Source organism: Nitrospira sp. KM1 (assembly GCF_011405515.1).
Taxonomy (GTDB): Bacteria; Nitrospirota; Nitrospiria; order Nitrospirales; family Nitrospiraceae; genus Nitrospira_C.
Genome location: NZ_AP022671.1, coordinates 2,017,105 through 2,247,790 on the forward strand (window position 1 = coordinate 2,017,105; position 230,686 = coordinate 2,247,790).

The 230,686-nt window shown below is 55.6% G+C and carries 222 protein-coding genes and 6 tRNA genes (2 of these 228 running past the window's edge); 74 read left to right on the top strand and 154 right to left on the bottom strand.

The genetic code is table 11. The annotated features are described in order from the left end of the window. The 15 genes from W02_RS09240 to W02_RS09310 form a co-directional block, all read right to left on the bottom strand. Positions 1 to 8, bottom strand: partial view of a hypothetical protein gene (locus W02_RS09240; RefSeq protein ID WP_173046977.1) — the beginning only. It extends 313 nt beyond the left edge of the window; the window shows 8 of its 321 coding nt (coding positions 1–8); it begins with the start codon at positions 6 to 8; its stop codon lies beyond the left edge, outside the window. Continuing rightward, positions 5 to 400 carry a flagellar export chaperone FliS gene (gene fliS / locus W02_RS09245; RefSeq protein ID WP_173046979.1) on the bottom strand — a complete coding sequence of 132 codons (396 nt, stop codon included), beginning with the start codon at positions 398 to 400 and terminating at the stop codon, positions 5 to 7. Before fliS ends, W02_RS09240 begins: the two co-directional genes overlap by 4 nt. A gap of 17 nt (positions 401 to 417) precedes the next feature. Then, complete coding sequence (gene fliD / locus W02_RS09250) at positions 418 to 1,818, bottom strand: flagellar filament capping protein FliD (protein ID WP_173046988.1); 1,401 nt, start codon at positions 1,816 to 1,818, stop codon at positions 418 to 420. Between the two features lie 21 nt (positions 1,819 to 1,839). After that, positions 1,840 to 2,196 (bottom strand): flagellar protein FlaG, encoded by a 357-nt coding sequence (locus W02_RS09255; protein ID WP_173046990.1) that lies wholly within the window; start codon positions 2,194 to 2,196, stop codon positions 1,840 to 1,842. Between the two features lie 72 nt (positions 2,197 to 2,268). Beyond that, complete coding sequence (locus W02_RS09260) at positions 2,269 to 3,096, bottom strand: flagellin (RefSeq protein WP_173046992.1); 828 nt, start codon at positions 3,094 to 3,096, stop codon at positions 2,269 to 2,271. A 192-nt stretch (positions 3,097 to 3,288) separates the two neighbouring features. Continuing rightward, the gene (locus tag W02_RS09265; RefSeq protein WP_173046994.1) at positions 3,289 to 3,816 is read right to left on the bottom strand and encodes a hypothetical protein; all 528 of its coding nucleotides are present in this window, start codon (positions 3,814 to 3,816) and stop codon (positions 3,289 to 3,291) included. Positions 3,817 to 3,881: 65 nt separating this feature from the next. Beyond that, on the bottom strand, positions 3,882 to 5,540 hold the full coding sequence (locus W02_RS09270; RefSeq protein WP_173046996.1) for a glycosyltransferase family 9 protein: 1,659 nt from the start codon (positions 5,538 to 5,540) through the stop codon (positions 3,882 to 3,884). After that, complete coding sequence (locus tag W02_RS09275; protein ID WP_173046998.1) at positions 5,537 to 7,348, bottom strand: glycosyltransferase; 1,812 nt, start codon at positions 7,346 to 7,348, stop codon at positions 5,537 to 5,539. The genes W02_RS09270 and W02_RS09275 overlap by 4 nt, the downstream gene beginning before the upstream one ends. A 7-nt stretch (positions 7,349 to 7,355) precedes the next feature. Further along, positions 7,356 to 8,546, bottom strand: a complete 1,191-nt coding sequence (locus W02_RS09280) for a glycosyltransferase family 9 protein (protein ID WP_173047000.1) — start codon at positions 8,544 to 8,546, stop codon at positions 7,356 to 7,358. Further along, positions 8,543 to 12,748, bottom strand: coding sequence for an FkbM family methyltransferase (locus W02_RS09285; protein WP_173047002.1), 4,206 nt, complete (start codon positions 12,746 to 12,748; stop codon positions 8,543 to 8,545). The genes W02_RS09280 and W02_RS09285 overlap by 4 nt, the downstream gene beginning before the upstream one ends. Beyond that, positions 12,745 to 13,944 carry a DegT/DnrJ/EryC1/StrS aminotransferase family protein gene (locus W02_RS09290; RefSeq protein ID WP_173047004.1) on the bottom strand — a complete coding sequence of 400 codons (1,200 nt, stop codon included), beginning with the start codon at positions 13,942 to 13,944 and terminating at the stop codon, positions 12,745 to 12,747. Before W02_RS09290 ends, W02_RS09285 begins: the two co-directional genes overlap by 4 nt. Then, positions 13,898 to 14,899 (bottom strand): NAD-dependent epimerase/dehydratase family protein, encoded by a 1,002-nt coding sequence (locus W02_RS09295; protein ID WP_173047006.1) that lies wholly within the window; start codon positions 14,897 to 14,899, stop codon positions 13,898 to 13,900. The genes W02_RS09290 and W02_RS09295 overlap by 47 nt, the downstream gene beginning before the upstream one ends. 1 nt (position 14,900) lies before the next feature. After that, a complete protein-coding gene (locus W02_RS09300; protein ID WP_173047008.1) occupies positions 14,901 to 17,558 on the bottom strand; it encodes a glycosyltransferase in 2,658 nt (885 codons plus the stop codon). A gap of 303 nt (positions 17,559 to 17,861) precedes the next feature. Continuing rightward, positions 17,862 to 18,578 (bottom strand): flagellar brake protein, encoded by a 717-nt coding sequence (locus tag W02_RS09305; protein ID WP_173047010.1) that lies wholly within the window; start codon positions 18,576 to 18,578, stop codon positions 17,862 to 17,864. Next, positions 18,575 to 19,816, bottom strand: coding sequence for an HD-GYP domain-containing protein (locus W02_RS09310; RefSeq protein ID WP_173047012.1), 1,242 nt, complete (start codon positions 19,814 to 19,816; stop codon positions 18,575 to 18,577). Before W02_RS09310 ends, W02_RS09305 begins: the two co-directional genes overlap by 4 nt. Before the next feature lie 303 nt (positions 19,817 to 20,119). Between W02_RS09310 and W02_RS09315 the strand changes: the two genes are divergently transcribed. Beyond that, positions 20,120 to 21,400: a DUF3391 domain-containing protein gene (locus W02_RS09315; protein WP_173047014.1), complete on the top strand. Its 1,281-nt coding sequence runs from the start codon at positions 20,120 to 20,122 to the stop codon at positions 21,398 to 21,400. Then, positions 21,397 to 24,237 (top strand): response regulator, encoded by a 2,841-nt coding sequence (locus W02_RS09320; RefSeq protein WP_173047016.1) that lies wholly within the window; start codon positions 21,397 to 21,399, stop codon positions 24,235 to 24,237. The genes W02_RS09315 and W02_RS09320 overlap by 4 nt, the downstream gene beginning before the upstream one ends. 53 nt (positions 24,238 to 24,290) lie before the next feature. Here W02_RS09320 and fliW read toward each other — a convergent pair whose 3' ends face one another. The 44 genes from fliW to W02_RS09540 all read right to left on the bottom strand — a co-directional run bounded on the left by fliW (position 24,291) and on the right by W02_RS09540 (position 69,629). Continuing rightward, entirely contained in the window at positions 24,291 to 24,770 is a 480-nt protein-coding gene (fliW, locus tag W02_RS09325) for a flagellar assembly protein FliW (RefSeq protein WP_173047018.1), read from the bottom strand. A gap of 9 nt (positions 24,771 to 24,779) precedes the next feature. Further along, positions 24,780 to 25,025, bottom strand: coding sequence for a carbon storage regulator CsrA (gene csrA / locus W02_RS09330; protein ID WP_173047020.1), 246 nt, complete (start codon positions 25,023 to 25,025; stop codon positions 24,780 to 24,782). Positions 25,026 to 25,105: 80 nt separating this feature from the next. Beyond that, positions 25,106 to 26,872 carry a flagellin gene (locus tag W02_RS09335; protein ID WP_173047022.1) on the bottom strand — a complete coding sequence of 589 codons (1,767 nt, stop codon included), beginning with the start codon at positions 26,870 to 26,872 and terminating at the stop codon, positions 25,106 to 25,108. Positions 26,873 to 26,889: 17 nt separating this feature from the next. Further along, positions 26,890 to 28,914: a flagellar hook-associated protein FlgK gene (gene flgK, locus W02_RS09340; protein ID WP_173047024.1), complete on the bottom strand. Its 2,025-nt coding sequence runs from the start codon at positions 28,912 to 28,914 to the stop codon at positions 26,890 to 26,892. 7 nt (positions 28,915 to 28,921) lie between these two features. Further along, positions 28,922 to 29,431, bottom strand: a complete 510-nt coding sequence (locus W02_RS09345) for a flagellar protein FlgN (RefSeq protein WP_173047026.1) — start codon at positions 29,429 to 29,431, stop codon at positions 28,922 to 28,924. A gap of 72 nt (positions 29,432 to 29,503) precedes the next feature. After that, positions 29,504 to 29,806 (bottom strand): flagellar biosynthesis anti-sigma factor FlgM, encoded by a 303-nt coding sequence (gene flgM / locus W02_RS09350; protein ID WP_173047028.1) that lies wholly within the window; start codon positions 29,804 to 29,806, stop codon positions 29,504 to 29,506. Positions 29,807 to 29,808: 2 nt separating this feature from the next. After that, positions 29,809 to 30,234: a rod-binding protein gene (locus W02_RS09355; RefSeq protein WP_173047030.1), complete on the bottom strand. Its 426-nt coding sequence runs from the start codon at positions 30,232 to 30,234 to the stop codon at positions 29,809 to 29,811. A 71-nt stretch (positions 30,235 to 30,305) separates the two neighbouring features. Then, the gene (locus W02_RS09360; protein WP_173047032.1) at positions 30,306 to 31,457 is read right to left on the bottom strand and encodes a flagellar basal body P-ring protein FlgI; all 1,152 of its coding nucleotides are present in this window, start codon (positions 31,455 to 31,457) and stop codon (positions 30,306 to 30,308) included. Positions 31,458 to 31,460: 3 nt separating this feature from the next. Then, the gene (locus W02_RS09365; RefSeq protein WP_173047034.1) at positions 31,461 to 31,652 is read right to left on the bottom strand and encodes a hypothetical protein; all 192 of its coding nucleotides are present in this window, start codon (positions 31,650 to 31,652) and stop codon (positions 31,461 to 31,463) included. Positions 31,653 to 31,686: 34 nt separating this feature from the next. After that, a complete protein-coding gene (locus W02_RS09370) occupies positions 31,687 to 32,430 on the bottom strand; it encodes a flagellar basal body L-ring protein FlgH (RefSeq protein ID WP_173047036.1) in 744 nt (247 codons plus the stop codon). Then, positions 32,417 to 33,205, bottom strand: a complete 789-nt coding sequence (gene flgA / locus W02_RS09375) for a flagellar basal body P-ring formation chaperone FlgA (protein WP_173047038.1) — start codon at positions 33,203 to 33,205, stop codon at positions 32,417 to 32,419. The genes W02_RS09370 and flgA overlap by 14 nt, the downstream gene beginning before the upstream one ends. 18 nt (positions 33,206 to 33,223) lie before the next feature. Next, positions 33,224 to 34,015, bottom strand: a complete 792-nt coding sequence (flgG, locus tag W02_RS09380; protein ID WP_173047040.1) for a flagellar basal-body rod protein FlgG — start codon at positions 34,013 to 34,015, stop codon at positions 33,224 to 33,226. 74 nt (positions 34,016 to 34,089) lie between these two features. Further along, positions 34,090 to 34,860 (bottom strand): flagellar hook-basal body protein, encoded by a 771-nt coding sequence (locus tag W02_RS09385; RefSeq protein WP_173047042.1) that lies wholly within the window; start codon positions 34,858 to 34,860, stop codon positions 34,090 to 34,092. 205 nt (positions 34,861 to 35,065) lie between these two features. Beyond that, a complete protein-coding gene (locus tag W02_RS09390; RefSeq protein WP_173047044.1) occupies positions 35,066 to 35,815 on the bottom strand; it encodes a sigma-70 family RNA polymerase sigma factor in 750 nt (249 codons plus the stop codon). A 33-nt stretch (positions 35,816 to 35,848) separates the two neighbouring features. Then, positions 35,849 to 36,703, bottom strand: coding sequence for a MinD/ParA family protein (locus W02_RS09395; RefSeq protein ID WP_173047046.1), 855 nt, complete (start codon positions 36,701 to 36,703; stop codon positions 35,849 to 35,851). A 34-nt stretch (positions 36,704 to 36,737) separates the two neighbouring features. Next, positions 36,738 to 38,093 carry a flagellar biosynthesis protein FlhF gene (flhF, locus tag W02_RS09400; protein ID WP_173047048.1) on the bottom strand — a complete coding sequence of 452 codons (1,356 nt, stop codon included), beginning with the start codon at positions 38,091 to 38,093 and terminating at the stop codon, positions 36,738 to 36,740. Positions 38,094 to 38,107: 14 nt separating this feature from the next. Beyond that, complete coding sequence (gene flhA / locus W02_RS09405) at positions 38,108 to 40,198, bottom strand: flagellar biosynthesis protein FlhA (protein ID WP_370467980.1); 2,091 nt, start codon at positions 40,196 to 40,198, stop codon at positions 38,108 to 38,110. A 21-nt stretch (positions 40,199 to 40,219) separates the two neighbouring features. Next, a complete protein-coding gene (gene flhB / locus W02_RS09410; RefSeq protein WP_173047052.1) occupies positions 40,220 to 41,305 on the bottom strand; it encodes a flagellar biosynthesis protein FlhB in 1,086 nt (361 codons plus the stop codon). Next, positions 41,298 to 42,080, bottom strand: a complete 783-nt coding sequence (gene fliR, locus W02_RS09415; RefSeq protein WP_173047054.1) for a flagellar biosynthetic protein FliR — start codon at positions 42,078 to 42,080, stop codon at positions 41,298 to 41,300. Before fliR ends, flhB begins: the two co-directional genes overlap by 8 nt. A gap of 8 nt (positions 42,081 to 42,088) precedes the next feature. Beyond that, a complete protein-coding gene (gene fliQ / locus W02_RS09420) occupies positions 42,089 to 42,364 on the bottom strand; it encodes a flagellar biosynthesis protein FliQ (protein WP_173047056.1) in 276 nt (91 codons plus the stop codon). 51 nt (positions 42,365 to 42,415) lie between these two features. After that, complete coding sequence (fliP, locus tag W02_RS09425; RefSeq protein WP_173051424.1) at positions 42,416 to 43,144, bottom strand: flagellar type III secretion system pore protein FliP; 729 nt, start codon at positions 43,142 to 43,144, stop codon at positions 42,416 to 42,418. 64 nt (positions 43,145 to 43,208) lie between these two features. Beyond that, positions 43,209 to 43,631: a flagellar biosynthetic protein FliO gene (locus W02_RS09430; RefSeq protein WP_173047058.1), complete on the bottom strand. Its 423-nt coding sequence runs from the start codon at positions 43,629 to 43,631 to the stop codon at positions 43,209 to 43,211. 27 nt (positions 43,632 to 43,658) lie between these two features. Continuing rightward, positions 43,659 to 44,027, bottom strand: coding sequence for a flagellar motor switch protein FliN (gene fliN, locus W02_RS09435; RefSeq protein ID WP_173047060.1), 369 nt, complete (start codon positions 44,025 to 44,027; stop codon positions 43,659 to 43,661). 148 nt (positions 44,028 to 44,175) lie between these two features. Then, a complete protein-coding gene (gene fliM, locus W02_RS09440) occupies positions 44,176 to 45,141 on the bottom strand; it encodes a flagellar motor switch protein FliM (protein ID WP_173047062.1) in 966 nt (321 codons plus the stop codon). A gap of 15 nt (positions 45,142 to 45,156) precedes the next feature. Then, positions 45,157 to 45,705, bottom strand: a complete 549-nt coding sequence (gene fliL, locus W02_RS09445; protein ID WP_173047064.1) for a flagellar basal body-associated protein FliL — start codon at positions 45,703 to 45,705, stop codon at positions 45,157 to 45,159. A 286-nt stretch (positions 45,706 to 45,991) separates the two neighbouring features. Next, entirely contained in the window at positions 45,992 to 47,728 is a 1,737-nt protein-coding gene (locus W02_RS09450; protein ID WP_173047066.1) for a flagellar hook protein FlgE, read from the bottom strand. A gap of 57 nt (positions 47,729 to 47,785) precedes the next feature. Beyond that, positions 47,786 to 48,454 (bottom strand): flagellar hook assembly protein FlgD, encoded by a 669-nt coding sequence (locus W02_RS09455; protein ID WP_173047068.1) that lies wholly within the window; start codon positions 48,452 to 48,454, stop codon positions 47,786 to 47,788. Between the two features lie 21 nt (positions 48,455 to 48,475). Next, complete coding sequence (locus W02_RS09460) at positions 48,476 to 49,996, bottom strand: flagellar hook-length control protein FliK (protein WP_173047070.1); 1,521 nt, start codon at positions 49,994 to 49,996, stop codon at positions 48,476 to 48,478. A 194-nt stretch (positions 49,997 to 50,190) separates the two neighbouring features. Next, a complete protein-coding gene (locus W02_RS09465) occupies positions 50,191 to 50,967 on the bottom strand; it encodes a MotE family protein (protein WP_173047072.1) in 777 nt (258 codons plus the stop codon). Next, complete coding sequence (locus tag W02_RS09470) at positions 50,964 to 51,401, bottom strand: flagellar export protein FliJ (protein ID WP_173047075.1); 438 nt, start codon at positions 51,399 to 51,401, stop codon at positions 50,964 to 50,966. Before W02_RS09470 ends, W02_RS09465 begins: the two co-directional genes overlap by 4 nt. Then, positions 51,398 to 52,705: a FliI/YscN family ATPase gene (locus W02_RS09475; protein ID WP_232068701.1), complete on the bottom strand. Its 1,308-nt coding sequence runs from the start codon at positions 52,703 to 52,705 to the stop codon at positions 51,398 to 51,400. The genes W02_RS09470 and W02_RS09475 overlap by 4 nt, the downstream gene beginning before the upstream one ends. Then, on the bottom strand, positions 52,692 to 53,747 hold the full coding sequence (locus tag W02_RS09480) for a response regulator (RefSeq protein WP_173047079.1): 1,056 nt from the start codon (positions 53,745 to 53,747) through the stop codon (positions 52,692 to 52,694). Before W02_RS09480 ends, W02_RS09475 begins: the two co-directional genes overlap by 14 nt. Next, positions 53,744 to 54,736 carry a flagellar motor switch protein FliG gene (gene fliG, locus W02_RS09485; RefSeq protein ID WP_173047081.1) on the bottom strand — a complete coding sequence of 331 codons (993 nt, stop codon included), beginning with the start codon at positions 54,734 to 54,736 and terminating at the stop codon, positions 53,744 to 53,746. Before fliG ends, W02_RS09480 begins: the two co-directional genes overlap by 4 nt. A gap of 10 nt (positions 54,737 to 54,746) precedes the next feature. Continuing rightward, entirely contained in the window at positions 54,747 to 56,315 is a 1,569-nt protein-coding gene (gene fliF / locus W02_RS09490; RefSeq protein WP_173047083.1) for a flagellar basal-body MS-ring/collar protein FliF, read from the bottom strand. A 45-nt stretch (positions 56,316 to 56,360) separates the two neighbouring features. Continuing rightward, a complete protein-coding gene (gene fliE, locus W02_RS09495; protein ID WP_173047085.1) occupies positions 56,361 to 56,675 on the bottom strand; it encodes a flagellar hook-basal body complex protein FliE in 315 nt (104 codons plus the stop codon). After that, complete coding sequence (gene flgC, locus W02_RS09500) at positions 56,675 to 57,124, bottom strand: flagellar basal body rod protein FlgC (RefSeq protein WP_173047087.1); 450 nt, start codon at positions 57,122 to 57,124, stop codon at positions 56,675 to 56,677. Before flgC ends, fliE begins: the two co-directional genes overlap by 1 nt. A 51-nt stretch (positions 57,125 to 57,175) precedes the next feature. Further along, on the bottom strand, positions 57,176 to 57,583 hold the full coding sequence (gene flgB / locus W02_RS09505) for a flagellar basal body rod protein FlgB (RefSeq protein ID WP_173047089.1): 408 nt from the start codon (positions 57,581 to 57,583) through the stop codon (positions 57,176 to 57,178). A gap of 63 nt (positions 57,584 to 57,646) precedes the next feature. After that, positions 57,647 to 59,077 carry a sigma-54 dependent transcriptional regulator gene (locus tag W02_RS09510; protein WP_173047091.1) on the bottom strand — a complete coding sequence of 477 codons (1,431 nt, stop codon included), beginning with the start codon at positions 59,075 to 59,077 and terminating at the stop codon, positions 57,647 to 57,649. Next, entirely contained in the window at positions 59,074 to 60,369 is a 1,296-nt protein-coding gene (locus tag W02_RS09515; protein WP_173047093.1) for a nitrogen regulation protein NR(II), read from the bottom strand. The genes W02_RS09510 and W02_RS09515 overlap by 4 nt, the downstream gene beginning before the upstream one ends. A 2-nt stretch (positions 60,370 to 60,371) precedes the next feature. Next, complete coding sequence (locus tag W02_RS09520) at positions 60,372 to 62,501, bottom strand: tetratricopeptide repeat protein (RefSeq protein ID WP_173047095.1); 2,130 nt, start codon at positions 62,499 to 62,501, stop codon at positions 60,372 to 60,374. 245 nt (positions 62,502 to 62,746) lie between these two features. Further along, the gene (locus W02_RS09525) at positions 62,747 to 64,156 is read right to left on the bottom strand and encodes a sigma-54 dependent transcriptional regulator (protein ID WP_173047097.1); all 1,410 of its coding nucleotides are present in this window, start codon (positions 64,154 to 64,156) and stop codon (positions 62,747 to 62,749) included. A gap of 318 nt (positions 64,157 to 64,474) precedes the next feature. Then, the gene (locus W02_RS09530; protein ID WP_173047099.1) at positions 64,475 to 65,167 is read right to left on the bottom strand and encodes a response regulator transcription factor; all 693 of its coding nucleotides are present in this window, start codon (positions 65,165 to 65,167) and stop codon (positions 64,475 to 64,477) included. Between the two features lie 210 nt (positions 65,168 to 65,377). Then, complete coding sequence (locus W02_RS09535; protein ID WP_173047101.1) at positions 65,378 to 66,070, bottom strand: response regulator transcription factor; 693 nt, start codon at positions 66,068 to 66,070, stop codon at positions 65,378 to 65,380. Further along, complete coding sequence (locus tag W02_RS09540; protein WP_173047102.1) at positions 66,063 to 69,629, bottom strand: PAS domain S-box protein; 3,567 nt, start codon at positions 69,627 to 69,629, stop codon at positions 66,063 to 66,065. Before W02_RS09540 ends, W02_RS09535 begins: the two co-directional genes overlap by 8 nt. A 594-nt stretch (positions 69,630 to 70,223) precedes the next feature. On the opposite strand from W02_RS09540, the gene W02_RS09545 reads away from it, so the two are divergent. From W02_RS09545 to W02_RS09555, 3 genes are all read left to right on the top strand, one after another. After that, the gene (locus tag W02_RS09545; RefSeq protein WP_173047104.1) at positions 70,224 to 71,093 is read left to right on the top strand and encodes an HDOD domain-containing protein; all 870 of its coding nucleotides are present in this window, start codon (positions 70,224 to 70,226) and stop codon (positions 71,091 to 71,093) included. Beyond that, entirely contained in the window at positions 71,090 to 72,520 is a 1,431-nt protein-coding gene (gene sthA / locus W02_RS09550) for a Si-specific NAD(P)(+) transhydrogenase (protein ID WP_173047106.1), read from the top strand. The genes W02_RS09545 and sthA overlap by 4 nt, the downstream gene beginning before the upstream one ends. Positions 72,521 to 72,620: 100 nt before the next feature. Beyond that, positions 72,621 to 72,863 carry a hypothetical protein gene (locus tag W02_RS09555; RefSeq protein WP_173047108.1) on the top strand — a complete coding sequence of 81 codons (243 nt, stop codon included), beginning with the start codon at positions 72,621 to 72,623 and terminating at the stop codon, positions 72,861 to 72,863. A gap of 12 nt (positions 72,864 to 72,875) precedes the next feature. Here W02_RS09555 and W02_RS09560 read toward each other — a convergent pair whose 3' ends face one another. From W02_RS09560 to W02_RS09580, 5 genes are all read right to left on the bottom strand, one after another. Further along, complete coding sequence (locus W02_RS09560; RefSeq protein WP_173047110.1) at positions 72,876 to 73,049, bottom strand: hypothetical protein; 174 nt, start codon at positions 73,047 to 73,049, stop codon at positions 72,876 to 72,878. A gap of 311 nt (positions 73,050 to 73,360) precedes the next feature. Next, a complete protein-coding gene (locus W02_RS09565) occupies positions 73,361 to 74,017 on the bottom strand; it encodes a hypothetical protein (RefSeq protein WP_173047112.1) in 657 nt (218 codons plus the stop codon). A 75-nt stretch (positions 74,018 to 74,092) separates the two neighbouring features. Then, a complete protein-coding gene (locus W02_RS09570; RefSeq protein ID WP_173047114.1) occupies positions 74,093 to 74,737 on the bottom strand; it encodes a nucleoside triphosphate pyrophosphatase in 645 nt (214 codons plus the stop codon). Further along, entirely contained in the window at positions 74,728 to 75,906 is a 1,179-nt protein-coding gene (locus tag W02_RS09575) for a tRNA-dihydrouridine synthase (RefSeq protein WP_173047116.1), read from the bottom strand. Before W02_RS09575 ends, W02_RS09570 begins: the two co-directional genes overlap by 10 nt. Continuing rightward, on the bottom strand, positions 75,903 to 77,381 hold the full coding sequence (locus W02_RS09580) for a DUF692 family multinuclear iron-containing protein (RefSeq protein ID WP_173047118.1): 1,479 nt from the start codon (positions 77,379 to 77,381) through the stop codon (positions 75,903 to 75,905). The genes W02_RS09575 and W02_RS09580 overlap by 4 nt, the downstream gene beginning before the upstream one ends. 145 nt (positions 77,382 to 77,526) lie before the next feature. On the opposite strand from W02_RS09580, the gene W02_RS09585 reads away from it, so the two are divergent. The 4 genes from W02_RS09585 to W02_RS09600 all read left to right on the top strand — a co-directional run bounded on the left by W02_RS09585 (position 77,527) and on the right by W02_RS09600 (position 81,094). Next, positions 77,527 to 78,327: a cyclic nucleotide-binding/CBS domain-containing protein gene (locus tag W02_RS09585; RefSeq protein WP_173047120.1), complete on the top strand. Its 801-nt coding sequence runs from the start codon at positions 77,527 to 77,529 to the stop codon at positions 78,325 to 78,327. Positions 78,328 to 78,407: 80 nt separating this feature from the next. Beyond that, the gene (locus tag W02_RS09590; protein ID WP_173047122.1) at positions 78,408 to 79,451 is read left to right on the top strand and encodes an LOG family protein; all 1,044 of its coding nucleotides are present in this window, start codon (positions 78,408 to 78,410) and stop codon (positions 79,449 to 79,451) included. A gap of 175 nt (positions 79,452 to 79,626) precedes the next feature. Further along, complete coding sequence (locus W02_RS09595) at positions 79,627 to 80,385, top strand: DHHA1 domain-containing protein (RefSeq protein WP_173047124.1); 759 nt, start codon at positions 79,627 to 79,629, stop codon at positions 80,383 to 80,385. Positions 80,386 to 80,392: 7 nt separating this feature from the next. Further along, entirely contained in the window at positions 80,393 to 81,094 is a 702-nt protein-coding gene (locus W02_RS09600) for a rhomboid family intramembrane serine protease (protein WP_173047126.1), read from the top strand. Between the two features lie 15 nt (positions 81,095 to 81,109). Here the strand turns inward: W02_RS09600 and W02_RS09605 are convergent, their stop codons facing one another. The 3 genes from W02_RS09605 to purE form a co-directional block, all read right to left on the bottom strand. Continuing rightward, on the bottom strand, positions 81,110 to 82,951 hold the full coding sequence (locus W02_RS09605) for an ATP-binding protein (protein ID WP_173047128.1): 1,842 nt from the start codon (positions 82,949 to 82,951) through the stop codon (positions 81,110 to 81,112). A gap of 191 nt (positions 82,952 to 83,142) precedes the next feature. Beyond that, a complete protein-coding gene (locus W02_RS09610) occupies positions 83,143 to 84,315 on the bottom strand; it encodes a 5-(carboxyamino)imidazole ribonucleotide synthase (RefSeq protein WP_173047130.1) in 1,173 nt (390 codons plus the stop codon). Further along, positions 84,312 to 84,890, bottom strand: a complete 579-nt coding sequence (gene purE / locus W02_RS09615; RefSeq protein WP_173051425.1) for a 5-(carboxyamino)imidazole ribonucleotide mutase — start codon at positions 84,888 to 84,890, stop codon at positions 84,312 to 84,314. Before purE ends, W02_RS09610 begins: the two co-directional genes overlap by 4 nt. A 188-nt stretch (positions 84,891 to 85,078) precedes the next feature. Between purE and W02_RS09620 the strand changes: the two genes are divergently transcribed. The 4 genes from W02_RS09620 (at position 85,079) to W02_RS09635 (ending at position 90,741) form a co-directional block, all read left to right on the top strand. Beyond that, complete coding sequence (locus tag W02_RS09620; protein ID WP_232068702.1) at positions 85,079 to 86,515, top strand: HlyD family secretion protein; 1,437 nt, start codon at positions 85,079 to 85,081, stop codon at positions 86,513 to 86,515. Between the two features lie 115 nt (positions 86,516 to 86,630). Continuing rightward, a complete protein-coding gene (locus W02_RS09625) occupies positions 86,631 to 88,139 on the top strand; it encodes a TolC family protein (RefSeq protein WP_173047132.1) in 1,509 nt (502 codons plus the stop codon). A 113-nt stretch (positions 88,140 to 88,252) separates the two neighbouring features. Continuing rightward, positions 88,253 to 89,941: an ATP-binding cassette domain-containing protein gene (locus W02_RS09630; protein WP_232068703.1), complete on the top strand. Its 1,689-nt coding sequence runs from the start codon at positions 88,253 to 88,255 to the stop codon at positions 89,939 to 89,941. Between the two features lie 8 nt (positions 89,942 to 89,949). Further along, positions 89,950 to 90,741 carry an MCP four helix bundle domain-containing protein gene (locus W02_RS09635; protein WP_173047134.1) on the top strand — a complete coding sequence of 264 codons (792 nt, stop codon included), beginning with the start codon at positions 89,950 to 89,952 and terminating at the stop codon, positions 90,739 to 90,741. A 19-nt stretch (positions 90,742 to 90,760) separates the two neighbouring features. On the opposite strand, the gene W02_RS09640 is transcribed toward W02_RS09635, so the two are convergent. The 10 genes from W02_RS09640 to W02_RS09685 form a co-directional block, all read right to left on the bottom strand. Then, a complete protein-coding gene (locus W02_RS09640; RefSeq protein ID WP_173051428.1) occupies positions 90,761 to 91,477 on the bottom strand; it encodes a pseudouridine synthase in 717 nt (238 codons plus the stop codon). A gap of 257 nt (positions 91,478 to 91,734) precedes the next feature. Continuing rightward, positions 91,735 to 92,667 carry an agmatinase gene (gene speB / locus W02_RS09645; protein ID WP_173047136.1) on the bottom strand — a complete coding sequence of 311 codons (933 nt, stop codon included), beginning with the start codon at positions 92,665 to 92,667 and terminating at the stop codon, positions 91,735 to 91,737. Positions 92,668 to 92,726: 59 nt separating this feature from the next. Continuing rightward, entirely contained in the window at positions 92,727 to 93,296 is a 570-nt protein-coding gene (locus W02_RS09650) for a pyruvoyl-dependent arginine decarboxylase (protein ID WP_173047138.1), read from the bottom strand. A 158-nt stretch (positions 93,297 to 93,454) separates the two neighbouring features. Further along, positions 93,455 to 94,891 carry an aldehyde dehydrogenase family protein gene (locus tag W02_RS09655; protein WP_173047140.1) on the bottom strand — a complete coding sequence of 479 codons (1,437 nt, stop codon included), beginning with the start codon at positions 94,889 to 94,891 and terminating at the stop codon, positions 93,455 to 93,457. Between the two features lie 29 nt (positions 94,892 to 94,920). Further along, positions 94,921 to 95,190 carry a hypothetical protein gene (locus tag W02_RS09660; RefSeq protein WP_173047142.1) on the bottom strand — a complete coding sequence of 90 codons (270 nt, stop codon included), beginning with the start codon at positions 95,188 to 95,190 and terminating at the stop codon, positions 94,921 to 94,923. 48 nt (positions 95,191 to 95,238) lie between these two features. After that, positions 95,239 to 95,871, bottom strand: coding sequence for a thioredoxin domain-containing protein (locus tag W02_RS09665; protein ID WP_173047144.1), 633 nt, complete (start codon positions 95,869 to 95,871; stop codon positions 95,239 to 95,241). Between the two features lie 16 nt (positions 95,872 to 95,887). Beyond that, the gene (locus W02_RS09670; protein WP_173047146.1) at positions 95,888 to 97,003 is read right to left on the bottom strand and encodes a deoxyhypusine synthase family protein; all 1,116 of its coding nucleotides are present in this window, start codon (positions 97,001 to 97,003) and stop codon (positions 95,888 to 95,890) included. Positions 97,004 to 97,684: 681 nt separating this feature from the next. After that, on the bottom strand, positions 97,685 to 98,059 hold the full coding sequence (locus W02_RS09675) for a type II toxin-antitoxin system VapC family toxin (RefSeq protein WP_197742196.1): 375 nt from the start codon (positions 98,057 to 98,059) through the stop codon (positions 97,685 to 97,687). Further along, the gene (locus W02_RS09680) at positions 98,056 to 98,265 is read right to left on the bottom strand and encodes an AbrB/MazE/SpoVT family DNA-binding domain-containing protein (protein WP_173047148.1); all 210 of its coding nucleotides are present in this window, start codon (positions 98,263 to 98,265) and stop codon (positions 98,056 to 98,058) included. Before W02_RS09680 ends, W02_RS09675 begins: the two co-directional genes overlap by 4 nt. A gap of 614 nt (positions 98,266 to 98,879) precedes the next feature. Continuing rightward, positions 98,880 to 98,957: transfer RNA gene (locus tag W02_RS09685), tRNA-Glu, on the bottom strand. Positions 98,958 to 99,179: 222 nt separating this feature from the next. Here W02_RS09685 and W02_RS09690 point away from each other — a divergent pair. The 5 genes from W02_RS09690 to W02_RS21775 all read left to right on the top strand — a co-directional run bounded on the left by W02_RS09690 (position 99,180) and on the right by W02_RS21775 (position 102,809). Next, positions 99,180 to 99,713: a hypothetical protein gene (locus W02_RS09690; protein ID WP_173047150.1), complete on the top strand. Its 534-nt coding sequence runs from the start codon at positions 99,180 to 99,182 to the stop codon at positions 99,711 to 99,713. A 139-nt stretch (positions 99,714 to 99,852) separates the two neighbouring features. Next, positions 99,853 to 100,266 (top strand): hypothetical protein, encoded by a 414-nt coding sequence (locus tag W02_RS09695; RefSeq protein ID WP_173047152.1) that lies wholly within the window; start codon positions 99,853 to 99,855, stop codon positions 100,264 to 100,266. A 98-nt stretch (positions 100,267 to 100,364) separates the two neighbouring features. Beyond that, positions 100,365 to 102,053, top strand: coding sequence for a glutamine--tRNA ligase/YqeY domain fusion protein (locus W02_RS09700; protein WP_232068705.1), 1,689 nt, complete (start codon positions 100,365 to 100,367; stop codon positions 102,051 to 102,053). Positions 102,054 to 102,207: 154 nt separating this feature from the next. Next, positions 102,208 to 102,543, top strand: a complete 336-nt coding sequence (locus tag W02_RS09705; RefSeq protein ID WP_173047154.1) for a PilZ domain-containing protein — start codon at positions 102,208 to 102,210, stop codon at positions 102,541 to 102,543. Positions 102,544 to 102,584: 41 nt separating this feature from the next. Further along, positions 102,585 to 102,809 (top strand): DNA gyrase inhibitor YacG, encoded by a 225-nt coding sequence (locus tag W02_RS21775; RefSeq protein ID WP_173047156.1) that lies wholly within the window; start codon positions 102,585 to 102,587, stop codon positions 102,807 to 102,809. Here W02_RS21775 and W02_RS09715 read toward each other — a convergent pair. From W02_RS09715 to gltX, 4 genes are all read right to left on the bottom strand, one after another. Then, on the bottom strand, positions 102,735 to 102,899 hold the full coding sequence (locus W02_RS09715) for a hypothetical protein (protein WP_173043559.1): 165 nt from the start codon (positions 102,897 to 102,899) through the stop codon (positions 102,735 to 102,737). The genes W02_RS21775 and W02_RS09715 overlap by 75 nt on opposite strands. Before the next feature lie 97 nt (positions 102,900 to 102,996). Beyond that, positions 102,997 to 103,070: transfer RNA gene (locus W02_RS09720), tRNA-Gln, on the bottom strand. A gap of 48 nt (positions 103,071 to 103,118) precedes the next feature. Beyond that, positions 103,119 to 103,192 (bottom strand) — tRNA-Gln (locus tag W02_RS09725). Between the two features lie 56 nt (positions 103,193 to 103,248). After that, positions 103,249 to 104,664, bottom strand: a complete 1,416-nt coding sequence (gltX, locus tag W02_RS09730) for a glutamate--tRNA ligase (RefSeq protein ID WP_173047158.1) — start codon at positions 104,662 to 104,664, stop codon at positions 103,249 to 103,251. Between the two features lie 111 nt (positions 104,665 to 104,775). Between gltX and W02_RS09735 the strand changes: the two genes are divergently transcribed. After that, positions 104,776 to 105,480, top strand: coding sequence for a ferredoxin--NADP reductase (locus W02_RS09735; RefSeq protein ID WP_173047160.1), 705 nt, complete (start codon positions 104,776 to 104,778; stop codon positions 105,478 to 105,480). Positions 105,481 to 105,495: 15 nt separating this feature from the next. Here the strand turns inward: W02_RS09735 and W02_RS21780 are convergent, their stop codons facing one another. Further along, positions 105,496 to 105,915 (bottom strand): 2Fe-2S iron-sulfur cluster-binding protein, encoded by a 420-nt coding sequence (locus W02_RS21780; protein WP_173047162.1) that lies wholly within the window; start codon positions 105,913 to 105,915, stop codon positions 105,496 to 105,498. Between the two features lie 139 nt (positions 105,916 to 106,054). Between W02_RS21780 and W02_RS09745 the strand changes: the two genes are divergently transcribed. The 7 genes from W02_RS09745 (at position 106,055) to iscX (ending at position 111,368) form a co-directional block, all read left to right on the top strand. Next, on the top strand, positions 106,055 to 106,528 hold the full coding sequence (locus W02_RS09745; protein WP_173047164.1) for an Rrf2 family transcriptional regulator: 474 nt from the start codon (positions 106,055 to 106,057) through the stop codon (positions 106,526 to 106,528). Continuing rightward, positions 106,525 to 107,742 (top strand): IscS subfamily cysteine desulfurase, encoded by a 1,218-nt coding sequence (locus W02_RS09750; RefSeq protein ID WP_173047166.1) that lies wholly within the window; start codon positions 106,525 to 106,527, stop codon positions 107,740 to 107,742. The genes W02_RS09745 and W02_RS09750 overlap by 4 nt, the downstream gene beginning before the upstream one ends. Before the next feature lie 24 nt (positions 107,743 to 107,766). Beyond that, positions 107,767 to 108,150, top strand: coding sequence for a Fe-S cluster assembly scaffold IscU (iscU, locus tag W02_RS09755; protein ID WP_173047168.1), 384 nt, complete (start codon positions 107,767 to 107,769; stop codon positions 108,148 to 108,150). Positions 108,151 to 108,170: 20 nt separating this feature from the next. Then, positions 108,171 to 108,527 carry an iron-sulfur cluster assembly accessory protein gene (locus W02_RS09760; protein ID WP_173047170.1) on the top strand — a complete coding sequence of 119 codons (357 nt, stop codon included), beginning with the start codon at positions 108,171 to 108,173 and terminating at the stop codon, positions 108,525 to 108,527. 122 nt (positions 108,528 to 108,649) lie between these two features. Beyond that, positions 108,650 to 109,309 carry a Fe-S protein assembly co-chaperone HscB gene (hscB, locus tag W02_RS09765; RefSeq protein WP_173047172.1) on the top strand — a complete coding sequence of 220 codons (660 nt, stop codon included), beginning with the start codon at positions 108,650 to 108,652 and terminating at the stop codon, positions 109,307 to 109,309. A gap of 3 nt (positions 109,310 to 109,312) precedes the next feature. Then, the gene (dnaK, locus tag W02_RS09770; RefSeq protein ID WP_173047174.1) at positions 109,313 to 111,133 is read left to right on the top strand and encodes a molecular chaperone DnaK; all 1,821 of its coding nucleotides are present in this window, start codon (positions 109,313 to 109,315) and stop codon (positions 111,131 to 111,133) included. A 22-nt stretch (positions 111,134 to 111,155) separates the two neighbouring features. Further along, the gene (gene iscX, locus W02_RS09775; protein WP_173047176.1) at positions 111,156 to 111,368 is read left to right on the top strand and encodes a Fe-S cluster assembly protein IscX; all 213 of its coding nucleotides are present in this window, start codon (positions 111,156 to 111,158) and stop codon (positions 111,366 to 111,368) included. 8 nt (positions 111,369 to 111,376) lie between these two features. Here the strand turns inward: iscX and W02_RS09780 are convergent, their stop codons facing one another. Then, positions 111,377 to 113,788, bottom strand: a complete 2,412-nt coding sequence (locus W02_RS09780) for a penicillin-binding protein 1A (protein WP_173047178.1) — start codon at positions 113,786 to 113,788, stop codon at positions 111,377 to 111,379. A 226-nt stretch (positions 113,789 to 114,014) separates the two neighbouring features. Between W02_RS09780 and typA the strand changes: the two genes are divergently transcribed. The 5 genes from typA to W02_RS09805 all read left to right on the top strand — a co-directional run bounded on the left by typA (position 114,015) and on the right by W02_RS09805 (position 119,357). Beyond that, positions 114,015 to 115,871 carry a translational GTPase TypA gene (typA, locus tag W02_RS09785; RefSeq protein ID WP_173047180.1) on the top strand — a complete coding sequence of 619 codons (1,857 nt, stop codon included), beginning with the start codon at positions 114,015 to 114,017 and terminating at the stop codon, positions 115,869 to 115,871. 89 nt (positions 115,872 to 115,960) lie between these two features. Beyond that, on the top strand, positions 115,961 to 116,710 hold the full coding sequence (locus tag W02_RS09790) for a hypothetical protein (protein ID WP_173047182.1): 750 nt from the start codon (positions 115,961 to 115,963) through the stop codon (positions 116,708 to 116,710). Between the two features lie 137 nt (positions 116,711 to 116,847). Beyond that, positions 116,848 to 117,318, top strand: coding sequence for a peroxiredoxin (locus W02_RS09795; RefSeq protein ID WP_173047184.1), 471 nt, complete (start codon positions 116,848 to 116,850; stop codon positions 117,316 to 117,318). A gap of 76 nt (positions 117,319 to 117,394) precedes the next feature. Next, positions 117,395 to 117,727: a co-chaperone YbbN gene (locus tag W02_RS09800; RefSeq protein ID WP_173047186.1), complete on the top strand. Its 333-nt coding sequence runs from the start codon at positions 117,395 to 117,397 to the stop codon at positions 117,725 to 117,727. A 127-nt stretch (positions 117,728 to 117,854) separates the two neighbouring features. Then, complete coding sequence (locus W02_RS09805; protein ID WP_173047188.1) at positions 117,855 to 119,357, top strand: ATP-binding protein; 1,503 nt, start codon at positions 117,855 to 117,857, stop codon at positions 119,355 to 119,357. Between the two features lie 168 nt (positions 119,358 to 119,525). Here W02_RS09805 and W02_RS09810 read toward each other — a convergent pair whose 3' ends face one another. From W02_RS09810 to W02_RS09835, 6 genes are all read right to left on the bottom strand, one after another. Beyond that, entirely contained in the window at positions 119,526 to 120,278 is a 753-nt protein-coding gene (locus W02_RS09810) for a 6-carboxytetrahydropterin synthase (protein WP_173047190.1), read from the bottom strand. A 53-nt stretch (positions 120,279 to 120,331) separates the two neighbouring features. Continuing rightward, a complete protein-coding gene (locus W02_RS09815) occupies positions 120,332 to 120,922 on the bottom strand; it encodes a DUF3501 family protein (protein WP_173047192.1) in 591 nt (196 codons plus the stop codon). Further along, a complete protein-coding gene (locus tag W02_RS09820) occupies positions 120,919 to 122,193 on the bottom strand; it encodes a heterodisulfide reductase-related iron-sulfur binding cluster (RefSeq protein ID WP_173047193.1) in 1,275 nt (424 codons plus the stop codon). Before W02_RS09820 ends, W02_RS09815 begins: the two co-directional genes overlap by 4 nt. Before the next feature lie 86 nt (positions 122,194 to 122,279). Continuing rightward, positions 122,280 to 122,705, bottom strand: a complete 426-nt coding sequence (locus tag W02_RS09825) for a rubrerythrin family protein (RefSeq protein ID WP_173047195.1) — start codon at positions 122,703 to 122,705, stop codon at positions 122,280 to 122,282. A 91-nt stretch (positions 122,706 to 122,796) separates the two neighbouring features. Further along, complete coding sequence (rfbC, locus tag W02_RS09830) at positions 122,797 to 123,372, bottom strand: dTDP-4-dehydrorhamnose 3,5-epimerase (protein WP_173047197.1); 576 nt, start codon at positions 123,370 to 123,372, stop codon at positions 122,797 to 122,799. A gap of 8 nt (positions 123,373 to 123,380) precedes the next feature. Next, positions 123,381 to 123,800, bottom strand: a complete 420-nt coding sequence (locus W02_RS09835) for a hypothetical protein (RefSeq protein ID WP_173047200.1) — start codon at positions 123,798 to 123,800, stop codon at positions 123,381 to 123,383. Positions 123,801 to 123,841: 41 nt separating this feature from the next. Here W02_RS09835 and W02_RS09840 point away from each other — a divergent pair, with 41 nt between their 5' ends. Further along, positions 123,842 to 124,117: a MoaD/ThiS family protein gene (locus W02_RS09840; protein WP_173047202.1), complete on the top strand. Its 276-nt coding sequence runs from the start codon at positions 123,842 to 123,844 to the stop codon at positions 124,115 to 124,117. 182 nt (positions 124,118 to 124,299) lie between these two features. Here W02_RS09840 and W02_RS09845 read toward each other — a convergent pair whose 3' ends face one another. Further along, positions 124,300 to 124,587, bottom strand: a complete 288-nt coding sequence (locus tag W02_RS09845; RefSeq protein WP_173047204.1) for an HU family DNA-binding protein — start codon at positions 124,585 to 124,587, stop codon at positions 124,300 to 124,302. A gap of 273 nt (positions 124,588 to 124,860) precedes the next feature. On the opposite strand from W02_RS09845, the gene W02_RS09850 reads away from it, so the two are divergent. From W02_RS09850 to W02_RS09880, 7 genes are all read left to right on the top strand, one after another. Continuing rightward, on the top strand, positions 124,861 to 125,424 hold the full coding sequence (locus W02_RS09850; protein WP_173047206.1) for a hypothetical protein: 564 nt from the start codon (positions 124,861 to 124,863) through the stop codon (positions 125,422 to 125,424). 6 nt (positions 125,425 to 125,430) lie between these two features. Beyond that, positions 125,431 to 126,045 carry a YkgJ family cysteine cluster protein gene (locus W02_RS09855; protein WP_173047208.1) on the top strand — a complete coding sequence of 205 codons (615 nt, stop codon included), beginning with the start codon at positions 125,431 to 125,433 and terminating at the stop codon, positions 126,043 to 126,045. Between the two features lie 73 nt (positions 126,046 to 126,118). After that, a tRNA-Arg gene (locus tag W02_RS09860) sits at positions 126,119 to 126,195 on the top strand. A gap of 55 nt (positions 126,196 to 126,250) precedes the next feature. Beyond that, positions 126,251 to 126,326: transfer RNA gene (locus W02_RS09865), tRNA-Lys, on the top strand. 1,378 nt (positions 126,327 to 127,704) lie between these two features. Continuing rightward, positions 127,705 to 128,760, top strand: a complete 1,056-nt coding sequence (locus tag W02_RS09870) for a hypothetical protein (protein ID WP_197742197.1) — start codon at positions 127,705 to 127,707, stop codon at positions 128,758 to 128,760. 622 nt (positions 128,761 to 129,382) lie between these two features. After that, a complete protein-coding gene (locus tag W02_RS09875) occupies positions 129,383 to 130,240 on the top strand; it encodes a response regulator (protein WP_232068726.1) in 858 nt (285 codons plus the stop codon). Positions 130,241 to 131,025: 785 nt separating this feature from the next. Continuing rightward, positions 131,026 to 131,616 carry a response regulator transcription factor gene (locus tag W02_RS09880; protein WP_173047213.1) on the top strand — a complete coding sequence of 197 codons (591 nt, stop codon included), beginning with the start codon at positions 131,026 to 131,028 and terminating at the stop codon, positions 131,614 to 131,616. Positions 131,617 to 131,985: 369 nt separating this feature from the next. On the opposite strand, the gene W02_RS09885 is transcribed toward W02_RS09880, so the two are convergent. Next, positions 131,986 to 132,717: a Crp/Fnr family transcriptional regulator gene (locus W02_RS09885; RefSeq protein ID WP_173047215.1), complete on the bottom strand. Its 732-nt coding sequence runs from the start codon at positions 132,715 to 132,717 to the stop codon at positions 131,986 to 131,988. 135 nt (positions 132,718 to 132,852) lie between these two features. Here W02_RS09885 and W02_RS09890 point away from each other — a divergent pair, with 135 nt between their 5' ends. Further along, a complete protein-coding gene (locus W02_RS09890; RefSeq protein ID WP_173047217.1) occupies positions 132,853 to 133,257 on the top strand; it encodes a response regulator transcription factor in 405 nt (134 codons plus the stop codon). Between the two features lie 1,138 nt (positions 133,258 to 134,395). Here W02_RS09890 and W02_RS22130 read toward each other — a convergent pair. After that, complete coding sequence (locus W02_RS22130; RefSeq protein WP_173047219.1) at positions 134,396 to 134,755, bottom strand: HMA2 domain-containing protein; 360 nt, start codon at positions 134,753 to 134,755, stop codon at positions 134,396 to 134,398. Positions 134,756 to 135,316: 561 nt separating this feature from the next. Next, the gene (locus W02_RS09900; protein WP_173047221.1) at positions 135,317 to 137,293 is read right to left on the bottom strand and encodes a PhoX family phosphatase; all 1,977 of its coding nucleotides are present in this window, start codon (positions 137,291 to 137,293) and stop codon (positions 135,317 to 135,319) included. 817 nt (positions 137,294 to 138,110) lie between these two features. Here W02_RS09900 and W02_RS09905 point away from each other — a divergent pair. From W02_RS09905 to W02_RS09935, 7 genes are all read left to right on the top strand, one after another. Continuing rightward, positions 138,111 to 138,257 (top strand): hypothetical protein, encoded by a 147-nt coding sequence (locus tag W02_RS09905; protein WP_173047223.1) that lies wholly within the window; start codon positions 138,111 to 138,113, stop codon positions 138,255 to 138,257. A gap of 297 nt (positions 138,258 to 138,554) precedes the next feature. Continuing rightward, positions 138,555 to 139,316 carry a GNAT family N-acetyltransferase gene (locus W02_RS09910; RefSeq protein ID WP_173047225.1) on the top strand — a complete coding sequence of 254 codons (762 nt, stop codon included), beginning with the start codon at positions 138,555 to 138,557 and terminating at the stop codon, positions 139,314 to 139,316. Beyond that, positions 139,289 to 140,101 carry a 1-acyl-sn-glycerol-3-phosphate acyltransferase gene (locus tag W02_RS09915; protein ID WP_173047227.1) on the top strand — a complete coding sequence of 271 codons (813 nt, stop codon included), beginning with the start codon at positions 139,289 to 139,291 and terminating at the stop codon, positions 140,099 to 140,101. The genes W02_RS09910 and W02_RS09915 overlap by 28 nt, the downstream gene beginning before the upstream one ends. Positions 140,102 to 140,676: 575 nt before the next feature. Next, the gene (locus W02_RS09920; RefSeq protein WP_173047229.1) at positions 140,677 to 141,132 is read left to right on the top strand and encodes a DUF6328 family protein; all 456 of its coding nucleotides are present in this window, start codon (positions 140,677 to 140,679) and stop codon (positions 141,130 to 141,132) included. Between the two features lie 72 nt (positions 141,133 to 141,204). Beyond that, positions 141,205 to 141,702: a CV_2116 domain-containing protein gene (locus W02_RS09925; RefSeq protein WP_173047231.1), complete on the top strand. Its 498-nt coding sequence runs from the start codon at positions 141,205 to 141,207 to the stop codon at positions 141,700 to 141,702. A 56-nt stretch (positions 141,703 to 141,758) separates the two neighbouring features. Beyond that, a complete protein-coding gene (locus W02_RS09930) occupies positions 141,759 to 142,490 on the top strand; it encodes a response regulator transcription factor (RefSeq protein ID WP_173047233.1) in 732 nt (243 codons plus the stop codon). A 183-nt stretch (positions 142,491 to 142,673) separates the two neighbouring features. Next, on the top strand, positions 142,674 to 143,384 hold the full coding sequence (locus W02_RS09935; protein ID WP_173047235.1) for a response regulator transcription factor: 711 nt from the start codon (positions 142,674 to 142,676) through the stop codon (positions 143,382 to 143,384). Positions 143,385 to 143,942: 558 nt separating this feature from the next. Here the strand turns inward: W02_RS09935 and W02_RS09940 are convergent. Next, positions 143,943 to 144,353, bottom strand: a complete 411-nt coding sequence (locus W02_RS09940; protein WP_173047237.1) for a hypothetical protein — start codon at positions 144,351 to 144,353, stop codon at positions 143,943 to 143,945. A 238-nt stretch (positions 144,354 to 144,591) separates the two neighbouring features. On the opposite strand from W02_RS09940, the gene W02_RS09945 reads away from it, so the two are divergent. Continuing rightward, positions 144,592 to 145,002, top strand: a complete 411-nt coding sequence (locus tag W02_RS09945) for a hypothetical protein (RefSeq protein WP_173047239.1) — start codon at positions 144,592 to 144,594, stop codon at positions 145,000 to 145,002. Positions 145,003 to 145,303: 301 nt separating this feature from the next. On the opposite strand, the gene W02_RS09950 is transcribed toward W02_RS09945, so the two are convergent. After that, positions 145,304 to 145,993, bottom strand: coding sequence for a response regulator transcription factor (locus W02_RS09950; protein WP_173047241.1), 690 nt, complete (start codon positions 145,991 to 145,993; stop codon positions 145,304 to 145,306). Between the two features lie 303 nt (positions 145,994 to 146,296). Between W02_RS09950 and W02_RS09955 the strand changes: the two genes are divergently transcribed. Both W02_RS09955 and W02_RS09960 read left to right on the top strand, forming a co-directional pair. After that, a complete protein-coding gene (locus tag W02_RS09955; RefSeq protein WP_173047243.1) occupies positions 146,297 to 147,331 on the top strand; it encodes a PstS family phosphate ABC transporter substrate-binding protein in 1,035 nt (344 codons plus the stop codon). Positions 147,332 to 147,359: 28 nt separating this feature from the next. Then, positions 147,360 to 148,088 (top strand): hypothetical protein, encoded by a 729-nt coding sequence (locus W02_RS09960; protein ID WP_173047245.1) that lies wholly within the window; start codon positions 147,360 to 147,362, stop codon positions 148,086 to 148,088. A gap of 17 nt (positions 148,089 to 148,105) precedes the next feature. On the opposite strand, the gene W02_RS09965 is transcribed toward W02_RS09960, so the two are convergent. The 10 genes from W02_RS09965 to W02_RS10010 all read right to left on the bottom strand — a co-directional run bounded on the left by W02_RS09965 (position 148,106) and on the right by W02_RS10010 (position 163,545). After that, on the bottom strand, positions 148,106 to 149,524 hold the full coding sequence (locus W02_RS09965) for a porin (protein WP_173047247.1): 1,419 nt from the start codon (positions 149,522 to 149,524) through the stop codon (positions 148,106 to 148,108). 565 nt (positions 149,525 to 150,089) lie between these two features. Next, entirely contained in the window at positions 150,090 to 151,553 is a 1,464-nt protein-coding gene (locus W02_RS09970; RefSeq protein ID WP_173047249.1) for a hypothetical protein, read from the bottom strand. A gap of 686 nt (positions 151,554 to 152,239) precedes the next feature. After that, on the bottom strand, positions 152,240 to 152,842 hold the full coding sequence (locus W02_RS09975; RefSeq protein ID WP_173047251.1) for a hypothetical protein: 603 nt from the start codon (positions 152,840 to 152,842) through the stop codon (positions 152,240 to 152,242). A gap of 63 nt (positions 152,843 to 152,905) precedes the next feature. Then, positions 152,906 to 154,126 carry a substrate-binding domain-containing protein gene (locus tag W02_RS09980; protein WP_173047253.1) on the bottom strand — a complete coding sequence of 407 codons (1,221 nt, stop codon included), beginning with the start codon at positions 154,124 to 154,126 and terminating at the stop codon, positions 152,906 to 152,908. Between the two features lie 60 nt (positions 154,127 to 154,186). Further along, positions 154,187 to 154,918: a VPLPA-CTERM sorting domain-containing protein gene (locus W02_RS09985; RefSeq protein WP_173047254.1), complete on the bottom strand. Its 732-nt coding sequence runs from the start codon at positions 154,916 to 154,918 to the stop codon at positions 154,187 to 154,189. A 437-nt stretch (positions 154,919 to 155,355) separates the two neighbouring features. Beyond that, on the bottom strand, positions 155,356 to 155,988 hold the full coding sequence (locus W02_RS09990) for a TonB family protein (RefSeq protein WP_173047256.1): 633 nt from the start codon (positions 155,986 to 155,988) through the stop codon (positions 155,356 to 155,358). A gap of 118 nt (positions 155,989 to 156,106) precedes the next feature. Continuing rightward, positions 156,107 to 156,523: a biopolymer transporter ExbD gene (locus W02_RS09995; RefSeq protein WP_173047258.1), complete on the bottom strand. Its 417-nt coding sequence runs from the start codon at positions 156,521 to 156,523 to the stop codon at positions 156,107 to 156,109. A gap of 34 nt (positions 156,524 to 156,557) precedes the next feature. Next, positions 156,558 to 157,340: a MotA/TolQ/ExbB proton channel family protein gene (locus tag W02_RS10000; protein WP_173047260.1), complete on the bottom strand. Its 783-nt coding sequence runs from the start codon at positions 157,338 to 157,340 to the stop codon at positions 156,558 to 156,560. A gap of 12 nt (positions 157,341 to 157,352) precedes the next feature. Then, positions 157,353 to 161,738 carry a filamentous hemagglutinin N-terminal domain-containing protein gene (locus tag W02_RS10005; RefSeq protein WP_173047262.1) on the bottom strand — a complete coding sequence of 1,462 codons (4,386 nt, stop codon included), beginning with the start codon at positions 161,736 to 161,738 and terminating at the stop codon, positions 157,353 to 157,355. 13 nt (positions 161,739 to 161,751) lie between these two features. Beyond that, positions 161,752 to 163,545, bottom strand: a complete 1,794-nt coding sequence (locus tag W02_RS10010; RefSeq protein WP_173047263.1) for a ShlB/FhaC/HecB family hemolysin secretion/activation protein — start codon at positions 163,543 to 163,545, stop codon at positions 161,752 to 161,754. Positions 163,546 to 163,837: 292 nt separating this feature from the next. On the opposite strand from W02_RS10010, the gene W02_RS10015 reads away from it, so the two are divergent. Continuing rightward, a complete protein-coding gene (locus W02_RS10015; RefSeq protein WP_173047265.1) occupies positions 163,838 to 164,734 on the top strand; it encodes a type II secretion system protein N in 897 nt (298 codons plus the stop codon). Between the two features lie 266 nt (positions 164,735 to 165,000). Continuing rightward, positions 165,001 to 165,696, top strand: coding sequence for a hypothetical protein (locus W02_RS10020; RefSeq protein WP_173047267.1), 696 nt, complete (start codon positions 165,001 to 165,003; stop codon positions 165,694 to 165,696). 284 nt (positions 165,697 to 165,980) lie between these two features. Here W02_RS10020 and W02_RS10025 read toward each other — a convergent pair whose 3' ends face one another. The 11 genes from W02_RS10025 to W02_RS10075 all read right to left on the bottom strand — a co-directional run bounded on the left by W02_RS10025 (position 165,981) and on the right by W02_RS10075 (position 176,773). Further along, positions 165,981 to 166,310, bottom strand: coding sequence for a helix-turn-helix domain-containing protein (locus tag W02_RS10025; RefSeq protein ID WP_173047268.1), 330 nt, complete (start codon positions 166,308 to 166,310; stop codon positions 165,981 to 165,983). 508 nt (positions 166,311 to 166,818) lie between these two features. Next, complete coding sequence (locus W02_RS22135; protein WP_173047270.1) at positions 166,819 to 167,667, bottom strand: universal stress protein; 849 nt, start codon at positions 167,665 to 167,667, stop codon at positions 166,819 to 166,821. A 53-nt stretch (positions 167,668 to 167,720) separates the two neighbouring features. Next, positions 167,721 to 168,785 carry an alcohol dehydrogenase catalytic domain-containing protein gene (locus tag W02_RS10035; protein WP_173047272.1) on the bottom strand — a complete coding sequence of 355 codons (1,065 nt, stop codon included), beginning with the start codon at positions 168,783 to 168,785 and terminating at the stop codon, positions 167,721 to 167,723. Beyond that, positions 168,782 to 169,792: a hypothetical protein gene (locus W02_RS10040; protein WP_173047274.1), complete on the bottom strand. Its 1,011-nt coding sequence runs from the start codon at positions 169,790 to 169,792 to the stop codon at positions 168,782 to 168,784. Before W02_RS10040 ends, W02_RS10035 begins: the two co-directional genes overlap by 4 nt. Positions 169,793 to 169,843: 51 nt before the next feature. Then, entirely contained in the window at positions 169,844 to 170,170 is a 327-nt protein-coding gene (locus tag W02_RS10045; protein ID WP_173047276.1) for a hypothetical protein, read from the bottom strand. Continuing rightward, complete coding sequence (locus tag W02_RS10050) at positions 170,157 to 170,375, bottom strand: DUF2934 domain-containing protein (RefSeq protein ID WP_173047278.1); 219 nt, start codon at positions 170,373 to 170,375, stop codon at positions 170,157 to 170,159. The genes W02_RS10045 and W02_RS10050 overlap by 14 nt, the downstream gene beginning before the upstream one ends. A 29-nt stretch (positions 170,376 to 170,404) precedes the next feature. After that, positions 170,405 to 171,343, bottom strand: coding sequence for a universal stress protein (locus W02_RS10055; RefSeq protein ID WP_173047280.1), 939 nt, complete (start codon positions 171,341 to 171,343; stop codon positions 170,405 to 170,407). Positions 171,344 to 171,396: 53 nt separating this feature from the next. Then, complete coding sequence (locus W02_RS10060; RefSeq protein ID WP_173047281.1) at positions 171,397 to 172,347, bottom strand: universal stress protein; 951 nt, start codon at positions 172,345 to 172,347, stop codon at positions 171,397 to 171,399. A gap of 59 nt (positions 172,348 to 172,406) precedes the next feature. Continuing rightward, the gene (locus W02_RS10065) at positions 172,407 to 172,832 is read right to left on the bottom strand and encodes a cupredoxin domain-containing protein (protein WP_232068706.1); all 426 of its coding nucleotides are present in this window, start codon (positions 172,830 to 172,832) and stop codon (positions 172,407 to 172,409) included. A 647-nt stretch (positions 172,833 to 173,479) separates the two neighbouring features. Next, positions 173,480 to 176,209, bottom strand: coding sequence for a cation-translocating P-type ATPase (locus tag W02_RS10070; RefSeq protein ID WP_173047283.1), 2,730 nt, complete (start codon positions 176,207 to 176,209; stop codon positions 173,480 to 173,482). A gap of 27 nt (positions 176,210 to 176,236) precedes the next feature. After that, on the bottom strand, positions 176,237 to 176,773 hold the full coding sequence (locus tag W02_RS10075) for a hypothetical protein (RefSeq protein WP_173047285.1): 537 nt from the start codon (positions 176,771 to 176,773) through the stop codon (positions 176,237 to 176,239). A 294-nt stretch (positions 176,774 to 177,067) separates the two neighbouring features. On the opposite strand from W02_RS10075, the gene W02_RS10080 reads away from it, so the two are divergent. The 7 genes from W02_RS10080 (at position 177,068) to W02_RS10110 (ending at position 180,701) form a co-directional block, all read left to right on the top strand. Next, a complete protein-coding gene (locus W02_RS10080; RefSeq protein ID WP_173047287.1) occupies positions 177,068 to 177,541 on the top strand; it encodes an Hsp20/alpha crystallin family protein in 474 nt (157 codons plus the stop codon). A 240-nt stretch (positions 177,542 to 177,781) separates the two neighbouring features. Continuing rightward, on the top strand, positions 177,782 to 178,636 hold the full coding sequence (locus W02_RS10085; protein WP_173047289.1) for a universal stress protein: 855 nt from the start codon (positions 177,782 to 177,784) through the stop codon (positions 178,634 to 178,636). A 121-nt stretch (positions 178,637 to 178,757) separates the two neighbouring features. After that, the gene (locus W02_RS10090; RefSeq protein WP_173047291.1) at positions 178,758 to 179,543 is read left to right on the top strand and encodes a GNAT family N-acetyltransferase; all 786 of its coding nucleotides are present in this window, start codon (positions 178,758 to 178,760) and stop codon (positions 179,541 to 179,543) included. A 195-nt stretch (positions 179,544 to 179,738) separates the two neighbouring features. Then, positions 179,739 to 179,930 carry an NADH-quinone oxidoreductase subunit J gene (locus tag W02_RS10095; protein WP_255458583.1) on the top strand — a complete coding sequence of 64 codons (192 nt, stop codon included), beginning with the start codon at positions 179,739 to 179,741 and terminating at the stop codon, positions 179,928 to 179,930. After that, positions 179,906 to 180,085 (top strand): NADH-quinone oxidoreductase subunit J, encoded by a 180-nt coding sequence (locus W02_RS10100; RefSeq protein WP_173047295.1) that lies wholly within the window; start codon positions 179,906 to 179,908, stop codon positions 180,083 to 180,085. The genes W02_RS10095 and W02_RS10100 overlap by 25 nt, the downstream gene beginning before the upstream one ends. Before the next feature lie 8 nt (positions 180,086 to 180,093). Beyond that, positions 180,094 to 180,411, top strand: coding sequence for a multidrug efflux SMR transporter (locus tag W02_RS10105; protein WP_173047297.1), 318 nt, complete (start codon positions 180,094 to 180,096; stop codon positions 180,409 to 180,411). 65 nt (positions 180,412 to 180,476) lie between these two features. Continuing rightward, positions 180,477 to 180,701 (top strand): hypothetical protein, encoded by a 225-nt coding sequence (locus tag W02_RS10110; protein ID WP_173047299.1) that lies wholly within the window; start codon positions 180,477 to 180,479, stop codon positions 180,699 to 180,701. A gap of 112 nt (positions 180,702 to 180,813) precedes the next feature. Here the strand turns inward: W02_RS10110 and W02_RS10115 are convergent, their stop codons facing one another. Next, complete coding sequence (locus W02_RS10115) at positions 180,814 to 181,239, bottom strand: surface-adhesin E family protein (RefSeq protein ID WP_173047301.1); 426 nt, start codon at positions 181,237 to 181,239, stop codon at positions 180,814 to 180,816. A gap of 830 nt (positions 181,240 to 182,069) precedes the next feature. Here W02_RS10115 and W02_RS10120 point away from each other — a divergent pair. Genes W02_RS10120 through W02_RS10135 form a run of 4 tightly spaced genes read left to right on the top strand, consistent with a single transcriptional unit; the run spans position 182,070 to position 184,389 of the window. Continuing rightward, on the top strand, positions 182,070 to 182,312 hold the full coding sequence (locus W02_RS10120) for a metalloregulator ArsR/SmtB family transcription factor (RefSeq protein WP_232068708.1): 243 nt from the start codon (positions 182,070 to 182,072) through the stop codon (positions 182,310 to 182,312). Positions 182,313 to 182,355: 43 nt separating this feature from the next. After that, the gene (arsB, locus tag W02_RS10125) at positions 182,356 to 183,456 is read left to right on the top strand and encodes an ACR3 family arsenite efflux transporter (RefSeq protein ID WP_173047305.1); all 1,101 of its coding nucleotides are present in this window, start codon (positions 182,356 to 182,358) and stop codon (positions 183,454 to 183,456) included. Continuing rightward, on the top strand, positions 183,453 to 183,872 hold the full coding sequence (locus tag W02_RS10130) for an arsenate reductase ArsC (protein ID WP_173047307.1): 420 nt from the start codon (positions 183,453 to 183,455) through the stop codon (positions 183,870 to 183,872). Before arsB ends, W02_RS10130 begins: the two co-directional genes overlap by 4 nt. Before the next feature lie 46 nt (positions 183,873 to 183,918). Continuing rightward, on the top strand, positions 183,919 to 184,389 hold the full coding sequence (locus tag W02_RS10135; RefSeq protein ID WP_173047309.1) for an ArsI/CadI family heavy metal resistance metalloenzyme: 471 nt from the start codon (positions 183,919 to 183,921) through the stop codon (positions 184,387 to 184,389). An 805-nt stretch (positions 184,390 to 185,194) separates the two neighbouring features. Here W02_RS10135 and W02_RS10140 read toward each other — a convergent pair. Then, positions 185,195 to 185,560, bottom strand: coding sequence for a hypothetical protein (locus W02_RS10140; protein ID WP_173047312.1), 366 nt, complete (start codon positions 185,558 to 185,560; stop codon positions 185,195 to 185,197). A gap of 194 nt (positions 185,561 to 185,754) precedes the next feature. Here W02_RS10140 and W02_RS10145 point away from each other — a divergent pair, with 194 nt between their 5' ends. The 3 genes from W02_RS10145 to W02_RS10155 all read left to right on the top strand — a co-directional run bounded on the left by W02_RS10145 (position 185,755) and on the right by W02_RS10155 (position 187,298). Continuing rightward, entirely contained in the window at positions 185,755 to 185,937 is a 183-nt protein-coding gene (locus tag W02_RS10145) for a hypothetical protein (RefSeq protein WP_173047314.1), read from the top strand. A 107-nt stretch (positions 185,938 to 186,044) separates the two neighbouring features. After that, positions 186,045 to 186,341, top strand: coding sequence for a response regulator (locus W02_RS10150; RefSeq protein WP_173047316.1), 297 nt, complete (start codon positions 186,045 to 186,047; stop codon positions 186,339 to 186,341). Between the two features lie 720 nt (positions 186,342 to 187,061). Next, positions 187,062 to 187,298 (top strand): CV_2116 domain-containing protein, encoded by a 237-nt coding sequence (locus W02_RS10155; protein ID WP_173047318.1) that lies wholly within the window; start codon positions 187,062 to 187,064, stop codon positions 187,296 to 187,298. Between the two features lie 19 nt (positions 187,299 to 187,317). Here the strand turns inward: W02_RS10155 and W02_RS10160 are convergent, their stop codons facing one another. Both W02_RS10160 and W02_RS10165 read right to left on the bottom strand, forming a co-directional pair. After that, positions 187,318 to 187,761, bottom strand: coding sequence for a cytochrome c (locus W02_RS10160; protein ID WP_173047320.1), 444 nt, complete (start codon positions 187,759 to 187,761; stop codon positions 187,318 to 187,320). A gap of 66 nt (positions 187,762 to 187,827) precedes the next feature. Next, a complete protein-coding gene (locus tag W02_RS10165) occupies positions 187,828 to 188,361 on the bottom strand; it encodes a DUF1264 domain-containing protein (protein ID WP_173047322.1) in 534 nt (177 codons plus the stop codon). A gap of 453 nt (positions 188,362 to 188,814) precedes the next feature. Here W02_RS10165 and W02_RS10170 point away from each other — a divergent pair, with 453 nt between their 5' ends. Beyond that, positions 188,815 to 189,060: an ImmA/IrrE family metallo-endopeptidase gene (locus W02_RS10170; RefSeq protein WP_173047324.1), complete on the top strand. Its 246-nt coding sequence runs from the start codon at positions 188,815 to 188,817 to the stop codon at positions 189,058 to 189,060. Between the two features lie 14 nt (positions 189,061 to 189,074). Here W02_RS10170 and W02_RS10175 read toward each other — a convergent pair whose 3' ends face one another. Further along, positions 189,075 to 189,551 carry an EVE domain-containing protein gene (locus W02_RS10175; RefSeq protein WP_173047326.1) on the bottom strand — a complete coding sequence of 159 codons (477 nt, stop codon included), beginning with the start codon at positions 189,549 to 189,551 and terminating at the stop codon, positions 189,075 to 189,077. Between the two features lie 62 nt (positions 189,552 to 189,613). Beyond that, positions 189,614 to 190,000, bottom strand: a complete 387-nt coding sequence (locus W02_RS10180; RefSeq protein WP_173047328.1) for a hypothetical protein — start codon at positions 189,998 to 190,000, stop codon at positions 189,614 to 189,616. Here W02_RS10180 and W02_RS10185 point away from each other — a divergent pair. Both W02_RS10185 and thrH read left to right on the top strand, forming a co-directional pair. Continuing rightward, positions 189,999 to 190,910 carry a YkgJ family cysteine cluster protein gene (locus W02_RS10185; RefSeq protein ID WP_173047330.1) on the top strand — a complete coding sequence of 304 codons (912 nt, stop codon included), beginning with the start codon at positions 189,999 to 190,001 and terminating at the stop codon, positions 190,908 to 190,910. The two genes, W02_RS10180 and W02_RS10185, sit on opposite strands and share 2 nt — an antisense overlap. A gap of 46 nt (positions 190,911 to 190,956) precedes the next feature. Next, complete coding sequence (thrH, locus tag W02_RS10190) at positions 190,957 to 191,577, top strand: bifunctional phosphoserine phosphatase/homoserine phosphotransferase ThrH (protein ID WP_173047332.1); 621 nt, start codon at positions 190,957 to 190,959, stop codon at positions 191,575 to 191,577. 200 nt (positions 191,578 to 191,777) lie between these two features. On the opposite strand, the gene W02_RS10195 is transcribed toward thrH, so the two are convergent. The 4 genes from W02_RS10195 to W02_RS10210 all read right to left on the bottom strand — a co-directional run bounded on the left by W02_RS10195 (position 191,778) and on the right by W02_RS10210 (position 196,005). Continuing rightward, positions 191,778 to 193,472, bottom strand: a complete 1,695-nt coding sequence (locus W02_RS10195) for an alginate export family protein (RefSeq protein WP_173047334.1) — start codon at positions 193,470 to 193,472, stop codon at positions 191,778 to 191,780. Between the two features lie 273 nt (positions 193,473 to 193,745). Next, positions 193,746 to 194,039 (bottom strand): twin-arginine translocase TatA/TatE family subunit, encoded by a 294-nt coding sequence (locus W02_RS10200; protein ID WP_173047336.1) that lies wholly within the window; start codon positions 194,037 to 194,039, stop codon positions 193,746 to 193,748. Between the two features lie 84 nt (positions 194,040 to 194,123). Continuing rightward, complete coding sequence (gene tatA, locus W02_RS21575) at positions 194,124 to 194,396, bottom strand: twin-arginine translocase TatA/TatE family subunit (RefSeq protein WP_173047338.1); 273 nt, start codon at positions 194,394 to 194,396, stop codon at positions 194,124 to 194,126. Between the two features lie 163 nt (positions 194,397 to 194,559). Next, on the bottom strand, positions 194,560 to 196,005 hold the full coding sequence (locus tag W02_RS10210) for a class I SAM-dependent methyltransferase (RefSeq protein WP_232068709.1): 1,446 nt from the start codon (positions 196,003 to 196,005) through the stop codon (positions 194,560 to 194,562). A 202-nt stretch (positions 196,006 to 196,207) separates the two neighbouring features. Here W02_RS10210 and W02_RS10215 point away from each other — a divergent pair, with 202 nt between their 5' ends. The 4 genes from W02_RS10215 to W02_RS10230 all read left to right on the top strand — a co-directional run bounded on the left by W02_RS10215 (position 196,208) and on the right by W02_RS10230 (position 199,791). After that, positions 196,208 to 196,777, top strand: coding sequence for a hypothetical protein (locus tag W02_RS10215; protein ID WP_173047342.1), 570 nt, complete (start codon positions 196,208 to 196,210; stop codon positions 196,775 to 196,777). Between the two features lie 152 nt (positions 196,778 to 196,929). After that, positions 196,930 to 197,676, top strand: coding sequence for a glycosyltransferase family 2 protein (locus W02_RS10220; RefSeq protein WP_173047344.1), 747 nt, complete (start codon positions 196,930 to 196,932; stop codon positions 197,674 to 197,676). 30 nt (positions 197,677 to 197,706) lie between these two features. Then, complete coding sequence (locus tag W02_RS10225) at positions 197,707 to 198,012, top strand: lipid-A-disaccharide synthase N-terminal domain-containing protein (protein WP_173047345.1); 306 nt, start codon at positions 197,707 to 197,709, stop codon at positions 198,010 to 198,012. A gap of 39 nt (positions 198,013 to 198,051) precedes the next feature. Continuing rightward, on the top strand, positions 198,052 to 199,791 hold the full coding sequence (locus W02_RS10230; RefSeq protein WP_173047347.1) for a glycosyltransferase family 39 protein: 1,740 nt from the start codon (positions 198,052 to 198,054) through the stop codon (positions 199,789 to 199,791). A gap of 3 nt (positions 199,792 to 199,794) precedes the next feature. Here W02_RS10230 and W02_RS10235 read toward each other — a convergent pair whose 3' ends face one another. The 19 genes from W02_RS10235 to W02_RS10325 all read right to left on the bottom strand — a co-directional run bounded on the left by W02_RS10235 (position 199,795) and on the right by W02_RS10325 (position 223,390). Continuing rightward, entirely contained in the window at positions 199,795 to 200,886 is a 1,092-nt protein-coding gene (locus tag W02_RS10235) for a phosphatase PAP2 family protein (protein ID WP_173047349.1), read from the bottom strand. 11 nt (positions 200,887 to 200,897) lie between these two features. After that, complete coding sequence (locus tag W02_RS10240) at positions 200,898 to 201,971, bottom strand: PD40 domain-containing protein (RefSeq protein WP_173047351.1); 1,074 nt, start codon at positions 201,969 to 201,971, stop codon at positions 200,898 to 200,900. A gap of 31 nt (positions 201,972 to 202,002) precedes the next feature. After that, positions 202,003 to 204,240, bottom strand: coding sequence for a M1 family metallopeptidase (locus W02_RS10245; protein ID WP_173047353.1), 2,238 nt, complete (start codon positions 204,238 to 204,240; stop codon positions 202,003 to 202,005). A 9-nt stretch (positions 204,241 to 204,249) separates the two neighbouring features. Further along, positions 204,250 to 205,035, bottom strand: coding sequence for a response regulator (locus W02_RS10250; RefSeq protein WP_255458584.1), 786 nt, complete (start codon positions 205,033 to 205,035; stop codon positions 204,250 to 204,252). Positions 205,036 to 205,134: 99 nt separating this feature from the next. After that, positions 205,135 to 206,064, bottom strand: a complete 930-nt coding sequence (ftsY, locus tag W02_RS10255; RefSeq protein ID WP_173047357.1) for a signal recognition particle-docking protein FtsY — start codon at positions 206,062 to 206,064, stop codon at positions 205,135 to 205,137. Between the two features lie 6 nt (positions 206,065 to 206,070). Next, on the bottom strand, positions 206,071 to 206,544 hold the full coding sequence (gene ybeY / locus W02_RS10260; RefSeq protein WP_173047359.1) for an rRNA maturation RNase YbeY: 474 nt from the start codon (positions 206,542 to 206,544) through the stop codon (positions 206,071 to 206,073). Then, complete coding sequence (locus W02_RS10265) at positions 206,544 to 207,617, bottom strand: PhoH family protein (RefSeq protein WP_173047361.1); 1,074 nt, start codon at positions 207,615 to 207,617, stop codon at positions 206,544 to 206,546. The genes ybeY and W02_RS10265 overlap by 1 nt, the downstream gene beginning before the upstream one ends. Before the next feature lie 96 nt (positions 207,618 to 207,713). After that, entirely contained in the window at positions 207,714 to 208,706 is a 993-nt protein-coding gene (locus W02_RS10270; RefSeq protein ID WP_173047363.1) for an Ig domain-containing protein, read from the bottom strand. A gap of 20 nt (positions 208,707 to 208,726) precedes the next feature. After that, entirely contained in the window at positions 208,727 to 214,141 is a 5,415-nt protein-coding gene (locus W02_RS10275; RefSeq protein ID WP_173047365.1) for a pilus assembly protein, read from the bottom strand. 79 nt (positions 214,142 to 214,220) lie between these two features. Next, positions 214,221 to 214,853 carry a PilX N-terminal domain-containing pilus assembly protein gene (locus tag W02_RS10280; protein WP_173047367.1) on the bottom strand — a complete coding sequence of 211 codons (633 nt, stop codon included), beginning with the start codon at positions 214,851 to 214,853 and terminating at the stop codon, positions 214,221 to 214,223. A 19-nt stretch (positions 214,854 to 214,872) separates the two neighbouring features. Further along, positions 214,873 to 215,997, bottom strand: a complete 1,125-nt coding sequence (locus W02_RS10285; RefSeq protein WP_173047370.1) for a PilW family protein — start codon at positions 215,995 to 215,997, stop codon at positions 214,873 to 214,875. A gap of 25 nt (positions 215,998 to 216,022) precedes the next feature. Further along, positions 216,023 to 216,529 (bottom strand): type IV pilus modification protein PilV, encoded by a 507-nt coding sequence (pilV, locus tag W02_RS10290; protein WP_173047372.1) that lies wholly within the window; start codon positions 216,527 to 216,529, stop codon positions 216,023 to 216,025. A gap of 19 nt (positions 216,530 to 216,548) precedes the next feature. Then, positions 216,549 to 217,016: a Tfp pilus assembly protein FimT/FimU gene (locus W02_RS10295; protein ID WP_173051432.1), complete on the bottom strand. Its 468-nt coding sequence runs from the start codon at positions 217,014 to 217,016 to the stop codon at positions 216,549 to 216,551. Between the two features lie 291 nt (positions 217,017 to 217,307). Beyond that, entirely contained in the window at positions 217,308 to 218,966 is a 1,659-nt protein-coding gene (locus W02_RS10300; RefSeq protein ID WP_173047374.1) for a GspE/PulE family protein, read from the bottom strand. A gap of 196 nt (positions 218,967 to 219,162) precedes the next feature. Then, positions 219,163 to 220,623, bottom strand: coding sequence for a hypothetical protein (locus W02_RS10305; protein WP_173047376.1), 1,461 nt, complete (start codon positions 220,621 to 220,623; stop codon positions 219,163 to 219,165). Positions 220,624 to 220,667: 44 nt separating this feature from the next. Continuing rightward, a complete protein-coding gene (locus tag W02_RS10310; RefSeq protein ID WP_173047378.1) occupies positions 220,668 to 221,411 on the bottom strand; it encodes a PilW family protein in 744 nt (247 codons plus the stop codon). A 17-nt stretch (positions 221,412 to 221,428) separates the two neighbouring features. Beyond that, on the bottom strand, positions 221,429 to 221,917 hold the full coding sequence (locus W02_RS10315; RefSeq protein WP_173047380.1) for a choice-of-anchor X domain-containing protein: 489 nt from the start codon (positions 221,915 to 221,917) through the stop codon (positions 221,429 to 221,431). Continuing rightward, positions 221,914 to 222,405, bottom strand: a complete 492-nt coding sequence (locus W02_RS21580; protein ID WP_173047381.1) for a GspH/FimT family pseudopilin — start codon at positions 222,403 to 222,405, stop codon at positions 221,914 to 221,916. Before W02_RS21580 ends, W02_RS10315 begins: the two co-directional genes overlap by 4 nt. Before the next feature lie 187 nt (positions 222,406 to 222,592). Beyond that, the gene (locus tag W02_RS10325) at positions 222,593 to 223,390 is read right to left on the bottom strand and encodes an A24 family peptidase (RefSeq protein ID WP_370467969.1); all 798 of its coding nucleotides are present in this window, start codon (positions 223,388 to 223,390) and stop codon (positions 222,593 to 222,595) included. Between the two features lie 200 nt (positions 223,391 to 223,590). Between W02_RS10325 and W02_RS10330 the strand changes: the two genes are divergently transcribed. Continuing rightward, positions 223,591 to 223,866, top strand: a complete 276-nt coding sequence (locus tag W02_RS10330) for a response regulator transcription factor (RefSeq protein ID WP_173047383.1) — start codon at positions 223,591 to 223,593, stop codon at positions 223,864 to 223,866. Here the strand turns inward: W02_RS10330 and rlmB are convergent. From rlmB to W02_RS10375, 9 genes are all read right to left on the bottom strand, one after another. Then, a complete protein-coding gene (gene rlmB, locus W02_RS10335; protein ID WP_232068710.1) occupies positions 223,859 to 224,641 on the bottom strand; it encodes a 23S rRNA (guanosine(2251)-2'-O)-methyltransferase RlmB in 783 nt (260 codons plus the stop codon). The genes W02_RS10330 and rlmB overlap by 8 nt on opposite strands. Further along, on the bottom strand, positions 224,616 to 226,052 hold the full coding sequence (gene cysS, locus W02_RS10340) for a cysteine--tRNA ligase (RefSeq protein WP_173047385.1): 1,437 nt from the start codon (positions 226,050 to 226,052) through the stop codon (positions 224,616 to 224,618). The genes rlmB and cysS overlap by 26 nt, the downstream gene beginning before the upstream one ends. A 7-nt stretch (positions 226,053 to 226,059) precedes the next feature. Further along, entirely contained in the window at positions 226,060 to 226,698 is a 639-nt protein-coding gene (locus W02_RS10345) for a DedA family protein (protein ID WP_197742199.1), read from the bottom strand. Between the two features lie 5 nt (positions 226,699 to 226,703). Next, the gene (gene surE / locus W02_RS10350; RefSeq protein WP_173047387.1) at positions 226,704 to 227,522 is read right to left on the bottom strand and encodes a 5'/3'-nucleotidase SurE; all 819 of its coding nucleotides are present in this window, start codon (positions 227,520 to 227,522) and stop codon (positions 226,704 to 226,706) included. 87 nt (positions 227,523 to 227,609) lie between these two features. Then, positions 227,610 to 227,686, bottom strand: a tRNA-Pro gene (locus W02_RS10355). Positions 227,687 to 227,772: 86 nt separating this feature from the next. Further along, the gene (locus W02_RS10360; RefSeq protein WP_173047389.1) at positions 227,773 to 228,123 is read right to left on the bottom strand and encodes a MerR family transcriptional regulator; all 351 of its coding nucleotides are present in this window, start codon (positions 228,121 to 228,123) and stop codon (positions 227,773 to 227,775) included. A 41-nt stretch (positions 228,124 to 228,164) separates the two neighbouring features. Continuing rightward, positions 228,165 to 228,440 (bottom strand): integration host factor subunit alpha, encoded by a 276-nt coding sequence (locus W02_RS10365; protein WP_080885526.1) that lies wholly within the window; start codon positions 228,438 to 228,440, stop codon positions 228,165 to 228,167. Between the two features lie 92 nt (positions 228,441 to 228,532). Further along, a complete protein-coding gene (cimA, locus tag W02_RS10370) occupies positions 228,533 to 230,218 on the bottom strand; it encodes a citramalate synthase (RefSeq protein WP_173047391.1) in 1,686 nt (561 codons plus the stop codon). Positions 230,219 to 230,258: 40 nt separating this feature from the next. Next, positions 230,259 to 230,686, bottom strand: partial view of an aspartate kinase gene (locus W02_RS10375; protein WP_173047393.1) — the final stretch only. It continues 829 nt past the right edge of the window; only the last 428 of its 1,257 coding nucleotides appear in the window; its start codon lies off the right edge, out of view — the gene reads right to left on this strand; its stop codon occupies positions 230,259 to 230,261.

Consider the following 230,686-nt stretch of genomic DNA (forward strand, 5'->3'; position numbering starts at 1 on the left):
GAATTCATTTTCCTGCGGCGACCAACTCAGTTTGCTGTTGAGCCAATATCCGCCAGCCCTCCCGAAGCGTGGTCAGGCACCGAAGCGGGCCATCTAAATGTTTCGGATCGTTGCGAAGATTCGCCTGCACAAGCTCGGTCATCATGTAGTCATACAAACGATTGAGCGACCTCGCGATCTCGCCGCCACGCTCGAAGTCGAGGACGCTGTTCAATTCTCCAACGATGGAAATGGCACGGCCGAGGAACCGCCCCTTGTCGTTGACATTGTTGGTTTGCATGCCTTGCCGGGCAAGCTCGATCGACTGAATCGCTCCGTCGTACAAGAGTACGATCAATTGAACTCCGGAAGATGTCATGACTTGAGTCTGTTCATATTGTCTCGTGTACGGCGAACTCATAGCGGCACATCTCCCGGTTAGGTCGAGGACGTTGAAGAGAGACCTTGAAGCGAATTTGTCTGGCTTTGAATTTGACGCAGCAACGCGTCAAGAGATGCGAACTGAGCTTTGAGGCGCTCCTCATACGCGCTCAGCCTGTCCTCCTGTCTTGCAATATCGTCGCTGACTCTGGAGATTTCACTGGTAAGGCCGGTTTTGCGCACGCTCAATGATCCGCTGGCAGAGTCATCCAGGGTATCGACCGCGCTGACGAGGGCTTGAGCAAGCCCCTTGAGCGTGCCCTGATTGCTGAACAACGCCTTGACAGCGGTGTAATTGGTACTGATAGCGGTTCCCAACTGACCATCGTCCACCGTAATGGTGCCATCCCGTTCCGTCTTGAATCCGACTTGTCCGACGCTGCCATAGATTGTCGCACCCTCTACGCCCGCACCGAGAGCGGTCCTCAGTTTTGACAACACCGTGCGCGCGGTCGGTTCATTGAAGAAGATGCCGCCCTTCTTGGTCGTCACATCGTACGTGCTTCGTTCGTTGATAAATTTGACGATCTCATTATAGGCCGTCGCGAGAGCCTTGATGTTATTCTTGACCGCCGTGGAGTCCTGGGTGACGCTGATCTGCACAGGGTCGGCCCCGGTGGTCTTGGTCAGTGCCAACGTCACTCCGTTGATAGCATCAGAAATGCTGTTCGAGGTGCGTTCGATCGTGATCGGATTGAGGGCCGGATCACCGATGACGACCTTGGCATTCTGAGCTGCCTGGAGAACATCAGTTCCACCGGTACCGGTGGTATTGCCGAAATCCAAGTCGGTTCCGTCGGCTACAATCGTGATCGCGCCCGCGCTGCCTGAAGTTGTGGCGTTCAGGACAAGCCGATAGGCCGGCGCGGCTTCGGTTCCGGTATTGACCAGAGAAGCCGTCACCCCGGCTCCCAAATCGTTGATCTTGCTGCGGAGGTCACTCATGGTCTCGGTCGCCTCCAGGGTGACCGTTTGGTTCGAACCGGTTCCGACTTTAAACGTGAATGTGGCGGTGCTCCCGCTGACAATGTCGGTCGTCTCACTGGCCACGGCTTTCGTCGCCTTGTTGGTGATCTGATTGGATTGGGCGAGTTGGAGAACTTTTACGCTGTACGTCCCCGCGATGGCGGTAGACGAAGCCGTCACCGAGAGGACCGTGGGATCGCCGACCGAAGCAGTTGTCCGATCGTATGAGGTCGGAAGACGAAGTGCGTCGGCCGCGCTTTGCAATGCGATCAGTTTGCCGCCGAGCGTGGTGAGATCGGTCAGTTTGTTGTTGAGGTTGGTTTTCTTCTCATTCAGTCGATCAACCGGCAGGCGTGAAGCCTGCACCAGTTGATCGACGACTTGACCAAAATCGATACCGTTCCCAAGCCCCCCGAAGCTGATACCCGCCATGCTACATCCTTGTAGACTACACTAGGCCTGCTCGCGAAGGAGCAAGCCTTTTAAGTCCGGCAGACTCTTTGCCAAGTTCAACAATTCCTCGGCGGGAATCTGTCGGATGACCTCGTGTGAATCACCGTTCACGATCTTGACGACCACGCGCTGCAGATCGGGATCGATCTCGATCTCCAGGTGCGAGTCGGTGTTCTGCAATATCCGCCGAATTTTGCCGACCGCCTCCTGGAGCGAGACGCGTACGGCTTGATCGGCGCCGGTCTTTTCGGAGTCTGAACGCTCCTCTGTCGCATGCAGACGGGTTTCCTCCGTCGCATCACTCCGATGGCTGGCTTTGGCTGGGAGATCCGCCTTTGGTGTAACACTGTGAATCATGGCAGCCTCCTGTCAGAGCCCTGGCCGGCCCTCTCCCCGTCGGGAAGAGGGCCGGTCAATGGTATCCGACGATTACCCTCGAAGCAGTGCCAGCGCCTGTTGCGGCAATGTATTTGCCTGCGCCAGGGTGGCAATACCTGCTTGCACCAGAACCTGGTTCTTGGTGAACTGGGACGTTTCATACGCGATGTCGGCATCGCGGATCCGGGATTCTGCAGCCGTGAGGTTCTCACTGGAAATCTGCAGATTCGCAATCGTGGCCTCAAACCGGTTCTGCAGCGAGCCGTACTCGGCTCGTGCCGTAGCCACCGCGCTGATCGCACTGTCGATATTGCTCAGCACGCTTTGCGCGTTCGCCGATGTCGACACGTTGACCGACGACAAACCCAACGATGACAACGTCAGGTCATTGAGATCCAGCGACAGGGTATTGCCTGTGCCGCTCTTGAATCCCACTTGAACGCTGAAGCTGATGGTGCTTCCGCTGGTCAGGGCCTGTCCGTTGTATTCCGTGACCGTTGCGATACGGTCGATTTCGGAGCGCAACGCGACGAACTCCTGATCGATGTAAGACCGTTCGGTCGCACCGACCGTTCCGCTGGCCGATTGAGAGGCCAATTCGCGGAGGCGGGCCAGCAAGGATCCGATCGTCGACGCCGCGCCGTCAGCAACCTGGGTCAAGCTGATGCCGTCGGACGAGTTTCTGACAGCCTGATTGATGCTGCGGATGTGTGCGCGCAACGTCTCGGACAGTCCGAGACCGGCAGCGTCATCGGCCGCGCGAGTGATCCGGAGACCAGACGACAAGCGCTCGACCGAGCGGCTCAACCCCAGGGTGTTCACCGAGAGATTTCGCTGAGCCGCAATAGATGCGGGGTTGTTGTTCACGATTAAAGCCATGGACCATTCCTCCTTGGAAGACCGAACAGGATTGTGAAGTTCGCCTCTCGCATCCGTGCAGAGACGTATACACCGCTCACCCCCATGAGACGGTTGCCTTCCTTATCGGCTGATCCGGGACCTACTTGAGCTGAGCGAGGAATGAGGCACATGGGATGCATCTCTCCAGCAATCGACAACAATGAGCAGCCGCTAAGGTTCGAGACGTGGAAGAATTTCATATTCCAGGACGTCGGCCATGAGTACGGAATCGCCTGCCTCTCTAGCCTTCAAGAGTTCGCGAACGGATGTGGCGAGCGTTTGGCCAGCACCGTGAGTCTGACCAGTCCCGTCGGTCGTCTGCAAACACTCGAGATAATCGGCGAGTGTTCCCAACCACAAGTCCAAACTGTTCAGTGTGTGCCGCCCTGATCGCAATGAATCGACAAGGCTGATTCCCTCGGCACGAATCGAGGCTGAAAATCGACTGATGGACGGACGAGCGGATTGCACGATATCTCCGCGCGACTGCGAGACGGCCGTCAATCGAGAGTATTGGATGGCCTGTTCAGCCAAGAATCCGGGATCGAGATCTCGATCTGTGATGTTTCGCTGGTCCACAATGAGGGATGTCACGATGCGTGCCCGCGCATGTGCGCGCTCGCTGACGTCGGCCAGCACTTCTCCCAAAGTTGTTGTCCCCGTGACTTCCCATTGTTCCTGATCGAGCGTGACGTGCATGGTGTCTCTCCTTTGTGTTTCCAGTCTGGCCATGCCTCGCTGTTGAGCATGGCTCCGCTTGCCGGTCACATTCCCGATGCCATGGCGAGTGGCCGTGACAATGTCCCGTCAAGGTAATGAGACAATGCATCGCCGAGCTCCACCACCTGCACACGCCACTTCCTGCAGGCCTGCGCATGATACTGCGCAAGTCGATCGAGTCCTTGAAGGTCGTCGCTGTGAATGGATCTCACAAATGCCACGGTGACAGGCCCGGTGGCCGGTGATCTCATTCCCATTGCAATGGCTCTTTCGCGCTCCTCCGCCTGGGTATGTTGAAGCCTCTGCAGTTCGTTCACCGGCAGCGGCCGGCGGCTCGCGACTTGGGCGATCTTGCCGGCACGCCTGCACAATGCATCAAGACGAGGAATCAGCAACGCAATATGCTCCATCGCTAGTCGTGCGTCAGGCGGAGGCAACGGCTGAACCGGCAACCGGCTCGGAAGTCCCGTCCAAGACTTGTAGGCATACCTGCGCCAGAACTCCGCGTACCATTCGGCAAGTGGAGCTTCGACCCCTCCGCGAAGCCGGAACGTGCCGAGTTGATCCTCGTCCACATCCGATTCATACAACCGAAACCCCGGATCTGAGCTCGGCCGCCCCGCCTTTCCCAGTACATGCAGCATCAACTCCGCAATGCGTTCACTGGGAATACGGTCTTTGCACGAATGATGAGCACAAACTTGTTGAAAGCCGCATGGCGCGCAATCCAATTGAGGTTGCACGACCCAGTGCCCCCGTCCATAGGGACCCGTTTCTCGAAAATCCACATGGCCGACCGACACATCGATCACAGGGGTTTGCACGGCCACGGCCAAGTGCATAGGACCCGTGTCGTTGGTCAGAAGCACCCGGCTCTCAGCGAGTAATGCGGTCAGCTGCGAAACCGACGTGTGACCGACAGCATTCTTCACGGGGTTCTTGCCTCCGGATCCTCTGTAGACCTGCACCACCTGCGCAGCGGTTGCCTGTTCACCGGGGGCACCAACAAGCACAATTCCGCCTGACCATTTGTCGGAGAGTCTCGCGAGCGTAACTCCGAAGTGTTCGGGTCGCCAGGCTTTCATAACATCGCTGGCACCGGCCTGCACCGCGATCCACTGGTGCGAGTCATTGCCCGGCATAGCAAGAAAGTGCTTTGCCCAGGCACCTGCCTCGGCGGGAATGCACGCCCGAAGCGGAGCGAACTTCCCCGGCCCGCTTCCGCCCAACGCGTACACGTCGACTAAGTTGAACCGGTTCATGGATCGAAAATGATGCATGTCGCTAAAATAGTTCATCCATGGATTGTCGATGATCATGCGGCCGTCCCAGCCGCACCTTGCGCCACGAATGTCAGCCACGTCCATATAGCTCGACAAGAATGCACTGGCCGGATTGAACGTCAGATTGATAATCCGGTCGTAGCGACGTTCATGAAGCGGTGCGACCCACGCTCGCATTTCGCGATAAAGAGACCCTACATCATGTTTCGCAATCCGGCTGTTGTCGATGAATTCGTGAAAATCATAGGGTACGACCTCTTCTACTCCTGCGAGCAAAGACGTGACCTCAGAGAATCTTCGGTCGATGACCAGATCCACCTGAACTCCTGGCCACTCTTCCTGCAAACGGGCCAAGAGCGTGCCCATCTGCACGAGATCCCCCATGCGCGTAACATTCACGATCAGCACACGCCGGCTCATACTAAATCCCGCGTCTCCGCTCGATAGCTGTCCATCATCAGAATCAGCATTTCCTCCCGCCCAAGTGAGTGGCCGGCACCTCGCGAGCGGATCTCAGCCGCCACATCCTTCAACTCGACGCGGCGGCCCGCCGGAAACCGTCGCAACAGTGCGACGAGCTCCGGAGACGACGCCTCGTTCGCCATGCGATCAGCATCGCGATCTCCTCGAAGAATGGCTCCGATCCGGTCCGGTTGATGGAATCCGATCGTCGTCAGTAATTCCCTCATGCGATCCCGGTACGTATGCTCACGCAGAACACGCTGCCGGCCTGCAGACGCGATCGCGTGGCGGGCATCCGCATCGTTCAGCCAGTGGCGGATAAGCCGCGGAACGTCTGCCGCGTTCTTGAATCGCACTACTTCGCCTTCCGTGAAGACTTCCGGCAGGAGCCGGCGATCGTCCACTAGCTGGAACGCTCCGCAGGCCGCCAGTTCGAAGGTCCTCGGATTAACGAAATCAGCCTGCACGTCGAGTCCATCACCCGACCAGGAGTGCAGGTTGAGATTGATCGATGACGCGTTGAAGACCTTCACGCACGTGTCGGTGTCGATTCGTCGTCCTTCACGCTGCAACACGTGCCTCAGATTGCTGGCGCCGTCCCACTCGTTGCCCCATAATCGGAATGTCCACTCTGGCGACAGCCACCGTGGAAGGAGAGCTCTTCGATTGGCATAGCCGGCCCCCACGAAGGATACATCTGATTTGAATTCGCTCTGTTCGCCCTCCGTGAGCACTCGCGGACAATGGATCTCTGGATCCGCGGCCATGGGAAGGTAGCTGACATGCGGAGCGCCCGCACGTTTCAGCGCTTCGATACACTCCTCTCGTTGGAAAACAAACCAATACTCGTAGCCGGCCGCCAATTGCTGCCAGTACGTCAAATGCCGGTAGTTTTCGACAAACCACATGGCCGTGACAAATTTCTTTTTTCTCAAATGTTCGAGCACGGCCATGGTCAACGGTGCCTGGGCCAGCGCCAGCACCAAATCGGGCGGATCGTCCGCCAACCTGGTCATTGTTTCCAGGCTGAGCACGTCGGCAAATCGGCTCTGCAATGCAAGCCGGTTACGGCTGTCGCGGACCGTGCCGAATGCTTCGTAACTGGCGTAATGGATGTGATGGTCGATCCACGTCACGCGGTGTCCAAGACCTTCAAGCGCTCGGACAGCATACCCTGCGATTGGGAGTGAGCCTCCGTAGATCGGGCCGACGACCGCCACGTGTAATTGCCCGGACCCAGTCGTAATGGCATGGCGAAGAGCCGTTTCTAATTCTTGATGGTGAGCGGCGTGCAACCGAGCCGCCGATGCGAAGGTAAAGAACCGCAGCGGTACCTTGTGCCCAGAGAGCTGCGTCGCAAGGTCCCTTTGAGGGCCCCAGAGCCATTCCACTTCATCGAACCAGTTCCCCACGGATCTGACCGTGATTGCTTCTTTCATGAATGAGAGATCCGGCACAACGACGGCCACTCGGAGATCCCGGCCCTTCGCAGCGACTAAGGCTTCCACGTGATACAGCAGTCCGACTCCAAGCACCACACCGAGCTCCCCATCTTTCCAATCCTTGACCTGAGCGGCAGCCCAGGAATGAGCTTCCTTTCGAGGGTCGTACGAACTATGGATCCATTGTCCGTTGTGCATGGCTGAAGGACTGCCTTCTCGAGACGTCTGTATGCTCATTCCGCAAGCGCCGCTCTCCATCACGGCTTGCGCGAGAGCCGGATTGTGCTTGCGAATCCGCTCGATGTTCTGTGCAAAGTGATTCACGTATCCCTCATCCGACATCAACAGGGTGAAGCAGTTGCCACGTCCGTTCCCGTTCTTGCGGCGGACCGGTCTCCTGCCCGATTTCCGTGTAGTAGGCTCCCCAGCGATCGCAATGGCTGCGCCAGGCAGACCAGCCTGGCCGCCCCTCGTATGACGAGGTTGTCAGATAGGCAAGCGTTTCCTCGACCGGCCATCTGGAGGGTGCCACGGGGGAGGGAGGAAACGCCGGATTCGATTCCGCACGGACCGCCTGCCAGATGACATGCCCGGGCCCATAAGGTCCTGTCTCATGCACGCTCGCCCGCGAGAAGTACCAGCCGATCACTTTCGTCCCAACGGCAGCAGCCAGGTGCAACGGCCCCGTATCGCTTCCGATCACCAAGTGGCATCTGCTCAGTGCGGAGGCAAGCTCCGGCAGTGATGTACGGCCTGTCAGATCCAGCGTTCGGTTCAGCGTGGAGGACGGCAACAACTCCCTCAGTTCCTGCGCGCGCTGTTGTTCCCCCTTGTTCCCGATCAGCACAACCCGCCCGTGAGGCACCACATGAAGAAACCCGGCGATCCAATCACGCCAAACCGACAAAGGGACCAGCCGTTCGGCATCGCCCGCTCCTACCAACAAACCAACCCACGTTCCTTCGTCATTCCCGACTTTTCGAAGATCGCTTGAAAGAGAGATGTCGGGAACAGGAATCCGGCATGCTCGGCCGGGGGGGTGCACGGAACAAAGACCGCAGAAGGCATCGGAGAGATGAACACGGTGGCTATGACCCGTGCGGGCCATTTGCCGGAGATAGGCTGCCCAAGGCGTCAGCCGGTCATCCAGCACATGGAAACGGGCGCCAACGATCTCGCGGGCGAGCAAACCGCCTGCAAGAAGAGCGCGAGGATGTTGATTCAATACGTAAGCCCGATCGTAGGTCTCACACGTCACTGTCCGCAGATGACGATCAGCTTCAGCCACATGTGCAGCTCCGAAATTGGTCTCCGCAGATTCCACCTGTTGTCGCCACGTCGCCCCATCCCAGCCCAACACGGTGCGTATTCCCGGGATCATGCGGGCGATTGCGACGAACGGGGCGGGACACAACAGATCAAGCACGAGATCGGCATGGCGATCTTTGATCGAGACAATCACCGGGATCGTCTGCAGGAGATCGCCCAACCGCGCCAATTGAATGACGAGTGCGCGTGTCATGATTTTGATGAATCAACGGCTTCGAGAGCCGCTTCCCCTTCTGCCAACGCGCGCGCGAGTTCTGCAAGCCCGTCGTAGGAGGGATCCAGCACACGAAGCGTGTCGTACTCGAGCCTGGCACGGTCGAGACGGTCTGCCCGAAGCAAGACACCGGCGAAGGCGAATCGCGTGGTCAGATCGCCGGGGTTTCGCATCACATACCGGTCGAAGTGGTCGGCAAGGTCTTCCCAGCGTTGAAGTGCGGTGCCGGTGCGAAGCAACCAATGCATGGCCTCCGGATGATCGGGCCACTCAGCCAGAATAAGAGCAAACCGATCCCACGCTTGTTCGAATCGTCGGGTGCCGAACGCAGCCATCGCACTTCCCAACAAGGACTTCTGGCGATCACCTCCATGCTGCATAGCGGACGCGAATGCCGTTTCCGCCTCTTGATAGGCCTCGTGCTGCATGCTGAGGACCCCTTTGTACAGCCAGGCTTCAGCGAGGAGCGGTCGAATGGTGAGCTCAGTGTTGAGGTGCTCCTCCGCACCTTCGAATTCCCGTTGATCGATGAGCGTCCTAATGAGCAGGCATCGTGCTGCAGAGGAATCCCGAATCTGAAGGCAGCGCCGTACGAATATTTCCAGGAGCTCAGGTTCTTGGAGACGGTCACACGTCCGTGCTCCCCAGAGAAGGACGGAACAATCGCTGGGCCAATCCGCCGCGCAGATTAGCTCTTTTCGCACCGCGTCCCAGTCCTTCACAAGCGCAGCCCGTTGCGTCCTGGCCACATGGGCCCACTGATCGCGGTCTCGATTGTCGATCAGGAGTTCAAGACTGCCCTTGGTCGACCCTCCGGCTTCGTCCCAGATCAGCTTGTACCCGTCCGAGTGGTAGTACAGATCCTCGTCTGCAGACCACCACTGACCACCCCAACGCTCGGTAAGCAGGCGGCCATTTTCTTCTTCAAACTGTTTACGCCCCGGCGTTTGGCTCTCGAGGTGATAGAGGACGCTTTGTGGCTGGTACACAATAACGGAACCTGCGGCCTTGACTTTGAGGCAAAGATCCACGTCTTCAAAGCCGTTGCGAAACCGCTCATCGAAACCTCCCACCTGTTCGAAGAGATTCCGACGGATCAATAGACAGGCGGCTGTCACAGCCTGAAATTCGCGCCGCTGATTCACGGCCGGATGGTCGGCGGGTGCGAGCCGATAAATATGATACGGAGACAATTGTTCCCGAAGGAAGATGACCCCGGCGTGCTGAATGGTGCCGTCCGCGTAAAGAAGCTTGCTGCCGACTACTCCCACCTCACGATGCGTCTCGACTTCCCGCAGCATGGCGCTCAACCATCCGTCCAAGGGCACCGTGTCGTTGTTTAAGAAAATGAGATGTCTGCCCCGTGCGGCTTGCGCGCCTTGATTGCAGGCTCTGGCAAATCCGAGGTTTTCCTGGTTGCGGATCACTTGGACATCACCGCTCAATCCCGAAAGGAAAGCCGGAGTATCATCGGTCGAATGATTGTCGACCACGATCAATTCCCACGAGACGTCTTTGGTGGTCGTTGCCAGCGCTGCGACGCATTCCCGAGTCAGCTCACACCGATTCCAGACCGGAATAATCACCGAACAATCATAGGTCCGATCCGTCTCCCGAACTGGCTGCCGGGACGAAGGAGTGGACGGTCGAATGGACGGGGGGTACGTCGCCCGCAGTCGCTTCTCCTCCGGTTCGGCGATCTCTTTGCGGTTCGATAGCCCTTCGGGCGACCGCCAATACAGCCCCGTGACGACGGGAATGTGCAACAGCTGGTGCTGGGCGCCGAGGCGAATCCAGAAATCCTGATCCCCCAACGCCACATAGGTCTCGTCGAAATAGCCAACGGCGCGATGAACCTCGCTTCTCCACATCGGATGCGGACCTACACCGCAGTGCGTCAGGAGGCCCTCGTAACGGTAGTCGGGCCATTGCCATAGATCACAGCGATCGTGTCGCTCGAATGACTGATGAGGTTGAGCCGTGATCGAGGTATCACCATAGACGAGCGCCACATCGGGCCGTTCCTCCAAGGTCTTCGCCAATATTTCGTATGCGTCAGAACGGAGCCGATCGTTGGTGCTAAACGGCGTGATGAATCGCCCTTTCGCCAATTTGATGGCGACGTTCCAGGCCGCATACACCCCGATGCGCGAAGGCATTCGCAGATAGATGATGTTCTGATGCCGTTGCTGGAATTCTCGAACAATCGAGCCTTCCTGCTCGGGAGAGGCGGCATCGACCACGATAATCTCCATTTTCCCCATCACCGTCTGTCGCTCAAGGTCCGAGAGGCACTCCCGCATGAAGGCCTCTGCGCAATAGCTGGATACGATCACGGAAATGAGCGGATGCTCGGATCCCCCAGCTCGCTTGGGCCGCGCCATGTCTGCGCGAAATCGGCGATTGACGAACAAGGCGTTCCCATGAGTAGGCGAATCAGGACCCAGCGGGGCAAATGAGACCAGGTCATGATCGGCCTGCAAGACCTCCTTGAGATCATCCAGACACTTCGCCCCCGCATAGACTTCTTCCAGACTCGCCTCCACATACAGTGCAAGAACGCGCGCTTTCAGGTCCGGGGAAAGAGATGAGAGAATTTGGAATTCCGCACCCTGCACATCGAGAAGCAGCATATCCGGTTGACTCAATCCATGTTCCTGGATGATCGACTCGAGCGTCCGGCAGGACACAGGGATGGAGCGAATCTCGTGGACGTGCGGAAAGATCTGCTTATGCTTTCCCAAGTGCAAGAGGGAGCTGGATTCACCGTCGTTGTTCGTCAGGAAGAAGTCCCGTGTCGCATTTTCATTCGACAATGCACAGCAGAACACCTTCACGCGGGAATCGACCTTCTCGAACCGCCTGAGATATTCGGCCAGTTGCGGAATCGGTTCGAACAAGTAAATCCGCTCCAGATTTGGGAACAGCCGATCAAACAAGTCGCGCTCCTGGAATCGATGGGCGCCGATGACGTAGAGGGAACGGATCTGTTTCGCCGTCTCGGTCTGATACAGCGACATAAAGGAGTCATGCTGTGTCGGTGTTGGCATGGAGACCTCGCTGGCCGATGCGATGATCTGATGATTCTGGTGAGAAATGTCGTGCTCCACTGAGACGGTTGCGTGTCGACCGGCAGATCCCTGGTCCAGCACCTGCTCGGAACAATAGGCATCCCAGCGCGGCGTCAAGCTGAGCATGCGGTGCCCGCGTGCGTGCTCGGAGAGGGTTTCACGCAGCTGACTGTGCGCGATGAATGTCAGTTGAGGAGCGATCGTCAACGACTCTTCCATGCCCCATCGGACATCCGGCACGGCAGTATGCAATGTGTGATGACCTGCAGCCAATGCTTCCGCATAGGGGACGAAGCAATGGCGCAGGCTCCCATACGTCAATGGATAATGCGCATGCGAGACCGGAATAGCCGCATCCGCCGCCACGAGTTTGAACGAATGAAAATGATAAAATATCAGCGACTGCCCATCGACCAGCGTCGAGCCGTTGTCGGACGATGCGATCACGTATCGATCATGATTCCAAGGTCCGACGCCTCCACCCACATGTCGAAGGATCGTCACGCCGCGAAACCGCTGCGGCCAATCGTTGAGGTACAACTGGTCTCCCATCTTTCCCTGTTCGTAGCGCGTGAAGCACCATTCGATGCAGCGGGCGCGCCACCATCGCAGTGCATTCAGACCGTTCTCATCACGCCGAAACATCAGCAATCCGACGTTGAAACGGCCATTGTGCGTCGCGAGATCCTTCTGACGAGGGGAGAACCGATGTTCGTGGATCAGGATGGACGTCTGACCGAGTTCATCAAACAGTGGCTGAGGCGATGAGAAAAAGAACAGGTCGGCATCGAGATAGGTCAACACGTCGACCTGTCTGTGCCGCTCCATGATGCGAAGAATGACAGTGGGTGTCAGGGTCCAGTAGTACTCGACCAGGCTTCTGGTGGGTTTGACGCCAAGCAAGGGCCGATCGCGGGATTCGATGTCGTGCAGTGGGATCGGCTGGACATTCGCAAGCCCGAGGCGTCGAAGAACCAGGTGAGTCATCTCATCCATGCAGACGACGAAGATCACCCAATCTTTCGACTCGCTCACGCGCAAGGAGTCAATCAGAGCCAGCCCTCTGACCAGGTAGTTGCGATCGAAATAGGTGCAGTAGTACCGCGTCATGGATGCTTCTCTCGGTTCGGATCGATATGGCGCCCCCCGTTGCGGCTCGACGGCTCCTGCCACAGGCGGAGCGCGCTGGCAATCCGGTCGATGTGCCCGTCTTCCAAGTCCGGATGACAGGGGATGGTCAGGATCCTTTGATAGAGAGCTTCCGTAATGGGCAGCTGATCAGATCCGCGAAGTCGTCCTGCATACGCCGGCTGCAGATGAACAGGCATGGGGTAGTGACGGGCGCTCGCGATGCCGGCGGAACGAAGATGCGCTTCCAATGCCTCCCGGGCCCGGCTTTCCACGACAAATAGATGCATGGCATGGAGGGTATCTCGCACGCTCACGGGAGGCTGGAGCCCGGTCCCCACCAACGCGGCCTGATAGGATTGGGCGATCGTCCGTCTCCGTTGGTTGCGTTCTTCGAGAAACGGGAGTTTGAATCGGAGCACGGCGGCTTGCAATTCGTCGAGACGGGAATTTCTCCCCTGCGTCTGACTGATATATCGTCGCTTCCATCCGTACTGCCGCAAGGCGCGGAGCGTCTCCGCTATCGAGGGGTCATCGGTGACGATAGCGCCGCCATCGCCCAACGCTCCAAGATTCTTCGTGGGATAGAAGCTGAATGCAGCCGCATGTCCGAATGTCCCGACCTTGCGACCGTTGATCGCGGCACCATGGGCCTGCGCGCAATCTTCCACCACCTTGAGACCGTGCCCGTCCGCCACCGCGAGAATCTCGTCCATCGGAGCCGGCTGTCCATAAATATGGACTGGCACAATGGCTTTGGTCCGGGGAGACAGCACCGAACGAATCAGACGGGGATCCACACATCTGGTCTGCGGATCGATGTCCAGGAAGACCGGACAGGCGCCGAGATATTCAATCGCGGCCACGGTTGCCACGGCCGTGTGCGAGACGGTGATGACTTCGTCACCGGCGCTCACACCTACCGCGCTCAGCGCGAGAGCCAATGCGTCGGTGCCGTTTGCCACACCGACACAGGCGACCACACCGAGGTATTGCGCCCACTCCTGTTCGAACGCCTCGACCTCCTCACCGAGAATGTAGGTTCCCTTCGTCAGGACACGCTCGACGACCGTCATCAGCGCGTCACGTGTCCGCAGCGCCTCGGCGCGCGGGTCGGCCACCTGAATGACGTCATGCCGCGACGGCAAGAGGCCAATAGTGTTGGTAGTGCTTCGCATAAAACTCCAGGGTTTGACGCAGCCCGTCAGAGAGGGAGGTGGATGGTTTCCATTTCAGACATACAGCGATTTTCCGGTAGTCGCCGTAGTAGTCCCCGATATCGATCTGTTTCCGTTCAGCCGGAAAGGGAACCATCTGGTACCGGCCGTGCCGGTGCAGGCGCACCAGCAATTCCGCCGTATCCATCAGACTCACCGGATGATCATCGCCGAGATTGAAGATCTCTCCCACGGCTTGAGGAGCGGAGGCGGCCAGCAGCAAGGCGTCGACGACATCCTCGACATAGTTGAAATCACGGATCTGCCGGCCCTCGCCGTACACGGTGATAGGGCTCCCGTCGAGCAGCTGCCGAATCCAGATCCCCAAAAACGTCTGCCGGGCATCGACGACGCGCATGCGAGGGCCGTAGGTATTGGTGAGACGCAGGACGGTGGTCCTGATGCCGTGCACCTGGTGATACAAACGGTGGTACATCTCGCCGGCCAGCTTATTGATGCCGTTGACGTCGACCGGCTGCAGCGGATGTTGTTCGTCGACAGGCAGATAGTGAGGTTTGCCGTAGATCTGACGGGTGCCCGCAAAGACGACTCTAATGTCTCCGTTGTACCGCTTGCAGCACTCCAGGATCGAGAGCTGCGCGCGCGCGTTGATCTCCAGATCCGGAAATGGATTATCCATTGAATCCAGATGGCTGGTTTGCCCGGCCAAATTGAACAGATAGTCGCGGTCGCGAATGAGATACTTCATGGCATGCTCATCCCGGACATCCGCGATGTTGACCCGCACATGATCGCGGACCGCCTCGATGTTCCAGAGATTGCCGCCATATTCGGGAATCATGCTATCGACCACCGTCACATCGGCCCCTTGGTGCACGAGCCGAATCGCGAGGGTCGACCCGATGAATCCGAGTCCGCCCGTGATCAAGACCCGGGCTCGACGAAAGGGCGCCATGCTATCGTGCTGCGTTGAAGACATAGGTCGTCTCAAACTCGTCTTTATCCGGCTGTTCGTGATACGTCAGGGCGGACGACAGCTCCAGTCCCGATTCTTCACAAAGGCTGAGAATCTCGCTTTCGCTGAACCGCAGTTCGAATGTCTCCACGCCGTAAGCGAACTTTTTGAAATGCGCGGTCGCCGATTTCCGCGTAACCGGAGTCCGGTGGAGCACGACGATGGCTGACGCGACGCGTGCGGCTTCCTTGATATGCGCGCGATACTCTTGAACGTGAAGTAGAACGCCGGAGGAGACAACGATGGGAATCGACCGATCGGCGAATGATAGGCTCCCACCGTCTCCGACCTCAAATCGGGCATTGGGATAGTAGCTCCTGGCCATGCGGATCATGGCCTCAGAGAAATCGATCCCGAAATAAGAGAGGCGAACATTCAGCAAATATTGCAGAGCTTCGGCGTAATAGCCGCTGGCGCACCCAATCTCCAGCAGCTCGATGTTCGGCCTGACGTACGGCTGCACCGCGTCGGCCAATACACGGAATACGATGGGTGGCTGCCCTCGGTACATCTCACGCAGCTCGACATCGACCAACGCTCGCTGCTTGAGTGGAATCGAATCCGAACGCCAGGATTGGACCAGGTCAGGCGTGACCTGGTCAGGCCGTATGGCTGTGCGGCCATAGGAGACACGTCCCAAGTCTGGATCCGGCAAACGATTGTTCCCCGTTTTCAATTCGAGGTGCCGGCCGAGGATTTCCGATGTATGGCGCATGCGCGCTTCATAGGTATGCTCCCGCCCGGTTCTTTCATGGGCGCGCTCGGCGATGGCCCTCGCCTCTTCGGGATGAGCCAGGTAATACGCGATGAGTTCCCGGCATTCTCCAACGGAACGATACGCAACGACCTCCGTTCCAATTTCGAACAGGTCGCTCAGATTCTCCTTGTAATCCGTAACCAATAGCGAACCGCATCCAGTCGCTTCAAACAAACGCATGTTGTTCGCATTCATCTTGGCGACATCGATATGGTGATTGACAGTGATGCGCGATCTGGCAAGGATGGAAAACATATCCAGTCCCCAGGCCTCGCCATGGAGGCGCGACACATCCACATGATGCTGTTTCAGGGCGGTGGTCCCATACCCCCACACATGCAGCGGCAGGTTCTTGCCCAGATCAGCCAATAATTCATGCCGCTCGCGATGGGCCGGAGACAGTCCTCCGACGAAGGTCAATGGATAATCCCGAGAGGGTTGCCCGAGGCGATGGAACACGCGTATGTCGAAGGCCAGGGCCTGATAGTACGCCGCACGCTTCTCCCCCCGGAACCGGTCCACAAAATGAGGAAACGATGAAATGAGCACGTCGAATGCATCGAGGTCCGCATTGGGAGGAATGGGAGAGGCAATCTGGCCGACAATCAAATCTACATATGGCCGGGCGGCTGCAAGAAATTCCCGTGACCCGACTCCCAAGTCCTGCAGATAGAGAACCTGCGGCCGCAGGCGCTTGATTTGCTCAATCGCGATCGTCAAGGGCGGACACTGTGGATCTATGCCCCGCTCTTCAGCCCATCGCTTCTGGAGAGGGCGGCAATTGACGATGATATCGGAAGCCTCCCAGTCCGCCTGCCGCAAAGCAGAAGAATAGAAATCACTGTCGCCGAAACACGTTTCCTGCAAAGACGCCAATTGCTCTTCATAGGACCCATCGATGAGGGATGGCGCGCTCGAGTAGTGATGAGAAAGAAACGCGTCATAGTACGTGTTGATGAAGAGGCATCGCGGATTGGAGAAAACGTTCTGCGCGGTGGGGGTCTCTCTGACTGCAGTGACGGTGGACGGCGAGGGCGCCGGCTGCTCTAGCAAGCGCCGGGACTGCTGGTCCAGGCCGGAGGCCATATGGCTGCTCGAGGCCGGCGACGGGATCTTGCGCACTTCAACGTCAAACGAGCCTTCCCAGAGCAGCATGGTATTGACCAGATCCGCCTTGAGATACAGCAGCGATGTCAGCGCCTTTTCACGTTTGGACTCCGGGGCGACATGCATCTTCATCAAAAGGTCGCATCGCAGACCTTGGATTTCACGAGGAAGATATTCTGTGAACGTGAGCCGGCCGTGAAGAAGCTCGACGGCCCAGCGATGATGGCTAATCTCCGCCGTGTTCAACCACAAGTCTTTCCCCCTCGTCGGCGTCTCGACGTACCCTCGCTTGCCGATGCGCATCAATTCTCGACAGGCCCGCTCGGGGTCAGCCACGTGTTCGAGCACATGGGAGCAGTAGACGAAGTCAAATTGCTTATCCGGGAAACAGCTCATGTCCTCAAGGGTACAGATGGTCACCGGAATGCCTTCCGGTCGCTTAAATGGGGCACCTGCTCGACCGTAGCGGTCGTCGTCCGGAGCCACATCGGCCAGATGCGTTGCGAAGGGAAACGGATCGTTGCCACTTCCTATGTCCAGGATCCGGTCGCCTGGTTTGATTGCAAAATCAAAGAGGCGCGATTGATACAGCGCATAGCGATTCGTGTTCTGCGGCAACATCTGATACAAATCATAAAGCTCAGCTAAGATATCGATCGCGGCATGCGGATGGCCGACTGCCAGTGCTTCGTAGAGATCAATGGCTTCCAAATTCTTGCCGCGTTGAAACAACATACGTGCTGTCCGCAGGCCTGAGAGTAGGTCCGCGGTCTCAGCGGTGTGGATTGTCCGACGGCCTTTTACCAAAGTCGGCTCTATTGCGGAATGCGCCATGGTTTGCGTGGTCGGCATATCGAGATCACATGACGGAGTCGATGAGCATTCATTCCAGGGCACATCAAGATGTGTGCCACTTGACAATACCGAAAAAACAAGGAGATCCACGCAAAGTGAGAAAGAGAAGATAACTGGGAGGGAAAAAATTACCGACTCTGATCGAGTCCGACTTTGCTGTGACTCGGAAAATATTGCCCGATGCTAGCGGATAGGAAGCATGTCACAGGCTTTCTGAGCGGTCCATTGCTGGATGGCATTCTGAACCGATCCGCCCCATCCGCGAAACTCGATGTATTCCATCTCGTTGAAGCGAAATTCGATCCCCAGCAGATAGTTGGCTTCCTGCTCCTGCAGGTTCTTCACTACGCCGGTGAGATTAGTAATGTGACCGACCCCCGGCAGAGCGAATTCGAGTTTTACGAGAGCGCCTTGGCCAAGCCCAGCGGGAAGGCGTCCAATGAGCACGCTGCATCCGCTTTTGCTGAAATCCTGGAGCAGCCCGCCGATGAATCCATGGCTCGCAGACGACACAGAAGTGGAGGAATCGGGCACCTGCATCAGCAGCATGGGCTCATGACTCTGGACCCGAACATCCTTCCGCAGATGAAATTCTTCGACCTGGCTTGGGAAGGACAGAAACAGGAGCGGAGCCGGAAGCACCTGCGACTCGCGCACTTCCGTTCGATAGCCGATCAGCTTTCCCTCGTAGACATAACTCACCAGACAAGGCGTGCCAGCCGTACAGACGATTTCGTGCTGATCATGGAAGGGCCATTCACAGACCAGCCAGGCATGGTCTTTCCACCCCAACAACGTCGAACCGACCTGTACTTTCCCGCGGTGCGTCTGAAACGAAAGCTTCAGGGGCAGGCCCACAGACAAGAACGACGAGGGCTTGGAGTGGCGCGCCTCGTTCACGCGGCCTCCTGATCGAGATAGACCGCCGGGTTCACTCCGACGATGTGAGGATCCAGCGCCGCATGAATGGTTCGTCTCGGCTTATGAAGTTGCTGGGACAGATCTGTTACCTCGGGGGTCGATAGGAGCGTGTTGCCGGCCGATTTCACCACCAAGACGCACGGTTGTAACGGCTTCTCACGATTCACCTGACGCACGATCGCCGTTTCTCCAGTGTTCAAGGCGACGCAGGACCCGACTGGATAGACTCCCACGACCTGAATGAATCGTTGAAGCAGTACGCCGTCGACGTGGCCGCGCTGCGCGAGTTGGTACATGAACTGAAGAGCTTCGTGGGGGGGCTTGGCTTTGTGATAGCAACGGTCGCTGGTGATGGCATCATAGATATCGACAATGGCCGCTATCCGTCCAAATTCACTGATATCGGCCTTTCGTCGATGATGGGGATATCCGCTTCCGTCCACTCGCTCGTGATGTTCGAGCGCCGGCTTCAAAAATGGATCGCTGAGGCCTGTCGTTTCAGACAAAACCTCCACACCCCGCATGACGTGCTGCTTCATGATCTCAAATTCATTGTCTTCGAACCGACCGGGCTTGTTCAGAATTTCGAGTGGAATTCGAGTCTTTCCGATATCGTGCAGAAGCGTGCCTACCCCCAAATGATGCAGCGATTGACGGCCGAGGCCTAGATTCCGTCCGAGGGCCAGCCCCAGCAGCGACGTATTGACAGAATGAAAGAATGTATACTCGTCGAACCGCTTCAGCCGTGAAAGACTCGTCAAGGCATCTGGATTGCGCAACACACTGTCGGCCATCGCCGTCACCACCTGGCTCACGACGTCCATACTGATATCCCGTCCCATGCGGGCATCAGCCATGGCCCGTCCGATAATATCTTTCGCCGCATGATACGCCTGTCGCGCCGCCGGCAGCTCCTCGTCGAATGAACGGGTCTCCTGACTTCTCCCACTATTCTCCCCTTCACCAGAGGAATCGATCTCTGTCGGATCATGTGCCAACTCCGAAGCAGGGAGCGGTGCATCCGTCACGGTTTCAGGTTGCGCCTCATCGACTTCGACGTCCAATACCCGCACACCACACGCGCGAAGCGCGTTGATCTGCTGAGGCTGGGTAATTCGAATGCGATGTCGCAGAAACGGTGTTTCCGCCCATGGCTTGTCGAGTTTCAGGATCTTCATCCCCACTGTCAGTTCATCAATGGATATGTGTTTTTTCATCTTGTACGCGTAGACGAATGGAGCCGACCATGTTCTAAGAGACAGCAATACGCTCTGACGAACGTTATCGGTACCTGAAGAGGGAAACTTAAGCGGGAATGCTCCATTGGCCTCCTCCGGATGCCATTCGAAGCGACCGGCGGGCGGACTGCATCAACCGGTCAAGTCGTAGAGAAATCGGCCGATACGGCAATGACCGAGTATGTCACGGGTGCGACCGTTGCGGGTTCAGGCACGTTCGAGAAACATCCGACTGCCGAGTGCCTCCCTTTCAGCAGTTGTCCCGTGGAGAAAGAGAGTTGGATGAAGACGCGTAAACGAATCCGGGTCGATCAGTTAAAGACCGGTATGTATGTGGTGGGGATGGATCAGCCCTGGTACAAAACCCCGTTTCTCCTCCATCATTTCCTAGTCCAATCACAAGAGACCATTGATGAACTCGTCCGTCACGGCGTCCGGGAAGTCACCATCGACCCCATGAAAGGACTCGATCTGGTCGATACCCCACCGCCTGCAGAACAACAGCCGGATACTCCTGAGAACGGGACGATGCCCGGTGCGGTGGAGACACCTTCCGTCTCCAATACCGGACTGAACGATCACAGGATCAGCAGCCTTGCCGTTGCCCGTGCGGATCAACTGGCCTATCAAGAGGCTGAGTCCGCGATCGAGCGGGTATTCGAGGACCTCAATGGAGGGACCGTCCCTCCAGTCTCGACGCTGAAAACCATAGTCGGATGCTTCTTGAGCAGGGCGTTGCAGGATCGTACGGCGATGATGACCCAGATTCTGCTCCAGCAGATGCGCCGCTTCGACCGGGGGCTGGCCGGCCACGCCATTGACACGTGCATCCTCTCGCTCATTTTTGCCTCCGAGTACGGCATGGAGGAACAAGATGTCGAACAGGTGGGAATTGGAGCTCTCTTACACGACGTCGGCTATGTCCGTCTTCCGCGAAATCTGTATCGGGCACGACATCGGTTGGCCTCGAACGAAGAGGAATTAATGCGCCAGCACCCTCGGCTGGGTTTGACACTTCTCGCTGCGGCCAAGGGATTGCCGGAGGGCGTTCGAAGCGTGATTGTGGAACATCACGAACGCATCGACGGCTCAGGATATCCGTCCAGATTGAGCGGAGCAGCTGTTTCACCGCTCGGCCAGTTGGTCGGTATCGTGGATACGTACCAATCCCTCGTGACGCATCAGGCGGGCCGCATGCCGCTGTCGCCGTTTCAGGCCATCAGAAACCTCTTTATGCTCGGAGAAAAGCGCACGTTCGATAAGGCGTTCGTCGAGGTCGCCATCAAGTGCCTGGGTGTCTATCCAATCGGCAGCGTGGTCAAACTGAATACCGGCGAACGAGCGATCGTCGTCGGCGTGCATCCGGAGCAACGGTTGAAACCGACGTTGAAAGTGATCATGGACCCCAACGGAGAATCCTATGCCGATCCGATCATTGTGGACTTGACCGACACCGAGAGCGGCGCGCTCAAACGCACCATCCTGACGGCACTGGACCCCGGAACGGAACAGATCAACGTGGCCGCCTACTTGGATTCGACACCCCGGGAGAATGCCGCGTGAGCGTGTCCGATTCACGCAAGTCGCGAGTGGCGAATTCTGGAACTCCGGATGCGTCTACCTATATGGTGTTGGAAGCTCTGCCCTTGGCCGCGTGCCTTGTAGACATGCGCGGGACTGTCCGCTGGCTCAACCGCCAAGCAACGCATATCATCGGGCGTTCCCGGACGCGATGTCTGCATCAGCCACTCGCCACACTCCTCGGGTGGCATCGACCGTCACCGCCGGCTATCGTGACCTCCCCGACTCTCCGCGATATTCTGATGTTGCGACAGCCGGCACAAGGGACACACGGCATTCTCCCAGACGAAACCGGACAGGTGATTCAGATTACCTGGACGTGTCAGCCGCTCGCCGCCACGCGCGATGCGGCGGCCCTGTTTACGTTTCGCGATCTGACCGAAGAGCACGCCATAGAGGACGATCGCAACCGGCTCGCGCAGATTGCGGAGGAGTCTCCTTCTGCCCTGGTCGAGTTGGATGCCGATGCCAATCTCCTCTATGCGAACCCTGCGATGACTACACTGTTGAGGACATTCGGCTATTCGAAAGCCGGGTTCCCCAATGCCCTCCCGGAGAATATCGACTCTCTCGTGAAGCAGTGTTTAGGAACCGGCCGAACGTCTCCCCAGATCGAAGTCGCGCTGTCCGGCTTCAATTACGCCTGGACATTCTGCCCGGTTCCTTCCCATCATCATGTGCGAGGTTATGGGATCGATCTGACAGACGTCCGGACGACCCAACAGCAACTGCAGAAGGCCACGGCTCACCTCGAATGCGTCAATGGCGAACTGGCGGCGGCCTTACAGAAAGCCCGGGACGCGGATCGTGCCAAAACCAATTTTTTTGCCACGATCAGCCATGAACTCAGAACCCCGATGAACGGGGTCATCGGAATGGCCGGCCTGTTGCGCGACTCGGCCCTGTCCGACGATCAACGAGGCTGCGTCGATACGATTCACCAATGTGGAGAAGCCCTTCTTTCGATCATCAACGACATCCTGGATTGCAGCAAGATCGAATCGGGAAAATTGGAGCTTGAATGCATCGCCTTCAATTTGCGGACCACGGTAGAAGATGTTCTGGCTCAGTTCGCGGAACGTGCGCAGACCAAGGGGATTGAGATCACCGGTCTGGTCCATTCGACCGTTCCGACAGGCCTCCGCGGAGACCCGGGTCGGCTTCGACAAGTATTGACCAATCTCGTGGCCAACGGCGTCAAATTCACCGATTGCGGAGAGGTCACGCTGCAGGTCTATCTCGCAGACGACGGCCCGAACAGCGCTCTCGTCAGGTTTGAAATCACAGATACAGGCATCGGGATCGCTCCGGACAGTCTAGATCGACTGTTCACACCGTTTTCTCAGGCTGACAGTTCCATGACCAGACGCTACGGCGGGACTGGACTCGGATTGGCGATTTGCAAACAGCTCATCGAACTGATGGGAGGGCAGATCGGAGTGAACAGTACACCGGGACAAGGAAGCACGTTCTGGTGTACCGCGCGACTTCTCAAGCAACAACCGGAATCGTCCTCCACCACCCATGCGGATCTGGTTGGTCGGCGAGTACTCGTCGTGGACGACAATGAATCGCATCGAATGATTTTGCATCATTTTGCCCAGGGATGGGGCATGGACGACCACGGGGCCGAGGACGCCGAACGGGCGGTCCAACTCGTGGAAGAGGCGGCCGCCCGGCACCAGCCCTACGACGTCGCTGTTCTTGACATGATGATGCCCGGAACGGACGGATTGATGCTGGCGAGGCTCCTGAAGGCACATCCAGCCGGTCGTCGTATCAAACTCCTTCTCTTGACATCACTGGTTCAAAAGGGTCAGTCGGAGCAGGCAAAACAGGCGGGCATCGACGTCTACATCACGAAACCGGTCCGACACGACCAGCTGTATGGGGGGCTCTGCCGCGCGCTCGGCGTATTGCGTCCGACCGAGATGAAGAAGACCCCGCCGGGGCGTGCGTTGACAGAACCGCTCGCCCCTCCGGCCGCGCCTGTTCTCGTCGTCGAGGACAATATGGTCAATCAGAAATTGATGGCACGTCTGATGGAACGGTTGGGTTACTCCGTCGATGTGTCCGCCAGCGGCCATGAAGCGATCGAGGCCTGGGAACGATCGACGTATTCGGCCATCCTGATGGACTGTCAGATGCCCGTCATGGACGGGTTCGAGGCCACGTCGGTGATACGGAACAAAGAGCGTGAGGGAAGAGTCAATCATTATCCCGGTCACATCCCCATCATCGCAGTCACGGCCAATGCGATGCAGGGCGACCGCGAGCGCTGTCTAGCGGCGGGCATGGATGATTACCTCTCCAAGCCCATTAAGAGTGAGGAGTTACAGAATATCCTCCAGCGATGGATTCCCTCCCACGCGAGCGCCTGCGCACGAATCGATGCGGCGGTTCCCACGGTCGGTCGAACGGACGAGACGGCGCACGCTGATACACTACGCTCGTCTTCCCGCCCGACTTCGTTCGATGCTGCGGCGCTCCTGGAGAACATCGGAGGAGATCCGGACTTCGTTCGGCAGTTGCTGGAAATGTTCCTGGTCAGCGGGCCAGACATGGTATGCAGGATCACGGTCGCAGTGCAGAAAGGCGATACCCGGAGCCTGGAGCAGTCCGCTCATCTGCTCAAAGGAACGGCCGGAAATCTGTGCGCTCGTCCGACGGCGTTGCTGGCCAGCCAACTGGAAGCTCTGAGCCGGACGGACCGGATGGAGGATGCGAAAACGCTGGTCGAGCCACTGCACAGCGCAATCACTCGTCTCACGCAGGATATCGAGGGCTATCTCAACGGACTGGATAGAAAGGCCGCCTGAACGGAACCGCACCACTCCGGCAACCGGGCATGCCGTGAGCTCTCATGGACCGTCTATGAACAGGCCGCCTGTTGCAACGAGGGAGCTGCAGGTTCAGGAATAGGAACCGCCCTTGGAAACACCGGATGGCGGGTTGGATAGCTGTCGGCAAGAACGACCTGTTTCCCCATCTTCGTTCGCTGGTTGACGACCAGTGGCCCACGCAGATTGGCCGTGACGCTTCCAGGATCTTCCGAGGGTATTGTCAGAATGACCAGCAACAGGAGATCATCGGTTTCGAGACCCTTCACCTCTGCCAGCGCCTCCGGTGTCAGCACGAGCGAATAGTCGGCCGTCAACTCTACCGGATCCATGATGACAAAGGACAAATCAGGATCGGTGACGGATTGAAGCCATTTGAAGGGTACCGGCGTATCATGGTCGAGAATCACATAGCGGGACTGATCATGGAATCCCAAAAGTCCGCTGGGGAAATGCAAAATGCTTTCATCGCTGACATCGAACGAACCGAATCGGGTGGACTTACACTTCATACGTCCTGCTCACGTCCCTTGCCGGCGCTGGGAGCCCCATCGCTGTTGAAAGGCCTCGATTGGAACGATTTGGGTGCGTGCGGCTAAACGGTTTTCATCTTGGATTCTGGCATACACTTCATCGCGGTGCACTTCCACGGTAAGCGGGGCCTCAATGCCAAGACGGACCTGTCCGCCTTTCATGCCGAGCACAACCACCCGTATGTCAGGGCCTATCGTCACGCCCTCTCCACGCCGACGCGTGAGGACCAACATGCCAGCCTTCCTTGGCGAGAGCCTGTGAATCCGCTCAGCCTGTATCGGCCGGCCAGGCGTGAAACTTGATGAGCCGTTGATTACCGGAGATAGTTCATCAGCGAATTCTGAAACAAGCTGCTCAATGTCCGGCTGGCAGCTTCCAGGGCGAACTGCTGCAGGGTCAGATCGGAAATCGCCTTCGCCAAATCGACATCCTCTGTCTGTGATAATGTCTGTGCAAAAAATCCCTTGGCCTGCTCCAGCTGGGAAGAATTTGTCGTCAACCGGCTGGATAATGCGCCGATCTCTCCATGGACGGATCCGATTGCTGAGAGGCTGTCGTCAAGACCGCCGAGCGCGTCGGAAATTCCATTGCGGTCATTGGTGCGCAGAGCGGTAATGAGCTGCTTCATGGTCGAGAAGACGTCGGCTGACGATGGTGTGAAAATGCGGTCTCCCGACACATTCGTCGGCACGGTCTGATCATTGCCCACTTCGATCTGGTGAACACCGCTATCTCCCTGGTATCCGAGCCCTGTCACGATGGCAAACCGATCTCCGGCCGCGGGTGCTCCGGACTCATTCGTCAAGGTGACGCGGATGCCCTCGAAACTGATCGCATTTCCAGACACATAACTCTGATTGGACAGAACAGTGCGGGGGGACAAGTTGATGTCGAAGCTGTCTCCTGTTTGCGGCCCTCCCTGCTGTCCATTGAGGAGCACGACCTGCATTCCATCAAATGTCACGCTATCCCCCGACGCATAGGCGTTTCCCGACGATACCGTGGTGCCCGCAGTGACGTCCACTACCGAGTATTGAGTGGAGGACGTGAACTGGATGCGGTAGTCATGGAGTTTCAACTGAGCAGGGTCGACGAGACCGGCATTCGCCACCGCGACGCCCCCCGCATTCGATGCCCCTCTCGCGACGGTAGGAGGCACCGTCACATCCACGACATCGTATGTAGTGGTGGAAGTGAATCGAATCATATAGTCGTCGAGGGTCGCCTGATTGTCGTCCACAATGCGGCCGGCGGTCACGGCCACCCCGCCCGTATTTCCCACCCCGGCACTCACCGACGCTGTAAGGGCAAACGGACTCGAGCCGCTTGTGGCCGCGCCGCCGGAAAGTCCCAAAGCCGTCCGTGCGGTCCCCCCCGTAACAGTGACGCTCGACAGGTCACCATGATCGGACGATTCGATGACGAGGTGATCGGTTTCAAAGCGGACCGAGACCTGCTTGCCGGCATTCGCCAACGACGTATCCGCATTGATCCGGCCTTCCACCAAAGCGGCAAGTTGGGAACCACTGAATGTGGCACTGGCCGCAGTCAAATCGATGGTGCCCGATGTGACCCCGTCGACGTTGACGACGAGGGTGTCATTGGCGCCGTTCGTCAACGAGACGGGTGCCGTGATTGCCAATCCCGTCGTCCTCCCGTGCGTGCTGGTGCCGGTAAAGATCCCCTGTCCGTTGAGTTCGGTGTTGCCGAATTGCTGGATTTGAGCGAACAGCTGTCGAACTTCCTGAGCCCCGATGACGCGCTCCGCGGGACCGTTGGTGTCGTTTCGAAACTGTACGGCCAGTTCGCGAACGCGCGCGAGGGCGTCCGTCGTGCTGCTGAGCACGCTGTCGGCAAGGTCCAATCGCGTTTGCCCGAACGTGACATTCCGGAGCCGCTGATCGATCGCGGCGATCGAGGCTTTATCGAGGGCGATGTGATTGAACGTAGCCGGGTCGTCCGAGGGTTGCCGGACGGCTTTACCCGTCGATACTTGCTGTTGCAATTCCAGTAGACGCGCGCGCGAGCGCTGAAGATTGTTCGCGAGCACGCCGAAGGTCTGCTGTTCGGTGACCCTCATAGTCTCACCCCGTCTGGTTATGGCTTCAATGACAGCAGCGTCTGAAACAACTCGTCCGTCACCTTGATCAGGCGGGATGCCGCTTCAAAACTGCGCTGGTATTTAATCAGGTTGACCAATTCCTCATCCAAGGACACTCCCGATACTTCGGCGCGGAAGGTCTGAATCTGGTCGCGCAAGACTTCCTGGGCCTGCCGGTCGCGATCCGCACTTTGTGCCTGCACGCCGAGACCAGACGCCATGCTTCGGTACGCGTCGTTAAAGGTCCCTTCGTCCAGCGCCGCATATTGACGGTGCTGAAGCGCGACGAGAGCGAGTGCATTGGCATTGTCTCCGGGAATGCCGGCTCGGTTGGAGGCAGCCGCCACCGCCGAAGGGTCGGACAGTGAGACTGATATCGTCTTCGCTCCGTCATGATACGAGTTGGCCTCCAAGACGTCTCCGGCCGCTGGCGCCCCCGTCACAGTCACCGAGATTCCGTCGAATGAGAAGTCCCTTGGCCCGCTGTACGTTCCCGACGCCGCCGTCGCGGTCCCTGTCGACAATCCGAGAGCTGCTCTGGCTGTTCCTCCGATCACATCGACAGCCGATGTCGACGTCGTCGAATTCGAAGTCAGGACAAGCCGGTTGGCCGTCGTATCGAACACGACCGATACCGTCTTTCCGGCGGCCTGCAACGCCGAATCCCCGTTGATTTTCGATTGCACTTCTTGCGCAAGCGCGGCCCCGGAGGCATACGCGATCCCTGGCAATGCCGCTCCGGCAAGCGTAATCGTTCCCGATGTGGTCCCGTCAACTGTCACCGTGAGCGTATCGTTGGAGCCCGTCACGATGGCAACGGGAGCGGCTGCAGTTGGAGCCGGGATCTGCGCGCCCGAATAGTTTCCTCGGATGAGTGAACCGGTCGTGGCATCAACGATCGAATAGGCAGTAGGAGACGAAAAGCGGATTTCATAATCGTGCTGTGTGAGCAGGCCATTCGCCGTCACGACCCCCGAGCCTATGGTGGACGATCCCGTATTGTCGCTGGCGGATGCCGTGGTGACGGTGATCGGACCAAAGAGGTTGTTGCCCGTCGACCCATCCAGCCCGAATCCCTGACGATGCACCTGATTGACTTCGTTGACTAACGTGGTCGCCAAACGATCCACGGATCGCTGGAGATCGCGAACGGTACCATCGCGGATATCAAGGAGGCTGCGAAGGCGGCCGTTCGACACCAGCGCATCGATGCTTAAGGCTTTCGTCCCACCGGTGGAGTATCCGACGGAGAGCATGCCGTCATTCGAGGGATTTTCGAACGCGGACAATTCACGCGCACCCCCGCTCTCAACCACCACCTGGCCTCGCGCAACAAATACGGACAAGGCGCCAGAACCGGACTCGATGGTCGTGACGTCAATGCGCTGCGCCAGTTCGTTCACCGCCAAATCGCGCTGATCCCGAAGATCGTTGGCATTCTGGCCCGTAACCTCTGCTGCGACGATCTTGTCGTTCAGTTCCGCTATCTGTTTGGCCAGACTGTTGATTTCCGTGACGGTCTGTTTGACCTGGAAGTTCAGCGACTGACGAGAGGTCTCAAGTTGAGAGGACGCCTGGTTCAGGCTGCCGGCCAACTGCGCCGCATTGGCCAACAGCACGGAACGCGCCGTGAGTTCGTTGGGATTCGTCGAAACATCCTGAAGCCCTTGAAAGAAATCGTTGAGGCGCGCAGCCAGGCCCTCATCGTTGCTATCGGCCAGGAGATTCTGCAGCCTGAACAACTCATCCCGAGCCACGGAGAGACGACCGAGGTTCTGCTCGGACGTCGTCAATTGCCTGTTGACGAACTGATCGGCAAAACGCCGGATGCTCAACGCCTGGACGCCGGTTCCCATCATCCCGGGCTGTCCGTTGAGCGGCGGGCGTTCCGTGACGACCGCTTCCTGTCTGGAGAACCCGGGCGTATTCAAATTCGCCACGTTATGTCCCGTGACGGTCAACGCCGTCTGAGACGTCGTCAATGCGCTTCGGGCAATATCGAAAAGTCCGCTGAGTGACATCGGGCCTCTAGCCTCGCTGCTGTAAGAAACTGCCTTCGTAGATCGCCGAGTGTCGCCCGCCGGACGGCGAGTAGAGTCCCTCGGAATTCGCCGAACTGGTCCATGCCGACATCATCTGTTCAATGAATTGCCTGATGTTGTCGATCAATGTCGAATTCAGCGCAATCTCTTCCCTGATTGCACGGAGCCTCTCCGCGAGCCGAGCATACCGCTCGTCGAGGCCCGGCACGGACGCGGACTTCATCTGTTCGAGAATCGTTTGAAGCGTCACCGCGGCAGGAGGCAGTCCCCATGAGGCTGACACCTGCCCGGCAAAGCGTTGTCGCTCCGTATCCAGCGTCTCCAGTGACGCCAGAATCCCCAGACGTCGCTCGTTGATCGATGTGAATTCAGAAACAGCGAGGCGCTGGATTGCCGATCGCTCCTCGCGGAGCGTGGCAAGGAGAAGCTCACATGCGGATTCTTCACGGCTCAAGATGTCGGCAAGCTGAGGAAGGACAGCGGAGGAAGGATGCATGAGTACTCTCTCCTGTGAAGCGTCTCGTCTTCGGCCTTCGACCGCCTCCCAGGAATAGGGAGCGGATGTGGATCATAGTACGGTATCGGTCAACACCTGCCGCAGTATGGAGTCGCCTACCTTTCGGCTTTCGATGCCGTACGTGCCACTTTCGAGGGACTGCCGGATCTGCTCGATTTTCTTCATCCGTTCATGATCTGGTACGTGAGTCAGGTCCTTGATTCGCTGCAGTTCTTTGGCTTGATCTGAGATCTGAACACGGTCCTCCTGCCCTTGGGGCTTCGATGGAGACTTACCTGATACCGGCCCAACCTCCTGCACGCCCAGCAGCATCTTGGCGAGTTCAGCCGCCCGGCCTCTTCCAGAAATTTCCATGATCAATTCCTCCCCTGATGTGCATCGGTCGGCAGCAGGTGGGTTGGCTCCTGGGTCTCACCTGTACCGGTAGTCGTATCGGTCGGTGTGTCAGAAAACTTAAGGCCCGACGGAACGGTTATGGCATTTTGCTGACGAATATAGGTCTCGACCATCGCTCCAAGACCCAATCCTCCTGCCTGAGCGGCCCTCCGACCGAGTTCCTCGTCATAAAAGGAGTGGAACATCTGCCCTGCTTCGTTCTTGAGTAAACCGGCATGAACGGTCTCCCGCATGGTTTTCAAGAGATAGGAAATAAAGAACCCCTCGAATTCCTGGGCCGCCTTCCGAATGCTCGCCGGATCCTGACCCGTCGTTCGACCCTCTAGCCGTGCGGCAAAGGGCCCGAGCGGGTCAACCGCCACCTGAGGAGAAATCAATGGATCCATAGTATCTCGTCTTTCATCGACACGTACCAACGCCAATGGCGCTCACCCATATTCCAAAAGATGGTCGCCATTTATATGATCTCTAATGCAGCCTGCAGAGCCCCAGCCGACTTGAGGGCAGAGAGGATCGCAACCAGATCCCTCGGCGTCACCCCCACGGCATTGAGCGCACTGACCACCTCTCCGAGCGTCACCGTTGCATCCACCACGACCAGCCGCGCTTCCTGTTCTTTCACGTCGGTCTGCACATCAGGAGTGACGGTTGTCGTGCCGCCGGTTGACCCGATCAACGGCGCCGGAGGCTGCGACACATTCAACGTATTTTTCACGGAGATTGTCAGATTGCCGTGAGAGATGGCACAGGTAGAAATGCGCACGTGCTCGCCCAGTACCACAGTGCCGGTTCGCTCATTCACCACAACCTTGGCGGGCGCATCTACGGCAACGTCGAGGGCCTCCAGCGTAGCGATGAATTCAACGATCCTGCCTTGGAAACTGGACGGTACGGCCGATTTCACCGAACCCGCATTGACCGGCACCGCGGTTCCCCGGCCAAAGGCATTGTCGATCGCTTCCGCCGTTCGGATGGACGTCGTGAAGTCCGCTTGGCGGAGAAGCAGGGACACGGATTCCCACTGCTCCATATTCACCGCCAATTCCTTTTCCACAATGGCGCCTCCGGGGACCACTCCTGCTGCCTGATGATTCTTGCTCACCGTTGCCCCACCGGGTCCGCCGGTTCCACCAAGAAATCCTCCGATGGAGATCGGTCCCTGGGCGACTGCAAATACCTGTTGATTCGGCGCCTTCAGGGGTGTCAATAACAGGGTGCCGCCTTGCAGGCTCTTCGCGTTGGCCATCGAGGACACGACGACATCGAGCGACATACCGGGCTTGGTGAACGGGGGCAGCTTGGCGGTTACCATCACCGACGCGATATTGCGGGTCAGCAATTGAATGGGATCGATCACCAAGTTGATTCCCATCTTATTCAACATGGACATCATGGCTTGGATCGTGAACTGGCCGCCGATAACCTGATCGCCGGTCCGGTCGAGCCCGACAACCAGCCCGTAGCCGATCAGCTGGTTGTCGCGCACTCCCTCGATCGTGCCAATATCCTTGATTCGCACGGCATCGGCGGACGTGGCCCATCCGGTCACGAGCATCCCGACCATGAGGGCGACCGCACGGAACTGTTCGCTTAGACAGGGTTGTTTCATGGGTTAGCGCTGAGGCGGCATCGACCGAACCAACCGTTCTCTCTGCCTGACCTCGAGTAGCCCCTCCGGACAACCTCGCTCTCGAGACTTCTCCCAAGACGAAGGGAAGAGTTCACGAGTTGGAGCCAGCCTTGGCGATTTGTACTCCGCTCCCCGAAGCACGCCGCTCAGCATCATCATCTCGACGGTGTTCATACACCCACCTTTCATCGTCAACAGCAGACGCGGTTTAGAACGGATAGACCCAATCCAGGATCCGGACAAACCAACCGGGCCTCTGCACATCATCAACGACGCCGAGCCCGGAATATTCGATTTTCGCGTCGGCGATTGCTGTCGATAGCACAGTGTTCTTGGTGTTGACGTCAACGCGGCGCACAACTCCGCTGAGCACCATGATCTGCTTTTCACTGTTGACGGTGACCTCTCGACGCCCTTCGATCCGAAGATCGCCATTCGGCAGCACGTCGCTGACAATGGCGGAGATGGTGCCGGTCAATGTGTCGGTCCGGTTGGTCGCGCCCTTGCCGCCGAACTTGTTGGACGCGCTGCTGCTGATTCCCAGGCCGCGCGTGGCCTCGCCGCCCAGTCGGATGCCCGGAATACCGATGTAGCCGATTCCGCCTCCCGTCAAACTGTTGTCGATGGTCGACTCCCGCTCGGCGGACGTGTTGGCGGTCTTGGTTCCCGCGTGCTTTTCCACGATCTGGATGGTGAGGATATCGCCGGGACGCATCGCCCGCATATCCTCGTACAGGTATGCCCGCCCATTTTCTTCCTGCCACAATGAACCGATGGTCTTCGGCGGAGGAAGAGGCGGTACGATCATCTTGGTGCTGGCCATCGGGCTCGAGGAGCAGGCGCCGAGGAATATGATCGAGGCCGCAACGACAGAGCGCCTCATGATGCTCAGTTCGAAGGTGCGTAGCACGTTCATGGCAATACGAATATCCGTGTCCTCAGAAATCGACACGGACGACTCCGGGTCCAATAACCTTTGCGCGAAGCTCTTTCCCTGAATCAGAATTTGTCACGGTGACGGTCTGTCCCAACTCCGCACCGGATTTGGTGATGCCCACGGTTTGAATGGACAACCCTCTGCCTTTGGCTTCGATGGTGACCCGGTCGCCCTTGCGCACGGCGTAAGGCTTCTTTACGGACGCGAGGCGGATGGGCAACTGCGATTGCAGCGGACGCACCGCGCTTTTCCCGATGACCTCATTGGGATCGGTCACGAACTGCTGTTTCAAATCGAGCAATTTGACGCGCGTGACGGTCAGATCCTCTCTGTCGATAACCTCGTCGGTCTTGATCAATCGCGACGGCACGACAACGTCGGCAAAGCCGGCGACATCCGACAGCACCTCAACGGTATCCAGAGGACGTCCGTTGCGCGACAACTGCACGTGAAACATGCGGCGGCCGAGCCCCTCTTCCCGCATACCCGGAATCACCGCCATATCAATACGTCCGCCGGATGTCGGGATCGGGTCCTGCGGTTCGATCAGGGTGACCTGAACTTCCCTGACGAAACCCGACAATTCTCCCTCCAAGTATCTGAGGACCGCACGCCGCAACTGTTCAGGCTGAACCATATGACGGCTCCGCAGGGGATGATCCGCCGCACGGACCACCGGTGCGGGAGTCATGATACGCTCCGCCTTCGCCTCCACGGTCGTCGCCACCAGCACGGCGGTTACGATCCCCGCGACACAGACACATTTCTTCGATACGCGTGCTCCTGTCATGTCAGTGAGCGCTCCCGATTACCGTCTCAAATTGTTGGCGATCGACATCATTTCATCCGACGCCTGGATGGTTTTCGAATTGATCTCGTAGCTGCGTTGAGCAATGATCATGTTGACCATCTCTTCAGCCAGATTGACGTTGGAGCTTTCCAGAAACCCCTGCTGAATGGAGCCGAATCCGGTTGAAAACCCTCCGGTCCCCTGAATGGGAGGGCCGGAGGAAAAGCTGTCGAGAAAGAGATTGTTGCCCATGGCCACGAGCCCAGAGGGATTGTCAAACCTCGTCAGCTGAATCTGGCCGACTTGTGACGCTTGCGTGACACCGGGGAGCAGCACCGAGACCGTGCCATCCTGGGCGATGTCGAGTTTCAGCGCCCCGGACGGAATCGTGATCACCGGATTGAGCATGTCGCCGTCCCCGGTCACCAGATTCCCGACGTTGTCGCGCTTGAACGATCCGTTGCGCGTGTACATGATCGTGCCGTCCGGACGCTGCACTTGAAAGAAGCCGGCTCCGTCGATGGCGAGATCCAAATCATTGTTGGTCTGCCTCATGTTGCCCTGTCCCCACTCTTTGGCCACCGTGACAGGGCGGACGCCCGCGCCGATCTGTATCCCGACGGGAAAGACACCGATATTCGAGGCGCTCGTACCCGGCATCCGTGAGATCTGATAGAGCAGGTCCGAAAATTCAGCCCGGCTCCGCTTGAACGAGTTGGTGTTGACGTTCGCGAGATTGTGGGCGATGGTATCGACGTTCAATTGCTGCGCCGTCATGCCCGTTGAAGCCGTCCACATTGCCCGAATCATACGAAACCTCCATGTCCCGGCGTTCGACCGCGTACCCACCTGATCGTGAGCAATGCGATCCTACCCGCACACGATCACAAGACGCGGCCGACGTCCTGGATGGCTACTTCCGCCATCCGATCAATCGTCTGGATCATTTTTTGCGCCGATTCGTACGAGCGCATCCCCTGAATCATCTTCACCATTTCGCCCAATGAATTGACGTTGGATTCTTCGATGTGGCCCGGATGCAGCATCGGCGTCGCCACGGCTTTTCCCTTGCCGCCTGTAAACAATCCATCAGGATGTTTTTCAGGCATGGCATGCTCCTCAAATTCCATTACTTTGATGGTTCCGACGGGCTGTCCGTCCACGTGAATGCCTCCTACCGCGTTGACCTGGATGGCGCCCGGCGGAATCTTGATTTCGCCTTTCGTTCCCATCACGGGAAAACCGGTATTGGTGATCAGGCGCCGCTTGTTGTCGATGGAAAACATCCCGTTTCTGGTATAGCGGGTTCCCAGCGGAGTTTTGACTTCGAAAAAGCCATTTCCTTGGATCGCGATATCGAGCGGATTGGACGTCACTCGGGTCCGGCCTGTTTCGAAGCTGGTCCGCGACGTATGCGGGGCGGCATAGACCCGCTCGCTCATTCCAGCCGGCGCCGAGACAAGATGATGGGCGATGCTGTGTACTCCGGGAACGGGAGCCGGCCCTGCGATGCGGCGAGACATGATCGCACGAAAGCCCTGTTGATCCTGCTTGAATCCTGCGGTATTGACATTCGCAATGTTGTTGGAGAATACCTGCAGGCTGCGCTCCTGCGCCAGCGCTCCGGACAGTACGGGGTAAATTGCACGATTCATCGTTTCCCTCTTTCCTTCTCGCGGTCGATGAAGATAGCAACATATATGCCATTCGCCGTTCCTGCTGCCGCGCGGTCCGCACCATCGATACTGCGCAGACGCTGGACGGTCGCTCTCTCCTTCGCGCACTCCATTTCCTTTTGACCGGGAAAAGTCTGCCGGGTGGGAAAAGATTTCGCAGTGACAGGCGCGCCCGGGACTCCGATCATTGCAAAGCCTCCAACGTCACCTTGAGATGCAAGACCGCCTTGGTATGGATCTGACAGACACGTGATTCCGTGACGCTCAATACTTTACCGATCTCCTTCATCGTGAGTTCTTCGTAATAGTACAGCGTCAGCACGAGCCGCTCTTTTTCCGGCAATTGCTGAATGGCCTTGCCGAGGCTGTCACGTTCCCGTTCGCTCACGATCATGGCCAACGGATCGGGATGCTGGTCGTCGGCGAGCATCTTGAGGATCTTGTTGCCGTCCGGCTCCTGGATGCCCAGATCGTCGAGACTAATCAGCACCGCGCCGCGAGAGCGGGAGAGAAAATCGTCGAGATCCGACACCGACATGTTCATGGCCGATGCCACCTCTTCGTCTGTCGCCGGACGGCCGAGTCGATTCATCAGCTCCGTTTGAGTGCGCTGCAGGTGACCAATCCGCTCGTGGACCGAGCGGGGAATCCAGTCCATCGAACGGATCTCATCGAGCATGGCTCCCCGAATCCTGAACTCCGCGTACGTCTTGAATTTGGCCTCCCGTGTCGGATCGTATTTGTCCATGGCATCCATCAGACCGATGACGCCGACCGATACGAGATCCTCGGCGTCGAGATAGGCAGGAAGCCGGTAGGCCAACCGGTGGGCGATCGCCCTGATGACATGGGCGAACTCCTTGATCAACAGTTCGCGGGACATCTCGTCATCCGCGACGCACGTCGTCTGCTGTCGTACGTTTGTTTTGTTCATGACTCCGCTCCGTGATATGGACGCGTCAAGCGGTCAGCTCAGTAAGTGGTGCCACAAGAACTGCACGGTTCCCTTGGGCAGCGGCGCACGCTCCCATGCGGAGACCACGCTCCCCAATTGCGTGAAGGCCCGGCTGGACGGAGCCTTGGGAAAGAGATCTCCTACCGCCCGTTGTTCGGTCACCGACAGCGGCAAGTAATCATCGAGCGGAATGAAGCCGATCGCGTCGAGCGAAAGGTGCAGGAATCGCTCGGCGGCCCGGTCCAGTTTTCTGAACACGTGCGCGGCCTCGCGTTGGTTTTTCACCATGTTGATCAGCACCCGGAATCGCCGTTCGCGGTGCTGACGGGACAAGACTTTCATCAGCGCATACGCATCGGTCAGAGACGTCGGCTCCGGCGACACCACGACGATGATTTCATGGGCGGCGCTCGCGAAGAATGTCACATTGGACGAGATGCCGGCTCCTGTGTCGATCAACAACACGTCATACGATTGCACGAGGGCTTCGAGTTCGTCCTGCAACAGCATCAGTTGGGATTCGTTCAGCGCGGTCAGCTGGGGCGTTCCCGAACTTGCCGGTAGAATCTTGATGCCTGCGGGTCCTTCCATCAGAATATCCGTCAACCGTTTCGTCCCCGCCAACACGTGTTCGATGGACCACTGTGGGACCAGCCCCAACAACACATCCAGATTGCCCAATCCCAGATCGGCGTCGAGAATCACGACGCGCTTCCCTTCACGGGCAAGAGCCAGACCGAGGTTCGCCACGACGTTGGTTTTTCCCACTCCCCCCTTCCCGCTCGTCACGCTGATCACCTGCACCGGCACCCGCTGCCCCGCTGCCGCAGAGGCTTCAGGCCCGTACTCCTGCACCGTATGACTCATGCACCGTCCTCCTTCAGCCATTTCCGTTTTCCCACTACACCGACATCTTCACAGGCTCGAACCCGATGCTCTCGCTGACGATCCTCATGATGCGATCCGGCGCCATGCCTTCCTCGCGAAGAGTTCCATCGAGCAACAGATCGGCCAAACGGGATCCAGAGGCCACTTCCAGATCGTACGGAACGCGCGGGCCCGTCCCAAAATACGAAAAGGGGATCCCGGTCCGCTGATGAACGGTCAGAAGACTGCCCACTCCCGACGCTTCATCCAGCTTGGTGAACAGCAGACGCCGGACCGGACACTCTCCGCATCGGCGTACCGTGGCGAGCAGATCCTCCTCCCGCGTCGTGGCCGACAGGACCAGATGGGTCTCCACGACATAATCGAGCGTCGTGAGCCACCGGATTTCATTCAGGAGATCCGGGTCCACGGCGTTTCGTCCACCTGTGTCGATCAAAATGACGTCTGCACCGGACAGTCGGTTGATGCTCTGCACGGCATCCTGTTTGGTCAGCGCGGTTTCCATTTGGATCTCGAGCGTGTTCGCATAGCCCCGCAGCTGCTCGACCGCCGCATGGCGGTAGGTATCCAGCGTCATCAGCGCCACAGTGCGCCGCCCTTCCGATCGGTAGCGCGTGGCCAACTTCGCGATCGTGGTCGTCTTGCCGACACCCGCGGGTCCGAAAAACACCACGATGGTTCTCTCGCCGTCGGCGGTCTGCAATGGAGTGCCGTCCTTCATCTCCTGTCTTGTCAGCTCTCGCATCACCGGTCGGATCCGATGCACGTCCTGTCGTTGATCGTCGGGCAGCCGGTCGTACACCCGTTGCACAAACAAGGCCGCCGTCTGAGGCGCAAGGCTTCTGCCGATGAGATCCCGGTATAAGGTCGTCATCGGGACGGGAATATGCCCGGGCGTTTCGATCGCATCTTCCTGATAGGCGGCGAGAAGATGTTGATGCAGCCCCCGCAGTTCGGCCCTGACGCGACTCATCTGCAGAGACCCTCCCACATGAGGACGGGGAGACTTGGCGCCCGGCGGCGGAGGGGCCGCTGGTCGTGACGGCGTCAATTTTGGCGCCGGGTCGTCAGGAACCAGACCACGCAAGGTTTGTTCGAAGCGCGACTGAGGAACCACGGAAGGATCCGCGACGACATCCCGCTGGATCGATCCGCTCAGAGCGGGCGGTACCCGAGCGGCTTCGGATCGAGGCGAGGGACGGTCCACTGCTGCGGTGACCTCGATCAACTGTCGGCCGAACCATTTGGTGATCACGCCGCGTTGCCGCACGTCCTTTGTCGAAAGAATGACCGCATCGGGACCGAGTTCGGCCTTGATGGCATGAATGGCTTCCTGCATTGTGTATGCGTGAAACACCTTGACGTGCATGGGTGCCCTTTCCGTTACGCGCCGCCGGGTTCAAGACGGACGGTTTCAATCGCTTGTAACTTCACGGTGCTGTCCACTTCGTTCAATCCGAGCACGGGCACGGAATGCAGCACCCGGTCGGTCAACCGGCGCAAATACCGCCTGGTGCCCGGCGAGCACAGCACGACCGGCTGATGGCCCTTCGTCGCAACTCGTTCCGCGGCCTGTTTCAATGCGACGAGCACCTGCTGGGGCAGCGTCGGATCGATCGGAACCGTCGTCCCATTTTGTCCAGGAACGGCCTGATCGGCCAACGTGCGATCCAAGCGCGGATCCAAGCTGATGATCGACAAGGTTCCGTCGGGTCCGAGATACTGCCGGGTAATCGTCCTCGACAGGGCCTGTCTCGCGGCTTCGGTCAACATGTCCGTGTCCTTCGTGGTCTGTGCTTGGTCGGCTACGGCCTCCAGGATGGTTCGAAGGTCGCGGATCGGAACGCCTTCGCGCAGGAGATTGGCCAGTATCCGCACGACGCTGCCGAGCGACAAAACGGTGGGGATCAGCTCCTCCACGAGCTTGGGATGGACTTTCGCCATTTCATCAAGCAGGCCCTGCACTTCCTGGCGACCGACCAGCTCGTAGGCGTGGCGTTTGATGACCTCGGACAGATGCGTGGCAATGGCCGAACTGGAGTCCACCACCGTGTACCCGGACATCTGAGCCTGTTCACGTGTGGTTTCAGGAACCCACAGGGCCGGCAGTCCAAACGCCGGTTCTTTGGTGGGAATGCCCTGGAGCGTGCCGCGCTGCGCGGTTCCGGGATCGATGGCCAGCATGTGTCCCGGAAGAATCTCCGATTTCGTCAACTCGACCCCTTTCAACATGATCGCGTATTCGTTGGGTCGCAGTTGGAGATTGTCCCGAATATGGATGGGTGGAATCACAAATCCCATGCTCTCCGCGAATTGCCTGCGAAGCCCTTTGATGCGATCGAGCAGTGATCCACCATGCTGCCCCTCGACCAGCGAGATCAGTCCGTATCCCACCTGGACTTCCATCAAATCCAGCGGCGTCACGGACGTCACCGCATCCTCCGATTTCGCCTTGGCAGCCGGAGATTCGACCGGCGAAGCCATCGCGGCCTGCTGCTCGCGGCGGTAAAGATCGTAGGCCATCCAACCGACCGCTCCTCCGAATGTCAGGAAGGCCAGATGCGGGAGCCCGGGGATCAATCCCAATCCCAGCAAGATTCCGGCTGCCGTTCCCAGCGACTTCGACGACGTGAGGACTTGCCTGGTGATTTCAGATCCGAGATCGGCCTCGGAAGCGGCGCGCGTCACCACAATACCGGCCGCCGTCGAGATGATCAGCGCCGGGATCTGTGCGACCAGGCCTTCACCGACCGTCAGCAGCGTATAGGTCTGGGCCGCGGCGGACAGGGTCATCCCCTGCTGCAGCACACCGATCGTCAATCCGCCGACAATGTTCACCAGAACGATGACGACCGCGGCGATCGCATCTCCTCGGACGAATTTGCTGGCGCCGTCCATGGACCCGTAAAAATCCGCCTCATCCGCGATCAGTTTGCGCCGGCGGCGCGCTTCGGCCTCGTTGATCATGCCCGCATTCAGATCGGCATCGATGCTCATCTGTTTGCCGGGCATGGCATCCAACGTGAAGCGCGCGGCGACTTCCGCGACACGCCCCGCGCCCTTGGTCACCACCACGAAATTGATGATGACCAAGATCGTGAAGACGACGAGGCCGACCGTATAGTTGCCCCCGACCACAAAATTTCCGAATGCTCGAATGACTTCTCCCGCCGCCGTGACGCCTTCATTGCCATGCAGAAGGATCAGCCGCGTCGAGGCGATGTTGAGCGACAGCCGTAGCAGGGTCACCATGAGAAGGACGGAGGGGAACGCCGAAAAATCCAGCGGCCGTCTAATCTGGAGACCCACCAGCAGAATGATGATCGACAGCGTGATGTTGAAGCTCAGCAGGAGGTCCAGTAAAAACCGGGGAAGCGGCAGCAGCATGACCATCAGCACGGCCACGACGCCCGCCGACATGAGCACGTCGGAATGCTTGATGGTCATGGCCGTCGGAGCGGCCGCTTCCGGCATCTTCATGAACGAAGCTCCCCGTTACGGATGGCGGCCCGGCACCATGCCGCGGACGCGATAGACGAACGCCAGAATCTCGGCAACGGCGCGGTAGAGGTCCGACGGAATTTCCCGCCCGATGTCCACCAACTTGTACAGCGTCCGCGCCACGAACTTGTTTTCGATGACCACCACGCCGTTTGCTCTGCCAATCTCCTTGATCTTTTGCGCCAGATACCCGGCTCCTTTTGCGACCACGATCGGCGCAGCCATCTTGTGCTGGTCGTACCGAATGGCCACGGCCAGGTGATCGGGGTTCGTCACGATCACGTCGGCGGTTTTCACATCGGCCAGCATCCTCTTCCGCGCGAGATCGCGCTGGACGGTCCGGATTCTCGACCGGATTTGTGGATCGCCCTCGGCATCACGTTGTTCCTCCTTCACTTCCTCCTTCGTCATCCGGAGCTTTCGCTCGAACTCGAATCGCTGATAGCCGTAGTCCATCGCTGCGACGACGGCGACCGCGAGCGAAATCGAAAGAGCGGCCTTGAACATCATCCACCCGATGACCGCCAGCATTCCGTCGAGGGAATATTGTACGAGCTCGGGGAGCAGAGGGAGGTCGGCTCGGACGGCATAAAACCCCGCTCCGCCCACGCAGACCACTTTGAGGCAGCTCTTCACGAGTTCGGCCAGTGACCGCGTCGAGCAGATGCGCCCGAGGCCGGTAAGGGGATTGAGCCCCGCGAGGTTGAATCCAAGCCCTTCGGTCTTCCACAAGAACCCCGTCTGGGCCAGCGAAGCCGCGACACCGCACAGCGCGACTCCCACGATAAACGGCATGATCAACATGAGCAGATCAGATTCCGTCTTGAGCGCCATCTGCTGGACGGCATCGACCGTGAGGGTGCGGTGACCCGCGGCATCGGCGGCTGATGTCAGCCAGTCACGGAGAATGACGTTCAGTTTGGTCATGCCCGGACGGGCAAAGACGTAGAAGAGGCCGAGCGCCCCCAGCAGTGCCGCAGCAGACGAGACGTCACGGCTCACCGCCACTTCGCCGCGGGCTCGTGCCTGCGCCCGGCGTTTGGGGGTGGCCTGCTCCGTGCGTCCTTCGAGATCAGCCATGGCCCAGCACCCGCAAGAGCCCGTGGACCGTCTCATCAAGTCGGATAAATTCCGACTCGAAGAGCGAGATCGTATAGGGCAACGCCAATGCCATCACACCCAATCCGCAGGCGATCGTCAGAGGGAAACTCATGACGAACACATTCAGCTGCGGCACCGTACGGCCCAACACCCCCATCATGACGTTGAGGACGAGCACGGTGGCGAGGACCGGAGCGGATAACTTCATCGCCAGGACGAAGACCTCTTGCAGGAGCTGCAGCATATCTTCCGCCAGACCTTCGGATATATGGCCTGTAAAGGGTGCAATGGTGGCAAAGCTCCCGGCGACAGACTGCACGATGAGATAGTGCGCGTTAAGCGACAGAAACGTGAGAGACGCCAGGACGGTCTGGAAGCTCGCCACGAGCGGTGTCTGGTGCGCCGTCATCGGATCGATCAGATGGGCCACACTGAATCCCATCTGCGTTCCCATCACTTCGCCCGCCACCTCCAGCGCGGCGAACACCAGCCTCACCGCCAGGCCGATGACCAGGCCCAGCAGCACTTCGTTGACCATTCCCGCCCCGAGGACGAGCATGTCCGCCGGAAGCGACATCGGCGGCAAGAGCGGGGCCAGCATCAGGCCCAGCAGCACCACCAGTCCGACTTTGAGTTGCATGGGGATCGTGCGGCTGCCCAGCACCGGCAGCGCCGCCAGCATTCCCGCTGTCCTGAACATGACAATGAGTGCGGATTGGAATTGCGGGATGGCCATATGAATGACGTGATCCATCGGCAGGCTCAGGAGGCGCGCACATACTGAGGAATATTCGTCAGCATGCCGGTCATGAACCCGACGAGCACATCCAGCATCCAGGGAAAAAACAGCAGGGTCGCCAGAAACAGCGCCAACATCTTCGGGACGAACGTCAACGTCGCTTCGTTGATCTGCGTCATGGCTTGGAACAGGCTGACCATGAGGCCGACCAACAGGCTCAATCCCAGCATGGGCGCCGACACCCAGAATGTCGTCTCGAGTGCCTGGCGTCCGATTTGCGCCACCATATCAGGCGTCATCCTTGACCTCCTCTCATGCGCAGGCTGCAACGTCTGCCGCGAATCCCGTGGCTATGACTGAAAGCTTTTCACCATCGATCCCACGATCAGATACCAGCCGTCGGCAAGCACGAACAAAATGAGTTTGAACGGGAGCGAGATCATGACGGGCGGCAACAGCATCATGCCCATGGACATCAGCACGCTCGCCACGACCATATCGACGATGAGAAACGGTATGTAGACCAAAAACCCGATCTGGAATGCGACTCGGAGTTCGCTGAGAATGAATGCGGGAATGACGACGTGCGTCGGCACCTGTTCGGCCGAGGTTGGCTTCTCCGGCAACTTGGCCAGGTCGATGAACAGTTCGAGATCCTTATCCCGCACTTGCTTGAGCATAAAGGTGCGCAACGGCTGAATGCCTCGCTTCCATGCATCCTCATGCGTGATCCGTTCGGCAAAGAGCGGCTGGAGGGCGTCGGCATAGACCGCCTGTCCGACCGGGGCCATCACGAAAACGGTCAGGAACAAGGCCAGGCTGATCAGAACTTGATTCGGCGGCACCTGTTGCGTACCCATGGCCTGACGCAGAAACGACAGCACGATGACGATGCGCGTGAACGAGGTCATCATGATGCAGAATGCCGGAGCGAGTGAGAGAACCGTCAACAGCGCGAGGATCTGGAAGACCACCGCCGTCTGCCCCCCTCCGCTGCTCTTGCCCAGATCGATCGTGATCGAGGGACCGTCGGCAGAGAGTGCGTCTGATGTCCCACAGAGCAGCCCACCGCAGACCATCGCGGCGACCGCCGTCGCGACGAAGGTCGGATGCCGGAGAAAGCCGGCGGCCGAGGAAGATTCGTTAGAACGCCGCATGCTCACCTGTCTGTGGCGTCGCTCGATCATCGGCATGGGGGAAAGATGGTCTGGGCGCCGTGATGGCCGTTCGTGCCCAGCCCTGCCACAATCGGGTCCAAAGCGTCCCGTCGGTCAACTGGGAATGAGGCGGAGCCTGAGCAAGTGCATGTTGAATCTGTTCCGGATCGGATAGTCGCCCCAGGGGGACGATATCGTGCTGCGTGGTTCCCACGACGAGGATTTCTCCAGCCACCGAGACGAGCGACACGGTCTTTCGCGGCCCCAGGTACCCGCTTCCGATTACTCGGACCAGCGGAACCGCGGTCTGCACGGGCAAACGAGTACCCAGCAGTCGCCTGGCCACTGCGGCCAGGATCAACATCAGTGCAATGACGAGGGCCAGCGACGACAGCATTCGCGTGGCCATGTCCCACAGTTCCATCCGTTCTCCCGCCTATCCCAGTTGTTGTACGCGCTGCGCGGCACTGATGACGTCAGTGAGACGAATGCCAAATTTGTCGTTGACGACCACGACCTCGCCTTTGGCGACCAGCTTGTTGTTGACCAGGACTTCCATCGGTTCCCCTGCCAGTTTTTCGAGCTCGATCACCGACCCCTGGCCGAGTTGGAGAATTTCCCGGATGAGCATCCGCGCCGAACCAACCTGTACGGTCACCTGCATGGGAATATCGAGGATGAATTCGAGATTATTGGGCGCTCCGGCCTGCCCTCCCTTTTCGACCGGCGGAAACGAGGCAGGCTGGGCCGACTGCGGGGCAGCGCCTGCGGGCGCTCCTTGCTGGCTCACATCAACATTCGCCATACAGATCTCTCCTTGATGCCGCGTTCATCGATCCACTCCGCTCCCCGCCCGTCTGCAAACCGACCGATTGAGAAGACCGCGGTCGTCGACGGTCGCGGGACTGGCCTGACGTCCGCGCCATTCGAACGCGGACGGCGTTCCCTCCGCGCTACGGAAGCACTTTCGTGATCCGGCAGGCATGATTGCCTTTGAACACGCCGGGACTTCCCAGGAATTTCCTGCGCCCCTCAATTGAGCATTCCATCGGATCGTCCGGACGCTGATCGAGGACCACGACATCGCCGGGAGAAAAATTCAGCACGTCGCGCACCTTCACCGTCGCCGTGCCGAGCCGCACGGTCACGTTCAGGCAGCAATCCTGGAGGTTGTCGCGAAACCGGATTCCCCAACTCCCGTCATGCTCCACCTGGTCAGACACCAGGCCCGAATACAGTTTCTCTTTGATGGGCTCGAGCATCGAATACGGGTACACGACGAACAAATCGCGCGTGGTTTCCCCGAGGATGACCTGCAACGTGACGACGACTACGAGTTCGGAGGCCGTCACGACCATGGCAAACTGCGGATTGCTCTCTGAACGGACGAGATTGATCTTGACCCCCATCAACGCCTGCCAGGCGACTTCCAGGTCGGAAAACACCTGCGTGACCAATTTCTTGATCATTTGCGTCTGGATGGGCGTGAAGTCGCGGCCTTCGGGTTTGACGTGTGTCTGCCCCTTTCCACCAAAGTAATAGTCCACGATCAAGTAGACGAGGAAGGCATCCATGACGAGGAGGCCGTTGCCGCGCAGCGGATCCATATGAAACACGCTGAGCGACGATGGCAGCGGTACCTTTTTCAGGAATTCCCCGAACTTGACGATCTGAGTGCCGACGATGAGAAAGTCCACTTGATCGCGCAATGCGGAAGTCCACGACACCGATTGCCGGCGGATAAACCGGTCGTTGATCAGTTCCAGAGTCGGCATGCGCCCCCGGATGATCCGTTCCTGGTTGAAGAGATCGAACTTCTTGGTTCCGCCCGGCTCCTCCTTCGGAGCCGTGTCGACGTCGCCTGAGACCACACCCTTCAGGAGGGCATCGACCTCTTCCTGTGACAGAATTTTTTCCATCGGGTGGTTGGCGTGCTACTGAACGACGAATTCCGTGAAATAGGCGGTGCGGACCGCAGCCTTGGGAAGGAGATCGTTGACGCGTTTGGTAATCTCGTCACGCAATTGGAACTTCCCCTGCGGGGTCTTGATGCCCGCGGCATCCTTGCTGCTCAGCAGGACCAAGATGGAATCGCGAATCTGCGGAACGCGCGGACTCAGCTCGGCTCCGGGATCGGCTCCATCGACTTCAAGCTTCACGGTGAGTTTCAGATAGCGGATCTCCGGAGCATCCGCGAGGTTCACGATAAACGGCTCGAGATCGAAGATGGCTCCGGGGGCCGAGCCATGTGCTCCGGACGTCTTCACGGATGCCTCCTCATGACCGCCGGCTTTCTTTTCGGAGACGGAGTCGGTCTTTGCCTCGTCGTTCGCATGATTGCCGCCTGCGAGTTTTACTACGGCGAATGCCCCGCCCAATCCCATCACGAGCGCCACGACTGCCACGATGATCACCAATTTCATGGGAATGCCCGCTGAGGCCGGGGCTGTCGCCGGAACTTTCTCTTCTGCCGCGTCCGCCATGCCATCCTCCTCTGAGTAGACGATTGTCGCGAATTTGACTTTGTGCAATGCATGTGCCATCGGAATGTTGACGAATGCCGCGGGCAGACCTTCCAATGTCCCGCATTTGCGCGCGATTCCACGTGTGGGCACCGGGCGGACGATGGGAAGAGCGTCAGATGTTTGACGACGTCAGAAGACTGACGTGACGAACAGCGGATAGAGAGCGAATCTGAGGGAATGCGTTGCGGAGAGGAGTCCGGTGGCCCCGCCTCAAGAGCGGGGCCCGGTCTGACGAAATCCCATCCTACCGTTTTAGATTGACCAATTCCTGAAGGATCTCATCGGAGGTGGTGATGACACGCGAGTTGGCCTGAAATCCACGCTGTGCCGCAATCATGTCGATAAAACTCTCACCGAGATCGACATTCGACAGCTCCAGTGAATTGGACAGCACACGCCCCAACCCCGCGCTATCCGGCGTTCCGGTCACAGGCTGCCCCGAATTGCCCGATTGAGCGAAGGTGTTCTTCCCCGTCCTGGTCAGTCCGATCGGGTCCGGGAATCTTGCCAGCACGACCTGTGCCAGCGCCCGCAATTGGCCGTTCGAAAACCGTCCGTTGATGACACCATTGCTGTCGACGGAAAACGCCTGGAGGGCGCCGGCGGCGTATCCATCTTGCGTCTGTTGAACCAGAGCCGAATTCGAACCGAACTGCGTCGTGCCATCCAACCCCGTCCCGCCATCGGTCGTGACGCTGGTTCCGAAGTTCATGACGATCGGCTGATCCGCCGTCGCCCCGTTGAAATCGATGACCAACTGTCCGGGGACGGTTCCCGCCGTGCCGGCCGCGGTTCCCGTATCGTAACGGGTCACGACGCTCTCGCGATCGAGCGTCCCGTCGGTGGCGAAGGTCAGCGTGCCGGATCCGACCCGGACGATCCCGAGCGACGTATCGATATTGCTGGCGTCATAGTTCGCGGTCACCACATCCGACGTCGATGCCACGACGTTATAGTTCCAGGTGTTGTCTCCGAGTTTGGTGAAATAGGTAGTCAGCAGATGGCTGTTTCCCAGAGAGTCGAACGTCGTAATCGAGGTGGCGAAATCCGATGTCGCGGTGGGATTCCCGATCAGAAAATCGGTGCCGGCGGTGGCGGTGCCGGTTGTCATCGTCAGGTTTGCGGCCAAGGTATCGCCTCCGTTCGCCGTGACGAGCACGGCGCCGGTCCCCGAGGCCAGATTGTTCGTGGTGCCCGTCAAGCCGGACCTGAAGCTGAAGACGTTTGCAGGATTCACCGAAGCCGTGAATCCGGTGTAGGCGGCGGCTTTGAAGGGATCGTTCGGCACCAAGGCCCGGACGGCGTTCTGGATCGCATTCGCCAGCGGCGCTCCCGTCAAGCCGTTGGCGACTGTGATCGTCCGCACGCCGTCGCCGTTCAGATTGATATTGAACGAATTGTTGCCGCCGGCCGATGTCGTGGTGGATGCGCCGGATCCGACGATATTTCCAGTCACGCCGGTCGGACTCGTAGCAGAATTGAGATTCGCGGCTACGAAAGCCGTGGCCGTGGCCTGCGGCGAGGCCGTTGTGGTCGGCAGAGAGATATCTCCGATGGTTCCGGTGATCGTCCCCGAGGTATCCGCGAGAAACCCTTGCAATTTGAAGCCGGTCGGGTCGACCACATTGTTGTTCTTGTCCAGCCTGAACAACCCAGCGCGCGAATAGAATGTGCCGCCTTGGGAGTCCTCTACGACGAAGAAGCCGTTTCCATCGATGGCGATGTCCAGAACGTTCGACGATGTGGCGAGGGATCCTTGGGAGAAATTCCCCTGAACGGACGTCAACGCCACGCCGATGCCCGTTTGGATGGCACCGGACCCTCCGGAAATCGACGAGCTGATCAGGTCCGCGAACGATGCCTTACTGCTCTTGAACCCGACCGTACTCAGATTCGCGATGTTGTTTCCGATGACGGACAGCGCCGTTCCGTTGGCATTCAATCCGCTGACACCCGCAAACAGCGACGACAAGATTCCCATGATGACGTCCTCCTTGGTTCTCTAGACCGCCTCGATGAACTTCGACGTTCCGCATTCTCAATGAATTTTGACGATCGTCGCCGGATCGAACGCGTAGTCGCCGGCCAGTAGGGACGCCGGCTTGTCGCCGTTCGGTTGCACTCCGGTCACCGTCACCAGCGACGTGGTTGTGGCGTCCACCGTAACGCCTTTCCGATCTACCGCGGTGATCGAATACTGATATGCGCCGGGTTTCGCTTTCACCCCGTTGTTATCGTAGCCATCCCATTGTCCCTGTTGAGCACCGGCTCCTTGGGTGCCGAGTTTGAGCACCCGGACGGGCTGTTTGGCAGCGTCCAGGATTGTCACCTGCACATCGGCCGCCTGACCGGCGAGCGAGTAGTCAAATGTGGCCGACCCCGATTCCAATTGAATCGCCGATCCCGAAATGCTGACCTGGCGGCCGATCAGGGGCAGCAGCGAATACTGCTGGTTGGTCGTCTGCGCAGAGATGAGCTGTTGAAGGAGCGTCACCTGCTGTGTGCTCTGCTGGAGTTGGCTGAACTGTGCCAGCTGAGCGACAAATTCCTGATTGTCCATGGGCTTGAGCGGATCCTGGTTCTTGAGTTGGGTCACAAGGAGGTTCAGGAAATCGTTCTGACCCAACTGCTGATTGGCTGCCACCGACTGCACGGTGCCTGTGGAAGCGGCCAGTGATGTGGTGTCAACTCCGGATGTCGTACTCATGGCATTCCTCTTTCAGTAGGATCAGGCAAATATGCTCAGCGCCGTTTGCCTCAGTTGTTGCCGGAGCGGTGTCTCCGCCTGCTGCCGATCTTGCTGTGACTGCCCTCGCTGTTGCTGGCCCCGGTCATCATAGGCATGCGAGAACCAGTCTTGCCCCCCTGCCTGATGATGGTTCTGCCGGTCAACCTGCACGCGCATCTGCCCGAGTTCCAACCCGACTGAAGAGAGCTGGGAGCCGAGTTGATCCTGGCGGCTGGCCAGCATCTGACCCAGATCACCGCGCTCCGTGGTGAGATGGGCGTGCACCGTTTGGTCCGCCAGGACGACACGGACTCGGAGTTGCCCAAGGTCCGTCTGCGGGAGGTCAAGTACGACGGATTGAGCGGAGGAACCGTGAACCGACCCGGCATCCGGAGAAACTCCCGATGGCTGCGATGATGCGAGTTGAGCCTGCGGGCTCGGAGCAGGAGGCGATGGAACGGCGCCGGCTCCCGGAACTCCATGTTGCGCCGCAGGTGTAAGTTGAATACCGAACGGCTCGTCCGTCCGGCTCGACGCAAACGAAGGCAATTCCTGCTTTGAATGGAACGCCGTCTCGCCATCTTGAGTTCCAGCTCCAGTGTCGTCTTGAGGCGAAGCATTCCTCATCGAAGCGGCGATGTCCGGTGACTCGGCGGCCTTCGGAGTGATCTCGGCTGTCCCCGTCAAATCCTTGGATTCCTTGCCGGTCGCCGGCTGCTTTTCAGACATCAACGAGGCCGTCACAGAGTCCGCGGTGTTATGAGCATCCGCCAGCGGCGTGCTTGCCTCGTGCGAAGGCACGACATCCGCCGTCTGTGTCGGCATCGCCGCCCCGCTTTCCGGAGACGCCGGTTGTTGTAGGTTCGGAACGTTCACCGTCGAGCTTGTGCCAACGCCCGTGCCGCCCGTCTTGGGCTGCTCCTGACCAATGACCAGCATCGCATCGCGAGTGGATTGTGCGGTCTCGCCGTCCTTGCTTCCGGCCGATGATGCGGCTGATTGTTCCTTTGCGCGTCCCGATGGGACATCCTGAGGCACTGAACCATCAGCCGTGACGGACAGCATGGCGGCCTGTTCGTTCGCTTCCTGGACACCCTGTTGATGTAACGCTTCGCTGTCAGGATCCTGTAGCATGGGAAGTGCGCCCTCCTGACGGCTCTCCGGGGCACCAGCCGCATCGATTTGAACCTCACCCTGTCGGGTTTTTGGCTGATTCCCTGTTGTTCCCGCTTGTTGGTTCTGCGAAGAATCCCCTAGGATCGCTCCGGCCAAACTCAGCGCAAGTGCCATGGCCTCGGGAACGACATCGTTGACGGAGTCTTCGGACGTATCGGCGGCCGTTGGAGTAGATAAGGCGGACTCCGAGGTCTCGGCTGTACTCGCCGTTTCAAGCACGGACAGAAATCCCGACCCGGCTTGGTCCCCGGACAATCCCCCGCGTCCGGATGAAGCGGTGGGAGGTGCTGTTCCTCCGTCCGCGGTGCCTTTGGCCGATTGTGGAAGAACCGTCGGAACCTGCATATCATGCATCCGATCGTTCAGTGCGTAAAACGACTCGCCCGCCGCTTCATATTCAAAGCATGTGCCACGCGCACAAGTGAATCGGGATACAAGAGTTGACGCGTGATTGAGTAGTGAGAAAGAGCGGATCTGTGCCACGCTCGGCAAAAGCTTCTCTTGGCAGGGGGAAATTTCTACCGAGCGGTGAGGTCAGATCAGGGAGTCGTAAGCAGTTTCTCCGTCAGGCGGGCTGCCCGCTCCGGTCTGACAGCCGCGAGAATGGAGCCGGCGGTCTTGCCTTTCAAGAGTCTGAGGAGTTCGATCGCCTTCCGGTCCGGCATTTTTTCCAATCGTGCAGCCGCGTCTTCGGCGCCCATCGTTTCAAACATCTTGGCCAGTTGTGCCTGATGTTGATTGCGTGTTTCTGCAGCCTGCTGCTCTTTTTTGACTTGTTGGTCCGCAACAGTCTTTTCGACTTTGTCCTTGACGTCCTTCTTTCGCTTATCAGCCGCCTCGATTTTTGTCAGAATTCGTTCGAGTTCGGACTTCAGCATGAGTAGGCGTTCCTCCGCCTGTTTGACGCTCTCCTCCCGTTTGTCGAGGTCCTGTTTGCGGAGATCCAGCATAGCCAAGACCTCGCGTGGGGCATCCAACGCGGCTCCTGGCGCCTGCGAAGACTCATCTCCTTTCGACATCACTGTCCCAGACGCGTCCGTCGCCCGGACTCGCTCCGGGGGCGGAGCCAGCGGATCAACCTCAGCGGGTTTCGCGCGTCTTGCCTGCGCCGGGGCCGAAGGCAGGGCAGGCGGAGTCAGCGACGAGGGGACCGAGGGACCGGTGTTCGAAGAAGCCTGGACAAGATATTCAATTCCCCACGAGGAAAGGACGGCCATGGAGACCAGGCTACCCACAACGATCGGCCGGATGGAGGCAAACAATGCAGGGCGCGGTGCCGCCGCTTGACGGTTCAGATGTCGGTCCGCCGTTCTCATGCGACATCCTTTCTCTGGTGATGTTGACGGCCGGCGACTTCGTCCATTGCCTGCTGAGCCCTGCGATCAGCCTGGCGGGCTAATTCCACCGCCTCACGCTCTTCAAGCAATTCGACTTTCTTTCGCTCGCGCGAGGCATCCAGCAGCTCGCCGCGCTTTTGCCGCAACGCCTCATGAATCAACGCTTCACGCTCTCTCGTACGACAGATCGCCGAGGCCAGTGCATCCATCGACGCCACGTGATCGCAGGCCTCGGCGTGCGTCATGCCCTGGCGGGCTCTGGCGAGAAAGTCTTGTGCCTGCCGCTCTTCATCCGCTTCCAGACGGGTCCGAACAGCCTGTACCGCTTCCAGCGACTTGACCAGCTCCGCGCATTCGAACTGGATGCGGTCTTCCATTTGCGCGCGGTAGGTCTTGATGATGCCGAGATTCATCGTGTGGCCTGCTCCAATTTCATGAGGGCATCGACCGATCCGGTCCAGTCGGAGGGCATGCCGGCGTCCTGGCGGAGAAACTCGTTCACCGCCTCGGACGCCGCCACCGCCTGATCGAGCCGCTTGTTTGCCCCAGGCTTGTACGCACCTAGGGTAATCAAATCCTCCGACCGTCTGTAGATGGCCGTCAATTCGACAATGCGCCGCGCTGCAGCATACTGCTCGGCAGGTATGATGTCGCGCATGACCCGGCTGGCGCTGCCGAGTATGTCGATCGCGGGGAAATGATTGCGCGCAGCCAAATCACGTGACAGAACGATGTGGCCGTCTAAAATGGATCGCGCGCTCTCCGCGATCGGATCGGACAGTTCGTCTCCATCGACCAATACGGTGTACAGGCCCGTGATCGATCCCGTTCCACGGCCCGTTCCGACTCGTTCGAGGAGTTTGGGCAAGAGAGCGAATACCGACGGCGTATAGCCTTTGGTCGTGGGCGGCTCTCCCGTTGCCAGTCCGATTTCCCGCTGGCCATAGGCCAGACGCGTCAGCGAATCCATCATCAGCAAGACTTGTTTGCCGCAATCCCTGAAATATTCTGAAATCGTCGTGGCCAACAACGCCCCCCTGATCCGGACAAGTGGAGGTTGATCGGACGTGGCCACTACGACGATCGACCGTGCCAGCGCCTGAGGCGTCAGATCTCGCTCCAGGAATTCCTTCACCTCCCGACCTCGTTCTCCGATGAGGGCGATCACGTTGACGTCCGCGGTCGTGTACCGTCCGATCATTCCCAGGAGCACGCTCTTGCCCACCCCCGAGGTCGCGAAGATGCCCATGCGCTGGCCGATCCCGCATGTGAGCAGTCCGTTGATGGCGCGCACGCCGAGATCGAGCGGCTGCACAATTCTGGAGCGTTGAAGAGGATCGGGGGGCATGGCGTGCAGCGGATAGGTCTGGTCGCCGGCGATTGGTCCGCGGCCGTCGATCGGTTCGCCCAGCCCGTTCAGGATCCGGCCAAGCAGTTGCGGCCCGACCGGCACTTCTCCCGGATGCCCTTTCATGATGAGGCGGCTGTCGGGACCGATTCCCCGGGTGTCCCCGAGCGGCATCAGGAGAATGCGATCTCCGCGGAATCCAACCACTTCCGCAGGGACCGACGCCAGTCCGTTCTCGCGGGTGATTTCGCACATTTCTCCTATGGACGTGACGGGCCCATAGCCTTCGATCACGATGCCGACGGCCTGTGCCACCCGGCCGTGTATGGCCAGTGTGTCGGTCCGTTCCAATGCTTCAGCCGCGTTCACGTGCACCTCTCGCTTGTATGGCGTCACCCAGCCGTTTGAGTTGCATATCCAGCGTGGCATCGATCAAACGATTGGCCGTGTGCAGCACACATCCGCCCGGGGCAATACGCGGATCCGACGCGCAGATGATCGTGACCGGACGGTCACGTTCGCCGGTCAAATGTGGCTTGGCCGCTTCGACGGTCGGCAGGTCCGTCGGGTGCACGGTGATCTGGACGACCGCACTGCCGGCGACATGCACCAACGCCGCCCGAACCTGTTCAAGAACCAGTTCTCTCGTCGTTTCCCCCGCCTGACGCACGATCTTGGTGGCGATGCTGAACGCGAGGGAGGCCACCTCCTGTTCGGCTGATTGCTGAACCCTGCGGCAGAGATCCTCGAGTGTGCGTGTCACCGATGTCAGCACAATGCGCTCCTGTTCGCGCGTCGAGTCTTGGGCCTGAGTCACGCGACGTTCACCCTCACGCAGACCACGTTCGTAATCGGTGAGCCCGTCCGGCCCCTCGATACGTCCGCCGTTACCGAAATCCGCAAGAGCGAGATGTTGGAAACGGATGGTCCCGCTCCGGACCAGCTCGTGCTTCAGCACGGCGTTCTCCTGTCTCAGCCGTCTGAGATCCGCAAGCCGCTTGACCGTCAGAGCGACCACATCGGCTTGAAACGGTTTCGTCAAAAAATCCGCCGCACCTGCTTTCATGGCCTCGACGGCGACATCCACACTCCCGTATCCGGTCATCGTGACGGCCGTCAATTTGGGATCCGATTGGAAGGCCTGTTTCATCAGACTGATGCCGTCCGTATCGGGAAGTTTGATATCCGTGATCAACAGGTCGACAGGAGAATTCTGCAGCATGGTAAGCGCTTCCGCGCCGGATGCGGCCTGCGTCATGGAATATCCGTGCTGTTCGAGAATCCTCATGAGCAGACCTCGTATGGAAACTTCATCATCCACGACCAAGATCGTACGCAGCGCGCCGTCCGGCGAGGTCCCTCGGCCGATGGTTGACGACGAGGCACCGAGATCCTCAGCCACGGACCTCACACCAATTCCTCTCCCGCACCGCTCACCGCGATGCGTCCCTCCTCCTCGAGTTTCCGGCATACCTTCAGGATGTTTTGCTGCGCCTTTTCAACATCGCTGACCTTGACAGGACCGCGCGCCTCCATGTCCTCCTTCAACATCTCTGCGGCTCGACTGGACATGTTCTTGAAGAACTTCTCTTTGACTTCCTGACCCGCGCCGCGCAGCGCAAGGGGCAGATCGTCCTTGCTCACTTCCTTCATCAGTTCCTGCATGCCGCGATCGTCCAGTTTGATGAGATCGTCGAAGACGAACATCAGAGCCCTGATGCTGTCGGCGAGTCCCTGATTTCGCTCGGCAATCTTGGTCATGATGCCGCCCTCGGTGGTTTTGTCCAACCGTGTCAGAATATTCGCGATGACCTCGGTGCCGCCCACACTGGTGGCTTGTGCGCCCGTGTTGGCCAGCAGAGTGTGCTGGAGCGATTGGCTCAGTGCCTCCAACACATCGGGTTGCACTTCCTCCATGGTCGCCAACCGCATGGCGGTATCGGCCCTCAGCCCTTCGGGAAGCCCGGCCAGGACCTGGCTGGCTTGCTCGATGTCCAGATGGGCGAGAATGACGGCGACGGTCTGCGGATGCTCGACCTTGAGCATCTGTCCCAACGCCTTGGCGTCGATCCATTTGAGCGCCTCGATGCCCGGATAGGTTTTCGTGTTGATCGTTTCGAGCATCCGCGCCGCCTTCTCCGGCCCGAGCGCCTTCACGAGGATCGCCTTGATGTATTCCTTCCCTTCGAATTGCACCTCACCGCTCTCGCTCGCGTGTTCGAATTCCTGCATCACGAGGTCTTCCTCTTCCTTCGTGATATTCGCGGTATCCTTCATATAGCCGCCGAGCTTCCGGATCTCCTTCGGCCCCAATGACTTCATGACCTGGGCGGCGGCATCCTCGCCGATCGCGCGCAACAGGATCGCCGCCTTTTGTTCGCCCGTCAGTTCTTTCGTCACTCCGTCCCCTTCAGTGTCCGCTCTTGAGCCATTGCTTCACCACGACCGCGGTCGCGTCAGGGTTGCCTCTCGCCATATCCACGATCTGGCCGCGGGCCTTGGTGCCGGCCAGAGAGGCTTCGACCTGTCCTACGGACGCGGGGAGAGCGGGTGCGTCCGTCGCCGCGCCCGGCGTCGAGGCCACGGCCAGCATCCCCAGTAAGGGGCGCACGACGAACAGCAAGAGCACCAGGAAGAGCCCGCCGCCAACCGCGTAGCGGACGTATGGCGCCCAGGCTTGGCGTGTCTCCGGCGCCGACTCCACGCCCGTCTGCTGGCCCTCGTCGGCAAAGCCGAATTGCATATTGACGACCTCGACTTGATCCTGCCGTTCAGCAGAATATCCCATCGCTTTCTTCACGATCTCCTCGATCCGTCCCATCTCCTCGGCCGATCGCGGCACATATTTTCTTGTCTGTTCCGTTCCCGCCGCCTTCTCTCCATCGGCCGCTTTCGCCGTCTCATAGGTTCCATCCACCAGCACGGCAACCGAGAGCTTCTTGATGGTTCCAGTCGGTTCGACGATTTTCGAGACGGTGCGGCTAATCTCGTAATTGACGGTTTCGTTCTTCGTCTGGCTGTTGGTAGAACTCGTCTGCGAAGGTTCCTGTTCGGTACTGGGAGGGACGTTCGACCCGACCCCGGGCACGCCTCCGGTGGTGCCGTTGACTCCGGTCGACTTTTCTTGTCCCCGCTGCTCGCTGCGGACCACCTGGCCGTTCGGATCGTATCGCTCCTCCGTGGTCTCGACTTTTCTGAAATCCACAATGCTGGATACGCGCACGACCGCCTTGTTCGCTCCGACAATCCGTTCCAGCATGGTTTGAATGCGTGTCTCGGTATCCTTTTCGAGCGCTTGCTGATACTCGAGTTGCGTATTGGTCAGACCGACCGCGTCGTCGGTTGCCGTACTGGACAAGAGGCGGCCTTGACCGTCCACCACCGTCACATCTCTCGCTTGCAGGCCTTCCACGCTGCTGGCCACGAGATGCACGATGCCCTGGACTTGCGATTTGCTCAACGATTGGCCGCTATACAACGAAACGACGACGGAGGCGCGTGCCCGATCGTGTTCCGCGCTGAACAGACGCCGCTCGGGTACCGCGAGATGAATCCTGGCTTTCTCCACGCCGGCCATCTGAGCCACCGTTCGAGCGAGCTCTCCCTGCAATGCCCTTCGGTAATTGAGCTTCTGGACGAACTCCGACATCCCCAGAGTGGATCGATCGAAAATCTCGAAGCCCACGCCTCCCCCGTGCGGCAATCCCGCTCCTGCCAGTTGCAGGCGGAGATCGTAGACCTGCGCGCTCGGCACGAGAATCGTCCCTCCTCCGCCGGTCGTTTCGTACGGCACCTTCAACTCTTTCAATTTGTCCACGATGGCAGACGCATCTTCGGTGGAGACATTTGAAAACAGCACCTGCATATCCGGCTGCTGCGTCCAGAGACCCACCGCGATGAGTCCGGCAATCGAGCCGGCCAGCGCCAGCAGGATGATCATCCGTTGACTGACGGTAAAGCGGCTCAACGACTCGAGCATGAAGAAGCGTTCCCTTTCTTATTCGGGGTCAATCGGCGGGCTCCGTCACACCTGCATGCGCTGAATCTCTTCATAGGCTCCGACGAGTTTGTTTCTGACCTGCATCATCAGCTGAAATGAAATATCGGCTTCTTGAAGCGCGACCATCGTCCGGTGGATGTCCTGTGTCTTGCCGGTCATGAGATCGTCAACCGCATGGCTGGCCTGGAGTTGCACGTCGTTGGCCTGCGCAATTGCGCCCTTGAGTTGATCGAGAAATCCTCCTGCCCGCCCCGCCTCGGCGACAACGGAACCCGGCGATTCAACCGCGGGCGAGATCGTGGAAAGCGTCGCTGACCCGATACGGATAGGATCCATCATCACCTCCCGATGTCCAACGCACGGTTCCACATCGCTTTCGTGGCGCTGATGGCCTGCACGTTGGCTTCGTAAGACCGAGACGCGCCGATCATATTGACCATTTCTTCCATGACGTTGATGTTGGGGAGACGGACGAACCCCTTGGGGTCGGCGTCAGGATGGCGGGGGTCGTAAATCTGATGGCCGGGCTTGTGGTCTTCAATGACCTTCGAGACACGCACGCCGTCGAGAGCATGGGCGGTCGGCCCGCTCGCCACCTTGCGAAAGACCTGGTGGAAGTGATTCCCCACCGGAGCGGATTGGAAGACGACATCCCGACGGCGGTACGGCCCTCCCTCGGCAGTCTTGGTCGATTGGGCGTTCGCCAGATTACTGGCGATCACGTTCAGCCGCCTGCGTTGGGCATCCAACGCGGATACTGACACGGCAATGCTATCGGTCATGTCCATGGTTGCTCCTCCTTCATCAGATCGGAATTGCCTATCGGCGGTTCGCCCTGCCTAACGCGCGTCGCGGATCGCGCTCATCAACTGCCGGAGACGAATACCCATGATCGCGGCGGCGCTGTTGTATTGCATGGCGTTATCCGACAATTTCGCCAGCTCCAATTCGATGTTCACGGAGTTGGCATCGAGCGGCAGATCGCCTGCCGGCACCTCCGCCACTCGTCCCGTCACCTGCCCGGCTCCCGGACCCCGCAGACCGAAATGGCGGCCGTGTGTGGAGACGAGGCTGACGGGAGGCCGTCCCTGTGCGGCAGAAGACAGCGCCTCCTGAAAGTGCAGGTCCGTCGCCCGATAGCCGGGCGTTTCTTCATTTGCGATGTTGGATGCGATCAGCCTATTTCTGGCCCCGCGAAGATCAAGCGTCCGCTCGACCAGACCCATGGTTTTGTCAAAAATGTTCATCTGCTCCTCCTGTCTCGACGTGCGGAAGATACGACTTCGACCCCGGACAACCGTCTCGTCTGCTCAGACATCGGCGATGAGGGCACCATCCTGTTGGCGATATTCTCTGAGTTTGTTGCGGAGCGTGCGAATGCTGATGCCGAGCTCGCGCGCGGCATGAGTACGATTTTCCTTGGTCCGGGCCAACGTCTGAAAAATCAGCTCGCGCTCCATTTCCCATAAGGATCCGTTTCCACTTCCGTTTCCCGCTCCCGATGGAACCGTCTCGTCGGCGGGCCGCGCGCCCGGTAACGCCGGGGAGTTCTGAGTATCGACGGCGATGTGTTCGGGAGCGATGGCAGTTCCACCAGCGAGAAGCACCGCCCGTTCCATCACGTTTTCTAACTCCCGGACGTTTCCCTTCCAGCTATGTTGATGCAATCTGGCCAACGCGCCATCGGAGAGGGATGAAAAGCTCAATCCATTCCTCGCTGAGGCCGCTTTGGCGAAATGACGGGCAAGCAATGGAATGTCGGTCGGACGTTCACGGAGCGGTGGAACCGTGATGGGGAATACGTTGAGACGATAAAAGAGATCTTCACGAAACCGGCCGGCTTCGACTTCCTTATGGAGAAGGCGGTTCGTGGTCGCAATCACACGTATGTTCACGCTGACCGGTTCACGACCTCCGACTCGATCGACTTCTCGTTCCTGCAGCACACGAAGCAGCTTGGCTTGCAGGCCCAGGTTCATTTCGCTGATCTCGTCCAGGAGGAGGGTGCCGGTGTGGGCCATTTCGAACTTGCCCTGCTTACGCACGACCGCGCCCGTGAACGCCCCGCGTTCGTAGCCAAAGAGTTCGCTCTCCAGAAGACCGTCTGGCAACGCGGCACAATTGACCGCAACAAACGGCCGATGCGCCCTCGGGCTTCGGCTGTGAATAAATCTGGCGAGCAATTCCTTGCCGGTCCCGCTTTCGCCGCTGATCATGATGGTGGCCTGACTGGCTGCCACGCCTTCGATCGTGCTCAACAGACGAACCATGCCAGGATCCTGGGAGAGGATGGCCCGCTGACCTGCAGAGACTGCCGACGAGGTGGGGACGTTTTCCCGCGCCGATTGGAGGTTGCCGATAATGCGTTCGAGAAGATCGGTCGAAAATGGCTTGAGCACATAGTCGCTGGCTCCGTGCTTCATGGCTTCCACGGCGGTCTCCACCGTCCCGTATGCGGTCATCAGCACGATGTGTGCGGCCGGCAACCGCCGCGACAATTCGTTCACGAGATCGAGTCCTCCGAGCCTGGGCATTTTCAAATCCGTCAGGACCAGCCATGGTTTGGTCTTGAGCGCGAGCTCCAGGGCGTCCTGTCCATCATTTGCGACCTGGACATCGAATCCGAGCCGTCTGACCGTTTCTGTCAATGCCGCGCGCATCGATGGGTCATCGTCGGCAACGACGATCGTACGGCACTCCTGCGGGATACCCGGTAATTCCGTGAGCGTTCCCTCGTTCATGCTGATATCTCCTCCGTGTCATTCCCCTGTCCGGACATTTCGGAATCGGATGAGGCTGCCGCTCTGACCTGGTGGTCCGGCAATCCGCCCGTCGAGCCATGCTCGCGGAACGGAAGAATCATCGTGAAGGTCGTGCCCTGTCCTACTGTGCTATGTACGTCGATCCGCCCCCCGTGCGCTTCGACGATGGCATGGACGATGGCGAGCCCGAGGCCCGTTCCCTCATCTCGCGTCGTAAAGAACGGATCGAAAATCCTCGCCTGATGACTGGTCGGAATGCCGATGCCGGTGTCGGTCACCGACAGGCGGATGCAACGGTGCCCCGTCCGTTGGTTCTCCTCCGCGGTCGCCGCCAGCGTCAGAGTGCCCCCGTCCGGCATGGCCTGGACCGCGTTTAAAATGAGGTTGAGTAACGATTGCTTGATCTGTCCGGCATCGCACCACAGGTGAGAGACCGATGGATCCACTTGCATCTTGATATCGAGCCGCGCATTGGCGATGGCATGGGCAGCCAGGGTCAAGGCATCGATGAACAGCGCCTCGGTCATGTGCCGGTCGCCTTTCGAGCAATCCGGCTTCGTGTACAATAAGAGGTTCGAGAGGAGGCGATCCAGCAGTTGCACTGCCGACGAAATGTGTTCGGCATAGCCCTTGAGGCTCTCTTGATCCTTCAGATCCCGGCGTAGGATCGACGCGAATAATTCGATGCTGCCGAGTGGATTTCTGATCTCATGGGCGATCCGGCCCACCATCTCGCCCATCGCGGCCAAGCGGTCGCGCCGCTGGAGCCGAGCCTCCAATTGATGCACGGCGCTGACATCCTGAATCAGCGTCAGGCCCCCGGCCGGTTGCCCCTCCACATCGCACAAGGGCTTCTGGGCCAATGTGGCCGTCGCCCCGTTCTTCGTCGTCAACGGATACTCGTCGGAGTCCAGACCGGATTCACCGAGGCATGCGGCAAGCGGCCGCCCAAGAATGTTGTCACGTGACAAGCCCAGCAGTTGCTCCCCCGCCCGGTTGCACCGCGTCACGGTACCTTGGGCGTCGGTCACCAGGATGCCGGTCGTCAACGACTCCACGATCGCCGTCAGATGTTCTCGCAACTCTTCATTGGCCCGTAGGTTCCGTTTGAGCGTCTCGTTTCTGTCCGCGAGTTCCAGGTCCAACTGTTCCAGTCGTGACGTCAGCGCTCGATAGGATTGCTGCAAGGTGGCCGCCGCACCATCGAAACTGCGAAACGCCGCTTGCAACAGATCGGCATCATGGAGCATCGGAGCTGCCTGCACGGTCATGGTCATTCTCCTTGTTCGATGAGCGAGTCGGGCGGGTTCCCTTGAATGGCCGTCGTCGCGCGTTGAAGCAGGGGATCTCCCCCGAGACTGAGCGCGGTCGGTATCGCCCGCGCCAATGCGGTGTCACGCCGTCCGGACAGGTTGCGGACGATCTGGAGCTGTGCCCATGCGGCCTCTTCCCGCTCCGGGTGAGCCGTGAGGACCTGCCGGTAGAGTTCAAGCGCCCGTTGCGGCGAGTGCTTGTGGCTCAGGAGGTCCGCGAGGACGAGCCGGTCGTCGTTGGTCGGCGAAACAGTTCCTGCCCGCACGGCTTCGTCGAACGCCGCAAGCGCCTCTTCAGGTTGGCGGTCTTCGGCCAGCGTTCTGGCCAACATCAATTGTATTGAAGCGCGCTCGCGGTCGTTGGGATGGAGACGCAGCCATGTTCGCATCAATTTCGCGGCGCCGTGGTAGTTCTCCTGGCCGCGCAGTGAAGAGATCAACAGTTTGGACACCATCGGACCCTTGAGGCTCTGAGGATAGAGGAACCGCGTACGCTCCAGAACCTTCTGTGCCGCTACGTAGTCCCTTTGATCCAGGTAACTCTGCCCAAGACCGATGAGCGCCTCTTCGTGAAAACGAGCGGCCTTCAGGTCGCGGACCAGCGATTGATACAAGTGCACGGCTTGAGCGGAGAATCCCTGGCGCCGATGAATATCGGCGACCCGTAATAGGATGTCCGTGCCCGTATAATGCTGCTCCGGGGCGGACCCGTGCCAATGAAACAGCGACACAACGTTGAATTCGTCGCGCGCCGCGAGCGCGGATTCAAGGCGGGGTTTCAGCAGCGTGACCAACCGGTCCCCGGCCGCTGCGGGCCATGGATCGTGTTCGATCTTTCCCGCTCGGATCGAGACCTGATGATAGATACGAACCGCCTCTTCGGGAGCCTTACGGGACTCATGATATTCGGCGAGATGATACAGTGCTTCGCTTCCGAGCATGTCGGCATCGTGCGCCGACGCCATATCGAGATAGGTCCGGCGAAACCCTGCGTCGTCCAGATAGGTTGAGTCGGCCCCCCGCATCAGCCCCCGGACTTTCATGTAGAGAAAGTCCTCTGCGGCAACCGCGGCGAGCTCTTGTTCCATCTGGGTCAATCGAAGACGTGCGTAGGCGCCTGCCGTCGCATTCGGATACAGAGTTCGGGCGACCGTATAGAACACCTCCGAACATTTCTGTTGTCCGAGTTTCCGGCAACTGTCGCCGACACGGATAAGGGCGGCACCGCCTTCTGTCCGGGACGGATACATGTTATAGAGCACCGTGCACACATCACGAGCTTGCAACATGCGGTTGGTATCGAACAGGACGGCGCAATACTGCGACAGCAGCACCGCATCCTGCCGCATCATCGTGGGCCATCGCCGATGCAACATGTCGTACAGCGGCTGCGCGTCGGCGACCTGCTGCTGCGTGTACAGCGCGCTCGCCAATCCTCGGGTGGCATGCATGAACATCCTGTCGTCGGATGCCTGTTTTCGGACCGTTGCGAAAGCCAGTTCGGCTTCCTTCCATTTCCCCAGAGCGCTGCAGGCCAGAGCAAACCCGAGCATGGCCCGGCTCGTATCCCGCTCGGTTTGAGATCGACCCAGCGCCTGTTCATACGCACTCTTTGCCTCTTGAAACCACCCCATCGCCCTGTACAGATCGCCGATTCGCCATTCCGCCCGTACCGTGTTGGGATCTTTGGGATAGGCGCGGACCAACCCTCTGTATTGATTGACGGCCTCCGCCCGCTTTCGATTTGAAGCCTCCTGCTGCAACGTGAGTTCCGCGTTAAATGCGACTGAGGCAGGAAACAATCCGCTCTCGGGGTTGCGGGTGGCAAATCCATCGAAAGCCGCGCGGGCGGCATCGTAATGACCTCTGCGGAAGGCCGATACGCCATCGTAAAACTGCTGTGCTTCCGGCCCTTGCACGGCCGCATCAAAGCGCGGCCCGTCGTCGGGCAACTCCGGCTGTGGGGGCACGCCGGCTGGTGCGGCACCGACGGCCTGTCCATTCGTCTCCGCTGCGCCGCCTTCAGCAGCCGCCATGCCGAGCAACAGCAGAACGAGGAACGGCCAGGCAAATCCGATCGAAGGTTTCATAGTCCGGCAAGGGTTCAGCAACTTCCATGCCCCTGACCGCAGGGAAAAACATGCTCGATACTAAGGAAATTTTGCCTGTTGAAGAGCCGCCGCTTGCACGTGTCCGTCAATCCACCGACGCGGTGACAGGATCGGAGTCAAGGGATTGACACGGCAGGATGAGGAAGTGGTTCCGAGAACTATACGGAGATAGAAGTCAGGAGCGATGGGGCGTTTGCGGATCGCCCGGAGACGCCGGACTGGAATTAGCCCGCGATGCAATTCAGAGATTTTGGAGCGAACCCTTTGCGCTTGAGCTTTTCGACGAGCGTCGTGCGATTCAATTGCAGAAGCTGAGCCGCTTTGCTTGTAATACCATTGGCCTGTCTGAGTGCCTCAACGATCAAACGATTTTCAAACTGTTCCAATTCACGAGAGAGATTCACACCCTGATCGCTGAATCGAATGAATTGATCCTTTGAGGCTTCAGGATGTCCTGTCCGCTGGAGAACCCGCTCCGGAAGATCGGATGCCTCGATCCGGCCGGTTTTCTTCAGAACCACGACCCGTTCGATCATATGCTCCAGCTCTCGGACATTGCCGGGCCATGCATACTCTGTCAAACGGGTCATGGCGTCAGGGGAGCAGGATTCGATTGTCGTGTGTTTCGTCCGATTGAACACCGCGACAAAATGTCTCACTAAGTCAGGGATGTCTTCACACCGTTCCCGCAGCGGCGGAATGGTCACGGGAATGACATGTAAGCGGTAGTAGAGGTCTTGGCGGAACCGCTTGTCTTGTACGGCTCGTTCGAGATCCTGATTGGTTGCCGCAAGCACCCGGACGTCCACATGAATCGTCTTCGTCCCTCCAACACGCTCGAACGAGCGCTCCTGTAGGACACGCAGCAGCTTCACTTGCAAGGATGGACTCAATTCTCCGATTTCGTCGAGAAAAATCGTTCCCCCGTTCGCCAATTCAAATCGTCCGAGCCTGGTATGGAGAGCCCCTGTGAATGCGCCCCGTTCATGACCGAATAGTTCAGATTCCAGCAGGTTTTCCGGAATCGCCCCGCAATTGACGGGAACAAGGGGGCGAGCTTTGCGCAGGCTGTTGAAGTGAAGCATGCGCGCGACCATTTCCTTCCCGGTGCCGCTTTCTCCCTGAATGAGCACAGTGCTGTCAGTATCCGCAACCTTTTCGACGAACTCCACCAGGTCACGGATCTGGGAACTGGTTCCGATCAGACGTTCCAACCGATATTGATCGCGCACCGATTTCTTCATGGATTGACCGTGCCGTTTCACCGACTGCGCCTGCACGGCTTTCTTCACGATCTCCGTGACCTGCACAACCTCAAACGGCTTGGTGATGAATTCAAACGCGCCGCTTTTCATAGCGCGGACCGCCGTGTCGATCGTACCGTGACCAGTCATCACGATACCGGTCACCGTGGGATCGATCCGCAACATCTGCTCGAGAATGGTGAGTCCATTCGTGTCGGGAAGCTTCAAGTCCGTCAACAGCACATCGACGGCCATGTCTTGTGCAAACCGAATCGCGTCATCGCCATTCTCGGCAACCGTCACACGGTACCCTTCCGTAGTCAGGACGGTGTGCAACAGGTTTCGGATTCCTTCTTCGTTCTCTACGACAAGGATTGACACTGAACCCATCGGATCCAACCTCGCGTTTGAAAGTAATGGATGAAAGAGGTGATGCTTCCCGCCGCGATCTGATTCGCCTCACGATTGAGCATCATTCCGTGATGTTGAACCTGTTTCTTGTCCGTTCATGATCAAGCGTAGAAGATTCCACGATGGTGATAAGTGTCAAAACACTCTAGCTTTTAAGGATTTATGGATCTATTTAACATAGGTACAATTGACATCATTGTCGCTGACGAGTGCGCACGTATCCTTCACGCTTCATAAAGAAACTTCCGTGCTCAGAGTAGTCCGGCCAGCGGAGAAATGAGAGGAGTAGGCTTAAACCTACAGACTAATAGTCCTGGGTGGTTTGAAGTTTTCCTGTAGTGAATATCGCACACAATGAGCTGCAGCCTGTGCACGCCGCGAGACTTGTAACTTCTGGAAAATATAACGAACGTAGTTTCGAACCGTCTTGTCGCTCAGCGCCATGGTGGCGGCGATTTCCTTGTTTGTTTTCCCCTCGGCCACCAATGCGAGTACTCGCTGCTGTTGAGAAGACAGAGGAGGGCGAGGATTGGCGGGACGATACTCCGACAAAGACTTCATCCGCGCGAGTACCGGCTGGGTAATAGCGGTATCGAGGATGGATTGTCCTCCGGCCACGGAATGAATTGCTTGAATTAGACCCTGTGTATTGATGCCTTTCAGGACATAGCCGTTGGCGTCCACGGCGATTGCCGAAAGAATCGCTTCCTCGTGCGCTTCCGAGGTCAGGAAGAGCACCCGGGTATCCGGACATTGTTGACGAATCGTGCGACAAGTCTCGGATCCACTCCCGTCTGGAAACCGCAGATCCATGACCACGACATCGGGTTTGAGCCGACCGACCTCCTGGAGAGTCTGCGCCACCGTTGCCGCCTCTCCAGCCACCGTCAGAGTCCGGTCTTCCCCTAAAATTGCTCGGAGACCGACACGAAAGATTTCCTGTGCGTCGGCAATCAGAACTTGGATCGACTTCGTTTTCGCAGTGAGCATATCGAGCTCGAACCTCCCAGTACGGTTAATGCAGGTTTGTCCAAACGCTGTCATTATGCAGGAGTATGGTGTCAAATGCTGTATGGCCGCCGGAGGTTTTACGGCCTTACCTGGCCAGGCATCCGGCCCTAACTGTTCGCATCTACCATGTTGAGAGCATACCGAATGATCGGCGACCTGGTGGCAGGGGAACACTGCGACAAGCTGATGCTATCGTGAGGTTGATGACGCCACGGAGCGATCTCCAGCGGCCTGTTCGACAAGACGCATGAAATGCGCTGCGGCTTGAGACCGTCTGGTCACGTGGAGTTTTTGAAAAATCGTGCGGATGTAGTTCTTCACGGTTTTATCGCTGAGATGAAGTGCATCGGCGATCTCCTTGTTGGTCTTACCTTTGGCAACCAGCGCCAGAACGCGATGCTGTTGGCTCGACAACGCAGCCGTTGAACTTGCCGGATCATTGGCCGGCACCGTGCGGCCCCCGCTCACGATCAACTTGGTGACCGAAGAATCGAGGATCGAATGACCGCTGGCTACGGATCGAATCGCCTGCAGAAGACTCGCCGTATTCACGTGTTTCAGGAGATACCCGTCTGCCCCCCCGAACACCGCTGCCAGCACGATGCTCTCATCCGAAAAAGAGGTGAGAAATAACACGCGAACGTCGGGAGATTGTTCACGAATTGCCCTGCATGCATCCACACCGCTTCCGTCTGGAAGTCTGGCATCCATGAGCACGACATCGGGCTGACATCGGGAGGCTTGGAGGACGGCCTCGGCGGCTGTCGCGGCCTCACCGACTACGAGGATCCCCTGCGACTGTCGCAGTACCGTGCGCAGTCCTGCTCGCACAACCTCATGATCGTCGACTAGTAACACTCTGATGGATTTGGCCTTACGCATGAATGACCTCCCTGGGAAGATCGAGTACGATACGGGTCCCGTGCTTGGGGCGGGAACGGACCGTGAAGACTCCCCCGACTTTGTTCGCGCGCGCGGCCATATTGCCCAGGCCTCGACCGGTTCCCACTACTTCGGACGGTACAAAACCCACTCCGTTGTCTCGAATGCTCAGGCGAAGACCCTGCCTCACGGCGCGGAGTGAGACCGAAGCATCTTTGGCTTTCGCATGCCGCAGACTGTTACTCATGGCCTCTTTGACAATGCTAAACAGGTGAAGCCCCTGCTCGGCCGTCAGGGCTTCTGTGGCGGCCGGATCGATGGCCACACGACAACGCGTGTCGTGCGGCTGGGCCAACTCGTGCACCATCGTGCGAACAGCCGCGGGAAAGTCCCTCCCGTGCTGTAATTCGGTCTCAAGGCCGGAGATGAACCCGCGTATATCCCGCATGACCGCGTTCAGTTGAGCCACGGCAAGATCCAAAGCCCTGGTGACACGCTTCATGTGAGGACGGCGAAGATAGGGGCGGCAGGTTTCTATTCCCAAGCCGACCGCGTACAGCGATTGGAGGATCCCGTCGTGCAGGTCCTGACTGATCCGCTCCCGCTCGTCGAGCGCCGACCGGAGATCACGTTCCCGTTGTCGGAGCGCTTCCTCTGCCCGCTTGAGTTCCGTAATATCGCTGCATACCGTCACCATGCAACGGCGGCCATGCAGCTCGATCAGTTCGGCAGACATCAAGCAATGCCGCATCTCCTTACGACGAGTGTGGACAATGACCTCCATGTTCCGCACGACCCCTGCTTCACAGAGGTTCGCGACAAATCGGTCCCGATGACTGGCAGTCGGCCAGAGATCCCGGTCGGTATTGATCGTCTCGCCGATCCCCCTCCCTGGGGCACTGAACAGCTGGAATGCCGCTCCATTGGCGTCGATAATTTTTCCTGATTGCAACTCCGAAATGACGACGGCATGGGGACTTGAGCGAAACGCTTTCGCAAACCGCTCTTCGCTTTCGCGCAGCGCCTCCTCGGCCCGCTTGCGTTCAGTGATGTCCTCTGAAATAAGAAGCAGATGACTCGGCTCGAATCCATTGCGGATGGGAACGGATTTTGATGAGAAGACTCGCGCGCCGAAATGTTTCGTATCGAGAACATGCTCCCGTATGTCGTGTACGGAATTGCTTTCGAGCGTATGATGGTCCTGCTCGAGAAGCATGTCCGCCTGATGTTCGGGAAAACAATCGTAGAGGCTTTTCCCGAGGAGCTGTTCCTGCTCGATTCCCAGATACATTTTCGCCGCCCGATTCACCAGTGTAAGCTCCAATGTCTTGGCATCCTTGACGACAATCATATGGGGAATGTTTTCCACGATGGATTCGAGGAACATGCGAGTCCGGTGCACATCTTCCTCGGCTTGAATCCGATCGGTGATATCTTCATTCAAGATGAGGGCACCAAGCACGGTCCCATCGTCCTGTCTGACCGGTACGGCTGAATTTCTCAGCGTCTTACGTTCCCCTGACTCCGTCTCGATCATGATCGTTTCATTCAGCACTGTCCGGTCCCTTGAAATGATGGTGCCGATCGCCCATCGATGCGGCGACTCGGCCTCGTCGATGCCTTCCCACCAGAGCTTGCCGGAGACGTGATCAGGCAATCCCACGGTCTTTGCGCGTGACCAGAGTTGTTGCCCGGCTGGATTGCCATACAACACATGACCCCGTGAGTCGGTAAACCAGACCCCGATGGGCAGTGTGTCGAGAACGGTCCGCAGCTGCTGCTCGCTTCGTTCCAAAGCATCCTGCGCCTGTTTACGTTCGGTGGTGTCAACCGTCGCGCCAATCAGGTGCGTGAGCCTTCCCTCGACGTCGCGCACGGCGTGCCCGCGCACCTCGGTCCAGATGGTGACCCCATCTTTACGAATCATTCGAAGTTCATAGTTGAAAGACTCTTTCAACGATCCCGACACCTCCGCCCAACTGGACAACGCCACAGTGCGGTCGTCGGGATGAACGAGGTTCAACCATTCCGCGGGATCAGTCGACAAGTCGAGCGGACCATATCCAAACAGCGCTTTCAAGTTGGTATCGCCATAATACAAACCCTTGTCGACATCGAGTTCCCAGACTCCAACCTTGCCAACCGCGGTGGCACGGGCATAGCGTTCCTCGTTGGCACGTAGCGCGCTTTCGATCCGCTTCTGTTCGGTCACGTCTCGACCGATACCGGCGATTCCGACGGTATGGCCCCACGAATCTTTGAGCGCCGCCCCCGTCCAATGATAAGGGATCAGACGACCGTCTTTGGTCAGCAACCGTCCCTCGAGTTCAGCGGTTCCTTCGGTCAAGGCCTGTTGAATGGCTGCTGTGGTGCGGTCGTACTCCTCGAGGGGAACGAATGCCAGCGCCGGCTTGTGGCGCAACTCCTCGGCCGTGTACCCGGTGACCTGCTGTACCCGGCTGTTCCATTTGATGAGAAAGCCCTGATAGTCCAGGGTGAACATGAGGTCAGGGACCGTCTCCATGATGTTTTCAAGATCAACCAGTACGTGCGATTGCTCTTCGTCAACTCGCCTATGTGCTGCCACTTCCTGTAACATCAGGATGATGCTGTCTTGCGATCCGTTGGCACTTGGAACGATCCGGGCTGCGACATCCAGCATTCGCCAAGCTCCGCTGTGATGCTGAAGACGAAATGCGCCACACCGCATGTCATCGTCTTCCCGCGAGACGCAGAGGTTGGACAGAGCAGCCCTGGCGCCCGCACGATCATCCGGATGAAACAGATTGAATACCTCTCGGCCGACGAGGATTTCTCGAGAGCAGCCCATCGCACGCTCGATCGAAGGGCTGAGATGCTGCACACAGCCGGTGAGATCCGTTACCGCCACGAGATCGGTGGAACATTCGAGCACCGCACGGTAGTGCGCCTCCCTTCTTTCCATCGCATGCTCTGCCTGCTGCCTCGCCAATTCCACGCCGGCGCAGGCTCCAACAAGCTGAAACAAGGCCTGCTGATCCCGGCTCATGTTGCGCGGCGCATCATCCATTAAGGACAACATTCCGATCACCAGGCCGGTCGATCCAAACAGTGGGACGACGAAGCAGCTCTGAATGTCCGATGCAGGGAGCCACGTGTGGTCGGGAAATCGCTGCGAGACACCGGATGAGTAGCTGCAAAATCCCCTCTGAATGACGGCATCGTCATACGGCGTCCCAACAGTCGTCCCCTCATACGCTTTGCCAAATGTCCGGTCCGACCAGACTGCCAATGTCTTGAATCGAAATCCGGTGATGGATTCTGAAACCACCGCATGCTTCATCCGCATCGCACTCGAAAGGCGACGTACGAGGGATGGGAAGAATTCTTGTCTTTTTAACGTATCTATACCGCCTGCAAATTCCCTGAGTGCACCGAGCGCTTCAGCGGATTCGACGGATGCCCGAGACCCATGACTCCATAAATCTTGTCTGGAACCCTTCGCGCGCAACCTCTCCAGCTGTTCCTGCAACCGCTCTATCTCGGACAAGGCTTCAGGCAGGGTCGTTGGAATGCCCATGAGAACTCCTTGATAGATGAAATAGTAGCGCGCCGACCATCGTCACAGATGTATACGTTGATGAACAGGTTTCCGTTGCCGAGGGTATCTGAGGCACAACAAGGGACGCTCAGCGCGTACTCATGACCGGACGAACCGTGATGCAATGGCGGGACTGGTAGGAATTCACGAACGGCATCCGAATGACCGAATAGACCAATGGTCATAGCACCCAATCGCACGCATCAGATTCTGAGTCATGCATGTGTAGATCGTATGGCCTGGCTTTTCGTGCCTTCATACGCTCACCGCGCTGGACAGCTCATAGAAAACGACCACATTCGTTTTCAGGTGAATCATAACCAAGCGAGCTCCTATGCGGATAGAGTCTTCCTTCACCCATGTCAATGACTATGAATGACTCTATATATAATAGGGGCTATTCCACGCGATCGGCCGGCAATGTATTTATGGAAGCCCTGCGCTTTCGTCAAGTACCGGTCATGGGATTCCGGCCCACGTCTGTCCGGCTAAGGTTTCTCCACGTTTTGCCGACAAGGAGTGGTGTCGGGTGTGAACGAACACCAACCCGCAAGGAACACTCGCAGAACCACAATGAGCACCGAAACAAGCAGGTCGCAGGGCAGCACGGTCGTCGAGCAGGTAGAAGCGGCCCTTGCCGAACGAATTGAGAAAGGTAAAATTGAGCTGCCGCTGCTCCCACAAGTGGCGGGACAGGTCATGGCCTTGGCCAACGATCCATCAGCTGATGCAGCCAAGCTATCGGCTCTCATTCATCAGGACCAGTCACTGGCTGCCCACGTACTGAGAATCGCGAATTCACCGGCCTACATGCCTCGGTCTCCGATCGTGTCCCTGCAACATGCCGTGGCCATGCTCGGAGTGAATCTGCTGTCCGAAATCGCCTTGAGTGTCTCCCTGAAGAGCAGCGCTCTGCAAGTCACGGGTTATGACCCGGATGTGAAACAGTTATGGCGGCACTCTTTTGCGAGCGGGGTCTATGCCAAAGAGATCGCCAGGCTTCGCCGCTTTAACGTCGAGAGCGCGTATTTATGCGGCCTCCTCCACGCCATCGGGAAACCGGTTGTCTTGAAGACCGTGGTGACCATCGCCGCTGAGCGCCGTCTCAACATCGAGCACGATGCGGTGCTTTCCTTCCTCGATGGATACCATGCCCGGGTCGGGACGTTGATCGCCAAAGAATGGGCGCTCCCCAAGCAAGTCGGCGAAGCTATCGGTTACTACACCATGTATGAACAGGCTCCGACCTACAAGCAGGAAGTCATGATGACGTGTCTGGCCGATCGACTCGCAACTTATCTGGTCGTCGCCGATGCATTTGACGAGACGACCGTCCGTGACCACACGGTCTATGCTGATTTGAACCTGTATCCCAATGATGTGGATGCACTCCTGAGGATCAAGGACAAGATGTTGAGCCTCGTCGACGCAATGGCTTTATGAGCGTCCAACATTTCGACATGGCCGTCATCGGGAGTGGGCCGGCCGGCCAAAAGGCTGCCGTCCAAGGAGCCAAGGCCGGGAAACGCGTCCTGGTCATCGAGCGGGAGCAGGGCGTCGGAGGCGGCTGTGTGTACCGGGGCACCATCCCGAGCAAGACCCTTCGGGAAAGTGCCTTGCAGATGAACCGAGCCAGACGACTGTCTTCGATGCTCGAAATGAAGATGCACTCAGACCTTCCTCTCGCTGCACTGATGAGCCGGGTGGACGACGTCGTGGCTGCGCACGGCGTCTATATGCGTGACCAACTTTCTCGCAATGGCATTTCCTGCTTTCATGGCCGGGCCCGCTTCCAGTCGGATCGGCAAATCGAGTTGCAATCCGTGGACGGAGAACGGCAGACGATAGAAGCGGACATTATCATTCTCGCCACAGGGTCTCGGCCACGCACCCCATCCGATATTCCCATTGACCACGAGCATATCCTGGACAGCGACTCGATTCTGTCGATGATCTACCTGCCCCGTACCATGACGGTGCTCGGCGGGGGCATCATCGCATCAGAATACGGATCAATCTTTTCTCAATTAGGCGTCAAGGTCACGATCATCGATCGGGCCGATCGTCCGCTTCAATTTCTCGACGAGGAATTGGCCCACACATTCGTCCAGAGCTTCGAGGAACAGGGCGGACGGTATCTGGGTGGTCAGCGGGTGTCGAACGTCCGCTGGGACGGCATCTCCCAAGTCTTGACGACTCTTCAAAACGGTGAAATCATCGGCGGCGAGAAGATGCTGGTCGCCCTGGGTCGCCAAGCCAATATTGAAGATTTGGGACTGGAGGGCGCCGGCCTGTCTGTGACTGAGAAAGGAACAATTCCTGTCAACGACCATTGCCAAACCATCGTCCCTCATATTTATGGTGTCGGCGATGTCATCGGCCCTCCAGGATTGGCCTCTACGGCGATGGAACAGGGGCGTCGCGCCGCATGCCATGCGCTGGGGCTGCCGGAGAGCGACTCGGCGCAAATTATTCCGATGGGGATCTATACGATCCCGGAGATGTCCAGTATCGGATTGGATGAGTCGGGGGCCAGAAAACGCTACCGCTCGATTCTGGTCGGCCGGTCAAAATACCATGAGATTGCGCGCGGTCAGATATCCGGTACCAGCGATGGCCTTCTCAAGATGATTGCGGATCCCACCGGAGAATACTTGTTGGGCGTGCAAATCATAGGAGAAGGAGCGACAGAATTAATCCACGTGGGTCAAATGGCCCTCCGTAGCGGAGCGACCATCGACTCATTTATCGACAACATCTTCAACTTTCCTACTCTCGCGGAGGCATACCGCGTCGCCGCACTGGACATTCTCGGGCAGCGTCGCAAACAACCGGCATTCTCTGCTCAGAGCGTACCTACAGCAGCCTAACAAATCGCGGAGAGTCTTCCCTAGTATCGAGTCCCATTAATAACTTGCATAATGCTTGCATCTCTGTTTGGGGGCAGCTTCTTATCCAGGAGGTGCCCTGATGCCCACCGGACGGCCGAAACGAGTGGAGATTGCGTTGACGCCTGAGGCGCGCGAGCCACTAGAAGAACACGGTGATCTTGCGCATAACTTCTGCGGCCGATCAATCAATGGTTGTCCGTTCATCAGAATGAATACGCCCCGTCTCTGCGGCAGAGACCAACGCACGAAAGAATCTCAAGATCTGGCAGGGATGAAACGAGATATTCGTGACGTGAAGGGTAAGGAAAGTTTTCGTCGGTAGGAAAATCAGATGTCAGTGAGCATGCCTCGGTCGCTCAATCCATCGACCGGGTCTCATGACCGTGCCCAATGCAAACATGCTGATGATGAGGACGAAAAACAGAAAAGCTACCATGAGAAAAAAGGCTCCGCGCACCCCGGCAATCATGTTGTCACCCTCCTCATATATTCCGGAATCGGTGAACATGCGGATTCCTTTTAGAATACTCCCCTACACGACCTTAGTCTACCTTTCATCTCCTCTCGGCTCCCCACCCCATATCGTGCCTCTCTCGCATACCTAGCTTTTGAGAAGAAGATGACGAGATCAGCGTGCACGATGGCCGGTGTATGAGGCGTGTGGATCGTGAGAAGCAACCCGGGAGAGTCCAGGATCAATACCTATTGGCAGTTCTCTTCGAATGAGAGGGTGTCGCTCGAACATGCGACGCATGTGTCCGGCTGGGTGGATGCGTAGGCTTGAATTGGGAGATTCCTGAACGGGGCAGTTTGCTTCCTCTACTTTACTTTCGAGAAATCCGCATTGATCCGTATTTCTTTTCCGTCTTGAAGGTTAATGACGAACACCGAGGCCGCGTTCGGATCAAAACTCTCATACGCGAACAAAGCGGTAAAACGAGACCGATAGGCCGGCCCTGTGCCCTCATTTTTACGCCCTCGTTCGGCTTTCCCGACAGGAGGGATGGCTTTGATCCGTTTGGAGCCTTGCTGAAGCTCGATCGAAGCGTCTTCGGCGAAATATTCATCGTCTCCACACAACTGCACTTCCACTTCCATATTCGGCATGTCCACGACTTTCTTAATGAACTCGTCGGGCATGCGAATGTCGCTCTTGCGTTTTTTGGATTCCGACGCCTCTTGCCGACCGAATGCCTCCAACCGATATCGCTTCGTTCTGAGGACAGCACTGGCTCCGCAGGCATCCTTTTCCGGATCTGCCCCCACCCTGGTTCCCAGCGAGGCCTGCTGGAGAACTTTTTTGACCTCGTCGGGCGTGTTGGCTTTCTCCATGGGTGCGCGCCCGGCTTCCAGGGCCTTCTGTGCGTCTTCCATGGAAATTTTGACATCGATGGCCCACACTGTGTCATACGTTGCGGTCAAGACCACCATTAGGACGGCCCGACGCCATATGCCATTGCCAGCACCAACGATCATGATCCCCTCCAGAAAATATTCGAATGATGCCGGGCATTGTACGAAATGCCCTAGCCCTTTGCAACGAACCGTCGGTCAGGAGTGCGAGGACTGATGGAACCGCGCCCACGTGCCGTGTGGCGTGCTCTCATACAATGTATCGACATCGACGGGTACGGCTATTCCGGCCCGTGCAAGCAATCCGGCGACCACGCGAAGCGGCAGTCCGACGACGGTCGTATAATCTCCTTTAAGGTCCGAGATGAGTTCGCTGCCCGGGCCCTGCACAGAATAACTTCCGGCTTTTCCCAGACTGTCAGTGGTCTCAAGATATCGACGGTGTAGGTCAGGATCGAAGGGCTTCATAAGGACCAGAGCGGTCGAGGTGACCGTCTCGGCCAACCCTACGGCGCCCCTGACGATCGTCACCGCCGTATGCACCGCATGCTGACAACCCGCCATCCGCTCGAGCATGTGGGCTGCGTCCACAAGATCGCGCGGCTTTCCCAACACGCTGCCGTCGAACTCAATCAGCGTGTCACTGCCAATCACCACGGCTTCCGGATCGGAGGTGGCCACAGAATATGCCTTGCCGAGCGAAAACGACTTGGCCAAATCCCGTGCGGAGAGATCAAATGCGACGCGCTCCTCGAAGGGGGGATCTCGGATCTCAAATCTGACACCGAGAAGACCCAACAATTCTCGCCGGCGCGGAGATGTCGACGCCAGAATCACCCGCATCGTGAGACCGGAAGGGTCAGAGCCTCCTCTGGATCGAGGGAGGTCTTAATCGGCACAGTCGATGTATCCGAAGTATGATTCACGCGGTAGTCCAAAAGGACCTGTTCGACACCGGCAACCGAAGACAGTCGGAACATGCTTGCTCGAAGCGCCGCAGCATGTGGGAAGCCAGTACAATACCAACCCAGGTGCTTCCGCATCCGGCGGAACTGACTGACACCGTGAACATGTTCAAAGTGACGGGCATGCTCCAGCAGAACTTGGAATCGTTCGGAAAGCGGAAGGACGGACGATTCTGCAACCATCGGGGTGTCCTGATGAAGGTGCAACCTTGCACGCTCTTTCTCCCGGAACAACCATGGGGCCCCCAGCGCCCCGCGTCCGATCAACACGCCGTCAACACGGGTTTCACGAACTCGCTGCACGACTTCCGTCAGATTCTGCACGTCACCATTTCCAAAGAGGAGGATACCGGTTCCCTTGACGACCTGTGCGGCTCTCGCGATCGCCTCCCAATCCGCCTGCCCACGGTACATCTGCTGAAGCGTTCTTCCGTGCAGTGAAATTGCACAGGGATGTTCTGTGATCAGATGCTCAACCCAGTGCTCAACGATAACTTCGTCATAGCCGAGGCGAGTTTTGACAGAAACAGGTATCGACCTCCTCTTACCTGGCATCGACCCCCGCCGCTGATTCATTCGATGGATGGCTTCAGCCCTCGCCGGCTTTATACCCGCCGATTCCATGCTTTGCCCGCCCACCCAGTCGTCAATACCCTGACGAGTCGCCTGGATAATGGTCCGGGCCAAATCTGGCGTGCGAATGAGGCCTGCTCCCGATCCCGATGAGGCCACATTACGCGACGGACAACCCATATTAATATCCAATCCGTCGAATCCCAAGGCGCAGACCGCATGGGCGGCTTGATAAAACAGATCTGGGTCTTTGCCATACAGTTGAGCCACGATAGGGCGTTCGATCTCATCATAGATCAGAGAGTCCAGAAGAAATTCCGGCCCCCTGCAGACATCATGCACGTGGGTAAATTCAGTAAAGGACACGTCCGGCTTCCCTTGAATGGCTACAACATGTCGGAACGATGCGTCCGTGACTCCGTCCATTGGAGAGAGACCAATAATCGGTCTTGGCAATGTCGCCCAAAAATTCATCGCGTGGCCGCTCCCGCTGGGTCAATATTCTCGTTCGCATCATGATAGGCCTGTCGCATCAAGTCAGCTTCTCGTTCGACAATGGACTTGAGCGAAGGTGCGTGTTCAATCACAAATTGGGTCATGCGCTCGATCTTCAATAGAAAAAAATCATACGACCGATCACTCGGCATGGCGTCCCGAAACCACCAATTGACTATACTGCGTAGGGGCACACCCGATCTCGCTAGTTCCCTGCAGGTGTCAGGGAACATGGTCGTCAACTCTCCGCCCCAACAGAGAATTTCGTGCGGGAGATATGCGCTCTGGTAGCAGTCAAATCCAATTCTGTCCTTCAGGACCTCCGCCCACATATCCCCAGAGGGGGTCATCTGTCCCGTCAAAACTTTGGCATAGTTTTTATAGTCCTCGGACAGCCGCCCCCTGTGTTCGGAAGATACGTGCGCATCGTAGGCGCAGCGGTCATCCAACGCCGTGGCCGATGCCTGACCATTCCTCTCTCTGTCGTCCATGATTGCGCCTATCCGATCTCGAAACCGTCGCGTGATGTTTTCATACTCGTGGACAGTCAGGTCGATCGGTTTCGTGTCCACTTCCAACGCCACGCCCCGTAGACTGATCAGTTGTCGATGCTCGAGAACGAGTTCCAAGAGATCCAGAAGGACTGGAGGAATTGACGCGGCGTGCGCATCGATCCACATAGGGTGTGCATCGCGCCCGGAGCTCTGGTCGAGAGACTCGTGCTGCGACAATCCGGCAATGTGAATTTCCACGACTCGGTCCATAGGAAATCTGTCGATGAAGTCTTCGACGAATTCCGTCAGCGTCATGGTCTTGCAAGCTCCACCGTACCGATAGACCGTCCAGAGATGTCCGAGATCTAACACGAAGCCGCAGGACACAAGATGCGCAATATGCTGGAAGAACTCCGGAATGGGCATTGTTCCGACGCCAAAATACGTCAGCGGAGGCATTTCGAGCAGAAAGAGCGGTCCGATGCCGCCTTGGGCGCGATCGAGTCTTCGTTGAACTTCATCGATATTTTCCGCAATAATCGCGGCACTCTCGATTGTATAAAGAGGGGGAAGATATGTGCCGAAAGAATATCCCGCGAATTGCTTCGATGCACATTCATGATTCAACCAATGGCTGCCGAGCATCCCGAGTTGGGAAACCGCCTCTTGAATCTCCTCGTCAAGCGTGGACCTTTGAAGAAAGTCCGGCTGCGTAACCCATAGCCCTTCCCCATGATACGCAAGCGGCATGGACGGAAACTCGGTTCGAACAGCCTTCATGGCGGCAACCGTGGCTTTAAACACCTCAAGATAACCGGGACGGAGGTGACGGGACTCGAGCCGGCGCATGAGGTCAAAGATGTCCGGCGAATAGCAATCGACCGAGAGGCCGATCTGCAATCGAGGGATGCCGTACAACCGCTGTTGAAACGCATTGAGGGCAGGTATAAAAGGTGGCATAAGACAGTACTTGTACTGGGACAAAATTTGGCCTAGTCTAGTCTCGGAACTCATTGTTTGACAAGCGAACGAGACCTCACGGGTGAGGGAAATCCGTCTGCTATACTAGGCATACGCCAGCGGGGATTTGCCTCATGATTCGCGTATGACGACGAATCAGAAAGAGGCATCAGTGTCCGATCCGAAAGCATCCTCCCCTGAGGCGCAACCGATTGCACCTACTGTGGTAGCGCACATGATGACACCAGGAGTCGTCCAGATTCCCGGAGATGTATCCGTCAGCGAGGCCGCCCTCATGCTCGAACGCGAGCATGCGCCGTGCCTTTTAATCAAAGACACTGAAACTCTATTTGGAATCATGACTCCGGTCGACATTGTAAAGAAAGTGGTCGCGCAGGGCCTTGAGCCCCATGAAATCGAAGTGCGCACGATCATGACGAGACCGGTTCAATTCATCGAGTACAACGAAGCGCTCGAGGAGGCCTCGACCTTGATGGTCGCCACCGGAGCGCCGGTCTTGATTGTCACCAAGCAAAATCAACCGGTGGGAGTATTGAGCGCCCATGATCTCATGCTCACCCCTCCCCGCCGCCCGACCAGAATTCCCACCGTGGTCACCGTTATGGGCGAGTTATCCACTGCCGATCAAGCTCACAATGCGACGATCCTGCAGCTCAGCCATCTTGGCGCTCTCGTAGAATCCAGAACCGGCATGCCGACCCGCAGCCGTGTGAACATGGCCTTCTCATTACCTGGCCAGAATACGCCGCTCACCGTAGATGGCAAAGTGCTGAACAGCGACAGTCGCCCCCATGAATCCCACAACAATGTCACTGGGGAGATGTCGGCGATCGAGATTCAGTTTACCGATCTCGGCAACGCAGATCTCTCCCGTTTGAAAGCCTGGGCGCTCCAAGCTCTGCCTTCCCTTCCTCAGCAGTCCTGAATTCACCACTCCTTTGACCAGCCGGCGTTCTACTGATAGAATTTTGCTGCAATCAGTATTCCCTTCCTGGAAGGACATGCATGAAGACATCTCCCGCCCGCTCGCGCCCTGTGCTCTCGAATGACGAAATTCTTGCTCAAGTCCGATCCATACTGGAAAGCCCCGAGGACGATGTCCATGCTGCCCTAGCAAAAGAATTATTGAGCGGCATGCTTCGTCTGTATGATGCGCATCTGAACCTTCTTGATTTGAAAATCGTCAACCGGGCATTCAAGGAATTACGCCATGCCTTCCGCGTGTTTCATGGGTATCGCGACCGGCGGAAAATCAGCATTTTCGGATCGGCCAGAACACCATCGGATGATCCGAACTACCATCTGGCGTTTCAATTTGCACGACGCAGCGTCGAAGAGGGATTCATGGTCATCACCGGGGGCGCAGACGGAATCATGCGTGCCGCTCAGGAAGGTGCCGGTCGTGAAAACAGCTTCGGGGTCAACATCATGCTCCCGTTTGAGCAGGGGCCGAATTCCACCATTGCCGATGATCCCAAGCTCGTCACCTTCAAGTACTTCTTTACGAGAAAACTCATTTTTCAAAAGGAGGCGAATGCCATCGCCTTGTTCCCAGGCGGATTCGGCACCCATGACGAAGGGTTTGAAATCCTCACCTTGGCTCAAACCGGGAAAAGTGAGCCACAACCCATCATCTGTCTCCAAGCTCCTGGGTGCGACTATTGGGATGAATGGAAAGCCTTCATCACACGACAGATGCTCGATCGAAACCTGGTCAGCCCTGAAGACATGAGTTTGTTCAAGATCGTCAATTCTGCCGATGAAGCCGTCGAGGAGATCAGAGTCTTTTATCGCCGGTTCCATTCTATCCGTTATGTCGGCCGTCAGCTGGTCATGCGTCTCAACAGTCCGATTTCATCCTCTGAAGTCGCCGGATTGCATGATCAGTTTCGGGATCTTTTGTCCGAGGGCACATTCGAGCTTCGCGGTCATCTCGCCGAGGAACTTGACGAACCGGACATTACCCGCCTTCCACGCCTCACTTTCACGTCCAACCGCCGCAGCGCGAGTCGCCTCAGACAGCTGATCGACTACATTAATCGAATATAAATTCACGGCCAAATTGCCTTTTGTCCCGGCGCAACGCCATGGTATGCTCCGACAGTATATGGCTGGCGCGGACTCCCGACGTCTTTTCTCCTCCCCTCCCACTGTCGTTCTGTATCATGCCGATTGTGCGGATGGCTTCGGCGCCGCTTGGGCAATCTGGCGCAGATTTCCATTCGTGAAATTCATCCCCGTCAAACACGGGAACCCGCCTCCCGACGGCCTGTCAAATGAACGCGTCGTGATCGTGGATTTCAGTTATGGGCGAGAACAACTCGAGTCCATGGCCAAATCGACGAGCGCGCTTTTGGTGCTGGATCATCACATTACTGCCGAGAAAGCATTGGCCGGTCTGCCCTATGCGTATTTTGATTTGAAACAGTCCGGTGCGGTTCTCGGATGGCACTGGGCACACGATGAGGCGGTTCCCTGGTTGCTGCAATATATTCAAGACAAAGACCTTTGGAGTTGGGCGTTGCCAGCCAGTCGGGAAATCAATGCGGCCATCGCCTCATATCCCTTCGACTTCCAGCAGTGGAACCGGTTCACTCAACAAGACCTCGAGCATGAAGGCCGCGCCATCCTGCGGTATGAGGCCGAACTTGTCAGCAAACTGGCCGCGCAAGCGGTGCTTGTCGATTTCAATGAAGAAACGGTCCCTTCGGTTCAGAGCGCCGTCCTGACCAGCCAAATTGGGGAACGATTGTCGGCAGAGCATCCCTTCTGCATTATTTGGCACGATCGTGACGGACGACGGTATTACAGCATGCGTTCCCGCGAGGACGGCACGGATGTCGGGGCCATTGCCGCATCGCTGGGAGGAGGAGGGCACACACATGCAGCAGGATTTTCCGTTCCGCTGGGACCCGATGGATCACTTCCTCCCGACCCTGCTCTTCCCCACGCCGTGATTGACCGTCGGCGCAAATCCGGGTAAACCGGAGATGATTCCGCTCAGCGATGACAATCCAACCGAACGAACTCCGTTCATTACCGTCGCATTCATCGCCGCTTGCGTTTTGGTGTATGTCTATCAGGTCAATCTGTCCTCCCAGACAGGGGAACAGTTCATCTTCGAATATGGGGCTATTCCGGCGGTCGTGTTTGGCCAGGTCGATGCCCCGGGAAACCTTCCCCATGTGTCCGCATTCTCCACTTTGATCACCAGCATGTTCTTGCATGGAAGCTGGATGCACCTACTGGGGAACATGCTGTACCTTTGGGTGTTCGGGAATAATATCGAAGACGTGATGGGATCTGGCCGATACGCGATTTTTTATGTGACGTGCGGCATATTCGCTGCATTGGGTCATGCGTTGACCGATCCGACATCGACCATTCCGATGGTAGGTGCGAGCGGAGCTATTTCCGGGATTCTGGGTGCGTACATTCTCCTATTTCCGCGAGCGCACGTGCTCGTATTGATGCCGGGATTCGGCACGGCACGGATTGCTGCTGGCATCGTTCTCGGGATGTGGTTTGTGATGCAAATCTTGAGCGGAGGGATGAGTATCGGACGCGAGGGTGGCGGTGTAGCATTTTTTGCTCACATCGGCGGGTTCCTCGCCGGCACGAGCCTGATCGGAGTATTTAAACGCCCAGATGTCCGGTTCTTTTCTCCCGGTCGCATGAATCGATGGGACTGAACGACTGAGGAAGGTTTAACCGTCCAACAATTCACGAACTTTTTCGATTAACCCAGATTGACGGTAGGGACGCCGCAGCAAACACTTTCTGTTAATCCGATGTGCGCACATCGCGTCATCGTCGTACCCGGACACGAAGAGCGTTCTCATCGTCGGAAACTGCTTAAGCAGGCGTCTGGCTAAATCCCTCCCTCCGATATCCGGCATCGTCAGCTCACTGATGGTCATATGCACGCCTCCGGCATGATGCTGTACCATCAATAGTGCCTCTACAGACGAACTGGCCTCCAAAACCTTATACCGGTGCCTTAAGAGCGAGCCCAGCGCCAATTTTCTGGCGACTTCGTGCGGTTCTACCAACAAAATGGTCTCGTCCCCTCTAGCGCACAGACTGGGAGCGACCGCCTGAGTTTTCGATTCGGATCTGTCAGCCAGTGGCAAATAGATTCGAACGACGGTCCCCCGGCCGGGTTGGCTCGACACCTCCACTTCACCCCCATGCTGCTTCACGATGCCGTACACTGCGGTCAGTCCCAAACCAATATTCGTCTCTTTTGTTGAAAAAAATGGCTCAAACATGCGCGATTGAATCTCGCGATTCATACCACTTCCCGTGTCAGAAATCTCGACCCGCACCCATCGTATACGGCGCGTTCCCTCGCGGCATTGAGGGCCCTGCGAATGCGCAGCCGAAATAGTCATTCGTCCTCCTCCCGGCATCGCATCCCGTGCGTTGACGACAACGTTGAGCAGGATCTGCTCCAAGCCCTCCCGATCCATCTCGGCCAACAACGGAAGTGGATCGCTCGATATATGGCAATCGATGTTCGCAGACAGGAGGCTGCGTATTGCCCCGGACAGCTCTTCAAGGAGAGATGAGACCGACAGCACGTGATGCAGTTGCCGGGTTCTGTTGTCGAGCAGCGCCAATTGAGCCGTCAGAGTCGCCGCCAGCTCGCCGCTTTTGAAGATCTCGTCCACCGGTCCATACAAGGGATCCTCGGGTCTCAGTCGGGATAGCATGACCCCGGTCTGCTTTCCGATCACCGAACAGAGACGGCTGAACTCAGCAGCAATGCCGGTCGTTATCTGCCCGACCGCTTCCATTTTTTGAGCCTCGGCAAGCTGACGCTCGAGGCCGTGACGCTCGACCTGCCCCTGTTGGAGATCCGTCTGTGTGCTGGCAAGATCCTGTTTAAGCCCATTCACTCGCATTTCCAATTGAGCAAGGGAATTTTGAAGCGTGACTTCTGCTGATTTGAGCTGTCGAATATTATGTCTCAACTTCGATGTCTGCTGACGCTCTAGTCCGACGCTTTGCATGGCCATACCGTAAAATACCGCCATCACCAACAGGACTGGAACCCCCAACAAGTGACCCGCCGAAATAGTTCCCGTCATGGCTATACCTTGGTACAGCATCAGCCCATATCCGGTGCAGAGCAGCAGGGAAACCGCAAGGACGTGGGACAAGCGACGGAGGGAGGCCGCGATGAGCATGAGAATAAAGTAGGTAAGGTATAGGTCGGAGCGAGCATTCCCTGACAGGTAAATGGTCCCGGTAACAAGCGTCGTGTCGATACCCACGAGCATGCCGTTAAACCAGGATGTGCGGAGAACAGAGATTGGAACGAGAGACAGAGCCGCCACCACCCCCAGCAAGGCAATGACGATCAAACCTTCCGTTGTCCTGGTGGCGGTCGGTGCTAACTCAAACAGGAGTTGGTAGGCGAGCATCACACCGATTAATGACTGCAGAACTATGTATCGGGTCCGAGAAATATTTGGAAAAGCTGCCGTTGCGGCATGCACTTCTTCAGCCGCGATGCTGTCGGCACATGTAAGACTGCTGACCATGTCTTGTATGGCCTCGAAGGCCGGGCTGTATTTGAGCAATTCCCGTACCGTTCCGCAGAACGTTAGAGCCCTGTTTTTGTTGATGCAGGAATAATTGTCCGCTGGAAATGGACGATGGCTGGCCCATTGCGTTTACAAAACCGAACGCTTCCTGCGAGCGAAAGTTGCCTGCGGCTGGAAATCGAGGGTTACTACCGTACCGATTGGCTGGACAAAACGTCGTAGAGGCGGTGGACCCGCTTTCGGACGGTTTCGGCATCATCGGCGAGTATCGTGACATGCCCCATTTTTCTTTGGGGGCGCACCTCCTGCTTCCCGTAGAGATGTAGTACGGCACCGGGGATTGTCATAACCGCCACACATCCGTTTGAAGTTGTCGTGCTTGTGACATCTTGACCTATGAGGTTCACCATAGCAGCTACACTCAACAATCGCACTTCTCCCAAAGGTAAGTTACACAGCGCACGAACCTGTTGCTCAAACTGCGAGACCGTACAGGCCTCGAGGGTATAATGTCCCGAGTTATGCGGGCGGGGTGCGATTTCATTGATCAGCAATTCGCCATTTGCCATCTGAAACAACTCTATGCAAAACATGCCGACGCCGTTGAGCCGGTCAATCACCTCGGTCGCCAGATCTGCGGCGCGGGACGCAATCGCCGGAGGTATGTCCGCAGGGACGATCGTTGTGCGCAGGATGCCATCTACATGTTCATTCTGTGCGACGGGATATCTTACCGACTGTCCGTGAGAGTCTCGGGCAATGAGGATGGAAAGTTCCCGTTCAAACGGGATCATATTTTCTACGATCCAGCTCACTCCTTCCCGATCCATTTTACGCAGTGCGGGCTCAATGGCTGATACATCCGTCAGTTGGAGGATTTTCCATTGTCCTTTGCCATCGTATCCGGCCGTACATGTCTTGCAGATGGCGGGTGCGCCAATCTGGCCGACTGCGTCTTGGAGCCCAGACGGTGATAGAACGGGAGCGTAGGCTGGAACGGGAAACCCCTGCGCCGATAAATAGTTTTTTTGAACCAGGCGGTCTTGAATAATTTTCAGAATTGCACTCGAGGGACGAAGTGGGGTGCGCGCCTCCAGCCGCTCGCAGAGCGTCACGGGGACATTCTCCCACTCGTACGTGGCAACGGATGCAAGGCGAGAGAACGAATCCAAGGTCGCTTGATCCGTAAAAGGTTGAGAAAAGGAATGGGTAGCGAGTCGATGGGCCGGAGCGCTGGCATCCGGGTCCCACACCGCGACGTGATACCCCATGCGGCGGGCTGCACTGGCAAACATGGCCCCGAGCTGTCCTCCCCCGAGGACTCCGAGTACGGCTCCCGGCTTGACGATGTCTCCAGTCACGATCGAGCGTGAAATTTTGATGCCTGCAGCATGCGCGCGCTTGTGGTGCCGGTTGCTTCGGGAGACCGGAGCACACCTTCGGTTTGCCTTTGCCTGTATAATTTGACCTCTGCGGCAATAGAGGGATAGCGCCCGGCGAGAATTTGAGCTGCCAGCAGACCGGCATTTTCCGCCCCGCCGATGGCGACCGTCGCAACAGGAATGCCGCGAGGCATTTGTACAATCGAAAGCAACGAGTCCAGGCCGCGGAGATGCTCGGTGGGTATCGGAACGCCGATGACCGGAAGATGGGTCTTGGCTGCCAGCATACCTGGAAGATGCGCCGCTCCTCCCGCTCCCGCAATAATCACCTCTATCCCTCGGGAGGACGCCTGCTCCGCATAGGTGAACAGGCGATCCGGCGTACGATGGGCCGATACGACAAGCAGCTCGGTCGGTACGCCAAGTTCTGTTAGGATGGCAACCGCCTTCTCCAAAATGGGAAAATCGGACTTGCTTCCGCCAAGAATTCCTACAACTGGTGATAAATGCTTTGATTTTTTGACGCCAGCGGCTGTGCGCCGAGGGTTCTTAATCACAATACAACCCCATGATCATTCATGGGCTCCTCAGTGAGCCTCACACATTAGCGATTCCCGAGCGGACGGTCAAGGATTTGGAGTTGCATGAACGGCATCACATTTCTTGTGAGAAATTGACCCCTTGAACGATTTTCCTCTATGATGGGACTACTCGAAATTGGTCTTCATCCGGGAGAGCCTCGGTGGCACGGCTGGGAGAAAGCCTCCGTCATAAATTCCAGTCGCTCGTCCAGCGTCCTTCAGGTCTGGACGAAATGGCCATGGATGATCTGGCCGTCTCGAATAAGCTCCAGGCCTGGGAAGCCGTTCAAATTCCCGAGCGTCTGAAGTTTTCCTCTAAGCTCGCCATTACCCTCATTCTATTGTTTCTGCTTATTCTGGCATTCGTGCCATGGACCCAGACTATTACCGTCACTGGACAGTTGTCTGCCTACACGCCGTTTGAACGTCCCCAAGACGTTGAAGCGCAGATCACGGGCCGTATCAAGAAATGGCATATCTTCGAAGGTGTTCGCGTCAAGCAGGGAGACCTGATTCTGGAGCTTGAAGATTATGATCCGAACTTCATGTCTCCGGACTTGTTATCGCTCTTGGAGCAGCGCAAACAAGCATTGACCGACACGCGGCGAGCTGCCATCGCCCGTGCGGCACAATTGGATAAACGTATCGGGGAAATGCAGAATCTTGTCAAAGCGGCCGTGCCATCGGCCCAAGCTCGGGTGATCGAAGCCGAGAACAAGGTGCGGGAGGCCTATCAAAAAGTCGAAGCGGCCAAAATCGCCGTCGCCACGGCCGAACTGAACGTCGATCGCCATAAGCAGTTGGCTGAGCAAGGTCTGGTTTCCCAACGCGAGCTGGAATTGACCATTCAATCGGCCATCGCCTCGAAAGCCGACCTGACCGGCACACAAGCAAATTTAAAGGCCGCTGAACAAGGGATGAAAGCCTTGAGCTTCGGGCGGGAGCAGGTCAATGCGGAGGTTTTGCAACGATTGCTCGATGCGGAAGCGGCTCGCGATGCGTCAATCGGAGAAGCGGCCAAGGCCACCGATCAGTTGGCGGACATCTCCCTGCGGATGTCCAATGCGGAGCAACGCCGCATGGCCAGCCGTATTCTGGCTCCAATCGACGGCACGGTGGTGAAGATGTCCGAGACCGGTGCTGGGCATACCGTCAGACCGGGTGAGAAACTTGTCAGACTGTCGCCCGCCAGCGCCGACAAAGCCATCGAAATGACCGCCGATGGCCTCGATGCGCCACTGCTGAACGTCGGACGAAAGGTCAGGATCCTTTTTTACGGCATACCAGCCATCCCTCTTCCTGCCTGGCCATCTATCATGGCGGGTACATATGGAGGGGTCATCAAGGTCATCGATCAGGTCGACGATGGAAAAGGGAATTTCAGATTTTGGGTGGTCCCCGACCTCGAAGACCGTCCATGGCCGCCGCAGGAACATGTCCGTCAGGGGACGAAAGCCATGGGATGGGTCATTTTGAACCGTGTCCCGCTCTGGTATGAACTCTGGCGACGATTCAATTTGTTCCCGCCGGATTATCAGGAACGGCCGCCGAGTTTAATCGATACCCTCTTGCCAAAAGCGGGCAGAGGTGCCAAATAAGCATTCGCTCCGCTCTAAGGGCAAACTGCTGGTCCGATTCACGCAGACCCCGTTTGTATTTCCCGTCCGCCTAACTAACGGCATCAGATTGCCGTGAGAAGGAAAGGAGCTTTTCATGAATCCGCGTCGAATCCCCTTGAATCCATGCCATACATTCTGCATCGCAGTGCTTGTTGCTTCGATCACACCGGGTATCGGCTGGGCAGCTCCGGCCGAATCTCCGAAAACCAAATCTCTCCCGCCCATTCCGCTGAGTGTGGACGAACTGCACGCATGGATCGACCGTGCGCATCCTCTGTTGAAAGGAGCGGGCACGGAAAAGGTGATGGCGCGCGGGAGAATGCTGAAGGCCCTTGGGGCGTTCGAACCAACCGTGGTCAACGATACGGAGATTGAACGCTTCATTTCAAGCTCAAACCCTGAGAAAGGAACGCAAACCGCCGGATTCAATGACACCCTCGTCGAGGCACGCCATCCTTGGGGCTTCCGCGGCAGTGCCGGTATTCGTGAAGTCATCAACGGTCCAGCCAGAATTCCGGACCTCAGTTTCAACAACGGCAACAGTCAAGTCCTGCTTGGAGGGGTGTTTCCGCTCCTCAAAGGCCTGATGGTCAATCCGGAGAATGCCGAGCTTCAGCGATCTGAGCTTGCAGATCCACGGGCTGACATTCGCATCGCCCAGACCAGACAGGACCTGTTCCTCGCCGCCGCCTCCCAATTCTGGGACTGGGTCGCAGCCGCAAAATTTTTGGAAGTGCAGCGGAAGGCCGTCGGAATCGCCGAAGACCGCTCTAAGCAGGTCGAAGGACGTGCGAAGGCTGGAGCCGTCGCGCCGCTGGATGTCGTGGAAGCCAACCAGGAAGTCCAACGCCGGCGCGAAGTCGCGATCGCGGCACAACGATTCCTCGAACAGGAACAGTTGAAATTATCGATGTTCATGTGGGAGCGCAACGTTCCCGTCAGTCCCCCGCTTGAACGCGTACCGGAATTTCCCTCGCAAATGCTGATTCCCACCGCCGATGTCGTACAGGCTGACAAGATTCAGGCACGGTCCGGTCGCCCCGAGGTCAGGGAAATCGAAATCGAAGCCAAAATCAACAACATCGACCTGGAATTGGCCAAGAATAACCTGCTGCCCAGCCTGGATGCAGAAGCCGCGCCAGCCCGCGTCCCGGAGAAATTTGTGCTGGGATTGGGCTATCGCTTCGGTCTTGAGCTTCGGATTCCGATTCTGCAACGGAGAGGGCGCGGCGAAGTCCTGGAAGCCCAGGGCAAGGCGGACCGGTTCGTCCTGACACAAAAATTCCGTGAGCAACAGGTTGTCGTGGATGTCGACAATGCCCTCTCAGCGATCGAACGGGCGAAAGAACGCATCGCAGCCGCCGTGGAATCGCTTCGCCTTGCCAAGACTCTGGAAGAAGGGGAACGCTTCCGCTTTGGGCTGGGAGCCACGAGTGTGTTATTCGTGAACCTGCGGGAACGTAACTCAGTTGAGTCGGAAGCTCAGGTCATCAGGGCCAAGGCGGACTACCAGAAAGCCGTGGCGCTGTATCAATGGTCCATCGGTGCCTGGGGCAAAGCAATGCCATCGGCCGTTCCAGTCATTTACCATGCCCGCGATTGATCGTGGTGGAGAAATTGGCTTTTCCATCAATGTTTTGCTAGCGTGTGGTCGAACCGGCGACTGGTGATCCAGTCCTGACTTCCTGTCTGTCGGATGCTTGACGGCAGACGAGTATGCGGACTGCGATAGTTGTAACTATGGATCGAAGCTCCGATCAACCCAACCTGTTTCAATCCGTCATTGGGTATTTGGGGATCATCTTTCGTCTCGAGCGGCGGTTGCTCGCCCTGGTTTTTTCGTATTCGCTCGCCATCGGGCTATTCTCACTCATCGTCCCGTTGACCGTACAGGAGTTGGTGAACACCTTTGCCTTTGCCATCCAACCGGTCACGATAGCCACCCTCGCCGGAGTCATGGTCGCCGCGCTGTTGTTTGTAGGAGCGTTTAAGGCGCTCCAGTACTACGCCGTGGAGGTCCTCGAACGACGCTTCTTCGCGCGGGTGGCCATTGGTATGGCCCAGCAACTGCCTCAGCTGCAGATACTCGGGTTCAAACCGCGCTATGCCAACTATTTCGTAGAAACCGTGTTCATGCAGCGAGCGCTCTCCGTTCTCCTCGTCGAATTGATCAACGTCGTGGTCGGCGGAACGGTCGGCATGGGCATTTTGGTGTTTTATCACCCGTATTTTTTGTTGTATGGGGCGCTCCTGCTCGCCGGGTTTAACGTCGTATTTTTCCTCATGTCGCATGGAGGCCTGAAGGCCACCATCGCCATGTCTCACGCCAAATACGATACGTTGCATTGGATGCAGGAACTCTCGTTCAATCTGCTGCACTTCAAAGCGACGGACAGCCAATCTCTCGTGATGCAGCGGACCGACGAATTGGTCAGTCGCTATATCCACTCGCGCCAAACGCGTTTCAGTATCCTGATCCGCCAATACTTGGGCTCCGTAGGATGGCAGGCGGTTGCTCAAAGCGGACTCATTGCGACAGCCGGATGGCTGGTCTCGATTGGACAATTGACCCTCGGACAACTCGTGGCCGCCGAAGTCGTGGTCAGTGGTCTCCTCAACAGCTTTGACGGGGTCGTCAAACGGATGGGCCATATCTACTATTTCCTGACGGGACTGCGCGAGCTGGATTTTCTCTTCTCGCTCCCCAAGGATCACGAATCCGCCGAATTGGCGGTCCCGCTGCCAGATCCTACGATCCATGGCATCCGCGTCACCTGCCGAGATTTGTCCTTACAGCATTCCGGCATGACTCCCCTCTTCCGTCAGTTCAACCTCGAAGTGACTCCGGGTGAAAAGATCGGCGTCTACGCGAACACGACCGCCGCGAAGACCGCCCTAGCGAGGGTCCTGTCCGGCCTCGAAACGCCCACTGGCGGCGTCATCCGCTACAACGGCGTGGACCTCCGGCACCTCGACCGAAACGCCATTAACCGCTGCCGCGGATTCATGATCGACTCGCAGTTGACGTTGTTCGAAGGAACCATCGAGGACAATATTCTGTTAGGACGAAGTTATGTGCCGTACAGTGACGTGCGGTGGGCACTTAGATTTGTGGAACTCGAAGAGGATGTCGATGCTCTCCCCCAAGGCATGAAGACCAACGTCAGGTCGCCGGGCAAAGTCCTGGGCCCGTCACACGTGATGCGAATTCTCTTGGCACGCGCGATTTTGAGCCGTCCACAGATTCTCGTTTTTGATGGCATCCTTCACAACCTGCAACCGAACTTGCGAGAAACCATTATCCGTCGTCTCTGTTCAAAAGACGAGCCTTGGTCGGTGATTTTCGTATCCAACGATCCCAATTTGACCCCACATGTGGATCGTCGAGTCATCTTGGAGTCATGAGGAACCTCATGCGGTTCGTCCGCTGGTTCGCCACATTTAGGCCCAGCCCATCCCAGCTGCTCGTCAGCTTCCTTATTGCGTTGCTTGGCTGGCTCAGCGCTCAGGCACTCAGCCGCGTGGATCAGGACCTCCGCATCATGTACACGGAATACACGCTCGGGGCGACGGATCTCGCCCACATTTCGGCCGATGTCATTCGATACCGGAATACCATTATCCGCGCGCTGGAAGCGCACAGCGAGAAGGAATTCGAGCGGATCACCGACTCGTTACCGACACAACGCGCCCGTATTCAACAGGCCGTCGACCGGTATGCGGCGGCGGGCCTCCGCGTATCACGGAGCGGCCGCAGCGAACCTGAAGATATCGAATCCGTGCGACGGAGCCTTGATCAATACTTTTCCGTGGCCGGCACAACCGTCCAGTTGCTGACGCAGGAATGGACGGCAGCGTCTCCCTCTGAACGCGAATCCCTTCGGCGCAGAGCCGAAGAACATGCTTCGGACAATGGGGGGCCGAAGATGATTCAGGTGAGCTTGGCGCTGGATCGCCTGGTGGATACTGTGGCCGATGTGGCCAAGGACATGCGAGATGAAGGGACCAAGGCGATTCAGGACACCAGCATTATGTTGGTTGTTGGAAGTTTTTTTATCGCGTTCTTGAATCTGTTCTTTACGAGAAAAACCAGCGACCGGTATCCGGCCTCGGACGCTCCCCGCAGCTCGCACACAGCGAGTCTCCCATCACCCGTCTCACTCGAACTGCCTCACGATCAGAATCCGGCGTTGAAGGCCGAATAGAATCTCGGGCCGTCCTCATTCATGCGCCGCCGGCAGTCTGGCGTCTTCGACCGACCGCCTCGAACAGCGTGCGCCGTTCTTCTTCGGTCAGTGGCTGCCACATTCCGAGACCAAGCCCGCGGATCATGATGTGCATGATCCGAATCCGATGGAGCGCAACGACATGATGCCCCAGTGCCTGGCACATTCGTCTGATTTGGCGATTCCGTCCCTCCGTGAGCACGATCTTGAACCGACGCGACCCCTGGCGCTCCATACGGCAGGGCTTTGTTCTGGCTCCCAATATCATCACGCCAGCAGCCATGCGATCGAGAAACGTCTGATCGAATGGCCGGTCTACAGTCACCTCATATTCGCGCTCATGACCATGTTCAGTGCGCAGAATCTCATTGACGATGTCACCGTCGTTCGTCAGAAGAATGAGACCCGACGAATCCTTATCCAGACGGCCGATCGGGAAAATTCGTTCGCGATGCCCGATTTCCGCGATAATATTCCGAGGCACGTGCGCTTCACTGGTGGTCGTGACGCCGACCGGCTTGTGGTACTTGATATAGACCGGAACAGTCTTCCATGGAATCACGCGGCCGTCACATGCAACGACGTCTGAGAGACCGACTTGATCCCCGATTTTTGCCACGCGTCCGTTGATCGTCACGTGGTGTGTTTCGATCAGACGGTCGGCCTCGCGGCGTGAACAGACCCCGTGCTGCGTGAAAAATTTGTTGATACGGATGGAATCAGTCACGGGGTGCGCGGATTCAGCGAATATTTGCAGAATGCCGGATGCTCAAAATGACCGGCTTCTCACCTGCCCAGCCCCGGCGATTCCATTTCCACCCTCCCACCCACCGATCGCTTTGCAATCTTATCCCGCAACGCGCCGTTCCGCGAGCCAGGCAGCAGTGGGCGAAGGCCCGAGGCGTACTCCGTTGGTACGTCGAGGGTCTGAGTGATGCGACAACGCAGCTGGCGGACATTTTCAGCATCCTGCTAATGGACGCGCCGCCCGGCCTTGATCCGGCCAAGCATTCGATAGATCAACCGCGCGATGCAGAATTGCGGTGCGACAAACCCCTCTATTGGTGCAATCTCACTGATGTCCATCCCGAGAATTCCCGGACCATTGGCCAGCGCCGATACCAGATTCAGCGTGTCATACCAGCCCAGACCTCCGGGCTCCGGTGTCCCAAGCGCCGGAACCAGCGACGCGTCCAATCCGTCACAATCGAAGGTCAGATATACCGGTCCACGGCAGGCCTTTACGACCTCGGGAATCCAGCGGGCTGCTCTGCCCTCATATCGACCGAGAGGATCCAACAGGTCCGCGGCAAAAAACGTCGAAATGCGATCGGTTGCGTTGATCCGCTCGATCTCCTCCGGCGAGATGGAACGAACCCCCACCTGGACCAGCGGGAGGCCGTCATCAACGACTCTGGCCATGACACTGGCATGGCTGAACAGATTTCCCTGATAGGCGTGTCGCAGATCACCGTGAGCATCGATTTGGACCACACATAAATCTGGATAGGACTTTGCGTGGGCACGGATCGCTCCCAGCGCACCGGTATGCTCTCCGGTCAGCGTCACGAGGAAATGCCCGGTACGGACGTGCGGGCGCACGAAATGCTCGATCGCCTCTACGGCATTTCCGTCCACTTTTCCGTCCAGATCAAGTGATCGCACGGTCGCAATCCCTCCCCATTCGCGATACGGTTCGCAGCGGAGCACTTCGTCGTAGAATTCCACCTGGTGGGACGCTTCGATGATGCACGAGGGGCCCTTGTCTGAACCGGGAACATAACTGGATGTATGCTCGTACGGCGCAGGGAGCACGTAGACGCCAGCCTGATCGGGATGGCACCAGGGCTCATCGAGCCCGAGGAAATTCTGTTCGTAGCCTTCCCAACCGGCGGGAAGAGTCATTGGCGTGCGCTCTCTGTCTGTGGGACCGGCCGTGAACGCTGGCCCGTCTGGAACACGCCCTAGCGGCGTGACCGTTTCGGGAGATTTTCGAGGGGGATGAAGACCGCCAGCGCGACCACCGTGGTCCACTTTCCGGGTTTCCCAATGGCCGATTGCGTGATGTTCAATGTTCTGACGATCTTTCCGGCCATTTTAAACACCTGTTCACGTTCTTTCCACGCAATATTGGGGTCGAATTCCACTCCGAGCGTGGTCGCAAGCATCTGGGCGGCAAGGTCTTCGGTATATTCTCCGGTTTCCTCATCCGTCTCGCCATGGGCATGATGTTCGGACAGATAGCCGTATGTTCGGCGATCGGTTGGAATTGCCAGTCCGATCGAGGCGGACACCAGACGATTTCGCTCATTGGTTTCCGAGCGCGCCATGACGCAATGGGTGATCTCTCCAGGATTCAACAGTTTCTCGCCGCGCTTTCTGGGAATGATTTTACAGCTGGGAGGGAGAATGGACGATACGCTCACCAGATTACAGTAGGCCACGCCGGCGCTTCGAAGCGCCTGCTCGAAGGAGGCCAGCTTTTCTCGGTGAACGCCGACTCCTCTCGTGAGAAACATGTGCGTAGGTACCATCGTTGTCTTCTCCCTTGCTTCGTCCGTCCACTTAGACTTCAGGGGACGCGTGGATACCGGTGGCGAGCGTCAAGACCAAATGGATCTCACAGCGTATCGGGCAGCTGTTGTATCAAGAATGCCTGCGGTTCGCAATATCCCCGGCGTTTTTTTCGCTCCTAGTCGCTCGGCGGCTTCAGATTCAAGACGAGGAGCCTGGGCTCGGTCATGTCCTCAATTGCCGCCTTTACGCCTTCGCGTCCAATTCCTGAATCCTTCACCCCTCCGTAGGGCATATGGTCCGCCCGGAAGGTTGGAATTTCATTGGCCAAGAGCGCTCCGACTTCCACGTGGCGAAAAGCGTGAAACACCTTGTCGACGTTCTTCGTAAATACTCCGGCTTGTAACCCGAAGTCCGACTGATTGAGCGCGTCAATCGCTTCCTGGAACTGTTGATAGGGACTCACGGTCACGACTGGACCGAACACTTCCTGACAGGACACTTTCATGGCGGGCGTGACATGTCCCAGCACCGTCGCTTCCAGCACGGAACCCATTCGCTTTCCACCCAGGAGCACTCTGGCACCCTGTGAAACGGCTTCGCCGATCCATTCTTCGACCCGGCGCGAGGCGGCCTGATTGATCAAAGGGCCGATCACGGTGGCGCTGTCCGCCGGATCGCCGGACTTCAGCCGGGCAACTTGCAGCAGCAGCTTGGTCGTGAATAGATCGGCGATCGAATGATGCACGAAAATGCGTTGGACCGAAATGCACGTCTGTCCGGCATAGCCGAATCCGCCGGTGGCACAACGTTGTGCGGCGAAATCCAGGTCGGCGTCCGGTTCCACGATCACGCCGGCATTACCGCCCAGCTCCAAAACCACCTTCTTCTTGCCCGATAGGGCTTTCAGTTTCCATCCGACCGCTGCGCTCCCGGTGAAACTGAGGAGCTTGAATCGCGGATCGACGACCAGCTGCTGCGCGACCTGATTGTCGCACGGAATGACATTCAGGCCTCCGGGTGGAACGCCGGCCTCAACGGCGATTTCTCCCAACACGAGAGCCGTTAAGGGCGTTTGCGGGGCCGGCTTGATCAGAATCGAATTTCCCGCAGCGAGGGCCGGTGCAACCTTGTGAGCCACCAAATTGAGCGGGAAATTGAACGGGGTAATCCCGAGGACAGGCCCGATCGGAAATCGCCGAAGCAGGCCGAGATGGCCATCGGTGCCGGGAGTCCAATCGAGCGGGATCACGTCTCCTGGAATTCGTCGGGATTCTTCCGCAGCGACCGTAAACGTTTGCACCGCCCGGCTGACCTCACGTTTCGCATCCGAAATTGGTTTTCCCGCCTCCGCGATCATCAGCTGCACAATCTCGTCGCGACGATCGTAGAGCAAGCCTGCGATCTTCTGCAGCAGTTGGTATCGAGCATGAGAAGACAGCGATCCCATAGCCGACGCTCCGGCGCATGTGGAGACGACCGCTGCCTCCGCATCGGCAGATGAAGCCTGAAATACTTCAGCGATGACCGTGCCGGTGAAGGGATTGGAAACGGGAGCGATGGAGTCACTCTGACGCCACTGGCCCCCGATGAGAAATGGACGCGGTCCCTGCAAGGAGACTCTCCGCGGGTAGAAGTGATGACTTACGGCGCGGTTTCGAGCGACGTCGAAGGAGCGGGTTCGGGCATCACGGCCTGTTCTGCAGAGCCCGCCTTGGCAATGAGATCCTCTGTCCCCCAATCCTGAATAGCCTCGAGCGAGAACGCCTCATAGGTGGACACGCCATGACAGGATGGGCAATCCGGCATCGGCACCTTGCGGAAAAACACTTCTGACAAGCAGGACATGCAAACCCACAGAGGCGGTTCACCATCCCGATGCGGCACAGACCAGAACGATTGGGTAACTGACATGGCAACGTCCTCGCTGGGAAGAAAGAGGTGGTGGTTGTATACACTGTCCTACGATTGCGGCGCACTACCAAGCATCCGATCCAACTCCTTGGCAAACTCCTCGAATGGAAACGCCCCGGGAATCGCCACCGCCGGATTGCGCTCGCTCGGCTCCACGGCCGTGTAGATCAAAATAAATCCGGGGGTGCCGCGAAACCCCCACCGGTTGGCCTCCTGGCGATCCTGAAAAATCGATTCCAGGTGGCGTCGTTCATCGAAACACTGGTTGAATTGAGACTGATCCAAGCCCATCGATTTGGCGAATCCCTTGAAGGCCGACGCATCCAATCTCCCGCCTTCGCCAAATAGACGGTCATGCATGGCCCAATATCGTCCCTGCACTCCGGCGCACCGAGCCGCCACGGCTGCATCGACGCCCACTCCGCGATCCGCTCGAGGATAATCTCGATACACGAATCGGAGCTTGCCCGTCTCGATGTATTTGGCCTGAAGCTTCGGCAACGTTTCCTTGAAAAATTTCAAACAATACCCGCAGGTAAAGTCGGAATATTCGATCATCGTGACCGGGGCATCCAGGCGACCTCTGGCACGGCCGTCATCGGCACTTGCGCCGGCTTCCGCGCGCACGGGCACCGTGAGCGATAGCCCGAGCAGAAGAAGCATGCCGAGGGAGCGAACCATGAACAACCTTTTCACGCTATCTTGCGACTTCCTGAACGGCACGTTTCGCTCTGACCCGTTCGAGCAATCCGACCATCAGCAGAGGCCATACGACCGTGGCGTCGCTGAGCACCTCGGCGAAGCGTCCGCCTTCGTCCGGTGGTACAAACTTGCCCCAGGAAATACCTTCCTGATATGTGCAGCCGCTCAACCCGCCCCAGTAATCAGGCTCGGGGCAGATTCGTACGCCGTACTGAAAGCGCGGCGGCCGGACATTGAGACCAAGGCGCATGTTGCTGATTTCGATATACGGTCCTACTTGCTGAGACCAGTTCCGCGGCACCCCGCCCCCGATCGTAAAGATCCCGAGCCGTTTTGCCGACGTAATGTGGGTGGTGTAACTATTGAGGTCCTGATACGGATTGAATGAGGGACACGACTTATTGATCGCATTCAGAATATCGAGGTCGCTCCCTCCTTTGGTCTGCACGCGCGCGCGATCCACGACCCGTCCCATGGCCCACGTGCCTACGTCCAATCCCATTTCAGAATCGGTGAATGCCGGAATATAGACGGGAACCTTCTTGACGTAGGCGCTCTTGAGAATCCCCGCCCCGTCAAATTCCTCCGCCAGCGTCTTTCCAAGTTCATGAGTCAGCACTTCGGAAGACAGAGGGCGGTCTTGATCGATCCGCTTCATCGTCTGGGCGACGACATGCTCCACGTAGTTGAGGTTCGATTCCATTTCCAGCGTGTCATAGACACGGTTATACCCCTTCTTAAACAATTCCTCGTCAGTCATAGAGGGATGATGTCGGTAATGCGTCTTGCCAACCGACTCGCTCAATCCATGTGCGATGAGCGCGCCGGTAGAGACCACACACTGCACCATGCCATGATCGATCATCGTGCTGACGATCTTGCCCATCTTTGCGATCGTCATGGCTCCGGAAAGCGTCATGACGACGGAGCAATCGGGGTCGTCGATCATCGCCCAGAGAACCTCGAAGGCCTCGCCAAGTCGACGTCCTCCGAAGGCCGTCTTCCGCATGGCCGTCAACAATTCGTCAAACGATCCGATATTTTCCGGATCAAGCGGCTCAAGGGCCTCAAGCCCATCCTGCGCGCCGTCCCGAAACTCACGGGCTCCCATGGCTGATGCCTGTCTCGCAGTAATGAAAGTGGAGAGTATGCAATCCGTTATACACAACCCACGTTGAACGCGTCAATGAACGGCATGGAGATATCATCACGAGACGCGACGAGGTGTTTGTCCGCGACAATCGAAGAAGGCTAGCCCGAAGAGCCGCCGGTACGAGCACGCTCGATACAGAAGGAAATGTCTATGGGTTTATCCGACTGCTCAATGGGGACAGGCTTCGCCTGAGCGGTACGAGCAAGAGAAGCCTACTGGTGGCTCTCTCCGACGCCGCCAAATCCGATAAACCTCTAAAGAGACGCCGGTTCAACCGAACATGGGAGAACCAGAAAGGAAAGTCACTGGAGGTGTATCCGCTGCGGCAATCGAAGAGGGCTAGCCCAAGAGCCGCCCAGTACGAGCAGGTTCGGTACAGAAGAAAACATCTGTGGGATTTATCCGCCCGCCCGATGAAGAAGGCTACGCCCGAAGAGCCGCCGGCACGAGCACGCTTGGTTTTGCCCACAACGGGATTCGAACCCGTGTGTTAAACGCACTCGACTTCGCCCTTTATTTATCAGAGCTTCGAAGATTTTCTTCAAGTGCAAAACAGGCATGGCTCAAACATGCGTGGCGGAAAAAGCGAGATAGGCACCGATAGGTTGAGGAGGATTCAATTGGCTTTTTTGGCAGATCTCACGTTCTCACATAGACCACCCCAGCTAGATCCTTCAGGTCGGCATCACCGGTAATCACTTCTGCTTCCTGATCTTTAGCTGTGGCATAGACGATCGCGTCGGCCATGGCTAACCCGTGACGCAAACTTACGTCAGCCGCGAGAAATGCGATCGAATCCGTAAGCGGAATGATCTCTGTCGCATTAAGCCGCCCTGCGAGCAGTAGCGCGGTTTCCTCACCCCGTTCTCGCTTGATCTTCTTGTACACTTCATACAGAACGACTGTCGGTGTGATGACGTGATATCGAGAGGTGAGATAGACAGCATACCGGTCGGCCAAGGGTCCGTCTGTAAAGAATTCAATCCATCCGCTGGAGTCCAGCAAAATCTTCACAGACGGTCCTTCTTTTCCCGAATATCTGTTTTAGACATTCCCTTGAGTGCTCCCTTTAATGATTTGAGAGGGACCTCCGGCACCAAAGTAATAACCCCTCCCTTCTCCACCACCTGCAGGCGTTGGCTCGGAATCAGCCGAAGCTTTTCCCTAACCTCCTTGGGAATGACAATTTGAAACTTCGGTGAAATGGTCGTCGTCGCCATAGGAAGCCTCCTTACCAATGTACCATCGATCATAGTATCGTCATACGCTTCTGTCAATCACTGCCGCCGGTCGGAAGTCTGTTAAGAAACACGGAAGACCAAGACTACACGTGCACCGAAGCAAACTATTCATTCACCATTCGCTTTGCGCCTTCAATTTACGCAACGCGTAAAATCGTGATACCTACTGTGGAGGCAAGGATGAAAAAACGGCATGCATCAGATTCACCTGGGGGGGGGGGGGAAATCCTGTTAGAGGAGTTTATGAAACCGGCGGTGCCTCCAATAAATGCCAACGTGCTGGCCAAAGCACAGAACGATGATTTGAGAATGCTCCCGTCCAAGCTCGTATCGACTGCTAGCCTCGGATCTCCACCGTCAACGTAAGCCCGCCCATAGACGAGAGGCTGCCCCTGAAGAGCGAACGGCACGAGCAAGCGATGAAGAATTTCCTGGAGGGTTTATCCGGCACCATCAATAACGATGCTCCGCTGAAGAGGCGCCGGGTCAACCGAACACAGGAGAACCAGAAAGGAAAGTCACTGGAGGGTGTTATCCGCTGGCGACAATTACGATAAAGCGCGATGAGCCAGCGGCCCACACGAAGTGCGGTTTGGTGGTCCCAACGGGATTCGAACCCGTGTTTAAGCCTTGAGAGGGCTCCGTCCTAGGCCGGGCTAGACGATGGGACCACTGAGAGGTTCAGCGAATCGAATGGTGAAGGTACCATAGGCACATTGATCTTTCAATTCATTTGGGGCCTAACGTCGCCGCACTAGGTCTGAAAATTCACCGTTGGGAGGGTCATGTGGAATGTCTTGACACTTCCGCTCACATGGCCTAACTTGCGGATAACCTTTTCTGTTCCGGCCACCACGCGTGCGTCCTGCATGTCGGTTCTACGATACGGTCAGATGAACAATTCGCTTCCTGCCGAGGCATCACGACTCGAATCCGCCGAAGACGTGCCGGTCGAAGAAAGGCCCGAGCAGGGTCTCGAACTGCACGTGGGCTCGAACGTCTTTCGAACGACAAATGGCGTCGTCAAACTTCAAGGCAAGGAGCAGCTCGTCCTGGAGATCAGGGACGACCCTCCCGCTCTCCTACTCACCATGGATATTTACGATGAACAGGGCCGACGGATCGGTCATCTTCGACGCAACGCGTTTTCCACCGGCGCCCCCACGCGGTTTGCCGTGACGACGACAACCGGGCAGGGGTCGTCACCCGATGGGCACGGGCTCGTGTTGTCCGATCGGCTGACGGGACGCACTCTGATTGAGATCGTGGCATTTCAGAAGAGAAAGATTCGAATTTCCTGCGGCCAGTTTTTCACTCACAAGGGAGAGCTCGTGACTATCAGCCCGCATTATTGCCGGATTGGAACGGGTCTCACTCGTTTTGGAGATGTTACGGAAAGCCGAGGAGGTCCTGCGATTATTGCGTAACGGCCTTTGAAGGTCGGCCGACGCTTTCAATCTTCCGACCAGTGTAAAGCAGGTGCCACAACCCAAACTTACACCGCCTCCTAGTCGTTTCGAAGCAGATCCTTTTTGACAAGTTCCGGAACTCCCGTACAATAGCCCCATGTCCGATGTCGTAAAACCCAGCGTGCAAGCCTTTCTCGTGTGCGATCAAGTAATCGAAGACAGCGTCACGAGAAAGAAGAGTCTGATCGGTCTGTTCACGCATTTGCAAGCCGTCGGTTTCCCGTTCCAGCATCAGCAGATGGGATTGTATTTCTGCCTCACCGATGCCGAAGGCACATACCATTTCAACATCGACCTGGTGTACCTGAACAATGAGCAATTGGTCTGTCGAGCCTCCCTCCCCAACATCGTCATCGGCGACCGGTTGCAGATCTCAGATTTCGGCATCAACATCCCCTCTCTGATCTTCCCGGCCCCGGGACGCTACGAGTTCCGCCTGCGCATGGACGGACACTTGATCGCTCAAAAAGATTTCAACGTCATGCAGCTCTCCCCGCAACAGACCACCTGAGACGGCTCGTTTACCAACTCCAGCCTTTCTCCCGTCGCGCGTCTTGTGATAAAACACGCCGTTACGGCGGCACGTGTGACTACGGAGTATGATCGAACGTGACTGAATCGGGGGCGGCATCAAATTTTATTCGCGAGATGGTCCTTGCGGACCATGCAACGGGGAAACACGGCGGCCGCGTCGTGACGCGATTCCCACCGGAGCCCAACGGACATCTCCATATCGGGCACGCAAAAGCCATCTGCCTGAATTTCGGTTTGGCGCAAAGCGTCCCAGGCGGCGTCTGTCATCTTCGTTTTGACGATACCAACCCGACCACTGAAGACCCCGAATATGTGAAGTCCATTCAAGACGATGTGAAATGGCTTGGTTTCGATTGGCACGACAAGCTCTTCTATGCATCGGATTACTTTGAACGACTCTATGAAGTCGCACTCGACCTGATCCGGAAGAGACATGCGTACGTGGACAGTCTGACCGCGGATGAGATGAGGACGTATCGCGGCACATTGACGGAACCGGGGAAGAACAGCCCCTACCGCGATCGGTCCGTCGACGAGAACCTCGACCTCTTCGCTAAAATGCGCCGCGGACAGTTTCCGGATGGAACCCACGTTCTTCGAGCCAGGATCGACATGGGCTCACCTAACCTGAACTTGCGCGATCCGGTGTTGTACCGCATTCGGCACGCCGCCCACTATCGTACGGGTTCTGCCTGGTGCATTTATCCGTCCTATGACTATGCGCATCCTTTGTCCGATGTCATCGAAGGGATTACGCATTCGGTCTGCACACTGGAGTTCGAAGACCACCGACCGCTTTACGATTGGATGGTCGCACACGCTCATACGTCTCGTACGCCTCAGCAGATCGAATTCGCGCGGCTCAACGTCGCCCATGCCGTCATGAGCAAACGAAAATTGCTCGAGTTGGTCGACCGGTCACTCGTGGCCGGCTGGGATGATCCCCGTCTGCCGACCATCAAAGGTTTGCGCCGTCGCGGGTATACTCCAGAAGCCATCAGAAATTTTTGCGAACACATCGGCGTATCAAAACGTGACTCCGTGATCGAAATGCAACTCCTCGAACATTTCATCCGCGAGGATTTGAACAAACGTTCGAACAGGGTCATGGCCGTCTTGCGACCGTTGAAAATTGTGATTGAAAACTACCCGGAAGACCTGACGGAAGAGATGGAAGCCGTCAACAATCCCGAAGATCCCACGGCAGGCGCCAGGACGGTGCCGTTTTCCAGGACTCTCTACATTGAACGGGACGATTTCCTGGAAAGTCCGCCCAAACAATTCTTTCGTCTGGCTCCTGATCGGGAAGTTCGGCTTCGCTACGGGTACATCATCAAATGCGTTGGGGTCGTGAAGGACTCGACCGGGACGGTGACCGAACTCCGTTGCACCTACGACCCTGAGACCAGAAGCGGTGGGCCGCAGGCGCAAAGAAAAGTGAAGGCGACTATCCATTGGGTCTCCGCGGCCCATGCAGTCGAAGCCGAAGTACGTTTGTACAATCCTTTGCTCACCGCGGACCTTGCAGCCATACCCGCCGGTAGTGACTGGACCACGTATGTGAATCCGCAATCACTTGAACGCGTTCACGGCTGCCGTGTCGAGCCAGGCCTTCGCGACACCGTACCCGGCGTTCGGTATCAATTTGAGCGTATCGGATACTTCTGTGTCGATCCGGACTCTATCCCGGGAAAACCTGTATTCAACCGCACGGTGTCGCTCAAGGATGCTTGCGCGAAAACAGGAACGCTCGCTGCGAAATAGCTCTTCAATTTCCACTTCGAACCAAGGTTCCAAAATGCCGCCATCTCGCTCCTGCGCGACTGAAATTCAGCGTTTGCTTTACCGTCCAACACCAACTGGTAAACTACGTACGTATGAGCCGACCGCGCTACGCATCTCACGGGAAGGAGCCACTATGATTGAGTGCCGCCAGTTTCCCCGCATCCCAGTCGATTTGCAGGTCTACTTCTCAACGACCAACAACACGCTGATTCGCGAAGGAACGATGTTCGATCTCTCTGCAGGAGGATGTGCGGTCGCCAGCATGACCTCCGTACAATCCGGATCGGCGATCCGCATTCTAATCCGGGCAACTGATCTTGGTTCGCCGATCACGATCGAGTCCGGAGCGGTCAGGTGGAGTGAGCATGGAGAATTCGGCGTGGAATTTGTGGGCGTCTCTGAACTGGACCAGAGCCGTCTCCATCGGCTACTCCAAGCCACTTCGCCATCTCCCACTCGTTTCACCTGATCGGCCGGCGGGCAGGGGCATCATGGTAAAATACAGAGGATATGAACTGCCCGATCTGCCGCAAAGCTACCTCGTGGGACGGTAACCCCTGGCGTCCATTTTGCTCCGAAAGGTGTCAGCTCACTGACCTCGGCAGCTGGGCGATGGAAGAATATCGAGTGCCGGGGCCGAACCTGACGATGGAACTTCCGTCAGAGAACGCTGAAGCGGTCGAGAGTCCTGACGATGAGTGGACGGGCAATCACGGCAAGCAATCCAAGGGCTGAACGTTCTGTTGCCATCGCGTTTTCCCCCACCGATTTTATCATCATGAGCAGCGCCACAACTCCTACCGGCTTTGGCCGGGATTTCTGCACCGCACATTCCATCCAAATCCAATCCGACCTGGAATTGATTATGCGATGATGTTGAGATGTGCGATCGATTTGGAAGAGACTATGGCAAGATCGGAATTGGCTGGGGGACTAGGAATCGAACCTAGGTAGCCGGCTCCAAAGGCCGGCGTCCTACCGCTAGACGATCCCCCAGCGCGGTAATTCAGCGAATGTGAATCGAGTGTGGCAAGGAAAGTTTATTGGCTGGGGGACTAGGAATCGAACCTAGGTAGTCAGATCCAGAGACTGACGTCCTACCGCTAGACGATCCCCCAACCGACGCCCACACTAATATATGGGTCCGGACTCCGTCAAGATCGATGCGGGTTTGCTACGTTTGCCTCGCACGATCAATTCCTTTGCGGAGCCTGAGCAGTGTTCTCTCACGCCCCAGAACTTCCATGACCTCGAAGAGGCCGGGGCTTGCGGTTCTTCCCGTCAGAGCTACGCGGACAGGTTGAGCGAGTTGGCCCATCTTCATTCCCTGTTCCGCTACGAACTGCTTGAAACTCTCCTCCCATTGAACCTTGTCAAAGACGGAAACCGCCTCGAAGCGGGCGGTCAGTTTGTCAAGAGCGTCTGAGATGGCTGGCGTCAGGAACTTTCCAGCCGCCTCTTTGTTATATGACACTTCTAAGCCGAAATATGGCCTTACCCAATCGACCATTTCCACGAGGGTTTTCGCCCGTTCCCTGACCAGGAGCACAAGCTGAATCAGCCATTCCCTGGAGACATTCCGGAGTTCGTTTCCCAAACCTTCAGCTTCAAGTAGTGGAAGGAGTGGTTCGACAATATGGTCTGGTGGCGAAGACTTTATGTATTCGGCATTCATCCAGGTCAACTTTTCAGGGTTGAAGACCGCTGCTGATTTCTGCACGTGATCCCAGGAGAACTTCTCGATCAGCTCCTGTCGCGTGAACATTTCCTGATCGCCATGAGACCATCCCAACCGCACCAGATAATTGACCACCGCTTCTGGGAGATACCCCATGTCTCTATAGGCCATGATCGATGTGGCGCCATGTCGTTTTGAAAGACGGGCTTTGTCTGATCCTAAAATCATAGGTAAATGGCCGAACCGTGGGACGGGAAAGCCCAGTGCTGAAAATATCGGCACCTGCCGCGGCGTGTTGGTCAAGTGGTCGTCTCCTCTGACGACGTGCGTGATGTTCATCAATGCATCATCCACCACAACGGAGAAGTTATAGGTGGGATACCCATTGGAGCGGAGAATGATGAGGTCGTCCAAGACACCGTTGTCAAAGACCACTGTGCCCTTGATGAGGTCATCGATAACCGTTTGCCCTTCCTGCGGCGCCTTGAACCTTAGCGCGGCATCCGCGGGGGGGCTGGTAATGCCTAGGCTCCGGCAGCGCCCGTCGTATCGTGGAGAAAGTCCCTTTTGCTCAGCCTCTCTTCTTCTGGCTTCGAGTTCCTCCGCTTTGCACACGCACCAATAGGCATCGCCTTTATTGAAGAGAGCGATGGCATGCTCCCGATAGATATTCATCCGTTCCGTCTGGCGGAACGGGCCCTCGTCCCAATCGAGCCCCACCCATTTCATCCCATCCAGGATGGCCTTAATGGAATCGTCCGTGGATCGACTCTGATCGGTGTCTTCAATTCGAAGGATGAACACTCCCTGCTGTTGACGAGCAAAGAGCCAGTTGAACAATGCCGTGCGGACACCTCCAATATGGAGGTAACCACTCGGACTCGGCGCAAATCTCACTCGGACGTGGTTCATGTGATCGTTCTTGAATGTTCCGTGGAAGGCCGGTATCTATAGCACGCAGTGAAAAGTCTTGTACAGAATCATCCGTGAACCGGATAGATCGAACAGACAGAGACGGAATCTATGGCGGAACCTACGCAAACAGCCATCGTGCTCTCCTCTATTGAACTCACCTCTCACGTCCGCCAGCTTGTTCTACTACAAAAAGAGTCCCCCCTGTCATTCCAAGCCGGGCAATGGATCTCGCTCAAACTACCGGTCGGGACAAGGCCTCCTCTGAATCGAGCATACTCAATGGCGGTGCCTGGTACTGAATCCGGCGAACTGACCCTGGTGTTCGATCGGGTGGACGGAGGTATCGGGTCAGAGTACCTCTGCCGACTGAAGGCAGGGGATGAGGTGATCTTTTCCGGTCCCCACGGCCACTTTGTCCTTCCCACGACTCTTGATAAGGAATTGGTCTTTGTTGCCCGATATACCGGACTCGTCCCCATCCGTTGCATGCTGAAAATCTTGTTCGCGAAAACCCCGCCTCTCTCCGTGCTGGTGATCGCCGTCGGTCCCCGGGAAGACGAATTACTGTTCCATCAGGAATTGTTGACTCTTGCGATGACGCATTCCAGGTTCCGTTATCTGCCACTCGTGGCAGCCGGGGGAGAACAACAGGCAGTCGACCTGACGTTGACTATGCTGCAGCCTCTCATTGAGGGTGCTCCGAAAGTCATTCCCATGCTTTGCGGGACAAAGGCTTTCGTGCGACCGTTGCGGGCCTTTTTTGTCGATGCAGGCTACGAGCGGAAGGAGGTCAAGACGGAAACCTACGATTAGCCACGGTTATGCCCTTTATTGGTGCCCCTCCTTCACCAGATTTTTGTTCACCGCAGGTATTTCCACGACGATATCTTTGGCGCCGTTAGGTACGCATTGGCATCCTAGACGTGATTGCAGGGTAGTCATCGGAGCTTCATCTAATTGGTCGAATTCGTCATCTGTCCCTTCATTGCAGGTGTCTAGCCCTTGCTTGACAATGACATGACATGTCGAGCAAGCGCAGACTCCCCCGCACACGTGTTCTAAATCCACGCCGTTCGCCATGGCCACATCCAAAATGCTGCCGGGTAACCCGGTAGGGCCATAAGGTATTTTCGCAGGATCTACCTGGACTTTAGTGATTGTGCCATCAGGCCTAACGTACGTGATGGTGTATGATTTTTTAGGTAGTTCACACGTGGCCTTCTCGATATAGGGATTCGTCCCTCCCATGTCATTCGATTCCTTTCCGTCCTGAGTCTGGTGACTGCAATATGTCCGTTGACACTACGCAATTTCACATGATACTCTTAGTCCGACCTAATTGGTCGGAGATCATTATAGTCTCCGATCATTATGATCGGCAATAGCCATGTTGAAGATTTCAAAGAAATGCGATTACGCCCTTATGGCTTTACAGCATATCGCTTCAGTCCAGCACGGCGATGTGGCTCCTGGGCGAGTCGTGAACACGAAGGAAATCGCAGAAGAATACAACATTCCTCAGGAACTGTTGGCAAAGGTCCTCCAGACCTTGTCCAAGCATGGAATGATTGAAAGCCATAATGGACCCAAAGGCGGGTACTTACTGGCGCGGCATGCCGATCAGATTACCATCGCGCAAATTTTGGAAAGCATCGAAGGTCCTCTTGGACTTACCGATTGTTCGCATGAAAAAGAAGGAGAGTTTTGTATGCAGCGGGAACATTGCAACATCCGCACGCCGCTGCTGAAGGTGCAGGATAGTATTTATCAATTGCTGAATAATATGACGCTTCAGGACATGCTGGGCGGGACACCCTTAATTTCGATCCAATCGACTACAGCGCAAGGAGTTGAACCATGAAGCTTCCGATTTTTCTCGATAACCATTCGACCACTCCGATGGACCCGCGTGTCCTAGAGACTATGTTGCCTTACTTCACTGAGAAATTCGGGAACGCGGCCAGCCGCAACCACGCGTTTGGCTGGGCTGCGGAAGAAGCCGTCGATCAGGCTCGTAAGCAGATCGCCAAGCTCATTAAGGCCGATGCCAAAGAAATCATCTTCACCAGCGGCGCCACCGAAGCGGATAACTTGGCTTTGAAAGGCGTGTTGGAGATGTACAAGGAAAAGGGCAACCACATCATCACGGCAACGACTGAGCATCGAGCGGTATTGGATACCGCCAAGTCGCTCGAGGCCAAGGGACTGGCTACGGCAACCTATTTAACGGTCGACAAGCTGGGAATGGTCAATCCTGAGGACGTAAGAAACGCCATTACGGACAAGACCGTTTTGATCTCCATTATGTTGGCCAATAATGAAATCGGTACGATCAACCCCATTAAGGAGATCGGCAAGATTGCCAAGGAAAAGGGTGTGCTTTTCCACTGTGACGCGACCCAGGGGGTGGGGAAGATTCCGGTGGACGTGCAAGAGATGGGCATCGACCTCATGTCCTTTTCTGCGCATAAAATTTATGGTCCAAAGGGCATTGGGGCTTTATATGTGAGAAAAAAGAATCCCCGCGTCAGGATTGCGGCTCAAATGGATGGAGGAGGCCACGAACGAGGCATGCGCTCGGGAACGCTCGCCGTCCCATTGATTGTCGGTTTTGGAAAGGCCTGCGAAATCTGTGCGCAAGAAATGGCCGCAGAGACTACTCGATTGAGCGCCCTCCGGGATCGTCTGCAAAAGGGGATTATGGCTGCGTTGGAAGAGACCTACTTAAATGGCCATCCGACACTCCGATTGCCTGGCAACTTGAATATTTCCTTTGCTTACGTCGAAGGAGAATCTCTCTTGATGGGCATGAAAGATATTGCCCTGTCTTCCGGTTCGGCCTGTACATCGGCCACATTGGAGCCATCTTATGTCCTCAGGGCACTGGGTGTGGGCACCGAGCTGGCCCATTCGTCCATTCGCTTTGGCCTGGGTCGTTTCAATACGGAACAAGAGATTGATTACACGATAAAGAAGGTTATTGAAGTAGTGACGAAGTTGCGTGAGATGTCGCCGCTCTATGAAATGGCAAAAGAAGGCGTCGATTTAAAATCGGTTCAGTGGGCTGCTCACTGAATCGAACGGATCAAGGAGGGAATTATGGCCTACAGTGACAAAGTGGTCGATCATTTCAATAACCCGCGCAACATGGGGTCCTTCAAAAAGGACGAAGAAGGCATTGGCACAGGTATGGTCGGTGCACCGGAGTGCGGAGACGTCATGAAGCTGCAGATCAAGGTGCAGAACGATACGATCGTCGATGCCAAGTTCAAAACGTTCGGATGCGGATCCGCCATTGCCAGCTCGAGCCTGGCCACCGAATGGCTGAAAGGGAAGACTATCGACGAAGCCCAGAAGATCAAGAATACCGACATCGTGCAGGAATTGAACCTGCCGCCTGTCAAGATTCACTGTTCCGTTCTGGCTGAGGATGCTATCAAAGCCGCATTGGCCGATTATCAAAAAAAGACAGATACCAAGTAACGGCCTGAAGGGAGTATCCAATGGACACGACGAGCACACAGACACCGGCTCCCGTGATTACGCTGACCGACGCTGCCCTGAAAGAAGTCAAACGTCTGATCAACGTTCAAGGGCTTACAGAAGGTGGGCTCCGTCTCGGCGTAAAGGGAGGCGGCTGTTCGGGTCTGAGCTATACCATCAATTTTGATGAGAAGATCGGCCCGCACGACCAGGTGTTCGACTTCGACGGCGTGAAGGTCATTGTCGACGTCAAAAGCGCTATTTATCTCCAGGGCACCCAACTGGATTATCACAAAGATCTGATGGGCGGGAACTTCAAGTTCGTCAATCCGAACGCAAACAAGACGTGCGGCTGCGGAGAATCCTTTTCGGCCTAATTCGTCTTACGTCTTGAATTGATTTTTTACCGGGCATGGCACGTCGCCATGCCCGTTTTGTCAGAGCTATGAACCACTCAACCCACAGCGGCGCACGACGCGAACTTCAGATGGCGAGGAGCATGTGTTGGCACTGCCAATCGGAGGTGGCGGGAGAATATTTTTGCGAGCGCTGCGTCAAAGTGCAGCCCGTGTCAAAAGAGACGGACTATTTCACGTGTCTCGGTTTTCCCCGGCGTCTCGGGATTGATCCGGCGCAATTGGAAGCGAAATTTTATGAACTCAGCCGGGCATTTCATCCCGACTTTTATCAGAACAAGAGTGAGACCGAGCAAGCCATTAGTCTCGGCAATGCCGCGACCCTCAACTCGGCCTATCGAACGCTCCGAGATCCGATTCAGCGAGCCGAATATCTGTTGGATCTTGAAGCCGGCGCCGTCAAAGAAATCCGGACGACTCCTCCGTCCGATCTTTTCGAAGAAATCCTCGAGCTGCAGGACACCCTGGAAGCGTTCCGCACGACTCATCGTGAGTCCGATGAAGGTCGGGATTTACGCGAGACGCTGCGCAGCGCGCAACAGACGCTGGAACAGCGGCAGCAGAAGATAGAGGACGAACTCCATCAGCTGTTTCGTGAGTGGGATGCCCTTCAAGACCGCGGCGAATCCACCGGTCAGGCGCGTTCAGAACGTGACCGCCTCCTCAAACGCATGCGAGACGTTCTCTCGAACCGAACCTATGTAAACAATATCGTCAACGATCTCGTCGCAACCATCGGATAACCCATGGCACGGATTGTCGGCATTGATCTTGGCACCACTAATTCGCTTGTGGCCTACATGAAAGATGGAAAGCCCAGCGTCATTCCCGGTCGAACCGGGCGCACCATGGTTCCCTCCGTCGTGGCGATGACCGATAACGGGGTGATCGTCGGAGATCCTGCCAAGGAACATCTCACCCGAAATCCTGAACGAACCGTCTATTCCGTAAAACGCTTCATGGGGAAGGGACTGGAGGACGTACAGTCCGAATTGAAATATTTCCCGTATTCGCTCACAGAGCAAGGCGGAGTCATCCGAATCAAGCTCGGTGAAAAGACCTACTCTCCCCCTCAGATTTCCGCCATGGTGCTCAAAGAACTCAAACAGCGCGCCGAATCCCATTTGGGAGAGAGTATTACCAAAGCGGTCATCACCGTGCCGGCATATTTTAACGATAGCCAGCGCCAAGCGACGAAAGATGCGGGCATGATCGCGGGGCTCGAGGTGCTGCGGATCATCAACGAACCGACCGCCGCGTCCCTTGCGTACGGACTACAGGAGAAAACACAAGGCACCATCGCGGTCTACGATTTCGGCGGAGGCACGTTCGATATCTCGATCCTCAAGCTGAAGAACGGCATCTTCGAGGTTCTCGCCACAAACGGTGATACCCATTTAGGGGGCGACGATCTGGACCGCCGGCTAATGGATCACCTCGCAGGAGAAATCCGTGACACGCACGGCCTCGACCTTGGCGCATATCCAGACCACCTACAGGCACTTCGGCTCGAAGCGGAACGCGCGAAAATCCATTTATCGGATGCCTCGAGGGTCAGTCTCTCGATCGAGCTTCCACAGGGAAAAGGACGGTTCACGCGCGAGCTCACGCGCGAGCAGCTTGAAGCCGTGACGGTCGATGTCGTCGAACGCACTCTCGCCCCCTGTCGAACGGCGCTGAAGGATGCCGGACTGACGGCAGCCGGAATCGACGAGGTCGTCCTCGTCGGCGGGTCCACCCGTATGCCACTCGTGCGGGAACGCGTGGAAGCGTTGTTCGGCAAGAGACCCCATTGTGAGTTGAATCCGGATGAGGTCGTGGCTCTTGGAGCAGCCGTGCAGGCCGACATCCTGAGCGGCAGCACCACCGATATGCTGTTACTCGATGTCACCCCCCTTTCGTTAGGCATTGAAACGATGGGAGGCGTCATGAGCAGCCTCATCAGACGAAACACCACCATTCCGGCCAGCGCCAAAGAGATGTTCACCACGTATGTGGACGGGCAGACCGGGGTCGATATTCACATCCTCCAAGGCGAACGCGAACTGGTGAAGGATAATCGCAGCCTGGCCAGATTCCGACTCAAGGTCCCACCGCTTCCGGCCGGGGTTCCCAGGATCGAAGTAACGTTCCTGATCGATGCGAATGGGATTCTCAATGTCACCGCGAAAGACATGCGGGCGGGACAAAGCCAGTCCCTCGATGTCAAACCCTCGTACGGACTCTCGGACCACGAGGTCGAGAAGATGATCGAGGAATCATTCGTTTTCGCGCAGGAAGATGTGAATGCCCGCCGTTTGATCGAAGCACGACTGGACGCAGGAGCACTCATGACAATCACGGAAAAATCCATCGGTGAAGGCGGACAATTGATTGCGGCCGAAGAGCGGGAAGCCATCCGCACTGCACTGAACAATTTGGCATCGGCTCGAGACGCAGCTGATGTACGCGCCATCCGGACCCGCATGGCCGAACTGGAACAAACCGCCAAGGCATTGACCGTCGCTATGTTGAACGACTCCTTGGCGCGCGGCCTTCAAGGAAGAAACGTATCCGATGTCACCTAAGCGCTAACGCGGAGGACGGAGCATGAACCTGACGTGGAAGGATTCCGAAGATATCGCGATCCAGCTCGTCGAGGCCCATCCAGGCGTCGACCCTTTGACCATTCGATTTACGGACATGCATGCATGGATCGTGGCCTTGCCCGATTTCAAAGACGATCCTAAGAAGTCGAACGAAAAGATTCTCGAGACCATCCAAATGGCCTGGCACGAAGAATATCAGGATTCCCAATCCTGACCGCCGGACTATCGGGATCCCTCCGGCGCAGGCCCATCACCCATTTGATCTAGCTTGTAGAAGTCCGTGGGGTCCAGTCTCCGCTGGGCAGCCTGCGTGGGCTCGCTTCCCTTGGTGAAGATTTCCACGCTGCCAGGTTGGTCCTCCTGCTCATTGTTCAGCAGTCCGGTCGAGGGGTCCACCTTCACGAAGGTAATGCCTTCGGGAATCGAAAATGGAACCACCGGCATTTGCTTGAGCGCCTCCTTCATGAAGTTGATCCAGATCGGCAGAGCCGCGTGAGCGCCGGACTCGGTTTCGCCCAAGGAACGACGGTCATCGAACCCGACAAACACACCTGAAACCAGATTGGGTGTTCCACCGATAAACCATGCATTGATAAAATCGTTCGTGGTCCCCGTTTTTCCTGCAACCGGACGGCCGAGGACTTTTGCGGCCTGCCCTGTGCCCTTCTGAACGACATCCTCCATCATGTTCGTGATCAAATACGCGGTTTCTTTCGATATTACCTCATGCGTTTCCGGCTCGGCCAATTCCACCACCCTGTCGTTGTTGTCCTTCACGAAGAACACCCCATACGGCTCGGTGCGGCTTCCCTGATTGAGAAACACCCCGTAGGCGGTCGTGAGTTCCATCAGGCCGACGGAGGAGGACCCCAGCCCCAGCGACAGATCCGCGGCCAGGGGACTCGTAATGCCCACCTGCTTTGAAAAATCAATGACGTACTTAACGCCCACTTTGTCGAGCAGGCGGACCGTTGCAAGATTATGCGATTGAGCCAGCGCATCGCGCAGGCTGACCATGCCGTGAAATCGCTTCCCGTAATTTTCGGGCTTCCACGTCTTGTCCTCTTCCTGTTGCTCGTAGACAACCGGTGCATCCAGAATGACTGATGCCGGGCTCATACCCTGGTCGAGAGCTGCGGCATAAATAAGCGGTTTGAACGCCGACCCCGGCTGACGATGGGCCTGAACCGCCCGGTTATACTCACTACGAGTGAAGTCGTAGCCGCCCACCATAGCGCGGATCGCGCCCTTCCCCGGCTCTAGTGCGACCAACCCGCCTTCAATGAGCGGCGTCTGCTCCATCTGGACAAGCACACTGTCCTTGTCGATCTTCTTGACCCGCACTTCGATCACATCCCCGGCTTTGAGCACCTGTTTCAAGTTGGCATTCACCACGGCATCCTTGATCAGGTCTGGTCCGGTGAGGCGCTTCTTCGCCCATGCCATGTCGTCGAGCAGCATTCTGGTCGTCGTCGCACCGACCTGCACGAGATAGGCATCCTTGACAACCTTGGTGACCACGCCTTCGCGGATATCGCCTACCTTGAGCGGCTGCTCCGTCGCGGCAACGGCCGTCGGTGGCGACATGGCGACCAAGTCGACGGTGCGGATAGGGCCCCGCCACCCCTGTCGTTTATCCAGCTCTCGAAGCCCCTCGGAAAAAGCCATCTCCGCCGCCCGCTGCATCTCGAGATTCAATGTCGTCATGACCTTCAAGCCGCCCTTGTACACCATCGCTTCGCCGTATTTCGCGATGAGCAGCTGCCTGACATACTCGACGAAATAGGGCGCAATCTGCTCGCTTCCTGGACGACGGAAGTTCAGCGGCTCGACCACGGCCTTCTCACGTTCGGCCGCGGAAAGAAATCCGGCGTCCTCCATCCTCGCCAGTACGTGTTCCTGGCGTTTCTTGGCGCGCTCGTAATTCTTGAAGGGCGAATAATGATTGGGCGATTTTGGCAGCCCGGCCAGGAACGCCGCTTCGGCAACCGACAGACCCGAGAGGTCTTTTCCGAAATAAGATTGCGAGGCTGCCGCGACGCCATAGGCGCCCTGCCCGAAATAGATCTGATTGAGATAGGTTTCCAGAATCTGTTCCTTGGACGAGACCAATTCCATCTTATAGGCCAGCACGAGTTCGCGGACCTTGCGCTCGAACGTCCGCTCGGAGGACAAGAATAGCGAACGGGCGAGTTGCTGCGTGATGGTACTGGCTCCTTCGACTTTTCCACCACGACGCAGGTTGGTCCAGGCCGCTCGAAGAATGCCGATGTAATCCAGTCCTGGATGCTCGAAGAATCGCGCATCTTCCACGGCGATGACCGCACGTCTGAGATGTTCAGGAATGTCGGCCAGGGGGGTCAGAATCCGTCGTTCGATGAAAAATTGCCCGATAAGTTGTTGATCGCTGGAATACACCTGCGTTACCAAACTGGGCTGGTAGTTCTGCAGTTGATTCAGCTCGGGAAGTTCCTGCGCGTAGTGATAGAGCAGGCCGGCCACTGCCACAGTGCCCGTGAGACCAAGCCCAAATAGCACCAGGAGAATGATCTGCCACCAGCGCCACGACCGCCGGCGGGGGGGTGGCTGACGCGGCCTATCGGAGAGTTGAACTGGACGGTCAAGCGTTGGCATGGATTCGCGGCCAGCAGGGCCAGTCGATTCAGGAAGGACGCGGATTCACCTTACCGTGGGTTCCATGAAAACTCAAGCGACTTGGCAAGTTTCAATGGAATCGGGAGTGGGATTGCCCCCATACCACGGAATCGAGCGGCTTGTACCCGTTCTTCCGCTTCGGGTATACTGTCGGCCGACGCCCGATAGCCGGGGCGTCTTTTTTTTGACCCGGATCACACACGATATGTCACAACTTCGCGTGCCTCACGATCGCCGCAGCGACATTCGCAACATCGCGATTATTGCCCACGTCGACCATGGGAAAACGACGCTCGTCGACGCTCTGCTCCGCCAGACTCGCGTGCATCGCAAGATCGAAGATATGGGCGAACGGATTATGGATTCAATGGATCAGGAACGGGAACGCGGCATCACCATCCGCGCCAAGAACGCCAGCGTCACGTATAACGGAGTCAAGATCAACATCGTGGACACTCCCGGCCATGCTGATTTCGGCGGGGAAGTGGAACGGACGCTCCGCATGGTGGATGGAGTTCTGATCCTGGTCGATGCGAAAGAAGGCCCGATGCCGCAGACGACATTCGTGCTGCGGAAAGCCTTGGCGCTGGGCCACAAAGCCATCGTCGTCATCAACAAGATCGATCGCCCCGACGCCGTGATCGACGATGTCGTCAACCGCACGTTCGATTTGTTTGTGCATCTCGGCGCAACGGACGACCAGCTGGATTTCCCCATCGTCTACACGTCAGCGATCAAAGGCATCGCCACGCTCGATGTCAACAAGCCCGGAACCGACATCACGCCGCTTCTGGACACGGTGCTGGAGAAAATTCCAGCCCCGGCCATTAACGCCAAGGCGCCGCTCCAGATCCTGGTGCTGGCACTGACGCATGATTCCTATAAAGGCAAAATGGGTGTGGGAAAGATCCAGTCGGGGTCGATCGCCCGCCGTCAGAACGTGCTGGTGCTGGGCAAAGAGAGCGCGCGGAATCCCGGAAAGGTCTCCGATCTGGCCGTCTATGCCGGATTGGAACGAATTGACATCGAACAGGCGGAAGCGGGCGAAATCGTGGCGGTAGCCGGACTCGACGAAGTGAGCATCGGAGATACCATCGCCGACGCGGAGCAGCCGCTCGCACTTCCTCGCGTCACGATCGACGAGCCGACCGTGCAGATGACATTCTCGGTCAACAACAGTCCCTTCGCCGGGCGGGAAGGCAAATTTCTCACGTCCCGCCATCTCCGCGAGCGATTGTTCAAGGAACTCGAAACGAACGTGTCATTGCGCGTACAGGAAACCGACAGTCCGGACCGCTTCCTGGTGGCCGGACGCGGAGAGCTTCATCTAGGCGTGTTAATCGAACAGATGCGGCGAGAGGGCTACGAACTTCAGATTTCGCAACCAGAGGTCATTCTTCACCAGGATGGCGGCCGGGTGACCGAACCGTATGAAGAACTGACGATTCAGGTGCCGGAAACATATCAGGGAGCCGTCATCGAAGAAATCGGCAAGCGCCGCGGTGAAATGCGCCACATGCGCCTGGTCCATTCCGACGCCGGTCCCAGCGAGATGCACCTTGAATATCATATCCCGACTCGCGGCATCATGGGTTTGAAAAATATCCTGCTCGCCAAGACCCGCGGCACCATGATCATGCACCATGTGTTCAAGGCCTACGAGGCAGCCAACGAAGAGGACCTCCTCGTGACGCCTCACGGTTCATTGTGCGCATATGAAGACGGCAACAGCACGGCCTACGCCCTCTTCATGACGCAGGAACGCGGAGAGTTATTCATCGGCCCGGGTGTCGCGGTCTACCGAGGCATGGTCGTGGGCGAGAACAGCCGTGACGAAGATCTGGACGTCAATGTTTGCAAGGAAAAACACCTGTCGAACATGCGCGCGTCCGGGTCGGACGAAGCCTTGGTTCTCACCCCTCCCCGCGAGATGTCGTTGGAATTCGCCATGGAATATATCGGCCAGGATGAACTGGTCGAAGTGACCCCGCAAAGTCTCCGAATTCGGAAACGACTGTTGAATCCGGAAGACCGGCGTAAAGCTCGCAAGGCAGGCAAATGATGTCCCACCTCGGTTTACCGATGCCATCGTCAATCACGCATGCCGGAATCTAGCGTCCGCAATCAGCTTGGGCCAGTGATCACCCTGCCATGAGGATCAGAAAAAAGACCCCCAAACCGTCTGCGAAAAGACCGCCGCTCTATTTTATCGGCTATCGGGGCACGGCTCCGCAGGCTGACGAATTATGCAGATGGTACGATCTCGAGTACGGCGGCCCGCTTTCTCTCAAGACCGAGGACGGCGCTCCGGAGTCATGGCAAATCACGCACAGTCCGTGGACCGCCCATGTCGTGATTCCCCTGCCGTCGACCCATACGACCGGCCTCAAGGAGCAATTGGCCTGGGAGCATGACTCCATCGGCGCCGTGGCGCCCACGGTCATGCCGCCTCGGGACATGCCTGATTCCATTCTCTTCGCCGCGAGAGTGGCTCGCGGCCTGACCTTACTGACCCAAGGCACGGCGTACGATGTCACGACCCAGCAGTATCTGAATCCCTCCGATTGGAAAGACCGTGGCTTGAATGGATTCGTCATCGATGACCATGTCATGATCGCGCAGAATGACCAATCTCAACCGGACCAAGTTTGGTGGTATACCCTCGGCCTGTCCAAGTTCGGAATGGACGAACTGGAGGCGTTCCAGCCGGTGGGGCTTTCCGAGCGAGGTTCGAAAGAGCTCTTGGCTGAATCCTCCTATGAAATGATCCGCATCGGTCAATCACCAAAAGTCGGAGCGGCATTTCGTCTCCCCGTTCTCGGCCGTACGATCCGTATTGTCAATTATCGTACCGCCGCGCCTCTAGGTCGCGTATTGAGCTTCCGCGAAATCCAGTCCTGATCTATTAATTATTTCGAGAGGTTAGGGTTCGCGGTTTTTCAGTGGGGCTTTAGGCCCGTTGACAAGCTTTCAAGTCGCACGGTACAAAACTCGACGTGCACAAAACTGACGAAGACTAACCTTAAGGAGGTTTCTCAATGAGCGATGTCGCAGCGGAAATCAAAGTTGGAGACACGGCCCCCGATTTCAATCTGAAGGATCAGGATCAGAAAGACGTGAAGCTCAGCGATTACAAGGGGAAGAAGAACGTCGTCCTCTGCTTCTATCCGTTGGATTGGAGTCCTGTCTGCCAGGGAGAGAACAAGTGCCTCACCGACGATTTTCCTAAATTTCAGAATGCCAATGCAGAACTTTTCGGAATCAGCTGCGACAGCTTTTTTTCGCACAAGGCGTGGGCCGACTCGCTGGAACTGAAGCATCGCCTGCTGTCCGATGTCCATCGCACCACCGCCAAGGCCTATGGGCTGTATTTCGAACCGCTGAACTGCTCCAAGCGCGCCACGGTCATCGTTGATAAGAATGGCAAGGTGGCCTATGCGAAAGTTCAGGAAATCAAGACGGCGCGCGAAGACAAAGACATCCTCGCCGCACTTGCGGCACTCAAATAAAAGATAGCAAACACCTGATCAGGACCGGGATGGAAGGACACGTTCCCCACCCGGTCCTCGATTATCTGGATCGATCATGGCCGGAACGGTCCTCGACGTCAGCGACGACAATTACAAGGAGTTCACGGACAGCACCGGAGCCGTGGTGGCCTACGGCTTGGCCACATGCGAGCCCTGCAAGACGTATGACCCCATCTTGGAAGAGACTGCGGCGAAGTTTCCCAACATCAAAGTCGGCAAAGCCAAGATGCACGTACCCGGACGCTGTCGTGAGATCAAAAAATCCCATACGTTTGAAACGTACCCCACCACACACTTGTTCGCCAACGGCAAACTCCTGTTGTCTCGGGAGGGCGTAGTTGAACCGGCCGAATTGGCCGCCCTCATCTCGGAGCATATTCTCAAATAATCTCCCGCCCCCCACTCCCGCAAAATAGCGATCTCCTTGACTCAATGGCCTTCTGTAGTAAGGTCAGGAGAGTCCGGGGCACGCCCCGCGATGCCTCATCATCATGACGGGAGAGGTTATCCGGCCTATGTCAGATTCTCAGGTGCCTCGTTACGACCCGCAGGTGCTTCTGAATTCTCAGCCGGTCATCGTCTCGGTCATTGATCCTGCGACTCACGAAATCCAGTTCCAGAATGAGACCGCCCGGAGAAAGTTTGGAGAGACCACCGGATCGGCATGCTATGCCAAGATTGCCGGAGAAATGTCTCCCTGTATGTTTTGCCGGATGCCGGAGGCGATGGCCAGCGATTCGGTCGTATCCAATGAAGTGGCCCTGCCGGGGGACAAGCACTTGCTCGTGCACTGGTCGAAGGCTCCGACGACCGACGGCCGCACCCATATCATCGAGACCATCACCGACATCACGGAAAGCAAACGAACGGAACAGGCGCTCCGCCAGTCACAGAAGATGGAGGCAGTGGGGCGACTGGCCGGAGGTATCGCTCACGATTTCAATAACTTGATGATGGTCGTGATCGGCCATGCCCACCGATTGCTGCAGCAATTCTCCGCCCATCCGTCGAAGCGGGAGTTGGAGCTGATCAGTCATGCCGGGATGCGTGCGGCTGCCTTGACCAAGAAACTCCTGAGCTTCAGTCGCCGTCAAGTATTCGAACCCAAGGAACTGTCCATTCACGCCGCCGTCCGGGACATGGAGGACATCCTACGCCGCCTGATCGGCGAACAGATCCAAACGATCATCGTGCTGCATCCTCAAACGGGACATGCGATTGTGGATTCTGTGCAGCTCGAGCAAATCATCATGAATCTGGTATTGAACGCGCGTGATGCCATGCCGGATGGGGGCTTGCTGAACATTGAAACGGACAATATCGATCTCGATGAACAGTTCGCCAAACGCCATCCGGGTTCCACGGCCGGTCCGTACGTGAAAATCATGGTCCAGGATACGGGTTGCGGGATGGATGCCGACACACTCTCGCATATCTTTGAACCCTTCTTTACCACCAAGGGACCGGACAAAGGCACGGGGCTTGGACTGGCCACCGTATACGGGATCGTCAAGCAGAGCCAGGGATATATCGAGGTCGCGAGCGAACCGGAACGCGGGTCCCGGTTTACGGTCTATCTTCCACGGGTGGAACCAGCGCTGAGCGAGGTGGTGGGGACTCAACGCGACACGGCCGCACACGTGACTCAGGAAACCATTCTGGTCGTAGAAGACGAAGAAAGCATCAGGCGGCTCATGGCCAACATTCTGCAGGACCACGGCTACCATGTGCTCATGGCGTCCGATGGAATGGAGGCCCTCCAAAATCTACAGGGACTCAAAGGACCCTGCCACCTTGTCATCACGGACGTCATCATGCCTCGCATGAAAAGCTCGGCATTCGTCGAGGGGCTACGGGCCATGCGTCCGGAAACCAATGTCCTCTACATGTCGGGATATGCCGGAGACACTCTTCAGGCTAATGGAGTGACTGACGAGACGCCGTTTCTTCAGAAACCCTTTCCACCCTCAACGCTCATCGAAAAAATTCACGACCTCTTGCAAACCCCGTCACGATGACCCGGCAATCAATGACACCGGACGTATTGAAGTCCGGTCTCATCAGACCGTAGCTTGCGCCTCGCGCCCATACTGGCAGATGACTCCGCCCTCGGGAGCACCATCAGGCGTGAGCCTAGATCGTGCTTCTCCATAACCGATAGAATGACGTGATTGCACCATTAGCCGCTATGGCGCGCATTCGAAAGCGAGGTCCCGTGATTGCACGAGACGGATGCGTGACAATCTGCCGGACGGAATCCGATTGACCAGAGCGGTCCACATCCATTCGGCAACGTGCTCACCCCGAACCTCAGAACGCTTCAAGACTTTGCGTAGATCGTGACCATCGAACATACCAATGACCTGTTCGTGCACCAGCTGGTCCAAGCCGCCCAAATCAATCACCATGCCGGTCACAGAATCGATGGGTCCTTCAACGCTCACAAAGCAATCCCAATCCAGCCCGTGCTGATCTCCTGAAATTGCGTTGAACGAATACCGCCTCGTGACAGTCGCAATCTCCAATCCTGTTGCCGCAGTCACGTCGGCGTACAAGTCTTCATCTTCGTACAGACGAAGTGCATGGAGCCTTCCGATGTCCTTCTGCGCCGCAAGTTTGGCCCAGAGCACGCGAGCGATATTCTCCGAGGTGGGAATGCGATCCTTGAAATACGGCATGTCGAGGTTGAAATTCTTATGATCGAACTCTTCGATAACCGCAAGCAGGACACGTTTGAGGTCGAACAGGTTGATGACCATTCCGGTCTCACCGTCTACCTCACCGGAGACCGTGACTTCGAGCATATAGTTGTGGCCGTGAGCCGGCGGATTGTAGCAGCGTCCGAAGGCGGCTCGGTTTTGCTCTTCAGACCAGTCAGGCTTGAAGTATCGATGCGCGGCGGCGAATTCAATGCGTTTGGTCAGTAGAACCGGCGGCACGGTTGTGCTTTACCTCCTCTATCGAATGACCCAATGTCCTACCTGACGGAAGGTCATGCCTGACATGCCAGGTCCGCCAGCCATTCTTCGCGCATGCTGCCGGGAACCTGCACTTCCGAGCGGTATCCGTTGTGGTCGATCCACAAGCTGACCGGTTGGAGCAGATCAGCAAACGCCCGTCTCATGGATGCGGTCGGCCGGAAACGGATGAAATGCACCGCACTGATCTTGGTTGCATGGCTGTGGCCTTTTTCGAACATGCCAAAAACCTGCTCTGCTCCGGCAAGAATCGCCACGGTCTGGCTGCGGTCCAATCCCATGAATCGGTCCAGACTCTCCTTGATCTTGTCCTGATCGGTGATTTCAATCAAGAGCGTGGCGCTCAACTCATCCCGTTCCGGCATCAGCGCATTATACACATCCAACTCCTCTTGCACCTTGACCGGACTCAGAATCCGTTCCACCCGGATCATTTCCTGAATTTGAAACATCAGAGTATCGCGATTTTCAAAGACCATCGTGACCATCGGCCCAAGTCCGATGCGCCTTCGTTGTTTCAACGTAATGATCCTGGCACGAATCGCTTGCCGTTGCAGCTCATATTGGTCCGGCGGCAGCAGCTCTTCGCGAGTCAACAGCTTCATGATGGCAACCCGTAGGCATCGCGGACGATCTGGATGGGGTGACGGGTGGCCCGTCCTCCGGCGTGCGCAGATGCGCCGGCTTGATCCAGTTGCAGCCCGGCCAACGGACAGTCCGACGCGATGACATCGGCCGGAGCCTGTTTGATGGCTCGAACTGCCTTCGCGGCAATAGTCATGGACAGAGGAAAGAATTCGGTCTTGGCGGACCAGGCACCGTCGTGCCCCGAACACCGCTCGATGACTTCCACCTTGGCCCCCGTGCATTCGAGCAATTCCTTCGATTTGAACCCGATGTTTTGATCTCGCAGATGACACGGGATGTGATAGACCACACGTCCTGGATTGTGAGGGAAATTCATATTCAAGAGTCCGTCTCTTTTCATCTTCATCAGATATTCGCACAGGTCGAATGTCCGTGCTGCTACCGCCTTCGTCGGCTCGTCGTCGGTGATTTCCGGGTACTCTCGCTTGAGCATGAGGCTGCAGCTCGCGGTCGGCACCACCACGTCATACCCCTTGACCACCCAAGGATGCAACGATGCGATGTTCGCCCGCGCGACCTCCTTAATCTGATCGATAGCTCCCAAGTCGAAGCTTGGCATGCCGCAGCACCGCTGTTCAGGTACGACGATGTGAACGCCGTTTCTTTCCAGCACCTGCACCGCCGCTTTCCCAATGTCCGTTGCCTGATAGTTCACCAGACAACTGGAGAAAAACGCAACTTTTCGGCGTGAAGCAACCGGGGCGGCGTCCGGCTCACGCCGGGCAAACCATCGCGGAAAGGTCTCGGTGGAGAAGTGCAGCACGTGCCGTTCATGGTGCACACCGGCCACCCACTCCATGCCTTTTCGGAACCAGCGGTTTGCCAGCAGCCAGTTAGTAAGCGGCGCGGTGAACGAACCTGCAACTCCCATGAGATCCGTCTTGATCAGGAACCGGTCCCGCCAAGACACGCCCCGTTTCTCAGCGAGGTGCGTCTTCCATCGAATCATGAGCCGGGGGAAATCAAGCTGATACTGATGAGGAGGAGTATAGGGACAATGGTTGTAACACAATTTGCAATAGTAACATTCGTCCACCACCCGGTGGTGATCGGCCGGCGAAAGAGCCCTCACATCGCCTTCCTTGACGTCGATGCGTTCGAGTAGAGTCGTAAAGGATGGGCAGAGGTTAAAACAGCGACGGCAACCGTCGCATATCTCGAAAATTCGAGACGTGTCCCGCTGGAGTGACTCCGCGTCGATGGGGTGATGCAGGCTCAGACGAGTCATGATCGCGCGGAGGAAACTCTCGACGGCCGGCCGTCAGCCATAATCTCGCTGAAACTCGGCCGCTGAATCGCGAACGGCGAACGAACCTACCCTTTGAGACTGTCGAGGCCTTTTTGAAAGCGGTTGGCATGAGACCGCTCGGCCTTCGCCAGTGTCTCAAACCACTCGGCCAGTTCGGCAAATCCTTCGTCGCGCGCCGTCTTGGCCATGCCTGGGTACATCTGAGTATATTCGTACGTCTCGCCCTCAATCGCAGACTTGAGATTGGCCTCGGTATTGCCGATTGCCACCCCTGTGGCAGGATCGCCGACCTCTTTCAAAAAATCCAGATGGCCGAATGCATGCCCCGTCTCGGCTTCAGACGTATCCCTGAAGAGGCCTCCCACGTCCGGATAGCCCTCGATATCGGCGCGGCGAGCAAAATAGAGATAGCGGCGGTTCGCCTGTGACTCTCCGGCAAAGGCCTGCTTCAGATTCTCGTGGCTCTTGGTGCCCTGTAAGGATTTGGCCATCGCGTCCTCCTCAAGAATCCGCGGTGTGTGGTGGAGGTGAGATTACCGCTCGAACACCGGCGCATACCATACCGCAGCCATCGATCGAGGATCAATGGCCGTCCTTGCTACGTACTTGCAGATAGGAAGGCAACTCAGCGCTCATCTCAGCCAATGAGCGATAGGTCTGATCTTTTGCAGAGAGAAGGGGATCCGATACGGGCCAGGCAATCGCGAGGGCCGGATCGCTCCAGATAATCCCCCGCTCATCCTTCGGAGCGTAGTAGTCCGTGCATTTGTAGAGAAAGGTCGCCGTGTCGCTGGTGACGCAGAATCCGTGCGCACATCCAGGAGGTACGTACACCTGGCGCATGTTCTCAGAGGACAGTTCGACCCCGTACCACGTACCGAATGTCGGCGAACCCTTTCGGATATCGACGACCACGTCATAGACCGATCCTTCGAGCACCATCACTAACTTGCCTTGAGCATGCGGATCCTGAAAATGCAGCCCTCGCAGGGTGCGACGGATGGATTTGGAAACGTTATCCTGGACGAATCGTTCGCTCAATCCAGCCTCACGGTACCGCAGCTCATGATACGTCTCGACGAAAAATCCACGCGAGTCACGAAACACTTTCGGTTCAATGAGGAGAACACCGGGAATGTCGAGAGACGTGATGTGCATTCGTGCAGTCAGGGGTTCGGCCGTGCCGTCGAATGCCCCGGGGGGTCGACGATATCAGGATCATCAGGGTACAATCGGCTGAGCCGATCGATCAACGGCTTGGCGGCAGGAGTGCTCTCGCGTGTAGGGTCGCTGACCGGGTGATCCCAAACCATGGTAGTAATTCCCGCATCATGACACAAGGTGCGGATCACCGAGGCGCACGCCTCCAGCGTCAACTCCGTTCCTTCGCGTAAATCGAGAACGCGCAGTTTCGGATCGGACGGCGGCGGATCGGTGTGGACCAGCGTCCAACAGCGGTCGAACAGTTCCATACGAAGTCGTTCGGAGACATTGATCGTCGTCAGGTTGGACGTGCACAGTGCCGATACGAACAGCACAAACTGCAGATCCGGCATCCCGGGGTTGTCGATGTCCAACGATGGCATAGGATGGCATTATCGACGTCGGACTTGATGGAGTCAACGCAATGGTCACGATTTCTCTGATGGGACAGTTACAAACCGCCGACGGTGAACGGGATCTGGCCTGCGAACTCGCATCGCCGATGACGGTCCGACAAGTCATCCAGCGGCAGGGCATTCAGCTTCGCCATCTGCTCCAGCTGATCCGCGAAAAAAAAGTGCTGGTCACCATCAATAAAAAAATTGCGAGCGATGATTCCCTGGTTCATGACGGAGACGCCATCCGGCTCGTCGGTCACGATGGGTTTGGAGGGAGCGGGCTGGGTCCGACCCACGCGTGAGCACTCCATCAGTGGTCAGAATGTTCCGATGGCCCCGGGGCATACCTATTCAATGCGCGCCGCAGCCTGATTGATCTCGACGGCGCGCGGCCCACTCCACAAAAAGCGAAGGGCCGGCGCCCCCACATGGGGAGCCGACCCTTCGTGCTCGATCAGGCGCCGATGAGGCGCCGGTCAGTTCGTTACTTCTTGCCGAGGATCGAGTCCTTCGCCACTTTGGCCACACGGAACTTGACCACACGCTTGGCCGGAATCTTGATCTCTTCTCCCGTCTGGGGATTGCGGCCGATGCGGGCTTTCCGATTGGCGAGCTTGAGCTTTCCGATGCCGGGGACCGTGAACACGTTCTTCGCTTCACGATAAGCCAGGGCGGCAAAGTCGTCCATCAACTGGACGGCAGCCTTCTTGGTCAGGCCGGACTTCTGGGCCAGGTGATCGGCGATCTGCGACTTGGTCATTGATTTAGCCATCGAGCAACCTCCTTAAGGACTAATGGATTATGGTGAACTGTACATCGCCTCTCGTGACTCCGCTCAGACTCGAAAAAGCTCGAGAACGAATGGTCGTGATGCTTCAAGCGGCGAAAACCTGCGGGAGTCTATCCAAGAGGTTTGTGGCTGTCAACCGGAAAAACACGCTCCAGACGTAGGGAAACACCTCGGCGCCCTCTTGCAGTTTCGAGACCATGCGTCGTAGAGTACTACGGTATTTCTCTTTCCTATCGCCACCTGTCGAGGAACAACATGGGTAAGGAACTCCCAATTCTCCCCGCATCGGCCCAACCTGCGCAGGCCGCTCCACCTGAAAAGGTCCTGTATTCGCGCGTGTTTTGTCAGAAGGAAAGTTGCCCGCCGCTGCGGCTCCTCATCGAGTTCCTGAAATCCAGAGGACAACTCCCGATCACACCGTCTGAGATGGAAGAAGCCTCTCTGGATGAATGGGCATGGGTTCATGTGACCTTGGGCTATGACCGGGCCAGAAAACCAATACAAGTCTTTTGTTTTAGAGACCACGGCACATACCGAGAGGCCTTTGAACAGGAAAAGACCCAGTTCCTGGAAGTGCTGAAGTGCTACGACGACTTCGAAGCATCGCTCGTGTCCGAATCGATTCAGCGCGCCCGCTTTATCCTGATGACACGGTTTGACCAGGATGACATTACGGAAGACGGATACGACTTCAACGGCTGGATTCTCGAATTCTATCAAGAACATTGCAACGGCATCGTCGAGGTCGATGGACAGGGCTTCTACTCGCCGAAAGGTGAACTGATCGTCGACCTGTCGCTCACCGCCGAAACCGAGTGAGCGCGCATGGCGCGCTCACTGCTCCTCTTCCATAGCGCTCTCCCGCAGAAGACCGACGATTGGTTCCATCGCGTGTCCGCGCTGCATCTTGGACAGGTCCCCTGTCAGGCAGGATGCTCTGCCTGTTGTATCGGCACGTTCCCGATCACCCTACTCGACGTTCGTAGCTTAAGAGAAGGGTTGACCCGTCTGCCTGCCACACGCCGCGAGCGGATCGAGGAGACTGCTCAAATCCAACGGAGCTTGTTGGCTGCGACCTATCCAACACTCAGCGATAACCCGTTTGTCGATTCATGGAGTGACGAGAACATCGATCAACTCGTCGAGCAGTACGGACACTTGCGCTGCCCGGCGCTAGGAGATGATGACCTCTGCAGTCTGTACGAATTCCGCCCTCTTGCTTGCCGATCAATGGGGATTCCGATTGAGCAAGACGGCGCGGTCGCGGGAGCCTGCCACGTTCAAACGTTCGTCCCCATTACTCGAATGACTACCGTCCTCCGGACGGAGGAAGCGACGCTGGCACGACAAGAAGGCAAGGCATTGGAATTGGAACGGAAGGCAACGGGAGCAGGGGGCGACGAAGTCCTGCTTCCCTATGGTTTTCTACCGCTATCGTAGGAATAGTGCTCGGCTCCGCAGCTAGACAGCGCGTAAAATGCTGTGCTAAAGTTCCCGTTCATGGCTTGCGGGAGCGCCTGTAGCTCAGCTGGATAGAGCATCAGCCTCCGGAGCTGAGGGCCACAGGTTCAAATCCTGTCAGGCGCACCACCAGCATGAAAGATCCTCGAATCCGCCAGTTGTCCGCGACGCATACTCACCCGGTGGGCCGTTAGCTCAGTTGGTAGAGCAGCTGACTCTTAATCAGCGGGCCGTAGGTTCGACCCCTACACGGCCCACCAAACTTTTCAATGTCTTCTGTAGATCTGCCCTTTCCAGCCTTCATAGGTCCAGCTCGAGGCGCCGAAGCGAGTCAATTGAGAGGGACATAGACAACCATTGTACAGCGGACCTCGACGAGACCAGCGGTTTAGAAAAGCATTTCCACGATTCTCCTCCAAGCCTACTCAGACTCACTTAGGCCTAGTCCAGCCAAGGTTTGCGCCAAACCTGAACTTTGGCTGAGTAGGCTGGAATGAGCTGGAGTTGAGCATAGTTTGAGCACCATCTTCTTCCATAGACTTGCCATGTTTAGCGAGTAAGTCTGTATATAATTCGGGAATCATACTCATCTTGCCCGCGCTGAGTACTCTTGGAATGAATATTACCGTACGTTTGCCGCTGTCTCAGATAGAATGATTATTTAAGACTACCTCCGGTTCGTTGAGCAAACTCAACATCAGACATGTGCAAGTTGAGAGCCAAAGTTCGCAGAGCAGTCAGAATGTTCGCCGTTCCTATATCATTGCCGCCAGCCCGCCACAGACGGAGAAGCTTGAGATGAGCATCAAAGGCTTCCTGCCAGTCGCCATAGAGATATAGAAAGGACGCATAGCCGCTTAGACGAATGGGATCCTCTGGCTGGTATTCGAGAGCCTTGAGATAGTTTGTTTTCGCCAATTCGAACTTGCTTAATTCCTCAAGACAGGTCACCAAATGGTAGAAACATTCACCGTGCTCCCCAAATGGCGCATCGCGACGATTTTTGAGAATATGTCAGCTGCTTCCTGATACTTCTCCTGGTCGAAAAGCTTGTGACCTTGCTGTTCTAGCGGAGTGATGTAATCGTACTTCCCCACAGAAGGACCTCTATTTCCTTTGAGGATAAATATGCAGGCTATTGTCCATATCTTTTTTCATTCGCACGTCGCCCGGATAAGGATCCGCAAAGGCCGTAGGTCGAGGGATGGCAGAATTCCAAGCTGCATGGCCTTTCACCAAGCTTGAACCAGGCAATGAAGACGAGTTCATTGAACGGTGGATTTCTTGGTTTGGCATGGCCGCCCAAGGTCAGTTAAGTCACCCTTCATCCATGCCCAAACGTAGGCCCGAAGGACCCTGGCGTCAATAACGAATCGTCGCTTCCCGCTGCCTGCTATTTGTCCAACATGTCGATATTTGGCTTAGCCAAGCCCTAGCTGTGTTGTGACTTCAACCTATCTTCCGGCCTCGCCTTTGTAGTCGCCTCTTGGAGACCGAACGGTGCAAATCTACCAAAAGGTTTCTAAACGATTGCATCGATGACCATGACCTCGTTACTCTCGGGCAATGCCTACTGAATACATCATCTTTGGCTTACTTCTACTGGGCATTGTTCTCTTTCATCAACGAGCGCTTGAAGTGGCAGTCGTAGGGACAGCCGCACTCGTCACCTATAAGGTCACCTGGACCGGGTTAGATCTCGCCGGTCATCTCGGGCACGAATGGCGCCTGATGACGAACCTCTTCGGCCTCTTAATGGGTTTTGCCCTCTTGGCGAAACATTTTGAGGAGTCGCACGTGCCCAAGTGGTTGCCATCCCACTTGCCATCAGATTGGAAAGGTGGGTTTCTTCTGTTGCTCGTCGTCGCTGGCATTTCCTCATTTCTTGACAATATCGCCGGCGCAATGATTGGCGGAGTGATTGCGAGACGGATGTACGGAGACAGGGTGGCCCTCAGTTTTATTGTTGCTCTCGTGGCAGCGAGCAATGCCGGCGGCGCAGGATCTGTTATTGGAGATACCACCACAACGATGATGTGGATCGCGGGAATCCCAGCGGTCGTATTTCTGAAAGCGTATCTCGCCGCGATCAGCGCAATCGCGTTCACCGGTATCATCGCGGCTCGAACTCAGCATGCGTACCAGCCAGCAATCAGAACATCGGCCGAAGGAGTGCGGGTAGATGTCGGAAGGCTCAGCATTGTCGCCATGATGGTTCTTGGTACAATTGCCGCGAATATCGCCTTCGACTTTCCATCTGTTGGCCTTTGGGCCGGCATCATGGTGGCCACGTTCATCAGGCCTACGCCATGGTCAGAATTGGGACATGCCTTGAGAGGCAGCCTGTTTCTGGTTCTTCTCGTGCTCAGTGCCAGCCTCATGCCGATCGATTCCCTCCCTGAGCCGTCCTGGCAGTCGGCCTTAGGGCTCGGTTTTGTCAGTGCCGTTCTTGACAATATTCCACTCACGGCGCTTGCAATTTACCAGGGAGGGTACGATTGGGCTGTGTTGGCCTACACCGTAGGCTATGGCGGATCAATGATATGGTTCGGGTCCTCGGCTGGTGTGGCGATCTCAAACCTCTTTCCGCAAGCCAAGAGTAGTCTAGAGTGGTTGAAAGCGGGCTGGCACGTGGTAGTGGGATATGTGCTCGGCTTTGCCGTTATGCTGTTTCTCGGAGGCTGGAACCCATGATGGACCGCAGGCGCTCCCGGAGCGACCCTTGGAACAACGAGGTCAACTGGAAGATTCAACGTCGGTTGAGCCAAACGTTTGACCCGCAGATCTCACCATCATTTGATGCCTGCGTGAATTTTCATTTAATTCTCAGGAGATGTGGTACCGGCTTATCGAGGAGGAACTGTTTATGACTTTATGGATAGTTTTCTACCACGCACGGCCCGCTGACTTTCGGAATTTCGATTGAAAATCGGAAGGGTTCTACGCAGCTACCCCGAGACAGAAAAAGATGGATCAGTCAAAAGTTCCCATTATCCGACAGTTTGTAAACTGTATCGGTGGCGAATTAGGCCCGAATTTGTAGTGCACAACCGTCATGTTTGTTATATAGATGACAATGTGATCCACACATTTTCTGATTGGGAACTTACAGACGAGAACTAGAAAAAATATGTGGCAGCCGACAACATCCGGCGAGAATGCGGACAGTGACCGCCAGGGCGATTGTCTTCCTGGCTCCCGCATTCCATCCTCCGCTCATCCATTCGAAATCCCCTCCTCATTGATCTCCACCAAGGCTGTAGTCCGAATAGCCCTCATAGATGACGATGCGGGACTCCGCTCCTGTTTGCGGACTATGCTGTCGGAGTACGACAATATCCAAGTCGTCGCCGAGGCCGGTGACGGACTCGAGGCCATCAAGGTCACCGAGATCTTTCGCCCGCACGTCGTGGTTATGGATGTCCATATGCCTCACCTTAATGGCTTCATCGCGACAAGCATGATCAAAGCGCAGTTTCCGGACATCATTGTCATAGGCTTGTCGCTCTATGGTGACGGTCGGACGGAGGAAGGAATGTTAAAGGCGGGTGCCAGCCGGCATTTAAGGAAAGAGTTGGCGGGCGAACAATTGTATGACGCCATCATGGATCTCACGAGACAATCCATTGCGCAAACTTCCAATTTCCAACACGCTGTGAGGTTCTATTCAAACTACCAGGAAAATGAATCCTATGTTTCCAACTATGCTTTAGAAGGTCTGTATGCAGGCGAATTCGTCGTGATAATTGCAACAGGCAGGCTCTGCCGCGCAGTGGCGGACCATATGGCGCTGGCCCTCCCGAGATCCTTTCTCCGTGAGGGGACTGCACCGAAATATCTTGCCTTAGACGCTGATGAAGTGCTGTCTTCATTTGCAACCAAAGATGATTTAGATCAGGACCGATTCGATCATGTCCTTGACGGAATACTGGGGAAAGTTTGCAAGGCGAGGAATCCTGTCCGCGTGTATGGAGAAATGGTGATACGTCTGTGGGAACGTGGTTATCCCAAGGCGGCATTCGAGCTTGAACAGTTCTGGAATGTATTCGGCGGTCGATACAATTTCTCCTTGCTCTGCGCGTACCCGTTAGAGCTCTTCCGCAATGGCGACCAGCAGCAGTTCATCGACGCATGCAGATTTCATAGTCAAGTGACTCTTTCAGATCCCGCCTAAACGTCTCTGTATCTGGCCGCTTCCGTAGTTTCCTTTTCAAGCGTTCTAATTCAGGCCAATTGGCCCGAAACGATAGCATGTCTCTAGTACCAGAAGGTGTATGGTCAGGACCTTCTGTCCCGAACGTGCGGACTCAACTTAGTGCGGAACTTAACCTCACGATCCGAATAGATTTACCGATCCCTGCAATGGGTCGAGGGCATGCTCAAGAAGATTAGAAACAGCAGAAGAGTAGAGATTATAAAGCCCCGTAAGGATATGGGGTTCGAGGAATAGATGCGAAACTCGGTTTCAGATGGATTTGGAAAGGATATTAAAAGCCATCTGGTCGTAGAACGGACGACCAACAAAGAGTTCGCCTATCAAATTCCACCGCTTCAATTGAGCAATTAGGAATTGCACCTATTAGTTTTTGATGAATTCATAGATTCTAGCGGGACAAAGTGTCCTTAACGAATTGTCATCTTACGGACAATTATAATTTATCCACTATAACCAACAATTAGCCCCAACACACGTGGCAGGCCGATCTTGCTTTTGCCTTACGAAACATGCGGTCGGACAAGGCGTTGTAGGCCAACGCTGATAGACAAATTTAACATGTCCTTTATATTGCCTTCCTAATACGAGCAGCCGTAACTAGGTTGCTATCCACGACAGCACGAAGAATTTTGGCCCTGTACTCCATTATTTTATGAACTCCTTGCTGAAGAGGGAGAGCTGGCGGGCACTGCCATTCAATGAGATTGCGACTACATCAAACATAAAGGACGGAGAAGCCCGGAATGAGGCAGGCGTTAGTCGTAGATGACCACCCAATTGTGCGTGATGCCGTCAGAGAATTGCTTCAAAACGAATTCCCATCAATTGTAATGAAGGACTCGGCCGGTGGAGAAGGAATCGTTCACGAAATTTGTGGAAGCGAGTGGGCCTTTGTTGTTCTGGACATTAATTTCCCCAAGCAAAATGGGATAGACGTACTCAAGAAAGTTATCGCTCGATGTCCCAACATCCCGATTGTCATGTTTAGCCTTTTTACGGATGAACAATATGCCGCTCGCGCCCTACGGGCGGGAGCGATGGCCTATATCTCAAAGGACCGCTCCCCACAGGACTTGGTGGAAGCCGTACGAGGCGTTCTCCGAGGAGCCCCTGTCAGGAAGGTCCGCAAAGAGTTGAGGCCGATTCTTTCGGACCGAGAAGTAGAAGTCCTGACGCACTTTGCCAAAGGCATGAGTCGAAGGGATATTTCGAAGCGTTTAAGTATCAGCGAGAAAACCGTGAGCACCTACAAAGCCAGACTGTTTCACAAGTTGGGCCTAAGTACCACTGTCGAGCTGATACGGTATGCAAATGATGAGGGCTTGATTGAATAAGCACGAACACTTGAGAAGAGGATTTCGGTGAACGACCAAATTCCGCCGTTGTGGGTAATCGTGGATCGGTCGTCACCGCAATGTGTCCTGTACATCATCTCTGACAGAGATCCTGTCAGTGGCTATTTGCCTAAATCGTCCATGAACGATCAACGGACTTATATATTCCACTCATTGAGCGAGCTCTCTCTTCACCTTGAATCTCGAGGCTTCGCTTGCCCAAAAGCGGGATATTTTTTGGCAACGATCGAAGAAGTCATCAAAGGCGAATCGAATATTGTGAGGAGAGTGCCGCCAGTTCACGCACCTCACTGGGATAGTGAAACATCCACTCAGGCCGAACCCTCGTCAAGATGATCTATCCATAGATCATCCGCGCACTGGTCTCTGGACGGACCTAATTTTATGCAAGTAATCGTTGATCGCGTCTTTGGCAAGACCGAAGCATTCACAAGCGACTTTTTTCAGTCTACGAGCATCACGGATTTCGACTGCACCATACCGGTATGTAATCAACCGGCGTTTTTCCAATGCGGCCAAACTGTTCGTTATGGTCACCCGCCGCACTCCCAATTGTCGAGCGAGGAACTGATGTGTGAATGGCAATCTTTTGAGTCCTGTACGATAGCTATGAGCCAGAAGCCAGCGCCCCAGTCTTTGCTCAACAGAGTGAAATTGCGAGCATCCTAAGGACAGCAACGTGTGACGAAAAAGAACGGCATCAAAGCGTCTCACGATCTTGCTGAAGAGAGGCAACTTTTTTTCTAAAAGCAACAATCTGGATATATTGAGCCGGTAGGCTACGCCTCCCACCTGCACGAGAGTTCGACAAGGCGCACGTATTATCCCGTCAAATGCAAACAAACCAGTACAACCTTCACGGCCAACTGCAGCAGCTTCAACCGTTCGACCTGCGCCGTCCGTATCCATAAGACTTATGACTGCCGTAATAGGGAAATACATAAAGCGAATGAGACTTCCGGTGGCATTTAGCTCTTCTTCAGTAACAATAGACACGATTTCAAGATGAGGCCGCAACAGCTGTTGCTCACGACGCGTGAGATTCGCGAATACCTTATTTCTGAGGAGTGCCATGTTCATAACGAGCCGTCCGAGGTTAGGCGGATTGTACGCTAAGACGACCCCTAGCGTCTCTCTCTAGTCACGGAATAGCCCTCAACACGTGTGATCGCCGGAGCAACATTGACGCATATGAGGATCACAGAAATCTAGGCCGTGAAAGCACGTCGCATCATCAGGGACATTGTGGCTAATCCATCCATTAGAGTGCTTCTGGTTGACGATCATTTCTTGATGAGACAAGAACTGCGGGAGCTTCTTAAAAGTTACGCTGATATAACAGTGGTGGCGGAAGCAGGAAATGGACTGGAAGCCGTGGATAGCGTCCAGGTGTGGGAACCGGATATTGTAGTTATCGACGTCAATATGCCAATCATGGATGGTCTCGAGGCAACGAGCATCATAAAAAGACAGTATCCCGCCACTATCATCATCGGCCTCTCCTTAGAAGTCTGTCCGGAAATGCAAACGGCGATGATGAAAGCCGGAGCGTTCAACTTACTGTCTAAAGAATCTGCTTGTAGGGAATTGTATGCGGAAATTATGAAGGCAATGCTTTGAATATCACCGATGTCATCGGCGTCCTACTGGTCTAGTTTAGAAATGGAAAACATCTTACTGGCTGACTCAAATATTTATACCGGTCCAACGAAAACACTGTCGATATGAGAGCGTCAATACTCGTAGCCATCCAAATATAAACATTGTTAATGGCAGGAGGGGTATTAAATTGTTCCCATAGAAAACCTGCCCAACATATTTCCAATATAGCGAACAGGATGGCTAGAAGAGTTCCGTAGCGAAACACATCGACCGCCTCGAAAATCTCCCAGAATGTGCTCGTTTGCTTTGAATCCACTCAACAGGATCTCTCTTGAATTTCATTCTCCGAGGAGTAGAGGCGCTCCAGGTACTGCTAGGACAGTTGCGTTATGCGCCCTTGAGAGCTCGTAAAAAGAGACGCCCAATTTCTTCAAAAAGGAAAAGTTCGGATCTGAACGTACATGGTCAGGACTCTTACGTGCGTAAATCCTGAAATACAGGTTGCCGTGGCCGCTTAATTCGAGGAGGGCGAACATGAGCTCGGTTAACCAATATTTTATTGTCACTAATGTCCCCGCAATGTATGCAACGATATGCCATAACTCTTAGACCGCCGTCCTGTATCTCTTCAGAGATCTTTAACCCGGCGCAACGCCTGCATCGCATGATGTTCCTCCCACATTGTGGAATGCGTTCTCGACTTTATACTGATAAGAAGGCACTAGGTGTCGCCATGGCACCGCAGCCTATGATGTTAGTCACAAAAGGCTGAGACTATGGGCCTACGCACAACCGAGGACGAAATGCCGTATAGCTTTCCTGCCTGATGCTGTTACTGACACTCTCAATATGGAGAGTTGCTCAGAATGAGAATTCTCCTTCGCTGAAGCAATGGGAGGCTTGCGGCTTTTCACGACCAATTCATTTGCTCGTGCCCTTGCTCTTCCGGTTCTTCTTGGTATTTCTGGCATCCGCAGTTTTCCGCCCTCTCACAAAACAGCTACCCAGCATGGCATGATTATCTGGGGTTTTCTTTTAGCACCTCCTTCATTTTGAACCGAACCGCCAAGACTCACTCACCCTGGTTAGTGAAGGTTCTGCGGCAGTGGCGACAGGCAACTCAATCCGTCCGCTGCGGAGCAACGGAGTGTCGAGATCAAAATAGGGATATGATGGTGCGCTCCATTAAGGCCTCTGCCATTGATCGTCCAACGGCCTGGGACAAAGTATCAACGAGCCCTGGAGTGAATAGAAAGGATGAGCTGACTGATTGTTCGCGGAGATACCCTGCGTTTTTAAGGGTATGAAGAATTGTTTCGTGTGTCACTTTTTCCGAGTCGAATAATACTAAGACGTTGCCTGTTGTCGGGTTCACGGCAACGTCCGTAACTCCCCTCAGAGACCTGAGCAACCGTTCAACATGCAAACTCTTCCCCGGCGATCGTCTTATGCCCAGAACTTTCACTCGAAGACGCCCATCTGTCATATGGAGATAAGAGGAAATGTTCTTAAGCATCTGTATTCACCCTGTCTAGGTCTATGATTGAGGAGCTGTATCTCTCGTAGACTCTATAACTTCAAAATTACAACACTGCCTTACTACGATTAATTTCCGGTAAATTGCCGTTAGACCAGCCTCTTATCCTGCCAAGTTACTGCTGTACTGCGAGGCTTCGCTGCACTCTGTTTCGAAGTACATTTTGGCGTGAAGGAGGGTGGACAGGACAGTGCCCCGTCGCCTCACGTAGCGTGACGACGCACTCCCGATGCTACGCTACGTATGGATTCGGTTCGTTCGGAGCTTCGGCCTGTCCCTACCCTGCCCGTATCGCCGAGCCTATTACTTCGCCAGATGTTTGCGAGATGGCTTGATTTGCCGTGCGGCTCGTTCGATCAAAAGAACGAGCCGCGAGCTACGCATGGCGGGATCCCTTCCTCTCTTGTGACCGATCACTCACTTCGCTGGATGCAGACATGAAATTCCCGATGCAATTCCAAGTGAGTATCTTGGTCTGCCAACATAGCGGCCTGGAGCAAGTGCCTCGATCAGTCGCACGCCACTCCATATCGATATCAATCAGCTGCCGATTTCTCCCCCGTCATCCTTCGTAATGACGACACAGGATGAGCGTGGCCGGCTGCCGGCGGCGCCGTCCGGCCACGAGCTGAACGCCTTGGGATTGGCAGGATCGTTGGGCGCTTCGGTCGGCGTCTCCCCAGGATGCTGAATGCCGACGAACATGGTTTTCTCGTCCGGCGTGGTAAAGACGCCGGTGATTTCGCACTGTTTGGGACCGACGAGGAATCGTCGGGTTTCCCCCGTTCCCGGATCGGCACAAAGCATTTGATTGTTGCCGAATCCGGCATATGTGCCGCTGTTGATTGTGGAGGTCGAGACGTCGGTTTGGATCCAAAGGCGCCCGCTGGGCGCGACATAGAGGCCGTCCGGAGAACCATACTTATCACCGACAATCGTGGAGCCATGCGTCGGGTCGGCCGGATCTCCACAGAGCGCGAAGATGTCCCATTTGAACGTCGGCTCCGAAAAGTCGCGGGCATAAAACCAGCGAATGATATGACCGTACACATTGTTGACGCGGGGATTGACCGCATCGATAGAAGGACGTGCGGATCCGGCCGCCGTGCTGCCGTCTGGATTATTCGACGACTCCGGAGTCGTTCCGCGTCGGTTATTGTTGGTGAGCGTCGCGATGGCCGTGAGCGATTCCGGGAAGGTATCGATCCACTCCGGTCTATCCATCATGGTCGCGCCGACGGCGTCGGCCGCGCCCCGTGTGTTGATCAGAATATCGTTCAGCGACCAACCCGCCGCGGCCAAGGCGGGATTGCTCGGAAGTAAGGGCAGCCACTCACCCGTTCCGTCGGACTTGAATTTCGCGACATAGAGGATCCCGTCGTCGAGCGGGTTGATCCCCAACAGACGGGCCTTGCGCCATGGCTTATTCGACACATACCGATAGATATATTCGTTTCGTTCGTCGTCTCCCATATAGACGACGACCTTGCCGTCTTTTGTTTCCTGGACCCACGCCCCTTCGTGTTTTAGCCGGCCCAAAGCCGTCCGTTTGACCGGCATCGTATTAGGCTTGAACGGATCGATTTCGACCACCCACCCAAAGCGATTCGGTTCATTGATCTCGACGTCGGCGTTGAATCTCGGATCTGTCGTAAACAGGCGGAGTCCTGAGTTGAATGGCGCAATCCCGTAGCGGTTCTCCAACTGGTTCTTCGGCATTGTTTTTTGGAAGAATCCGTTGAAATTTTCTTCGCACGCCAGATAGGTGCCCCACGGCGTGAACCCCATCGCGCAATTGTTCAACGTTCCAAGGACTCTTGTGCCTGTCGGGTCGTCAGTGGTTCTGAGCTTGGGATCTCCGGCGGCAGGTCCGCCGATCGCAATCGGAGTCATGCCGGTGATCCGCCGGGCGAACGGCGATGGACGGACGACATCCCAGTCGCCGCGCCTTCTTCTCCGGTCCCATGGAAAACCGCTTCGCTTCGTGATTTCGATGATCGAGACGCCGTGGGCGTTGAGGCACTTGTTGGTTTTTTCCTGACTCCAACTCGCGATGCCGTCCGGGAACAGCAGCCCGTCGTCGGTGTATTCATGATTTTGGACCAGCAAGCCGCGCTGCGATCCGATGATCGGAAAGTACACGACCCCGTCGTTGTGCATGCCCCACTGCCTGGCCTGGTCGGCCGCGCTATTGCTCGCATCCTGCTTGAAGGCCGGCCCGTGCGACAGAGGATCGCCCCATGCAATGAGGACTTCCGCCGTGTAGCCTGGCGGCACGGTGACGGTATCGGCATCCGAAACGGGAATTCCTCGAAACCCGAGAAGCGGTCGTCTCCGCTCATGAGCCGATGCGGGGACAGCCCGCAGGAGGGCGTCCATGCCACCAAAGGAAAGCGCGGCCGCTGCGGCCAAGCCGCCGGTCAGCAATCCACGCCGTGAAAGACGGGCATCCAGGATGTGTTGAAAGTGTTCATTGCTGGATTCGTTACAGCCCTTGTCATCAGCAGTGTTGTTCATTGGAGATCTCCTTATTAAGAAATGTGCACACCATGACGCAGTTCAAAAATCCGGGCGAATCAAACAGCACAAGCTTTGGGCTGTGACGGTGCGCGCATGGTCAGCGCTTCTACGCAGCCATCGATCTCACCTTGGTCAATGCCGTTATCCTTGAAAACACGCCGCGCGCATCGAAGCTGCAGTCCTCTCTGCGTCGCACAACATGTGGCCGGCAATCTCCCAAGCGGTGGTTACGAACAGGTCTCACCGCAATTAAAAAACCGTAACGATCGATGTTGTTCGATTTTTTGCACTAAGACGAAGAAGTCCAGAGCACTCGCGCCGACATTCGATGCACGCCGTATTCAGAAAGGTGGGACTTACAACATCGGCCGAATGAGGATGTTCCAGGGCGATTGATCAGCCGGCTAACCTACAGTGCGGTAACGATGCCGTGGCCAACGCGCCTGCTCTGGGTTGGCAGTGGCCTTCGGAGAGAAAGAAGTTCCTAGGGGCGTTTGAGTGTGCGACCAGTGAAGAACTGATCACGCCATACCGCCGGCTCGAGCATCAATTTTGAGCATTCATAGGCATCAATTGCACAGCAATGCACACACAGAACAGAGGCGGACCATGGATCATACGGACAATTTTCATCCCAACGTGCGTCTGCGGCGTTGACCGCGAGAGGTTTTTGAACTCTCGATTACCAACGCGTAACCTCCTTATGAATTCTGAGTTACATGTGCAGGAAAAGCTTCCGGGTATTGCCTTTGCATTTTGAGTTCATCTGAAAGACGGTGGCTGATCCTGTTCAATCTCTTACAAGGAGGAGAAGATGGTAGTGATTATCGGGTTTGTCACGATGACAGCGTTGGTATTGGTCCTCGCTCATGGCATGGCAAGAGAGAGTGAAGCTGAAAAGCGGCGTGTGAATCGGCTCACCTTGACCGAGCTTCATGAACCCCTCAAAAAAGCGGCCTAAACAGGAGACCCACTGCCGATTGGGAATACCGGACCAGAATCCTGCCTGATGAATTCTTGCTCGCAAGGCTCACCTGCAAACGGCATCCCTGCATGGAGCAGGCAACTGCTGCCGTACCAATTCCATCGCTATTTTGTAGGTGAGTGACCGCATCCGCTCCAATCCACATCACTGACCAACCTGAGAACCTGTCGACACCGTCCCAGAATTAACTCTCACGACATCGTGGTATTACACTTTCGTTACAGGGGTCGGCCAAGCTGTAGGAAAGACAGCTATCCCAGCTTGAAGGAGGAGATGATGGCACAGCCCTGCAATAGAAGACTATCGATGGGCCTGGCGAAAACACAGGATGAGGTACGTGCCGCTCAGCGCTTGCGGTATGAAGTATTCGCTGAAGAATGTGGTGCATCATTGAGCTCTCTGGATCACGAGATTGACCATGATGAACTCGACGAGTATTGCGATCATCTGATTGTGCGAGATCTAGCAGAGAATCAGGTGGTGGGAACCTATCGGATTCTTACGTCATGGAAGGCCCAAGAGGCCGGAAAGTTCTATTCCCAGGATGAGTTCGATCTGCACAATCTTATGACATTGGTTCCTCGCATCGTCGAGGTCGGACGGTCTTGCATTCGGCAAGGCTACCGCGAGGGCGCTGTTATCACGCTCCTGTGGTCCGGCCTTGCTCAATATATGATGACGCGCGGGTACGAATATCTTATGGGGTGCGCGAGTATTCGACTTGACGATGGCGGTATAACGGCGAGCAGGACATATCTCACTCTGAAGGAACACTGTCTCGCTCCCGAGCATTGGCGTGTGTTCCCCAGAGTGCCGTTTCCTGTCAAATCGGCTGCCCCTATCCCTTTCGAAGCTCTGCCGCCACTGATCAAGGGGTACGTCAGGCTCGGAGCCTATGTCTGCGGCGAGCTCGCTTGGGATTGCCAGTTCAACACCGCCGACCTGCTCATGTTCCTACCATTATCGAAAATGAACCCTCGGTATGCGCGGCATTTCATGGGACGGCCATGTTCGAACGAATTATCCGCAGCGTAAGCGGATTCGTCCGGGGACTGCGCCTCACATGGCATATCGTCAAGGGCGCGTTGATCACGGCCATACATTTCCGCCATGCCGATCCAAATGAACGCGACGTAATGATTCAACAATGGTCGCGCGCCTGTTTAGCCATCCTGAATGTTCGACTGCGCATTCATGGCGATGTCCCCTCTTCTGCTCCAGCCATCTTGTTCGCCGCCAATCACGTTTCCTGGCTCGATATCTTGGGGCTCAATGCCGTCAAGCGGGTCCGGTTCGTTGCCAAATCGGAGGTTCGCCGATGGCCGCTCGTGGGTTGGCTGGCCAAGCAAGCTGACACGCTGTTCATCAAGCGGAATTCTCCCAGTGAGCTCATTCCCATTAACCGGTCTCTACACATTGCGTTGAAGGGCGGCCAATCTGTGGGGCTCTTTCCTGAAGGAACGACTTCTAGTGGCCGTTCGGTTTTAAGATTCCATTCCGGTCTTTTCGAATCAGCAGTGACCAGTCGCTCCGCTGTCTGTCCCGTGGCCCTAAGCTATCAGACCTCCGATGGTCATCCGTGTTTCAGAGCCGCATTCGTAGGGAATCAAACGTTGTTGGCTTCCATATGGAACGTCCTGACGCTCCCAGTGCTGTATCTCAATCTCCATTTCATGCCCCCCTTATCCAGTTCGCAGTTCGACCGTCATGAGCTCTCACAACATGCCCGGACCGCGATCTTGGCGAAGGTCAGTCACACGGAATGCCCATGGTCGGTTGCGCATGCAGCCGGATCACAGGTTGAGTGTGCCCATAGATGATGCTGTCCAAGCCTGCGGAGCAACGAGTCCGGTTTAGGGTGCCTTGACTCCGTCATTTCAAACAAGTTCTGCCTTTCACTGGTCAGAGGCCCCCGGGCTCTCAAAGGCAGGTGGGAGCGGGGCAGGAGTCCTGGCCCGCCGGCCGTCGCGAGTTCTGATGGCGCACCAACAACGAGAAAGAAATACCTAGGAAGATGGAAACACTTAGTGCGATTGCACATTCAGCTCCTGTGTCTGCCCCCTCAGAAGCCGAAGGCAGCAATCAAGCGGTTGACCAATTGAGGATCTTTGCTCATGGCGGGAATGCGGAGACGAACTCGCCCAGATTAACGGACGGGAGATACATCCATGATTCGAAGCGATGTATCCCGTGAGTGTAATGAAGTCTTGAGGGAGATGTAACCGTTATTTTCAGTCAATTTTGTACAAATGGTCACATTGAGTTCGCTTTTGAACTTAAGAGAAGAATTAGGTCGTGCAGGGCATTATTTACGGTCTGCACTTCTGAACGAATAGTTCAAGGGACATCCCTCGCGTTCTAACAATCGCTAACCTGCAGGATGAGAACACTCTCCGTGGGACGACTTGACGGTGTTCATGGCCCTGGCTCCAAGATGGAGTCTGCGCGGCTGCGAGAATGTCAATCTATTTTATTTGGTATCCAGATCCTCTTACTATTTCAAGTTGCGGTGGCCAGCCTATACTTCCGGCAATTGCTTGATCCCAAGCAGCGTCATCTCCACCTCATGGCAACTTTTCTTGTTGCCGTCACAGCCGCCTTGATGGTGACCCCGTGGTCTCGCCATAGACGACCCGCTCATGACGAAACGATTGTGGCGCGTGCTGTATTGGCAGGCAGGCTTTCATTCATGTTTTGTATGCTTGTAGATTTGTATTTCATTGGATGGATGATATTAAAAAGCCAAGCATTGGCTTTGAGCCTATCAGTCCTCCTGGCGATCGTCTGTACAGGGGTTTGGTTCATTCCGCCCTTCGTCTATGGTCGTCGGCATTACCACTATAACGGATGAGAAGGCTTGAAGGACTCGTGATCTGATCCTTCTGCCATTTCTCTGTCCGGACAGATCCGCGCAGAGCCCTGCATGGCTCAGAGTATTGTCTACAAGTATTACACAATTGAGAGCGCTCCCCGTCAGGGATTCAATCAGCAATGGCGACCAGAAATCATCATCATCTCGGCAAAAGGTGAACATGGCACGACGATGCGACATTTCACCATTGAGGAGGTCAGTTACCCCACTGAAGCAGAAGCCGACAGGCACGGCGTTGCCTATGGCAAACAGATCATTGATGGAAAAGTCCTGGGAGTTCGCATCGCCGATCCCAGAGGCCAAGTCGGGAGGATGCTGTATTTACAATACAAAGATTCTGAGATTAGTTCCGCGCCCTTTGTGGTGCGCAATACCAGGCCAGAACAGTGGAGGGCTTGTATCCAAATAATATCGCGGAATAACACTGCGCCTTCCGGCGAATTCATCGATGAACGACGGTTCTATGCCACAGAACATGCTGCCCATGAAGCTGGGTTTGAATATGGCCGCTACATCATCGACGGCCATCTCCCGGCCGGACCCCGTTGAAGTGAGTGGCATCGAGGAAGGGTTTTGACGGCGGGGCCAGCAATGGGAAGCAGTTCATGCCTAGAGAGCGTATACGTCTGGGGGCCATGTCCATGACGATGGCGGAAAGTTCCGACAAGCCAACCGTGTTGATAGTGACTTCCCATGAAAGAACAGGGGAATCACTTGGTCGGAATTTCCGAGCTGCGGGCTACGAGGTCTTGTTAACGGCTCATCAATCCTCTGCACTCGAGACCTTGAGATGGGCACGCCCGTCGGTATTGCTCGCGCACCGTCAAGCGTGTGATTTTGCGAAACTGCGCAAGGCTGTATTCGCCATCCCCATTGTCGCCATGGATGGTCCAGAGGCCTATCGATCTGAGGATGTATGGGTAGAAGTACTTTCGCGCGGGGCGGATGGGTTTGTCTGTGAGTATCCTACTCGTGAACTTGTCGCTCGAGTGCGAGCAGTGATGCGCCGTCACAATATGGTACACGGGTCCGTCTCATATACTGCTGGAGGCATCTACCTGCATCGCGAGCGTTATGAGGCGCGCATCCACGGTACGCTGCTCGATCTGACCCGCATGGAATTTCAGGTTTTACAGGTATTGGTCCAAGAACCTGGCCGTGTCTTTGCCCGTCGGACTCTGCTCAATAGAATAGGGAAAGAGGACTGTGACACTGATGAGCATGCGATTGACACCTATATCTATGGGTTGCGGCGAAAAATTGAGCAAGATCCTGCCAAACCTGCATTGATCCTCACCGTCAGAGGGTTTGGCTACAAGTTATGCGACACTAATTGAAACGAATTCCTGGGTTCCCCTCTATCTATCGTGACTAACCGACTCCGGACCGACCCGCAGAACCTCGCTTATTTAACATCGCCTTAATAAGTTCATAACCATATTGCAGCTTTCCTCTTGTAGGGAAAAGGAGGTCTTCCAGCTCACGTGTCGTCAGGCTGTGCAAATTAAGGGGGGGTCTTCATGTTCCATGCACCCAGCAAAAAAGTACTCATCGTCGAAGATGAAAAAGACATTCTGCAGTTGGTGAAGATGTACGTCGAGAAGGAAGGCTTCCGAACTCTCATTGCAATGGACGGCGCCGATGCCTTACGCCAAGTCAGAGCAAACCGTCCGGACCTGATCTTGTTGGATCTCATGCTCCCGGAAATTGACGGTCTGGAAGTGTGCAAGAAGCTCCGTCTCATGCCGCAGACGGCCATGCTTCCCATCATCATGCTCACGGCAAAAAGCGAGGAATCGGATACGATTGTGGGCCTCGAGCTCGGAGCCGACGATTATGTGACGAAACCGTTCAGTCCCAGGGGACTCATGGCCAGGATCAAGGCGTTGTTCAGGAGGCTGGAACGAGCCAATGACCGTGAGGCGAGCGACTATCGGTATGGTCATCTGAATCTGAACGTGTCGCGTCATGAGGTCACCGTGCAAGGGCGGGAAATCACGTTGACCGTCAAGGAATTTGGCCTTCTCGAACATCTCCTGAAAAATCCCGGACGAGTACTCACCCGGGATGTTCTACTCAACAATGTCTGGGGCTATGACTATCATGGCACCACAAGAACCGTCGATGTTCATGTCCGTCGAATCAAACAAAAACTTCCTCTCCTGAATGATGCGATTCTTTCGGTCCAATCGGTAGGTTATAAGCTCAAGGAACAGGACCTGCACGCGTGACGATGCCCGTCGCGGGCAGGATGGCTTCGCTACCGGATCGTACGCCGACTGTGCTCTGAGTTCCTCCGATACCGTCTAAGAATGAGTTCCCTTTTTCGCCTCGCAGTTTTACCGGTTTTAATAGGAATCACGTCGATTCTTTTCTCTTGCGGACACTACCATGTTGAATATCTCGAAGAGAGTCTCCGCCATACGACACAACCGGAGCTGATTCACAAGTTCGGGTATCCTCAACGACTTAAACGCCTCAAGAACGGCGACACGGTGTGGGAATATGATTTTCACGGGAGGCGGTCCGAGTGTGCGTCCTATGCCATCACGTTTGATGCGGATGAGATCCTGCGAGGCTGGACCCGGCGTGATTGTGCTCCCGACCGCACCGGTGCGATCAATCCAGGGCGATCTCAACACTCTTCACGCATATGCGCTCTTGCAACGTTTTCCTTAACTTGACTGGACGGGAGGACGCTGGCAAGACACAGTCATTCGATATCGATGCGGACGCTATCGAAACACTTGATACGTGATTTCCAAGAACGTGGCGAGGAAGATTCCGGTCTACTGCGGCTTCACCGAAGTAGTGCGGCCGGCGTTTTGTGAAGGCAATGACTCAGGTTCCTCATTGATCTTCAAACCGATTTCCTGCAAAGCTTTCGGATATGGGGCGCAGTATTCTTTTGATCGCGCGGGGGTCTGCTCATATTTTTCCAAACAACTCCGGTATGCTTTCACCAACAGCGTTGCTTCCTGATACACCGCAGTGGCAGCCTCAGCCTGGCGAAACGTCTGGCATTGAATGGCTACTTCCCGGTCTAAAATTGTTTCGCCGGACATCTTGGAGCATGTGACATCGATGTATTGATGCGGACTGTTGCAGGCAACAATTACAAACGCGAGCATGCCGGTGAAACCCGTTCCCAAAACCTTGCAAGTGTTGAATCCCACCCGCACATGGTCTCCCATCGTCATTACAGGAGCGGCAACATCGTGTTACGACCCGGTTAACTCTAATGGACCCTCTCTCCGACCAAGAACGTCAGATACCCGCGATGACGTTGAATGTTGCGTTTGGAAATGCGCTTTGCGCCCAAGCCGCCGCTTGCGGCGATCTACCCCAACCTTTTATCTACCTGCGGCAACCTACCGGTGGTTGGTAGAATATTGCATTGTCAGATGATAGAAGGATGTTTAACCAATGAGGTAATTCATGACTCTTCATTCAAGACGGGGGATAGGATCCCCTGCATCATTCCTGACAATTTGCAGCCTGCTCTGTGTCACTTCCTGCGTGACCGCATCAGAACAGACTCAATGGATTGAACCGGGGAAAACGACCAAAGCCGATGTCCTGAGCCGTTATGGCGAACCGGATCTTCTGCAAATGACCGAAAACGGACCTGTGGCCACGTATCGACCAACGGCCTCGAAGCATCCTTCCACTCCGGTTGAAATTCCGACGGTGCAACCCGGTCCCTTCGGAACCACTGTCACTACATCGAGGCCCGTTCAACGCTCAATGGATTCTGATGACCCTCCGTCCGTGAAGCGGGGGCTGATCGAGAAAGAAATTCATATCCGATACAACGAACAAGGGATCGTGCAGGAGGTCACCTACTGACCTCGCTCCATACCGAATAGTTCATGCCAATTTCCCGAACAGTTGTTTCGGCGGGCTCTTCTAGCCACTACAGTGGACAGCGATTTTTCCCACTCACCGTCGTCTCGGTGTCACCAAAAACAGGCATACTTGTCGCCGTCATTTTGTGCGAGAGTTTTCTCAACAGTCTCTGTAGATGCCTTTGTTCGCCCGTCTTCCGCAGTGACCGGCGCCCCCGGTTCGTTTTAACAGCTGTCCACAACGCTGAGGAGTATTTCCAGCGCGTCAAATCTATAGCATCATGTAGCGAGCAGAGGAGCGATCAGACGCCACTTCTCAGCTTATACCCGATGCCACGCACCGTGAGGATGAGTTTGGGCTTGGCAGGATTGTCTTCGATCTTTTGGCGAAGAGAGCAAATGTGAACATCAAGGGCATGCTGTTCCAATGCGTATCCTTCTCCCCACACACAGTTCAGCATATCTTGACGGGAAAAGAGACGGCTCGGCGACTCGAGGAAACACCGGAGGATTTGAAACTCCTTTGGCGTCAACTTCACCAGTTTCCCGTTCACTCGAACCTCATGCCGATCGAGATCCATTTGCACCCCGCCTGCTTGACATGAAGCAATTGGATGAAGCGAGGATTCCTTTCGACGAAGAATAGCCCGTACGCGTGCAACGAGTTCCCTGGTGGTTTGATTAAAGAGCACAAGATCCGCACCACGTTCCAAATCATCGATGTACTCGTCTTCGCTATAGGTCCGGGCTTGAGCGCCGACGGAAATGATGGGCATGGTTCTCAGCGCTTTATGCATGCGCAATTTGTCCACCGTGCAGACCTGGCGATCCGCTACGACTAACGCGAGAGAATCCTGTTGAATGGTCTCGAGGGTGCGTGCATTGGATGCTGCCAAAACCTCATAGCCGCATTCTCTAAAAATTCTTGTGAGAGAGGATCGAGAAGATTCGCTGTTCGTAATAATCAGAATCGTGCCCTTCGTTGCCGCCATGGAAGTCTGCATAGTGACCGTTTCCCGTTGCGCGAGCGGACTCTATAGTAGCGGACTACAGAGTTCATAGGAGGAAAGTTTTCATTAAGATGATGTTAACAGTGCGTAACATTAGAGAAGGTTGGAGGAAACCATGCCGCAATGCTAGCAGGTAGTGCCGGCGAAACATCTCTTCCATGAGGACGCAAGCAAGTTAACGTCGAATTAACGCACCATTGATCCTCAGGCAATCTGTGACGACTACCGTTTGGGGAGAAGCATCTCGTCTTCTTTCACATGGGAGTTCTTCATAGAAACAAATACATGAGCAGGCCACAGGTCACCATAGCACTCCTTGTCATCCTCATGGGCTTAGTCACAACCTTGCCTATGGTGTCTGCGCAATTAAAGCCGGACATAGACGCGAATATTCCCGCTTATCAACCTGTTGCCCCGATATCGGGGCACCTGCTGATTGTCGGCTCGGAAACGATGAAACCTTTAAGCGAAGCTTGGATCGCCGATATGCGAGCGTATTACCCGCTACTGACCGGGTCAGTTCAGAGCGGTGGATCGGAAGAAGGTCTGGCGCTACTCTTCGAAGGAAAGGCACCGGTCGCCGCCATGTCGAGAAAAATGCGATCTCAAGAGATCGTGGACTTTAAGAGAGAATTTGGATATGAACCGACGGAAGTGCCCGTGGGCATCGATGCACTGGCCGTCTATGTTCACAAGGATAACAAGTTGCCTGGCCTCACCCTAGCCGAACTTGACGCGCTGTTCTCCGACGAGAGGCGTCGAGGCCTTTCATATAATCTGCATCGTTGGACTGAGTTTTTGCTGGAAGGAGATTATCAAGAAGCATCAATTAAGCTTTATAGTCCAAATCGTCTTTCCGGTACGACCACGTTTTTTCGCGAACACGTCTGTAACGATGCGCCTTTCAAAAAACGGGTGGAAATCAAGGCAGGCCCGGCCTCGGTTGTGATGGCGGTGGCGCAGGATCGATACGGCATCGGATTTGGGGGAATCGGCTATCGGACGTCTGATGTACGTCCGGTACCGATCGCTTCGGTGGCCGGGGGACGGTACATCGAGCCCACATTTCAATCGGCAATGGAGGGGTCCTATCCGCTCCGTAGACCGCTCTACCTGTATATCAATCGGGCTCCTAAAAGCACTCTGTCCCCTGCCGTCGCTGAATTCGTGAAGCTGGCTTTGAGCTATCAAGGGCAGCAGGTGGTACTGGCCAAAGGGTATTACCCCCTTCCCACCTCCGACATCTCAAGACTGAGGGCGACATGGGCTCCTCCGATTCGTGCTGCTGCAGAAGACGGACCGCCAAAACTTCGTGACTGAGCACCCCATCCAGGCTACTGTTCGGGTGATGAGTCCGACAAAGACGCCTAGGTATATCGAGTGCTTCTCTGCCACCGTCTTTTTCGTGATCTATGCGACCATCAGCATGGGCTGTTCTCCCCGGCAGTTTACAACGCTGACGGTATACGACACTCCTCATGCCTTTGTTCGCTTGGAGGCTGATCGGACGATCACCAAAGGCAGTGGGCATGATCATCCCGCCACGATGGCCACGGACCAAATGGCCGCCGTGTTACGCGGCGTTATCCTTGAAGAACCCATGACTCGTTTCCCCCTCTATGATGATGTCAGTCAACCTCGCCGACACCATGTGTTCGACGACGGCAAGGTTGATTTTCTGGCACCCTTGCTTACTTTATCATTAGGGAAAGCCATGCCCGAAGAAGTGGTCACCTTTTATCTTTCGAAAGATGAGCCTGGAGGGAGCCGGGAAGTGACCTCCGGCGGAGTCTATGTGCAAGACGATCTCTTACATCTCATACTAGGAAATTATCGCTCATCGACGCACTATATTGCCGACATCGGCGTCGCCGATACAGCGGATGACCGATTGAGCCCGATGCTTCCTATTGCTCCGCAACAAGGCCGATTGGACTTCGAACCCCGTGCCGCCTTGCAATCGTCATCGTCGGCCAGCTGGAGTCGGTTATGGGAGCGCGATCCGAGGGAGATCGTCGTGCGATACCAACAACTTCCCGGCGGATCTGCCAGGTCAGGAGCTGCAGCGGTTCCGTAGGATGTCCGGTTCGTCCACTAGAAGTTCCACTGTAATTGGAATCTCAAAAGATTTCCTGTTTGCAGCTGATAGGGCGTCTGCGAACAGGGGACACCGAAGGTGGAAACGCCGCAGGCGCTAAACGGAAGCGCGTCAGGATTTGACGATGTCCGCTGCGTCCACGTGTACATGACCGTTAATTCGACCGCCCGGTTAAATTGGTATTCCAACCCCAGCTCCCATTCTCTGACTGAATATCTTGGGGCGTTCGCCTCGAACTTTTTCCCTCCGAAATATTCCTGGACCCTGAAGAATGGGAAAATATTTTTGCAGATGCTATCGCATCGATAGTTATAGAAAAACTGTAGATATCCGCCTCTCGTCGAGCCCATCACGACTTCCGTGCGGTCTTGATTGAGCTCCGGACCTCTGCCGATCATGTATTCAGCCTGAAATCCGAACGGTTGAGGATACAGCACGACGTGCCAGGCGACACGCTCGTCCAGATAATTGCCGCCGTTGGTTATGAGAGGATTTGTGGCAACTCCGCTGGTTAGGTTATTGAGTCCGACGACCGGCGTCGTCGATACCACATATTGGCCGGTATAGGCGTCCATGCCGATCTCGAGGATTTGCCCGTTGGAAAATTCATGCGGATACATGGTGTGGAAGACCACATGTTTGTTCTTATTGAGATCACGCGTGTTCGGCCCCTGGCCATTATAGATCCCGATCCCGAACAAGCCATAGTCACCGGATCCCTTGAGACCGCTTTCGACCAGGCGTCGAAACCGTTCACGTATGGTCGTCGGAGCGTAATACAGGAAAAGCCCTAAATCACGCTCGTTTTGTGCGCCTGAATTGATGGCATCATCCCGGTCCAATGCCAAACGATTCTGACTGGATTGCATGACTTCAAATCCGAACGGGACTTTTGACAGTCCGGCACGAATTCTCCACTCCTTATTTTCCGTCAAAAACAAATCCGCATAGAAATCACGAAGGACAGCCGTTTGCTCGGTCCCATTGACTACTCCGGCGAACTCAGGTTGCACATAGAAGAACACCCGTTCGTGAGGTTGCCCGCTGAAGATGACCCGCGCGCGGCGTAGAAAAAACTCATCGTTTTTCCCGATCGAACGGTCGCCCTGCGTGCTGACCAACGCATCGTTATTGATATTATGGTTGTAACGCAATTGTGTATACCCTCGGATGCTGATCTTTTCATACCAGCGCTCACGAACCGGGACATCGCCGACCCCGCGGCTTTCTTCCAAGGCCTTCGTTTCCCGCTTTTCCTCCTCGGCTTTCAGTTTGACCCACTGATCGATCGTGATCTGCTTGTTTTCCAGGAGAAGGTCCTCGAGTTGACCGGCTACCGATATACCTTCCGACATCCATGCACATGCCATCGCTATGCACACCCATACCCGGATCCCCCTGTTGCACCTGTTCATTCCACATTCTCCTCATTGCCAGGCACTCACCCGGCGGCGTGGGGAGAATATGAACGACCGATTACGGGGCTGTTACGATAGGTTCGAGGATGGGTTAACTTGCTATTGAAACGAAAAGATTACTGCATCATTTTGATCAGGGGATCTATGGCATAGGAGCTCACCGTAGTAGGCCTTTTAGGGGCATTTTCACAAGGGTTTGATCGGTCAGCGGTTTCCCCGTTCTTCCGGGACACTCTCCAACCTCCCCTGCAGCACAATTTCTTAGCGGATCGTTTCGAGTCCTGCCCGACTCCCCGGGATGCACCCTTTACGAACCGTGAGATTCGAACTGGGTGAGGAGCCACGGTTTAAGAGACAGCGCACACTCTGCTCCATCATCTAGACCGATAGTGGATGGTGACGTGGATCTGACCTGTCATCTGACAATTTAAAAGAATGATCCGCTCGAGATTCCTTTTCCAAGGTCGCAAGATCTGGCGCCCGGCGGCCACTTGCCGTCGCCTTCACTCAAGTGGCCACCGCCAGGTTGTAACCATTGGCATGACACTGCACGAGAGTTTTATTATGCCGAACACATTTGTCCGTTCCCCCATGACCGGCGAGCAATACCTGCTAGACCGATTATCCCGGTCGCAAAGAGCACGGCTGCGGCAGGCACAGGAACAGGAGGAGCCGACGCACCGGGGATGGTCAGCAACCCCGCCGAAGTCAACATCGCGGTGCCCAAATCCGTCACCGCCACATTTCCCTGGCCGCTGTTCTGACGACCGATCAGGTTGAGTAACGTATCGACTTCAGAAGAAGTCCGGACAGGGAATCCTCCGTTCATAGAGTTATTGCCTGACAGATTCAGAAAGCTGGTGAACGAAAACTGATCGGCCTTCGGAATGAGGGTTCGTGTATCGTTGATCGCGGCCAGCTGGGTTCCCCATGAAAACAGAGGATTCACAAAGTTGGTCGGAGCAATGCCAATCTTCTGGGCTGCCGTAAAGCTTCCCGCTACAAGGCTGGACCCAGCGACAAAACTTGTGGGTGCACTGGGAGGCGTTTGCGTGAACCCGAACAGCGTATACTGGAGAGGATTCGGGCCGGCCACACCCGACAGATCGATAGAGGTGGAAATACCCGCATTCGGCAAGCTGCCAATCGTCCCCACCTTCTGGACGAGTTCCGTCTCATTGCCGTAGACGGCCAAGACCAGGTCGCCTGAACCGAACTGAATCGCTTGCGCTTCACCGACCATCCCCGCCATCAGGACAATGGCTCCCAACGCCATGGCAACGGCACCTCCTCGGACGGAGGTGAACATACCCTTCATCGCCGTGAGCATTTGAGGACGTCGCTTCAGCCACGCCAACCCGATGCCCAACAACCCTGTGCTGTACATGTACACCGCGGCGGGAATTGCGACAGGGGCCGGCGCATCATTGACGACCGTGCCTTCAAGAAAGAACGAAGCGCGATTATTATACCCTCCGCGATCGCCTCCCCATCCGGCCTTACGGTCCCCGCCATCGTTGTCACCCCATTTCTTCTGCCCATAGCGGCTGCCACGGTCATCGTTGAGATCCTTGAAGAGATGCTTCCATGATAGAGAAAACTCCGAGGTCTCAGGATTGTAGAGTCCGGTTGCCTTCCCGCCGATGTTCCAGAGGCGGATTTCTCCCCCTTGTTTCTGCGCGAGAAAGAGAGAGGAGAGGTCCAGTGAGATCGAATTCCCGTCGATCGATGCGGTAGGTGCAGATGCACCCAGAATATTGCTGGTCAGGAGGCTGTACTTAGCTCCATCTTTTCGAAAGGAGCCTCCGATCTCTCCCCAGGATTGATACTCTCCGAGCTTGATCGTTCCTTCCCGGTTGAAGGACCGCTCGACCACGCGCTCCTGTTTCCCGTTCCAGTTCACTGCACCGCCGGTGAATTCGAGTTGCGTCACCAGGGCGGCGTCGGAAGGTTTGGCCATGCCGCCTCCGACAATCATCCCGACCGCGAGAACACTTGCCATTACCAGCTGTTTTCCGATACGCATGATGCTCCATCCTTTCTATCGGCCAACGCGCAGCGCGCGAGGCAAGGGTGAAATAGTGATGGCCGCATCGTCATCCAGGCCTGTTTCTTTCATGTTACAAGAAAGTTAATGAACGACGTACTTCTGATTACGTTTAACTCACGAAAATAAAACCTCGAAACTCGCCATCCAATCTCTACCGATCAGACAGAATAGAGTTAAGGTCGTTCTATATCGTGGCGGGAGCAATGCGACGCATCTTCTGACATTGCCGTGAACAGAAAGAGTCGACATCGGCTTCGATGATTTCACTCATCGCACCAACGACGACTTTGATCACTCCAGGCTTGAACAGGTCTATGGTCCGGGATCACATAATAGAAGGTGTGAATGTGCGAGTTCACAGAGACACCCGCGAAGACTCTGTCAGTTACAAGCACAGTATGGACGATCGCATCGTGCGCGAATGTTTACGTAGCATCGAAATGGAGCTGTCGGACGGAATAGGCTCCGGTTTGTCGTGCGCAGAGAATCCGCAGGCGATGAATGAGTATTCGCTGAAGTAGAACGCGCTTGGTGCTTGAGCACCAAGCGCCATGTTCTTCCTCACAATGGAAATACTACGTGACTGCTTGCAATGTGCGGGGTGATCTGAGCGGGCAGGGCGACCAATGATCTCGCGGCCGCCCTGCAATGATGGGGGAATACTATGCAGCGAACCGTCGCATACGTGCGGCAACAATGCCAGAGAGTCCGGTCAGAAAGAGACCGAACGCCGCCGGCAACGGCACGACTGCGACCTGCGCAGTACCATTCAGCGTGAACACGAGAGACGTCCAACCTTTTCCTGGGATTGGATTCGAGTCAATCCAACTGAGGTTCGCAAATGCGTTGGTGGAAGGATTAAATACACCCGTCGCCTCACCCCCAATATTGACCGACACTCCCGATCCGAGTCCCGGTCCGGTTAAGCCTGCCGACAGCGACGTCAGATCCGACGTAATCGTCGAACCGTTCGTGTTGCCGGTCGGCACAGGATTGGGACCGCTCGTGAACAATTGGAATGTATAACCTGCAACCGTGACGGGGGGAATGATGTTGGGCAAGGGTTGGTACTGGCCCATGACGATCGTTCCATTCTGGGTAAAATTTTCACTCAATACGGTCGTGCTGCCCAGTTTGAACGCCACCGATCCACCGGTGAAGTCGAGTTGCGTGACGAGCGAAGCGTAAGCCGAAGAAGCTGCCAGCCACAGAGCCATACCTGCGCAGGCGGCGAGTATCTGAGGCGGATTCCGAAAGAGATTCATGATGATCACCTCGTGAGAAGGTGGCAGACCACGCCAAGCGGGCCTGCCACCTCGGTCTTAGCGTTACTGACGGCAGGCCGTTTCTCCACCGCCGATGTAGCTGATGGGGCCGCGGTCTTGGTTCTTCAGCACGAACGATTCCGGAGTTGCCGCGCTGAACAATTTGACCCAGAAGCCGGGAAGCGGATTGTTGTCCACCATATTGGTGATCAAGCTATCCAGTTTGGCCTGAGTGCCAGCAACTCCCGTCAGGGTATCCAGGCTGGTCGTACGCTTCACGACATTCCAGTTGGCCCAGAAGGGATATCGCCCGCATGCCAGATCCAACTTTGATGCAGCAGTACCAGAGGGAGCCGACGCTCCGCCGATCTTCACCGCATAGGCGCCGCCTGTCAAACCGGGGACGCTATCGCTGTCGATATAACCGATCGAACTCGGATGAGTAGAGACGCAGGTCGCCATATTCCCGGAACCAGAATTGAATGGTTGACTCGGGAAATCCGTCTCATTCGCGTTAACAAAGAGCACTTCATCAGCCGTCGCCTTCGTTCCCGACCCTGCAGATCGAAGACACAGATCGATGGTGCTGGATCCGCCGCTGACTGCAAGACCAAGCGTGGTCCAATCCGTCACTGCCCCGGCAAAAATCTGCTCGATCTGTTCCCGAGTCAGACTCTGGAGCGGCTGCGGCGAGCCTGAGACGAATTGCCGCACGTTGCCGCCGACGATGATCGAGAACGGCACGCTCACGACCGGATTGCTGGACACTCCCGTCTCTGCCACAATTCCGGTTGCCCCGCCACCAGTCTGATGGAATGAGGCAGCCTGGACATCTGAGGCGCCCCAATGCACGTTCTGATTGGCCAGGACGACCGTAGAGCACACCCGCTGGTTGACATTTTTCCCACCGATGACAACCGTCGTCGCTCCTGCGCAGGTGGATGCGGCGGTGTTGATAAAGCTAGTCTGCTTGGGAAACGCACCTTGGTTGAGTTGATATCCGGCGATCGAGTTAAGTGCGTGGTACCGCACGATGAGATCGTCCGCTCCCCCGTTGGTCTTGCACTGCCACTCTGTTTCATTCGGTGGATTAGCACTGTCCTTGAAAAATGTCGGTACAGGACTCGCATCGCAGATAAACACCGGCGCCAGCCCGGCGTATTGCCGTCCGGCAGAAGATCCGGTGCCGTTGAGAACGATGGTCGCCGCCTGAGCCGATTCGGCGGCCAGCGCGAGGCTGACCATTCCGAGACAGGCCAAGGCCATTTTAGTGGTTCCGTTCATGTTGCACTCCTTTAGCAAGAAAAAATTTGTGATGTTGTCATTTCGACAATGTTTGCACTCTCACGCGGTCATGTTGAAAGACCGGCGGGCCACTCCGACCAGACCGATCATCCCTGTCGCGAATAACACGGCTGCAGCAGGGATGGGTACGGCTGAAATCGTAAACTGTCCGGCAGCGGTCAGCAGGGCCGTGCCGAGGTTGGCCAATGCCACGTTCCCTTGCGGGGCATTGTTTCGCCCGATGATATTGAGCAGCGTATCCACATCGGAAGACATGCGGACGGGGAAGCCGCCGTTCAGGCTGTTGTTCCCTGACTGATTGAGAAAGGTGCTGAATGACAATGCATCGGCCTTCGGAATGTTGAGCCGCGTGTCGTTCGCCGTCACCAGCTGGGTCCCCCATGACACCAACGGATTGACATAGTTGGTAGGAGTAATGGCCACCTTTTGACCCGTAGTGAACGTTTCAGCCGCAATGCTCGAGCCTGCGAGAAAATTGCTCGGAGCACTCGGCGGCGTCTGGTTGAATCCCAGCAGCGTATATTGAAGCGCGTTGGCTCCTCCCACTTGTGACAAGTCAATCGTCGTCGAGATCCCGCTTGCAATCCCTCCGATCGTTCCCACTTTCTGCACCAACTCGGTGTTGTTGCCATAGACAACCAATACCAAGTCCCCCGGTCCAAACTGTTCCGCCTGAGCCTCACTGCCCAACCCGGTCACCATGAGTGCAGCTCCCATCACGGCTGCAGCAGCGGCACGTCCGACGGATTTCAACGCTTTGCTATCTTGCATACTTCCTCCTTTGATTGAGCGGTCTCGAAGTTGACGACACAGTTTGTCATGGACTCTCTCACCGCAACTGGTGCTCTTGTCGTGGTCTCGCATGCTGATATGTACATGTGCTCTTCCTATTGGGCGCTGAAGACGCGGCGATTAATCATGAAGCAGTCCTCCACCCGTGATTGACCTCCTTTCGTATTCCTGGCAGGCAGGAAATCAATATGTCCACCTTCAAGACCCCTGGCCTCCCAACCGATTTACATTGCGTCGGAGAGGACCTTGATCCTCACTAATCTTTCAGACGCCGGCCGGCCAGAAGAAGTCTCATGCGTTCCGAGAAGAGTCATACCGGATATCGATTACGGGGAGATCAGGATAATTTGTTAAGAGGGTAAACAGTCCGTAAATGATTCGATCAAGAATGGATCACATGGAAGCGCAGGAGTTGATTAAGCCGGCGGGAAAAACTTTATGACGACGGTATGGTCCATGCCTTCTGGCGGCGGGCGCACTTGGGTCACCTTGGCTAGCGCATCGACGGCGGATTGATCGAATAGAAGACTACCGGACGAAGTCAGGAGACGGTACTGCAAGACCCGACCTTCCTGGTCCAGGACGAGTTCACAAAGCACGGCATATTCAAGGTCATCGGGGAGATCCGGCGGCTGTTGATATTTGGCCTGGATCATCGCCGTCAGGATGTCGGTGTAGCCGGCGAATTTACCGCGCCCTTTTCCGATCGCATACGGATTGGCATCTACCGGTGGCGCAGTGGGAGCATCGGACGCTTTCGGTGGAGGGGGGGCTTCTGCCGGGGGGGGCGGCGGTGGCGGCGGTGCTTCCTGTGGCTTGGGTTCCGGCTTGGGTGGTTCCGGCTCAGGTTCCTGTTCCTTTTCAGGCGGAGGAGGCGGCTCCTCCTTCTTGAATGCGTTGAGTTTGTAGACCTTGATAAGATTCTGTCCCCATTCCGTTTGCGACACCCAGTACAGTCCACCGCCGATCGCCAGATGTATGGCGCCGACAATCGCCAAGGTTGTCCCAAGTTTGCTTTTCTTTTGTTCGAATCCCCGATAACCGGCCATGATTCATATGCGTGATGGATTCAGAGTCTTCTGGGCGGCATCGGCTCCGGACGAGGATCCCATCATTTCCGACGGGACATCCAGCCCGTCCGCAGGCACACGGACGGCTCAACACTCTTCATGACTCATTGATGGGCTTCGTCGCAATGGCCAGGTCTTCAACAGGAACCCGCTGAAGAATGTCCAACACCGCGACGACATGTTTATATTCGACCCCGGAATCGCCGCGAAGCACCAACGGCAACTTTCCTCCCTTGGCCGCCTTGAGATCGCGAATGAGTTTTTCCAGATCCGTGATCTTGACGCGCTCTTCGTCCATGTACACGTCGCCGTTTTTTTTGACCGAGATGGTGGGCGTGCTACTTTCCATTTCCGTCTCGTGCGGCGTTGATTCCGGAAGTTTTAATTCTATCCCCTGCACCATTGCAGTGGTGGTAATGATGAAAATGACGAGCAGCACCCAGGCCAGATCGAGTAATGGGGTAATGTTGATGTCCGCAATGGCGCCATGGGATTTTCTGGAGATTCGTCTCATGCTCTTCTCGTGACGTTTAGGATCGGAGCATCGCCTAGTGAGCTGCCGCGCCCATCGAATCGCCTTCCTCTTGGCTGGCGCTCCTGGGCCTCATCGCTTCCAATTCTTCCTCGGCTGCTTCGAATTGATCTTTTGGCCTGAGATATTCCGTCATGAACACGGTCTCAAGATGCGCGCCGAAATTGTCCAATTCCATGGTCAACGTCTTGATTTTGGTGATGAGGTAGTTGTAGCAAAACAAAGACGGAATCGCGACCATCAGACCTGCAACCGTCGCGATGAGGGCAGAGGCCACCCCCGGCGCCATGGTGGTCAAGCTTGCCTGCTGGGCCCGACCGATACCGGAGAATGTATCCATGACACCCCAGACCGTGCCGAGCAATCCGACGAACGGCCCGCCGCTGATCGCCGTAGCCAGCACGATCAGCCCGCCTTCCAGGCTGACAGCAGCTTCGCCCAGCACCCGTTCCAACGCAATCCGGACTGCGCTCATTCCATGGTGGGGAATCTTCACCGTCCCATACTTTTCCTGCTGCACCTTCAGCTCTTCACAACCCCCGTAGTAGAGATCGTACATGGGAGAGCCTTGCAACTGCTTGATAGGGCCCTTGCTGAAAATGATCAGAGGACTCTTGGCTTTTGAATAATAGCCCAAAAACAGTCCATTCCGTTTTTTCGCTTTTTTCAACTGACGAAACTTATTGATGATCACCGTCCAGCTCACGAGCGAAAACAAGAGGAGCACTGTGATCGTGATTTTCCCCTCGAGCGTCGCATGATTGAGGGCAAATGCGACACCTCCCGAACTCATGTCCATACACGTTTCTCCTTAGCCGCCCGTCCGCGGCTTGGCCTCGACTTGAATAATGACTCCGTGCTTGGCTTTGATCGTCTGCGCCACCTTACGTGAATCCTTGTCTTTGTCGCCGGCCTTGGCCACCACCTGCTTGGCCTTGGCCTCGGCCTGAGCGGAACCAATCTCGGATGCGGCTTCTTTCACATCGTCGGTGGCCTTGATCGCACTGCTTGACGCAGCCGCAGTGGTCGACGTGGCGGCGGCTGACACCGACCCTGTGGTGCCGGTTAATCCACCAAGACTGCCGCCGCTGCTGCCGCTGCCGACGCCGCCGGATACTCCTCCTGCACTTGTTGTCGCAGTGAGCGCGCCGACAAAGCTTTTCCCGATGTCCCCCTTGATCGCTGTCGACGCGATCGTGACGCTCCCTTCAATGATCCCGCCTTGCAGATCGATGATCCCATTCGGCGAGAAGATTCCGATCCTGCGTCCTCGAATGCCCGCTTCGGGAACGATCACGTCCTTCTTTGCTGCATACATGGAAATGTTGCCAAGCTGGAGCGGTCGGATGAATCTTTCAACGGTCTGCAAGAACACAGGTTCCCGCTGTGCCAGCAGATTTGCTTGTTCCGTGCGGAGAGCCGACGCATCCCGCCCTAGGAACTCTTGCTTGAAGATTTCGTTCCCGAGCGCCCGGATTTGAGGGTCGTCAAACCGGGGAAACACAAGTTTGTCCCCAGGTTTCTGATCGTCAGCATGATAAGAAAACACGCCGCTCCCGGGGACATCGGCGACAAAGCTGCGGTCGGGGTTGACTGTGTTATCTGCGTTTTTTTCCAATACAACGAATTTCACGACGTCATTCCGGCTTCCGCTTCCCGCACTGATATTTCCATTGGTGGAGACAAGATTAATGTCACCGGCGCGATACAGTAAGTTTTGTAGGTCTCTTCCGCCAAAAGTGGCAATGCGAGATTTATCGACATCGATGTCGCCGGACGCCTTGATATCGATCGCCCCACCTCGAAGCGTGAGAATCCCAGTATCTCCCAGGGGAGATGGAATATTATTCCCGACCACTACCTTCCCGCCTGATGCTGTCACCATCGAAACATCAGCCGTTCTTGCCAGAAACGTCTGCCCTCCTCCAGCAAGAATCAGAACAGAGGTCGGCGTACCGTTGATGATCTTGTCGACGACCAGTGGCTGCCCTTCCACCCGAACCACTTGGACCCGCTCTCCATTATTGACAAATAGACTTCCGTTCCGCTCGACAAGAGACACGTGAAGCGTGGTCGGTCCTGCCAGGAGAGTCGCATTGTCCAACGATATTGGATTGCCGTCGAATAGTACTTCCGTCGAGACCAGTTCTCCCTTCAGGTTTTTTATAATCGCGAACGGCTTGCCTGATATCGGATCGAGCGTGCCGGCTTTGGTATCAGTCACTGTTTCGGTTCCAATGCCATGAATCGAAATGGTCGCCCCGTTGTGCGATATAACCCTGGACTGATCCATGATAAGGTCGCCCGCCACGGCGATGTCGACGAGCCCACCTTTGTTGTGCCCCAGACCAACTCTGAACGGCGCCGACCGGCTCTGGATACCGATGCTATCGGCAAGATCAAGTTTTCCTGCACCTGGTTCGTTGAGATCGTTCTTCACCTGAACACGGCCGGTCCCCGTGCCGATGAATGTAATACCCGTATTGTCCTGGAAGCCGTTAGGTTTTCTAAAATCCATATTGTGGCCGGCTGACACGACTGCCTGTATTCCCTGCGGGACGCCGATCTCGGCATTGATTTGAGCAATATCCTGCTTCGCCGAGATTGTGACTTGCTTCGGAAGACCATAGCTGGTGAAGTCAAAAGCCAATGTTTTGATGCTGCCCGTCCTGGATTCAACGGTGACCGGTACCGGAGCAATCGGTGAGACCGTGTCGAGGGTTTTAGACAAGATCGCTCCGAATTGTGCATCAAACGGTCTCGACGGAGTGGCATACAGGGCATCTATGAGCACCGCTGGATCTGTCTCCATGATACGTATCTGAGGAATACGCGAAGTGGTTTCGATAAAAGGCACCTGTTTCATTATGTCAGAAGGAATGCTGGGCAATGTCGGGAATGGTCGGTCGTCTTGGCGTTGAGATGGAGCAATCCATTTTCGATAAGGTGCATATTCAGCCTTAGTGTTTGCATCCACAATAGGAACGAGCTTCCAGCTTCCTTGTTGCACCTGCGCCTCAGTCCCAATAAAGATGAATACATAATTGGAATAATCCGGTTCCCTTATTGTCGTGGCAAGCCCTACTATGTCTTTTTGAGCCGATAGCGTGATCTTCCCGGTAGGCGATGGCCAAAATGTGACCGAGTTCTCGACCACGATGCGACCTGTCTCGGAATTAGCGCTGAACGAAGCTGGATACGTGGCTCGTGCTTGATCCCGATTCGAACCACTCGTTCCAGGTATGGGGACAGCGCGTGGGTTTAGGAAAATGTCGCCTTTGGCAACAAGATTAACTTGATTGGAAGGGTCATAGGTAAGGCGTTGATCTGGATGCCCAGGCCACCCAATGAGCACACTGACATCTCTGATATCCGATAAACCTTTGTCCTGAATTCTTCCGAGATATATGTTCTCTCCGGCGGAAAGATTGATGGTACCACTTGCCAGGGTAAAGTTCGCATACTCATCCGCATCGCTGTTACCGATGCCCTTTATTGCTCCACCGATATTGCCTCCGGTCGTCACATTCGCAACGCCGTTCGTCAGCACGAATCCTGGTCCAGTCACGAAACCAGAAACCCGACCGCCGATGAAATTTTTCTCCGCGTCGATGGTTAAATTCCCAGGGCCTTCCAGCCTGATCCCTTTGAGAAACTTTCCAGTTTGATCCAAAGCGCTCGCGCTCACGATGTCGTTTTTCGCAATGAGCGTGATGTCGCCGCCCGTCGATGGAGTGCGGACAGTGGACAAGCTCCCACCCAGGCTATCGATGAGCTTGATGCTGCCATTAGGAGCAAACAACGAAATGTTACCTCCCGCTCCTGGTGTGGAACTCCCTATATAGTTCGCCCCAGTTGCAATGGTCGAGTTGGTAAGTAGCACATCCCCCTGCTGAGCGATCCCAATATAGTCCCACTTCGCCGTCCCGCTATTGATCAACGTCGCGTTCACAAATTTCAGATCCTTGCCGGCGGTGAACGTAAGGGTGCGAGAAGTGACGGCTGGAGATTGCCAGGCCTTCAAGTCATAGGAGCCGGTCACGGTCAAGTCTGTACCCGCAGGCGAGCGGAACTCGACTTCAAAAGCGCCGCTGTTTTCGAAACTCACGAATTCTCCCGGTCCCACGGTCGATGTGGCGACTGTCGGATCGATTAAGAATCGGCCGCCACGAAATCCCGTTGCAGTATTTCCCAGAAACTGACCACCAAGCTTTACAGATGCGGCGCTCACCTCTGCAAATCCACCGTCCCCTCCCAGCTTGCCACCGGATACGTCAACCACCGCGCCCTTTTCAAACGACGCCGTGCCGGTCTTCAAATCGGCGATGGCTTCAATGGTCCCCCCTTGCGATACTCCGGCCATGTCGCCCCGTGCAATTGTCCGACTCCCGTCCCGGAGGGTCACCGCTTCGCTCGCGAGCAACTCGATCTTTCCGTTCCTCTCTCTCACCGTGTTGGCCTGGATAAGGCCGGCCTGATTGACAACCCGCCCGGCCAATGTGACCTGCCCCCCGTCGGCGACGATCTGCTTGAGATTCACTGCCTGACCAACCGGCGCCGTTATTTCAGCAAGAAACCCGCGACCGTCCGGGCGATTGGATAGGTAGGCGGTCTTCCCCGCACCCAGAACCACATTGCCCCCGGGACTCGTGAGCACGCCGCTGTTTTCCACGTTCGGCGCGAGGAGGTAAATGCCATTAGGAGCGTGGATGGCTCCCGCATTCTTCACCATGCCTTCGAGACCGCCTCCTTCAAAGAGATAGTGCCCTCGAAGAAAATTCGCGTCCGACATATGCAGGGAAGAGGCCACGAACCCGGCTGCATTGACCTGCGCGTTGGGTCCAAAGATGATCCCATTCTGATTCATCAGGATGACTTGGCCGTTGGCTTGTAACTTCCCGAATATCTGACTTGGGTTTTGGTCGAAGATTCGATTCAACGCAATCGCATTGGCGTTGGGTTGGACAAACTGCGTCACTTCGTTGGGGGCGATGTTAAATTGCTGCCAGTTGATGATGGCCCGTTGAGAGGCTTGCTGAACGGTCACATGAGACGTCCCGAGGCCGGAAATCGCAGCCTGCCCCGCCACCACATTTGGATTGACCGGATTGGCGCCCGCGAAGGGAGCAAAGAACAGTTCGCTCAAGAGCACTGAGATCATGAACATCGAGAGCCGCTGATTCCATGTTCTACACATACGTATGCTCGTCCTAAAAAGCGACGTTGACGGAAAAGTGAACGAACGTATCTCCCTTGTTCGTAAACGCCGTTTGCCGTAAGGCCCAGCCCTGATCGAGCTTTAGTTCGCCATAATCTTTTGGAAACTTCACTCGGATGCCGGCACCGACGCCCTCGAGATCAAACCGGTTCTGCTGGCCGGGCTGTGCCCGATCGACCCACAATCTGGCGCGATCGTAGAATGCAAGAGCACGAAATCGGAACAGGTAGTCGGCGCTTTTTTTTCGCTGCCAGAATCTGTCGATCGGGATCTCAAACAGTTCAGGAGTGTTCAGTTCCACACGAGCCCGCACCGCACTGTCCCCGACGGTTTCGTAGTTGTCGTATCCACGCACGGTATCCATCCCGCCTGCGAAATATTGCTCCGCGGGAGGCAGCGGCTCGCTCGCCCATTGGCCGTCCAGATGCAGGAACAGGGAAAACTCTTTGGGAAGAATCTGTGTCCGCTCCAGCACCGGTTGCAGTGCGACGAACGTCCCGGTCGAACCACGTCGGACTCCTGGCTTGAAATCTGGTTCGCCGGGCTGGCCGGTACCGGCAAAATCTTCCTTCGATCCCCCCGGAATCATTCCCGCGACGTATCCCTTGATCGCAAAGGCAAGCTTGCTCAATCCATAGTCGTCTGGAATCAGCCCGGTATAGCCGGCGGACATGGGCGTATATTGGATTTCACTCAAGACCGTGACGGTTCCAATGTCCTCGGGAAACGTGCCTTCGGTTCTATCCAAATGCTTGTAATCCATTCCAACCGATAACTGGTGCGATCCCTTGTCGAGTTTGGTAATCGGGAACATGTACCGGAATCCTGCAATGGTGGCATTGCCTGCAATAGAGAGATCGCCGGTTCCTCCGGTCGGAAGGGTCAACCCGGCCAGCACGGAATTGCTGATGGACTTTGACGCGTAAATTGCCAGCAACTGACTCGGCCAGACGATCGGGGTGACAAAGCTCACTCCATAATTTTGCACTCTTCCCCAGTCCGTCGGGGTCTGGACAGTTGTAACGGAAAGGATCTCGTCTCCTCCGAAAAGATTGGCGTGTTGTACTTCAGCGGTAATGCGGTCTCTCGGCGTCGTGATGGGACCTTTGTTGTCGGCTTCCAGCCGAGCGTGTACAGGAAGACGATCTTTCACCTTGAGCTCAAGATTGACGAGCCCGGGCGCGTTTCCCGGCTTGAGCACGGTGGCAATTTTCAGGTCGGGATTGGCATTGGCCGCATCCAACTCCTTCATGACGGCCGGTTCGTATAGCAGCGCTTCGTGCTTGAGCGAAGGCAGCTTCCCGAGAATATTCTGTTTGGAATAATGCTCGTTGCCCACCACGGCAATAGACCCGAGACGACCCTCCACCACTTGAAGCTTCACGATGCCCTGCTCGATCGTCTGTTCGGGGATGGTCACCGTCACGGTCGGATAGCCTGCAGTGCCGTATGCTTTTTCGAGGTCATTCCGTGCCTGTTCGATATCCTTGATCGTGAGTCCGTTTCCCTTATATTTTCCGAGAACCGACTCGACTTTCTCTGAAGTGAAAATGGTATTGCCTTCCACGACATAGCGATCGATTGTGAAACCCTTGACATCCGGTGCCGGCGGAGCCGATTCAGTACCGGCGGGAGGCTCCTGCTTTTCCGGTTTGCCGGGATTCGTCGACGGAGTCTGAGAGGATTGAGCGAGCGTTTTGTCGCCGGTGGTGCGAACGGAATCTGAAGTGGTCTTCGCGTCGCGCGCCGTCGCTATACCAGGATATGCCAGACATTCAATCATCATGAAACCACAGCAGAGTCCGGCCATCATCCATGTGGACACCCTCCCCGTTCTCCCGTACTACGGCCGACGCGCCGACTGAAGATCGTTCCGCGGCCACGATGCCGGCGTCTTCACTAACGACCGGCTGACGACCCCCCAGCCACGCACACAGACCTACCGGCAGTGTGTTACGTGAATGTTATCGAGCGATTGGAGGGCGGTTAATTTGGTTCAGGGACGGGAAGAAGCGAACCACATGCCGTCACTTCGAGTATGATGTCGTCCTTCCTATGTCGGAACGAAGGATTCCTTGATGCGCATACTCAGAACATTTCGAGGAGCGACAAGTCGTCGCCTCATCGGCGCAGCATATGGATTGGTGATGACGTTTGTTCTTGCTCATTCGGTTAATGCCTTTGTCGCCTATTTGATCGAAACACCGGCATATGAACCGATCATGCAATCAACTCCATCGAAGGCTTCAGTACACTCGGCCGATCCCAATGTCCTGGCAAAAGGGATCTTGCTGGGCGGTCTCTTCGCTGTAGCGCCGCATCAACAACTGTTTGAAGCGGGTGGTGGCGGAACCACCACGGCGCCGCCTCCTCCTTTGAACGTGTCACAGAAGTTATCGCTCATCGGCATCGTGCAGAAAACATCCGCGGGAGGACTGGTCATTGTGGAGGAACTTTCTTCCAAAAAGCAGACCCTGTTCCATCTCGAGGACACCGTTCCTGAGATTGGGATGATCGCGGAGATACAAAAAGATAAGGTACTTTTTCGCCGGGGTGCTCAGGAAGAATGGTTGCACTTGGAACTTGCAAAACTCACCGTGCCGGCTCTTCCGCCCAAGCCGGCGACGGCGATGTCAGTCCGTGCAAGACGCTTGGGCGATGTCCGGACGGTCGATCGTCGAGAGTTACGTCAGGCGATAGAAGATCTTCCGCGGTTGTTTCAACACGCTCAACCGGTCCCCGAATTCATCGGCAACCGATTAGACGGTTTCCGACTTGAACAAGTTAATTTTTACGGTTTCTTTGGAAGACTTGGGCTGCAGACGGATGACGTCCTGAAACGGATCAATGGGGTCGAGATTCGCGATCCTTCCATGTTAGTCGCCGGCCTGCAGCACATGAAGGACGAACGGTCTGTCACAATCGATTTCCTCCGAGACGGAACGCCCCTCACCTTTTCCTACGAAATCCGCTAACACGCCGATTCTGAATTTACTGAACGTTAATCTATGCGTAATGGGAGCGTCATGCCGTAAAGGCACTGTCGCCCCGCGTCGTTGGCTGAGCACTGCAATTCTTGTCTCGTTACGGAGTGAACACACGGCTTATGAATCGTGGCCTGGTCTGCATTGTCATAATATACGCTCAAATCCTGATGTTCTGGATTCCACGCGTCTCAGCCGAATGGTACGTCGCAGGGTACGGAGGATGGAGCGCCCCACAATCTCTGAAGGATGTGACGATGAATACGCTAGGAGATCGGCTGGCTCAACAGCAATTCAGTTCCTTCCTCTGTCCTGGTTCTGCCTGCGATACGACAGGCGGTAAAGGTCTCGGCCAAGTGACTCAGAATTTTCAGGCTACAAACATTGCGCTCAAGTCTTCTGCAATTGTGGGCGGAAAGGCGGGGTACTTTTTCAAGGAAGAGGGCTTCAGTTGGTTGGGGGTCGAAGTCGAGGCGTTTACGACCACCCCCACCATTAAAAACCAGTCTATTACGACTGCTCAAGGAATTGTGTATACGCCCTTTCAGCAGCCGCCTACCGTATCTATCAATGGTGGCTGTCAGGGAGCCATTGGTAGCTGTGCGGAGTCCGTGTACCGCCAGGGCACTCTTCAATTGACCGAAAGCCGTATGCGGCTGATCACCGTGGCATTCAATGTGGTTGCACGCTATCCGGGAAAAGTATTTCAGCCTTATGTGGGCGTTGGAGCCGGCGCGTTTTATTTTTCGAGCACCGGTCAAATCTCCGGGCGACAGGTTGTACCGGGGCTCAATCTCTCCACAGGAATTAAAATTCTCCTCACGGAAACCTGGGGTTTGTTCTTGGAAGGCAAATATAATCGGGCAACGTTTTCCAATCTCGACCCTAATTTCGGATTGAGCGGTGAATATTCGGCATTCAATGGCATTGGCGGCATTGCCTACCACTTCTAATCGCCATCAACTGATGGCGAGTTGCTCCGGATCGATGGATGATCGACCAAATACAATGATTCAAATAAAGCCGGCGAAGATAAGCGATCTCGTAGTGGGATGAGCGGACATCGCAATTGCGCGCGAAGGTCTTATTAGCAGACTAGCCCTCCCGCGGGTTGTCATTGATAAGATGGCACTTTCCTTGATGCGGTAATTTCAGAACCGCTACTGTGTTGGAAGTGCACTTCTGCTACCACAGCCAAACACTATCCTATGCCATCAAGAAGATCGTTCTCGGTGTTTCATAGCATTGCGCGCACCGTTCCCCGCCGCCCTCCGCGAGAAGCCTTGCGAACAGTGACCTCTACATCTTGACCCAGCAGAGAAAGAAAATGCACAAGACGTTCGATGGAGAATCCGGCCATCCGGCCTGCCAAGAGCTTTGATACCTTGGCTTGGTCGATGCCTAGCTGAGCCGCTGCTTCCACCTGCTTCCATCCTCGCCTCTTGATCGTTTCCTGAAGCGCCCGAAGCAGGCTGCTTTTCAGGATGAGTTCAGCGGACTTTTCTTCGGAAAATCCCAAATCTCGAAACACATTCCCGCTCCCTTTGGTGACTGTCGCACGTGTCATATCACAATTGGCATACTGGCAAGGGCACGCTGACTTTTGGCTGTTTGATTGGATAGCAGCGGGCCTCCGAGTCCGAAATATCACATTTCTGGCGCAGACAGCCCGCTAGTACATCGCCATGATACAAAATCCTAAACTCTATCGACTCAATAGACTCGATAGAGTCTTCGGGATCAATTGAAAAAGTGGGAAACGGAGAAACCGCTGACCGATCAAACCCTTGTGAAAATACCCCTGAGCGGCCTCTTAATCAGCGGACCGTAGGTTCGACCCCGATTGTTCCAATTGCAGCGGGTTCTGAGATTCTGTGACTTACTCTCAGGTTGCATCGGTTAAGGGATCCGATGTGTTTTAGCACAAAACTGGCGCAGAACGGCCTTGGCGTATCGCTCTGAACGCCAAATCTCCATATTGTAAAGATATGAATTCCGGCATTTGCGAAGCCGTGATCACATCAAGGCCATCAGCGTTGGCTTCTAGATTTGGGATCTTAACATTCCCATTCCACTCATCTTACGACCAGTACTGAGCAGGTGGCATGTCGTACGACGCGGGTCGACACACTCCCGAGAAGCATCCGCCGGATAGCACCTAATCCCTTCGCGCCGGTGACAATCAGATCCGCCTTTGATTCTTGGGCAGCCTTCAGAATTTCGACCGCGGGTTTTCCGACTCGGACAGTCGATTGCACGGCAAATCCTGATTTAAGGAAGAGAGCGGCGCCTGTCTTTACGACGGATCTGCCGATCTCCGGGTATTCCAAAGCGGGAACCGTATACACAAGGCTCACGGCTATCGGCTTACTGCGACCGGTTCGTGAAGGCGCCGAGAAGGTTTTCACGATATATTGGATAGCTTTCGTTGACGAAGGCGAGCCGTCAGTCGCAATGAGAATCCGTTTAATGGACCGAGGCGCTTCTTTTACGACGAGAACGGAGCAGGGTGCATGGTGGATAGCATGTTCGGAGACGCTCCCCAACATGAATCTGTCGATTGAATCAAGGCCGCGAGATCCAATTGAGAGGAGGCCATAACCTCGATCCGCGTGCTTGGTAATGGTAGCGGCCACGGGACCACGCTCGATCATGACGCCGCCACGTAAATGTAATGACTTTAACAAAGTCGCAGAGCTTTTCCGGGTAGTCTTTGCGGTGCGTTCGAGGCGTTCGGCCTCGGCACGTATGTAGTGCTCCGTGCCGGCAACCATCGGTTGAACTAAGAAAGGTGCGCGTAGGCTTGCCAGATCAACGACGTGGAGGACTCGAACCGTCGGGGGGGTGATGAACGGCAGGCGGGCCATCCATTCGATTGCCCATTGTCCATGTTTTGATCCATCCGTGGCGACAAGAGTCTTCATTCTTGATTCTCCTCGATGACCTGCAATTTTTACAGTTTCGATCGTGCCGCCTTCTAAGGCTTGATGGCCACCTTCAAGACACCATCGAGTCGTTCACCGAAAATCCGATATCCTTCCCCAATATCATTGAGCGAAACCCGATGGGTGATGAGCGGGGTCAGATCAATTCGGTGATGGTGTACCATTTCAATGAGCCTTCGCATGCGTTCCTTGCCGCCCGGGCAAAGAGTGGTGACGATCCGGTGATCACCAATACCTGCGCTGATGGCTTCATAGGGAATTTGAAGCTTACCCGAGTACACCCCCAAGCTCGATACGGTTCCGCCAGGCCTGAGACTGCGCAACGCGCTCTCAAATGTCTCCTGGGTTCCCAACGCTTCGATAGCCACGTCGACTCCTCCATCTGTTATACGTTGAATCTCTCTTATAACATCAGACGATCGGGAATTGAGGACAACATCCGCCCCCAAACGTGCGGCCATCGCCAGGCGGTCTTCGTCACCATCTATTCCAATGACTCGCGCCGCCCCAAGCAGCTTGGCGCCGATCGTTGCACAAAGACCGATTGGACCTTGAGCAAAGATCGCGACTGAATCTCCAATGCGGATGCCTCCGGATTCGGCTCCGCTGAACCCGGTCGATGCAATGTCCGCCAATAAGACAACCTGCTCATCGGTGAGGTCATCAGGAATCTTGGCTAGATTGGCTTGCGCATGAGGAACGAGTAGATAATCAGCTTGTGCCCCATTGATCGTGTTTCCAAAGCGCCATCCCCCTATGGCTTTGTAGCCCTGCTCATGGCCACATTGGGCTAATTGACCGGACAGACATGCGCGGCATTGCCCACACGGCGTAATGGCGCCCACCAGTACTCGTTCGCCGACACGGTAGCCAGTCACGCCGGGACCCAATTCAGCTATGACACCCACAGGTTCATGGCCGATGATCAGCCCGGACTTGACAGGATATTCTCCTCGGACGATATGCAAGTCCGTGCCGCAAATCGTGGTCAACGTGACCCGGATGACAGCCTCGCCGACGCCGGCGGTCGGCCGCTCGACTTCCTGCACTCGACATTGGTTGATCCCATGAAACACGTTGGCGCGCATAGTGTTCATACCTGCTGCTCCCTTCGTATCCCCCGAGATTCTTCTATGCCGATATGACTGCGAAGGATGTTGTAGTCGAATGCAGGCCTTCCGGTTCTCCACACACCGGGATCATTTACTTCCATTTCATCGATTAGGGTTGCCACTCTACCCCGTGATGCCTGAGACGCCATTGCATGTCGGGGTGTCTGCCCCTCGAGCAAGTGGTGAGGTTGATCAGACCATTCGAGATACGCTTTTTCCAACAGCTGTTTGAGGAGTGCGTGATCCTCATGTTCTGGCACAACAAGAGTGAGTGGTTTCTTGGAGGACAATTCAGCCGCAGAAATCTTCCTAGTCGGTGGAGTCACCGATTCGCCGCGAAAATGGAGAGAAAACCCGAACACCGAGGCAAGGCGGTGCTTAATGGAATCCAGCCGTTCCGGGCCGTCGCATTCCACAATAAGTTGGGAAGAAGTCAGTGTTAATCTTGCCACGATTTCTTTGGTTTGGTTGATCATGTCACGCTGAAACCACGTGACCCCGGTGGCACCGGTTGCGGGATGAACCTGGTCCGCCCGCTCAAACGGCGTCATCTCAGACAACTCCTGCTCAAATCGGGCATGTTCATGTTGATCATAGAGAGCGACCGCATAGAGGTTAGGCTGCCCATCAGAATTGCAATACCGAATATGGGCAAACGCATCGAGTAAGGCGGCGAATCGCAGCTCTGCCAGGACCCATAAGAGAATATGGCCAAATCGCTTGGTAAATTCCTGCCAGTCACCTAGGACCAGCGAGCCGGACGACATTTCCATGTTGCGCTCCCAATCCCGCGCGGCCTCATAGAGCGCGCCTCCTTCATCTTGGGATAGGATAATGCCGGATCCGGCCCAATATCTGCGTTCTGATTCAGGCGCTGCAGGATCGCGAATGAGACGTGTAAGCAGCATCTGTCCGGCAACAAGATTCCCGGCAAACGGTTCGAACGGGACGATGAATGTTAATCCGTCGCCCCGGGACTGGAGATGAAGCATCTCTGCAACCTTGGGCGTATCTGTCAGTTGGAGGAGATCAAGATACGAATGCTACAGCGGGTCGAGCCACGCCCGCTCTTCATTGGGAATGTGTTCCGTGATGACATCCCGCAATTGTTCAATCAGCGTAAGTTGCCCATCTTCCGGATAGAAATCGCAGATCAGAACAAGTCGGGCGAGTTCAGTTTCCTGTGGAAGCGGAGCAATGAATCTTCCCGTGCTACCCTCTACATAGGGTTTGAGCGCGCGCGTGAGCGCTTTCTCCCGCTGGAGCGCGAATTCCGACTTGAGGGAAAGCCTCTGCAGACGATCCAACACTGCGTCAAGGGACGGACTACGCGAAGTCTCGAATCCGGGACCTTGCTCACTTGGCTTCACGAATTTGCTCCATGACAATGGCTTCAGTATCCAGCCAGTTCCTGACCGAATCTCCCTCTTGGCACCCACGCTGTTCCCATAGATGGTATGCCACGTTGGAGATGCGGTCCTGGATCCTGTCCGGACGTTCAACGAGTTTTTCCGACGCACTCGTATCGTGACTCATCTTCCCGGTGTTTTGTTTCTTTCCAACTCGAGCTACCATATGCCCTCTCCTTGAAAAGATTGTTCGTATCAAGAAATCTGATTTGGAATTATGCGCCGATGACCAGGGCATGTTTTTAGGTTTCGGACTGTCAAAATCGGATGATTACCCCGCCTCAACACCGCCTCGGCCACGCTTCCACCCATGAGATGAGAAAGTCCACGGCGGCCATGCGTACCCATCACCACAAGATCGCTCGACGATCCCGTCGCTTCGCCGATGATCATATCGGCGGGCACTCCTCCGCGAAGACGAGTGGAAACCTTAATCGAAGCTTTCGTAAGGGAGGCAGCCAGTTCATCTAAACGTTTTGTGAGGTTATCTCGTCTCTGGTCCCGCTGCTCGGTTCGCTCAAAGGTGAAATCAAGTCCATAGTAGACGGGCTCTAGTACGTGAAGAACTTCGAGTGAAGCTTTTGTCTGACCGGCGACCATGGCCGCGTATTCCAATGCGTCCAGGGAACAATCAGAAAAATCGACAGGAACAAGGATTCGATTCAGGCTGATGTCCTCATGCCTGAGTTGGCCGGGATCCTTGGGCATATGCACGGCCAATACAGGACAAGGGGCTGTCCGAATCACCCGCTCCGCCGTACTCCCCAGCAAGGCATGAGCCAATCCGCTCTTTCCTCTCATCCCTACGATGACGAGATCAGAATTCTCAGCTAATGCGGCGGCAATCACCTCCTCGCTTGGAATGCCGGTCGCAATCCTGCTCGACACGTCGATATCTCTTTGCGTGGCTCTTCTCTTAAGATCAGTGAGAAGTTCCGTAGCTTCACGCAATCTGTCTGTCAGATAGATTTCGTTTACGGCAAACGAAGGGGCCATACCGCGAGGGAATTCCAATACGGTTATGATGGTCAGAGGGGCTTGCCAGGACGCTGCAAGCGCACATGCCCAATCTTCCGCCCGCAGGGTCTGATCTGAAAAGTCGGTGGCGAACAGAAGTCGCTTCGCTAACGTCATGATGACGTACCCCTAAACCCAAACCGTCGAGATCGGATACTCACGGACAATGGTCATCGTGATGCTCCCGATGCTTCACGTGAGGTCTGATCAGTTGCCCGACGATTGTGTTCCAAGCCAAACTTTGGGGTACGAACGACCAAGACCGGGCAACTGGCTCTTCGCAATACGGATTGAGTTACGCTGCCGGCTACACTGCATGTTTGACCACGACGACCGTGAACACCCATGACAATCAGGCTGTGTGAGGCCTCAGATGCACGATTGATAATCGCATCGGATGGTATGCCCATCTCCACGCGTATCGTGGAATAAATTCCACCGGCGAGGAGCCCTGCCGACACTTCTTCCAACCGTTTTGTGAGGTTTTTAATTGCTATCTGCCGCGATCTGACATCTGCCGCATCGTCAATCCCTTCGCATGCTGGATCGACAATGTGAAGCAATTCAATTGAGGCGTGTGATTGCCTTGCGATTGTCACCGCATACTCCAACGCATCCAGGGAACAATCAGAAAAATCAATCGGAATAAGCATGCGATCGAGAACCTGACTCTTTACCTGTTCATTGCCCTGTTTGGGCGCGACAAGCACTGGGCAGGGTGCCGTTCGAATGATTGCACCTGTCGTACTTCCCAATCCACCGTGAGACAAACCGTGTTTTCCTTTCGCTCCCACGATAATCATGTCCACCTTCTCGACCTCGGCCACGAGCCGTACCAAATCACAGGGAAGCCCCGTCGCCACCCGAATTTCGACGTCTAGTTGTTTCCCCGATGCAAACTGTTTCAGGTTCATGAGTTTGTCGGAAGCCTCACGAGTTCGTTCCACAAGATGATCCTGATTGACCGCCTGATCAGGATCGACTCCGTCGGGGAACTCCAACACGGTCATAGCCATGAGATGGGCATTCCAAGAAGCAGCCATCGCGCACGCCCACAATTCAGCACTACGTGCTTCCCGTGACAAATCGGTCGCTAGTAGAAGTCGCTTGATCGGTGCCATGCTTGTCAATCTCCTTTTCCCTCGGAGCCTTGTTCAGAAACATTTTCCAGTTGCATCGATCAGACACCCTCTACGAATAACAGCAAGAGCTCCCCTTTCATCTCCGGGTGGATGGAGCACTGGAATTTGTAGCGTCCTGGTCGGTCGGTATTGAAACGGATGGTGACATCACGTTGGGGATCGAGCATCACTCCGCCAAGCCCTCTGCCATATACGACGATCCCGTCCTTTTCGATTGTCGCAGGAAGGCCTTCCAACATAGTCGAACCAAAGTCATGACGCTCTTTATCCTCGTTACGGATGTTGAGCACGGTGGGACGGCCAAGGCGAAGTGATCCTTGGACCGTGACAAATGTATAGTCTTTGATTGTGATATCTACGGACTGTTGTTCGGATTGCGACGCGACTTGCGAAGGAAATGCAAAAGCAATTGTTGCGGACAGCAGTAGAAGTCCGATGATCTGCACACCCTCAACTCTCTTCATAACCACCTCCATGTCAGAGCGCCTTGTCCTCTTGTGTATTCCTGATGGGCAGCGGGGCAGTTCACACTGCACACCCGCTGTTCGAATCACCTTTCCGCCGTCGCTCCCGCATTGATCACCCTTCGTATTCCGGCACTCAATCATTCAGCAAGGGTGGTGCCATCACCGCAAACGGTTCTGGATGGGAGTGCCACGTCAAGTTTCAAGGGTTTACCGCCTCAGGCCGATCAGGCGGTGAAGATTCTTGGGCTTGAGGGGAACCTTGCCACACCGCCAATACATCGGCTGTAGCAGAAGAGGACATCTACGAATCGCTCGTAGGTTACGTGGTGACATTTCTTACAAATCGTGACGGCACCAGAATTGCTGATACCGGCTTTGAAACACATTTTGAAACCGAGAAGGGATAATGACGACAAGAAGGTGGCTACTCGTGGGGGCAATGGTATTTGCGTTGGTCGTCTTCGTCTATTTCATGTTTCTGTGTCCGGGTGAATGTCATTGAGATTTGTGCGTGGCCAGATGAAGATGGCTGATCAATGAATATCTTGACGGCGGTTGACGGCTCGGAACAATCCTGCGGCGCAGTTTGAACTCTAGAATACCTACCCCAACTCACCACCTGATTCTTCTGCATGCGTATTATGTTAATGAACACGGTCATACCGTCGCCGGAACCATTTCACCGCTTCCATCACCCCCAGCGGCAGAAGGCTCATGGCACCCATTAATGCCCAGACCTCGATGGGTAGTGACACAACCTTGAACACCGGGGCCACCACAGGAACAGTAAGCATGGCCAATTGTGCCGCACCTGAGAGCAAGAAAGCTCCCGAGAGGGCGCGGTTCGTCCCGAGACCCACTTGAAAGAGCGACAAGCGTTCGCTCCGGCAGTTGAAGGCATGTACGAGTTGGGCCATCACCATCACGGTGAAGGCAACGGTTCTTGCCTGCGACAGATCCTGATGCAGAATGAACAAACTGTAACTGAAGGCTCCAAGGGCGATACTGCCCAGCATCAGCCCCTCGCCCGCAATGGCCAGCAACCTCCCGGCATCCAACAACCGGGCCTCCGGATTTCGGGGCGGACGTTGCATGAGGTCCGGCGCCTTGGGGTCCACGGCCAAGGCCAATGCCGGAATGCCGTCGGTGACGAGATTCATCCAGAGAATCTGGATCGGCAGAAGTGGAAGGGGCAAACCCAGCAGCGCGGCAAACAGCATGACGAGCACTTCGCTCATGTTGCATGACAGGAGAAAGTGAACGGTCTTTTGGATGTTGTCGAAAACGACCCGTCCCTCTTCCACTGCCGCGGCAATCGAGGCGAAGTTGTCGTCAGTCACAACTATGTCGGCGGCTTCTTTCGCCACGTCCGTTCCGCTGATCCCCATGGCCACGCCAATGTCCGCCGCCTTGATCGCCGGCGCGTCGTTGACTCCATCTCCGGTCATGGCCACCACTGCCCCTCGCTGCTTCCATGCCCCCACGATTCGCATCTTATGCTCCGCCGACACCCTGGCATAGACTGACACTCTGTCCACGCACGCCGTTAGTTCCGCCTGGGTGATCCGATCCAATTCGGATCCGGTCACCGCCCCATCCATGCCCGCCACGATCCCCAGTTCTCCGGCAATAACGGCAGCTGTCTCTTTGTGATCGCCTGTGATCATGACTGTGAAAATCCCGGCCTCACGGCACGCGCCGACGGCCGCCTTCGCTTCGGGCCTCAGCGGATCCTTCATGGCCGCGAGTCCGAGAAACACCAAGTCGCGTTCCAATTCGTCTTCCCGGAAGGTCTTTGGCACCGGTCCGCACACTCGACTGGCCAGCCCAAGGACGCGCAATGCGTCGCGGGCGAATCCGCTGTTCACGTCACGAATCGCCCCACGCATACCGGTCGTCAGGGGCTCAACCCCGCCGTCCCGCGTCATGTACGAGGTGCAACAGTTTATGAGCATATCGGGTGCACCTTTGACGTAGGCTACAGGACCTTCGGACGTCTGCATTACGACGGTCATCCGTTTACGTTCGGCATCGAAGGGCACCTCACCGAGGAATCGATGCGTCGGTTCCAGTCCTTTGGACGTGAGCGACGCTTTGGCGGCTGCGACCAGCAGCGCGCCTTCCGTCGGATCGCCAAACACCTTCCATGTCCCTTCCTCTTCGCGCAGAGTCGCGCCATTGCATAACATTCCAGCAGTCAACAACTGGCGCACCACCTCGGGCAACGCTTGACCGTTCGTTCCCTGCATGACGCCCGAGTCTGAAGAAATCATGCCGACAGGCTGGTAGCCCTCCCCACTGACGGTAAACCTATCACCTCCGGCAAAAAGTCCGGTGACGGTCATCTCGTTTTTTGTAAGGGTCCCGGTCTTGTCGGTACAGATCACCGTGGCGGATCCCAACATTTCCACCGCGGGCAGCTTGCGGATCAAGGCATGGCGCTTCGCCATGCGGGTCACCCCCAGTGCCAGCGTGATCGTGACGACCGCGGGAAGCCCCTCAGGCACCGCCGCAACGGCCAGGCTCACCGCCGTCAAGAACATCGTCATCGACGGCTCGCCTCGGATATACCCCAACGCGAACACAACGGATATAACCCCGAGCGCCAGCCACAACACCGTATAGCCGAAATGCTCCAGCCGGCGCTGAAGGGGCGTTTCCGCACTCTTTGACTTCGTCGCAGTCTCCATGATCGCGGCGATGCGGCCCAGCTCAGTGCGGAGTCCGGTCGCCACCACAAGGGCACGTGCTTTCCCAGAGACCACGGCCGTGCCCATGAATACCATGTTGACTCGATCGCCGACGGGGACGTCTGCGTCCAGACACAGTGCGGTGCTCTTCGTAACAGGAGCCGATTCGCCCGTCATTGACGCTTCTTGGGTCTTGAAGTTCGCGACATATACTAAGCGAGCGTCGGCGGGGACGTAATCGCCGGATTCCAAGATGATGAGATCTCCGGGCACTATGTCTTGGGCTGGAAGAGATTGGAGCACGCCATCCCGAATCACTCGAGTCAGAGTAATTGTCATACGGCGAAGGGCAGCCAACGAACGTTCGGCTTTGTATTCTTGGGCAAAGCCGAATACGCCGTTCAGAAATACAATGGTGATAATCGCAGCCGTATCGATCCAGTCACCCAATAGTCCCGATATAAGCGCGGCCCCTATGAGTACGCCGACAATGGCGCTCATGAATTGAGAGAGAAAGAGCTTGAGGATAGAAATGGATACTGCTTTGGGAAGATCGTTGGGTCCGTACTGTTGCAGACGGAGTTTTGCTGCAGGCCCTGAAAGACCCGTTTCGGAACTTGTCTCAAGCTCACACATCAGCTCATTTATTGAATTCAGATGCCAAGACTGGCCGATGGGCGTCATCCGGAGATCCGTACGATGGATGATGTATCAGCGGAATTTGCTCGCTGACCTATCTTGCATGGATTCGATAGAACCAAGCGAGTCACCCGAACCAGGGACAATCCCACAAGAAGCCAGTATATTCCGCTTGAGGTTTTCATGCTGTGAGATCTGAATCACCATCGGCATATGAACACAGGCATGCCCATTGTTGGGACATGTGGGCATATTGTCCCGACACCTCCTTAGCCATTTTCCCTGACGCTTGGCACTCAAACACAAATCCTGGCCGAAACGTCTGTTCAAACAAGCCTTTAATGTCCCAGGCATTGCGCCAAGCCGGAAGGGTAAATGATCCGTCCACTGCATACCTTGCTGAACCATACTAAAGCGACTCAGGAACCCTCCTTTTTCAACGTCGTCCTTAGTCCGAAGAAGTGGAAACTCCAGCTTCGCCACCTCAACAGACCGCTCATCATCTCCGTTATTTGATGCCCCTTTTTGATATCTGTCTGCAAGGGCATGTCCGAAGTGGCGTGAGCCGGCATCGGGATGACCTTGAATGATTACAATGCGTTTAGGCATTTGCGGGCCTATGGAAGCAATGGACTTGCCACAACAGAATCTCAGCTTCTATGGATGCTGCCCTTACAATGTCGAAAGAATCCACACTCGGATATTCCGTACTGTCCTTAAAATCTACAATTCGAGAATTATTTAGGAATGGCACTGAGCAAACGATTGATCTGCAATATGTACGGTTTTGCAGGAGTATTTAGCGCCGGTGGCATCATCAATGCATTATGGCCATGGCAAGAGGTTGGTTATCACGTGTGAAAAGATCAAATCGGGTATCCACCATTACAGGAAGGAGATGTTATGAATGCCTTGACGAGGTGGGAAACGGTCGGACGCTGGAATCCTTGGAAGGATTTTGAAGATATGGAAAAACGTCTGACAAGTTTTTTCGGTCCTCCTCCTAGCGTTAGGACGGGGGACAAGAAAGAGGCGATTTCAGTGTCCGAGTGGTCTCCTCTGGTTGATATCACGGAGGACGAGAAGGAATACATCGTCAAGGCTGAAATCCCGGAGATGAAAAAGGAAGAGATTAAGATCAATGTTCATGACGATGTTCTCGCGATCACCGGCGAACGGAAGTATGAAAAGGAGGACAAGGGGAAGAAGTACCATCGAGTTGAGCGGGCCTACGGTAGCTTCATGCGACGCTTTACGCTGCCTGAAGACGCTGATGGATCCAAGGTCACCGCAGAATATAAAGAGGGAGTTCTGAAAGTGCATCTTCCCAAATCAGAGAAAGCGAAACCGAAAGCCATCGAAGTTAAAGTTGCCTGAGCTCGCACGATTTAGAGTTCGACCACATCGCACGCCATCAGCTAATTGCCATACGCGCGATGAAGGGGGCATGGAGCAGGGATATCATGAAAGTGTGAGAGTTCATGACACGGGATGTGCCCACGTGCAGGGACGATTCGCGTTCTGAGCGCGCCGAATCTGCCTGTTGAGGAAGTGATAACCGCCTTGAAGGACATATCCGCCTATCGTGAGTTGGCTGCGATATAAGACGGAGACCATATGAAAATCGTCATAGGCGTTGACTGGTCAGACGAATCGATTGCTACGGTACATCAAGTGTTGCAGCTGTATCGTCCTCTTGAGATCACTCTCGTGCACGGAATCGATTTAGGCATTTTCAAGTATCCTGCCCTCGTGCAAATAGCTAACCTTCAGGGCTATGATGACTATCGCGCAGCCGTGACGACCGCGGGACAGGAGATCTTGGAAAGTACAGCCAATGCGATCCGGCTTGAATCCTGTTCGGTGAAAAAGATTAATGAGATCGGCAATGCGGCCGACCTTATTATTCGCACCGCGAGAACAGTCAATGCAGATCTGATCGCGGTTGGATCGCGCAATCGAAACCGGGCTACAGAAGCCATCCTCGGGAGCGTATCGCATCGCGTCCTACTGCAGGCCGACCGTCCCACCTTGGTCGTGAAAGGAGACTCAAGACCGATTCATGAGGTGCTAGTAGCCGTAGAAGGACAGGAAGATGCCGATTATCTTCGGGATTGGCTACTCAAATATCCTTTTCTTAATTCTGTTCGCGTCCGTATTGTCAATGTCGTGGTGCCACTTAAACCGCTTAATCCGTATCCCATCCCGGAATATGGGGTTTCGAATACCGCAATGACTGACGCGGAAGATCTTGTAAGGAGAATGGCTGCGGCCCTGCAGTCGCCTCAATACAATGGTACGACACGAGTCCTAGTAGGGGGCGTTGTTGAAACGGTCGCTGCCCAATCGAGAGAAGCGGATCTTGTTGTCGTCGCCTCCCATGGACGCCGAGGGTTGGAACGCTTCCTGTTGGGAAGCGCCTCCCATGCGATCGCACATCGGGTTCGATGTCCCATACTCGTCGTTCGCTAAAGGGAGCGTCACTGCTCATGCTGCCCTGCAGCGCGCCTTGTGAGATAGGCGATGGCGTGCCACCCCGATGCAAGCCGAGGCAATCCCGCCGTTGAGATCGGATCCTCTGGAGTCCAGTGGCGTGCTTCTTCGTGACGGCATGACGGCGCGGCTACGATTGTCCCAGCCGTCGGATGCGTCGTTGATGCAACAGTTCGTCGAAAATCTGTCGCCCGAGTCGAGACGAGGCCGCTTTTTCTCAGAAAGCATGCCTTCGCCCGTTCTCGTCTCGGCATTGTGTGACTCGTCATGCCCGCAATCGCAACTGACGGTGCTGATCATGCGGGCACAGAAAGGCTCCTTGCGCGTGATGGCTGCAGGCTCGTACTGGGCGAGAGACGCACAGAGCGCTGAAGTAGCGATGGCGGTGGCCGATGAGTTCCACGGGAAAGGATTGGGAACCATTCTTCTCGAGCGCCTCGCCGTGCTGGCGATCCGCCATGAATTTACTCGTCTCTGGGCCGTGACGCATGCAGACAATATGGCTATGCGCGAGGTATTCCGGGAATCGCGATTTACGGCGCACGAAGCTTATGAGGGGGCCGATATGGAGATTGAATTGTCGTTGATTCCCACGGAGATGAGCGTGGCCCGGGCGGAACAGATCGCCAGGAATACGGTGCTTCACGGGATCGGACGAGCATCGGTTTCCGACTACTCGATGCGTTGCAACTCACAAGCTGATCTGGAGCGTCCGGCAAAGGAGAGTAACCGCAAAAGCAAAGAAACCTTGAACGTTTTCATTCAACGGAAGTCGTATGACCTAAGTATCTTTATTTATCGGCACTCCCTATCAACTCGCGACGAATCCTCCTGGCACCATCGAAGTTCAAACCCAATCCTCGTGTGTCGTTTTCTGTTGCTGTAGAGTCGACAGACTCAGGGGTCTGCTAGTAATTTCTCTAAAAGTCATTTGTGATCGAAACGCTCAGCCATGTTGTAGGTCAAGTTCTCTTCAATCAGGTAGGTCCTTTGTTTTCTTGCGACTGCGCACTGCGAAGGCTATAAGAACGCATCGGCAGAACCCAAACACTTCGTGGGAGCGTGCATCCCCTAGGTCATTGTGTATGCTGGAGCGATTCCCGTGCTCTATCTGTTCATCCTCATGCTGCTGAATCTGAAAACGGACGAACGGTATTTCCATTCCAAGACCTTGCATGTGCTGATTCCGACGGCGATCGGGTTTGGCTACGTGGCATTCTTACTGGTGCAGACTCCCCTGGAAGGAGCATGGGAGACACGCCGACGGAAATGATATTGCAGCAAGGCCATACGCACGCGGTCGGCATCAAGATGTTCAGTAATTATGCTCTGCAGTTCGAGATCATCGGTCTTTTTCTGACAGTCGCGATAGTCGGATCGATTGTCCTGGCCAAGACACCATTCACCGAAAAAGGCATTCACCGATAGAGGTAATCATGGCATGGGTCTATCTCATCATCGCGGGCATTTTTGAAATCGGTTGGGCTATCGCGTTGAAGTACACGGAAGGATTTAGCCGCCCGTGGCCCACGGTCTTCTTCGGCGTGTCGATGACCTTAAGCGTCTGGATGCTCGCGCTGGCCCTTAAGACCATTCCGGTTGGAACCGGATATGCCATTTGGACGGGCATCGGGGCCGCGGGCACCGCCATCCTTGGGATGATTCTTTTCGGTGAATCGCATGATGGATGGCGGCTATTCAGTATTGCCTTGATTGTCATTGGGATCGTCGCCCTCAAAATCTCAAGTTCATAGTCGAACCATGATCCCGCTTTCCCGATAGGTGGCTGTTAGCGCCGCTCGGCACGCCCAATCCCGCCATGACAAGCAAATTGCGCGATCTTACTCGCTTGGAATGGGCAGCCCTGCTGCCGCTCGCCGTGCCTGTTTTCGCCATCGAGGTGTATCCCAATCCCATCCTGACACGCATGCACGCCAGCGTTGAAAAAGTCCTTGCTCGCTCCCTGTCGGATCAGCCGCAAGCAGGAGCACCCTTGGATAAGACGGCCGATGTTCCGGTTGTGCATTCACCTGCAACTGACTGAAAAATTACAACCCTGGATAATCCGCCGACCGGACAAGAGCCAAAGCTCCTCGGCCTCATTCCATGATCCTGTTGTATCCGTCAGCAGGTCAGTCGACCAGGGTCGTGACAACCTAGGAAGCGTTGGGCGCAGCACAAAAGAATCCCCACAATGCGTGGAGGAGAGAGTTGGGCTGCACAGCAGTCCACGACTGTTCGGTCGAGGTGCTGAACTGCGTCTGTCCGCTTCCCATGTTCCCGGAAAATTGGACGAGCTGAAGTCTTCGACTCTGGACCCGTGCACAGTGAAATTCAGTTTCCATCGTGACGGACAAATACGGTTTTCCGCCAGACAGTTGGGTCGTCTTGAAGTCCAGCAACTGCCAGACCTTCACGAATTCACCCGTCCGTTGCATGGTTTCGGGGTCGGCATATACGGTCAGTTGCTCATGGTCACCACTGGCCACCTTGACCCAGTCGGCACAGGCGAGAGGCGGGGCAAGGAAGACCACGGCCGTCATGGCTAGGGGGATCAAGAATGAACGCGCGCGTATGATCATACTCAATAAACTCCTGCCCACATACTCGAATGGTGTCCCAAGTTTTCTACGGACTCGTCCGAGAAGGCGTTCGGATAGAAACCTATTCACACGCCTTCTTTCATCATACACGGGAGACTCGCGTTTATGTCGAAGTGGATGAATCGTCGGTGCCGCTGTCGAGGGAAGTCGAATACTGGTGTGTAGCCACGGCCAGGATGTAGGGACACTCGCGGACTTGTCAGTGTCAGGGGCAAAAATTATTGGACAGGTCCGCTATCAGCCGTGGATACGCCGACGTGAGCTTTGGCGGGATGACGACGGACGTGAAAGCACGTCTTAGCCAGATCGTGCTGCATGACGCCACCCCAGCAGCAGCCTCATCATAAACCCATGGAATCCTGAGAAGCTGCTGGACCACCGGATTTTTAGCTTGGGTCCCCAAAGCTTCATACCCTTTAATAATCAGGTAGATAGTGAATCGTGCTGATACATATGCATTCAGGTAGCCGGGGTCCTGATGATGTTTCGTAGGTGGGCCCCTCCATCAATCTTCAACGGGAACTCGAATTCTGCACACGTGGAATGCACGTCAGGCTGCGTCGTAGAAACCACAACACACTCAATCGGGTATAGCGAATCATCGGAGGTTTTGATGGCGGTTGGCGCATTCCATTCACTCCGCTTGTTTGCAGGTACATACACTCGCGACTGTCTCTAGCGTCGCCACTCCATTGACATATCAATTTTTGTTTATATATACTCATTTCATGAGTCCCACGTTAGCTACCCGGATAGAAGAAGCTTCCCGGTTATTTCATGCTCTCTCGGAGCCCACCCGTCTGCGCATCATGGAACAGCTCAAGGACGGCGAGAAATGCGTCTGCGAGCTGACAGAGGCTTTCAATACAGGTCAATCTCGACTGTCCTTCCATTTAAGAGTTCTTAAAGACGCGGGCCTGATCAATGACCGACCAGAGGGACGATGGATGTATTACTCCCTGAACGTGGAAGTGATGAAGCAGTTGGCTTCAGTCGTGAAGGATTTCGAGGAATCAAAATCCTCTCGCCGCCCCTGCGCGCCGTGCCGGTAATTTTTTTGTCCTCGTTACATCAACAAAAGTTGATATGTAGAGCATGTCCATGGAAGCTGTTTTGCCCACCACTTCAATAAAGGATGAAGTAAAGCGGCTCAATCGCTTTGAACGCTACCTGACGCTCTGGGTCGGCCTCTGCATGATCGCAGGAGTGGGGTTAGGCAAATGGGCTCCGAGCATTGCGCAAACCCTGCGGAGCTTTGAGTTCGGAAGAGATAGTCACATCAATATCCCGATTGCCGCGCTCATCTGGCTCATGATCATTCCCATGATGATGCGGGTGGACTTAGCCGCTGTCCGGGATGTGGGGAGAAACCCAAAGGGGCTAGTGATCACCCTGTTGATCAATTGGGTGGTGAAGCCCCTTTCAATGGCGCTTCTCGGGTGGGTGTTCTTTCGGCATGTGTTTTCAGCATGGATGTCTCCCGCCGAGACGGATCAATACATCGCGGGAACGATCATTCTGGCGGCTGCCCCCTGTACCGCTATGGTATTTGTCTGGAGTTACCTCACCGACGGTGACCCCGCCTATACGCTCGTGCAAGTGTCCATCAACGACCTGATTATGCTCGTGCTCTTCGCTCCAATTGTTGGACTGGCCGTTGCCGGCACATCCTTGCTCACCGTGCCGTTTAAGGTTTTGCTGTATTCCGTCATGCTGTTCATCCTAATTCCACTGGTGGCTGGCTCACTGATCCGCACCTGGTCTATCCATGCATACGGAACCGCCTGGTTTCACAATGTGCTCCTGCCTATTTTCCAGCCGATGACGATTCTCGCCCTACTTGCCACACTGGTGCTTATCTTTGCGTTTCAGGCTGACAACATCACCGGCAAATTTCTGCATGTCATCCTTATAGCCGTACCCGTTCTCGTACAGGTCTATTTCAACTCTTCGTTGGCCTACGGACTCATGAAGTTCTTTGAAGTGCCCTACGCAGTGGCCGCACCCGGTGCCCTCATTGGGGCCAGCAATTTCTTCGAACTGGCGGTAGCCACGGCTATCGCCCTCTTTGGGCCAGAGTCCGGGGCCGCCTTGGCGACCGTCGTTGGGGTTTTGGTGGAGGTGCCAGTCATGCTGTCTGTGTGCGCGGTCTGTAATCGGACCAAGCATTGGTTTGAAGGCGAGGGGGCACGATGAAAAAGAGAGTGCTCTTTCTCTGTACCGGGAATTCCTGCCGAAGCCAAATGGCAGAAGGATGGCTTCGTCATCTTGGAGGCGGACAATTCGATGTGGTGAGTGCCGGCACACATCCCGTGGGGCTGAATCCCTGTGCCGTTCGCGTCATGCAGGAAGCCCACGTTGACATTTCACACCATGCTTCAGAACGAGTTGAGCCGTATCTTACACAGCATTTCGATTACGTGATCACCGTGTGCGACCGTGCGCATGAAGAATGCCCAATCTTCCCGGGAGTCTCTTCCATGTTCCATTGGAACTTTGATGATCCGGCCAAGGCAAACGGCTCATACGAACAACGGCTCATCGTCTTTCGCAGGATACGGGATGAAATTCAAAACCGGATTCGCGGTTTTATCGCAGACACGGCCGGTTAGCGCAGGTGCTCGATTCGTGAACGTATTGCCAAGAGGAGGGCATGTCATGAAACGCTTTCACATCCATATCGGGGTAGACAAGCTGGATGAAGCCATACGCTTTTATAGCTCGCTCTTCGGGGCCCAGCCGGTGAAGAGCAAACCTGATTATGCCAAGTGGTTGCTGGATGATCCCAGCGTGAACTTTGCGATATCCACGCGGGTGAAAAAGAACGGAGTGGATCACCTTGGTATTCAGGCCGAAGAGGAGCACGAACTGTCAGAACTCCGTAACCGGCTCACGGCTACTGGCAGAACAGTCGAGGAAGAAGGCGAGACGGTCTGCTGTTATGCCCGTTCAGACAAATCTTGGATCCAAGATCCTGCTGGTATCCCTTGGGAAGCCTACCGCACCATGGAAGACGCCCAACTATTTGCCGGTACGGTGGGGGTCGAAAGCGCATGCTGTACGCCTGAAACAAAGAGAACGCCTGATTGCTGTATTCCGTCAGAAAAGACTCTGGGCTGTTGTGGCTAACACTGTGTGGGAACAGTCTAAACTTACGCCGATCGCCTCACCATTTATGCCAATGGGAGGCTCAACGACCTTGTGCGGCCATTAAATCTGGGTGGGTGTCTATGATTGGCGAGCGTGTTGGTCCCATCGCCGCGGCAGGAGTTCCATTGGGGATTTCAGGAAGGAAGATCGCCGGAGCAGGGGAGGGCCGCCAGGGCGGCCCTCATTGACGCATCTCGCTCGACAATGAGGAGGCGCGAGGCCCCGGCTTCCTGAACATTTTGGAGAGCCCTGCGAATTCGAGACAAGGATGTCCATGACGGGGGTCTCTTGTGATTGCGCATCCAGGAATCGAGAAAGAGCCGCAATGTATCACCGGTCGTCTGAATAGAGACAAATTCGAGTTCAGTCAGAGGTCTGGTGTTCTCAACATGGGCTTCTAGCGGCCTACATGCCTTCATGAAATCAGCAATGAGGTGTTTCTGCTCAAGATTATCAGGGGGAGGCATGTCCGTAGTGTAAGACAGGTTCGAACGCTACGAAATGACAATCAACGACCGTCGGTCCGAGCCCTTTGGTGGTTTATGTTTTGGTCGTCACCCAGACGCCCGGATCCTGGGGTTTCTTTTTTGGAGGGTGCCCCTTTTGGATTCAAGTTGTCCAAATCAGAGCGGAGAGTTGTATGGATCTCGCATGCCCGGCTGCAGTGGTGGAAATCGCCTCCCACTTCGAGCCGACCGGCGACAAACACAGGGAGGTCTTCACGCGCGGGCATCCTTGTAAAGGAGCCTCGGGTCTGCCCCGGCCAGGTGATCAAGCTCGTCCGTTACCCGCCCGATTTAAGCATCTCCGTCTTCAATTTGGCCTTGATCGATTCCACATAGCTTTTCGATACATCCACCTTGCCCATGATTTCCATCACGGATCGGCCGTCCTTGAGCATGGTCGCAATAGCGCGGTCTTTGGCCACCGATGATTGCGAAAACTCCTTCTTCCGAGCCCGTCTCTCTCGTAGCCCGAGGGCGGCGTATAAATCACACTCCTGATTAACATAGCGCCTCAGTCCTTCTGCCACGAATCGTATATGATTCGCAGCATGTGGGAGCGCCAAGAGGTAGTAGGACGTCGCCTGAAGCCATTGCTTCGCTTGGCGGGTCGATGAGGGCGGTCGGATGCGGGCTGTCTTAATCATAGTCTCTCCTGCCGTTTCTGGGTCTCACAGGCTTAACCGTGAGAATCCCGATTGAAAAGCGATTCATTAAAAATATGAAGATCCCGTCAACAACCGCTCACTGAATTGCAATCCCCCTTCCTAACTACCCCAGAATACGTATCTTCCATTTCTGACCCGCTCCGTTATACAGTTCGCCCCTCCACGGAGCACTCATGGGACGAACGGATGATCCGCAGCAGATGGTGGCCGACTTCCTGACCGCAAGTCAGCCACTAGAAAGGTACCTGGGCTGCGGAGGCAAATTGACCGACCCTCAACAAGCCGCCCTCTCTCTCTCAACGTGGTCCATTATCCGACTCATGGCTGGAGGAAAACGCGGTCGAACGAAGAACTGATGAGCGCCATCGCACACCTGTTTTATTGATGCATCAGAGCCGTTTGCTTGCTTGCCATCTGCCCCGCGCATCCATTACAAGCGTGATGACTGTTGTGTTCTTGTTCTTTGTCATCAAAGAAAAAGAAGCGCTGCCATGGGGTAAACATTCTCTATATCGATGGACACTCGGAAGATCATCGGTTCTTTGTCGACCGCCTCAAGCAAGCCTTTCCTGACTACCGCATTCTGGAAGCCTTTACCGGAGAAATAGGACGTGAGTTTTTACAACGCGAGCGCATCGATTGTCTCGTGCTCGAATTGGACCTTCCCGACATGTCGGGTTTTGAATTTCTGACCAATAGCGTGCAGCGCATAGGTTCTCCTTACACACCGGTCGTTGTGCTCACCCGCACCCATCATTGATATCTGGGATCTTGCGAAGAGACATGGCGCTTATGCCTGCCTCTCGAAGTCACATACAACAGCAGACTTGCTCGCCCTTCACGTTCTGCGAGGTCTGGCACAAATCACACCGCCGCAGCGAGATTGACATCGCCGATGGTTCCCTCTTGAGCATGCGCGGTAATGTTTGTTACCGCCTCGGGTCGATCGCATAGGGCTATTGAGCCGAAGGTCTCTGCGGCCCATTGCCGCGATAGTCGGGATTTGTTTCGTTTTCGTGGCAGACCTTCTTAAGTCAAAAGGCCCCTTACTCTGCATCCTCATCTCGTTCATTGAACTTGAGAGGGGCGGGACATAATGTGTCCGGATAGGACGAAGTGTCCGCTCATCAAGTGATCCATGATCTGATCCGATCACCTATTTGGGCACATTCCAAATGCTTCAACAAACCCGCAACAGACGCTACAACGCGTTGCGTGGATTTTGCAATAAACTCATCCATCAAACAACGCTACCCCATGGTAAGAGAGGGATGAAAATGAATAGAGCTGATCTCATCATTATGAACTTCCTCGAGGTCAGTAACGATTTAGAGAATTACATTTACAGTCAGTCTCCGCTGACACCGCCTCAACGGAAGATCATCCGAGCCACGAGAGCCACGACCATAGGCCTGCAGGCCTTCAGAACATCCGGAATTGGCGGCGGTCGAAGCGTGTCTTTGCACAAGCAGGTCGAGACATGAGCAAAACTGCCGAATACAGCGGTTATACGATCGAGTCATCCCCCACGCCGGTGATGGGTTCCCGTGCCTGGAAGATTCGAATATTTATCTCGTGGGAGAGCAAGGGCGCTGGAATTACCCGTGGGTTCTCTCCCGCCGGCATGATGGGGACAGAGCAGGAGGCGGATTGTGAGGGCATCACGTTCGGGAAGGAAATCATCAACGGCAAGGTTGAGGATTTGGCGCTCGAGTAGGAGTCACCCCGTTCAGATTTTATTGAGTCCCGAACGTGCGCACATAGCGCAGGATTTGCCAGGCTTCCTCTTCCGTCAAGATTGCCGGCACAAACGACGCCATCGCCGTGCCCGGACTTCCATTTTTCAATATCCACAGCAATTCGCCATCCGTTCGGGCTGCCTGCCAGGCTGGATCAGTAAAATTCCTCGGCAAAGGTCCTTTGAGTGAGTCCGGCTCAATGCCTTGGACCAACCCCGTTCCGTCCGCGCCATGGCAAACGCGACAAAATGCCTTTCCCTCAAATAGCGTTTTCCCCTTCGCAATGATGTCCGGGGAGGCGGGCAACGGATTCGCCATCTGTCGCACCGCCTCGATTTGTCCTGCCGGGACCCGCGGCCGTAGGATTTCCGCATCGGCCCCCCAGCTCATCACGGAATACCAGATACCTGCTACGCAGATAGAGGAGATGATCCATCGCATCCCTGCACTCATATTCCTTGCATACCCTCGCTTCCACACGGGGCAACGAGCATGACACTCGAGGCATTACTCGGTACGAGGCTTGTGGCCGACCGCCTGCGGATGGCCAACCTCGCCATTGGGAGCTTTGGCTCCGCTCGGCCAGAGGTGAAATATGATTCCGTCCGTCTTGGCTGCCGCGGCAGCGATTTCCTTGGCTTGAGCTTCCGGCATATCCAGGACTTGCACCCGCCCGGTTGCGATTTCCGCTTCGTGGTCGTGGTAGTACTTGTTCCATGTATCCAGCGGGACCTGAGAGCGTGAAATAGACTTAGAAACAAAGTATTCGATATCCGTCAGCAATGCATTGGGATCCGTGGACTCGAATAACAGGCATTGAATGACATCCTGAGAAATCGGCTTGCAATAGTGATGGTATGGACCGTGAACCGTACCGTCTTCGAACTTATGTGGTGCGACGACATGGACGGTATACCCTTGTGCGGGGCCCGGCTTTTCCATTGCTTTGGTTGATGCCCCCCCGGCGCCGTGCATATCTGCACATCCCACCGATGCGATAAGTCCTATAGCCCCGATGATTCCGACCGCCCCTGTTTGCATAATAACCTCCTGTGAGAAATGAAAGGAAACGAACCCGTCAACTATTCTCATTCGTACGATACTATTGAGGTGCAAAAGGATTCGTCGGATTCTATGGATTCTTCCTCGGTCGAAGAAAGACTCTCGCCATGTTCTATGGCTATCCGCAATTTAGCATGACTCCATCATGTGGCTTGGACAAGTCATGGTCTTCCTGCCCCTTAGTTGGCGAACGTGAGACTGTATCGCATAAACCTGCGCGGCGATGCGCCGGGATCCTGTGGCACAGTCAGCCTCTGGAAAACCTCTCAGTCCCGATGCTTTCAGTACACTCTGATGGCCTAAACGGCTGCTATTCCTCTTGGTATGAGAGCACATAAATCACTATAAATTACTGATTATACTACGTTTTTGGCCATACAGCTCGGGCAGATTTTATGGTAGGTTATTCATGGTCTGGAGAGTACACCAGTCATGCGCATACCGTCACGAGTTGTCTTCCCATTCGGTTACCGGATCTCCGTACGGCAACTGTCCGAATCGGATATGGACCGCCGTGATCCGAACGCCGATGGCATATGGGATGATGAAACAAAGACCATTTATCTTCGGAAACGGTTGCCGGTGACCAGGCGGCGATACATCCTCGCTCACGAGTTGGGCCATGCCTGGCTGGACTGGCAACACCGCCACCTCGATAATGGCAAAGCCAAGACCTAGCTATCTCAGCGAGTCTATCGTTTGTGCGCCTTGCCCAATTTGACAATAATATCCCACTCCGACGGTGTAACAGGTTGGACGGACAGTCGGGAACCTTTCTTCAGGAGCGTCATTCCTTTTAGTCTGGGCTCCTTTCGAAGCCGGTCCAGTGAAACTGCCTGGTCGAATTTTTCCAGAAACCGAATATCCACCATGTCCCATCGCGGTGCGTCTGGCAAGCTGTCAGGATCGTAATGATCTCCCGATTTATCGAATTGGGTGTCGTCGGGATAGGCCGTACGGGAAACCTCAGCGATCCCGACGACGGCCGGTGGGTCGGCATTGCTATGATAAAAGAACACGCGGTCTCCAACCGCCATGGCCCGCATAAAGTTTCTCGCCTGATAGTTCCGGACGCCATCCCAACTGGTCATCCGACGCGGCGAGGCCGCGAGATCGTCAATAGAGAAGGTCTCAGGTTCTGACTTCACCAGCCAGCAGCGATGGGACATCGGCTTTACCTTTCTGAAAAACGTGAATGGTACGAGGGTCGCCCTGCTTCCCAACGGGAGGCCTAGGCGGGGGGCTCATCCGGCTCCCACTCTCCCGATTCGATGTATTTGATGAGCGCTTTGTACGTCATTTCCCGCACAGTGGCTTTCGACGCCGCTTGCCCCAGGCTATTTCGATCCAACCAGACTTGCTCGGTCACATGCCGATTCGCCTCGTTGCAGAGACTCCACATTTCATGAAGAAAATTCTCCGGGAGACCGACTTGAAGACCCTCGGATTCGATCCGGTCGTCGAGAATGGCCAGGAGATCTGAAATAGCCTGGTCGGACCGATACGGCGCTGTAGAGAATCCGAATGTCTGCTGGGCTGAGGCCTCCTGTTTAGCCTGTTCAACCAAGTCCTGCATATATTCTTTCAACAGGCCGACGACATGTCCGGATAGAGGCATGCTCGGAACTCCTTGGCACGTCATTATGCGGTTCCTGACGGAAGAGCGCAACGATCGGCCAGAACAGTCGCTGCAATTGACCAATAAGTCGTCGGTTTTCTATCATGCGGCCATGTCCTCCTCCACCGAAAGATTCGAGGTCGCGTTGAATACCCCGGCCGGTCGAGTCACTGCCGTTCTCGATGTCGCGATAGGTTTCGTGCCGGTCACCTCGATTGTCCCGGTTGCCCGTCGCCTCGGTGAGGACATGCTGAAGCTCGAAGAAGCGCGTGTCCGTGAACAAGGCGAACCGGTCTCGTGCCAGATGGGTTGCGCCGCCTGTTGCAGAATGCTGGTGCCGCTCTCTCCGCCGGAGGCCTTTGCGCTTAGGGACTATGTCGCCGGGCTTCCAGCAGAACGGCAGGACCGTATACGGAGCCGAATCGACGAGATCGACCAACGTCTTATTTCTCACGGACTCGCGAGTTCATTGCGAGAAATAGCCGAAACCGTCGAGGCGATCCCCGATGAAGAGCTGGATCCCGTCAACCGCGCGTACTATGCCCTGCGGCTTCCCTGCCCGTTTCTCGAAAATGAAATCTGTTCAATCTATGAAGCCAGACCTGCCGCTTGTCGCGAGCTGCTCGTCACCTCTCCGGCAAGTTTCTGTGACGATATGGTGAACAATCAGGTTGTCCCGGTTCCGGTGGGAGTTCGCATCGGAACAGTCTTGGGACTACTCTGGAGCACGATCAAGTCCGAACCGCCTCGCCTCATTCCCTTGCCCATGGCGTTGGAGTGGGCGGAACGCCATGCTCACGAAGCGAGCCAACGCTGGTCGGGAGCCGAACTGATCGACCTCCTGCTCGATAAAATATGGCGGGTGCTGAGCCATGAATTCCAGGTGAGAGGGCAGACTCCCCCGTCCTGACCTCTGCCTGTCGCATCGCAATTTCACATGAGAACAAAGGAGTGCCATGCAAAAACCTGTGATGGTCTGTCTCGATCTTGAGGGTGTGCTCGTTCCGGAGATCTGGATCAATGTGGCGTTACAGACCGGGATCGAAGAACTGAAGATTACCACGCGTGAGATGCCGGATTACGATGCCTTGATGAAACGTCGGCTCGCCATCCTCCATCAACACAAACTGACGATCGGCGACATCCAGCGCGTCATCGACAACATGGGGCCGCTGGAAGGCGCGACAGCCTTTGTCGGCTGGCTGCGCGAGCGATGCCAGGTCATTATCCTGTCGGACACGTTCTATGAATTTGCCTCTCCGTTGATGCGGCAACTCGGTTTTCCGACGATCTTTTGCAATCAACTCGAACTAGATGCGGCCGGAAACATCGTCGCGCACCATATGCGTTTGCAGAATCAGAAGAAACATTCTGTCGCCGCCTTTCAGGCGTTGAATTTCCATGTCATGGCTGCAGGCGACGCCTACAACGACACCGCCATGCTGGGAGAGGCTGATGCCGGTTTTTTCTTTCGTCCGCCTGACCATCTGCCCAAAGAATTCCCTCAGTTTCCCGTGACGCAGACCTATGACGAGCTGCGGAACGCCTTTCAACGTGCCGGAAGTTTAAGACCATAATTCAGTCGAAACGTCTTCATCTTCTGCGCGGCGCATGACGAACTGCGTCCTGTCCTGCACTCTGCCTCGCTGGATGAGCCAATAGGGCGGTCCTCCGACGTTTGAAACGAAGAAGCCCTGCAGGGGATCACCCTGCAGGGCTTCTTCTTGGTCAGCGCGAGAGATCTTCCCGTCTGACCCTTTTGATCAGCTCACGGCAACTAGAAGTTCATCCAGAGCTGTGCATAGGCCCACGATTGATCGTTGGCCTTGCCCAGGTTTTCTGCGATGTATCCTCCTGCCCACAGGTGGCCATAGGTGGCCTGAAACGCCACTTTGCCGTCCATGAACATATGGGTCCAGGTCAGGTCCAATTCGTCACCGATGTGCTTCTTCGTATTGCCAGCCTTGGACCACACATAGACGCCCTGTGCTCCGCGGTACCAGTTGTCACGAGCGCTGGCCAAATTCAGGTTCGTGTACCACACTTCGATATGGTCGTCCTTGGTCGGACGGGCTTGGAAGTTGGCCGATGGGCTCAACATGTTTTTCCAGGCCTGAACGTCCATGTACCCCATATGGATGTGGTTGGTCGGGAACATGTTCTCGAACGTATTTGCCGTGCTGCAGTTTCCATTCGTGGTGGTCACGTTACAATTTGCCCGGCCATCGCCAGAGGCATAGTCGAAGTTAAACGCGATTCTCGGTTTCCAGGATGACTGGTAGTGGGTGTAGCCGATCCAGTTTCTGGTCGCCCACGCATTGATGTGCAGGTTCTTTTGCGCTCCATAGCCGTTCTGAAGTGCATTGGTGCCGCCGGCATCGCCCATGGCACCGAATTGCCAGACGATTTCGTTGATCGCATCGAAGTTGCCTTTGCGCATTTCAATGCGGTTACCGATGTTGTGGCGGGTCTGGTTCGAGTGTTTGGGAGTACCCAGCCCTTGGGCTCTAAAATCGCCCGAACCGTAGTTGTTCTTGTAATAGATGTAGTAGGGTTCAATCAAAAAGCCGGGAACCGACTTGATCTGGTTATAGAAGATGATCATGTCGGCATCGCGATTCGCGTCATTGCCCGTGGCTCCGTTAGCGACCACGTTGCCGGCAATATTGGGACCTCCCGATCCTACCGGCGCTGCCTGGTTTAGATCGCTTTCTGAGTTGCGGAACCAGCCAACGTACGAATCAAAGGATTTCGTGCTGTACTGCAGCATGATACCGTCATGGCTGTACCCGGTATTCGCCCAGTCGAAGTGACCCAGCATAGAGTGATTACCAAACACCACATACTGACGGCCGGCCTTCACGCTGAACCCCTGAATACCGGCAAAATTTCGGATCAACATGTAGGCAGCCCGAACGCCTAACCGGCAGGCACCTGTCGCCGTGGCCGAACAGTTGTGGTTCAACGGGTCACCGCCGTTTCCAGCGTTGACGGCCGTTCCGTTACCACCCCAGGTCGCTGAATCGATGATTTCCATATAGAAGTTCACATCGGGAGAGAGATCGTATCCGAGACCGAGGCGCACCCACTGCTGCACGTAAAAATCGTTGGCCTTGCCCCGGACGCCGTTCGGAGTCGTACCGTTATTGGGACCGTTACAAGCGCCAGTTGTCCCGATCGTATTGCCGAAGCAGACGTTGTTTCGCATTTCTGGTCTGACACGAACATCCGCTCGCATCCAGAAATTTTTGAGATCGAAGTTCTTCCCGATGCGGGGATCGTACAGCTCGTACGCTTCCTTTTGCGGAATCGCGCGGGGAATGGCGGGGACGTTGGTAATTTTCTCCCCTTCCGGCAACTCGAACGCCGCTTGCGCGGGAGTCGCTGTGAACGACAGGCCCGCGGTCATGGCGGCCGCACTGAAGAAGGCGGCCACACCGGCCCACCCTGTTCGACCTAACAATCTTCTCATAACGTTCCTCCTGTAATTGGATGGCAGCCTCCACCTCGACCATTAGGTGTTGCACTGCCGACTCGACATCCAACTGCCCCTACGTTGACAAGTTCCCTCGACCGGGAACTCGTCATGAGAAAGGTTGTGCCCACCCCTTTCTCATTTACGTTCTGTCGTTATGGTTGCGTTCGATCGTCTTTCTCACCCACCCTGCTGCCTTGTTATTGGACCAGTCGAAAGGTGGTCACCCCCTTCCCCTAGAATAGACCAGGGATATTCACTTTCTCGGTTTCAAACTTGGGTCGAAGACGACCCATTCTGCTTTTCACTTGGATTGGTGGCTGTATTGATCTCCTCTTCGGCTTCCTTCATGGAAGCCTGGAAATCCTGTTCAACCATTTTGACCTCCTGCTGAATCATGTTCAGCTCCGGTTCAACCGATTTACGGAGGTCTTCCGCTGTCTCCTTGAACCCCTTGACCGCTTTGCCGACCTGCCGGCCGACTTCAGGCAACTGCTTGGGGCCGAACAGCAAAAAGGCGATCACTAAAATAATGAGGATTTCGCCGGCACCAAGTCCGAACATGTTCCATACCCGGCCATGAGTGACGGGTTCCGCTCGTTCGAGTTAGACGACGTCGGTCCTTCCACATCACTCATCGCAGTGTTGTTACCCTTGCTTGATCTGTTGTCCTTGCTGAACTGGAGCCCCTGTCGATGGATTCGACTGAGGCTGAGAGACTTGAGGTTGCGGCCCCGGCGGCGGCGCATCGGCCGGCGGGGGTGTGACATCAATGGCATCCGCTTCATTGACGCTTTTTTTGAATCCTTTGATGGCTTTCCCGAGCCCTTCACCCAACTGAGGGATCTTGCCGGCGCCGAAAATGATCAAGACAATGATCAGGATCAGCAACAGCTCCATCCATCCAAACGACCCGAACATCGCGGCCTAATCCTTCTGGGTATACACCCTTTTCTTCCCTGAACCTACCAAAGAGGGGAAAACCCCCGCGAACGGGGCAGAGGCTATAGCAGAATCACAGATTAGTCAAGTCTAATTTCAGTCAGGAGGTGAACGCGGCGAGCGATCTCGGATACGTTTTTGCTTATGGGAGAATCATCATATGAAAGTAGTCCACGGGACCGGGGGGAGCGGTCAGGGCAATGAAAAAGGACTGGGGATCGTATCCCACCTCCTCTAAATCATGCGAACAGGCAGTCAGTTCCTCTTCGGTGACATAGGCAACGGCGTCCGGAATGCCGGATGGCTTCAGATCTCGTGAGAGGGCCTGAAGGTGTTCCCGCTCTTCGGACGGCGTATCGGGGCGAATTGGAAAATCGATCTCCTTGGCATACGGGCTCTCATAGGCCTTGTTCAATGCACGAATCGTCTGGAGTAACAAGCGGTCTTGCTCCCATGGCCGCATCTTCTGGCCCGCGGCCGGATGAGTCGCCAAGAGATCCATGACTGTCATGACATTGGTGTTCAGACTTTTTCCGACGAATTCCCGCTGACTCTCGATGGAGATGGGGCCAGTGTGCAGTTGACGGGCTACGGCTTCGACCAATGCAAAATTCACCATAAAACTTTGCTGGCCCCCGAACTGACCTGAACAGGGCTTGTCTGGATCATTCAGCACCTTGAGATCAGAGGTTCCGGCATCAAGAGCGCTGAATCCTGCCGCATCGGCGGCAAGAACTCGCTTGGCCTCCTTGACGGTCGCGAACGCTCCCAGATTGATCGGCACGACCACCTGTTCATCGATGCGTCGGAGAAACTCGGTAATCGTCTTCCGATATGGGACGTCTTTCCAATCCACAGTCCGATATTCGCGTTCCCACACGAGATCCTCAAAAAATGGCGGGAATCTCTTCAAGACCTCGAAGTCTCCTGCGTCAAAGGCCCTGACGAAACCGGCCCAATCCGTGATCTTGGCGTGAAGGATCTCACTGAGGTTCGGCCGGAGAAATTCCTCTTCGATCTCCCCGCCTTGCCGCGACATCAATCTGGTCGGCAAATCGTTCCAGAGCTCGTTGCACAAAATGCGATCGACTGTGCCGTCAGCGATACCATCAAGCCGATCGACGGTCGTGCAGAGCGGACCAATCCGATCACGATGAGACTCCAATTCCGGCACACGCATGGCAGCATCAAGCACCCCTTGTTCCCAATCCACCAAGATGTACTTCACGCGAGGATAGACCGTTCCCTCACGGTCGAGGGTCTTGAGATGGCTGAGAAAACATGCGGCAAGATTTCCATTTCCACAGCCTAGCTCGAGGACTGTCAGCGGCGACTGAGGATCGAGCGTCGATGAGCGTCCTGGCAAATTTCGAGATTGAGATGTTCTGGCGCGTTTAATCACGGCCTCATAATAATCGGCCGCCAACGCATGTCCGAGTCGATAATCGGCGGAGGCGAAAGTCTGATAAAAGCTGCGGACTTGATCGCCACGGAAGCGATAAAATAACTTATTGATGTGGACCTGCCATTGATCCACTGACTTATAGTCGCCTATTAGCTGGGGCAGGGCATCAGCATCTTGTAGCATGCGCGGCATACTCCATTAACGAGAAGAAAGAAACTCGGGCAGAATAGTAACAGATGGTTCAAAATGCTGGCAACCGGACTCGCTCTGCCCAGAGGCGGTCAGGAAACAATATCGACGGATCGATGCATCATAGAGCTGAGAGCCAACGCTAATCCAGGACACTTTCTTGACAGGGTTCATATCGGGGTGTAGGAACACGATTATGCGGTTATCGGCCTATATGTTCGGCGTTTTTCTTGAGTTTTCCTTGCTTGGTGCGCCTGGGATACCGCTGGCGGACGATCTGCCAATCATGAAGAATCCGTCTATTCCAGACTTTCAGAACCGTCAGCAGGACCTCAAACCCTATGATTTCGATGCTCCGCCCGAAGGCATGTTTCGCTTTATCACCACCGCCGAAGGATTCGAAGAGGAATTGAGTTATCGCCGCACACACGAAATCGTACCCGTGAATGTCACCGATCGCTTTCGCTCCGATACAGCCGGCATCTTCATCGTGTTCCAGCTACACCAACATTACCAAGCGTTTCAGGTGTTCGGCCTCTGTTTCCCCGAGTCAGTCACCGGGTTGAATCCTCAAGCCGTGATCAGTCAGGACGCGATGTACATCGCCTTAGAGGACGAGTCAGGCTACCTGAAACTCTCACCGCCTCCTGACGGATGGGGTCCCGGAAATTACCGAGTCGAAATTCATGCAGGTGAACAGGTTAATGAAATGAGCTTGATGGGAACGATGCGCTTTACCGTTTTGCCTGCGGCACCTTCCTCGTAATTCTGCGCGTCTGGTCCCGCAGAAAGGGCCGTCTGAGGTGTATCGCCTCGGCCTGTCAAAAAGGAGAGCGGTTTGACCGTTGTTCCGCCCTTCGGTACAATGCCACGCATGATTCTCAGCGTGCTTGTGTCTTTCCACACCGCCAACACTTGATGGCCAACCTGGCTTCTCCATGGCTTTCGGTTCTCATTCCCGTCAAGGATGAGCGCGACAATCTGAATGCACTGGCAGATCGGATTCTCAAAGTCCTTCGAGCGCGCGATGAGTCGAACGCGGCACCGTTTGAGATTCTGTTCGTCGACGACGGCAGCAGTGACGGCAGCAGCGACATTCTGGATACGCTCGCATCGGAACATCCCGAGATCAGGGTTCTGCACTTCGATCGGAATTACGGGCTGGGCTCGGCCTATGACGCCGGGTTCAAATATAGCCGCGGCGCCTTGGTCGTGACCATGGACGGCGACCTGCAAAACGATCCGAGTGACATCGTCACGTTGCTTCCCCATACAGAACGCTTCGACCTGGTCTGCGGATGGCGGGTCGATCGGCATGACAATTTTACGCGCAAATTGTCTTCACGGATCGCGAATCTCGTCCGGAGCGCTGTCACCGGAGACAACATTCACGATACCGGCTGTGCGTTGCGCATCTTTCGCCGCTCCGTGCTTGACCGTCTTCAAATGTTTGAAGGCCTTCACCGCTTTTTCCCCGCACTTGCCTTGATGCACGGCTTCACCGTGACCGAAGTGCCGGTTCGCCACCATCCTCGCATCCATGGATACGCGAAGTTCGGCGTCGGCAACCGGATGTTCAAAGGGTTGTACGATTTGATCGCCGTCCGGTGGATGCAATCACGCGTGTTGCGCTATCATGTGCGGACTTCTAGGCGCGACGCCTAATCACCAACATCGGGCGGAGGTAGCCAGTCGATGTCGAACGCAGAAACCGTGTGGATTGCCGTGGGATTTCTCGGGCAGGGGCTGTTCTTCGGCCGCTGGCTCATTCAATGGATCGCCTCCGAGCGCACGGCAAAGAGCCAGGTCCCAATCGCGTTCTGGTATATGAGCTTGATCGGAGGATTGATTACGCTGGCCTATGCGATCTACCGGAGAGACCCCGTATTCATCGCCGGGCAAAGCGTAGGAGCCATCGTGTATGTCCGCAATCTCATGCTCATCAGGCGTTCGGGCCCTGACCCCTCTTCCGAAACCCTCTCCTCCTTCGGAAAGTCCTAACGGTTACACATCAGCCAACGCATCATCGAAAGTGTGTGTATGTTTACCCGCAAACATGTCTTGAACCTCTCGGTGCTTCTCCTTCTAAGCGGTCTCTTTCTGTTCGTCGGCCTTGGATCCATGGGACTGACGGACCGGGACGAAGGGCGGAACGCAGAAGCCGGACGGGAGATGCTGGAAACCGGGGATTGGGTCACGCCGACGTTTAATTACGAACCGCGTTTCTACAAGCCGGCGCTGGTGTACTGGCTTATGAGCGGTTCATACCACCTGTTTGGCGTCAATGAATTCGCCGCGAGGTTCCCCTCGGCGTTGTTTGGAACAGCGCTCATTTTGATACAGTACTGCTTCCTCGCCGGATGGCGGGACGAACGGATCGGATTGTTCGGCGCACTGATGCTTTTGCTGAACATCGAGATCATCGGCCTCAGTCGCATGGCTCTCACCGACAGTGTGTTGGTTTTTTTCACCACAGTGGCGCAGCTCGGATTTTTGGCCGGCCTGCACGGTCAAGGGCGAGCCCGTCATTGGATCTGGACGTTTTATGTCGGCATGGCGTTGGCGACCCTGGCCAAAGGTCCGGTCGGCTTCATCGTTCCCCTCATCACCATGAGTCTCTATCTTTCCGCAACGAAACGATGGCGACAATATTGGCAAGAGGGGGTTCCATTGCTGGGCACTGTGCTGTTCGTGGCCTGTGCGCTTCCCTGGTATGGGACGATGTTCTCGATCCATGGCTCAAGTTATGTCGCCATCGCGAAGGCGCAGACGGTCGGCCGGTTCCTGTCACCAATGGAAGGACATGGGTTTGGTTTGCTGTTCTATGTTCCCGTCTTACTGCTTGGATTTTTCCCCTGGAGCGGGTTGCTTCCAATGGCCCTCTATCACACATTCCGCACATGGCGTGCGGCGCGTAGGGGTCTTTTTCCCGCTTCTCCATCAGTTGCCTCCTACGAACTGGAACTCTATGCGGCTCTTTGGCTGATCGGCGGGTTCATGTTCTTTACCATTTCATCGACCAGGCTCCAGCATTACATCGCTCCGTTGTTTCCGGCGGCGGCAATCTTGACGGCAATCTATTGGGAGAGAGGTTTGATTGAACCTGCACTGAAGGGGCTGCGCGCGTCGATTCATCTGATGATAGGTTTGGGGCTTCTGCTGGCGCTGGGATTCTCCGCTGTGCCCTGGATCTACTCACGCTTTCTCGGCAAGATGTTGAAGGAATTCCCAGCCGCTGCACTACTCGATCCGAGCGCGCCGGAGGCAGGCCCGTATGCCGCGGCCATGGTCCTGCTGGTCGGAATGGCTTTGGTTGCTTATTTCGGTTTATCCGAGGAACGCCGTGCCGGTGCTTTTTGGGCAGCGGGAGGCTCTCTGGCTCTTGTTGGATTGATAGCCATTCAACTCACGTTTCCCATGCTGAACCGCTATTTCATAGCCCCTCCGCAAGAGCTCGCCTATGCCGCCGGTGTGAACCTCCGTCGCGAGGACCGCTTCATTGTCTATGGTTCGACAAGACCTTCGACGGTATTTTATGCCAAACGCAAAGCCATCTTCGTCCCCTCGGGTGAAGAAGACAAGATCACGACGACCCTCGCCCAACCGGGTGTGACGATGATGCTGCTACCAGAAACCTATGCCTCCAAACTTCCGGCCGAGGCAGGACAGCTCGTTCCCATTTTGAAACGATATGGATTCTTGCTGCTATCAAACCAATCGATGGTGACCATCCCGGAAGGCAGCCCTAACACTCCTGCGCCACGCCCACTCGGACACTAGCTGCTATATCAGAGGCAACGCGCCTCTAAACTGAATGCTCGTCAGGAGCGCTACCAACACGAATAGCGAGAACGCAGCCTCTCCGGCAACAGAAGCTACATCTCCTTGTGGACTATCAAGCGGCGCCTGATGCGCATAGCTCTGGAACCAGTGCGCGAGATAGGCGCTTGCGGTCGCTATGGCAATCATGATGGAGCCGCTCACCATCCCGAGTCCAATTACGGTCAGTCCGCGCACGAGCGACAATGCCGTGACTTGATCCGTCTGTCTCTTCGATATGGACGCGCCCAGTACCACGGCCAAGCCCAGCGCGGCCAGGACAGTGCCGGTAAAGATAAGCGCGTGGGCCGTCCACTCGTCCGCCGGTTGACGGCAGAGCACCCAAAGGGAGGCACTGAAGCCTGTTACGACTATCGCCGCTCTTGTGAGTGCCGACTCCAACGATTTTCCCCATTCTTTCCAGTGATTTCCCACCAACGAGCCCGTGAGATACCCAATGATCGCACCCCCGACCGTATCGGTCAGAAAATGCGAGCCTCGCAGAATACGACTGGCAGCAATTGCACCGGCAAACGCAAACAACAGCCAACGCACTTTGGGAAATCGCAATGCAAGGACGGTCACCACACCGAACGACGCCGTGGCATGACCGGAGGGAAATGAATCCCAGCCGCTGCCGCCTCCGGGGGACAGTTCCAGATTCCCGGCATGCATGAACTTGGGACGGGCTCTTCCAATTGCATGCTTCAGCGCATTGCTGATCAGAGCGGCGATTCCATGGGCAAGAAGGCTCTGCCATCCCGCAACTTTCCATATTGGGCTGTTTCGCAGATACCCGACCGCCAGGACCATCAGACTCAACAGGACCAACCACTCGCCCTTGCCGAGAAGATCTCCGCTATCGCTGAACCGCGACAACCAGGGATTCGGGAGATAGCCGACGGGATGATAGAGGCTCCGCACAAACTTCGTGAGAGGAACATCCCACTCGAATAGGCACAAGAAGGAAAGGGTGCATGCCACGCCCGCACACATCAGAGCAGCGATCCGCCATGTGCGATGTGTGACCTGCGCCGTACGGTCGCCCGTGGCCACTCGCCGCCGTCCTATGGAACCCAATCGGCGAGGAATACATTGAACTCACCCGGATGCTTGGCGCCTCGGTCAGAGACCCAGACGAGGCGTCGACCGTCCGGCGAAAACATCGGGAAGCTGTTGAACTGTCCGTCGAACGTTACGCGCTCAAGTCCGGCTCCGTCGTCGCCAACCAGATAGAGATGGAATGTTGGTCTCTCCCCCTCCGCTCTCGTCTCGACGTTTGAGGAAAACATGATCCGTTTTCCATCCGGATGAAAATAGGGAGCGAAATTCGAAGCGCCATTGGCGGTCACCTGCCGGCGGCCGCTGCCGTCGGAGTTCATGACAAAAATCTCCAGCTGACCAGGCTCGACCAGCCGCTGTTTGAGCAGCGATTGGTACTTTTCGACCTCAGTTTGATCGGTCGGATGGGACGCACGATACACGATGCGCTTGCTGTCAGGAGAAAAGAACGCCCCGCCGTCATATCCGATATCGTCGGTCAGACGTCTGACTTTCGTTCCATCCAGATTCATGGCGTAGAGATCGAGATCCCCATCTTTAACCGACGTCCAGACGATCGTCTTTCCATCCGGGGAAATGGTGGCTTCTGCATCGTACCCGGGCGTCGTGGTCAGGCGCTGCATCTCCTGGCCATCGATTCGCACGGCATAGAGATCATAGTCGTCCAGCGCCCAGCGATAGGCCCCGTCCCGTTTCGGTTTGGGAGGGCAATTGGGCCCCGACGCATGGGTTGAGGAATACAGAACACGGCGATTGCCGGGGAAAAAGTATCCACATGTTGTGGCACCCGAGCCCGTGCTCACCAGGCGAATGGTCTCACTTTCGAGATCCATGATGTACATCTGATAGCATTCCAGTCCCTCGTTAGCGGTTTTGAGCGTGGCCGCAAACGAGTCCTGCATCCAATTGTTCGTGGACTGGAAGATAAGCTTCGTCCCATCGAAGGAAAAATAGGCTTCGGCATTTTTGCGGCCAAAGGTGAGCTGACGGATATTCTTGAAGTGCCGCTCTTCCCCAGAACCTTGGAAAGCCGACGGCTTGGCTAGAGGGCTCTCTGTCCATGTGAATTGGCTCCACATGCACATCATCCCCAACATTGCCAGGACATACTTACCTTTCGACTTTCGAGCCTTCAACCGTCACCTCCGTGTGATTACCGGAATCCGTCCATTCGCCACGAACGGCAGGGATGCCGTCTTGAAACACGACATAACTGTTCCACCCGTAAAAAAAGAGCAACCGGGAAACTCTTTGTACCGCCTGGACGCTCATACCGTAAAACAGGCTCACCACACTACCCGGTCGATCATGACGATGGCAACTCACCAATACCGACGCCCCCGCTCCCTCGAAGGACTTCCCTCCTACGGTAAATCCGTCCTTTCGAAACAGAGCACGATTACCGCATGAACCGGCTGTCGCCGCTTGAATGTCCTGCCAGGAATCAGCGTTTCCCAATATCAATACCGAACCTTCAGGAGGCAATTGAAAGGACCCGGTGGGGAAGGAGATGACAGCCCTCTCCGTTTCCGGCTTAGCGGCATCCTGTGCCTCAAGCCGAGCTGCGAGTTCTCGAAAAACACCGGGTGCAGTTGTTTGGCCGGACGATGGCACGATAACGGACCGGCGAATGTCCGTCACGTAGTGGTTCAAGACCGGAGGCATATCTTTGCGGGGCACACGACGCATGAGCTGCCAGTTAGGATCGATGGTGACCCGCATCGGACGTGAGGGCAAGGCTTCGGCCTCGATGGGATGCTCGTCCGGCAAACGGCCGGAGATCAACCGGCTTTCGCCGCTGGCCATGTCGACTCCGAGTTGAATGGGAGCGATGAATGTCCGATCGGTCTGTTCAAGGTCGACGGTCAGTCGATACGAATCCCGTGCCTCTACCCCAATTTGGTGAACGACCGCTCGCCTCACGGTTGGAACGGGAGCCCCCGTGCGATCGATCCACTGCGCAAAAAACCAGCGTAGGTCCCTTCCGCTCGTTTCAGTAAAGACGCGCTCGAGATCGCTCCACTCAGCGTAACGTCCCTGATAGCGGGCTATCAGCCGCCTGATAGAAGACCAGAATAATTCGTCGCCGACCTCCTGGCGGAGGAGATGAAACACCATCGCAGCTTTCTGATACCCAATCGCGTTGTCGCGTTCATCATGCTTGAGTACGAACTGGGCAATAGGATAGTCCCTGTCTTCACGCACCTGGAGGTTATACGCCTGGATAAACTGTCGTCGTTGATCGCGGGCCTTCGAGGCATCCCCGGAAATCTCATTCCAGTAATAATTCGACAGGTATGTGGTTAATCCCTCGACCCAGTTCCCGCGATCGGCGTGATTTAACACCGAGTTTCCAATCCACGAGTGGACGATCTCGTGGCCGAGCGCATAGGGTTGGATGTAACGTCGCTTGATGCTTCCGCTGCCAAGCAGCGTAAAGGATGGCATACCGAGGCCGCTGGCAAAAAAATTCTCGACCACACCGAACGTGTCAAAGGGATAGGGGCCCAGCAGACGAATGTACTCCTCGAGATATCGGGCCGTCGCATCCAGATATTCGTCGGCCAAGTGCGCATCTTCCTCGAAAAGATAGGTCGCGAGTTCAATCGATTGTCCGCTGCGGGCATTCCAATTCCGAGTCTTCGTCACGAATGTATTGGCAACCAGCGTCAACGCCTCAGTCGGTCCGATATGATTCCATGCCGTCAGAGACCAGCCGTCTTCCCGACAGCGATCAATGGGACAGGGGCCTCGCGACGCCACTCTGCTTTGTGTAACGGCGGTCCATGGCTCGGGGAGCGCCACTTGTAGGTCATAGGAGCTCAATGATTCCGGAAGGTCCGGATACCATTGACTTTCACTACTGAGATAGATGCCTTCTGGTCCAATATGACCGCTCGTTTCGCTGGGCGTAACAAACCGGAGATGGCGAGGTTCTTTTGGAGGATCCTCAATTGTGCCGTGAAATGAGACCACAAGGCTGGCCGTTCCAGACATCAGATCGTCAGACGCAATGATGATGTTCTGGATTGGATGCGGTGATGCGACACGTTCCGTTTCGAACGGTATTTCCCGCACGGCTTGTTCAGCCTGACGGCCTTCTCTAATAGCCAGACGATCAACCGTGAGGGTTGGGGCCAGTGCCAGTCGTATGGGTTGATGATCCGGCGAACGCTCGATGGTAATCCGATCGCGGGCGATCAGCGTGTGCCGAGCGGGATCTATTTCAACAAACAGCTCGTGATGACGAATGGTAGAAGCTGAGGTACAATCGAAGCTGCTGACGATTGCGACGACATTGACGAGCGTGAGGACAAAAAGCTTTCCTCCACATCTGTCTGCTTGCATTGAGAAGTTTTAGCATTCGCGGCAGACGAGCACAAGCTGGATGATGGAGAGCATGCGTTCCAAATCAACGGGTTTGCTCAGGACTTCTTGCGGCCGAAGGGCCCAGGCTTCTTCCAGGACTTCTTCGTCCTGGCTGCCCGTAATGACGATGACCGGACCTTCAAATCCGCTCTGGCGTAACCGGCGAAGCACTTCGACACCGCCCATGCCGGGCAAGAACAAATCGAGGAGGACGAGATCCGGCGCCGTGCGTTCAGTCAGATCCAACGCATGCTGGCCATCTTTAGCTCCGACTGCGCGATAGCCTCGCAAATTTAGAAATTGGACAAGGAGATCCCGCACCAGTTGCTCATCGTCAATAACCAGGATGGTTTCAGGGTTGTCTGAGCCGGATATCCCCGGTGAAGCTGCAGAGATCTCCACTCCGGACCGCGGCGTCTGTTGCATCACTCGCATGACCGCCTCAACCAGCACATCGAGTGAGAGCCCCTTACGTATGAAGTCCGTCACGCGCAATGCGCGGGCTTGATTTTCCTGTACTTCAGTGGCACCCCCGCCGAGAATGACAACGGGTGCAGCTGGATCCTGAGCCCGTATTTCTTTGAGTACCGTGAGACCATCCATTTCAGGCATTCGTAAATCGAGGATGGTGACACGCGGCACTTCACGGTGAAACAGCGTAAGGCCGTCCGCTCCGCTCGTCGCGGTCAGTACTTCATATCCATGTCTCGTGAACACGGCCTGAAGCAGTTCGCAATTCATGCGATCATCGTCAATAATCAGAATTTTAACCATAGATGGTTATCGGAGAGGATGTGCAGGCTAATTTAGCCTTTACGCCGAGCCTATCATAGGAATCCGTGAGCGAGAAGACAAAGACGGGATCTGACAGCACTACGCTTGCGTCTCACCTACCAGCGCATCTACAAACGCTTCAGGCTGAAAATCCTGCAGATCTTCAGATGCCTCACCGACCCCGATCAAGCGGACAGGAAGTCGTAATTCATCGGCAATAGCGACGACAATGCCGCCGCGAGCGGTTCCGTCAAGTTTCGTCAATGCTAATCCGGTCACACGAACCGCTTGATGAAATTCGCGTGCCTGGGAAAGTGCGTTCTGCCCTAATGTGGCATCCAACACCAGAAGCACTTCATGTGGGGCGCCGGGATATTCCTGACCCAATACTCGGCCGATTTTTTTCAACTCGTCCATGAGATTGGATTTGGTATGCAGCCGCCCGGCAGTATCGATGAGGACTACATCGGCTTTTCGGCTACGGGCCGCGGCTAGACCGTCAAAGGCCACGGCCGCAGGATCAGCTCCGTGACGGTGTCGGACGATCTCTACCCCCAGCCGGCCTGCCCAGACCTCCAATTGATCGATTGCCGCGGCACGAAAGGTATCGGCGGCAACGAGAAGAGGGACAAGTCCTTTTCCCGACAGCCGTTGAGCGATCTTGGCCAGGGTGGTTGTTTTCCCGACCCCATTGACCCCTACTGCCAGGATGACGTACGGCTTGGGGCCTTTGACGATGAGATCTTCCAGAGAATCTCCCTTTGCACCATGAAGGGTCGCGAGAAGCGTCTTCTTCAATTCCTCTCGCACTCGTAGCGACTGGGATGCATCCGATCCTTCTAAAGCCGATTTCAGGCGGTCCATGATACGATCTGCTACCCGCACTCCGAGATCAGACGAGATAAGCGCTGCTTCGAACTCTTCGATCAAAGCAGGGTCGGCAGACCGGCCGAGAAGGCGATCGAGAGACCCCCGAACGACCGACCGCGTTTTCGTCAATCCTTCACTAAGCCGCTGGAACCATCCCATTGCGCCTCATTTCTTTGTTCCGATGCATAACCGTGGAATCGGCGCGAGCCGCCGCAGCACCATATGTTCGCGCCGCCGCATACGACGGGCTTCTCTTTCAGCGGTCTCGTGATCATACCCGCAGAGATGCAGAATACCATGAACCATCAACGCTGTGATTTCCTCGTCGATCGAACGGCTGCCTAGACGCGCCTGCCGCATCGCTGTGGGCAGCGAGATGACCACGTCGCCAAGCTGCCGGACAGGGAATTCGGTCAGCGGTGAATCGGGAAATCCCATCGGAAAGGCCAGTACATCCGTCGCATAGTCCTTCCCGCGAAACTCTTTGTTGAGCCGGTGTATGCGCCGATCGCCTACAAACGCAAGTCCAAGTTCCGATGACGCCTCGCCCAATTCGAGTAAGATAGACCGAGCTATGCGCCTGATTGCATGCAGGCGTATCCGAGGAACTCGAACATAGCTCCGAAGAGACACAGGCATTAATGCGGCTGGCCTAGTGAATCTTTTGCAGGACGGGAAGACAAGGACGGACTGGAGGGGCGTGTGACAACTGAGGAGGAACGACGGCCTGGTCCAGGACCTGGGGCATGCTGTGAATGCATGGAAGGACCATTTTGATGATGCTCATAAGCCTTGATGATGTCTTGCACAAGCTTGTGTCGCACGACGTCACGCTCATCGAAATAGACAAAACGGATCCCTTGGACCTCGTGGAGAATTTCCCGGACCTCGATTAAGCCGGACACGCGCTCAGGAGGTAAGTCGACTTGGGTGATATCGCCCGTGACGACCACCTTGGAATTGAACCCCAGTCGGGTTAGGAACATCTTCATTTGCTCTGCCGTCGCATTCTGCGCTTCGTCCAAAATGACAAAGGAATCATTCAGGGTGCGGCCTCTCATGAACGCCAAAGGTGCGATCTCGATGTCACCTCTTTCAATTGATCGAGTGGCGCGTTCCATGTCCATCATGTCAAATAACGCGTCATACAATGGGCGGAGATAAGGATTGACTTTGGCATACATATCACCGGGCAAAAAACCGAGTTTTTCCCCCGCCTCGACCGCTGGTCTGGCCAGAATGATACGGCTGACTTCCCTCTTCATGAGGGCACTCACCGCCATCGCCATCGCTAGATAGGTCTTCCCAGTTCCTGCGGGACCAATCCCTATTACAATGTCGTGATTTTCAATCGCTTCTATGTATTCCTTTTGAGTGGGAGTCTTGGGGGCAACAAAGCGTTTTTTGGTCACAATCGCCGGCGAACCTGCCAGCAGTTCTTTGAGAGGAGCTTCCGGATTGTGCTTGAGCGCAGTGAGGGCGTGTGAAATATCATCGGCTTGAAGCAGCATGCCCTCATTGGCCAGCCCAGCCAACTCGGTCAGGACACGCTCGGCATGCCTGGTAGCATCCGGACTACCATCAAGCGTGAGTTCTTCCCCGCGCGCGGAAAGACGCACGCCAAGATCGTCTTCTATGAGTTTGAGGTGGCGGTCGTGATGCCCGAAGAGTACTGCGGTATTGGTGCCTTCTCTAAGCTTGAGCTTTTTCACAAAAAGGTTTCCGGCAGATAGCTCCTCGTACAATGCATTCTATCAAACGATGGAATGCGATGACAACAAATCAGCGAGGAATAAGGAGAGCGCGGCCTATGAGGCTGGAGTCGGGGCAACAGTGATGTCGAATTCCTGAAATGCCCAGCCGTGATGATCATCCCTCACGATCACTCTTACATGATATGGATGATTGGATGCCGCAGGAAGAGCCCACTGTATCCGGCCATTCCTTTCATTGATGCTCATACCGGACGGAGCAGTCTCGAGAGAGTAAGTCAGTGGATCATTCTCTGAATCCGTAGCTTGGACCGCATAATCAAATATTCCCTGCGTCGAAGCGGTCGGAGCGGAAGAAACCACCTTGGGTGGATGATTGCCCAGCGCGGCAGATTGAGCCCGCACTTCTTTCCCCGCGTTATCGCGATCGCGTGGAACGACGGATACAGTCACGATGTCATTGCGGGCATAGTCCGTCATTTCCAGGATCTGTTGATCGCCATCCTGCACGACCTGATTATTGCGACGCCAGACGTATCGGTAATGAATCTCGTCTCCATCCGGGTCGCTTGCCTCAACCGCCGCTGTCATCCGATCACCGCTCTTAGGGGCTTTGGGCTCGAGGACCACTTCGGTAATTGAAGGGGGCGTATTGCCGACGACAACATCTGCCGCTCGTTTAGAGGTGCCATCAGCTTTACCGTCGTTTGGCACAACCTCGACACTCACCCGGTCGCCTCTCTTCACATATTGCACATCAAGTGTCGAGGATGATTCTCCTGGGACCGGCATCCCGTTGACAAACCACTGGAATTGAAACTTCAGTTCGTCATGATTGGGGTCTTCCCCTTCAACAACGGCGGTAACGACACCTTCTTTCAAGATCGGATTTGGGACAACAGAGATCGTTTTCACAGAGGGAGGCCGATTTTCGGATCCGATGACCCCTTCACTGTTCAGCGATGAATCAGGCGTGCATCCGAACAACACCGCGAGCCCAGCACATAATCCAATCCGTTTAAAGTGGACAATCCTGCCCATCGTGAATGCCGCTGTTTGTAGCGGAGTTCGACTCCAGGCGAAAGACATTTGCAGCCTTTCTCCTTCCGTCAATCTTTCTGATTGATCCACGAGAGATATCGACTTGCCACGGCTGACGCTGTACCGGCATTCACGCAGTTGATCGCCCCGGTACTGGCTTGCGAACAGCCTTTTAAGCCGCTCAAACTTCCTGATCCCGTTGTCCCATCACCTTGAGCTCCGAGGTGAATCGCGACCGTGGTTGCCAATCCTTCGCCCAGGCTTGTCTTGTTGTTGATGTTTTGTCCCGTCATTCCGACTATCGGCGAGCTGTATGCGCCGCCCGTCACGTAATACAGGGCATACAGCGAACTTGATCCCGCCGCTACGCAAACGTCGCTGCTTGGCAAGAATGTTGGGAAGAATACAATCCCTCCAATAACAACCGGGTTTGCGACGGAACGTTCACTCGGCCCACTTGCCGGAACGGAAAGCTTAGTGAACCATCCCTTCTTACTTTGAACCAATGAAATGAGTGAAGCATACGTTCCGCCGGAAGCCATGGCCGGAACACTCGTGACTTGCTGAGTCGAACCACCACAGGTGCCGTTGCCGAGTTGACAAATGGTGGATGTCGACATATCGATCAACTCATTGTTTGTTGCATCATCAATACGGCAGCTGGTAATGGTCGAATCGCTGCATCCTCCTGAGCCTTGCAATACGGGGTCTTTAACACCCACTAAAAATTGAGTTGAGGTGTCGATCTTATCGCCGGAGCCACTGAGCTGTGTGTAGTAACGACCTGTTCCGGCAAAAACCCAAGTATTGCCCACTTCGTCCAACGCAAGTCCCGGCGCCTGCGGTAACGGGCCTAACGTGTTCTTCGTTGCACCGGTTGCATTCTTAAATTGATACAGAATTTCGGAAGGAGCTCTAGTTGGCGCAGGGGCCGTCCCACCGGATGGCACACCCCACAACCCGGGGTCTGTATTGCACACGGGTGAGGAGGCTTTCCAGCATCCGGTTGTGAGGCGAATCAGTTTGCCTTCCCACGGTGAGGCGTTGATGACCTTCCCGCCATAAATCACATCAGCTCGATAGTCAAGATCGCGATCGATAGATGCTAAGTCTCCTACAAACGAGTTAGGCGGACTTGAGATTGTCCCGCCAGCGTCAAAGATAGTTATAGTCGTCGATGCTGCCGAGGTCATTCGATCTTTCAGATTTACTGCATATACTTTCGCTACCTGACCAACACCGGCATCATAACTGGTCGCACCGGATCCGAATAGAACATACCATTGTGCGTCGGCATTCAAAGTCTTATCTCCACCCAATGGGCGCACGCGCACCACGCTCGGATAGCTCATTGCCAAACCGAGGTTTGTGTCCGAATAACTCCAAAGCAGTTGGGGTAATTTTTCCGGGTTAGTAACATCCAAAACAAAATATGCGCTATAGAATGTCCGTGCGGCGTCCGCTATCGTGTCGTTGTTGAAGTCGGCAGCGAATGTCATAGGGGTACCTTGTCCGCCGGTGCAGCTTCCGCAGCTTCCTCCCATGCGGAATCCGCCTATAAGAATTGTTCCCCAACCATTGGGATGATCTGCATCAGGAGTAAAAATTCTGGCGTCCGTGATCTTTGGCTTTAGGTCGACGTAATACACATGTGTGTAGGAAGGATCGGCAAGCCAACGCAGATGAGGCAACAACTCTTGAGGAATGAATGCCCACAACTCGTCGCCACGATTCATGCCGCGTCCGTCTGTAGTTGCACTATTTGAGAACCACCCATGCTCGATTGTAGGAGACGTAGAGGTATCGTCTCCTTTATTGTAAAATCCTACATTGAACGCATGAAGCATTCCATCATTCGCCCCTAAATAGGCCACCTGCCTCCGGTTTCTATATTGCTGATAGAACGGAACATACGTAGCGTCACCGTAGAGCACATCGTATCGCTCTTTCGGCCCGCCAACAACAACTGGAGTCGAATAGACCGAGTCTCCCAACTTCCAGACCATCGACGTTGACACGCCGCTATCGTTCTTTACCGTCAATGTCCGGTCACGAAGGCCTGTTATCTGGGTGCCGCGAATGAAATTTATTACGTTGGCAGCGGTAAGAGCAGCGGGTGCCCCGCTAAGATTAAGATAGCCTGAAATTTTACTCTGATTAGTCGTATCGAAGGAAATGAACTCCCCAGCCGCAGCAGTAGGGCCGGCGCTATTCACCAGTTTGTCATTATCGAGATCGACCCAGGTATAGATGTAGCGGTTCGCAGGCGGCATGATCGCCAAGCGGCGTCCCCCCTCCCAGATAGGATTAATATCTGTGATAGATACGTCGCATTGATGAGGGGCATCGTCGCAAACGGCAATGTCGGGAATCATGTCTGGAGGCACTGAGGTATCTTTATTGGGATCAGCCTTGCCATCACCGTTCTTATCTACATAAATATCCACCGCGAGTTGGTCTTTTATCGCGTCATAGCGAGTGACGACGATGCGATCTTCATCTTTGAGCACCAGACGCCCGTCACCATTCGTGTCCTCGCGGAGATTTCCATAGGCGTCGACAAAGAGCCCGTGCACATACCCGGCATACTTGACTTCACGTTCCTGCTCAAATTGAGTAGGATAAAAGTAGGATTGATACAATGCGCCCTCACCGCTGGTGGAGGATGACAAAACTGACGCTGCCGTACCGGAAGACGTCTGATTTAAGATTGCCGCAAAGGCGGCAGCCAGCCTGCCTTCCAACTCCAACGGATTCTGCGCGTAGAAATATGTGTCAGGTGTCCCATCACCATTGGCATCCCATTCAGATGTCTTGTCTGGCAGGTTGTGCCCACTCGTCGAGACCTTATCGCTATCTTTGAATCCTCCATATTTTGCTGCATACCAAAGGGGATCTTTCAAAAGACCTGCATTGGAACCATTAACTGTAAACGTACGCTCTGCCCACTGATTAGTGTACGGAGCGTTATTGGTGGCATTCCAAGTTCCATTCGGATTGTATCCATGACATTCCGTACCTGGCCCCCCGCTATTGCCCGCTCCTCCATTAGCAGGAGGTATACTGTCTCCGCAACGAATGTCGTAATACTCACCTGATCCGGTAAGAATGTTCGTCCGATTCTGTAAGGGACTGCCGTACCCAGTCGCAGAATGTCCTGAGGCAACGCCATTGATATAGAAACCAGCCCAGTTTCCATTGCCAGCTGAGGCATAGATGGGCTTGGTTTTTACCGTGATCGTATTGGTACCATTCGACTTTATATAGAGGCGGTAACGAATATCGAGGTCGTAGTCTCCTCCATATGTGGCGTCATCCCACATGATCTCATAACAAGATGTATATCCGTTGATTGTCTGCTCACCTGCGACTCCGCTCCAGTCGGCATCGTTAGCACAGATATCAAAAGCTACGAGTTGGCCCTTGTTCCCCCCAGTGGGCGCTGACGATCCCCAAGCTCCTTGCCCCGCAGTCGCGCAGCCATAGTACTTGTATGGATCAGTAGCAGGGGAAGAAGCGGACACTGCCGGACAGCCACTGTGAAATGACGGTGTAACTTGCACCTTGTTTGTTCCCACTGTGAATTCCAGAATGGGGACTGGGGCGCTCGCGACGACCGCATAGGTCGTAATGCTTTGCTTGACCAAATTTGCCGTATCATTCCCCAAAGCAGCACGCAAGTCGGTCGTTTTCGCATAATGGGCCAAGATTGGAAGATAGTAAGATCCGTACTTGTTCGGCTCTTCAGGGCACAGCCCCCGGATATTAAGAAACGTCGTCGTTGCCTTCGGAGAACAGACACTGTTGGTTGTACCGCCATTGACTTCGCCAATGAACACCGAACTAACAGGATCCAATGTATTCATTGAGGATGCAGTCAACAGGGCCGATAAGTCCAACCCTGTATCGTCTGCCGTGGGAGTGACTCGGCTGGGAGCCGAAGACCAATTCTGGGCACCTGGCAGCTGATCCGAATCGTGCGAAGGAAAGGCATCACCTAACATTAGAACAAATGGCTTAGCGCAATACTCACAAATTGCCGGCGACCCGGTGTAGGGATCTCCATAGCCCGTGTTGGCTTCGATTGGAAACGTGCTCGATGCAAACGTGCCGTTGCCTATCGCATAACTCGTTATGCTGTTATCGGGCCCATTGCCCGAGGTCTTATAGAACTGTGTGGTTGCATTTCCAGTGCTAGCCGCAAGTCCTCTGAAATATCGGATCGCTTCATAAAACATTTCAGCGAAGGGTTCGCCCCAGCTCTTGCAATTGCCTTCGGTAGGAATTCCGCCGTCTACCTGACATGTCCCATCGTTTCCGCCTGCGTTATAGCGAGAATTTGTAAAGTCGTACCCGACGATTCTAAACATATCTATTGTCTTGATAACTTTCGATGTGCCGAGAATCTGCCCTGTTCGGCGGTTGATTTCTTGACCGTAGAGATCCGCTGCCTTGCTTCGAAGAACCCCCCCGCTGAAATTTCGTTCGTAACTTCCTGAAATCAAGCCGAAGCGCATGGTGACGGTGTCATCCGCCGTCCCAACACTTCCGTTGGTATTCACTGCCATGCGTTGGAGCAATCCTTGTGGCTTATATGTATACTTGGTTGTTGCACTGGGTGAATTGTCGTCGTAATAGGTATCGCAATTGGATTCCAAGCCGACGGTCCAATCGCAAACTTTAACCGCAACACGATAAGTCGCTTTGATATCAGCAGCGACAAATACAGGATTCGGTGCCGCGGCATTACATTGCGTGACCTCCGTACTGTCGGCATTTGGAATGCTACCGTTCAGCACCATCATGTATCCCACAGTTTCTCCAACTGCACTGTTGGTATTGCAGATCGTGACTGCCGTACCGATTCCAAGCGCTGCGCTTGGAACCAAAGAACTAAGATCAGCGCCAGCATACGGTTTAGCCCATGCATGAGCATCGCGAGGTGTGATGGTTCGGGCCAATACTGTGACACCATTGTTTCCGCTCATGGCTGTACCCGACGTTCCAGGATCGTCCTGGATGCGCTTACCCCCATAGAGGACTTTACGAATAATGTCGATCCGAGCCATCGTGGCCCAATTCAGGAAATTTCCACTCCACTTGGCTGTACAATAGTGGCTATATGTCCCAGTTCCAGCGGCACTCGGGTTAAATTGTCCAGTTCCGCCGAAACCGGCTCCGCCAGAATAGTCGTAGCATTTCTTCGGGTCGAAGTAGCCGACATAGTCAATATTGTCTTTGTACGTGGTATCGACGGCCGCGTCTCCGCCTGGCTTTCCGTTGTCCAGATCGACGATATCGTTATAGCCTTTGAAAAAAAGACGATGGTCTTTCGTCATCATCAGCATGACGGCGGGCGGTACGGTCTTGGTAATGAAAGGCGGATAAGCCGTATAGTTGTTCATCGTGACTTGCGCAACCGCGGAGTGACCGACTATTCCCGATACGATAGCGACAAGGAGAGTGAACGTCAGCTTGTTCATGATCCTACCCCTCCCCATTACACCTTCGATGGAACCTGTTTGTTTCAGTCGGGCCATGTTTCTGAGCTCTTTCTAAAGACTAAAGCTTTCGTTGACAGGTTTCTCCGGTCAAAGTGCAGGCATATATCCCCACGATGCGGCTTTCCGTTCCGGTTGCCGTCAATGTGGCTCTGCAATCGACTCGATACAGCACATCCACGCCTCCACCCGCGCTTCCGGAACCGGCCCCTTCATAGCCGGCGGCGAATTGCATTCCAGATCCGGCTTTCGCCTGCACATAAAGCCGATCGATGTCGCCTTTGACTTCGTACCCATTTATATTCTGTTGGTAGTCAGGCCCAGCAGACCCACTTCCGGTTACCACGTCTGCGTCATTGTCAGATTGTCCCAAGATTTCCATTGTCAACGTAGGAGGCGTCCCCGTCGTTTCCGCCGCGGTTAAGACAGGACCGGCAGTCGACACTAAGGCGCTCGGAACAGCAGCGGCTTCGATTGTTTGCTGTATCACTTTTACTGAAGTGCTCAGACAGGACTCTGCGGCATCGGCGGCGACTTCGGTTGTGCGTTGATACCCGGCAATACGATTTTCCAGTCCGGTAATAGTGATAGCCGCGATGCCCAGGACGGTGAGGATGAGCATCACGATCATGACCATTAAGAGAGCGATGCCTCGTTCACTTCCCAGTGTGCTAACCCGACGTTGTCGCATCATCGTTGACCCTCGAGCGGATTCATTGTTCAACGTTTCGTGCAGCAACCGTCCTCGTCAACACCCGACGGCGGAATTGCTGATAGGTCGAAAGCGCATAACCTGCATCGGCTGAATGAAGATGGTCGCTGATGGTAAGGGGAGCGGCCGTTAGTACACCGCCTTGTTGCGCCTCTCCAAGGCCTTGATCCCTCGTTGTTTGCCGTGCCACCACATTGACCTGAACCAAGCGGATCGTAGCCGGATCGAATGTCAATGGCGCCCAGACGCGATTCGTCTGCCAATCCGCGGCATCAAAGGTGTTATTCGAATTCCAATCGTCAATGACACCATCCGGCACACCAGACTTAATCGCGGCATTACATCCGTCACATCCAAGAGCGAATTGGATGTCCTCTACCCCATCCACTATATTGGTAGTCGTTGGCTGGGCAGTTCCTGTATCCACCGTCCGAAGAAGGCATGGCCCGGTCGTGTCGCATACAGCGGCATCCTGACCGATGGAATAAGTAATACATTGCAGTAAGTACACTTGTGTGTTCTGCGGAAATGTGACAGGGAGGGTCTGAGCGGGACTTAGATTGATCGTTCCGCCACTGGCGGTCGTTACCTGAGCCGTCACCACACCACCGATAGATATATAGGCACCGCTGCTGTCCGCCATGCCTTCGCCTTGCATCTCGGTTACGGCAGTGGCGCTAAGATTGATAGCCGAAAAGGACGAAGACGGAGAGACGGGCACTCCCTGCGACAGTTTCCACCCTGGATTCGTACGCGGCACAATCAGGGAAATGGTATCCGGACCGTCGTCATTCGGAGCGACAGATGCAGTTGAGATTTTGTCAACCGGTCTAATTGCCGAGCTCGTACCGCTCGGAGCACAATTTCCCGCCGTCCCGCCCACGGGCACATTTGGGGTTAGGGGCATTCGAAACCCCGCAAGCTTGACATCTCGAGCAATAAGCTCCATGGCCAGTCTGGCATTTTGTTGAGTCGCCGCTGTCTGTTCGTTCGCTTTTGTGGACTTATCCGTCGTCGTCAGGACCGTAAAGCCTGCAATGATGATGATGCTTGCCACGGCAAGCCCAATCATCAACTCAACCAATGTGACGCCTGCCTCACAGAATTCAGAAGGTCGATGTTTCATACGACTCTTGCTCCGAACCGTCGCGCTACTCTGGAGCTACCACTGTCACGAGAGAGATGGTTTTGGTGGCCGACAGCGCACTCCCTGCATTCGAATTCGCAAGCCAATCAAGGCGCACGGTAACCGTGCTTCGTGTGAGTCCAGTGGCATCGACGACCGGTGGGACGGGATTGAGCGAAACGGTTCCAACGACATTTGCCAATCCTGCGTTGAGCAACAAGGTCGCCCATTGGCTACAATCGCCATTGGCCATGACGTTCGTCGCAGTTGTCGGGCACGATGTGGTTGAGGAACTGACTGTGATGTTGTGATAGGCCGTCACATTGCGTCGATTGAACTGAATACGTTCCACCATATCCGCAGCAAGATTGGTGACTTTTGTCATCTCGCTGGAGCCGATATTTTTCTTCATGGTGATGGACTGCATCCCCGATAAGGCAAGGAGCCCAATCGCCAAAATTACGGCCGCCAGCATGGTCTCAATCAATGTAAAACCTGATTGCGACTCCAGCCGTTTTATTCCAGAGCTCATCGATCCATTGTCCTCTCAATTATGGACAAGTGGCTTTTGCACACCACGACACTTTTCCAGACGGCATGACCGATACGGAGTAGGTGATCCCTTTCTCGTTCTGCAATTGAATCGTTTGGGGTACTGTCGAGGTGCTGAGTCCCATGGAAGAGAAATTCACGGTCGTCGGTCCGCCGGGCAGGGCTGTGACCCGTGGCATCAAAGTAGCCGTCTGAAAAATTGCCCGACCACCGGATGTCCCACTCACCTCAACCAGCGCTCCTGACATTTGAATCGTGACCGTGGCTTGCCGGTTTCGGTTTATCGCTGCCAGTTTTGCCAGGTTCATATCTCCCACGAGTTCCGTAACGCCTTGCTTTAAGTGATGCCCAGCCAACCAGTCACTGACAGCGGGTATTGCGATGGCAGAAGCGATTCCAATAATGGCCGTCACAATCATGATTTCGACCAGCGTGAAACCGTTTGTTTGAATCTGCTTGCAGTCCATAACGTGGATCGGGCATCTATAGATACAAAAGCCCTCACGGGTTCGAGCAAACAGCGTGCCATTTGACAGGAACAAATCATCAATCTTAAGCTATTGATTTTTATATAATTATTTACAATTTGTCTGACCATATATAGACACCTCCCTAACCTACTGACAAATTTCGTCAAGAAGAGTTCGGGTTTAGCGCCATCCAGATCGAACTGAGGTGAGGATTGTAAAGAGGACGAGGGGAGAGCAGGGAGCTTTTCTTGCCTGACGTGGATAGGTCAGGAAGCTGGGTACACAGAACTATTTTGTCGCAACCGTTCGAACTTGACCGTATGTTGTTTCACCCTGAATCACTTTCACAATCCCATCCTGAAGTAATGTCAGCATGCCGCCATTCCTGGCCAGATGAAGCAAGTCACCCGTAGGAGCTCTGGATTGGATAAGTTGCTTCATCGGAGATGAGGTAGCGAGAAACTCGTGAATCGCGACTCGACCCTTGAATCCTGAATGGTTGCAATTTTCGCAACCTCGACCGCGAGATAACCGCATGTTTTCCCCGCTTCTCTTTTCGTGAACTGGCCAATCCGTTGGTCCTGCTGCCTGGACTAACTCCTCCCACTCCTCTCGGGTAGGAGTGTACTGCTCCTTGCAATGAGCACAAATTCTTTTGCAAAGACGTTGTGCAAGCACACCCAACATTGCATCGGCAAAATTGAAGGGATCACATCCCAGATCGAGAAGTCTGATAACCGTTTCGACCGCACTGTTGGTATGCAACGTGCTGAGGACGAGATGCCCGGTCAAAGAGGCTTCAATGGCAATATCAGCAGTTTCCTTGTCCCGCATTTCACCGATCATAATCACGTCCGGGTCCGCTCGCAAAAACGCTCTCATCGCCGCAGCGAACGTCAGACCAATTTTCTGATGGACTTGCACCTGTCGTAAACCGTCTTGGGTGATTTCAATAGGGTCCTCTGCAGTCCATATTTTTCGCTCATCCGTATTGATGTGCTTAAGAATGGCATGCAACGTTGTCGTCTTTCCCGACCCGGTAGGGCCGACGCACAGGAGAAGGCCATGAGGTTTTTCTGAAAGCGCAATGAGAGAGCTCAGGGTTGCGGATGCGAAGTCCATCCCCTTCAATGACATCGGCTCTTTTGCCGTGAGAAGTCGCATGACGACATCTTCGTTGGACCCGGCGGTCGGCAGCGTGGCCACCCGCAATTCAATTTCTCGATCTCTCGCGAACTTGAATCTGATCTTTCCATCCTGTGGCTTGCGGCGCTCGGCAATATCGAGATCAGCCATAATTTTTATTCGTGACACCAGGGCTCGCCGATAGACTGCGGGGATTTTCATCGCGGTCGCACAGGTGCCGTCGACACGAAAACGGACAACCGTGTCCTTGCGTTCTGAGTACGGCTCAATATGGACGTCTGAGGCGCCAATCCGATCGGCTTCGGCAATTACGTGGTTGGCGAGCCGCACTATGGCCGAGTCATTTTCGTCGATGAGACCTGTCGAAGTGTCCGCCGTCTGAACAACGGGGATGTCATGAACCAAATCGTTCAGGATGGTTCCGAGCGGGGAAAGTTGTGCGTGTTCTCGTGCATGAGAAAGAAACTGTTCGATATCGGTTCTCAGTCCTACATTGAACCGGATTGTAGAACCTGGGAATGCGCGGCGGATATCCCAGACCTTGTCCGAATCGTTTGGGTCGCTTGTGAGAACGTCAAGAACCTGGCCTCGGCGAGCAATCGGCAGCCACAGGTGTTTTCTCAGGTATTCCTCGTTGAGTGTTTTGAACAGCTCCGCTTCAACGATCGTCCGCTCGTCATACGGAAGATAGGGGCATTGATAAAAATCACTGAGCGCACTTCCTAGATCGTGCTTGGATAAATGGCAGCGCTCCAACAAGACCGTCTCAAGGTGCTCGGAACCGTTTTCAACCTCTTCCAATGCGGCTTCAAGCCTCTCCCGGCTTATGGAACCTCGAAATACCAGCGCGTCTAATACGTTCTGTTCAATCTCCGGACGAACCCGTGCAGTTAGCCTCCCTGTAGTCTGTGTTGTGTTGCTGTTGTATGGTTCATCCTTTCTACGATTTTTACGAATGCGCTCGTGAAGGAGCAACTCCCCACCTTTCAATCGTTCGTCAGAACACGCTCCACGATCCTGGAGCACGATACACAATTGGAAGGCCAGGGAAGTGCCCTCTTGCAAAATCCGAGTTGTACCATACCTCCATCGTCGTTCCAGCCGCGTCAACTATAATATCTCCTCCCGCCATGATTGCTCCGAAGACGCGAACCGGTTTTTCTATGGTGATTGCTCCGGCAGCCCATACCAGGCCATTCATGTGAATCCCGGATAGTTGAACGGGAATCCTTGTTCCCTGACTATTCGTTCCTTCCACCGGCGGAGTTAATGTCGCTAAAGATCGTCCGGGACCATTAGGCTTTAATGTGACATGACCTTGCACAACCAGAATGGCCTCCAGGTAGTCGGTCTCAACAACGATTTTTGCAAGGTTGTCCGTTCTTGGCGGGGTTCCATCGGTCGTATCAATGAAAATGATGCCTCGATGATCTCCGGCTGTCCGGGAAAACAACACATCACCGGGCGGACTTCCCGAGTCTCCCTCCGGGGCGTCGGAAGAATGCAACAGTCCATTGGAGTCAGCTCGAAAATATGTACCGTAGCGTAGCGCGACTTTTTTGAGGGATTCATATTCCCATGCATCCACGTGGAGGCCTGGCACCGGAATCTGTCGAATATGAACATTGGAGGGCAGAATCGGATGAATACTTTGACCAGGGGGCGGAAGAGTCACAGTTACCTCGCCTCCGATCCAATACTCCGCCCAACGATCGGATAACGGGCTGTTGGGATCGTATGGCTGGCCCGTCACAGGAGCTGCTCCAGACTTCGTGACGATGTCATCAAGACTTCTCGCAACGAGGTCCCCCATAATGCGTTGATCACCCCAATGGACTCTGATTGAAGACTCACGTCCAGGCGGAAGACTGCCCAGGGACTTGCCTGCTTGTAGAGCAGCCCGAACGGACGGGATTGACAGCGCCCCAAGCTGAAGCTTGACGGTTCTAGTCACAGGCTTGCGACTACCGCTCGTAGCGGATACCTCCAAAGTGCCTAACAAACCCGGTACCTCAGGCGCATAGATTTTTACTCTGTCTAAGCGGCCATTTTCCCTTAGACTCTCGGGGAGCCCGCTCGGGGCTCCATTGAGCACCTGATAGTCTGACGTTTTGGCAGAGTCCAACAGGATGTCTGGACGGTCTGCAGTTCCTACAAATTGCGATCGACGAGCAGAATCAAAATACGAAGGTCCAGTAAGCACGTCCCCCTGACGTTTGGACAGGACCTCGGTCAACCCAGACGGCGTCACCGCAGGGTCATGGAACCATGCGACAACCAATTCCGCGGCGGCATCCGCCAGATCTCGTGCAATAGTTTCTTCTTTGATTGCTGTAACACCAGGCACATCCTGACCCGCGAGGAAAAGGGAAGTGAGACCAAGCAGAGACGTGGCCATGATGAGCATAAGTGCCACCAGAAGAACATGACCGGCATTGGTGGATATTGAACGGAGCATATAGGCTTCCTTGACGATGATGTGAATCAGATGGTTCACCGTCGTTAGAGTCGAAGAGCAATTTCCCGAACAGTCTCGAAAGCGCCGCGCGGGAGTGTTACGCTCACCACGACCCTTCGGATCGATCCACTCTGAGCAGCCATCTGACCCTTCTCATTCCAGTAGGAAAATCGCACATCCTGAATATCTCCAACCAGAACACTCGCTCCACCGTCTATCTGACGAAGCAATCTCGGCACGCCGTTGTCGTCCCGCTTGGTATAGTAACGAATGCGATTCACGACCGAGACCCAAGCTCCGGCCGGAATGGGTTTCAGAACCGGCTGCGTTACGATCAGCAGGTTCATTTGACCATTCTGAGCCAACGTCATCGCCTGACATTGATCCTGCCAGCAGGCGAGAATGGGCTTGCGTTCAGCCCATCCTCTGCCGTCAACCACAGATATGGTCGTCTGTCCTACAGAGACCGGCGTCGCGACTGTCGTTCTAAGGCCATGAATGTTAGCCGAGAATTCAACCTCATTGGTGTGGGTGATCGAGAAGCCAGTTGGTTCTGCCATATGAAGTTCCTGTTCCAACACTTCCAATGCCAACCGCAAATCCTGTTGCTGTGCTGACATCGATTGCTGATGTGAAAACTGTCTTTGAAAGAACACTAGGGCCTGCATCATGCTCCCAATCACAATCAAGCCGGCGACCATCGCGAGCAATAACTCCAGCAGGCTGGTCCCGGTTTCTCCGGATTGAGGAAACCGCTGCCCTGGGACACTGGCGTTACCCTCGTTCATGATAGAGCCATACACCGTTATTGCCCTACGAAGGACGGGTTCGAGCGGATAGTGGTGACATTGATTGCTCTGCGTCGATCTGTTTTGCCAAATTGAGCTTGTGCTTGAAGTACCACATAGCCCCATAAACGTTGAGGGCCTGTCCGGTTCGGAGAGACCGACCATGTGAGTAAGACGTTGTCTAATTCCTTTCTGGCTGAATACACACCGTCGGCAGCTTGGAGGTCTCCTTCCTGGCCATCGTCGTGCATGACAATTTCATGAATGCCATCATAATTCAGGTCATCGACCAACAACAGGTCCCACTTAGCAGCACGCTTGGCCTCAATTCGTGACTCCGCCATAGCCAGTGCACGGTTGGCTAGGACTCCTTCTCCAATCGTCTGTTCCGCTGTATGAAACGCTCCCATGGCTCCAACGAGTGCGATCGGGATCAATGCCATGGCGATCAAGACTTCTGAGAAACTCGCTCCTCGTAAAGAGCCAAGTCCAAGATAGGGTGTCATGACAGGGTCACTCGTCCAGTCAGACTTACGGTGAGCACGATTTTCTTTCCTTCTTTGTCGACGATGGCAATAGTCGTCGCCGTGGCGGAACGTCCGCTGGGGTGAAATAACACCTCCGACCCACCCGTAGGCTCATCCAGTGCAATGCCTTTCTCTGCATAGCGATAGATATCGAGCACGCCTCCCGCATCCGCACGCTCGAGCGTGATAGTTTGTCGCACCCTGTCAAACCGAACGCGCAGGCGCTCTCGGCGCGACATAGCAAGCTGTCTTGCCATCCGCAACTCACTCGCGATCTCTGTTGCCGCACTCTTAGACTGCATCCGTATCAGCATCCTGTTATAACTTGGCATGGCAATGGCCACGAGGATCCCGATAATGACCAATACTGTCATCAACTCTGTCAGCGTTCCTCCGAATGGCGGTGATTGCTGACGCGTCTTCATCTTGCTTCCAAGTCGGTCTCTTGCCGTCCGAAGCTGTTGCATCTTCCAAGACTCGTGCCTTTCTCCCACAAATAACTCAACTGCGTGCAATCCACAGGAGGAGATCAACAGACAGAAGATCTTTTGAGAAAAATCGTCGAAGGGATTATTGGCCCGAACCGGGCAGAATCTTTTGTGAGGGGGTCACGGTAGATACAGTAGCCCGCTGATTGGATACAACGGGAGCAAGTTAGTTGGCGGGATTGAGAAGATGTTGATACCAACTCAGAATCGGCTGAGAGAAGAACAAAGATATGACCGCCGCGATGACGAGGAACGGACCGAAGGGGATGTAGTCGTCTCTCTGGATTATTCTCAACCCGATCAGACCAATGCCGACCATCGAACCGACAAGTGATCCGATCATGATAGTCAGAAGTGCCGGTTTCCATCCAAGGAAGGCACCGATCATGGCCAACAATTTAATATCTCCGCCGCCCATACCTTCTTTTCCAAAGAGATAAGGACTGATCCATGCCAGAGCCCATAGAATACCGCCTCCGACCAGAATTCCTAAAATGGAGTTCCAGGGGCCGACCGGCAGGACGGTTATGGCACCAAGAAGTCCTATGAAGATTCCCGGAATCGTAATCACATCCGGAATGATTTTATGCGACAAATCCGTTCCTGCCACCACCAATAACCCTGAAAACAGCATCGCATAGAACGTTGCCGTCCATGTAAAGCCAAATACCCAAACAAGCGTTACGTACCCGATGCCGTTCAGCACCTCGACGATCGGGTAGCGAACAGAAATTTTGCTTCGGCAGAATCTGCATTGGCCACCCAAAAGGATAAAACTGATCACTGGAACATTGTCATAGGGTTTAATCGATACCCCACATTTAGGGCACTTGGATCCCGGCCACACAATAGATTCTCCTTCCGGCAGCCTGACAATACATACATTAAGAAAGCTGCCAATGAGAGAGCCAATCACCCCGACCGACGCATACATCATCCCTGGGGCCGACCAGAATTCACTCATAGCTTGTGGCCTTCAGCGTTCTTCATGGTTATCAAACATGAGATATTTACGTGTTTGCCCTAGGGCCAAAATCCTTCCATTTACAGAAGAATGCGCAACTCCTATAATCTATTTCTGCTACTCAGGGTTTGTTCTCCGGGATTTATACGTCGAGTCAAATTATCGCGGATTTCTTTGCCAGTCAAAGGAGAACAGGGATCATGACGCGAACCGCCAAGACAAAACCCAGAGCTTCCCTCGTTGACCTCTCACCTCCTCCACGGAAAAAGCGACCTGAGTCGCTCACCAGCCGGGAGCAGGAAATCCTCGAGCTGATTTGGGCAGGATTCAAGAATAAGGAAATCGGTCAGCGGCTCAAGATCAGTGTGAAGACGGTTGAGGCGCATCGAGCTAACATGATGAAGAAGATGCGTGTGTCCAATACGGCCCAGCTCCTCAAGACCGCCATACAGGGAAGCCTGATCCGGGTCAGGTAGAAACTGCCGCTTTTGTCTTAGTCTTGCGTTGCCGGACAGCCTCATACAATATTACCGCGGCGGCGGCCGACACATTTAGAGAAGCTACTTTTCCTTTCATTGGGATACTGATCCGCTCGTCACACTCGTTCAATACCCCAGGACGAATCCCTTGCCCTTCTCCTCCCAGTACCACGGCGATAGGCCCCGTCATGTCGATCTCGTCATACGCGACTTGGGCCGATGGTTCGACCCCATAAACCCATAGCCCCGACTCCTTTAACTCGCTGATAAGCCGACTCACATTTACCACACGTCCAACTGACATATGGTCGAGTGCTCCCGCTGAGGCTTTGGCCACGGCGGAAGTCAGTCCCGCCGCCCGGCGCTCTGGAATAAACACACCGTGGACGCCTCCAGCTTCAGCCGTACGTACGATCGCGCCCAAGTTATGCGGGTCTTCAACACCGTCGAGGATGACTAGCAGCGGCGCTTCCCGACGATCTTGAGCCAGCTGCAAGATAGACTCTGGAGTACTGTATGATTTCGCAGCAACCTGAGCGATGATGCCTTGATGGCGCCCATTGGGCACGAGTCGATCGAATGCGCTGGAAGGCTCCACATGGACCGGAACCCCTCTCGCCTTTGCCGAACGGACGATCTCTGCATACTGGCGATCGGTCCTCATGACTAGTATGCGTTGAAACGGTCGAGACTCAGACTTTAACGCCTCGCGGACGGCGTGCAACCCGTAGAGCAGTTCCGTCGGGCTATCGCTTCCAGCGGCTGGTCCCATCGGATCGGTCCTCCAAGATGATTCCCCGTGCACTGAGCTCGTGTCGAATCTGGTCTGCTCGCTTGAAATCCTTCCGTCGTTTTGCCTCAGCGCGCTCGGCTATTTGAGCTTCAATCTCGGCAACCGACTGCTCTTCGGATCCGGATCGCGCTTTGCCCGTATATTCCCAACCATCCGCCTGAAATAGCCCCAAGACGGCACCTAGTGAACGAAACGCATCCCGTGCACGGCGTCTTTCCTGAGTCGAGAGTCCTTCGGACAGTGATTTGTTCACCTCGCTACGAAGCATTTGGAGCTCAGCGAGAGCGACAGGCGTGTTGAGATCGTTATCCATTCCGTTGTCGAATGACCGTCCCGTATCGTTAAGCGCCTCAAGAAGACGCCCTTCTGATTGCGGCGAGGCCGGTCCGGGTTCGGCGAGTCGAGCAAACAGATCGTAAAATCCGTCCAAGGCTTGCTTGGCATCATGCAGCCCTTGATCAGAAAATTCGAGCGGGCTGTGGTAGTGAGTGGAAAGGAGAAAATATCTGAGTATCTCTCCCGTGACGAAGTCCGACCAATTGGATTTCTCAAAAATCTCTCTGATAGTAAAAAAGTTGCCGAGGGATTTCGACATTTTCTCGCGATTCACCTGCACAAACCCATTGTGGACCCAATAACGGGCGAACTCTTTCCCGGTTGCTGCACAGGACTGTGCGATCTCATTTTCGTGATGAGGAAAGATCAAATCCATCCCTCCTCCATGGATATCGAATGTCTCTCCCAAGTGTTTGATCGACATGGCCGAACATTCAATATGCCACCCAGGTCGACCTGGCCCCCAGGGGCTAGGCCACGAAGGCTCGCCGGGTTTTCGGTGCTTCCACAATGCAAAGTCCATCGGATGCCGTTTGCGCTCATCAATTTCTACCCTGGCGCCAGCCTGAAGATCTTCCGGCCGTCGCTTGGAAAGTCGCCCATAGGCGGGATAGGCGTCGACTTGGAAATACACATCGCCATTAAGTTGATAGGCAAACCCCTTGCGCACCAAGGTGTCAGTCAGGGATACGATATCCTGCATATGGTCGGTGGCTTTCGGCTCTCGTGAAGCGTGAGCGATTCCAAGCCGATGCATGTCGTCATGATACGCGTCAATATATTTACTCGTCAGCTCTTCCCATGACACCTCCAGTTGCTGGGCCCGTCCGATGATCTTATCGTCCACGTCGGTGAAGTTCTTAACGAACGTCACAGCATAGCCCGACCGTTCAAGATGGCGCCGTAGGACCTCGAACACAAGCGCGCTTCGTGCGTGACCGACGTGGCAATAGTCGTAGACGGTCACTCCGCACACATACATTCGGACGTGCTTGGGCTCAAGGGATTCGAAAGGCTCTTTGACACCCGTGAGCGTATTGAATAGTTTCAACATCGAAAGACTAGACCTTGCGCTGCGACCCTCGCTTAGGCCAATGCGACCACAGAAAATATCCAAGCACTATGACGAGGCCGACCCCGATCACAATGTCGAAGCGATGGAAATATTCCCGTAGACTGTCCCACTGTTCGCCCATGCGAAGCCCGATATATGCCAACAGGTAGCACCACGGCAGCGCACCGATAAAGGTAAATGCCACGAAGCGGGGAAAGTTCATCCTTGCAATACCCGCCGGGAGAGAGATGAAGGTGCGAATCACTGGCATCATTCGACTGAAACACACTGCCGCGTCCCCGTAGCGGGCGAACCAACGATCGGCCAGATCCAAATCTTTCTGCGAGATAAGCATGTAAGGGCCATACTGCTCTACAAAAGGACGCCCGCCCCATACCCCGACATAGTAAGCGACTATCGAACCGAGCACATTCCCCACCGCACCGGCGAAAGTCACGCCCCACAAAGTGAATTGCCCGGTTGTAACCAGGTAGCCAGCAAACGGCATGATGATTTCACTGGGGAGTGGAATGCAGGCGCTCTCAATGGCCATGGTAACCAACACCCCGACATAACCGAAAGATGAGATCATGGCGATGACGAATCGGCTCAGTTCCGCGATGATACTTTCGATCAGCTGTCCCATCTGCTTCAGCCCCTCTTTCTTGTTGGCTCGCCGGCTTGACGGCGTCTAGGGCGAGAACCACCGCGAAGAACTGGCTCCCAGGACCTGAACCGATCAAGGACGCCGTAATGCGTGCTATCGAGATAAATCGGCGTGAGGGAGACTGAGCCCTCAGCTATCGCTTCATGATCTGCATCCTTATTACGGCTCCAAGATATCCGAGTCCCGGCTATCCAGTAATAGGTCCGCCCGTGTGGATCGATTTTTTCAACAATGGGATTGTCAAAACGCCGCCTGCTCAGGCAGGTGATGCGAACACCTGGAATAGAACTGGCGGGACAATCTGGAATGTTCAGATTGATGAGCGTTTCTTCCGGAAGGCCTTGCTTCAAGATCAGTCGCGCGACACGAACGGCGAAATGAGCCCCGACATCGAAGCGGAATCTGTCCTTCCCCTCTTGCGATACGGCCATGGAAGGAATGCCAAGAATCGTGCCCTCAACCGCAGCGGAAACAGTTCCAGAATAGAGAACATCATCACCCAAGTTTACGCCCTTATTAATGCCCGAAACCAACAGATGCGGCTTCGAACGCATGATCGTGGCCAGAGCAAGGTTTACGCAATCGACGGGCGTTCCGTTGATTGCATAGACGCGCTTTCCAAATTGATGGACTCGCAACGGCTTATGCAACGTGACGGCATGCGCCACCGCTGTCCGTTCCCGGTCCGGCGCGACCACCCATACCTCAGCCACTCGCGCGAGAGCCTTCGCCAGTGCAGAAAGTCCCGCGGAATGTATCCCGTCATCATTCGTGACGAGAATCCGTATGCGGCTGCTAGACATAAAAAAAGCTGCTCATGGCAGCTCCATTTCCTAACTCAATTTGTTCTCTGCAGACTCGAAACACCGTGAATACACAACGGCGCACTTTGGTCGGGGCGAGCCGATTTGAACGGCCGACCACTCGCACCCCAAGCGAGTACGCTACCGGGCTGCGCCACGCCCCGACTGAAGACATTCTCGTTTCGTATTGTGTCCTTGAACAGACCTGGATTGCAACCCGTCCAGGTAAGAAATCCAGTCCGTCATGATGCTAGGCAGAATGAGATTCGAGCATTTTCAGAATGGCTTGCAAATTTCCACGCAGCTTCTGGGCCAGCTCTTTAGGCCTCATTTTATGGGCCGAAACCCTGCCACGCCTCGCCCAGTATCGTTTGACACCCTCGATCGTATGCCCCTCATCGTAGAGCATGCGCTTGATCTCAAGAACGGTCTCCACATCGCGCCGTTCGTACAAGCGCTGATTTCCTCGACTCTTTTTTGGTTTGAGGAAAGGAAACTGAGATTCCCAAAATCGCAAGACATAAGCCGGGAGCTTGGTCACATGACTGACTTCACCGATTTTGTAGAAGACCTTACTTCCCAGCCGGGGTTCATTCCCCATGACCGGTCCTCGCGGCAGGCTAATGGAGGTGAGTAAACGATTTATGAATTGACGTATTTCTTGAATACCTGACTGGGACGAAACGTGACGACGCGCCGGGGGGTAATGCCAATTTCCTCTCCTGTTCGTGGATTTCGGCCTTTCCGAGCGCCCTTGCTTCTGACGACAAAATTTCCAAATCCTGCAATTTTTACCGATTCGCCCTTTTGCAATACCGCCTTGAGCATATTCAGGACCAGCTCAACAATATCTGCGGCCTCGTTCTTAGAAATTCCCACTTGTTTATATATTTCATTCGCAATGTCGGCCTTTCTCATGCGTCCCCCTTACGCAACTCTCTCAGGGCTATTTTCACCTCGGAAAGATGAGAGCCACTTTCGCTATAAGTTACGTGAGGTTACGGGGGCTGTCAAGGACAAATTCCGTGGTGGGGAACCGGAGGGCAATCCTCGGCAAGAAGTTTATATTCAATGCTGTCCGCCAAAGCCTGCCAACTGGCCTCCATCACGTTCTCTGAAACTCCTACGGTTCCCCATTTATCCTTATGATCACCGGATTCAATGAGTACCCTGACTTTTGATTCAGTTCCGCGGTTGGCCGATAGAACACGGACTTTATAATCGAGTAGCTTCACTTCTCGAAGTTGCGGATAAAATTTCTCAAGAGCCTTCCGGAGGGCATGGTCCAATGCGTTGACAGGTCCCTTTCCCACCGCCGCAGCATGCTCGACGACTTCTCCAACCCTTACCATAACGGTCGCCTCCGATAAGGGCGACCCATCGTCTTGCTTCTTTTCGATGATGACGCGAAAGCCAAGCAACTGGAATGAAGGTTTGTGAGTACCCATCGCCTTTCGCATCAACAATTCGAAGGAACCTTCCGCTCCTTCGAACTGGTAGCCCTCATTTTCGCGATCCTTGAGGGTCTCGACCAGTTCTTGGACCTTCGAGTGGTCTCGAGAGAGCTTGATCCCGTAAGATTCGATTTTTTCCAGCAATCCGCTGCGTCCCGCATAGTCAGAAACCAGCATGCGCTGTCTATTTCCAACACGAGTCGGATCAATGTGTTCGTATGTGGCCGGATTTTTTAGTACGGCATGGATATGAACTCCCCCTTTGTGTGCAAAGGCCGCATCACCTACATAGGGTTGATGTTTATTCGGCATCAAATTAGCGATTTCGGTCACAAATCCCGAGACGTCCTTTAAGCGGTCAAGCCGGTCACCCAAGGCTTTCCGATCCATCTTCAACTGGAGATTAGGAATAATGGACGTCAGATTGGCATTTCCACAGCGTTCACCGATTCCGTTGATAGTTCCCTGTACCTGCACCACACCGGTTTCAACGGCAATGAGGGAGTTCGCCACGGCCATCTCACAATCATTATGGGCGTGAATGCCTAATGGAATAGACACTTCTTTTTGAACCGTCTGACAGATCTTCTTGATTTCCCATGGCATCGTTCCTCCATTGGTGTCGCAGAGGACGAGGCGTTCTGCTCCCGCAGCTGCAGCGGCACGTATGGTCTTCATGGCATAGTCAGGGTTCGCCTTAAAGCCGTCGAAAAAATGCTCTGCGTCGTAGAAGACTCTTCGGCCTTTACCGCGCAGAAATTCGATTGAATCTCCGATGAGTTCGAGATTGCTCGCCAAGGATATTCCAAGTGCGTCAGTGACCTGAAAGGTCCAGCTTTTACCGAAAATGGTGATGATTTGTGTCTCAGCCGAAAGCAGCGCCTGAATTGTGGGATCCCTTTTGACTGGATTACTGGCCTTCCGCGTCGAACCGAACGCCACGATCGCGGCGTGCTGGAGTGGGATGCTTTTCATCATCCGAAAGAATTCAATGTCTTTGGGGTTCGCTCCCGGCCAGCCACCTTCAATAAAGGTCACCCCCAATTCATCCAGTTTCTGAGCAACGCGGACTTTGTCCTCTGCCGAAAAACTCACGTCCTCGGCCTGAGCACCGTCCCTCAGCGTGGTGTCGTAGATCTCAAGATGGGCGAGACGGCGAGACCGGATCGCGTCGGATGAAATGGTTGCGTCCGTTCGTCTCGTCTTGACTGACGGTGAACTTGTCGCGCGGCGGGAACGCATAGGGAAGGGTAACAGGATGCGTGGCACCCTGTCGAGACTCTTACCGGACCGTCGATGAGACACCTGAACGGTCCCCGGACGATCCCCGGTCCAGTTCAAAGGCGGTATGAAGGGCCCGCATGGCCAACTCCAGGTATTTTTCGTCAATGACACACGAAATTTTGATTTCCGACGTACTAATCATCATGATATTGACTCCTTCGCGAGCCAATATCTCGAACATTTTGGCCGCGACGCCAGAATGCGAACGCATACCCACCCCGACCAAAGACACTTTGGCAATGGCATCTGTCACCGACACGGACTTGGCTCCAATGTCCTTCGAGGCAGCTTCAATGATCGGCACAGCTCGTTTGACGTCGACACGTGGAATCGTAAATGAAAAATCCGTGAGAGAAGCGTGACTGACGTTCTGAATGATCATGTCGACCACAATATTTGCCTTGGCCACCGTGCCCAATAACGCTG

What these genes read in the sequence shown, in the direction of transcription:
- W02_RS09790 (WP_173047182.1), top strand. Translation starts at nt 115,961, where the DNA reads ATGAGGATCAGAAAAAAGACCCCCAAACCGTCTGCGAAAAGACCGCCG.
- fliS (WP_173046979.1), bottom strand. Translation starts at nt 400, where the DNA reads ATGAGTTCGCCGTACACGAGACAATATGAACAGACTCAAGTCATGACA.
- W02_RS10140 (WP_173047312.1), bottom strand. Translation starts at nt 185,560, where the DNA reads ATGATTAAGACAGCCCGCATCCGACCGCCCTCATCGACCCGCCAAGCG.
- fliL (WP_173047064.1), bottom strand. Translation starts at nt 45,705, where the DNA reads ATGGCGGACGCGGCAGAAGAGAAAGTTCCGGCGACAGCCCCGGCCTCA.
- fliQ (WP_173047056.1), bottom strand. Translation starts at nt 42,364, where the DNA reads ATGACGCCTGATATGGTGGCGCAAATCGGACGCCAGGCACTCGAGACG.
- W02_RS09585 (WP_173047120.1), top strand. Translation starts at nt 77,527, where the DNA reads ATGACGACGAATCAGAAAGAGGCATCAGTGTCCGATCCGAAAGCATCC.
- W02_RS10275 (WP_173047365.1), bottom strand. Translation starts at nt 214,141, where the DNA reads ATGAACAAGCTGACGTTCACTCTCCTTGTCGCTATCGTATCGGGAATA.
- W02_RS09990 (WP_173047256.1), bottom strand. Translation starts at nt 155,988, where the DNA reads ATGGCCGGTTATCGGGGATTCGAACAAAAGAAAAGCAAACTTGGGACA.
- rlmB (WP_232068710.1), bottom strand. Translation starts at nt 224,641, where the DNA reads ATGGGACCAGCCGCTGGAAGCGATAGCCCGACGGAACTGCTCTACGGG.
- W02_RS09965 (WP_173047247.1), bottom strand. Translation starts at nt 149,524, where the DNA reads ATGAACAGGTGCAACAGGGGGATCCGGGTATGGGTGTGCATAGCGATG.
- W02_RS09255 (WP_173046990.1), bottom strand. Translation starts at nt 2,196, where the DNA reads ATGATTCACAGTGTTACACCAAAGGCGGATCTCCCAGCCAAAGCCAGC.
- W02_RS09575 (WP_173047116.1), bottom strand. Translation starts at nt 75,906, where the DNA reads ATGAATTTTTGGGCGACATTGCCAAGACCGATTATTGGTCTCTCTCCA.
- iscX (WP_173047176.1), top strand. Translation starts at nt 111,156, where the DNA reads ATGAACCTGACGTGGAAGGATTCCGAAGATATCGCGATCCAGCTCGTC.
- flgM (WP_173047028.1), bottom strand. Translation starts at nt 29,806, where the DNA reads ATGGAAATTTCTGGAAGAGGCCGGGCGGCTGAACTCGCCAAGATGCTG.
- W02_RS09800 (WP_173047186.1), top strand. Translation starts at nt 117,395, where the DNA reads ATGGCCGGAACGGTCCTCGACGTCAGCGACGACAATTACAAGGAGTTC.
- W02_RS10215 (WP_173047342.1), top strand. Translation starts at nt 196,208, where the DNA reads ATGCGGTTATCGGCCTATATGTTCGGCGTTTTTCTTGAGTTTTCCTTG.
- W02_RS10250 (WP_255458584.1), bottom strand. Translation starts at nt 205,035, where the DNA reads ATGGTTAAAATTCTGATTATTGACGATGATCGCATGAATTGCGAACTG.
- fliN (WP_173047060.1), bottom strand. Translation starts at nt 44,027, where the DNA reads ATGGCGAATGTTGATGTGAGCCAGCAAGGAGCGCCCGCAGGCGCTGCC.
- W02_RS10005 (WP_173047262.1), bottom strand. Translation starts at nt 161,738, where the DNA reads ATGTGTAGAACATGGAATCAGCGGCTCTCGATGTTCATGATCTCAGTG.
- W02_RS10285 (WP_173047370.1), bottom strand. Translation starts at nt 215,997, where the DNA reads ATGAAACATCGACCTTCTGAATTCTGTGAGGCAGGCGTCACATTGGTT.
- tatA (WP_173047338.1), bottom strand. Translation starts at nt 194,396, where the DNA reads ATGTTCGGGTCGTTTGGATGGATGGAGCTGTTGCTGATCCTGATCATT.
- W02_RS09545 (WP_173047104.1), top strand. Translation starts at nt 70,224, where the DNA reads ATGAGCACCGAAACAAGCAGGTCGCAGGGCAGCACGGTCGTCGAGCAG.
- W02_RS09855 (WP_173047208.1), top strand. Translation starts at nt 125,431, where the DNA reads ATGGCGCGCTCACTGCTCCTCTTCCATAGCGCTCTCCCGCAGAAGACC.
- W02_RS09635 (WP_173047134.1), top strand. Translation starts at nt 89,950, where the DNA reads ATGCGGTTCGTCCGCTGGTTCGCCACATTTAGGCCCAGCCCATCCCAG.
- W02_RS10135 (WP_173047309.1), top strand. Translation starts at nt 183,919, where the DNA reads ATGAAACGCTTTCACATCCATATCGGGGTAGACAAGCTGGATGAAGCC.
- W02_RS10345 (WP_197742199.1), bottom strand. Translation starts at nt 226,698, where the DNA reads ATGGGACAGCTGATCGAAAGTATCATCGCGGAACTGAGCCGATTCGTC.
- W02_RS10110 (WP_173047299.1), top strand. Translation starts at nt 180,477, where the DNA reads ATGACAAGCAAATTGCGCGATCTTACTCGCTTGGAATGGGCAGCCCTG.
- W02_RS10240 (WP_173047351.1), bottom strand. Translation starts at nt 201,971, where the DNA reads ATGTGGAGCCAATTCACATGGACAGAGAGCCCTCTAGCCAAGCCGTCG.
- W02_RS10225 (WP_173047345.1), top strand. Translation starts at nt 197,707, where the DNA reads ATGTCGAACGCAGAAACCGTGTGGATTGCCGTGGGATTTCTCGGGCAG.
- dnaK (WP_173047174.1), top strand. Translation starts at nt 109,313, where the DNA reads ATGGCACGGATTGTCGGCATTGATCTTGGCACCACTAATTCGCTTGTG.
- W02_RS09525 (WP_173047097.1), bottom strand. Translation starts at nt 64,156, where the DNA reads ATGGGTTCAGTGTCAATCCTTGTCGTAGAGAACGAAGAAGGAATCCGA.
- sthA (WP_173047106.1), top strand. Translation starts at nt 71,090, where the DNA reads ATGAGCGTCCAACATTTCGACATGGCCGTCATCGGGAGTGGGCCGGCC.
- W02_RS09580 (WP_173047118.1), bottom strand. Translation starts at nt 77,381, where the DNA reads ATGCCACCTTTTATACCTGCCCTCAATGCGTTTCAACAGCGGTTGTAC.
- W02_RS09840 (WP_173047202.1), top strand. Translation starts at nt 123,842, where the DNA reads ATGGTCACGATTTCTCTGATGGGACAGTTACAAACCGCCGACGGTGAA.
- W02_RS09955 (WP_173047243.1), top strand. Translation starts at nt 146,297, where the DNA reads ATGAGCAGGCCACAGGTCACCATAGCACTCCTTGTCATCCTCATGGGC.
- W02_RS09390 (WP_173047044.1), bottom strand. Translation starts at nt 35,815, where the DNA reads ATGAACAAAACAAACGTACGACAGCAGACGACGTGCGTCGCGGATGAC.
- ybeY (WP_173047359.1), bottom strand. Translation starts at nt 206,544, where the DNA reads ATGCCTGTGTCTCTTCGGAGCTATGTTCGAGTTCCTCGGATACGCCTG.
- W02_RS09520 (WP_173047095.1), bottom strand. Translation starts at nt 62,501, where the DNA reads ATGAAACCTTCGATCGGATTTGCCTGGCCGTTCCTCGTTCTGCTGTTG.
- csrA (WP_173047020.1), bottom strand. Translation starts at nt 25,025, where the DNA reads ATGTTGGTCCTCACGCGTCGGCGTGGAGAGGGCGTGACGATAGGCCCT.
- W02_RS10055 (WP_173047280.1), bottom strand. Translation starts at nt 171,343, where the DNA reads ATGACGTTAGCGAAGCGACTTCTGTTCGCCACCGACTTTTCAGATCAG.
- W02_RS09385 (WP_173047042.1), bottom strand. Translation starts at nt 34,860, where the DNA reads ATGAATCGTGCAATTTACCCCGTACTGTCCGGAGCGCTGGCGCAGGAG.
- W02_RS10230 (WP_173047347.1), top strand. Translation starts at nt 198,052, where the DNA reads ATGTTTACCCGCAAACATGTCTTGAACCTCTCGGTGCTTCTCCTTCTA.
- cimA (WP_173047391.1), bottom strand. Translation starts at nt 230,218, where the DNA reads ATGCGTTCCCGCCGCGCGACAAGTTCACCGTCAGTCAAGACGAGACGA.
- W02_RS09690 (WP_173047150.1), top strand. Translation starts at nt 99,180, where the DNA reads ATGAACAATTCGCTTCCTGCCGAGGCATCACGACTCGAATCCGCCGAA.
- W02_RS10180 (WP_173047328.1), bottom strand. Translation starts at nt 190,000, where the DNA reads ATGCCTCTATCCGGACATGTCGTCGGCCTGTTGAAAGAATATATGCAG.
- W02_RS10155 (WP_173047318.1), top strand. Translation starts at nt 187,062, where the DNA reads ATGAGCAAAACTGCCGAATACAGCGGTTATACGATCGAGTCATCCCCC.
- W02_RS10100 (WP_173047295.1), top strand. Translation starts at nt 179,906, where the DNA reads ATGGGAGACACGCCGACGGAAATGATATTGCAGCAAGGCCATACGCAC.
- W02_RS10220 (WP_173047344.1), top strand. Translation starts at nt 196,930, where the DNA reads ATGGCCAACCTGGCTTCTCCATGGCTTTCGGTTCTCATTCCCGTCAAG.
- W02_RS09850 (WP_173047206.1), top strand. Translation starts at nt 124,861, where the DNA reads ATGGGTAAGGAACTCCCAATTCTCCCCGCATCGGCCCAACCTGCGCAG.
- W02_RS09540 (WP_173047102.1), bottom strand. Translation starts at nt 69,629, where the DNA reads ATGGGCATTCCAACGACCCTGCCTGAAGCCTTGTCCGAGATAGAGCGG.
- W02_RS09970 (WP_173047249.1), bottom strand. Translation starts at nt 151,553, where the DNA reads ATGCGTATCGGAAAACAGCTGGTAATGGCAAGTGTTCTCGCGGTCGGG.
- W02_RS10360 (WP_173047389.1), bottom strand. Translation starts at nt 228,123, where the DNA reads ATGGGGAATGAACCCCGGCTGGGAAGTAAGGTCTTCTACAAAATCGGT.
- W02_RS09625 (WP_173047132.1), top strand. Translation starts at nt 86,631, where the DNA reads ATGAATCCGCGTCGAATCCCCTTGAATCCATGCCATACATTCTGCATC.
- W02_RS09315 (WP_173047014.1), top strand. Translation starts at nt 20,120, where the DNA reads ATGAAGACGCGTAAACGAATCCGGGTCGATCAGTTAAAGACCGGTATG.
- W02_RS09925 (WP_173047231.1), top strand. Translation starts at nt 141,205, where the DNA reads ATGGCTCAGAGTATTGTCTACAAGTATTACACAATTGAGAGCGCTCCC.
- W02_RS09285 (WP_173047002.1), bottom strand. Translation starts at nt 12,748, where the DNA reads ATGACGCGGTACTACTGCACCTATTTCGATCGCAACTACCTGGTCAGA.
- W02_RS09365 (WP_173047034.1), bottom strand. Translation starts at nt 31,652, where the DNA reads ATGAACACCGTCGAGATGATGATGCTGAGCGGCGTGCTTCGGGGAGCG.
- W02_RS09605 (WP_173047128.1), bottom strand. Translation starts at nt 82,951, where the DNA reads ATGGTCAGCAGTCTTACATGTGCCGACAGCATCGCGGCTGAAGAAGTG.
- W02_RS09975 (WP_173047251.1), bottom strand. Translation starts at nt 152,842, where the DNA reads ATGAATCTCTTTCGGAATCCGCCTCAGATACTCGCCGCCTGCGCAGGT.
- W02_RS10080 (WP_173047287.1), top strand. Translation starts at nt 177,068, where the DNA reads ATGAATGCCTTGACGAGGTGGGAAACGGTCGGACGCTGGAATCCTTGG.
- W02_RS21780 (WP_173047162.1), bottom strand. Translation starts at nt 105,915, where the DNA reads ATGGGAGGGACGAATCCCTATATCGAGAAGGCCACGTGTGAACTACCT.
- W02_RS10060 (WP_173047281.1), bottom strand. Translation starts at nt 172,347, where the DNA reads ATGGCACCGATCAAGCGACTTCTACTAGCGACCGATTTGTCACGGGAA.
- W02_RS09910 (WP_173047225.1), top strand. Translation starts at nt 138,555, where the DNA reads ATGATGGCACAGCCCTGCAATAGAAGACTATCGATGGGCCTGGCGAAA.
- flhF (WP_173047048.1), bottom strand. Translation starts at nt 38,093, where the DNA reads ATGCACGTCAAGGTGTTTCACGCATACACAATGCAGGAAGCCATTCAT.
- W02_RS10105 (WP_173047297.1), top strand. Translation starts at nt 180,094, where the DNA reads ATGGCATGGGTCTATCTCATCATCGCGGGCATTTTTGAAATCGGTTGG.
- fliD (WP_173046988.1), bottom strand. Translation starts at nt 1,818, where the DNA reads ATGGCGGGTATCAGCTTCGGGGGGCTTGGGAACGGTATCGATTTTGGT.
- W02_RS09680 (WP_173047148.1), bottom strand. Translation starts at nt 98,265, where the DNA reads ATGGCGACGACGACCATTTCACCGAAGTTTCAAATTGTCATTCCCAAG.
- W02_RS09665 (WP_173047144.1), bottom strand. Translation starts at nt 95,871, where the DNA reads ATGGTTCGCTCCCTCGGCATGCTTCTTCTGCTCGGGCTATCGCTCACG.
- W02_RS09260 (WP_173046992.1), bottom strand. Translation starts at nt 3,096, where the DNA reads ATGGCTTTAATCGTGAACAACAACCCCGCATCTATTGCGGCTCAGCGA.
- fliE (WP_173047085.1), bottom strand. Translation starts at nt 56,675, where the DNA reads ATGATGGATCCTATCCGTATCGGGTCAGCGACGCTTTCCACGATCTCG.
- thrH (WP_173047332.1), top strand. Translation starts at nt 190,957, where the DNA reads ATGCAAAAACCTGTGATGGTCTGTCTCGATCTTGAGGGTGTGCTCGTT.
- W02_RS09935 (WP_173047235.1), top strand. Translation starts at nt 142,674, where the DNA reads ATGTTCCATGCACCCAGCAAAAAAGTACTCATCGTCGAAGATGAAAAA.
- W02_RS10325 (WP_370467969.1), bottom strand. Translation starts at nt 223,390, where the DNA reads ATGAGTGAATTCTGGTCGGCCCCAGGGATGATGTATGCGTCGGTCGGG.
- fliP (WP_173051424.1), bottom strand. Translation starts at nt 43,144, where the DNA reads ATGGTCTGCGGTGGGCTGCTCTGTGGGACATCAGACGCACTCTCTGCC.
- flgA (WP_173047038.1), bottom strand. Translation starts at nt 33,205, where the DNA reads ATGACAGGAGCACGCGTATCGAAGAAATGTGTCTGTGTCGCGGGGATC.
- W02_RS09345 (WP_173047026.1), bottom strand. Translation starts at nt 29,431, where the DNA reads ATGCATCCTTCCTCCGCTGTCCTTCCTCAGCTTGCCGACATCTTGAGC.
- rfbC (WP_173047197.1), bottom strand. Translation starts at nt 123,372, where the DNA reads ATGCACATCACGTCTCTCGACATTCCCGGTGTTCTCCTCATTGAACCG.
- W02_RS09590 (WP_173047122.1), top strand. Translation starts at nt 78,408, where the DNA reads ATGAAGACATCTCCCGCCCGCTCGCGCCCTGTGCTCTCGAATGACGAA.
- W02_RS22135 (WP_173047270.1), bottom strand. Translation starts at nt 167,667, where the DNA reads ATGAAGACTCTTGTCGCCACGGATGGATCAAAACATGGACAATGGGCA.
- W02_RS09880 (WP_173047213.1), top strand. Translation starts at nt 131,026, where the DNA reads ATGAGGCAGGCGTTAGTCGTAGATGACCACCCAATTGTGCGTGATGCC.
- W02_RS09530 (WP_173047099.1), bottom strand. Translation starts at nt 65,167, where the DNA reads ATGCTCACTGCGAAAACGAAGTCGATCCAAGTTCTGATTGCCGACGCA.
- W02_RS09630 (WP_232068703.1), top strand. Translation starts at nt 88,253, where the DNA reads ATGCGGACTGCGATAGTTGTAACTATGGATCGAAGCTCCGATCAACCC.
- W02_RS09470 (WP_173047075.1), bottom strand. Translation starts at nt 51,401, where the DNA reads ATGAATCTCGGCATCATCAAGACCTACCGCGCGCAAATGGAAGACCGC.
- W02_RS09900 (WP_173047221.1), bottom strand. Translation starts at nt 137,293, where the DNA reads ATGAACAACACTGCTGATGACAAGGGCTGTAACGAATCCAGCAATGAA.
- W02_RS09270 (WP_173046996.1), bottom strand. Translation starts at nt 5,540, where the DNA reads ATGAGCCGGCGTGTGCTGATCGTGAATGTTACGCGCATGGGGGATCTC.
- W02_RS09760 (WP_173047170.1), top strand. Translation starts at nt 108,171, where the DNA reads ATGGACACGACGAGCACACAGACACCGGCTCCCGTGATTACGCTGACC.
- W02_RS09820 (WP_173047193.1), bottom strand. Translation starts at nt 122,193, where the DNA reads ATGACTCGTCTGAGCCTGCATCACCCCATCGACGCGGAGTCACTCCAG.
- W02_RS09805 (WP_173047188.1), top strand. Translation starts at nt 117,855, where the DNA reads ATGTCAGATTCTCAGGTGCCTCGTTACGACCCGCAGGTGCTTCTGAAT.
- W02_RS10145 (WP_173047314.1), top strand. Translation starts at nt 185,755, where the DNA reads ATGGGACGAACGGATGATCCGCAGCAGATGGTGGCCGACTTCCTGACC.
- W02_RS10330 (WP_173047383.1), top strand. Translation starts at nt 223,591, where the DNA reads ATGACGCGAACCGCCAAGACAAAACCCAGAGCTTCCCTCGTTGACCTC.
- W02_RS09825 (WP_173047195.1), bottom strand. Translation starts at nt 122,705, where the DNA reads ATGGCCAAATCCTTACAGGGCACCAAGAGCCACGAGAATCTGAAGCAG.
- W02_RS10070 (WP_173047283.1), bottom strand. Translation starts at nt 176,209, where the DNA reads ATGACGCCCATCGGCCAGTCTTGGCATCTGAATTCAATAAATGAGCTG.
- W02_RS10280 (WP_173047367.1), bottom strand. Translation starts at nt 214,853, where the DNA reads ATGATGCGACAACGTCGGGTTAGCACACTGGGAAGTGAACGAGGCATC.
- W02_RS09915 (WP_173047227.1), top strand. Translation starts at nt 139,289, where the DNA reads ATGTTCGAACGAATTATCCGCAGCGTAAGCGGATTCGTCCGGGGACTG.
- W02_RS09670 (WP_173047146.1), bottom strand. Translation starts at nt 97,003, where the DNA reads ATGGGAGCCCGTGAGTTTCGGGACGGCGCGCAGGATGGGCTTGAGGCC.
- W02_RS10305 (WP_173047376.1), bottom strand. Translation starts at nt 220,623, where the DNA reads ATGCTCCGTTCAATATCCACCAATGCCGGTCATGTTCTTCTGGTGGCA.
- W02_RS09905 (WP_173047223.1), top strand. Translation starts at nt 138,111, where the DNA reads ATGGTAGTGATTATCGGGTTTGTCACGATGACAGCGTTGGTATTGGTC.
- W02_RS10130 (WP_173047307.1), top strand. Translation starts at nt 183,453, where the DNA reads ATGAAAAAGAGAGTGCTCTTTCTCTGTACCGGGAATTCCTGCCGAAGC.
- W02_RS09455 (WP_173047068.1), bottom strand. Translation starts at nt 48,454, where the DNA reads ATGAGTACGACATCCGGAGTTGACACCACATCACTGGCCGCTTCCACA.
- pilV (WP_173047372.1), bottom strand. Translation starts at nt 216,529, where the DNA reads ATGAGCTCTGGAATAAAACGGCTGGAGTCGCAATCAGGTTTTACATTG.
- W02_RS10015 (WP_173047265.1), top strand. Translation starts at nt 163,838, where the DNA reads ATGCGCATACTCAGAACATTTCGAGGAGCGACAAGTCGTCGCCTCATC.
- W02_RS09745 (WP_173047164.1), top strand. Translation starts at nt 106,055, where the DNA reads ATGTTGAAGATTTCAAAGAAATGCGATTACGCCCTTATGGCTTTACAG.
- W02_RS09460 (WP_173047070.1), bottom strand. Translation starts at nt 49,996, where the DNA reads ATGCAGGTTCCGACGGTTCTTCCACAATCGGCCAAAGGCACCGCGGAC.
- hscB (WP_173047172.1), top strand. Translation starts at nt 108,650, where the DNA reads ATGTGTTGGCACTGCCAATCGGAGGTGGCGGGAGAATATTTTTGCGAG.
- fliW (WP_173047018.1), bottom strand. Translation starts at nt 24,770, where the DNA reads ATGAAGTGTAAGTCCACCCGATTCGGTTCGTTCGATGTCAGCGATGAA.
- W02_RS10085 (WP_173047289.1), top strand. Translation starts at nt 177,782, where the DNA reads ATGAAAATCGTCATAGGCGTTGACTGGTCAGACGAATCGATTGCTACG.
- W02_RS10160 (WP_173047320.1), bottom strand. Translation starts at nt 187,761, where the DNA reads ATGCGATGGATCATCTCCTCTATCTGCGTAGCAGGTATCTGGTATTCC.
- flhB (WP_173047052.1), bottom strand. Translation starts at nt 41,305, where the DNA reads ATGGCTGATCTCGAAGGACGCACGGAGCAGGCCACCCCCAAACGCCGG.
- W02_RS10185 (WP_173047330.1), top strand. Translation starts at nt 189,999, where the DNA reads ATGCTCGGAACTCCTTGGCACGTCATTATGCGGTTCCTGACGGAAGAG.
- W02_RS10170 (WP_173047324.1), top strand. Translation starts at nt 188,815, where the DNA reads ATGCGCATACCGTCACGAGTTGTCTTCCCATTCGGTTACCGGATCTCC.
- W02_RS10075 (WP_173047285.1), bottom strand. Translation starts at nt 176,773, where the DNA reads ATGCCTAAACGCATTGTAATCATTCAAGGTCATCCCGATGCCGGCTCA.
- W02_RS10020 (WP_173047267.1), top strand. Translation starts at nt 165,001, where the DNA reads ATGAATACGCTAGGAGATCGGCTGGCTCAACAGCAATTCAGTTCCTTC.
- W02_RS10065 (WP_232068706.1), bottom strand. Translation starts at nt 172,832, where the DNA reads ATGAAGAGAGTTGAGGGTGTGCAGATCATCGGACTTCTACTGCTGTCC.
- W02_RS09945 (WP_173047239.1), top strand. Translation starts at nt 144,592, where the DNA reads ATGACTCTTCATTCAAGACGGGGGATAGGATCCCCTGCATCATTCCTG.
- W02_RS09695 (WP_173047152.1), top strand. Translation starts at nt 99,853, where the DNA reads ATGTCCGATGTCGTAAAACCCAGCGTGCAAGCCTTTCTCGTGTGCGAT.
- arsB (WP_173047305.1), top strand. Translation starts at nt 182,356, where the DNA reads ATGTCCATGGAAGCTGTTTTGCCCACCACTTCAATAAAGGATGAAGTA.
- W02_RS10165 (WP_173047322.1), bottom strand. Translation starts at nt 188,361, where the DNA reads ATGCAAACAGGGGCGGTCGGAATCATCGGGGCTATAGGACTTATCGCA.
- W02_RS10245 (WP_173047353.1), bottom strand. Translation starts at nt 204,240, where the DNA reads ATGCAAGCAGACAGATGTGGAGGAAAGCTTTTTGTCCTCACGCTCGTC.
- W02_RS10010 (WP_173047263.1), bottom strand. Translation starts at nt 163,545, where the DNA reads ATGATGATTGAATGTCTGGCATATCCTGGTATAGCGACGGCGCGCGAC.
- W02_RS09310 (WP_173047012.1), bottom strand. Translation starts at nt 19,816, where the DNA reads ATGAAAAAACACATATCCATTGATGAACTGACAGTGGGGATGAAGATC.
- W02_RS09295 (WP_173047006.1), bottom strand. Translation starts at nt 14,899, where the DNA reads ATGGCGCCCTTTCGTCGAGCCCGGGTCTTGATCACGGGCGGACTCGGA.
- W02_RS09265 (WP_173046994.1), bottom strand. Translation starts at nt 3,816, where the DNA reads ATGCACGTCACGCTCGATCAGGAACAATGGGAAGTCACGGGGACAACA.
- W02_RS09960 (WP_173047245.1), top strand. Translation starts at nt 147,360, where the DNA reads ATGAGTCCGACAAAGACGCCTAGGTATATCGAGTGCTTCTCTGCCACC.
- W02_RS09395 (WP_173047046.1), bottom strand. Translation starts at nt 36,703, where the DNA reads ATGAGTCATACGGTGCAGGAGTACGGGCCTGAAGCCTCTGCGGCAGCG.
- W02_RS09985 (WP_173047254.1), bottom strand. Translation starts at nt 154,918, where the DNA reads ATGCAAGATAGCAAAGCGTTGAAATCCGTCGGACGTGCCGCTGCTGCA.
- W02_RS10175 (WP_173047326.1), bottom strand. Translation starts at nt 189,551, where the DNA reads ATGTCCCATCGCTGCTGGCTGGTGAAGTCAGAACCTGAGACCTTCTCT.
- W02_RS09335 (WP_173047022.1), bottom strand. Translation starts at nt 26,872, where the DNA reads ATGAGGGTCACCGAACAGCAGACCTTCGGCGTGCTCGCGAACAATCTT.
- W02_RS09290 (WP_173047004.1), bottom strand. Translation starts at nt 13,944, where the DNA reads ATGCGAAGCACTACCAACACTATTGGCCTCTTGCCGTCGCGGCATGAC.
- W02_RS09280 (WP_173047000.1), bottom strand. Translation starts at nt 8,546, where the DNA reads ATGACACGCGCACTCGTCATTCAATTGGCGCGGTTGGGCGATCTCCTG.
- fliM (WP_173047062.1), bottom strand. Translation starts at nt 45,141, where the DNA reads ATGGAAAAAATTCTGTCACAGGAAGAGGTCGATGCCCTCCTGAAGGGT.
- W02_RS10210 (WP_232068709.1), bottom strand. Translation starts at nt 196,005, where the DNA reads ATGCTACAAGATGCTGATGCCCTGCCCCAGCTAATAGGCGACTATAAG.
- fliF (WP_173047083.1), bottom strand. Translation starts at nt 56,315, where the DNA reads ATGCTCGAGTCGTTGAGCCGCTTTACCGTCAGTCAACGGATGATCATC.
- W02_RS09735 (WP_173047160.1), top strand. Translation starts at nt 104,776, where the DNA reads ATGGCGGAACCTACGCAAACAGCCATCGTGCTCTCCTCTATTGAACTC.
- W02_RS09930 (WP_173047233.1), top strand. Translation starts at nt 141,759, where the DNA reads ATGCCTAGAGAGCGTATACGTCTGGGGGCCATGTCCATGACGATGGCG.
- W02_RS09835 (WP_173047200.1), bottom strand. Translation starts at nt 123,800, where the DNA reads ATGCCATCGTTGGACATCGACAACCCCGGGATGCCGGATCTGCAGTTT.
- W02_RS09995 (WP_173047258.1), bottom strand. Translation starts at nt 156,523, where the DNA reads ATGAGACGAATCTCCAGAAAATCCCATGGCGCCATTGCGGACATCAAC.
- W02_RS09450 (WP_173047066.1), bottom strand. Translation starts at nt 47,728, where the DNA reads ATGGGAATCTTGTCGTCGCTGTTTGCGGGTGTCAGCGGATTGAATGCC.
- W02_RS10365 (WP_080885526.1), bottom strand. Translation starts at nt 228,440, where the DNA reads ATGAGAAAGGCCGACATTGCGAATGAAATATATAAACAAGTGGGAATT.
- W02_RS10035 (WP_173047272.1), bottom strand. Translation starts at nt 168,785, where the DNA reads ATGAACACTATGCGCGCCAACGTGTTTCATGGGATCAACCAATGTCGA.
- surE (WP_173047387.1), bottom strand. Translation starts at nt 227,522, where the DNA reads ATGTCTAGCAGCCGCATACGGATTCTCGTCACGAATGATGACGGGATA.
- fliR (WP_173047054.1), bottom strand. Translation starts at nt 42,080, where the DNA reads ATGGATCACGTCATTCATATGGCCATCCCGCAATTCCAATCCGCACTC.
- W02_RS10310 (WP_173047378.1), bottom strand. Translation starts at nt 221,411, where the DNA reads ATGAACGAGGGTAACGCCAGTGTCCCAGGGCAGCGGTTTCCTCAATCC.
- W02_RS09815 (WP_173047192.1), bottom strand. Translation starts at nt 120,922, where the DNA reads ATGAAGCTGTTGACTCGCGAAGAGCTGCTGCCGCCGGACCAATATGAG.
- ftsY (WP_173047357.1), bottom strand. Translation starts at nt 206,064, where the DNA reads ATGGGATGGTTCCAGCGGCTTAGTGAAGGATTGACGAAAACGCGGTCG.
- W02_RS10000 (WP_173047260.1), bottom strand. Translation starts at nt 157,340, where the DNA reads ATGGACATGAGTTCGGGAGGTGTCGCATTTGCCCTCAATCATGCGACG.
- iscU (WP_173047168.1), top strand. Translation starts at nt 107,767, where the DNA reads ATGGCCTACAGTGACAAAGTGGTCGATCATTTCAATAACCCGCGCAAC.
- W02_RS09875 (WP_232068726.1), top strand. Translation starts at nt 129,383, where the DNA reads ATGCTGTCGGAGTACGACAATATCCAAGTCGTCGCCGAGGCCGGTGAC.
- W02_RS09565 (WP_173047112.1), bottom strand. Translation starts at nt 74,017, where the DNA reads ATGATCGTTGGTGCTGGCAATGGCATATGGCGTCGGGCCGTCCTAATG.
- W02_RS09705 (WP_173047154.1), top strand. Translation starts at nt 102,208, where the DNA reads ATGATTGAGTGCCGCCAGTTTCCCCGCATCCCAGTCGATTTGCAGGTC.
- typA (WP_173047180.1), top strand. Translation starts at nt 114,015, where the DNA reads ATGTCACAACTTCGCGTGCCTCACGATCGCCGCAGCGACATTCGCAAC.
- W02_RS10295 (WP_173051432.1), bottom strand. Translation starts at nt 217,016, where the DNA reads ATGGACTGCAAGCAGATTCAAACAAACGGTTTCACGCTGGTCGAAATC.
- cysS (WP_173047385.1), bottom strand. Translation starts at nt 226,052, where the DNA reads ATGTTGAAACTATTCAATACGCTCACGGGTGTCAAAGAGCCTTTCGAA.
- W02_RS09430 (WP_173047058.1), bottom strand. Translation starts at nt 43,631, where the DNA reads ATGGCCACGCGAATGCTGTCGTCGCTGGCCCTCGTCATTGCACTGATG.
- W02_RS10025 (WP_173047268.1), bottom strand. Translation starts at nt 166,310, where the DNA reads ATGACACGTGCGACAGTCACCAAAGGGAGCGGGAATGTGTTTCGAGAT.
- W02_RS10315 (WP_173047380.1), bottom strand. Translation starts at nt 221,917, where the DNA reads ATGACACCCTATCTTGGACTTGGCTCTTTACGAGGAGCGAGTTTCTCA.
- W02_RS09570 (WP_173047114.1), bottom strand. Translation starts at nt 74,737, where the DNA reads ATGCGGGTGATTCTGGCGTCGACATCTCCGCGCCGGCGAGAATTGTTG.
- flgG (WP_173047040.1), bottom strand. Translation starts at nt 34,015, where the DNA reads ATGATTCGGGCAATGTGGACGGCTTCAACGGGCATGACGGCGCAGCAA.
- W02_RS09650 (WP_173047138.1), bottom strand. Translation starts at nt 93,296, where the DNA reads ATGGTACCTACGCACATGTTTCTCACGAGAGGAGTCGGCGTTCACCGA.
- W02_RS10270 (WP_173047363.1), bottom strand. Translation starts at nt 208,706, where the DNA reads ATGTCTTTCGCCTGGAGTCGAACTCCGCTACAAACAGCGGCATTCACG.
- W02_RS09750 (WP_173047166.1), top strand. Translation starts at nt 106,525, where the DNA reads ATGAAGCTTCCGATTTTTCTCGATAACCATTCGACCACTCCGATGGAC.
- flhA (WP_370467980.1), bottom strand. Translation starts at nt 40,198, where the DNA reads ATGCCGGAAGCGGCCGCTCCGACGGCCATGACCATCAAGCATTCCGAC.
- W02_RS09940 (WP_173047237.1), bottom strand. Translation starts at nt 144,353, where the DNA reads ATGACGATGGGAGACCATGTGCGGGTGGGATTCAACACTTGCAAGGTT.
- W02_RS10200 (WP_173047336.1), bottom strand. Translation starts at nt 194,039, where the DNA reads ATGTTCGGACTTGGTGCCGGCGAAATCCTCATTATTTTAGTGATCGCC.
- W02_RS09885 (WP_173047215.1), bottom strand. Translation starts at nt 132,717, where the DNA reads ATGAACATGGCACTCCTCAGAAATAAGGTATTCGCGAATCTCACGCGT.
- speB (WP_173047136.1), bottom strand. Translation starts at nt 92,667, where the DNA reads ATGACTCTTCCCGCCGGTTGGGAAGGCTACGAACAGAATTTCCTCGGG.
- W02_RS09950 (WP_173047241.1), bottom strand. Translation starts at nt 145,993, where the DNA reads ATGGCGGCAACGAAGGGCACGATTCTGATTATTACGAACAGCGAATCT.
- W02_RS09465 (WP_173047072.1), bottom strand. Translation starts at nt 50,967, where the DNA reads ATGAGAACGGCGGACCGACATCTGAACCGTCAAGCGGCGGCACCGCGC.
- W02_RS09795 (WP_173047184.1), top strand. Translation starts at nt 116,848, where the DNA reads ATGAGCGATGTCGCAGCGGAAATCAAAGTTGGAGACACGGCCCCCGAT.
- W02_RS10040 (WP_173047274.1), bottom strand. Translation starts at nt 169,792, where the DNA reads ATGCTTCATCTCCAGTCCCGGGGCGACGGATTAACATTCATCGTCCCG.
- W02_RS21580 (WP_173047381.1), bottom strand. Translation starts at nt 222,405, where the DNA reads ATGCAACAGCTTCGGACGGCAAGAGACCGACTTGGAAGCAAGATGAAG.
- W02_RS10195 (WP_173047334.1), bottom strand. Translation starts at nt 193,472, where the DNA reads ATGAGAAGATTGTTAGGTCGAACAGGGTGGGCCGGTGTGGCCGCCTTC.
- W02_RS09845 (WP_173047204.1), bottom strand. Translation starts at nt 124,587, where the DNA reads ATGGCTAAATCAATGACCAAGTCGCAGATCGCCGATCACCTGGCCCAG.
- flgC (WP_173047087.1), bottom strand. Translation starts at nt 57,124, where the DNA reads ATGGACATGACCGATAGCATTGCCGTGTCAGTATCCGCGTTGGATGCC.
- W02_RS09515 (WP_173047093.1), bottom strand. Translation starts at nt 60,369, where the DNA reads ATGACCGTGCAGGCAGCTCCGATGCTCCATGATGCCGATCTGTTGCAA.
- W02_RS10120 (WP_232068708.1), top strand. Translation starts at nt 182,070, where the DNA reads ATGGAACAGCTCAAGGACGGCGAGAAATGCGTCTGCGAGCTGACAGAG.
- flgB (WP_173047089.1), bottom strand. Translation starts at nt 57,583, where the DNA reads ATGAACATTTTTGACAAAACCATGGGTCTGGTCGAGCGGACGCTTGAT.
- W02_RS09510 (WP_173047091.1), bottom strand. Translation starts at nt 59,077, where the DNA reads ATGAACGAGGGAACGCTCACGGAATTACCGGGTATCCCGCAGGAGTGC.
- W02_RS09660 (WP_173047142.1), bottom strand. Translation starts at nt 95,190, where the DNA reads ATGTCAGTTACCCAATCGTTCTGGTCTGTGCCGCATCGGGATGGTGAA.
- W02_RS09360 (WP_173047032.1), bottom strand. Translation starts at nt 31,457, where the DNA reads ATGAAACAACCCTGTCTAAGCGAACAGTTCCGTGCGGTCGCCCTCATG.
- W02_RS09355 (WP_173047030.1), bottom strand. Translation starts at nt 30,234, where the DNA reads ATGGATCCATTGATTTCTCCTCAGGTGGCGGTTGACCCGCTCGGGCCC.
- W02_RS22130 (WP_173047219.1), bottom strand. Translation starts at nt 134,755, where the DNA reads ATGCTTAAGAACATTTCCTCTTATCTCCATATGACAGATGGGCGTCTT.
- W02_RS09560 (WP_173047110.1), bottom strand. Translation starts at nt 73,049, where the DNA reads ATGTTCACCGATTCCGGAATATATGAGGAGGGTGACAACATGATTGCC.
- W02_RS10050 (WP_173047278.1), bottom strand. Translation starts at nt 170,375, where the DNA reads ATGGTAGCTCGAGTTGGAAAGAAACAAAACACCGGGAAGATGAGTCAC.
- W02_RS09555 (WP_173047108.1), top strand. Translation starts at nt 72,621, where the DNA reads ATGCCCACCGGACGGCCGAAACGAGTGGAGATTGCGTTGACGCCTGAG.
- W02_RS09535 (WP_173047101.1), bottom strand. Translation starts at nt 66,070, where the DNA reads ATGCGTAAGGCCAAATCCATCAGAGTGTTACTAGTCGACGATCATGAG.
- W02_RS09600 (WP_173047126.1), top strand. Translation starts at nt 80,393, where the DNA reads ATGATTCCGCTCAGCGATGACAATCCAACCGAACGAACTCCGTTCATT.
- W02_RS09780 (WP_173047178.1), bottom strand. Translation starts at nt 113,788, where the DNA reads ATGCCAACGCTTGACCGTCCAGTTCAACTCTCCGATAGGCCGCGTCAG.
- W02_RS21775 (WP_173047156.1), top strand. Translation starts at nt 102,585, where the DNA reads ATGAACTGCCCGATCTGCCGCAAAGCTACCTCGTGGGACGGTAACCCC.
- W02_RS09980 (WP_173047253.1), bottom strand. Translation starts at nt 154,126, where the DNA reads ATGAACGGAACCACTAAAATGGCCTTGGCCTGTCTCGGAATGGTCAGC.
- W02_RS09300 (WP_173047008.1), bottom strand. Translation starts at nt 17,558, where the DNA reads ATGTTGTTTCAACGCGGCAAGAATTTGGAAGCCATTGATCTCTACGAA.
- gltX (WP_173047158.1), bottom strand. Translation starts at nt 104,664, where the DNA reads ATGAACCACGTCCGAGTGAGATTTGCGCCGAGTCCGAGTGGTTACCTC.
- W02_RS10115 (WP_173047301.1), bottom strand. Translation starts at nt 181,239, where the DNA reads ATGATCATACGCGCGCGTTCATTCTTGATCCCCCTAGCCATGACGGCC.
- flgK (WP_173047024.1), bottom strand. Translation starts at nt 28,914, where the DNA reads ATGTCACTCAGCGGACTTTTCGATATTGCCCGAAGCGCATTGACGACG.